This is a genomic window from Micromonospora echinospora, from assembly GCF_900091495.1.
In the GTDB taxonomy this organism is placed as follows: Bacteria; Actinomycetota; Actinomycetes; order Mycobacteriales; family Micromonosporaceae; genus Micromonospora; species Micromonospora echinospora.
The window spans coordinates 4,480,000-4,710,109 of record NZ_LT607413.1 but is presented as its reverse complement, the minus strand read 5'-3'; the positions used below and the strand labels follow the sequence as shown (position 1 = coordinate 4,710,109).

At 72.5% G+C, this 230,110-nt stretch carries 191 protein-coding genes and 1 pseudogene (2 of these 192 running past the window's edge); 79 read left to right on the top strand and 113 right to left on the bottom strand.

Features of this window, described 5'->3' with window-relative positions; genetic code table 11:
• The 3 genes from GA0070618_RS21140 to GA0070618_RS21130 all read right to left on the bottom strand — a co-directional run.
• Nucleotides 1-111, bottom strand: the beginning of a protein-coding gene (locus GA0070618_RS21140) for a CPBP family intramembrane glutamic endopeptidase (protein ID WP_094978035.1). The gene continues 678 nt to the left of window position 1, outside the view; 111 of the gene's 789 nt are visible here — the first part of the coding sequence; it begins with the start codon at nt 109-111; the stop codon falls past the left edge of the window.
• 149 nt (nt 112-260) lie between these two features.
• Nucleotides 261-1,058 (bottom strand): SDR family oxidoreductase, encoded by a 798-nt coding sequence (locus GA0070618_RS21135; protein ID WP_088983193.1) that lies wholly within the window; start codon nt 1,056-1,058, stop codon nt 261-263.
• A 1-nt stretch (nt 1,059) separates the two neighbouring features.
• The gene (locus GA0070618_RS21130; protein WP_231931929.1) at nt 1,060-2,055 is read right to left on the bottom strand and encodes an LLM class F420-dependent oxidoreductase; all 996 of its coding nucleotides are present in this window, start codon (nt 2,053-2,055) and stop codon (nt 1,060-1,062) included.
• Between the two features lie 133 nt (nt 2,056-2,188).
• Here GA0070618_RS21130 and GA0070618_RS21125 point away from each other — a divergent pair, with 133 nt between their 5' ends.
• On the top strand, nt 2,189-3,409 hold the full coding sequence (locus GA0070618_RS21125; RefSeq protein WP_172900314.1) for a low temperature requirement protein A: 1,221 nt from the start codon (nt 2,189-2,191) through the stop codon (nt 3,407-3,409).
• A gap of 29 nt (nt 3,410-3,438) precedes the next feature.
• On the opposite strand, the gene GA0070618_RS21120 is transcribed toward GA0070618_RS21125, so the two are convergent.
• Nucleotides 3,439-4,110, bottom strand: coding sequence for a maleylpyruvate isomerase N-terminal domain-containing protein (locus GA0070618_RS21120; protein WP_088983191.1), 672 nt, complete (start codon nt 4,108-4,110; stop codon nt 3,439-3,441).
• Nucleotides 4,111-4,191: 81 nt separating this feature from the next.
• Between GA0070618_RS21120 and GA0070618_RS21115 the strand changes: the two genes are divergently transcribed.
• On the top strand, nt 4,192-4,644 hold the full coding sequence (locus tag GA0070618_RS21115; protein WP_088983190.1) for a YbhB/YbcL family Raf kinase inhibitor-like protein: 453 nt from the start codon (nt 4,192-4,194) through the stop codon (nt 4,642-4,644).
• Nucleotides 4,645-4,683: 39 nt separating this feature from the next.
• Here GA0070618_RS21115 and GA0070618_RS21110 read toward each other — a convergent pair whose 3' ends face one another.
• Nucleotides 4,684-5,571 (bottom strand): phosphatase PAP2 family protein, encoded by an 888-nt coding sequence (locus GA0070618_RS21110; RefSeq protein WP_170107943.1) that lies wholly within the window; start codon nt 5,569-5,571, stop codon nt 4,684-4,686.
• 87 nt (nt 5,572-5,658) lie between these two features.
• Here GA0070618_RS21110 and GA0070618_RS21105 point away from each other — a divergent pair, with 87 nt between their 5' ends.
• Both GA0070618_RS21105 and GA0070618_RS21100 read left to right on the top strand, forming a co-directional pair.
• Nucleotides 5,659-6,354 carry a DUF3159 domain-containing protein gene (locus GA0070618_RS21105; RefSeq protein WP_088985704.1) on the top strand — a complete coding sequence of 232 codons (696 nt, stop codon included), beginning with the start codon at nt 5,659-5,661 and terminating at the stop codon, nt 6,352-6,354.
• Nucleotides 6,355-6,529: 175 nt separating this feature from the next.
• Nucleotides 6,530-7,675: a LacI family DNA-binding transcriptional regulator gene (locus GA0070618_RS21100; protein ID WP_088983189.1), complete on the top strand. Its 1,146-nt coding sequence runs from the start codon at nt 6,530-6,532 to the stop codon at nt 7,673-7,675.
• Here the strand turns inward: GA0070618_RS21100 and GA0070618_RS21095 are convergent.
• From GA0070618_RS21095 to GA0070618_RS21070, 6 genes are all read right to left on the bottom strand, one after another.
• On the bottom strand, nt 7,611-9,245 hold the full coding sequence (locus tag GA0070618_RS21095; RefSeq protein ID WP_088983188.1) for a fucose isomerase: 1,635 nt from the start codon (nt 9,243-9,245) through the stop codon (nt 7,611-7,613). The two genes, GA0070618_RS21100 and GA0070618_RS21095, sit on opposite strands and share 65 nt — an antisense overlap.
• A 113-nt stretch (nt 9,246-9,358) precedes the next feature.
• On the bottom strand, nt 9,359-10,357 hold the full coding sequence (locus tag GA0070618_RS21090; protein WP_088983187.1) for a substrate-binding domain-containing protein: 999 nt from the start codon (nt 10,355-10,357) through the stop codon (nt 9,359-9,361).
• Between the two features lie 22 nt (nt 10,358-10,379).
• Nucleotides 10,380-11,471, bottom strand: coding sequence for an ABC transporter permease (locus GA0070618_RS21085; RefSeq protein ID WP_088983186.1), 1,092 nt, complete (start codon nt 11,469-11,471; stop codon nt 10,380-10,382).
• Nucleotides 11,468-13,063: a sugar ABC transporter ATP-binding protein gene (locus GA0070618_RS21080; RefSeq protein WP_231931393.1), complete on the bottom strand. Its 1,596-nt coding sequence runs from the start codon at nt 13,061-13,063 to the stop codon at nt 11,468-11,470. Before GA0070618_RS21080 ends, GA0070618_RS21085 begins: the two co-directional genes overlap by 4 nt.
• A gap of 116 nt (nt 13,064-13,179) precedes the next feature.
• Nucleotides 13,180-15,303 carry a family 43 glycosylhydrolase gene (locus tag GA0070618_RS21075; protein WP_088983185.1) on the bottom strand — a complete coding sequence of 708 codons (2,124 nt, stop codon included), beginning with the start codon at nt 15,301-15,303 and terminating at the stop codon, nt 13,180-13,182.
• Nucleotides 15,303-18,590, bottom strand: coding sequence for a DUF2961 domain-containing protein (locus tag GA0070618_RS21070; protein WP_088983184.1), 3,288 nt, complete (start codon nt 18,588-18,590; stop codon nt 15,303-15,305). The genes GA0070618_RS21075 and GA0070618_RS21070 overlap by 1 nt, the downstream gene beginning before the upstream one ends.
• 276 nt (nt 18,591-18,866) lie before the next feature.
• On the opposite strand from GA0070618_RS21070, the gene GA0070618_RS21065 reads away from it, so the two are divergent.
• The 4 genes from GA0070618_RS21065 (at nt 18,867) to GA0070618_RS34065 (ending at nt 25,163) form a co-directional block, all read left to right on the top strand.
• On the top strand, nt 18,867-20,318 hold the full coding sequence (locus GA0070618_RS21065) for an FG-GAP repeat domain-containing protein (RefSeq protein ID WP_157748968.1): 1,452 nt from the start codon (nt 18,867-18,869) through the stop codon (nt 20,316-20,318).
• 20 nt (nt 20,319-20,338) lie between these two features.
• Entirely contained in the window at nt 20,339-22,402 is a 2,064-nt protein-coding gene (locus GA0070618_RS21060; RefSeq protein ID WP_088983183.1) for an N-acetylmuramoyl-L-alanine amidase, read from the top strand.
• A gap of 69 nt (nt 22,403-22,471) precedes the next feature.
• Nucleotides 22,472-23,467 carry an alpha/beta hydrolase gene (locus GA0070618_RS21055; RefSeq protein WP_088983182.1) on the top strand — a complete coding sequence of 332 codons (996 nt, stop codon included), beginning with the start codon at nt 22,472-22,474 and terminating at the stop codon, nt 23,465-23,467.
• Nucleotides 23,468-23,645: 178 nt separating this feature from the next.
• Complete coding sequence (locus GA0070618_RS34065) at nt 23,646-25,163, top strand: FG-GAP-like repeat-containing protein (RefSeq protein WP_088983181.1); 1,518 nt, start codon at nt 23,646-23,648, stop codon at nt 25,161-25,163.
• Between the two features lie 431 nt (nt 25,164-25,594).
• Here the strand turns inward: GA0070618_RS34065 and GA0070618_RS21045 are convergent, their stop codons facing one another.
• Nucleotides 25,595-28,486, bottom strand: a complete 2,892-nt coding sequence (locus GA0070618_RS21045; RefSeq protein WP_172900407.1) for a glycoside hydrolase family 48 protein — start codon at nt 28,484-28,486, stop codon at nt 25,595-25,597.
• A 915-nt stretch (nt 28,487-29,401) separates the two neighbouring features.
• Here GA0070618_RS21045 and GA0070618_RS21040 point away from each other — a divergent pair.
• On the top strand, nt 29,402-30,916 hold the full coding sequence (locus tag GA0070618_RS21040) for a GH1 family beta-glucosidase (RefSeq protein ID WP_231931392.1): 1,515 nt from the start codon (nt 29,402-29,404) through the stop codon (nt 30,914-30,916).
• Nucleotides 30,917-31,030: 114 nt separating this feature from the next.
• Here the strand turns inward: GA0070618_RS21040 and GA0070618_RS21035 are convergent, their stop codons facing one another.
• The 3 genes from GA0070618_RS21035 to GA0070618_RS21025 form a co-directional block, all read right to left on the bottom strand.
• A complete protein-coding gene (locus GA0070618_RS21035; RefSeq protein ID WP_249030874.1) occupies nt 31,031-31,450 on the bottom strand; it encodes a roadblock/LC7 domain-containing protein in 420 nt (139 codons plus the stop codon).
• Nucleotides 31,450-34,047, bottom strand: coding sequence for a sensor histidine kinase (locus GA0070618_RS21030; RefSeq protein WP_231931391.1), 2,598 nt, complete (start codon nt 34,045-34,047; stop codon nt 31,450-31,452). Before GA0070618_RS21030 ends, GA0070618_RS21035 begins: the two co-directional genes overlap by 1 nt.
• 99 nt (nt 34,048-34,146) lie before the next feature.
• Nucleotides 34,147-35,541, bottom strand: a complete 1,395-nt coding sequence (locus GA0070618_RS21025) for an FGGY family carbohydrate kinase (RefSeq protein WP_088983178.1) — start codon at nt 35,539-35,541, stop codon at nt 34,147-34,149.
• Between the two features lie 264 nt (nt 35,542-35,805).
• Here GA0070618_RS21025 and GA0070618_RS21020 point away from each other — a divergent pair, with 264 nt between their 5' ends.
• Nucleotides 35,806-37,701, top strand: coding sequence for an anthranilate synthase family protein (locus tag GA0070618_RS21020; RefSeq protein WP_088983177.1), 1,896 nt, complete (start codon nt 35,806-35,808; stop codon nt 37,699-37,701).
• A gap of 63 nt (nt 37,702-37,764) precedes the next feature.
• Here the strand turns inward: GA0070618_RS21020 and wrbA are convergent, their stop codons facing one another.
• A complete protein-coding gene (gene wrbA, locus GA0070618_RS21015) occupies nt 37,765-38,382 on the bottom strand; it encodes an NAD(P)H:quinone oxidoreductase (RefSeq protein ID WP_088983176.1) in 618 nt (205 codons plus the stop codon).
• A gap of 89 nt (nt 38,383-38,471) precedes the next feature.
• On the opposite strand from wrbA, the gene GA0070618_RS21010 reads away from it, so the two are divergent.
• Nucleotides 38,472-38,972 (top strand): GNAT family N-acetyltransferase, encoded by a 501-nt coding sequence (locus GA0070618_RS21010; RefSeq protein WP_088983175.1) that lies wholly within the window; start codon nt 38,472-38,474, stop codon nt 38,970-38,972.
• A gap of 263 nt (nt 38,973-39,235) precedes the next feature.
• Here the strand turns inward: GA0070618_RS21010 and GA0070618_RS21005 are convergent, their stop codons facing one another.
• Nucleotides 39,236-40,555, bottom strand: coding sequence for an O-antigen ligase family protein (locus tag GA0070618_RS21005; protein ID WP_231931390.1), 1,320 nt, complete (start codon nt 40,553-40,555; stop codon nt 39,236-39,238).
• A gap of 93 nt (nt 40,556-40,648) precedes the next feature.
• Nucleotides 40,649-41,044, bottom strand: coding sequence for a DUF4190 domain-containing protein (locus GA0070618_RS21000; protein WP_088983174.1), 396 nt, complete (start codon nt 41,042-41,044; stop codon nt 40,649-40,651).
• Between the two features lie 279 nt (nt 41,045-41,323).
• On the opposite strand from GA0070618_RS21000, the gene GA0070618_RS20995 reads away from it, so the two are divergent.
• Nucleotides 41,324-42,070: a YsnF/AvaK domain-containing protein gene (locus GA0070618_RS20995; protein WP_088983173.1), complete on the top strand. Its 747-nt coding sequence runs from the start codon at nt 41,324-41,326 to the stop codon at nt 42,068-42,070.
• 92 nt (nt 42,071-42,162) lie between these two features.
• Here the strand turns inward: GA0070618_RS20995 and GA0070618_RS20990 are convergent, their stop codons facing one another.
• The 4 genes from GA0070618_RS20990 to GA0070618_RS20975 form a co-directional block, all read right to left on the bottom strand.
• On the bottom strand, nt 42,163-43,368 hold the full coding sequence (locus GA0070618_RS20990) for an ABC transporter ATP-binding protein (protein ID WP_088983172.1): 1,206 nt from the start codon (nt 43,366-43,368) through the stop codon (nt 42,163-42,165).
• A gap of 11 nt (nt 43,369-43,379) precedes the next feature.
• The gene (locus tag GA0070618_RS20985) at nt 43,380-44,213 is read right to left on the bottom strand and encodes a carbohydrate ABC transporter permease (protein ID WP_088983171.1); all 834 of its coding nucleotides are present in this window, start codon (nt 44,211-44,213) and stop codon (nt 43,380-43,382) included.
• A gap of 1 nt (nt 44,214) precedes the next feature.
• Nucleotides 44,215-45,198 carry a carbohydrate ABC transporter permease gene (locus GA0070618_RS20980; protein WP_088983170.1) on the bottom strand — a complete coding sequence of 328 codons (984 nt, stop codon included), beginning with the start codon at nt 45,196-45,198 and terminating at the stop codon, nt 44,215-44,217.
• A 70-nt stretch (nt 45,199-45,268) separates the two neighbouring features.
• The gene (locus tag GA0070618_RS20975; protein ID WP_088983169.1) at nt 45,269-46,555 is read right to left on the bottom strand and encodes an ABC transporter substrate-binding protein; all 1,287 of its coding nucleotides are present in this window, start codon (nt 46,553-46,555) and stop codon (nt 45,269-45,271) included.
• A gap of 240 nt (nt 46,556-46,795) precedes the next feature.
• On the opposite strand from GA0070618_RS20975, the gene GA0070618_RS20970 reads away from it, so the two are divergent.
• The 5 genes from GA0070618_RS20970 (at nt 46,796) to GA0070618_RS20950 (ending at nt 49,450) form a co-directional block, all read left to right on the top strand.
• Nucleotides 46,796-47,374 carry a DsbA family protein gene (locus tag GA0070618_RS20970; RefSeq protein WP_088983168.1) on the top strand — a complete coding sequence of 193 codons (579 nt, stop codon included), beginning with the start codon at nt 46,796-46,798 and terminating at the stop codon, nt 47,372-47,374.
• Complete coding sequence (locus GA0070618_RS20965; protein ID WP_088983167.1) at nt 47,371-48,120, top strand: VOC family protein; 750 nt, start codon at nt 47,371-47,373, stop codon at nt 48,118-48,120. Before GA0070618_RS20970 ends, GA0070618_RS20965 begins: the two co-directional genes overlap by 4 nt.
• Nucleotides 48,121-48,215: 95 nt before the next feature.
• On the top strand, nt 48,216-48,647 hold the full coding sequence (locus tag GA0070618_RS20960; protein WP_088983166.1) for a RusA family crossover junction endodeoxyribonuclease: 432 nt from the start codon (nt 48,216-48,218) through the stop codon (nt 48,645-48,647).
• A 47-nt stretch (nt 48,648-48,694) separates the two neighbouring features.
• On the top strand, nt 48,695-48,970 hold the full coding sequence (locus tag GA0070618_RS20955) for a hypothetical protein (RefSeq protein ID WP_088983165.1): 276 nt from the start codon (nt 48,695-48,697) through the stop codon (nt 48,968-48,970).
• 90 nt (nt 48,971-49,060) lie between these two features.
• Entirely contained in the window at nt 49,061-49,450 is a 390-nt protein-coding gene (locus tag GA0070618_RS20950) for a cellulose binding domain-containing protein (protein WP_088983164.1), read from the top strand.
• Between the two features lie 745 nt (nt 49,451-50,195).
• Here GA0070618_RS20950 and GA0070618_RS20945 read toward each other — a convergent pair.
• Nucleotides 50,196-50,870 carry an HAD family hydrolase gene (locus tag GA0070618_RS20945; protein WP_088983163.1) on the bottom strand — a complete coding sequence of 225 codons (675 nt, stop codon included), beginning with the start codon at nt 50,868-50,870 and terminating at the stop codon, nt 50,196-50,198.
• Nucleotides 50,871-51,039: 169 nt separating this feature from the next.
• Here GA0070618_RS20945 and GA0070618_RS20940 point away from each other — a divergent pair, with 169 nt between their 5' ends.
• On the top strand, nt 51,040-51,438 hold the full coding sequence (locus GA0070618_RS20940) for a four-helix bundle copper-binding protein (RefSeq protein ID WP_088983162.1): 399 nt from the start codon (nt 51,040-51,042) through the stop codon (nt 51,436-51,438).
• Between the two features lie 164 nt (nt 51,439-51,602).
• Here the strand turns inward: GA0070618_RS20940 and GA0070618_RS20935 are convergent, their stop codons facing one another.
• Nucleotides 51,603-54,245, bottom strand: a complete 2,643-nt coding sequence (locus GA0070618_RS20935) for an MGH1-like glycoside hydrolase domain-containing protein (protein WP_231931389.1) — start codon at nt 54,243-54,245, stop codon at nt 51,603-51,605.
• A 108-nt stretch (nt 54,246-54,353) separates the two neighbouring features.
• Here GA0070618_RS20935 and GA0070618_RS20930 point away from each other — a divergent pair, with 108 nt between their 5' ends.
• Both GA0070618_RS20930 and GA0070618_RS20925 read left to right on the top strand, forming a co-directional pair.
• A complete protein-coding gene (locus GA0070618_RS20930; RefSeq protein WP_088983160.1) occupies nt 54,354-56,297 on the top strand; it encodes an amylo-alpha-1,6-glucosidase in 1,944 nt (647 codons plus the stop codon).
• A 141-nt stretch (nt 56,298-56,438) separates the two neighbouring features.
• Nucleotides 56,439-57,755: a glycosyltransferase family 4 protein gene (locus GA0070618_RS20925; RefSeq protein ID WP_088983159.1), complete on the top strand. Its 1,317-nt coding sequence runs from the start codon at nt 56,439-56,441 to the stop codon at nt 57,753-57,755.
• A 17-nt stretch (nt 57,756-57,772) separates the two neighbouring features.
• On the opposite strand, the gene GA0070618_RS20920 is transcribed toward GA0070618_RS20925, so the two are convergent.
• The 5 genes from GA0070618_RS20920 to GA0070618_RS20900 all read right to left on the bottom strand — a co-directional run bounded on the left by GA0070618_RS20920 (nt 57,773) and on the right by GA0070618_RS20900 (nt 62,737).
• A complete protein-coding gene (locus tag GA0070618_RS20920; protein ID WP_157748967.1) occupies nt 57,773-58,279 on the bottom strand; it encodes a hypothetical protein in 507 nt (168 codons plus the stop codon).
• 43 nt (nt 58,280-58,322) lie between these two features.
• Nucleotides 58,323-58,889: a hypothetical protein gene (locus GA0070618_RS20915; protein WP_143740543.1), complete on the bottom strand. Its 567-nt coding sequence runs from the start codon at nt 58,887-58,889 to the stop codon at nt 58,323-58,325.
• 27 nt (nt 58,890-58,916) lie between these two features.
• A complete protein-coding gene (locus GA0070618_RS20910) occupies nt 58,917-59,921 on the bottom strand; it encodes an RHS repeat-associated core domain-containing protein (protein ID WP_088983156.1) in 1,005 nt (334 codons plus the stop codon).
• Between the two features lie 68 nt (nt 59,922-59,989).
• On the bottom strand, nt 59,990-61,276 hold the full coding sequence (locus tag GA0070618_RS20905) for an IS256 family transposase (protein ID WP_088981555.1): 1,287 nt from the start codon (nt 61,274-61,276) through the stop codon (nt 59,990-59,992).
• 123 nt (nt 61,277-61,399) lie between these two features.
• Nucleotides 61,400-62,737 carry a S8 family peptidase gene (locus GA0070618_RS20900; protein ID WP_088983155.1) on the bottom strand — a complete coding sequence of 446 codons (1,338 nt, stop codon included), beginning with the start codon at nt 62,735-62,737 and terminating at the stop codon, nt 61,400-61,402.
• A 196-nt stretch (nt 62,738-62,933) separates the two neighbouring features.
• Between GA0070618_RS20900 and GA0070618_RS20895 the strand changes: the two genes are divergently transcribed.
• Both GA0070618_RS20895 and GA0070618_RS20890 read left to right on the top strand, forming a co-directional pair.
• A complete protein-coding gene (locus GA0070618_RS20895) occupies nt 62,934-64,016 on the top strand; it encodes a PQQ-dependent sugar dehydrogenase (RefSeq protein WP_088983154.1) in 1,083 nt (360 codons plus the stop codon).
• Between the two features lie 229 nt (nt 64,017-64,245).
• Entirely contained in the window at nt 64,246-65,055 is an 810-nt protein-coding gene (locus tag GA0070618_RS20890; RefSeq protein WP_088985699.1) for a metal-dependent hydrolase, read from the top strand.
• Nucleotides 65,056-65,103: 48 nt separating this feature from the next.
• On the opposite strand, the gene GA0070618_RS20885 is transcribed toward GA0070618_RS20890, so the two are convergent.
• From GA0070618_RS20885 to GA0070618_RS20845, 9 genes are all read right to left on the bottom strand, one after another.
• Nucleotides 65,104-66,141 carry a LacI family DNA-binding transcriptional regulator gene (locus GA0070618_RS20885; protein WP_088983153.1) on the bottom strand — a complete coding sequence of 346 codons (1,038 nt, stop codon included), beginning with the start codon at nt 66,139-66,141 and terminating at the stop codon, nt 65,104-65,106.
• A gap of 155 nt (nt 66,142-66,296) precedes the next feature.
• Entirely contained in the window at nt 66,297-68,147 is a 1,851-nt protein-coding gene (locus GA0070618_RS20880) for a GH39 family glycosyl hydrolase (protein WP_088983152.1), read from the bottom strand.
• Between the two features lie 85 nt (nt 68,148-68,232).
• Entirely contained in the window at nt 68,233-69,780 is a 1,548-nt protein-coding gene (locus GA0070618_RS20875) for a glucoamylase family protein (protein WP_088983151.1), read from the bottom strand.
• A gap of 24 nt (nt 69,781-69,804) precedes the next feature.
• Nucleotides 69,805-70,692 carry a carbohydrate ABC transporter permease gene (locus GA0070618_RS20870; RefSeq protein WP_088983150.1) on the bottom strand — a complete coding sequence of 296 codons (888 nt, stop codon included), beginning with the start codon at nt 70,690-70,692 and terminating at the stop codon, nt 69,805-69,807.
• 10 nt (nt 70,693-70,702) lie between these two features.
• The gene (locus tag GA0070618_RS20865) at nt 70,703-71,611 is read right to left on the bottom strand and encodes a carbohydrate ABC transporter permease (RefSeq protein ID WP_197701561.1); all 909 of its coding nucleotides are present in this window, start codon (nt 71,609-71,611) and stop codon (nt 70,703-70,705) included.
• Between the two features lies 1 nt (nt 71,612).
• A complete protein-coding gene (locus GA0070618_RS20860) occupies nt 71,613-72,872 on the bottom strand; it encodes a sugar ABC transporter substrate-binding protein (RefSeq protein WP_088983149.1) in 1,260 nt (419 codons plus the stop codon).
• Between the two features lie 187 nt (nt 72,873-73,059).
• Nucleotides 73,060-73,701, bottom strand: coding sequence for a M15 family metallopeptidase (locus tag GA0070618_RS20855; protein ID WP_088983148.1), 642 nt, complete (start codon nt 73,699-73,701; stop codon nt 73,060-73,062).
• Between the two features lie 85 nt (nt 73,702-73,786).
• Nucleotides 73,787-74,380 (bottom strand): nucleotidyltransferase family protein, encoded by a 594-nt coding sequence (locus GA0070618_RS20850; protein ID WP_088983147.1) that lies wholly within the window; start codon nt 74,378-74,380, stop codon nt 73,787-73,789.
• A 152-nt stretch (nt 74,381-74,532) separates the two neighbouring features.
• Nucleotides 74,533-76,212, bottom strand: coding sequence for a bifunctional 3'-5' exonuclease/DNA polymerase (locus GA0070618_RS20845; RefSeq protein ID WP_088983146.1), 1,680 nt, complete (start codon nt 76,210-76,212; stop codon nt 74,533-74,535).
• A gap of 53 nt (nt 76,213-76,265) precedes the next feature.
• On the opposite strand from GA0070618_RS20845, the gene GA0070618_RS20840 reads away from it, so the two are divergent.
• On the top strand, nt 76,266-77,027 hold the full coding sequence (locus GA0070618_RS20840) for a helix-turn-helix domain-containing protein (protein WP_143740418.1): 762 nt from the start codon (nt 76,266-76,268) through the stop codon (nt 77,025-77,027).
• Here the strand turns inward: GA0070618_RS20840 and GA0070618_RS20835 are convergent.
• Both GA0070618_RS20835 and GA0070618_RS20830 read right to left on the bottom strand, forming a co-directional pair.
• Nucleotides 76,959-77,533, bottom strand: a pseudogene (locus GA0070618_RS20835) (dihydrofolate reductase family protein). The gene GA0070618_RS20840 and the pseudogene GA0070618_RS20835 sit on opposite strands and share 69 nt — an antisense overlap.
• A 397-nt stretch (nt 77,534-77,930) precedes the next feature.
• Nucleotides 77,931-79,298, bottom strand: a complete 1,368-nt coding sequence (locus GA0070618_RS20830; RefSeq protein WP_231931388.1) for a tetratricopeptide repeat protein — start codon at nt 79,296-79,298, stop codon at nt 77,931-77,933.
• Between the two features lie 389 nt (nt 79,299-79,687).
• On the opposite strand from GA0070618_RS20830, the gene GA0070618_RS35210 reads away from it, so the two are divergent.
• Nucleotides 79,688-80,929 (top strand): helix-turn-helix domain-containing protein, encoded by a 1,242-nt coding sequence (locus GA0070618_RS35210; protein WP_269148431.1) that lies wholly within the window; start codon nt 79,688-79,690, stop codon nt 80,927-80,929.
• Between the two features lie 372 nt (nt 80,930-81,301).
• Here GA0070618_RS35210 and GA0070618_RS20820 read toward each other — a convergent pair whose 3' ends face one another.
• The 4 genes from GA0070618_RS20820 to GA0070618_RS20805 form a co-directional block, all read right to left on the bottom strand.
• Nucleotides 81,302-82,231 (bottom strand): carbohydrate ABC transporter permease, encoded by a 930-nt coding sequence (locus tag GA0070618_RS20820; RefSeq protein ID WP_088983145.1) that lies wholly within the window; start codon nt 82,229-82,231, stop codon nt 81,302-81,304.
• Nucleotides 82,232-82,242: 11 nt separating this feature from the next.
• Nucleotides 82,243-83,154 (bottom strand): carbohydrate ABC transporter permease, encoded by a 912-nt coding sequence (locus GA0070618_RS20815; RefSeq protein WP_088983144.1) that lies wholly within the window; start codon nt 83,152-83,154, stop codon nt 82,243-82,245.
• 36 nt (nt 83,155-83,190) lie between these two features.
• Nucleotides 83,191-84,624: an N-acetylglucosamine/diacetylchitobiose ABC transporter substrate-binding protein gene (gene ngcE, locus GA0070618_RS20810; protein WP_088983143.1), complete on the bottom strand. Its 1,434-nt coding sequence runs from the start codon at nt 84,622-84,624 to the stop codon at nt 83,191-83,193.
• A 136-nt stretch (nt 84,625-84,760) separates the two neighbouring features.
• Nucleotides 84,761-85,720: a MurR/RpiR family transcriptional regulator gene (locus tag GA0070618_RS20805; protein WP_088983142.1), complete on the bottom strand. Its 960-nt coding sequence runs from the start codon at nt 85,718-85,720 to the stop codon at nt 84,761-84,763.
• 202 nt (nt 85,721-85,922) lie between these two features.
• Between GA0070618_RS20805 and GA0070618_RS20800 the strand changes: the two genes are divergently transcribed.
• The 3 genes from GA0070618_RS20800 (at nt 85,923) to GA0070618_RS20790 (ending at nt 89,208) form a co-directional block, all read left to right on the top strand.
• Nucleotides 85,923-86,912, top strand: a complete 990-nt coding sequence (locus tag GA0070618_RS20800) for an N-acetylglucosamine kinase (protein ID WP_088983141.1) — start codon at nt 85,923-85,925, stop codon at nt 86,910-86,912.
• 111 nt (nt 86,913-87,023) lie between these two features.
• Nucleotides 87,024-88,538 (top strand): acyltransferase family protein, encoded by a 1,515-nt coding sequence (locus GA0070618_RS20795; RefSeq protein WP_088983140.1) that lies wholly within the window; start codon nt 87,024-87,026, stop codon nt 88,536-88,538.
• 187 nt (nt 88,539-88,725) lie between these two features.
• Complete coding sequence (locus GA0070618_RS20790; RefSeq protein WP_088985695.1) at nt 88,726-89,208, top strand: GNAT family N-acetyltransferase; 483 nt, start codon at nt 88,726-88,728, stop codon at nt 89,206-89,208.
• Between the two features lie 168 nt (nt 89,209-89,376).
• On the opposite strand, the gene GA0070618_RS20785 is transcribed toward GA0070618_RS20790, so the two are convergent.
• The 3 genes from GA0070618_RS20785 to murD all read right to left on the bottom strand — a co-directional run bounded on the left by GA0070618_RS20785 (nt 89,377) and on the right by murD (nt 92,002).
• Nucleotides 89,377-89,676 (bottom strand): AzlD domain-containing protein, encoded by a 300-nt coding sequence (locus tag GA0070618_RS20785; protein WP_088983139.1) that lies wholly within the window; start codon nt 89,674-89,676, stop codon nt 89,377-89,379.
• Nucleotides 89,676-90,587 (bottom strand): AzlC family ABC transporter permease, encoded by a 912-nt coding sequence (locus tag GA0070618_RS20780; RefSeq protein ID WP_088983138.1) that lies wholly within the window; start codon nt 90,585-90,587, stop codon nt 89,676-89,678. The genes GA0070618_RS20785 and GA0070618_RS20780 overlap by 1 nt, the downstream gene beginning before the upstream one ends.
• Before the next feature lie 71 nt (nt 90,588-90,658).
• Nucleotides 90,659-92,002 (bottom strand): UDP-N-acetylmuramoyl-L-alanine--D-glutamate ligase, encoded by a 1,344-nt coding sequence (murD, locus tag GA0070618_RS20775; RefSeq protein ID WP_088983137.1) that lies wholly within the window; start codon nt 92,000-92,002, stop codon nt 90,659-90,661.
• A 54-nt stretch (nt 92,003-92,056) separates the two neighbouring features.
• Between murD and GA0070618_RS20770 the strand changes: the two genes are divergently transcribed.
• Both GA0070618_RS20770 and GA0070618_RS20765 read left to right on the top strand, forming a co-directional pair.
• Nucleotides 92,057-93,406: a hypothetical protein gene (locus GA0070618_RS20770; protein ID WP_088983136.1), complete on the top strand. Its 1,350-nt coding sequence runs from the start codon at nt 92,057-92,059 to the stop codon at nt 93,404-93,406.
• A gap of 217 nt (nt 93,407-93,623) precedes the next feature.
• Complete coding sequence (locus GA0070618_RS20765) at nt 93,624-94,481, top strand: sulfotransferase domain-containing protein (RefSeq protein ID WP_088983135.1); 858 nt, start codon at nt 93,624-93,626, stop codon at nt 94,479-94,481.
• Between the two features lie 62 nt (nt 94,482-94,543).
• Here GA0070618_RS20765 and GA0070618_RS20760 read toward each other — a convergent pair whose 3' ends face one another.
• Nucleotides 94,544-96,217: a PucR family transcriptional regulator gene (locus tag GA0070618_RS20760; RefSeq protein WP_462358808.1), complete on the bottom strand. Its 1,674-nt coding sequence runs from the start codon at nt 96,215-96,217 to the stop codon at nt 94,544-94,546.
• 51 nt (nt 96,218-96,268) lie between these two features.
• Complete coding sequence (locus GA0070618_RS20755; protein ID WP_088983133.1) at nt 96,269-97,078, bottom strand: TrmH family RNA methyltransferase; 810 nt, start codon at nt 97,076-97,078, stop codon at nt 96,269-96,271.
• Nucleotides 97,079-97,248: 170 nt separating this feature from the next.
• Between GA0070618_RS20755 and GA0070618_RS20750 the strand changes: the two genes are divergently transcribed.
• From GA0070618_RS20750 to GA0070618_RS20730, 5 genes are all read left to right on the top strand, one after another.
• Complete coding sequence (locus GA0070618_RS20750; protein ID WP_170107907.1) at nt 97,249-98,460, top strand: MFS transporter; 1,212 nt, start codon at nt 97,249-97,251, stop codon at nt 98,458-98,460.
• On the top strand, nt 98,457-109,673 hold the full coding sequence (locus GA0070618_RS35205; RefSeq protein WP_170107906.1) for a non-ribosomal peptide synthetase/type I polyketide synthase: 11,217 nt from the start codon (nt 98,457-98,459) through the stop codon (nt 109,671-109,673). Before GA0070618_RS20750 ends, GA0070618_RS35205 begins: the two co-directional genes overlap by 4 nt.
• 13 nt (nt 109,674-109,686) lie before the next feature.
• Nucleotides 109,687-110,016 carry a class I SAM-dependent methyltransferase gene (locus GA0070618_RS20740; protein ID WP_088983130.1) on the top strand — a complete coding sequence of 110 codons (330 nt, stop codon included), beginning with the start codon at nt 109,687-109,689 and terminating at the stop codon, nt 110,014-110,016.
• Nucleotides 110,017-110,129: 113 nt separating this feature from the next.
• The gene (locus GA0070618_RS20735; RefSeq protein WP_088983129.1) at nt 110,130-110,765 is read left to right on the top strand and encodes an ArsR/SmtB family transcription factor; all 636 of its coding nucleotides are present in this window, start codon (nt 110,130-110,132) and stop codon (nt 110,763-110,765) included.
• Entirely contained in the window at nt 110,758-111,567 is an 810-nt protein-coding gene (locus GA0070618_RS20730; RefSeq protein ID WP_088983128.1) for an SRPBCC family protein, read from the top strand. The genes GA0070618_RS20735 and GA0070618_RS20730 overlap by 8 nt, the downstream gene beginning before the upstream one ends.
• A 139-nt stretch (nt 111,568-111,706) precedes the next feature.
• Here GA0070618_RS20730 and GA0070618_RS20725 read toward each other — a convergent pair whose 3' ends face one another.
• The 9 genes from GA0070618_RS20725 to GA0070618_RS20685 form a co-directional block, all read right to left on the bottom strand.
• Nucleotides 111,707-112,918 (bottom strand): esterase/lipase family protein, encoded by a 1,212-nt coding sequence (locus GA0070618_RS20725; RefSeq protein ID WP_088983127.1) that lies wholly within the window; start codon nt 112,916-112,918, stop codon nt 111,707-111,709.
• A 386-nt stretch (nt 112,919-113,304) separates the two neighbouring features.
• The gene (locus GA0070618_RS20720; protein WP_197701560.1) at nt 113,305-114,240 is read right to left on the bottom strand and encodes an NAD(P)-dependent oxidoreductase; all 936 of its coding nucleotides are present in this window, start codon (nt 114,238-114,240) and stop codon (nt 113,305-113,307) included.
• Complete coding sequence (locus GA0070618_RS20715; RefSeq protein ID WP_088983126.1) at nt 114,237-115,091, bottom strand: class II fructose-bisphosphate aldolase; 855 nt, start codon at nt 115,089-115,091, stop codon at nt 114,237-114,239. The genes GA0070618_RS20720 and GA0070618_RS20715 overlap by 4 nt, the downstream gene beginning before the upstream one ends.
• A gap of 5 nt (nt 115,092-115,096) precedes the next feature.
• Nucleotides 115,097-116,623, bottom strand: coding sequence for a xylulokinase (locus GA0070618_RS20710; RefSeq protein WP_088983125.1), 1,527 nt, complete (start codon nt 116,621-116,623; stop codon nt 115,097-115,099).
• On the bottom strand, nt 116,620-117,507 hold the full coding sequence (locus GA0070618_RS20705; RefSeq protein ID WP_088983124.1) for a MurR/RpiR family transcriptional regulator: 888 nt from the start codon (nt 117,505-117,507) through the stop codon (nt 116,620-116,622). The genes GA0070618_RS20710 and GA0070618_RS20705 overlap by 4 nt, the downstream gene beginning before the upstream one ends.
• Complete coding sequence (locus tag GA0070618_RS20700; RefSeq protein WP_088983123.1) at nt 117,504-118,310, bottom strand: MBL fold metallo-hydrolase; 807 nt, start codon at nt 118,308-118,310, stop codon at nt 117,504-117,506. The genes GA0070618_RS20705 and GA0070618_RS20700 overlap by 4 nt, the downstream gene beginning before the upstream one ends.
• Nucleotides 118,307-119,245: a shikimate dehydrogenase gene (locus tag GA0070618_RS20695; RefSeq protein WP_088983122.1), complete on the bottom strand. Its 939-nt coding sequence runs from the start codon at nt 119,243-119,245 to the stop codon at nt 118,307-118,309. Before GA0070618_RS20695 ends, GA0070618_RS20700 begins: the two co-directional genes overlap by 4 nt.
• A complete protein-coding gene (deoC, locus tag GA0070618_RS20690; RefSeq protein WP_088983121.1) occupies nt 119,242-119,925 on the bottom strand; it encodes a deoxyribose-phosphate aldolase in 684 nt (227 codons plus the stop codon). Before deoC ends, GA0070618_RS20695 begins: the two co-directional genes overlap by 4 nt.
• Nucleotides 119,912-120,493, bottom strand: coding sequence for a glucose-6-phosphate isomerase family protein (locus tag GA0070618_RS20685; protein WP_197701559.1), 582 nt, complete (start codon nt 120,491-120,493; stop codon nt 119,912-119,914). Before GA0070618_RS20685 ends, deoC begins: the two co-directional genes overlap by 14 nt.
• Nucleotides 120,494-120,898: 405 nt before the next feature.
• Here GA0070618_RS20685 and GA0070618_RS20680 point away from each other — a divergent pair, with 405 nt between their 5' ends.
• Genes GA0070618_RS20680 through eda form a run of 7 tightly spaced genes read left to right on the top strand, consistent with a single transcriptional unit; the run spans nt 120,899 to nt 128,507 of the window.
• Complete coding sequence (locus tag GA0070618_RS20680; protein ID WP_088983120.1) at nt 120,899-121,963, top strand: sugar ABC transporter substrate-binding protein; 1,065 nt, start codon at nt 120,899-120,901, stop codon at nt 121,961-121,963.
• A 19-nt stretch (nt 121,964-121,982) separates the two neighbouring features.
• On the top strand, nt 121,983-123,536 hold the full coding sequence (locus tag GA0070618_RS20675) for a sugar ABC transporter ATP-binding protein (protein ID WP_088983119.1): 1,554 nt from the start codon (nt 121,983-121,985) through the stop codon (nt 123,534-123,536).
• Nucleotides 123,533-124,564 (top strand): ABC transporter permease, encoded by a 1,032-nt coding sequence (locus GA0070618_RS20670; protein ID WP_088983118.1) that lies wholly within the window; start codon nt 123,533-123,535, stop codon nt 124,562-124,564. Before GA0070618_RS20675 ends, GA0070618_RS20670 begins: the two co-directional genes overlap by 4 nt.
• Nucleotides 124,565-124,593: 29 nt before the next feature.
• Nucleotides 124,594-125,580: a sugar phosphate isomerase/epimerase family protein gene (locus tag GA0070618_RS20665; RefSeq protein WP_088983117.1), complete on the top strand. Its 987-nt coding sequence runs from the start codon at nt 124,594-124,596 to the stop codon at nt 125,578-125,580.
• A 5-nt stretch (nt 125,581-125,585) separates the two neighbouring features.
• A complete protein-coding gene (locus GA0070618_RS20660) occupies nt 125,586-126,557 on the top strand; it encodes a 1-phosphofructokinase family hexose kinase (protein ID WP_143740417.1) in 972 nt (323 codons plus the stop codon).
• On the top strand, nt 126,554-127,873 hold the full coding sequence (locus GA0070618_RS20655) for an FGGY-family carbohydrate kinase (RefSeq protein WP_088983115.1): 1,320 nt from the start codon (nt 126,554-126,556) through the stop codon (nt 127,871-127,873). Before GA0070618_RS20660 ends, GA0070618_RS20655 begins: the two co-directional genes overlap by 4 nt.
• A 10-nt stretch (nt 127,874-127,883) precedes the next feature.
• Nucleotides 127,884-128,507 (top strand): bifunctional 4-hydroxy-2-oxoglutarate aldolase/2-dehydro-3-deoxy-phosphogluconate aldolase, encoded by a 624-nt coding sequence (eda, locus tag GA0070618_RS20650; protein ID WP_088983114.1) that lies wholly within the window; start codon nt 127,884-127,886, stop codon nt 128,505-128,507.
• A 140-nt stretch (nt 128,508-128,647) separates the two neighbouring features.
• Here eda and GA0070618_RS20645 read toward each other — a convergent pair whose 3' ends face one another.
• The 5 genes from GA0070618_RS20645 to GA0070618_RS20625 all read right to left on the bottom strand — a co-directional run bounded on the left by GA0070618_RS20645 (nt 128,648) and on the right by GA0070618_RS20625 (nt 134,225).
• Nucleotides 128,648-129,241: a hypothetical protein gene (locus GA0070618_RS20645; protein WP_143740416.1), complete on the bottom strand. Its 594-nt coding sequence runs from the start codon at nt 129,239-129,241 to the stop codon at nt 128,648-128,650.
• Nucleotides 129,242-129,317: 76 nt separating this feature from the next.
• The gene (locus tag GA0070618_RS20640; protein WP_088983112.1) at nt 129,318-131,519 is read right to left on the bottom strand and encodes a transglycosylase domain-containing protein; all 2,202 of its coding nucleotides are present in this window, start codon (nt 131,517-131,519) and stop codon (nt 129,318-129,320) included.
• Nucleotides 131,520-131,653: 134 nt separating this feature from the next.
• Complete coding sequence (locus GA0070618_RS20635) at nt 131,654-132,433, bottom strand: hypothetical protein (RefSeq protein WP_088983111.1); 780 nt, start codon at nt 132,431-132,433, stop codon at nt 131,654-131,656.
• A 207-nt stretch (nt 132,434-132,640) separates the two neighbouring features.
• A complete protein-coding gene (locus tag GA0070618_RS20630; protein ID WP_088983110.1) occupies nt 132,641-133,750 on the bottom strand; it encodes an SPFH domain-containing protein in 1,110 nt (369 codons plus the stop codon).
• 4 nt (nt 133,751-133,754) lie between these two features.
• Nucleotides 133,755-134,225, bottom strand: a complete 471-nt coding sequence (locus GA0070618_RS20625) for an NfeD family protein (protein WP_088983109.1) — start codon at nt 134,223-134,225, stop codon at nt 133,755-133,757.
• Between the two features lie 92 nt (nt 134,226-134,317).
• On the opposite strand from GA0070618_RS20625, the gene GA0070618_RS20620 reads away from it, so the two are divergent.
• Entirely contained in the window at nt 134,318-135,634 is a 1,317-nt protein-coding gene (locus GA0070618_RS20620) for a serine hydrolase domain-containing protein (RefSeq protein ID WP_088983108.1), read from the top strand.
• Nucleotides 135,635-135,748: 114 nt separating this feature from the next.
• Here the strand turns inward: GA0070618_RS20620 and GA0070618_RS20615 are convergent, their stop codons facing one another.
• On the bottom strand, nt 135,749-136,576 hold the full coding sequence (locus GA0070618_RS20615) for a DUF3097 domain-containing protein (protein WP_088983107.1): 828 nt from the start codon (nt 136,574-136,576) through the stop codon (nt 135,749-135,751).
• Between the two features lie 154 nt (nt 136,577-136,730).
• Here GA0070618_RS20615 and GA0070618_RS20610 point away from each other — a divergent pair, with 154 nt between their 5' ends.
• Entirely contained in the window at nt 136,731-137,522 is a 792-nt protein-coding gene (locus tag GA0070618_RS20610) for a hypothetical protein (RefSeq protein ID WP_088983106.1), read from the top strand.
• A 113-nt stretch (nt 137,523-137,635) separates the two neighbouring features.
• Here GA0070618_RS20610 and GA0070618_RS20605 read toward each other — a convergent pair whose 3' ends face one another.
• From GA0070618_RS20605 to fabG, 4 genes are all read right to left on the bottom strand, one after another.
• Nucleotides 137,636-138,415 carry an HAD-IIA family hydrolase gene (locus GA0070618_RS20605; RefSeq protein WP_088983105.1) on the bottom strand — a complete coding sequence of 260 codons (780 nt, stop codon included), beginning with the start codon at nt 138,413-138,415 and terminating at the stop codon, nt 137,636-137,638.
• Between the two features lie 34 nt (nt 138,416-138,449).
• Complete coding sequence (locus tag GA0070618_RS20600; protein WP_088983104.1) at nt 138,450-139,475, bottom strand: ferrochelatase; 1,026 nt, start codon at nt 139,473-139,475, stop codon at nt 138,450-138,452.
• Nucleotides 139,476-139,584: 109 nt separating this feature from the next.
• Nucleotides 139,585-140,352, bottom strand: a complete 768-nt coding sequence (gene fabI / locus GA0070618_RS20595; RefSeq protein WP_088983103.1) for an enoyl-ACP reductase FabI — start codon at nt 140,350-140,352, stop codon at nt 139,585-139,587.
• Nucleotides 140,353-140,394: 42 nt separating this feature from the next.
• Entirely contained in the window at nt 140,395-141,099 is a 705-nt protein-coding gene (gene fabG / locus GA0070618_RS20590) for a beta-ketoacyl-ACP reductase (RefSeq protein ID WP_088983102.1), read from the bottom strand.
• A 364-nt stretch (nt 141,100-141,463) separates the two neighbouring features.
• On the opposite strand from fabG, the gene GA0070618_RS33580 reads away from it, so the two are divergent.
• On the top strand, nt 141,464-141,619 hold the full coding sequence (locus tag GA0070618_RS33580) for a hypothetical protein (protein WP_157748965.1): 156 nt from the start codon (nt 141,464-141,466) through the stop codon (nt 141,617-141,619).
• A 100-nt stretch (nt 141,620-141,719) separates the two neighbouring features.
• On the opposite strand, the gene GA0070618_RS20585 is transcribed toward GA0070618_RS33580, so the two are convergent.
• Genes GA0070618_RS20585 through GA0070618_RS20575 form a run of 3 tightly spaced genes read right to left on the bottom strand, consistent with a single transcriptional unit; the run spans nt 141,720 to nt 144,762 of the window.
• Nucleotides 141,720-142,670, bottom strand: a complete 951-nt coding sequence (locus GA0070618_RS20585; RefSeq protein WP_088983101.1) for a VWA domain-containing protein — start codon at nt 142,668-142,670, stop codon at nt 141,720-141,722.
• Nucleotides 142,667-143,662 carry a DUF58 domain-containing protein gene (locus tag GA0070618_RS20580; protein ID WP_170107908.1) on the bottom strand — a complete coding sequence of 332 codons (996 nt, stop codon included), beginning with the start codon at nt 143,660-143,662 and terminating at the stop codon, nt 142,667-142,669. The genes GA0070618_RS20585 and GA0070618_RS20580 overlap by 4 nt, the downstream gene beginning before the upstream one ends.
• The gene (locus GA0070618_RS20575) at nt 143,641-144,762 is read right to left on the bottom strand and encodes an AAA family ATPase (RefSeq protein WP_088983099.1); all 1,122 of its coding nucleotides are present in this window, start codon (nt 144,760-144,762) and stop codon (nt 143,641-143,643) included. Before GA0070618_RS20575 ends, GA0070618_RS20580 begins: the two co-directional genes overlap by 22 nt.
• A gap of 523 nt (nt 144,763-145,285) precedes the next feature.
• Here GA0070618_RS20575 and GA0070618_RS20565 point away from each other — a divergent pair.
• Both GA0070618_RS20565 and GA0070618_RS20560 read left to right on the top strand, forming a co-directional pair.
• The gene (locus tag GA0070618_RS20565; protein WP_088983097.1) at nt 145,286-145,813 is read left to right on the top strand and encodes a PH domain-containing protein; all 528 of its coding nucleotides are present in this window, start codon (nt 145,286-145,288) and stop codon (nt 145,811-145,813) included.
• A complete protein-coding gene (locus tag GA0070618_RS20560) occupies nt 145,810-147,186 on the top strand; it encodes a PH domain-containing protein (protein WP_088983096.1) in 1,377 nt (458 codons plus the stop codon). Before GA0070618_RS20565 ends, GA0070618_RS20560 begins: the two co-directional genes overlap by 4 nt.
• Here the strand turns inward: GA0070618_RS20560 and GA0070618_RS20555 are convergent.
• A complete protein-coding gene (locus GA0070618_RS20555) occupies nt 147,176-148,258 on the bottom strand; it encodes a phosphatase PAP2 family protein (protein WP_088985692.1) in 1,083 nt (360 codons plus the stop codon). The two genes, GA0070618_RS20560 and GA0070618_RS20555, sit on opposite strands and share 11 nt — an antisense overlap.
• 76 nt (nt 148,259-148,334) lie before the next feature.
• Between GA0070618_RS20555 and GA0070618_RS20550 the strand changes: the two genes are divergently transcribed.
• Nucleotides 148,335-148,730, top strand: a complete 396-nt coding sequence (locus tag GA0070618_RS20550) for a thioesterase family protein (RefSeq protein ID WP_088983095.1) — start codon at nt 148,335-148,337, stop codon at nt 148,728-148,730.
• Complete coding sequence (locus GA0070618_RS20545; protein WP_088983094.1) at nt 148,727-149,557, top strand: MBL fold metallo-hydrolase; 831 nt, start codon at nt 148,727-148,729, stop codon at nt 149,555-149,557. The genes GA0070618_RS20550 and GA0070618_RS20545 overlap by 4 nt, the downstream gene beginning before the upstream one ends.
• Nucleotides 149,558-150,213: 656 nt before the next feature.
• Here GA0070618_RS20545 and GA0070618_RS20540 read toward each other — a convergent pair.
• Nucleotides 150,214-151,146, bottom strand: coding sequence for a carbohydrate kinase family protein (locus GA0070618_RS20540; RefSeq protein ID WP_088983093.1), 933 nt, complete (start codon nt 151,144-151,146; stop codon nt 150,214-150,216).
• Between the two features lie 50 nt (nt 151,147-151,196).
• A complete protein-coding gene (gene asnB, locus GA0070618_RS20535) occupies nt 151,197-153,158 on the bottom strand; it encodes an asparagine synthase (glutamine-hydrolyzing) (protein WP_088985691.1) in 1,962 nt (653 codons plus the stop codon).
• 112 nt (nt 153,159-153,270) lie between these two features.
• Between asnB and GA0070618_RS20530 the strand changes: the two genes are divergently transcribed.
• Together GA0070618_RS20530 and GA0070618_RS20525 are read left to right on the top strand one after the other, a co-directional pair.
• Nucleotides 153,271-154,752, top strand: coding sequence for an aminopeptidase P family protein (locus tag GA0070618_RS20530; RefSeq protein WP_088983092.1), 1,482 nt, complete (start codon nt 153,271-153,273; stop codon nt 154,750-154,752).
• Between the two features lie 546 nt (nt 154,753-155,298).
• Complete coding sequence (locus GA0070618_RS20525) at nt 155,299-156,918, top strand: autotransporter outer membrane beta-barrel domain-containing protein (protein WP_143740415.1); 1,620 nt, start codon at nt 155,299-155,301, stop codon at nt 156,916-156,918.
• A gap of 156 nt (nt 156,919-157,074) precedes the next feature.
• Here GA0070618_RS20525 and pulA read toward each other — a convergent pair whose 3' ends face one another.
• The 4 genes from pulA to GA0070618_RS20505 form a co-directional block, all read right to left on the bottom strand.
• Nucleotides 157,075-162,567: a pullulanase-type alpha-1,6-glucosidase gene (gene pulA / locus GA0070618_RS20520; protein WP_088983090.1), complete on the bottom strand. Its 5,493-nt coding sequence runs from the start codon at nt 162,565-162,567 to the stop codon at nt 157,075-157,077.
• A 241-nt stretch (nt 162,568-162,808) separates the two neighbouring features.
• Entirely contained in the window at nt 162,809-163,489 is a 681-nt protein-coding gene (locus GA0070618_RS20515; protein WP_094977996.1) for a cellulose binding domain-containing protein, read from the bottom strand.
• A 113-nt stretch (nt 163,490-163,602) separates the two neighbouring features.
• Complete coding sequence (locus GA0070618_RS20510; protein WP_088983088.1) at nt 163,603-163,992, bottom strand: hypothetical protein; 390 nt, start codon at nt 163,990-163,992, stop codon at nt 163,603-163,605.
• Nucleotides 163,993-164,029: 37 nt separating this feature from the next.
• Nucleotides 164,030-164,713, bottom strand: coding sequence for a hypothetical protein (locus GA0070618_RS20505; RefSeq protein WP_088983087.1), 684 nt, complete (start codon nt 164,711-164,713; stop codon nt 164,030-164,032).
• A gap of 19 nt (nt 164,714-164,732) precedes the next feature.
• Between GA0070618_RS20505 and GA0070618_RS20500 the strand changes: the two genes are divergently transcribed.
• The gene (locus GA0070618_RS20500) at nt 164,733-164,921 is read left to right on the top strand and encodes a hypothetical protein (protein WP_088983086.1); all 189 of its coding nucleotides are present in this window, start codon (nt 164,733-164,735) and stop codon (nt 164,919-164,921) included.
• Between the two features lie 4 nt (nt 164,922-164,925).
• Here GA0070618_RS20500 and GA0070618_RS20495 read toward each other — a convergent pair whose 3' ends face one another.
• Nucleotides 164,926-166,593, bottom strand: a complete 1,668-nt coding sequence (locus GA0070618_RS20495; protein ID WP_088985690.1) for a right-handed parallel beta-helix repeat-containing protein — start codon at nt 166,591-166,593, stop codon at nt 164,926-164,928.
• A 385-nt stretch (nt 166,594-166,978) separates the two neighbouring features.
• Between GA0070618_RS20495 and GA0070618_RS20490 the strand changes: the two genes are divergently transcribed.
• Entirely contained in the window at nt 166,979-167,635 is a 657-nt protein-coding gene (locus GA0070618_RS20490; RefSeq protein WP_088983085.1) for a C39 family peptidase, read from the top strand.
• A 68-nt stretch (nt 167,636-167,703) separates the two neighbouring features.
• On the opposite strand, the gene GA0070618_RS20485 is transcribed toward GA0070618_RS20490, so the two are convergent.
• On the bottom strand, nt 167,704-168,087 hold the full coding sequence (locus GA0070618_RS20485) for an ArsC/Spx/MgsR family protein (protein ID WP_231931387.1): 384 nt from the start codon (nt 168,085-168,087) through the stop codon (nt 167,704-167,706).
• A gap of 439 nt (nt 168,088-168,526) precedes the next feature.
• Here GA0070618_RS20485 and GA0070618_RS20480 point away from each other — a divergent pair, with 439 nt between their 5' ends.
• Both GA0070618_RS20480 and GA0070618_RS20475 read left to right on the top strand, forming a co-directional pair.
• The gene (locus GA0070618_RS20480; RefSeq protein WP_088979812.1) at nt 168,527-169,189 is read left to right on the top strand and encodes a C39 family peptidase; all 663 of its coding nucleotides are present in this window, start codon (nt 168,527-168,529) and stop codon (nt 169,187-169,189) included.
• A 361-nt stretch (nt 169,190-169,550) separates the two neighbouring features.
• Nucleotides 169,551-172,406, top strand: coding sequence for an aconitate hydratase (locus GA0070618_RS20475; RefSeq protein ID WP_088983083.1), 2,856 nt, complete (start codon nt 169,551-169,553; stop codon nt 172,404-172,406).
• Nucleotides 172,407-172,523: 117 nt separating this feature from the next.
• On the opposite strand, the gene GA0070618_RS34760 is transcribed toward GA0070618_RS20475, so the two are convergent.
• From GA0070618_RS34760 to GA0070618_RS20430, 9 genes are all read right to left on the bottom strand, one after another.
• Nucleotides 172,524-174,515: a pectate lyase family protein gene (locus GA0070618_RS34760; protein ID WP_231931386.1), complete on the bottom strand. Its 1,992-nt coding sequence runs from the start codon at nt 174,513-174,515 to the stop codon at nt 172,524-172,526.
• 493 nt (nt 174,516-175,008) lie between these two features.
• A complete protein-coding gene (locus GA0070618_RS20465) occupies nt 175,009-175,605 on the bottom strand; it encodes a GTP-binding protein (RefSeq protein ID WP_088983082.1) in 597 nt (198 codons plus the stop codon).
• Complete coding sequence (locus GA0070618_RS20460; protein ID WP_414467528.1) at nt 175,586-175,951, bottom strand: DUF742 domain-containing protein; 366 nt, start codon at nt 175,949-175,951, stop codon at nt 175,586-175,588. Before GA0070618_RS20460 ends, GA0070618_RS20465 begins: the two co-directional genes overlap by 20 nt.
• A 27-nt stretch (nt 175,952-175,978) precedes the next feature.
• The gene (locus GA0070618_RS20455) at nt 175,979-176,404 is read right to left on the bottom strand and encodes a roadblock/LC7 domain-containing protein (RefSeq protein ID WP_088983080.1); all 426 of its coding nucleotides are present in this window, start codon (nt 176,402-176,404) and stop codon (nt 175,979-175,981) included.
• A gap of 91 nt (nt 176,405-176,495) precedes the next feature.
• The gene (locus GA0070618_RS20450) at nt 176,496-179,024 is read right to left on the bottom strand and encodes a sensor histidine kinase (protein ID WP_088983079.1); all 2,529 of its coding nucleotides are present in this window, start codon (nt 179,022-179,024) and stop codon (nt 176,496-176,498) included.
• Between the two features lie 98 nt (nt 179,025-179,122).
• Nucleotides 179,123-180,742: a prenyltransferase/squalene oxidase repeat-containing protein gene (locus tag GA0070618_RS20445; RefSeq protein WP_088983078.1), complete on the bottom strand. Its 1,620-nt coding sequence runs from the start codon at nt 180,740-180,742 to the stop codon at nt 179,123-179,125.
• 55 nt (nt 180,743-180,797) lie between these two features.
• Nucleotides 180,798-181,688: a terpene synthase family protein gene (locus tag GA0070618_RS20440; protein WP_088983077.1), complete on the bottom strand. Its 891-nt coding sequence runs from the start codon at nt 181,686-181,688 to the stop codon at nt 180,798-180,800.
• A 14-nt stretch (nt 181,689-181,702) separates the two neighbouring features.
• The gene (locus tag GA0070618_RS20435; RefSeq protein WP_088983076.1) at nt 181,703-183,025 is read right to left on the bottom strand and encodes a cytochrome P450; all 1,323 of its coding nucleotides are present in this window, start codon (nt 183,023-183,025) and stop codon (nt 181,703-181,705) included.
• Nucleotides 183,026-183,250: 225 nt separating this feature from the next.
• A complete protein-coding gene (locus GA0070618_RS20430; protein WP_088983075.1) occupies nt 183,251-184,171 on the bottom strand; it encodes a GNAT family N-acetyltransferase in 921 nt (306 codons plus the stop codon).
• 77 nt (nt 184,172-184,248) lie between these two features.
• Between GA0070618_RS20430 and GA0070618_RS20425 the strand changes: the two genes are divergently transcribed.
• Nucleotides 184,249-184,497 carry a DUF2630 family protein gene (locus tag GA0070618_RS20425; RefSeq protein ID WP_088983074.1) on the top strand — a complete coding sequence of 83 codons (249 nt, stop codon included), beginning with the start codon at nt 184,249-184,251 and terminating at the stop codon, nt 184,495-184,497.
• 129 nt (nt 184,498-184,626) lie between these two features.
• Here the strand turns inward: GA0070618_RS20425 and GA0070618_RS20420 are convergent, their stop codons facing one another.
• Nucleotides 184,627-185,568: a serine protein kinase RIO gene (locus GA0070618_RS20420; RefSeq protein ID WP_088983073.1), complete on the bottom strand. Its 942-nt coding sequence runs from the start codon at nt 185,566-185,568 to the stop codon at nt 184,627-184,629.
• 271 nt (nt 185,569-185,839) lie between these two features.
• Nucleotides 185,840-186,691, bottom strand: coding sequence for a carbon-nitrogen hydrolase family protein (locus tag GA0070618_RS20415; protein WP_088983072.1), 852 nt, complete (start codon nt 186,689-186,691; stop codon nt 185,840-185,842).
• A gap of 93 nt (nt 186,692-186,784) precedes the next feature.
• On the opposite strand from GA0070618_RS20415, the gene GA0070618_RS20410 reads away from it, so the two are divergent.
• The 6 genes from GA0070618_RS20410 (at nt 186,785) to mug (ending at nt 191,392) form a co-directional block, all read left to right on the top strand.
• Nucleotides 186,785-187,357 (top strand): TetR/AcrR family transcriptional regulator, encoded by a 573-nt coding sequence (locus GA0070618_RS20410; protein ID WP_088983071.1) that lies wholly within the window; start codon nt 186,785-186,787, stop codon nt 187,355-187,357.
• A gap of 218 nt (nt 187,358-187,575) precedes the next feature.
• Nucleotides 187,576-188,499, top strand: coding sequence for a TIGR04222 domain-containing membrane protein (locus tag GA0070618_RS20405; RefSeq protein WP_088983070.1), 924 nt, complete (start codon nt 187,576-187,578; stop codon nt 188,497-188,499).
• Nucleotides 188,496-189,359, top strand: a complete 864-nt coding sequence (locus tag GA0070618_RS20400) for an MbnB/TglH/ChrH family RiPP precursor modification enzyme (RefSeq protein ID WP_088983069.1) — start codon at nt 188,496-188,498, stop codon at nt 189,357-189,359. The genes GA0070618_RS20405 and GA0070618_RS20400 overlap by 4 nt, the downstream gene beginning before the upstream one ends.
• Nucleotides 189,356-189,865 (top strand): hypothetical protein, encoded by a 510-nt coding sequence (locus tag GA0070618_RS20395; protein ID WP_231931385.1) that lies wholly within the window; start codon nt 189,356-189,358, stop codon nt 189,863-189,865. The genes GA0070618_RS20400 and GA0070618_RS20395 overlap by 4 nt, the downstream gene beginning before the upstream one ends.
• 121 nt (nt 189,866-189,986) lie before the next feature.
• Nucleotides 189,987-190,781, top strand: coding sequence for an SDR family oxidoreductase (locus tag GA0070618_RS20390; RefSeq protein WP_088983068.1), 795 nt, complete (start codon nt 189,987-189,989; stop codon nt 190,779-190,781).
• 53 nt (nt 190,782-190,834) lie between these two features.
• The gene (gene mug / locus GA0070618_RS20385; protein ID WP_172900313.1) at nt 190,835-191,392 is read left to right on the top strand and encodes a G/U mismatch-specific DNA glycosylase; all 558 of its coding nucleotides are present in this window, start codon (nt 190,835-190,837) and stop codon (nt 191,390-191,392) included.
• 11 nt (nt 191,393-191,403) lie between these two features.
• Here the strand turns inward: mug and GA0070618_RS20380 are convergent, their stop codons facing one another.
• The 3 genes from GA0070618_RS20380 to GA0070618_RS20370 all read right to left on the bottom strand — a co-directional run bounded on the left by GA0070618_RS20380 (nt 191,404) and on the right by GA0070618_RS20370 (nt 194,542).
• Nucleotides 191,404-193,371, bottom strand: coding sequence for an ABC transporter ATP-binding protein (locus GA0070618_RS20380; protein WP_172900403.1), 1,968 nt, complete (start codon nt 193,369-193,371; stop codon nt 191,404-191,406).
• A gap of 132 nt (nt 193,372-193,503) precedes the next feature.
• Nucleotides 193,504-194,268, bottom strand: coding sequence for an enoyl-CoA hydratase/isomerase family protein (locus GA0070618_RS20375; protein ID WP_088983065.1), 765 nt, complete (start codon nt 194,266-194,268; stop codon nt 193,504-193,506).
• Nucleotides 194,269-194,314: 46 nt separating this feature from the next.
• Nucleotides 194,315-194,542 carry a helix-turn-helix domain-containing protein gene (locus GA0070618_RS20370; RefSeq protein WP_007072022.1) on the bottom strand — a complete coding sequence of 76 codons (228 nt, stop codon included), beginning with the start codon at nt 194,540-194,542 and terminating at the stop codon, nt 194,315-194,317.
• A gap of 240 nt (nt 194,543-194,782) precedes the next feature.
• Here GA0070618_RS20370 and GA0070618_RS20365 point away from each other — a divergent pair, with 240 nt between their 5' ends.
• Both GA0070618_RS20365 and GA0070618_RS20360 read left to right on the top strand, forming a co-directional pair.
• The gene (locus GA0070618_RS20365) at nt 194,783-195,382 is read left to right on the top strand and encodes a cadmium resistance transporter (protein WP_088983064.1); all 600 of its coding nucleotides are present in this window, start codon (nt 194,783-194,785) and stop codon (nt 195,380-195,382) included.
• A gap of 13 nt (nt 195,383-195,395) precedes the next feature.
• Complete coding sequence (locus GA0070618_RS20360) at nt 195,396-195,983, top strand: GNAT family N-acetyltransferase (protein WP_088983063.1); 588 nt, start codon at nt 195,396-195,398, stop codon at nt 195,981-195,983.
• Between the two features lie 69 nt (nt 195,984-196,052).
• Here the strand turns inward: GA0070618_RS20360 and GA0070618_RS20355 are convergent, their stop codons facing one another.
• Nucleotides 196,053-197,657, bottom strand: a complete 1,605-nt coding sequence (locus GA0070618_RS20355) for an ABC-F family ATP-binding cassette domain-containing protein (protein ID WP_088983062.1) — start codon at nt 197,655-197,657, stop codon at nt 196,053-196,055.
• Between the two features lie 226 nt (nt 197,658-197,883).
• Here GA0070618_RS20355 and ypfJ point away from each other — a divergent pair, with 226 nt between their 5' ends.
• Nucleotides 197,884-198,801 carry a KPN_02809 family neutral zinc metallopeptidase gene (gene ypfJ, locus GA0070618_RS20350; RefSeq protein ID WP_088983061.1) on the top strand — a complete coding sequence of 306 codons (918 nt, stop codon included), beginning with the start codon at nt 197,884-197,886 and terminating at the stop codon, nt 198,799-198,801.
• A 231-nt stretch (nt 198,802-199,032) separates the two neighbouring features.
• Here ypfJ and GA0070618_RS20345 read toward each other — a convergent pair whose 3' ends face one another.
• A complete protein-coding gene (locus GA0070618_RS20345) occupies nt 199,033-199,272 on the bottom strand; it encodes a winged helix-turn-helix domain-containing protein (RefSeq protein ID WP_088983060.1) in 240 nt (79 codons plus the stop codon).
• Between the two features lie 320 nt (nt 199,273-199,592).
• Between GA0070618_RS20345 and GA0070618_RS20340 the strand changes: the two genes are divergently transcribed.
• Nucleotides 199,593-199,868, top strand: coding sequence for a DivIVA domain-containing protein (locus GA0070618_RS20340; protein WP_231931384.1), 276 nt, complete (start codon nt 199,593-199,595; stop codon nt 199,866-199,868).
• Between the two features lie 2 nt (nt 199,869-199,870).
• Nucleotides 199,871-200,149: a hypothetical protein gene (locus GA0070618_RS20335; protein ID WP_231931383.1), complete on the top strand. Its 279-nt coding sequence runs from the start codon at nt 199,871-199,873 to the stop codon at nt 200,147-200,149.
• On the opposite strand, the gene GA0070618_RS20330 is transcribed toward GA0070618_RS20335, so the two are convergent.
• Nucleotides 200,133-201,119, bottom strand: coding sequence for an endonuclease domain-containing protein (locus GA0070618_RS20330; RefSeq protein ID WP_088983058.1), 987 nt, complete (start codon nt 201,117-201,119; stop codon nt 200,133-200,135). The genes GA0070618_RS20335 and GA0070618_RS20330 overlap by 17 nt on opposite strands.
• 383 nt (nt 201,120-201,502) lie before the next feature.
• Between GA0070618_RS20330 and GA0070618_RS20325 the strand changes: the two genes are divergently transcribed.
• Together GA0070618_RS20325 and GA0070618_RS20320 are read left to right on the top strand one after the other, a co-directional pair.
• Nucleotides 201,503-201,877, top strand: coding sequence for a group I truncated hemoglobin (locus GA0070618_RS20325; protein WP_088983057.1), 375 nt, complete (start codon nt 201,503-201,505; stop codon nt 201,875-201,877).
• A gap of 135 nt (nt 201,878-202,012) precedes the next feature.
• Complete coding sequence (locus tag GA0070618_RS20320) at nt 202,013-202,708, top strand: hypothetical protein (protein WP_088983056.1); 696 nt, start codon at nt 202,013-202,015, stop codon at nt 202,706-202,708.
• Between the two features lie 104 nt (nt 202,709-202,812).
• On the opposite strand, the gene GA0070618_RS20315 is transcribed toward GA0070618_RS20320, so the two are convergent.
• A complete protein-coding gene (locus GA0070618_RS20315; RefSeq protein ID WP_088985688.1) occupies nt 202,813-203,766 on the bottom strand; it encodes a hypothetical protein in 954 nt (317 codons plus the stop codon).
• A 212-nt stretch (nt 203,767-203,978) separates the two neighbouring features.
• Here GA0070618_RS20315 and GA0070618_RS20310 point away from each other — a divergent pair, with 212 nt between their 5' ends.
• The 4 genes from GA0070618_RS20310 (at nt 203,979) to GA0070618_RS20295 (ending at nt 207,921) form a co-directional block, all read left to right on the top strand.
• Complete coding sequence (locus tag GA0070618_RS20310; RefSeq protein WP_197701558.1) at nt 203,979-205,280, top strand: TolB family protein; 1,302 nt, start codon at nt 203,979-203,981, stop codon at nt 205,278-205,280.
• A 304-nt stretch (nt 205,281-205,584) separates the two neighbouring features.
• A complete protein-coding gene (locus GA0070618_RS20305) occupies nt 205,585-206,115 on the top strand; it encodes a hypothetical protein (RefSeq protein WP_094977959.1) in 531 nt (176 codons plus the stop codon).
• 126 nt (nt 206,116-206,241) lie between these two features.
• Nucleotides 206,242-206,910, top strand: a complete 669-nt coding sequence (locus GA0070618_RS20300) for a HEAT repeat domain-containing protein (protein ID WP_088985687.1) — start codon at nt 206,242-206,244, stop codon at nt 206,908-206,910.
• Between the two features lie 6 nt (nt 206,911-206,916).
• Nucleotides 206,917-207,921, top strand: a complete 1,005-nt coding sequence (locus GA0070618_RS20295; RefSeq protein WP_088983054.1) for a HEAT repeat domain-containing protein — start codon at nt 206,917-206,919, stop codon at nt 207,919-207,921.
• Nucleotides 207,922-208,003: 82 nt separating this feature from the next.
• Here GA0070618_RS20295 and GA0070618_RS20290 read toward each other — a convergent pair whose 3' ends face one another.
• The 10 genes from GA0070618_RS20290 to GA0070618_RS20245 form a co-directional block, all read right to left on the bottom strand.
• The gene (locus tag GA0070618_RS20290; protein WP_088985686.1) at nt 208,004-208,651 is read right to left on the bottom strand and encodes an acVLRF1 family peptidyl-tRNA hydrolase; all 648 of its coding nucleotides are present in this window, start codon (nt 208,649-208,651) and stop codon (nt 208,004-208,006) included.
• A 248-nt stretch (nt 208,652-208,899) separates the two neighbouring features.
• The gene (locus GA0070618_RS20285; protein ID WP_088983053.1) at nt 208,900-209,529 is read right to left on the bottom strand and encodes a LysE family transporter; all 630 of its coding nucleotides are present in this window, start codon (nt 209,527-209,529) and stop codon (nt 208,900-208,902) included.
• 187 nt (nt 209,530-209,716) lie between these two features.
• Nucleotides 209,717-210,193, bottom strand: a complete 477-nt coding sequence (locus GA0070618_RS20280) for a metal-sulfur cluster assembly factor (RefSeq protein WP_088983052.1) — start codon at nt 210,191-210,193, stop codon at nt 209,717-209,719.
• Nucleotides 210,190-210,663 carry a Fe-S cluster assembly sulfur transfer protein SufU gene (sufU, locus tag GA0070618_RS20275; protein WP_088983051.1) on the bottom strand — a complete coding sequence of 158 codons (474 nt, stop codon included), beginning with the start codon at nt 210,661-210,663 and terminating at the stop codon, nt 210,190-210,192. The genes GA0070618_RS20280 and sufU overlap by 4 nt, the downstream gene beginning before the upstream one ends.
• Entirely contained in the window at nt 210,663-211,967 is a 1,305-nt protein-coding gene (locus GA0070618_RS20270; protein WP_088983050.1) for a cysteine desulfurase, read from the bottom strand. The genes sufU and GA0070618_RS20270 overlap by 1 nt, the downstream gene beginning before the upstream one ends.
• A 20-nt stretch (nt 211,968-211,987) precedes the next feature.
• Nucleotides 211,988-212,761 carry a Fe-S cluster assembly ATPase SufC gene (gene sufC, locus GA0070618_RS20265; RefSeq protein ID WP_088983049.1) on the bottom strand — a complete coding sequence of 258 codons (774 nt, stop codon included), beginning with the start codon at nt 212,759-212,761 and terminating at the stop codon, nt 211,988-211,990.
• A complete protein-coding gene (locus tag GA0070618_RS20260) occupies nt 212,761-213,087 on the bottom strand; it encodes a non-heme iron oxygenase ferredoxin subunit (protein ID WP_088983048.1) in 327 nt (108 codons plus the stop codon). The genes sufC and GA0070618_RS20260 overlap by 1 nt, the downstream gene beginning before the upstream one ends.
• The gene (gene sufD, locus GA0070618_RS20255; RefSeq protein WP_088983047.1) at nt 213,087-214,238 is read right to left on the bottom strand and encodes a Fe-S cluster assembly protein SufD; all 1,152 of its coding nucleotides are present in this window, start codon (nt 214,236-214,238) and stop codon (nt 213,087-213,089) included. The genes GA0070618_RS20260 and sufD overlap by 1 nt, the downstream gene beginning before the upstream one ends.
• 122 nt (nt 214,239-214,360) lie before the next feature.
• Nucleotides 214,361-215,791, bottom strand: coding sequence for a Fe-S cluster assembly protein SufB (gene sufB, locus GA0070618_RS20250; RefSeq protein ID WP_088983046.1), 1,431 nt, complete (start codon nt 215,789-215,791; stop codon nt 214,361-214,363).
• Nucleotides 215,788-216,546 (bottom strand): helix-turn-helix transcriptional regulator, encoded by a 759-nt coding sequence (locus GA0070618_RS20245; protein WP_088983045.1) that lies wholly within the window; start codon nt 216,544-216,546, stop codon nt 215,788-215,790. Before GA0070618_RS20245 ends, sufB begins: the two co-directional genes overlap by 4 nt.
• Before the next feature lie 99 nt (nt 216,547-216,645).
• On the opposite strand from GA0070618_RS20245, the gene GA0070618_RS20240 reads away from it, so the two are divergent.
• On the top strand, nt 216,646-217,626 hold the full coding sequence (locus tag GA0070618_RS20240; protein ID WP_172900312.1) for a COX15/CtaA family protein: 981 nt from the start codon (nt 216,646-216,648) through the stop codon (nt 217,624-217,626).
• Nucleotides 217,627-217,916: 290 nt separating this feature from the next.
• On the opposite strand, the gene GA0070618_RS20235 is transcribed toward GA0070618_RS20240, so the two are convergent.
• The 3 genes from GA0070618_RS20235 to GA0070618_RS20225 all read right to left on the bottom strand — a co-directional run bounded on the left by GA0070618_RS20235 (nt 217,917) and on the right by GA0070618_RS20225 (nt 220,323).
• Nucleotides 217,917-218,831: an ATP-grasp domain-containing protein gene (locus tag GA0070618_RS20235; RefSeq protein WP_088983043.1), complete on the bottom strand. Its 915-nt coding sequence runs from the start codon at nt 218,829-218,831 to the stop codon at nt 217,917-217,919.
• 14 nt (nt 218,832-218,845) lie between these two features.
• Complete coding sequence (locus tag GA0070618_RS20230; protein ID WP_088983042.1) at nt 218,846-219,181, bottom strand: hypothetical protein; 336 nt, start codon at nt 219,179-219,181, stop codon at nt 218,846-218,848.
• Between the two features lie 185 nt (nt 219,182-219,366).
• Nucleotides 219,367-220,323, bottom strand: a complete 957-nt coding sequence (locus GA0070618_RS20225) for a heme o synthase (RefSeq protein ID WP_088983041.1) — start codon at nt 220,321-220,323, stop codon at nt 219,367-219,369.
• Nucleotides 220,324-220,611: 288 nt separating this feature from the next.
• Between GA0070618_RS20225 and tkt the strand changes: the two genes are divergently transcribed.
• From tkt to pgl, 6 genes are all read left to right on the top strand, one after another.
• Entirely contained in the window at nt 220,612-222,750 is a 2,139-nt protein-coding gene (gene tkt / locus GA0070618_RS20220; protein WP_088983040.1) for a transketolase, read from the top strand.
• Nucleotides 222,751-222,766: 16 nt separating this feature from the next.
• Complete coding sequence (tal, locus tag GA0070618_RS20215) at nt 222,767-223,888, top strand: transaldolase (RefSeq protein WP_088983039.1); 1,122 nt, start codon at nt 222,767-222,769, stop codon at nt 223,886-223,888.
• Nucleotides 223,885-225,534 (top strand): glucose-6-phosphate isomerase, encoded by a 1,650-nt coding sequence (locus GA0070618_RS20210; protein WP_088983038.1) that lies wholly within the window; start codon nt 223,885-223,887, stop codon nt 225,532-225,534. Before tal ends, GA0070618_RS20210 begins: the two co-directional genes overlap by 4 nt.
• Before the next feature lie 2 nt (nt 225,535-225,536).
• Nucleotides 225,537-227,087 carry a glucose-6-phosphate dehydrogenase gene (gene zwf / locus GA0070618_RS20205; protein WP_088983037.1) on the top strand — a complete coding sequence of 517 codons (1,551 nt, stop codon included), beginning with the start codon at nt 225,537-225,539 and terminating at the stop codon, nt 227,085-227,087.
• Nucleotides 227,084-228,100, top strand: a complete 1,017-nt coding sequence (locus tag GA0070618_RS20200) for a glucose-6-phosphate dehydrogenase assembly protein OpcA (protein WP_088983036.1) — start codon at nt 227,084-227,086, stop codon at nt 228,098-228,100. Before zwf ends, GA0070618_RS20200 begins: the two co-directional genes overlap by 4 nt.
• 139 nt (nt 228,101-228,239) lie before the next feature.
• Nucleotides 228,240-229,010 (top strand): 6-phosphogluconolactonase, encoded by a 771-nt coding sequence (pgl, locus tag GA0070618_RS20195; RefSeq protein WP_088983035.1) that lies wholly within the window; start codon nt 228,240-228,242, stop codon nt 229,008-229,010.
• Nucleotides 229,011-229,231: 221 nt separating this feature from the next.
• Here pgl and secG read toward each other — a convergent pair whose 3' ends face one another.
• Both secG and tpiA read right to left on the bottom strand, forming a co-directional pair.
• The gene (gene secG / locus GA0070618_RS20190; RefSeq protein ID WP_088983034.1) at nt 229,232-229,486 is read right to left on the bottom strand and encodes a preprotein translocase subunit SecG; all 255 of its coding nucleotides are present in this window, start codon (nt 229,484-229,486) and stop codon (nt 229,232-229,234) included.
• A 95-nt stretch (nt 229,487-229,581) separates the two neighbouring features.
• Nucleotides 229,582-230,110 carry the 3' portion of a triose-phosphate isomerase gene (gene tpiA / locus GA0070618_RS20185; protein WP_088983033.1) on the bottom strand. The gene runs 263 nt beyond the window's last position, so the window shows 529 of its 792 coding nt (coding positions 264-792); the start codon falls outside the window, past its right edge; the stop codon is at nt 229,582-229,584.

Genomic DNA, 230,110 nt, shown 5'->3' with positions numbered 1-230,110 from the left:
CACCGGCTGCCCGTTGTAGAGGGGGAAGTCCGCCCGGGCGGTCCGGCGGTTCGGGCCACCACCGTGGCGGGGACCAGCGGGCGTGCCGGGCGGAACGGGTGTGGCACTCATGGCGACTCCACCGGGTGTCCGGAGTGGTGAGCGCGGCTCGGCATGAGCGTACCGTCGCCTCTGTGGAATCCGCAGGTCATGGCCGGGATGCACGGCCGACCGACGGCACGGTCAGCGCTGACCGGACGGGCCGACCGCGACCACCGGGGTCACCCGCCCGGCCCGAGCCGGACGACCATGCGGCGCAGCGCGGCCTGCCAGCCGTCCGGGTCCTCGACGCGACGCCGGGCGTAGTCGGCAACCTCGGGGTGCGGCAGGATCAGGAACCGCTCCTCGGCCAGGCTCGCCACGGTCACGTCGGCGACCTGCTCGGCGGTGAGCACCGCACCGGAGGCGGCGATCACCCGGGCGCCGAGGTGACCGGCGGCGAGGCCGTCGGCGAGCATCGGCGTGTCCACGCCCTGCGGGCAGAGCGCGCTCACCCGGATCCCCCGGTCCCGGTACGTGATCGACAGCCACTCGGCGAAGCCCAGCGCCGCGTGCTTCGTCGCCGTGTACGGGGCGTCCCCCACCGCGGTCAGCACCCCCGCCGCCGAACAGGTGTGCAGCAGATACCCCTCGCCCCGGGCCAGCATGCCCGGCAGCACGGCCCGCGCGGCGTACACGTGCGCCAGCACGTTGACCCGCCACGCCCGCTCCCAGTCGGCGTCCGGGGCGTCCAGGCCCCGGCCGGTGGCCACCCCGGCGTTGGCGCAGAACAGGTCGATCCGGCCGTACTGCCGCTCGACGTCGGCGACCAGAGCGGACACCTGGTCGGCGTCGGCGGCGTCCACGACCACGGCGTGCGCGGTCGGTCCGATCCCGTCGGCCACCGCCCGCACCCGGTCGGCGGCGGTGTCGGCCAGGACCACGGCGGCGGCCCCCTCGGCGACGAGACGCCGGCCCAACGCCGCCCCGATCCCACCGGCCCCGCCGGTGACGACCACGACCCGGTCGGTCAGGTCCATGTCAGCTTCCCGCCCGACTGCCACCGTCCGACGGCGGCGGGCCGAGTCGGCTGACGAGGGCCGCCAGGGCCGGCGCGCCCCCGCCGGTCAGCTCCGGGGTGGGCAGCAGCGCCAGCACCGGCACGTCCACGCCGGCCTCGGCGTACCGGCGGACCCCGGCCCGGCAGGCCTCCGGTGAGCCGTGCAGCACCAGCGCGTCGACCAGCTCGTCGGGCACCGCCGCGCCCGCCCCGCGCCGGTCCCCCGCCGCCCACGCCCGCCACATCCCGCCGAGCACCGGCTCCCGCCCCAGCCAGCGGTGGAACTCCGCGTACGCCGGCACGGTCAGGTAACTGGTGATCAACCGGCGGCCGAGGGCGCGCGCGTGGTCGGCGTCCTCGGTCGGGCACACGAAGATCCGGGCCGCCACCTCGAAGCCGGGTCGCCGCTCGCCGGCCGCGGCGACGACGGTGGGCACGTCCTCGGCCGTCAGCCAGTTGAGGATCACCCCGTCGGCCTCGGCGGCGGCCAGCCGGAGCATCCCCGGCCGCAGGGCGGCGAGCAGGATCGGCGGCGGCACGGCGGGCGGGCGTTCCAGCCGGAACCGGCGGACGGTGAACGTGTCGTACACCTCGTCGACCGTCTCGCCGCGCAGCGCCGCCCGCAGGAAGCGCAGCACGTCCCGGGTGCGCCGGAACGGCTCGGTGAAGGGCACCGCGTTCCAGTCCCGCACCACCGTCGGGGAGGACGCGCCGATGCCGAGGCTGAACCGCCCGGGCGCGGCCTCCGCCAGCGACGCCGCGCTCATCGCCAGCAGGCCCGGCCCCCGGGTGAACACCGGCGTGATCGCCGTCCCGAGGCGTAACCGGGGCTGCCAGGCGGCGGCGAGCGCCAACGGTGTGACCGCGTCGGTGCCGTTGACCTCGGCCGACCACACGTCGGTGAACCCGGCCCGCTCCAGGGCCGCGTACACCGTGGCGTGGTCGGCCAGCGGCACTCCGGAGAGCGGGACCGTCATACCCCATCGATTCGTCACCGGACGATCGTCCCGCCGGCCCCCGGTGGTGGGCAAGAACCTCCCGGCCCATCACCGGCTCCGGCTTCCGCCGATAACGACTCGTCGAACGGCGCGGAGGTGTTACGACTGCCAGGTGACCACGCGCCCCCCGCCCGCCGACCGGCCCGAACCGGCGGCGGACGGAGTGCAGCGGGCCTCCTTCCTCGAACTCTTCTTCGACCTCGTGTTCGTCTTCGCCCTCACCCGGATCTCGGCCCGCGCCTTCGAGGACCTCGCGCTGGAACCCGGCGGCACCAAGGGTTGGCATCCGGTGACCGGCGGCGCCAAGACCCTGCTGCTCCTGCTCGCCCTCTGGGCCGTCTGGCAGGGCACCACGTGGACCATCGGCCGGTACGACCCGTACCACCTCTGGTTGCAGACGATCGTGATCACGTCGCTGGTCTGCGCCATGGTGATGGGGGTGGCGATCCCCCACGCGTTCACCAACCACGGGTCGACGTTCGCGGTCGCGTACGTCGTCGCGCAGGTCTCCCGTCCCCTGATCCTGTTCCTCGCGTCGGGTCGCTACCACCTCCGTCAGCTCAGGGTGCGCATGCTGGTGGTGCACTGCGTGGCCGCGGTGCCCTGGCTGGTCGGATCGGTCATGCCGACCACGACCCGGGTGGTGCTGTGGACGCTGGCCCTGGGTCTCGAGCTGGTCGCCGCCCGGACCGGCTGGCCGGTCCCGGGCCTGGGCCGCTCCCGCATCCACCGCTGGCGGCCCGCCGGTGGGCACCTGGCCGAGCGCTACCAGCAGTTCTTCCTCATCGCGATCGGGGAGACGATCCTGTTCAGCGGTCTGGCCTACAGCGCCCGGTCGTTCACCCCGGCCCGGACGACGGCGTTCGCTCTCGCGCTGACGACCTCGGTGCTGCTGTGGCGGATCTACTTCCACCGGGCCGGTCGGATCCTGGCCGAGGCGGTGGCCGTGGCCACCCGACCCGCCGCCATCGCCCGCTCGGCCGCCGACACCCACCTGGCGATGGTGACCGGGGTGGTGGCCACCGCGATCGGGTACGAGCTGGCCATCGAACACCCCCTGGAGCACCCGGAGGCGGCCTGGATCGCGATGATCCTCGGCGGACCGCTGCTCTTCCTCGCCGGCCGGGCCCGCTTCGAGTACGAGGTGTTCGGGCGGGTGTCCCGCTCCCGGTGGATCGCCATGGCCGCCCTGCTCACCCCGGGCTGGGTCCTCCTGCACAATCCGTTGCTGTTCTCCGCCGGGACCGCGGCGGTCATCCTGCTCGCGGTGGCGGTGGCCGACGCCCGACGCGCCTACCGACGCCCGCCCGAGCCCGCCGCTCCCCCGTTCTGACCGGCCCTCGCCGGCACCGACCGGGCCGGTCAGCCGGCGAAGGAGAGCCGCCGGAAGCCGGCCGCCACCAGGACGGCCTGCTCCGGCCCGGTCAGCGGCGACCGTCCGGTGAGCCGGCCGACCAGGGTGGACCGGTCCCAGCCCAGCTCGGACGGCACCTCCCGGCCACCGGTGAGCAGCCCGGCGACGACCTCCGCCGCCGTCGGCGTCAACCAGGGCGTACGTCCCAGCGCGGCGGCCAGGTCGAGTCCGTGCACACCGACCTCGACCACCCGGGTGACCAGGAAGTCCGCCAGGGTCATCGCATCGCCGTGCCGGGTGCGAACCAGCCGTCCGGGGGGCTGCGCGCGGACGGCGGCGTCGGTGGCCCGCCAGGCCCGCTCGAAGTCGGCGACCAGGGCGTCCCGGTCCGGCAGGACGGCGGCCTCCCGGCGGGCACCGGCGACCCGGTCGGCGTCCACCGACGGGGTGAACTTGGCCGCCCCGAAGTAGCCGGCGGCGTCGACCTCCGCGCGGGGTGGAGCCGGAGCGGCGAGCATGCCGGTGAGCCGGCCGACGCCGGTGCGCACGTGCGCGAGGAGTTCCCGGACGGTCCACGGCGGGCAGCCGGTGGGCCGGTCCAGGTCGGCGTCGCCGAGGGTACGCAGGACCGTCGCGAGTTGTGTGCACTCGTCGCGGAACGCCACCTGCACCGGGGTCACCTGCGTACCCTCTCACGCCGTTTCGGCCCGGACCAGGCGGGTACCCGCGGCCAGGCGAGGGAAAGGGGAGGTGGAGGCGCGATGGCCGGGATCATGCTGCGCAGCACGGCGTTCAACGACCACGACCTGTTGCCGGGACGGTTCTCCCGGGCCGGGGGGAACCTGTCGCCGCCGTTGCAGTGGGCCGAGGTCCCCGACTCGGCGCGGGAGCTGGTGCTGTTGGTGGAGGACCCGGACGCCGGGAAGACGCCGTTCCTGCACTGGCTGGTGACCGGGATCGATCCCGCCACGGGCGGCACGGACGAGGGCGCGGTCCCGGTGGGCGGCCGGGAGTGGCCGAACGACTTCGGTGAGACGGGCTGGTCCGGGCCGCACCCGCCGCAGGGCGAGGAGGCGCACCGCTACTTCTTCCGGCTGTACGCCTTGGACCGACCGTTGGAGCTGCCGACGACCCCGCACGTGCCGGATGTGCACCGGGCGCTCGCCGGTCAGGAGATCGCCAGCGGGACGACGGTCGGCACCTTCTACCGCTGACCCTGGCGACGCGGCACCGCCGGGCACGCCCGGCGGTGGTCAGCCGTTGACCCGGGGCACCAGCCGGTGCACCGAGGCGAGCACCAGGGCCATCACCACACCCATCGTCCCGACGATGCCGGCGGCGCTGCCGGCGTACCCGACGAAGAGGGGCCGCCGGGTCAGTTCGCGGACCGGCTCCGTGGGCTGACCGTCCAGCCAGCCCAGGGCGACCGCCGAGACGATGATCGCGACCAGGCCGGCGACGCCCAGCACCAGGGCCGCCCCGCGGTGCGCGTCGGCCGGTTCGACCTGGGCCTGTTCCCGCTGGGTGAGCAACAGCAGCAGCCCTCCGACGGCGGCCCAGGCACCGACCACCAGGAAGGCGGCGACCGCGTCACTGGGGCGGTGCCAGCCGGCCGAGAGGGTGGCGACACCGTTCACGGCGGCGTACCCGGCGCCGAGGAACGCCCCGAGCACCCGGACCTTGCGGGGCAGCACGAGGACCAGCGCGACCGCCACCGAGGCCGCCACGCAGGCGTGCCCGCTGGGCAGGCTGTTGCCGACTGCGGCCCGTTCCGGGTCGATGCCGTAGTCGGGCCGGGCGAGACCGTACTTGAGCAACTGGGTGGTCACGTTCGCACCGACGATGAGCGCGGTGGCGGTGACCGCCAGGGCGATCCGGCGGCGCAGCAAGGCGATGAACCCGATCATCGCGGTGGCGGCCAGCAGGGACACCACGGACACCGCGTTGAGCACCCGGTCGACCGGTTCGTCGATGCGGTCCTGTCCGATCTGGTTGCCGGTCAGGGCAACCGTGTCCAGCCACTGGCCGGTTTCGGTGTGCAGGGCGAGCCGCCACACCGCGAACAGGGCGACGACGTGCACCACCGCCAGCAGCACCAGCCACACCCCGGTCCAGACCCTCGCTGACGCTTGCACCCGCACACGGTAGCGCCCCGTGCGACCGGCCCGGGCAACGGGCCGACGGCGGTTCGGCGCTAAGTTGGGACGGGTGTCGAGCAGGAGGTGACGGTGACCGGTACGCCGCAGACCGATCGGCCGCCCGTACCCGATCCGCCGGGACCGGAATCCCTGGCCGACCTGCTCGGCGGGCGCCGGGGCGCGGTGGACGCCACCCTGCCCCCGCTCGCGTTCGGTGTGGGATGGCTGCTGGGCGGGGAATCGCTGTGGGGCGGCGTGCTCGCGGCGCTGCTCACCGGGACGGCGGTCGCCGGGTGGCGACTGCGCCGGGGTGACCGGCCCCGCTCGGTGCTGATCGGACTGCTGGCGGTCTGCGTGGCCGCGCTGATCGCCCTGCGGACCGGTCGGGCGACGGACTTCTTCCTGCTCCAGGTGCTCGCCAACGTGTCCAGCGCGCTGGTGTGGGTGGTCAGCATCGTGGTGCGCTGGCCCCTGCTCGGTGTGGTGGTCGGCGTGGCGCTCGGGCAGCGGACCCGCTGGCGGCGGGACCCGGCCCTGCTGCGCGCGTACGGTCGGGGCAGTTGGGCCTGGGCGGCGTCTTACGCGCTGCGGGTGGCGGTCTTCGTGCCGCTGTACCTCGGCGGGCAGGTGGTCGCGCTGGTGGTGGCCCGGGTGGCGCTGTCCTGGCCGCTGGTGGCCACGGTGCTGGCGGTGAGTTGGTTCGTGGTGCGCCGGTCGCTGCCGGCCGGGCATCCGGGGTTGCGGCATCCGGTCCTACCGTCGGATCCGGACACACCTCGCCCCTGAGTCACCTGCGGCGACGGCGGGTCCGGGAGGTCCCGCGCGGAGAGAAATCGATTCCTTGTCGGTATAGGATCTCAGGCCAACCATCATCGCGTGTCAGCCACACGGGCCGTGGCGCCCCATTGGTCACCTTCGAGGTTGACGCTGGATGAGCGCGGGACACCGACAGGGGCGGCGCATGACGACCATCTATGACGTGGCGCGGATGGCCGAGGTGTCGACGTCGACGGTGTCGCGGGTGCTGAACGGGCATTCGTCGGTCGACCCGGACCTGGCGGCACGGGTACGCCAGGCCATGCTGGACCTGGACTACCGCCCCAACGCGGTGGCCCGCAGCCTGCGTCGGCAGCGGACCAGCCTCTGGGCCGTGATCATCTCGGACATCGGCAACCCCTTCTTCACCTCCCTGGTGCGCGGCATCGAGGACGTGGCGCAGGAGGCGGGCTTCTCCGTGGTGCTGTGCAACGGGGACGAGGATCCCGACAAGGAGACCCGCTACGTGACTGCGGCCCTGGCCGAGCGGATGGCGGGCGTGATCATCTCGCCGTCGGGACGGCCGTCCCTGATCAACCGGCTCACCGAGACCGGGATGCCGGTCGTGGCCATCGACCGGCAGCCCCGTGGCGTCGCTGTGGACACCGTGCTCGTGGACAACGTCCACGGGGCGGAGATGGCCACCGCCCACCTGGTCGACAGCGGCTACCGCCGGATCGCCTGCATCACGGGACCACGACGGATCTCCACCGCCGTGCAGCGGCTACGCGGATACCAGCAGGCCCTGCGCGCGGCCGGTCGGACCGTGACGGAGGACCTGGTCCGGTACGCCGACTTCCGGGAGGACGGCGGCTACCGGGCCATGGCCTCCCTGCTCGACGCGGCCGAGCCACCGGACGCGGTGTTCGTGACCAACAACCTGATGACGGTGGGCGCCGTGGAGTGCCTGCTCGACAGCGAGGTCGTCGTGCCCACCCAGTGCGGCGTGGTCGGGTTCGACGACATCCCCTGGGCCCATCTGGTCCGGCCCTCGCTGAGCACCGTCACGCAGCCCACGTACGACCTGGGGCGGGCCGCCGCGTCGCTGCTCACCGAACGGATCACCAACCCGGCGAAGGCGTCCTCGACCGTCACCCTGCGGACGGCCCTTCAGGTCCGCGAGAGTTCGGTCCGGGCCGTCGGCCCGCCGGACGCGCAGCCGGCGGACGGCGGCCCCGGAGCCGCACCGACCCGGTCGCCCGGCGTCGAGGACACCTGCCCCGCGATCACAGCGCGACGTCACCGCACAGGTGCACCCGCACCCCGAGCGCGTCGAGCATCGCGGCCTTGACCCGCAGGGCGCGGTCGGCGGCGTCGGCGTCGGCGGCGTAGACCACGTTGACGTGGTTGGCCCTGTGCCGGGCCATCAACTGGTCCCGGCCCACGCCGTGCAGCACGGCGTGCATGATCGGCCACTGCGGGGTGGTGGCCCGGAGCCGACGCTCGGTCTCGGCGGCCGGCAACTCCACCACGCTGCCCCGGCCCAGGTCGACGTGGAGCGCCCCGCCCATCACGAAGATCCGTGACCAGACGATCTCCCCCGGCCGGGAGACACCGCTCAGGGTGCCGCCGCCCAGCGGGAAGTACATCGGCGGCTGCCGCATGCTGTACGACCGGTGGTAGCCGCCGTTGTGGGACGCGGGAACCGAACCGGAGATCTCGAACACCCAGACGAAGTCCGATCCGTACCGCTCCCCCCACCGGATGTCGTGCAGGGTGGTGGCCGGGTCCATCCCCATCGCCGTCCAGATCCGGTTGGTGACCAGGGAGTCCACCGCGACACCCTCGTCGACCTCGTTGAAGTGCGGCAGCGCCTGTCCCGGATACAGCTTCCGTGCCCCGTCCCGGCTGGTGACCGGTGGCCGGGACACGTCGTTCAGCAGCCCCTCGGCCAGGTCGCTCGCCGGCACCGTGTCCTTGAGTCCCTGCTGGTACTGGATGCCGACCGCGTCCAGGCCGAAGTCGTCGGCGATGCGCAGCACGGCGACGTACATCCTGCACTGGCTGACCAGTTGCGCGTCGGTCAGTTCGGTCGCCTCATCGGTGCCGGTGTGGAAGGTCATGCCGGCAGCGTCCAGCCAGTCCCGGACGGCCTGCGCCTCCTCGTCGGACACCCGCGACATCTCCGCGACCAGCGCGCTCTGCGACAGCCGCTCCTTGTAGACGCCGAGCGGGTTGAGCAGCTCGTCGTCGATGATGGCGTTGTACATGCCCATGCAGCCCTCGTCGAAGACCCCGATGATCGCCTTCTCCCGCTGGAGCTGGACGGCCAGGGCCCGGCCGAGCGTCACCTCGGCGTCGGACGGCAACGGCGGCAGATCCCGCACGTGGCTCTCGTCGTGGACCACCTCGCCGGTCTCCAGCCAGGTCCTCAGCCCGTCGCGCGCCCACTCGTCGGTGAAGTCCTCGCTCCACAACGCCGAGTAGCGCACGCCCGCCTTGGTGAGGCTGCCGGCGAGGTTCAACAGGCCCACCAGGCCGGGGAACTCCCCGCTCCAGTTCGCCACGAGCAGGATCGGGCCACGGTGGGCGCGCAGCCCGGCCAGCACGTGGTGGCTGTACTGCCACACCGCCTCCACCACGACCAGCGGGGCGTCGACCGGGATCCGTCGGAAGATCTCGATGCCGGCGCGCTGACTGTCGACGAAGCCGTGACCGGTGACCGCGTCCACCGGATGGGCCCGCTGGACCGACCAGCCCAGCGCGGTGACCGCGGCGGCGAGGTCCGCCTCCAGGCGCTGCTGGGTCGGCCATCCGGCGACGTTCGCGCTGCGCCGCAGGTCGCCACTGGCGACCGTGTAGACGGTGCGGGGGGCGGCGGCCGGCGGGTCGACCAGCACCGGCATGGTGTAGTTGCTCACGGGTTGACGTCCTCCACTGGCTCGTCGGTACCTGGCTGGGCGGGTTCGGCATTCCGGTCCGCTGGGGCGGGCTCACGAGGCGCGCCTGCCGTCGGGCCGGGCCGGTCGACGCCTCAGCCGGCACCGCCGAGCCGGGCGTACGTCTCGGCGGCGTTCTCCCTGGTGACCTGCATGGTGGCGAGCGTGGTCGTACGCGGGACGTCCCGATCGCAGTCGACCAGGATCCGGCGGGCCAGGTCGACGGCCTCCCGGCCGCCCGTGGCGTACTGGAAGGTCGCCGCGAGCCGGCCCTGCTCGACGGCCTTGATGCCGCCGGACGGGACCGGCAGCGCGTCGATGCCGGTGAACTTGACCTTCGTGTGCAACCCGGCCGCCTTCGCGGCCAGGTACGCGCCCTCGGCCATCGGGTCGTTGTGCGCGTAGACGGCGGCGGCGTCCGGGTGCGTCTTGAGCAGCGCGTCGGCCACCGACTGGCCCTTCTCCCGCAGCCAGTCCCCGGGCTGGGAGGCGACGATCTCGATCTTCGGGTTGCCGGCGATGCCCTCCCGGAAGCCCTGCGCGCGTTCGGCCGCCGGGGTGGAGCCGGGCAGACCGGTGATCTCGATGACCTTGCCGCCGTCGGGCAGCAGCGTCCGGGCGTAGAACTCGCCGGCGGCCCTGCCGATCGCGACGTTGTCCCCGCCGATGAAGGCCGTGTACGCCTCGCCCTCCACCTTGCGGTCCAGCACGATGACCGGGACGCCCCGGTCGTGTGCCTTCCGCACCACGGCGGTCAGCGGCTTGGCCTCGTTCGGCGAAATGATCAGCAGGTCGATCCGCTGGGTGAGGAAGTTCTCCACGTCGGCGACCTGCTTGCTGTTGTCCTGCGCCGCGTCGGCGACCACCACGGTGAACCCGGGGACGGAGTTCGCCGCCGTCTGTATGTCGGTGTTCATCACCTGCCGGTAGGGCTCGGCGTTGTTCGCCTGCGACATGCCGATCAGGAAGTCCTTGCCGCTGCCGCAGTTCTCGGCGGCGGCGTCGCCGGACGGCTTCTCCACGCTGCACGCGCCGGAGGTGACGAGCGCGCCGCTGCACAGCAACGCGAGAAGGACGATACGGGTGCGCATCATGACGCTCCTTGTCGGTAGCGGTTCAGGCGATGCTGTGGCGCAGCTTCTGCAACCCGGCGGCGGCCACGATCACCAGGCCCTTGATCAGTAGCTGCACGTTGGCGTCGATGTTGTTGAGCGCGAGGATGTTGTTGAGGATGCCGAGCAGCAGCGCCCCGGCGAGCGTGCCGCCCATCGAGCCGGTGCCCCCGGCCAGACTGGTGCCGCCGATGACCACCGCGGCGATGGCGTCCAGCTCGTAGCCGGCGCCGTCGTTGGGGCTGCCCTGGTTGAGCTGGCCGGCGTGGATGACGCCGGCCACCGCGGCGAGCAGGCCGGCGATGGCGAAGACCGCGACCTTGACCCGCAGCACGGGCACACCCGAGAGCCGGGCGGCCTTCTCGTTGCCGCCGATGGCGTAGACGTGCCGGGCGAACGCGGTCGTGCGCAACACGACGATCGCGGCCACGCCGATGGCGACGAACAGCACCGCCGGGACGGGCACCACCCCGTTGACACTGCCGTTGAGGATCTCGAACGCCGGGGGCGCCTCCTGCGGGCCGTCGCCGTAGGCGATCGGGATGCCGAGCCCGCCCGACCAGATCCGGGCGAGGCCCCGCGCCACCTGGAGTCCGGCGAGGGTGACGATGAACGACTGGATGCCGAGCCGGGCCGTCGCGTAACCCTGCAACGCGCCGAAGACCGCGCCGATCAGCAGGACCACGGTGACCGCGGGCAGGATGCCCAGTCCGGAGTCGACCATCAGGGTCGCGGTGCCGACGGCGGAGAGACCGAGGATCGCGCCGACGGAGAGGTCGATGCCGCCGAGCAGGACGACGAAGGTCATGCCGATCGCGATGATCCCGATCTCGGACACCGCGCGGACGACGTTGCCCAGGTTCTCCGTGGAGAGGAACAGGATCTCGCCGTCGCGGCGGGGCGAGACGACGACGGCCAGCACGAACACGACCAGCAGCGCGAACAGGCTCTGCACGGCGAAGAGCCGTTCGACGAGGTCGCCCCGGCCACCGGGTCGGCCCCACCACCGGCCGCCGTCGGCGGCGAGGCCCGCGCCGCCGCCGACCGGCGTGACCGGCGCGTCGGATCTCTCCCCCGGTTCACGGAGGTGCGTCATCGCTCGTCCCTTCCGGCGTACGCGCCGCCCATCGCTGCGGTCAGGATGTCCTCGCCGGTGCACCCGCCGGCCGGCAGGTCCGCGACGGCCCGTCCCCGTCGCAGCACCACGATCCGGTCACAGATCCCGGTCAGCTCGGGCAGCTCCGACGACGCGAGCAGGATGCCCATCCCGTCGTCGGCGAGCCGCCGCAGCAGCCGGTAGATCTCCGCCTTCGCGCCGACGTCGACCCCACGGGTCGGCTCGTCGAGCAGCAGCAGCCGGGGTCGGGTGAGGATGTGTCGAGCGAAGACCACCTTCTGCTGGTTGCCGCCGGAGAGCGCGCCGACCGGCGCGCCGGCCGACGGTGTCCGGATGGCCAGCGCGGCGATCTGCTCGCGGACCGCGTCCCGCTCACGTCCGACGCGGACGACCCCGGCGGTGGTGAACCGGCGCAGGGCAGCCAGCACCATGCTCCGGCCGACCGGATGTTCCAGGACGAGGGCGGAGCGGCGACGGTCCTCGGGAACGAACCCGACGCCGGCCCGCAACGCGGACCGGGGGCCGCGCGGGGCGTACGGGCGGCCGGCCAGCCGGAGCACGCCGGTACGCCGTCCGGCCGGGCCCGCGCCGTACAGGGTCTCCAGCAGCTCGGTGCGGCCCGATCCCATCAGGCCGGACAGGCCGACGATCTCCCCGGGGCGGACGGTCAGGCTGATCCCGGACGGTTCGCAGCGACCCGGACGGCTGACCCGGGGCCGGACCGTGAGGTCCTCCACCACCAGGACCGGAGGCCCGGGCGGGTCGGTACCGCCGCGTCCCGCGTCGAGCACCGCTTCCACCGGGCCGGCGCCGCCGCGTCCCACGCTGAACAGCGCTTCCGCCGGGCGGCCGACCATCAGCGCGATGACGCGCTGCCGGTCGGTGCGGTCGGGGCGCAGTGTGCCGGCCACCTCGCCGTTGCGCAGGACGGTGGCCCGGTCGGCGATGTCCTCGATCTCCTCGAGGCGGTGGGAGATGTAGACGACGGCCACGCCGCGCTCGCGCAGCGCGCGAATGGTGGACATCAGCCGGCGCACCTCGGCGTCGGCGAGCGCGGCGGTCGGTTCGTCCATGACGAGGACCCGGGCGTCGAGGGAGAGCGCCTTGGCGATCTCGACGAGTTGCTGCTCGCCGACGCGCAGCGAACCGACCGGCCGACGTGGGTCGATCTCCGCGCCGAGCGGGCCCAGCCAGTCGCGGGCGGTACGGATCATCGCCCGCCGGTCGAGCGTCCGCAGCCGGGTACGCGGTTCCCGGCCGAGCACGAGGTTCTCGGCGACGGAGAGCGCCGGCACCAGGTCGAGTTCCTGGTGGATCGTGGCGATGCCGGCGGCCTGGGCGGAGGCCGGGCCGGCGAAGCGTACGGGCTCGCCGCCGACCGAGATCCTCCCGTCGTACTCGGTCACCACGCCGGACAGGATGTTGATCAGGGTCGACTTGCCGGCCCCGTTCTCGCCCAGCAGGGCGTGGACCTCGCCGGCCCGCAGGGTGAGGTCGACGCCCCGTAGGGCGTGGACGCCACCGAAACGCTTCGCGATGCCGGACATGGCGACGATCACCTGGTGGCTCACCGGGGCCTCCGCAGCAGTCCGGACATCGATTGCTGGCGAGCATGGACGGACAGCGCCCTGCCGTGAGGCTCGTCGGCACGGTTCAGGCCACGATCCGGCCCACCCGGCGCGACCATTCACGGCACCGCGTTGACAGCCGCGTGGACTGTCTCCGCGAACGCGGTGTCCCGCCCCACCCCGCTGGCAGCGAACCGCCACGTCCCACCCGGATACTGGCCGGGCGGCCAGGAGACGCCACCGGTGCGCCAGAGCGGCTGCCAAGCGGCCATCGCGTGGCCCGCGTCGTACCAGGTGTTGTCACCGCGCCAGGCCGAGGCCCAGCGGTGCGCGGCGACGAGGGACAGGTCCGCTCCCGAGGTCATCGACCACGTCGGCATGCCCGTCACGTCACCGGTCGGCCGGGACGCCACGGCGGGGTCACCGACCGCCGGCAGCGCGCCGTCGACGTTGAACGCCACCTCCCACACCGGTGCCGTCGTCGGGCCGGTCACCGACCAGGTGACGTCGCTCTGCAACCCCGGGCCGGTCCACCGGGGCGCCACGGTGAGCAGCCAGTCGGCGGTGACCGGCTCGTCCCCCATCCGCATGCCGACCAGGTGGAGCCGGGAACCGTCGGCGGAGACGTCCACCCGGGCCGGCGGACCCGCCCGGTCGGTGACGTCGAACCGGCCGACCGCCAGGTAGGGACCGGTCCCCCGGTGCGACGAGTCCAACGCCGACCGGTACGCCCCCGCGCCCGCCGGGTCGACCTCCAGGGACGCGATCCGGGTGTGCGGCCAGGTCCGCACGTCGGCACGCAGGAATCCGGTGCTCACCTGGTAGCCCCGGGCGACGACCCCGGTGGACCAGGTCAGCGGGGCGAGCCAGAGCCCGCCCTGACCCCAACCGGCGTGACTGAGATACCAGTTCCCGCCGTCGACCACGACCTCCGCGGCGTGCGCGTCGAGCACGGTCACCTTCTCCGCCCCCTCGAACCGCAGGGGGTCCCGGCTGCGGTAGACCGCGGTGCGCCGGTACGCCGCGCCGTAGTCCGTGCCGTCGCAGCAGACGAAGAGGTACCACCAGTCCCCCCGGCGCACCACGAACGGCGACTCCGTCTGCCCGGCCGCCCGCCCGGTGTGCGGCGACGCGTACGCGACGCCCCGCCCGCTCCAGGTCCGCAGGTCGGTGCTGGTGCGGTAGGCGACCACGTGGTTGCCGCCCTGCGGGTGGGAGGTCGCCGTGTAGTACATGACCCACCGGTCACCGACCCGGGTCACCATCGGGTCGCGTCCCTCCCAGCCGTCGGTGAACAGTGGGTTGGCCGGGCTGCGGGTCCAGGTGAACAGGTCGGTCGAGGTGGCCAGGTGCATCCGGTAGTTCGCGTAGTCGGGACTTCCGGCCGCGTAGAACATGTAGTAGACGCCCCGGTCGTGCACGACGTGCGGCGCCCAGATCCACTGTTCGCCGGCCGTCGGGTCGGCCACCAGCGCCGGTGGTTGTTTCGTCCACGGTCCGGTGGGCGTGGGCGCGGTCGCGTGACCGAAGCTCTTCTCGTCCTGCGGCGCGCCCGGCTCCGCGTGGGTGATGGCGAAGACGTGCCACAGCCCGGTCCGCTCGTCACGCACGAGGGTGTGGTCGTTGTAGTACCAGGCCACCGGCTCCCCCACGCCCGGGTCGTAGACCCGGGTCAGCGGCCCCCGCGCCGGTGTCTCGCCCACCCTCTCGTACGCCGTGGTGGTCACCGACGCCAGCGGGCCGACGCGGCGCAGGGCGATCGTGTCCAGGCCGGCGAAGAAGCCGGTCGACGACGCGGACCGCCCGGTCACCGTCACGGTCAGCCGGTGGGTGCCGGCGGTGAGCGAGGCCGACCCCAGCGGCACCGCCTCGACGCGCCGCACGGTGGGCGCGTAGCCGTCGAAGAGCTGACCGACGGCCACCCCGTCGACGGCGAAGCGCAGGGTGCCGTAGTCGGCGGCCCGGGTGAGCACGGCACCGAGGTCGTACTGTCCGGCCGGCACCGGCGGCAGCGTCACGGTGACCGAGTCCCCCGCCCGAGCCGCCCGCAGCCAGAGCTGACGGCCGGCCGACCAGGCGACCCCGCAGCAGTTGGCCTGCGCCTCGACCGGGGCGGTGGACGAGGTCACGGTCAGCGCCTCCGCCTCCGCCCGTACGACGTCCTCGGCGGCGGCCGGCCCGGCCGGGACGGTCACCAGGACGGCGCCCAGCAGCAGCACCGCGAGCATCCGGGGGATCCGCATCACGACACGCTCGGCCGGGGCAGGTCGGTGCCGGGCGCGAACCGGTCGTGCCAGCGGACTCCGGCGCCGAAGCCGCCGCCGGTGGAGAGCGCCACGAACACGTCCGCCGCGCTCCCCCGGGTGAACGTCACCAGGTCCGCCCGTCCGTCGCCGTCGACGTCGCCGACGCCGGGCAGTTCGTCGCCGACCGCGAACCAGTCGTGCCATCGACCGCTCTGCGGGACGAACCGGGTGCCGTCGGAGATCGCCACGAACACGTCGCCCGTGGTGCCCCGGGTGAACGTCACCACGTCGTCGCGTCCGTCCCCGTCGACGTCCCCGAGCGCCGGCAACTGGTCGCCGAGCACGAGCGAGTCGTGCCACTTCCAGCCGTCCTCGACGAACCGGGTCCCGTCGGAGAGGGAGACGAACACGTCGCCCGTGGTGCCCCGGGTGAACGTCACCACGTCGTCGCGCCCGTCCCCGTCGACGTCGCCCACCGCCGGCATCTCGTCGCCGATCGCGAAGTGGTCGTGCCACTTGACGCCGGGACCGAAGCCGCTGCCGGTCGACAGCGCCACGTACACGTCGCCGGCCCCGCCCCGGGTGAAGGTGATGATGTCCGTGCGCCCGTCGCCGTCGACGTCGCCGACCGCGGGGATCTCCGTGCCGGTGGCGAAGAAGTCGTGCCACTTCACCCCGGCCGCGTAGGTGGTGCCGGTGGAGAGTCCGACGTAGACGTCGGCGGTGTCGCCCCGGGTGAAGGTGATGACGTCGGCCCGGCCGTCGCCGTCGACGTCACCGGTGAGCGGGATCTCCGTGCCGACGGCGAAGTGGTCGTTCCAGACCCGTCCGTCCGGGACGAACCGGGTGCCGTCCGAGAGCGAGGTGGTCACGTCGGCGGTGGTGCCCCGGGTGAACGCCACCACGTCGTCCCGGCGGTCGCCGTTGGCGTCGCTGGTGTTGCGGGTGCGGGTGGTCGCCGACACCTCGCCCGAGGGCGTGGCGGCGTTGCCGGCGCCGTCGACCGCGACGACCCGGTAGTGGCGGGTCTGTCCGGCCGGCAACGGGCCGTGCCGGAAGGTGGTCGTCCGCGTCGTGCCGACCAGGTTGGCCGGGGTGGTCGCGACGTTGGGGTTCCGCGAGGCGTAGACCCGGTAGACGGCGACGCCCACGTTGTCCGACGACGCCGACCAGGACAGGCCGAGGGCGTGCACCCGCCCACCGGCCAGGGTGAGGCCGGTGACCGCGCCCGGCGCGGACGTGTCGACGAACGGCGCGACCATGCTGTCGGCCTCGTAGCGGGCCGCCGTCCATGCCGGGGCGCCGGCCGCCGGGGTCAGGGTGACGGTGACCGTGGACCGGCCGGCGGTCAGCGCGGCCGGGAGGACGAACTCGTCGGCCAGCCAGCGCTGCCGGCCGTTGCCCAGCGGTTGCCGCCACACCCCGGCCGGCGAGCCGTCGACCGACACCGCGACCTCCTGGTACGCGGTGGCCTGGTCGCCGTGCCGGCGCAGCCGTACGCCCTGGTTGGCGGGATCGACGGCGAGCCGGAAGCCGACCGCGCCACCGCCGGAGCGCACCTGGCCGGTGACCGGGACGTTGTCGTCGTCGCCCTCGTACGGCGTGGTCAGCGCGTACTGGCTGCCGGAGTCGGTGTAGGCGTGCGCGGCGCGGCTGGCCGCGTCACCGGTGACCAGCGTGTCGGTGCGGCGCAGGGCGACGGTCGGCTGGGTGTAGAGGAACGCGGTCGAGGCGTAGTCGGCCGGCATGTCGTTGGCCGGGCCGTGCTCGATGCCGAAGCGCAGCGCCGTGGCGTAGGACACCGCATCGCCGATCATCAGCCGGTAGACGGCGTCACACTCGTCGACGCAGCCACCGGACCGGAACAGGTGGGCGGTGTTGCCGGTGAACACGCCGCTGTACTCGCCCCGGTTGAAGTACCACCCGGACTCGTAGAAGTCCTCGGTGCCGGTGCCGTAGATCTGCGGCGTGGGCGAGCCGTCGACGTGGACGCGCTCGTCGCCCTCCAGGTAGTTGCGGGTGTTGCCGCCGACGATGTGGCCCCGGGCGGTCTGGGACACGCCGACGAACCGTCCCCGACCGGCCTGGTCGGCGACGATCCAGTCGCTGCCCCCCATCGTTTCCGCGCGGCGGGACTGGGTGGTGAAGTAGCCGGCCGTGCCGTCGGGGGCGAGCGCGCCGGTCCAGGTGGCGCCCGGCGCGGTGGTGACCTCGGCCTGGACGCCGGTGACCGGGGCGCCGGTGGTGTTGGCGATCGACACCGTGGCGGTGGACCGGAACGGCATCGGCCACCAGGCGGTGTACCAGCCGCCCGGCGCGGTGTCCATGGCGAACATCAGCGAGCGGACGGACCGTTCGCCCAGGCCCGCGCCGAAGAACTCGCCCACCGGGCTGTCCACCGTGGTCCGACCGTCGAAGGAGATCCGCAGCCGCAGGCCCGACAGGGTGGCCGGGGTGGCCGCCGCGTCGGGCACCCGCAGCCGCAGCGCGGTGACCGCGCCGGGGCCGGTGAGCGCGGCGATCGTCGCCTGCCCGCCCGCCGGGACGTCGACCCGGGCGGTGGCGGTGGTCGAGCCCGGCTGGGCGGGCTTCGGGTCACGCTGGCCGGCGGCACGCAGCCTGTCCACCACGTCGGTGGCGGGGTCGCGCGGGTCGAACGTGGACACGCCGACCGCGTCGGTGAACTCCCGGTAGGTGACGTGGTGGAAGAGCGGGTTGAACTGGGTGGTGATCCGCATCGAGTCGCGGTAGGGCATGGGCACCTTGATGGTCACCCCGCCCGAGGTCTGGTCGGCGTTGGTGACCAGCGGCCACACGAAGGGGTGGCCGAGGCCACCGTCGACGACCCGTTGGAGGCCGGTGTCGACCACGGTGACGCCGTCCAGTTCGATCCTGATCCAGCCGGTGGCGCTGACGTCGCCGTCGTCGCGGGTGAACCAGATCGACTGCACCTCGCCGGGTCCACGGTCCTCCGCGATGACGCAGCCGCCGGACTGGCGCAGGCAGGAGTAGGTGCCGACGAAGCCGTCGTCGTTGGAGCCGTCCCGGGCGAAACTGGAGAACTGCCGGGTGCGGCTGCCGGCCGCCAGCTCGGGCAGCCGGTCGAGCCGGCGGTACACGTCCCAGCCGACCGGGCCCTTGTCGTCGGCGACGGCGAGCGGCGCGGGCGGCGACGGGGCGTCGCGCGGGGGCGGGGCGGGCGGGGCGGCGTGTGCCGCCGTCGGGGGGAGCACGGTCGCCAGCGCCGCGACGAGGGTCAGCCAACGGCGGACGTGGGGCTTCATGGATGTCCCTCCAGGATGACCGTCGGCAACCGCGGGAAATCGATTGCCCGGCAGTCAACTGGGAACATCGCAAGTTGTCAATACTTTACCGTTACCGCCCAGTTGCCGAAGGAGAACTTCACGGCACATTGACATCGGTGATGGTCCTGGCGATACTCCTCGGCAATCGATTTCTCACGTACACACGGCCACCCACCGGCAGCACCCCGCGCCGGCACCAGACCCGTTCCGTGGCGCCGCTCGCCGACCCGCTGACGCCCCCTGAAGAGGAGCATCGTGAGACGTACTCCCCTCGCTCTGCTGGTCAGCCTCTGCACCGCGCTGGCGTCGGTCGTGGTGGCCGCTCCGGCGCACGCCGACGCTCCGGTCGGAACGCTGGCCTGTGCCTCCATTCCCGCCAACCACGACCCCGCGATCACCGTGATCGTCTACCGGGTAGCCCGTGCCCACAACGTCAACGACAAGGTCATGCTGTCCGCGTTCGAGGCCGGCTGGGTCGAGTCGCACATGAACAACCTGCCGTGCGGCGACAAGTCCTCGCTCGGGGTCTTCCAACAGCGGTGGGACTACGGCTGGGGCACGCCGGAGCAGATCATGGACCCGGTCTACGCCAGCACGCAGTACGTCACCCGCGCGATCGTCTGCGACCGGAACAACCCCCACTACACCGCCGGCCAGGTCGCCCAGTGCGTGCAACGCTCCGGCTTCCCGGACCGCTACGACCAGGCGGCGACCAAGGCGCGGACCCTGCTGAACGAGGCGGCGCGCACCCACGCCATGGCCGCCGGGTCCGCCACCGACGTCAGCGGTGACGGACGCGACGACATCATCACCTTCACCCAGAACGCCCTCGCCGACGTCTACGTCAGCACCTCCACCGGCACCGGCTTCGCCGGAACCTCGGTGAAGTGGAACGACTTCTTCTCGATCGGCGGCGAGACGGCCTCGACCGGCGACGTCAACGGCGACGGCAAGGACGACATCGTCACCTTCGCCCACAGCAACACCGGCGACGTCTACGTGGCGCTCTCCACCGGCACCGGCTTCACCGGCGGCCAGAAGTGGCACGACTGGTTCGCCCCCGGCGCGGAGATCGGCGCGGTCGGCGACGTCAACGGCGACGGCAAGGACGACATCGTCGCCTTCACCCACGACGCGGCCGGCGACGTGTACGTGGCGCTCTCCACCGGAACATCGTTCGCCGGCACCGCCGTCAAATGGCACGACTACTTCTCCATCACCGGCGAACACCCCGCCCTCGGCGACGTCAACGGCGACGGCAAAGACGACATCATCACCTTCACCCAAGGACCCACCACCGCCGCCGACGTCATCATCGCCCTCTCCACCGGCACCACCTTCAGCACACCCCAAAAATGGCACGACCTCTTCGCCGTCGGCACCGAACAACCCCGCGTCGGCGACATCAACGGCGACGGCAAAGACGACATCGTCACCTTCACCTGCAACACCAACGCCGACGTCTACGCCGCCACCTCCACCGGCACCACCTTCACCGGCACCACCATCAAATGGAACGACCACTTCTGCCTCACCGGCGAATTCCCCTACCTCGCCGACGCCAACGGCGACAACAAAGACGACATCATCGTCTTCACCAAAAACACCACCAACGACGTCTACGTCGGACTCTCCACCGGCACCACCTTCCAACCCGGCCAAAAATGGCACGACTACTTCGGCCTCAACGGCGAAACCACACTCTGACCCGCGAACGGGAGACCACCATGCCACCCACCGGACTCCCCTGGCGCGGGGGCGTCGCCGCCGTCCTCGCGGCAGCGCTGCTGAGCCCCGTCGCGCCCGCCCCCGCGACCGCCGGACCCACCAGCCCGCTCGACGCGGCCTTCGCCCGTGCGGCCAGTGAGTTCGACGTCCCGAAGGACCTGCTGGTCGCCGTCGGCTACGGCGAGACCCGGCTCGACGGGCACGAGGGCAGCCCCAGCCAGGCCAACGGCTACGGCGTCATGCACCTGGTCAGCAACCCCCGCCAGCGCACCCTGGAACGGGCGGCCGAGCTGACCGGGCAACCGGTGTCCACGCTCCGGTCGGTGACCTCGGCCAACGTCAGGGGCGGCGCGGCCCTCCTGCGGGACATCGCCGACGCCGAGCGGCTGACCGCCGCCGACCGGGACCGGATCTCCGCCTGGTACCCGGTGGTCGCGCGGTACGCGCACGCCGTCGACGACGCGACGGCACGCCTGTACGCCGACCACGTCTACGACCTCCTGCACGCCGGCATCACCACGACCGCCGTACGGGTCACGCCGCAGCGGGTCCAGCCGGAACTCGGCCGGTACGCCCGCGTCGCCCCCGCCGGATCGGCCACCTCGGGCGTCGGCGCGGCGGCGGTGCCGGAGTACCCGCCGGCCCGGTGGGTCGCCGCGCACGGCGGCAACTACTCGGCCGGCCGGTCCTCGCGGATCACCACCGTGGTGATCCACGTGACCCAGGGCTCGTACGCCGGCACGATCAGCTGGTTCCAGAACCCGTCGTCGGGGGTGAGCGCGCACTACGTCGTGAAGTCCAGCAACGGCGAGATCACCCAGATGGTGCGCGAGGGCGACACCGCCTACCACGCGCGGTCGGGCAACCCGTACTCGGTGGGCATCGAACACGAGGGCTACGTCGACAACCCGGCCTGGTTCACCGACGCGATGTACCGGTCGTCGGCCGCGCTGACCCGCTATCTCTGCGACAAGTACGGCCTGCCGAAGAACCGCACCGCGATCAAGGCCCACTACGAGATCCCGGGCAACGACCACACCGACCCCGGTCCGCACTGGAACTGGGACTACTACATCTCGCTGGTCAACGCCGGCGGCGGCTCCGGTGGTAAGTACCTGGCGGGGTCACCGACGGACTTCACCGGTGACGGACGCGACGACATCGTCACCTTCACCCAGGGCACCCTCAACGACGTCTACGTCGCCACCTCCACCGGCACCACCTTCACCGGCACATCCGTCAAGTGGAACGACTTCTTCGGCCTCAACGGCGAAACACTCCTCACCGGAGACTTCAACGGCGACAACAAAGACGACATCATCACCTTCACCCACGGCACCCTCGCCGACGTCTACGTCGCCCTCTCCACCGGCACCACCTTCACCAGCAGCCAAAAATGGCACGACTGGTTCGCACCCCACCACGAAGTCGCCGCCGTCGGCGACGTCAACGGCGACGGACGCGACGACATCATCACCTTCACCCACGACACCAACGCCGACGTCTACGTCGCCCTCTCCACCGGAACATCCTTCACCGGAACCGCCGTCAAATGGCACGACTACTTCTCCATCACCGGCGAACACCCCGCCCTCGGCGACGTCAACGGCGACGGCAAAGACGACATCATCACCTTCACCCAAGGACCCACCACCGCCGCCGACGTCATCATCGCCCTCTCCACCGGCACCACCTTCAGCACACCCCAAAAATGGCACGACCTCTTCGCCGTCGGCACCGAACAACCCCGCGTCGGCGACATCAACGGCGACGGCAAAGACGACATCGTCACCTTCACCTGCAACACCAACGCCGACGTCTACGCCGCCACCTCCACCGGCACCACCTTCACCGGCACCACCATCAAATGGAACGACCACTTCTGCCTCACCGGCGAATTCCCCTACCTCGCCGACGCCAACGGCGACAACAAAGACGACATCATCGTCTTCACCAAAAACACCACCAACGACGTCTACGTCGGACTCTCCACCGGCACCACCTTCCAACCCGGCCAAAAATGGCACGACTACTTCGGCCTCAACGGCGAAACCACACTCTGACCCGTCCTGAGTGGACAGACGCCGCGCCGCAGTCGTCCCTGCGGCGCGGCCGTACCCGATGGAGGAACCATGGACCACATTCCCACCACCCGTCGCCCCCTGAGCCGCCGACGCCTGCTGGCCAGCGCGGCGGGCGCCACCGTGGCCGGCGCGCTCGCCGGACCGCTGCTGTCGTCGACGGCGGCGCACGCCGCGCAGGACGGCCACGGCCTGCGCATCGTCGACCGGAACGAGAACGGCGGCCGGTTGCAGTACTACCGGTTCGCCACCGACGCCATCGAGTGGGACCCGGGTGTCAACGTCCTGCTGCCGGACGGGTACCACACCAGCGGCAAGCGGTACCCGGTGCTGTATTTGCTGCACGGCGGGGCCTCCGACTTCCGGCACTTCCACATGCACGAGAACATCATCAACCTGACCGCCGGCCGGGAAATCATCATCGTCATGCCGGACGCCGCGACCGGTTGGTACTGCAACCCGGTGCACAGCAACACCGGTCCCCGCAACTGGGAGACCTTCCACATGGCCCAGCTCCTGCCATGGATCGAGGCGAACTTCCGTACCTTCCCGGAGTACAACGGCCGTGCGGTGGCCGGCTTCTCCATGGGCGGGTTCGGTGCGCTGAAGTACACCGCCAAGTACTACGGGCACTTCTGCTCGGTCAGCTCCCACTCCGGCCCGGCCAGCCTGCGCCGCGACTTCGGCCTCGTCGTGCACTGGGCCAACCTCTCCTCGGCCGCCGTGGAACTCGGCGGGGGCACCGTGTACGGCGCACCCCTGTGGGACGAGGCGCGGGTGACCGCGGACAACCCCGTGCAGCGGATCGAGAGCTACCGCAACAAGCGGATCTTCCTGGTCGCCGGTATCTCGCCCGACCCGGTCAACTGGTTCGACACCGTCAACGAGACGCAGGTGCTGGCCGGTCAGCGGGAGTTCCGGGGTGCCCTCGGCCGCGCCGGAATCCCGCACGAGTGGCACGAACGCCCCGGCGGCCACTTCTTCCGGCACGACATGTTCGTCCAGGACCTCAACGGGATGCTCGGACGCCTGCGGCGCGCCGGCTGACCGCCGCCCGACGACGCGCCGCCACGCACGCCCGGCGGCGCGTCGTCGTCGGCACGGCCACCGCCGCCGGGTCGCAGACCTTCCAGCGGCTGCTCCGCACCCGCGCCCGACGAGCCCCGACCGGGGGCCGACGGCGCGCCACCCCACCCAGCCGAGTCCTCCCCTGACCGGAGTCACCATGTCGAGGCTTTCCAGGAGCAGGGTGCGTCGCGTCCTGGCCTCCCTGCTCACCCTGGCGGCGGGCGTCCTGATCGGGGCGGTGGCGACACCGTCCCCCGCGCTCGCCGCACCGAACTTCAAGGCACCGTTCCCCTGCGGGCAGCGGTGGACCTACGGTCACCACAGCGCCGAGGTCCGCCTGGCCCTGGACTTCGTCCGGGCCGACGGGACCACCGCAGGTACGCCACAGCTCGCCTCCGCCGCCGGCGTCGCCCGGCGCTACTCGCAGCCCAGCGGGGCCGGCAACTACATCGTCATCGACCACGGCGGCGGATGGACCACCTACTACTTCCACCTCAGCGACTACTCCGTGCCCGACGGGGCGTACGTGCAGCAGGGCCAACAGATCGGCACCACGGGCAGCACCGGCAACTCGTCCGGCGCGCACATCCACTACGAGCAGCTCTACAACGGAGTTGGACAGACGATCGTGATCAACGGGATGTCGTTGGCGCCCTACCCCGGCCAGTACCACCAGAAGTACCTGGTCAGCGACAACTGTGGCCCGTCACCGTCGGGTGGTAAGTATCTGGCGGGGTCACCGACGGACTTCACCGGTGACGGACGCGACGACATCGTCACCTTCACCCACGGCACCCTCAACGACGTCTACGTCGCCACCTCCACCGGCACCACCTTCACCGGCACATCCGTCAAGTGGAACGACTTCTTCGGCCTCAACGGCGAAACACTCCTCACCGGAGACTTCAACGGCGACAACAAAGACGACATCATCACCTTCACCCACGGCACCCTCGCCGACGTCTACGTCGCCCTCTCCACCGGCACCACCTTCACCAGCAGCCAAAAATGGCACGACTGGTTCGCACCCCACCACGAAGTCGCCGCCGTCGGCGACGTCAACGGCGACGGACGCGACGACATCATCACCTTCACCCACGACACCAACGCCGACGTCTACGTCGCCCTCTCCACCGGAACATCCTTCACCGGAACCGCCGTCAAATGGCACGACTACTTCTCCATCACCGGCGAACACCCCGCCCTCGGCGACGTCAACGGCGACGGCAAAGACGACATCATCACCTTCACCCAAGGACCCACCACCGCCGCCGACGTCATCATCGCCCTCTCCACCGGCACCACCTTCAGCACACCCCAAAAATGGCACGACCTCTTCGCCGTCGGCACCGAACAACCCCGCGTCGGCGACATCAACGGCGACGGCAAAGACGACATCGTCACCTTCACCTGCAACACCAACGCCGACGTCTACGCCGCCACCTCCACCGGCACCACCTTCACCGGCACCACCATCAAATGGAACGACCACTTCTGCCTCACCGGCGAATTCCCCTACCTCGCCGACGCCAACGGCGACAACAAAGACGACATCATCGTCTTCACCAAAAACACCACCAACGACGTCTACGTCGGACTCTCCACCGGCACCACCTTCCAACCCGGCCAAAAATGGCACGACTACTTCGGCCTCAACGGCGAAACCACACTCTGAGTCGACCCTCGTCGTCCCCGCCGGCCCGGCGGGGACGACGGGCGGGGAGCCGGCGCACGTGCGGCCCGTACCACCGGAGCGCGCCGCCGCCGGGGCTGCGCGGGAGGGACCACGAAAAAAGGGAGAGGCCGCCACGGGGGGAGCGGCCTCTCCGCAATCTACGGTACTCCGTCGCGGGCTTCCTGTCCTCCCGCACCGGGCAGGTTTTCCACCCGGAATCTAGGACGGCGACACCTCGGGGCGGGTGTGGTGGGCCGGCACCGTGCCGACCGGCCGGCCCACCACCGCCCGAGGAGTGGGTGTCGGGCGTCCTGCGTGGACCGAGCCGCTGATCCCCTCGTCGGCCCGGTCCGGATTCCGGGTGGACACCGTCCACCCGGGAGGGCCGGTCACCCGGGCGGACGCCTCGACGCCCGCCCGGGTGCGGTGGATCAGCCGTTCGGGAACAGGTGGCCGTAGTCGGCGTACGCCATGGCCACGTCGGCCTGCGCCCAGAACCGGTGGTAGTTGAACGTGGGCTCCGGGCCACCCTTGAGGTACGCCTCGACCTTGGGCCAGTCGGGGTCGTTCTTGTAGAAGGACCGGATGTCGACGAAGCTCTTGCCCGGGGCGATCACGTCGCCGTTGGCCATCTTGCCGGTCCACCCCTGCGGGATGTAGAGGCCCTGGCCGGTGCTGGCGTCGTAGACGTCGTCGAAGCGCCGGTAGTCGCCGCGCTTCTCCGGCATCGAGACACCCTTGGCGTCGCTGGCTCCATGCAGCGCGTCCAGCAGGCCCTTGGCGGTGTTCTTGGCCGCCACGTTGCCCGACTTGGCCGCGTACGCGATCAGCGTGCGGGCGTACGCGGCGGCGACGCCGACGTCCTGACCCTTCACGGTGACCTCGACGTGCAGGTTGGTGTTCGGCTGCGGGTTGGTCGGGTTCCAGTTGGTCGGCTGCCCGGTCCACTTCATGTCGGACGGGATCGACCAGTTGGCGCCGACGGTGGTGTTGGCGATCGCCCACGGCACCCACTTGTCGAGCAGCGCCTTGGCCTTGGTGTTGCCGGTGACCAGGTACAGCTCGGCGATGCGCTGCATCGACCAGGCCTGCATGCCGAACCACTGGTTCGACGGCGGGTCGTTGTAGACCGGGTCGACGTCGTAGTACATGCCGTAGAAGGTGGCGGTGCCGGCCGGCGGGGTGCCGTAGTGGCCGCCCCAGCTGTTGGTCGCGCCACCAGCGATGCCGCCCTCGGCGGACTGGAGCCAGGTGTAGAACTCCAGCTGCCGCTCGAAGCTCTTCTCCCAGTCCGCGTTCGCGGTCGGGGACTTCGGCTTCAGCTCGTTGACGTTGGTCAGCGCCCAGGCCGCGAACGGGTTCTGGTAGCCGAAGTGGTTGTGGCTGGAGCCGATCCGCCACGACCAGTTCTGGTTGGCCTCGTACGCACCGCCCCAGGCGTAGTACCAGGACATCAGGTAGTGCGCGGAGTCCTTACCGGAACCGGCCGGGCAGGTGGAGGCCCCGACGCAGTTGCCGATCTTCTTGAAGTACTTGTCGAACATGGCGTACCGCAGGTAGTCGCCCATCTTGGCGGCCTTGGCCACGGTCGCCGCCACGTCGGCCGCCTTGCCCTGCTCCTTGGCCCAGGTCAGGGCCCAGTACGCGGCCTGCACGGCGCGGGCGTCGGCGTCCGGCGCGTTGGTGTACTTCCACTGCTTGGCCGGGGCGTTCTGCTCCTTGACGAACAGGTCCAGGTAGCCGTACTGGCCGCCGTGCTTGAAGGTGTCGCAGGACGGCTGCGGGACGGTCTCCCAGACCGACTCCTGGGTGCCGCGCTGGAAGGTGTTGATGTACGCCGGCTTGGTGGTGCCGTCGCCGCACCGGCCGTAGCCGTAGACGTTGTCCACGTCGAGCAGCCAGTGCATGCCGTAGATGTCACCGGTGCCGTAGGTGGACTGGAGCTCGCCGCGCAGCGGGTCCTGGCCGACCGGGATGTTCGGCTCCAGCGCCGACGGGTACTGGCTGGGCAGGTCGTGCTCGGCGGCGTACTGGGCCGTGCCGGGCGAGCCGGCGGTGGGCTGGTCGGCGTGCGACGGGATGATGTACTTCTCCATCACCGTCCAGGCGTTGTTGAACGGGGCCCAGTTCTGGGTGACCCGGCCGTAGTTCGCCTCCAGCCAGAGCCAGAAGCTGAACGCCTCGCTGGTGGTCTCGTGCCCGTGGTCGGGCGCCTCGACGATCAGCGTCTCGATGGAGTGGTACGGCACGCCCTCGGGGCTGAAGTACCCCGAGTTCTTGATCTTGCCGTACTGCTCCAGGAACCGCGCCACCCAGGTGTTGTCGCCGCCCGGGGTGTCGTTGTCGATCTCGGTCGCGGTGATCGCCAGCGGGGCGTAGCCGGTCGCCGAGGCGGTGATGGTGGCGGTGCCCCCGGCGGTGTCGGAGTCCTCGGCCGCGCTGACCGCGACGTTGACGCCGGTGTTCCAGTTGCTCGGGGTCAGCGTCACCGAGGTCGGGGCGACGGTGACGTCGGTGTCCCCGGTGCGGGTGAGGGTCACCGGCACGTTCGCCGACGGCAGGCCGCTGAGCTTGAGGTTGACCGTGGAGCTGCCGCCCTCGTTCACACTCACCGACGACGGGGTGGCCACCAGGATCGGGCCGCTGCCCGGGGAGACCGTGAACGCCTTCTCGGCGGTCGCGGTCAGGTTGGCGTTGTCGTACGCCTTGGCCTGGACGGTGTAGCTGCCCGCCGGGAGGTCCTCCAGCGTGTAGCCGTACGGGGCGGTGGTGTCGGTGTTGACCAGCAGGCCGTTGCGGTAGAACTCGACCTTGCTGACGGTGCCGTCCGGGTCGCTGGCGGTCGCGGTCAACGGCACGTCGGCCGGGGCCTCGAACGGGCCGGACGGCACGGACAGCGCCACCGTCGGCGGCTGCTGCGTGGCGCCGCCACAGGTCACCCCGTTGATCGAGAACGAGGTGGGCTTCGTGTTGGTCCCGGTGTGGCTGCCGTTGAAGCCGATGCTGGTGGATCCGCCGGTCGGGATGCTGCCGTTGTACGACTCGTTGGTGGCGGTCACCTCGTTGCCGGACTGGCTCCACCGGGCCGACCAGCCCTGGAGGAGCCGCTGGCCGGAGGGGAAGGTGAACTTCAGCGTCCAGCCGTTGATCGGGTCACCGAGGTTCTTGAGGGTGACGTTCGCGGTGAAGCCGTTGTTCCAGTCGCTGGTCGCGTAGACCACGTCGCAGGCCGGTGCGGCCTGCGCGACGCCGGCCGGCAGGGCGACCCCGCCGATGGCCAGCGTGGTGGCGGCGAGCATCGCCGTGCGGCGACGTCTGGCCAGTTGTCTCATGTGCGCGATGTCTCCTCGGACCAGGCCGGGGCTGGTGGGGCCCACGGCGGGCGCCTCCACGCGACAGGTGCGCGGGGGGTGGGAGGCGCGGTGATGGGGGTCGGCCCGCCCGGACCGGGCTGCGGGGACGGCGAACTGCTCGCTCGACGTGCCCGTCGGGATGCCGTCCGGTCGAGAAGACCGGCTGCCCTCGGCGACCCGCACTCGCGCGTTCTGGCTCCGCGGTAGTCGCAGTCTGGCATGGGAGCGCTCCCGTAACAAGACCGGGAGTGAACGCCCGATGGCCGGCGCGCATCGCCGCAGGTAGACGACCCAAAATGTTTCGATCTCATTTTGGGTCTTTCACAAACCGGTGACGGGCGTTACAGTCGGCAGCATCATCGATGGGAGCGCTTCCATCGATGATGCTCACGCACTACTCGTCCACTCCGGACCGTTCTCCCGGGAACGGACCGGTGCCAGCCCGGAAGGGCTGACGGCGGGCCAGCCCGGACTCCGCCGCCAGCCGGATCCCATCCACTGCGAAGGGAGGTGGAACCAGAGCCACTCGCGTGGCCCGGCTCCCGCGCGGCGCGTACGACAGGACGCCCATTCCGCTCGTACGCGCACATGCACCAGATGTGGGGACGGGGGTTGCCCTCCCCGTCCCCACACACTAGACCCCCACCCACTGAGGGAAAAGAGGCCGACGGGACTGGCGCTTGCGCCGCCCGGACGGCCTCGTTCGCTGTCGGCGCCCGGATCCGTCCCGCACGGCCCGGCGACGCCGCGATCCCGCCCCGCCCCCGCCTGCCGCGACCAGCGCCGGAGTCCCCGGACCGCAGCGCGGCCGACTCACCCTGCCCTATGCTGGGAGCGCTCCCGGCCGCTCGGTGGCGGGGCCCGCATCCACGAGGAGAACGTCCTATGTCGATAGTCACGCAGCGCCCGTCACAGGGCGCCGCCCCCACCGGCGCCGCCGTCGGAGCCGAGCTGACCGCCACCCCGGTCACCCCGGCGGCCACCGATCCCGCCGGGGACGCCCCTCTCCCGGATGCCGCCCCGGGCACCGCCACGACCGCCGGCGCCCGCCCGGTCCCGCACACCGCCGCCGACGCCCGGCTCGGCCTGGAGTTCCCACCGGACTTCGGCTGGGGCGCGGCGACCTCGGCCTACCAGATCGAGGGCGCGGCCAAGGACGACGGCCGGGGCGAATCGATCTGGGACACCTTCAGCCGTGCCCCCGGCCGCACCCACGGCGGTGACACCGGCGACGTCGCCGCCGACCACTACCACCGCTACCCCGCCGACCTCGACCTGATGCGTGACCTCGGGCTGCGCAGCTACCGCTTCTCGATCGCCTGGCCGCGTGTCCAGCCCGACGGCTCAGGAACGCCCAACCAGCGTGGTCTCGACTTCTACCGCCGCCTCCTGGACGGCCTGCACGAGCACGGCATCACCCCGATGGCCACCCTCTACCACTGGGACCTCCCACAGGCCCTCCAGGACACCGGCGGCTGGGAGAACCGGGACACCGCTCTCCGCTTCGCCGACTACGCGCGCACCGTCTTCGACGCGCTCGGCGACCGGGTGCCCACCTGGCTGACCGTCAACGAGCCCAAGACCGTGGTCCAGAACGGCTACCTCGTCGGTCACCACGCCCCCGGCCGGCAGGACAGCGACGCCGCCTACCTGGTCGCCCACCACCTCCAGCTCGCCCACGGCCTCGCCGTCCGGCAGCTGCGCGACACCGGCAGCGGCAGCCGGATCGGCCCCGCGCTCAACCTGCACCCGTGCTACCCGGCCGACGACTCCGCCGCCACCGCCGCGGCGACCCGCCTCTACGACGGGTACGAGAACCGCCTCTACCTCGACCCGATCTTCACCGGCAGCTACCCGGCCGACGTCCTGGCCGACCTCGGCCCGGAGAGCCGGCTGGTCCGCGGCATCCGCGACGGCGACCTGGAGACCATCGCCAGCCCGGTGGACCTGCTGGCTGTCCAGTACTACACCCCGATCTACGTCACCGCGACCGGTGGCACCGAACGGCGCTGGCCCACCTCGGTGGCCGCCTGGCAGCAGATCTTCCCCGACGGGATGTACGACATCCTCACCCGGGTCACCCGCGACTACGGCCCGGCGCCCATCACCGTCACCGAGAACGGCCTGCCCACCCCCGACGCCCTCACCGCCGACGACACCGTCGACGACGCCGGCCGGGTCTCGTTCCTCCGCGATCATCTCGCCGCCGTCCACCGCGCCATCGCCGCCGGGGTGCCGCTCGAGAGCTACCACGTGTGGTCGCTGATGGACAACTTCGAGTGGGAGCAGGGCTACGCCCAGCGCTGGGGCCTGATCTACGTCGACTACCCCACCCAGCGGCGTGTCCTCAAGCGCAGCGCCCACTGGTACCGCCAGGTGATCGCCGACAACGCGATCTGAACGCGTGCCGTGGGGACGGGCCCGGCGGAACAGGACGACGGGCCCGTCGTGGCGACCCCGCCCACGGCCGCCGGGCCGGCGTACGGCACGACCACCGACGCCGGCCCGCCCCGGTCAGCGCGGCAGCGCCTGCTGCAACTCCGCCCGCAGCGCCGGTGTCAGCATCTCCCCCGTCTGCTTGGCCAGCCGGGCCATCTCGTACCCCACCACGCCGATGTCCGCGTCCCCCGCCGCCAGGGTGGCCAGGATCGAGCCGTCGCGGATCTGCATGACGAGGAAGTAGCCCCGCCCCATCTCCACCACCGTCTGCTTGACGATGTCGCCGTCGAACATCTGGGCCGCCCCGGCCGCGATGCTCATCAGCCCGGAGGTCACCGCGGCCAGCTTGTCGGCGTGGTCCCGGGGCAGGTGATCGGAGATCGCCACCAGCAACCCGTCGGACGAGACCACGATCGCGTGCGCGACACCCGGCACCCGCTCCGTGAACGCGCTGACCAGCCAGTTCAGATCACGTGCCTCTTGACTCAGCGTCATCAATGTTGCTCCCCTTCGCTGCGTACGCCGGCCGGGCGCACCGGGATCTCCCGTGTGTCGTCCGGCATGGTGATCTCCCTGGTGTCGTCCTCGGCCTCGGCCCGGCGCACCCCGCTGTAGAGCCGGGACAGCATGCCGCCGACCGCCTCCGGGTCCGGGTCGTGGCGCGGCGGCGGCGCGGCCGGCTGCGCCGGTCGGGTCACCGCGGCGAGTTGCGCCATCGGCACCCGCACCGGTAGACCGCGCGCGTTGACCCCGCCGGTCACCGGAGTCGCCGGAGGCGCGGGTGTCCCCACCTCCGAGGTGGTGGCCGGCGGCCCCTTCCGCGACCACCAGGTGCTCGGCTGCGACGCCGCCGAGCCGTTCTGCGGGGCGAGGACGTCCTCGGCCCGCGTCGGCACCGGTCGCGGTCCGGCCGGCTGGTCCGGTCGCCGGCCGGCGACCGGCAACCCGACCCGGCCAGCGTCGCCCCGGCCCGGCCCGGCCGTACCCGTGCTCGCACCGGCCCGTCGGGCCACCGGGGCCGCGCCCACCGCGCCGGCCACCGCGGCGGTCAGCATCCGTCGAGACGCCGTGGCGTGCACGTCCCGCTCCGGAGCCGACGCCAACAACACCGCCGGGAGCATCACCCGGGCGACCAGTCCCTCCGGCAGACGTTCGCAGAGCCGAACATCGATGTCGTGCCGGGCCGCCAGGTGCCCGACCACGAACAGCCCCATCCGCTCGGAGGCCGCCACGTCGGCCGGCGGCGGACTGGCCAGCAGCCGGTTCGTCTCCGCCAGCGCCGACGGGCTCATGCCCAGCCCCTCGTCGGCGATCTCGACGACCGCGCCGCCGGCCACCGCGCGGACGGTCACCTGCACCACGGTGTCCGGCCGGGAGAACGCGGTGGCGTTCTCCAGCAGCTCGGCCAGCAGGTGCACCAGCTCCCCCACCACGTGCCCGACGACGTACAGGTCGGCCACGGACTCGTGCCGCACCCGCTGGTACTGCTCGATCTCGGCACCGGCGGCGAGCAGCACCGATCCCAGCCCGACCGGCCAGTTCCACCGGCGACGCGTCTCCGAACCGGAGAGCACCAGCAGGCTCTCGTCGTTACGGCGCATCCGCGCGGCCAGATGGTCCAGCTTGAACAGGTTGTCCAACTGGTCCGGGTCGCTCTCCTCCCGTTCCAGCTCGTCCAGCAGCTCCAACTGCCGCTCGACCAGGACCTGGCTGCGTCGGGCCAGGTTGACGAACATGGCGTTGACGTTGCGACGCATCGTCGCCTGCTCCATCGCGACGCTGACCGCGCTCCGGTGCACCGCGACGAACGCCTCGGCCAGCTCGCCGATCTCGTCCAGCGAGCGGACCACCGCCGGGGCCACCTCGATCTCGGGGACCCCACCGCTGACCGCCCGCAGCCGTTCCAGCGCCTCGGGAAGTTCGAGCTGGGCGATCCGCAGCGCCTGCCCCCGCAGCAGCCGCATGGACCGGGCGATCGACCGGCCGATCAGCATCGAGATCAGCAACGCCACCAGCAGCACCGCAGCGATCCCACCGAGCACCAGCAGGGTGTGCCGCAGCTGCGCGCCGCGCGCCTCGTCGGCCTGGGTCGCCGCGTCCTCCAGCACCCCCGCCTCGACCTGCCGCAACAGCTCGTGGCGCTGTTCGCTGGCCGCCCACCACTGGGTCGCCGGCAGGACGGCCGGGTCGGCGCCGCCCACCGGCAGGCTCTGCTCCTCCAGCCGCGTCGCCGACACGAACGCCGGGTCCAGCGAGGTCTCGTCGTACCGGCGGATCTGGTCGGCGGTCGCCGCCACCCGGAAAGCGCCCAGCGCGGTGAGCTGCTGGGCCCGCAGGTCGGTCAGGAAGACCTGGTCCTCCGCGCCGTAGCGGCCGGCGCGACCGGCGACGTAGAGCTGCGCCCGGATCCGGGAGGAGAGCTCCTTGACCCGGGCCAGCTGCACGTAGCGCAGCACCGCGTCGCTGAGCGCGGGCGCGTCCGGCCCCGGTGACGGCTCGGCCAGCAGGTTGAGCAGCTCGTCGATGAGCCGGTGGTAGTTGCCCAGGATCGTCTCGCTGCTGAGCACGCCCGGGGCGATCGCCGAACGGATGTAGACGACCTGTTCGTAGGCCTCCAGAACCTCCGAGTACGTCACCCGCCACGCCGCGTCGGAGTCCGCCAGCGGTTCGGCGGCCCGCCGGAGCCGCTGCATCGACGCGTCCGTCGCGGCCTGCAACGGCTTCAGCGTCGCCACCGGGTCGCTGCGCACCGACTCCGCCCCGGTCACCCGCATCCCCGCCAGCTCACCGGCGGTACGGTCCCGTTCCTGCTGGAGCTGGTGCGTCATGTCGGTGATCTCCCGACCGATGGTCACCTGCTCGGCGAAGCCGTTGAGCACCCCGGCCTGGCCGACCAGGCCCCGGGTCTGCACCCCGGCCAGCACGAGGAACGCCACCGAGGGGATGAGCAGCACGGCGGCGAGCTTGGTCCGCATCCGCCAGTCCCGCAGGCGGAACGGGGATCGACGCCGGTGCGGCACCACCCGGACGTCGAGTCGGCGGCGGCGGTGGTTCGACACCGTGCTCTCCACCGGGTGCGGACCCGTCCCCACACACGCCTCCTAGGTGCCTCGCGTCCGCCGCGAGCCGGGGAGCGGAATTCATCCAACCAGGCCAGAACATACTGTCAACGGTCCAGCCGTACGACAGACTCAGGGACGTAATCCTCCTGCCGGCCCCGGTGACCGCCGATCATCCGTCCGGCCGATGACCGTCGGGTCGGCCGGATCCGCCAACCGGCCGAGGGCGACCAGGGCAGCGCCCGTCGCACCGATCTCCGGGTTCGGTTGGTGCCCCACCGGACGGGGGGCGAGCGCGGCGGCGAAGGCCCGCCGCCACCAGGCCGACGCGGTCACCGCTCCCCCACCGAGCACCACCTCCACCGGATCGGGCACAGTGGACTCGATCTCGGCGAGGTCCCGGGCGACCTGGGCGCAGACCCCGGTCATCAGTCCGGCCAGGATCTCCACCGCCGTGGTGGAGAAGGTCAGCCCGCGCAGCGTCCCGGTGCCGGCCGGGGCGAGGCCGGGCGGCCGGTCACCGCCGAACCGGGGGTCGGCCGGCACGCCGCCGCCCGGCGGCAGCCGGTCCAGCGCGGCGGCCAGCTCCGCGCCCTCCGGCAGGCGCAGCTCCCGGTTCGCCCAGGCGAACAGGTTGCCACCGGAGGAGTACGCGGCCCCAGTCACCACATGGTCGTGGTCGACCCGGTACCGCCACAGCCGTTCCGGCAGGGGCGGCAGCGGCGCGCCCGCCGGGACCCGCTGGACCAGCCGCACCGCCGCGGACGTCCCGACCGTGACCGCGGCCCGTCGTGGGTCGACACAGCCGGACCCGACGTTGGACGCCGCGCCGTCGCCGATCGGCGCGCTCCACGCCGCCCCGTCCAGCCCCGGCCAACGCCGGGCGAACTCCGGCAACAGCCGCCCCCGCCAACCGGCCGGGGCGAGCGCAGGCAGCTCCCCGGACCGGACGCCGGCCAGCTCGCACGCCTCGGCGTCCCAGACGAGACGACACAGGTCGAGCAGGCCCGTGCCGGACGCCTGCGACACGGACATCGGCACCTCCCCGAGCAGCGCGCCGAGGACGTACTCGGCCAGCCCGACGAACCGGGCCGCCGGCGTCCGGGCCCGCAGCCAGGGCAGGCGGGCCGTCCAGTAGCAGCGGTGCCACCAGGTGCCGGTGCGCTGGTGGAAGGCGTCGGCGTCGGCCGGCCCCGACCGGTCACCGGGCGGCTCCGGGCGGGTGTCCAGCCAGGTGAGCACCGGCCCGAGCGGCTCACCGGCGGCGTCCAGCGGCAGCACCGAGTGCCACTGCGCGGAGATCGCGACCAGGCCGACGTCGCGCAGGTGCCCGGCGGCCTGCAACTCGTCCAGGCACTCGATCAGGCAGGCCAGGTAGCCGGGGGCGTCCAGCGTGCCCTCGCCGTCGTCGCCGACCGCCAGCCGCATCTTGCGTCGGGCCAGCGCGCCGGGCAGCGGGGCGGTCCGCTCGTCGAGCACGAGCCCACGCACCGACGAGGTGCCCAGGTCCAGAGCGAGAATGTTCATCGCCGGTCACCGTACCCAACCCGTCACCCGCCGAAGCCCGGACCGGACACCCCCGTCCCGGCCGGTTGCCGGCGCCTTCCCCACCGCCCGGCCCACCGCGTAGGCTGACGGACGTGACCGCGCACCTGACCTCCTGGTGGCCCGCCGACCCGGCGGTCCCCCAGCGCGGATAACTTCCCCACCTGGCCGCCCCCGAGGCGGCCACCGGTGCTCCCCACCGGCCCTGGACGCCCACGGCGGCCCCGGCCCGAGGAGACACCACCGATGACCGACCTCACCGCGCTGACCGCCGTCGTGGCCGCCGGCGGCGACCCCGGCCCGTTCGCGTTGCTGCGCCGCGCGGACGGCGACCACCTGGAGCTGTTCACCGGCACGGTACGCCCGGTCGGGCGGCTCGCCGACATCCCGCTGCCCGACGGCGGCCCCGGCCCCCGCACGCTCGCCCTGGTGCCGTACCGGCAGATCACCGAGCGGAGCTTCGCCTGCGTCGACGACGGCGCCCCGCTGGAGTGCCTGGAGATCACCGGAGAGGGACGCAGCACCCTGACCGAGGCGCTGCGCGCCCTGCCGGACGTCCCGGTGGTCACCACCGGAGCCGCGTTCGACCTCGACGACGAGGAGTACGCCGCGATCGTCGAGCGGGTGCTGCGCGAGGAGATCGGACGCGGCGAGGGGGCGAACTTCGTCGTCCACCGCACCCTGCGGGCCCGGGTGCAGGGACCGCCCCTGACCGCCGCGCTGGCCGCGCTGCGCCGGCTGCTGGTGGCCGAACGGGGCGCCTACTGGACCTTCCTGGTGCACACCGGCACCCGGATCCTGGTCGGCGCCACCCCGGAACGGCACGTCAGCGTCGACGACGGGCTGGTGATGATGAACCCGATCAGCGGCACCTTCCGGTACACCGGCGGGATCGCCGACCGGGACGCGCTGCTGCGGTTCCTCACCGACGACAAGGAGGTCGAGGAGCTGTACATGGTGCTCGACGAGGAACTGAAGATGATGGCCACCGTCGCCGAGCAGGGCGGCCAGGTCGTCGGGCCGTACCTGAAGGAGATGACCCACCTCGCGCACACCGAGTACCTGCTCGCCGGCCGGGGCACCCGGGACGTCCGCGAGGTGCTGCGGGAGACGATGTTCGCCCCGACCGTCACCGGCAGCCCGATCGAGAACGCCGCCCGGGTCATCGCCCGGCACGAACGCACCGGCCGCCGCTACTACGCCGGGGTGCTGGCGCTGCTCGGCCGGGACGCCGGGGGGCGGCAGACGCTGGACGCGCCGATCCTCATCCGGACCGCCGAGTTCACCCCGGACGGCGAGCTGCGGGTGCCGGTCGGGGCGACGCTGGTGCGCCACTCCACGGCCGCCGGTGAGGTGGCCGAGACGCACGCGAAGGCCGCCGGGGTGCTCGCCGCGCTCGGTCTGCGCCCGGACACCCCCGCCCCGGGCCCGGAGCCGGTGACCCGCCTCGCCGACGACACCGACGTCCGCGCCGCGCTGGCCGCCCGCAACGACCGGCTGGCCCGCTTCTGGCTCGACCAGCGCGCCCCGGCCCCCGTCCCGCCCCGCCTGCGGGCGTTGATCGTCGACGGGGAGGACACCTTCACCGGCATGCTCGCCCACCAGCTCACCGCCCTCGGGCTCGGCGTCGAGCTGCGTCCGTGGCACCGGCCCGGCCCGGTCGACGGCCACGACCTGGTGGTGGTCGGGCCCGGCCCCGGTGACCCGCGGGTCGACAGCGACAAGATGGTGGCGATGCGGACCACGCTGCGCACCCTGCTGGACGCCGGCCGGCCGACCCTGGCGGTCTGCCTGGGCCACCAGCTCCTGTGTGGCCTGCTGGGGTTCCGGCTGCACCGGCGCGCGGCCCCCTACCAGGGCCTCCAACGGGAGGTGGGCTTGTTCGGCGCCGTCGCGCGGGTGGGCTTCTACTCGACGTTCACCGCGCTGGCCGACACCGACCGGCTGGACACCGCGTACGGGCCGGTGGAGGTGGCCCGGGACAGGGCGGACGGGGCCGTCCACGCGGTACGCGGCCGGTGTCTGGCCGGGGTGCAGTTCCACCCGGAGTCGGTGCTCAGCGCCGACGGCATGACGGTGCTGGCCGACCTGCTCGGTCATCTGCTGCCGGCGCCGGCGCATATGTCGCCGCGCCGGGGGTAGGGCAGGACGCGACCGGTGGTGCCGGACGGGCCGAGAGCCCCCGTCCGGGCCACCGGTCACCGCTCAGCCCGCCGTGCCCTGCCGTAGCCGGGTGGCGATCTGCACCGCGCGCTTCGCGGTGAGCGCCGTGGCCGCCAGCGCGACGTGGTCCGGGGCGACCTCGCCGTTGTTGCTGGTGTGGGAGGCGCCGTAGGGGTTCCCGGAGACGAACTGGCTGGGGTCGGTGTAGCCGGGGGTCACCACGATCCCACCCCAGTGGTAGAAGGTGGTGTACAGCGACAGCAGCGTCGCCTCCTGGCCGCCGTGCGCGGTCGCCGTGGTGCAGAAACCGGTGTAGACCTTGTCGGCCAGCGCGCCCTGCGCCCAGAGCGGCCCGCTGGTGTCGATGAACTGCTTGAGCTGCGCGGCGACCATGCCGTACCGAGTGGGCGAGCCGAAGATCACCACGTCGGCCCAGGAGAGGTCGTCGAGCTGCGCCTCGGGCACGTCCTGGGTTTCCAGGTGGTGGGCGTGCCAGCCGGAGTTCGACCGGATCGCCTCCTCGGGCGCCAGCTCGCGCACCTTGCGCAGCCGCACCTCGGCACCGGCCTCACCGGCGGCCTCGCACGCCGCCTGCGCCATCTGGTAGGTGATGCCCGTCGCGCTGTAGTAGATCACCGCGACCTTGACCTGACCGTCCATCGGGGGTCTCCTCCTTCTGCTGATCAGCTCCGGCGACTACCCGCTGGTTGCGGCGTAAAACACCGCGCGGGTCACCGGGTCGGGCTGGCATGCTCGACGCCGTGCTGATCAGGGACGCCACCATCGGCGACTGGCCGCGGATCTGGCCCTTCCTGCGGGAGATCGTCGCGGCCGGGGAGACGTACACCTGGCCCCGCGACGTGACCGAGGAGCAGGCCCGCCCGCTCTGGATGCCGCCACCACCCGCCCGGACGGTCGTCGCGGTCGACCCGGACGGCACGGTGCTCGGCTCGGCCAAGCTCCTGCCGAACCAGGGCGGGCCGGGGGCGCACGTGGCCAACGCCAGTTTCATGGTCGCGCCGTTCGCCGCCGGTCGGGGCGTCGGCCGGGCCCTCGGCACGCACGTGCTCGACCTGGCCCGCGCCGAGGGCTACCGGGGCATGCAGTTCAACGCGGTGGTGTCGACCAACACCCGGGCCGTCGGGCTGTGGCGGTCGCTCGGTTTCGAGGTGGTCGGCCGGATACCGGAGGGCTTCCGGCTTCCCGACGACCGCTACGTCGACCTTCTGGTGATGTACCAGCGGCTCTAGGACCCCGCCGCCATCTTGACGACCCCAGCCGCCACCTTGACCGCCATCGATTGATTTGTGCTCAAGTTTTCCGCAAGTTCCGCCCCGCGCGACGGCCGGCCGACCCGTCCGGCGTGATGCTTTTTCCATCGGCGCCGGTCGACGTCCGTCACCGGCCGGGGCCGGCGAACCTGAACGGGGGATCGCGCTCCGTCAGCCCTGTGCTGGCGTAGCGCGATCAGGGGGCACGCCACCCGTGCGGGACGCGTCCGGTACGTCCACGGTCAGGTGCGGGTCGGCCAGAGCGTGGGGCGGTTGACCGGGCCGTCGACGGCCGCCATCGCCAGGCCGATGGCGAAGAACATCACCGACAGGTTGATGTCGGTGTAGCCGTAGAACGGGGTCACCCCCAGCGCCACCACGGGCACGGCGCTGAGCCAGACACCCCCGGGCGTCACGGCGGTGGCCAGCCGCCGGGCCACGACGAGAAAGAACAGCACCAGCGCGAGGAACGCCGGGACGCCGTGGCTGTACATGATCAGCCAGATCTGGCCCTGCGTCCCCAGCGGTTCCGCCACCTTGATGGTGTCCACGAACTGCGGGGCGCCGTAACCCAGCAGCGGTGACTCCGCGACGGCGGCGAGCGTCCGGCGGTAGATGTCCAACCGGTCGGTGGTCGAGTCGGTGTTCTCCACCCGGTTGCTGATCAGGTCGCCGACCGGCACGAAGAACGTCACCAGGGCGGCCAGGACCGCCACCGCTCCGATCGAGGCGATGATGCGCACGTCGCCCCGGAGCAACGCGCGCACACCGACGTAGCACAGGCCGATGCCGACCCCCACGAACATGCCCCGGTTCAGGGTGAGGAAGGCCGGCACCAGCGCCAACGGCAGCGACACGATCAGCGCCGTCCGCATCAGACCACGCCGGAACGACGTGATGTACGCCAGCACGCAGGGCACCATCACCGCGAACCCGGTGCCCCAGTTGTTGGTGTACGGGTACGGCGCGGCCGTCCGGTAGTACGGGTTACGACTCAGCGGATTGTGCTCGGTCGCCTTGATGTGGGTCAGAGCCTGGACCATCCGCTCCCCGGAGATGCTCCGGGGCAGCAGCATCTCGACCGGGGTGGTCAGGGAGAGCTTCGGGGCGATCACCGCGAGCCACCCCAGGGCCACCACCGTCAGCCAGAACAGGCAGAACGGGTGGAACAACGCCTGCCACGACACCCCGCTGCGCGCGGCGTTGTACACGTAGAGGTAGACGATGAACGCCGCCACGACGAACCCGAACCGCAGGACGTACCCGACCAGACCGTTGCCGCCGAGCCGGAGGAAACTGAGCGCCATGAGCGCCACCAGCAGGATCCAGAGCGCGGACCCGGTGGGCAGACGCACCCGGCCGTGGACCAGCAGGACCGCCGCCAGCACCACCGCCAGCGGCGCCCAGAGCAGGTAGAGCCCCCCGAGCAGCCACCAGACCAGCGCCAACCCGAACATCAGGTACAGCGGCCAGACCGGCAGGCCGGGGCGGCTGGACGGGTCGGCGGCGGGGCCGACCGGGGGCCGAGCCCCGAGTGGCGGCGTCGGGCGGGGAGCGGTCACAGGAGGCAACCTATCCCGTCCCGGACGCCGCCACGACAGTGCCGCCCGCCCGACAGCAGTGCGGTCCGCCCGGTGGTCTGGCGCCGCCCCGGCTCAGCGGGGCAGCTTGTCCCGCAGGTCCGACACCTGCCGTTCCAGCCGGTCGACCGCCCCCTCGTTGTTGATGAAGGTGCTGACCCCGGCGGCCAACGCCAGTCCGAGCACTACCGCCAGGATGCTCAGCACCAGGCCGCCGATGGCGACACCGCGCCCGGTCACCCCGGGTCGGGTGGCCATCCGCAACCCGACCACGCCGAGCACGATGCCGATGATGCCGAGCACCAGGCCGACCGAGGCGAGGATCGCGGTCAACACACTGATCAGGGCGGCGACGCCGAAGACCAGGGCGAACGTCGCTGCGGCGCTGGTCTTGGCCTCCGTCGGGCCGCCACGTACCGGTTGGTCGGGCGGCGCGGTGCCGGCCCGGACGGGACGCTTGGAGGTCGTCATGTCAGTCCTCTCGTCGCACACGTCACGAACACGTCAGCGCGGCGAGTCCCCGCTCAGGCCGCACTCATGCCTCAACCGGGACTCTCGCGGCACCCCGCACCGCCGACGCGACAGCGGAAATGACGCGGCGGCGGGACGGCGGGGCGTCGGCGGTGCGGCCCGCCGGTGGTGAGGCCCGACAGCGGGGCGGCGCGGCTTCCGCGAACCGGGCCGGCGGCGGTGGGTGTGGGCCGAACCCCGTCGGGTACGCGGGCCGTGAACCCGAGAAGGAGGACGACCATGAATCTCACCGAACAGCAGATCCGCTCGCTGTACGGCCAGGACGTCCAGGACCGGTCGGGCGCCCGGATCGGCAGCGTGGGCCAGGTGTGGGCCGACGCCGCCGGGGAGCCCACCTGGGTCAGCGTGAAGACGGGTGTCATGGGGCATCACGAGTCGATGGCCCCGCTCACCACGGCCCGGATGGAGGAGGGCCGCCTCTCCGTGCCGTACGACAAGGCGACCGTCAAGAGCGCGCCGACGGTCGACACCGGCACGGACCAGCCGTTGGGCGCGGACCAGATCGCCCAGCTCTACGCGCACTACAGCATGGGCCAGCCGACTCCCAAGCCGAAGCCTCCGCCCCGGCCGCAGGGGCGCCGCCAGCGGCAGGACCAGCAGGAGCTCGTCCGCTCCGAGGAGCGGCTGCGGGTCGGCACGGAGAGCGAGCCGGCGGGCAGCGCCCGACTGCACAAGTACGTCGTCACCGAGGACGTGCACACCACCGTCCCGGTCGAGCACGACGAGGTGCGGGTGGAACGTATGCCGGTCACCTCGACCGACCGGGACGTGCGCCCGGACATCGGCGAGGCGGAGCGGGAGCTGACGCTGCGGCGTGAGCACCCGGTGACACGCAAGGACCAGGTCCCGGTCGAGCGGGTCCGGCTGGCCCGGGACGAGGTCGTCGAGGACCAGCCGATCGACGAGCAGGTACGCCGGGAGCGAATCGACGCCGACGTCCCGGAACCGGCCCGCCGACGCGCCTGAGCGCCTGAGCACCGCTCCCGAGCGCCGGGAGAGGTGTGAGGAGGGGCCCCCTGTTACCGCTTTTTGCCGAGCAGGGGGCCCCTGCAGGCACCTCAGCCGCCGAGCGCGCCGGCCGAGCGGCCCTCGTGCAGGGTGAGGTTGCGCCCGTTCGTCGGGTCGAAGAGGTGGATCTTCTCCAGGTTGAACCAGACCCGCCGGTCCTCGCCCTCGGTCACCGTCGACTCGGCCGACAGCCGGGTCACCAGGCTGGAGCCGGCGCCCGCGAAGTCCGCGCCGGTGTCGGCGGCCAGCTCCTCCAGCTCGGCCGCGCTGGCCCGTTCCCCCTCGACAGTGAAGTAGACGTACTTGTCCGAGCCCATCGACTCGACGATGTCGACCGGCGCCTCGAACTCCATGCCCCGCTGACGGGTGTCGTCGTCGACGAGTTCGGCGTCCTCGAAGTGCTCCGGCCGGATGCCGAGGATCAGTTCCCGGGGAGCGTCGGCGCCCTCCAGTTCCCGCCGCATCCGGTCGCCGAGCGGCACGTCACCCAGCGCGGTCCGCAGCCTGCCCTCCTCCACCGCCGCGTGCAGGAAGTTCATCGACGGCGAGCCGATGAACCCGGCGACGAAGAGGTTGCGGGGGTGGTCGTAGAGCTCCTGCGGCGGCCCCACCTGCTGGATCGCCCCGCCGCGCATGATCACCACGCGGTCCCCGAGGGTCATCGCCTCGGTCTGGTCGTGGGTAACGTAGACGGTGGTGGTGGCGAGCTGCTTCTGCAACCGGGAGACCACGGTGCGCATCTGCACCCGCAGCTTGGCGTCCAGGTTGGACAGCGGCTCGTCCATCAGGAACGCCTTCGGCTGCCGGACGATGGCCCGGCCCATCGCCACCCGCTGCCGCTGGCCGCCGGAGAGGTTGGCCGGCTTGCGGTCCAGCAGCGCGGTCAGCTCCAGGACCTTCGCCGCCTCCTCGACCTTCTGGTCGATGGTCCGCTTGTCCAGCTTCGCCAGCCGCAGCGGGAAGGCCATGTTCTCCCGGACGGTCATGTTCGGGTACAGCGCGTACGACTGGAACACCATCGCGATGTCCCGGTCCCGGGGGGCCTTGTCGTTCACCCGCTGGCCGGCGATGCGCAGCTCACCGGAGCTGATGTCCTCCAGCCCGGCGATCATGTTGAGCGTGGTGGACTTCCCACAGCCGGAGGGACCGACCAGGATCACGAACTCACCGTCGGCGATCTCCAGGTCGACGTCGGAGACGGCCACGGTGCCGTCCGGGAACTTCTTGCTGACCTTGTCGAGCACGATCTCAGCCACGAGTTGTTCACCTATCCCTTGACGGCGCCGTTGGTCAGGCCGGAGACGATGCGGCGCTGGAAGAAGAGGACGAAGAGGATGATCGGAATGGTGATCATCACGGCGGCGGCGCAGATCGCCCCGGTGGGGTCCTCGAACTGCGACTCGCCGGTGAAGAAGGAGAGCGCGACCGGCACCGTCCGGGACCGCTCGGTGGAGGTCAGCGAGATGGCGAAGAGGAAGTCGTTCCAGCAGAAGATGAAGACCAGGATCGCCGTGGTGAACAGCCCCGGCGCGGCCAGCGGGGCGATGACCCGCCGGAACGCCTGCCCCTGCGTGGCGCCGTCCATCTTCGCCGCCTTCTCCAGGTCCCACGGGATCTGCTTGAAGAACGCCGACAGCGTGTAGATCGCCAGCGGCAACGCGAACGTGATGTACGGCAGGATCAGCCCCGGCCAGGTGTCGAAGATGCCGAGCTGCCGTTCGATCTCGAACAGCGGCGACACCAGGGACACCTGCGGGAACATCGCGATCAGCAGGGACACCCCGACCAGCAGCCGCTTGCCCGGGAAGTCCAGCCGGGAGATCGCGTACGCGGCCATCGCGCCGAGAACCACCGCGATGAACGTGGCGATCAGGGCGATCCCGATCGAGTTGACCAGGGCCCGGACGAACTGGTCGGTCTGGAAGATCGTCCGGTAGTTCTCCAGGGTCCATTCCCGGGGGATGAACTTCCCGTCGGTGAGCGTCGCCGGGGTCTTCAACGACAGCGACACGATCCACAGCACCGGGATCAACGCGAAGACGACGACGATGACGTCCAGCAGGCCCCAGCGCAGCTTCGCACGGGTGGTGGTGTCGGCCATCTCAGCGCCTCTCCCCCTCGTCGCTGCCGGGGGCAGCGGTACCGAACAGCTTCACGAAGACGAAGGCGATGACCGCCACGGTGAGGAAGATCAGCACCGACATCGTCGACCCGATGCCGAGGTTCAGCCCCCGCATCAGGTTGTTGTAGGTCAGCATCGACACCGACGAGGTCTCGTTGCCGCCCGCGGTGAGCACGTAGATGTTGTCGAAGACCCGGAACGCGTCCAGCGTGCGGAACAGCAGGGCGACCAGGATCGCCGGCTTCATCACCGGCAGCATCACCTTGGTGAACCGCTGCCAGGCGGTCGCGCCGTCGGTGGAGGCCGCCTTGAGCAGGTCCTCCGGCACCAGCGCCAGCCCGGCCATCAGCAGCAGCGCCATGAACGGCGTGGTCTTCCAGATCTCGGCGAGCATGATGATCGCCAGCGAGCTGGCCCGCTCGGTCAGCGGCGCGCCCTCACCGAACAGGTTCGCCAGGTAGCCGGTGCCCGGCGTCCAGGCGTACCGCCAGGAGAACGCGGCCACCACCGTGACGATCCCGTACGGGATCAGCGCGGAGGTCCGGACGATGCCCCGGCCGACCAGCGTCCGGTGCATCAGGATCGCCAGACCCATACCGAGCACCAGTTCGATCGCCACGGTGACCACCGTGATCAGCATGGTCACCCCGAACGCCGTCCACCAGAACTCGTTGGTCAGCACGGTGGCGTAGTTCTCCAGCCCCACGAACTCCCGCTCGTCGGGGAACCGCAGGTCGAAGCGCTGCAACGACAGCCAGACCGAGTAGAGGATCGGGTACGCGGTCACCGCGACCATGACCAGCGCGGCCGGCGCGCACAGCAGCCAGCCGAGCTTCCGTTCGGCCTTCTTGTTCTCGCTCAGCGCCGCCCTGCCCCGACGCCCGGGCCGGCCGGGACCGGCCGCGTGTCGACCGGTCTTCTCGGCGGCCACCTCCGCGCCGGCCGGCGTGGTGTTGACGCTCACGCCGCCACCTCCCTACGGTCGGCACCGCCGTGAGACACACCTGCGCCACCGGTTCGCTCGATACGCTCGCTCACGGCAGGACCCCCTTCGACTCCAGGGCGTCGGAGACCGCCCCGCGCAACTCGTCCGCCGTCCGCTCGGGGTCGATGCCCGACGGCGGGGAGAGGATCGCCGACATGACCGTGGAGATGCTCTGGTACGCCGGGGTGAGGGGCCGGGTCGACGGCTCCTTGAGCTCCTCCAGGATCGTCTCCTTCATCGGGTACGCCTCGGCCATCTCCGGGTCGTCGTAGACCGCCTCGATGGTCGGCGGCACCCCGTCGTTGACGGCGGAGAACTTCTGGTTCTGCTCGTTGCGGATGCACTTCGCCGCGTCGAAGGACTCCTCCGGGTACTTCGAGTAGGCGCTGACCGCCATGTTGATCCCGCCGATGGTGGCCCGGCTCGGCGTGGCCGCGTCGACACCCGGGTACCGGGCCCACTTGACCTGCTTGGCCAGCTCCGGGTCGGCCTCCTGCAACGCCGGGTAGACGAAGGGCCAGTTGACCTGGAAGGCGCCGTTGCCGGACTGGAACTCCAACCGGACCGGGTCCTCGGTGGCGTTGCTGAACGACGGGGAGACCACCCCGGAGGTCGCGAGCCGCTTGAGCTGCTCCAGGGCGCGCACCGCGCCGTCGTCCATCACGGCCTTCTTGCCGTCGGAGCTGACGATCTCGCCGCCCGCGCTGGCGACCATGGTGTTGTAGAGGACGACCAGGCCCTCGTACTGCGCGCCCATGGTGAGCACCTGGTACGGCTTGCCCTGGTCCTTCAGCGCCTGGGCCTGCTCGATCATCTCGTCCCAGGTCTTCGGCGGCTGCGGCACCAGGTCGGCGCGGTACCACAGCAGTTGCACGTTGGTGTTCTTCGGCGCGGCGAAGAGCTTGTCCTCGTAGCGGGCCGTGGCCAACGGGCCCTCCAGGGTGCCCTGCTCGACCTCGGTCCGGTCCTCGCCGGTCCACTCCCGGATCCAGTCCGCGCTGGCGAACTCCTGGGTCCAGGTCACGTCGAGACCGAGCACGTCCATGCCGCTGTCCTGCGCGGCGAGCCGCCGGACCATCTGTACCCGCTGCTCGTCGGCCTGCCGGGGCAGCACCTGGTAGGCGATCCGGTACCGCCCCTGCGCCTGCGCGTTGCAGTCGTCGACCACCTTCTGCAGGTTCTGCTCCGGCGGGTAGTACAGGTTGATCGTCGGCGGTCCGCCGTCCCCACCGGAACTGCACGCGGCGGTCGGCGCCAGCAGCGTCAACGCGGTGGCCACCGCCACCGCGCGGGCCCGTGACCGGCGCCGGACGCCGGCACCGTCAGGCTCGCTCATTCGCCCCTCCCCCTCTCCTACTGCACATACCGGGGTGGGAACCGCGCCCCGGCGCGCGGCGAGACGATGCGGGACGGCACCGGTTGCGGATCGGGGTCGTCCCGCGGGCGTTTCGTGGCCCCCTCACTGCCCGTAACGTCCGGCGACGAAACATGAAGGGCCCCGGTGCCCCGATAACCGGACATCCACGGACGAAACCTCGAACCTGCGGGGAGATCAGGTGACGTCTACGCTCGGCCGATGGACGTCACCTTCTTCTTCGACCCGGCCTGCCCACACACCTGGCGGACCTCCCGCTGGCTGGTGACCGTGGGTCAGGCCCGCGACCTGCGTATCGAGTGGCGGGCGTTCAGCCTCGCCATCCTCAACGAGGGTCGGGGCGCCCCGAAGTTCGCCGAGGCGCTCGCCGCCTCCGGCCGGGCCCTGCGGCTGGTCGAGGCGCTGCGCGCCGAGGGACGCGGCGACGACGCCGCCCGCTTCTACGCCGAACTCGGCGCGCGTAGCCACGACGTCGGCAACCCGCTCTCCGACCGGGCGGTCACCGACGCCGTCGACGCGGCCGGCCTCCGGACGGACGCGCCGGCTCTCGACGACGACCGCTGGGACGAGGCGGTACGGGAGTCGCACGCCCTGGCGTACGCCTCGGCGGGCCCGGACATCGGCTCGCCGGTGCTGACCCTGCCCGACGCCGACCGGGGCGTGCACGGACCGATCGTGACCGAGGTGCCCGACGCCGAGGAGGCCCTGCGACTGTGGGACTCGCTGCTGCCGCTGGTACGGATGCCCGCCTTCCACGAGATCAAGCGGGGCCGGCGGTGACCTCCGCCGCCGGTCGGGCTCCCGGGCGGCTCTCCGGGGACGGGCTGCCGCTCGCCCGGTTCAAGGACCTCTGCCTGGACGCCGTCGACCCGCACGCCCTCGGCGGCTTCTGGGCCCGGGTCCTCCACGCCGACCTGGTCGACCTGCGCGACGGGGACACCCGGGTCGACGGCCGGCCCGGCCGACCCGGCCCCGAGTCGATCTGGGTGAACCGGGTCCCGGAACCACGCGCCCGCAGGACCCGGGTTCACCTGGGCCTGCGGCTGCACCGGTCCGACCCGGCCGACCTGCTGGCCGCCGGGGCCCGTCTGGTCCGGGAACCGGACGACGAGGTGGGCTGGTGGGTGCTCGCCGACCCCGACGGCTACGAGTTCCGTGCCTTCGCGCCCCGGCCGGGCACCGTACCGGGTCCGTTCGAACTGGTCGTCGACGCCCGGGACGCCACCGCGCAGGCCACCTGGTGGGCCGGGGTGGCCGGCGGCCGGGTCGAGCGCGACGCCACCGGCGCCGCCTCGGTCGTCGGCGCGGCCGGCTTTCCCTGGGAATACTGGGTCTTCGCGCCGGTGACGGAGCCGAAGACAATCAAGAACCGGATGCACTGGGACGTGGACCTCACCGACGACGACTGCGCGGCGCTGCTGGACGCCGGCGCGACGCTGCTGCGCGAACCGGACGACGACATCGACTGGTGGATCCTGGCCGATCCGGAGGGCAACGAGTTCTGCGCGTTCGCTCCGCAGCGCTGACGGGCGGGCCGGCCGGCCCGATCGGGGGATGATCGCGGATTCCCCCGTCCCGCGCGCCTGCGGTTGGGCAGGATCCCAGCAGAGGAGGTGCCGTCGTGCAGGACACCCACGCTCTCGCCCTCACGTTCGAGGTGGGCGGCCTGCCTCCGGTCCGGACCGAGGCCCTGTCCGCCGTCACCGCCGGCCACCGGCAGGCCACCCGGGTCCGTGCCCTGCTCCGGGCCGCCGGCACCGCCGCGCAACGGACCGGATGGACACCGCCGACCGGACCGGTGGAGATCGACCTGACCCTGCGTTGCCCACCCGGACACCGCACCTCCGACGCCAGCACGCTGCTCGGCGGGGTCTGCGCCGTCCTGGCGGCCAGGAAACGCGTCTCCACCATCGGCCTGGCCCACCTGGGCGTGCTGGTGGCCGTCGCCCTCTACACCGACGACCGACAGATCCGCCGCCTGTCGTACACCGAGGAGCCGGCGGCGGAGTACTCGTACCGGGTACGGGTGGCGGAGACACCGACCGTGGTTTGACCGACGCCCGCGGTGGGGTACCGCGGACGCCGACGAAGGGAGCGCCGATGCCGGAGCCACACGTCACCCTCGACCCGAGAGGGCTCGACCCCGTGCAGCAGAAACTGCGGGGCCCACTGGAGGAGCAGCTCACATCGGCGCTGCGGGCCGCCACCGACCGGGTCCGCGCCGACTACGCCGGTGAGCCGGTCGAGCAGGTCTGCCAGCGGCTGCTGGACGAGACCCGCGCCGGTCTGCACCCCGACATCGCCGCCGGCTTCACCCCGGACATGGACGAGTTCTGCCGGGTCGCCGTGGCGATCGTGCGCGGCGACGCCAGCTGACCCCTCCGGCACCTGCGCGGTGATCCGTCGCCGGCCGGCTCATCCGAACGTAGGGTTACCGCAGTACATAGACAAACATATATTGCCCGCATGGCTCTACGGATGCGCTTCGCCGCCCTTGCCGCACTCGGGGCGATCGCCGTGGCACCCGGCGCCACACCCGCGACCGCCGCCCCGGCGGACGAGCCGCCACTGCGGTGCCTCATCACGACCTCGACCGTCGCGTGGGCCAACGGCTACCAGGCGGACATCACCATCAAGAACATCAGCTCCGACCGGATCGCGTGGCAGGCCAAGCTGACCGTGCCGTCGGGCACCGTCACCGGCTGGGACGCCACGTTCACCAGGTTCGGCACCCAGTACACCATCGACCCACCCACCCACGCCCCCACGCTCGGGCCCACCGCCATCGCCACGTTCGGGTACACGGGGACGGGCAGTCCGGCCCTGCCCGCGGTCACCTGCACGCCGACCGACTGACCGCGCCCCGCGCATCAGCGGGCCCACCTCAGGGTTGGCGCGCCCCGACGAAGAGGGCGTCGCAGCTCCCGTTCCCTGCCGTCCTCCGCAGCGGAAACCAACGAGATTGCGACGGCGGTTCCGACGGCGGTCACCAGCCCGGACAGCGGCGGACCGGAGGCCATTCCGGTCTCCATCTGGCGTCAACCCGAAAAACGCTCATTCTCGGGTACGCAATCGGCTCGCTCCCGAACGCCGAAGCTGTCCAGTGTGGGGTTCCACTGCCGGGCCACCAGAGCGAGTCCGCACCTCGACCAGTCCGAGAAGAAGGGTGGGAGGATCGGTCAGGACCGGGTCCGCAACTCCCCGGTCCTGACCTCCAGTCGCCCGGCGTGGCAGCGGTTTCGCCGCTCAGGGCCCCGGGCGTGGCACGACGCCCGACGTCGGACCCGATGTGGCGAGGCGGCCCGCATGCACTCAGCTCCACGGTGCTCCACCACCGGACTCCTGTCGCGTCCCCGGCTCACCCCGACGAGCCGCAACGCGGCCCCAAGATTAGGCAGAAGGCGATTCCACGGACAAGAAGATCCGGCCGTTCGAAATGGTGAGCAACGTCTACCGCGACAACCGGCATGTCGATGTAACGAAAGCGGGGGCACCGACGCTGTTCGGGGTCGAGAAACAGTATCCGCGATTTTGTCCGAGGAAATGAGGTGAGAGGCTCCACGATCTCACGTCACCGGCCGAGAAACGCCACCACCCCGGGTCAGAAGTGCCGGAGCAGGTCCGGGAACGCGGTGAGGTGCAGCACCCCGGCGTCGTCCGGATCCACCTCGGCGTGCTCCAGCACCCAGGTGTCGTCGTTCGGGATGAACACCGCCCCCATCCCGGCCGCCCGCGCCGGCAGGATGTCCGACTTCGGGGAGTTGCCGATCATCCACGCCACCGCCGGGTCGAAGGGGTGTTCGCGCGCCAGGCGGCGGTAGGTGTCGGTGTCCTTCTCCATGACCACGTGCGCGGCGCGGAAGTGGTGCAGCAGTCCGGAGGCGTCCAGCTTGCGCCGCTGCTCCTCCGGGTCGCCCTTGGTGAGCAGGAGCAGTTCGTGCCGCCCGGCCAGTTCGTCGAGGGTCTCCGCGACGCCCGGCATCAGCTCCACCTCGTGGTGGGCCAGCGCCACCGCGAGGTCGTCGATCTCCCGACGCTCCCGCTCGGTGGCCGGACGCTCCCGCAGCCGCTCCAGGCACTCCCCCAGGCTGTGCAGGAAGACCTTGCTGCCGTACCCGTGGACCACGGTGTTGGCCCGCTCGATGTCGTCGAGGATGGCGCGGATCTCGGTCCGGTCCAGGGTGGGATGGTCCACCCAGGCCAGGAAGTCGTCGATGACTCGCTCGAACAGGACGTTGTTCTCCCAGAGCGTGTCGTCGGCGTCGAAGACGAGCACCCTGCCGTGGTGACGCTGCCCCTGCTCCACGTTCCACCCCTCCCGCGCGGCCCGGGACACCGTACTCGGCCGGACCGGCCGCGCTCATCCCGGTTTCCGGCCCGCGCAACGGGTATCGGGTCGGGGAGGACGAGGACGACCCGGGGAGGGGTGACAGACCGTGACAACGATGACGAACCCGATGCTCAGGACGTACCCGGCGGAGATCAACCTGGACCGCGTACGACTCGCGCGGGTGATCGACGAGCTGAACGCCTGCGCCCAGGCCTGCACCGCATGCGCCGACGCCTGCCTGAGCGAGGAGGCGGTCACCGAGCTGACCAAGTGCATCCGGACGAACCTGGACTGCGCGGACATCTGCGCGGCCACCGCCCGGGTGCTGTCCCGGCACACCGGCTACGACGCCAACATCACCCGGAGCCTGCTGGCGGCCTGTATCACCGCGTGCCGCGCCTGCGGCGACGAGTGCGCCAGCCACGCCGGCATGCACGAGCACTGCGCGATCTGCGCCGAGGCCTGCCGCTCCTGCGAGTCGGCCTGCCGCGAACTGCTGTCGATGGTCAGCTGACCGGACCGGGGCCGGGTCGGTCCGGGTCCGGGTCGCCCCCGCCGGCACGCCGGCGCCGGCGCCGGCGGTGGGCTGAGGTGAGGTGATAGCAGGGGTCCCCTGTTACCGCATTTTGATGAGGAGGGGACCCCTGCAACCACCACCCACGCCACCCCGCAACCGCCTCAGCGGCGGCGCAGGGTGAGGATCAGGTCGGCGACCAGCGCCGTCCAGCCGGTCTGGTGCCACGCGCCGAGCCCCGCGCCGTTGTCCCCGTGGAAGTACTCGGGGAAGGCGATCAGGTCCCGCCAGTCCGGGTGGGTCTGGAAGAGCTGGCAGGCCCCGTAGATCGGCCGTCGCCCCCAGCCGTCCCGGGTGAACAGGGCGATCAGGCGGGCGGAGAGGTCGTCGGCGATCTCGGCGAGGGTGCGCTTCACGCCGGAGCCGGTCGGGTACTCCACCTGGAGGTCGTCACCGAAGAAGGCGGCGTAGTCGCGCAGCGCGCTGACCAGCAGGAAGTTCGTCGGCATCCAGATCGGCCCACGCCAGTTGGAGTTGCCGCCGAACAGCCCGCTGGTCGACTCGGCTGGCTCGTACCCGACGCTGAACTCCTGCCCGCCGAGGGTGACCGAGAACGGCTCGTCCAGGTGGGCCCGGGAGAGGGTGCGCAGCCCGTACTCGGAGAGGAACTCCTCGGGGTCGAGCATCCGGGCCAGCAGCCGGACCACCTGCTCCGGACCGACCATCGACAGCAGCCGCTGCTGCCGGCCGTCCGGGCCGATCCGGCGGGCTCCGACCACGTCGGCGTACTCCGGCCGGTTGGTCAGGAACCAGCGCAGCCGGGCGCCCAGTTCCGGCAGGTGGCGCAGGGTCCGCGCGGTGAGCCGGGTGGTCGCCGCCAGCGGCAGCAGCCCCACCACCGAGCGCACCTTCAGCGGCACCTTCGTCCCGTCGGCCAGCCGCAGCACGTCGTAGAAGAAGGCGTCCTCGTCGTCCCAGAGCCCCTGGTCGTACGCGGCGGCGGCGATGTACGCGAAGTGTTCGAAGAACTTCGTCGCGACGTCGACGTACGCCCGGTCCCGCTCGGCGAGGATGATCGCCATGTCGAGCAGGTTCAGCGCGTACATGGCCATCCAGCCGGTGCCGTCGGACTGCTCCAGCACCCCGGCCACCGGCAGCGCGGCCGACCGGTCGAACGGGCCGACGTTGTCCAGCCCGAGGAAACCGCCCTCGAAGACGTTGCTGCCCAGGGTGTCCTTGCGGTTGACCCACCAGGTGAAGTTGAGCAGCAGTTTGTGCAGCACCCGGGCGAGGAACTCGTGGTCCTGGCTGCCGTCGATCTCGAAGACCTTCAACGCCGCCCAGGCGTGCACCGGGGGGTTCACGTCGCCGAACGCCCACTCGTACGCCGGGATCTGCCCGTTGGGGTGCAGGTACCACTCGCGGAGCAGGAGCAGCAGTTGCTCCTTGGCGAAGCCGGGGTCGACCCGGGCGATGCTGACACAGTGGAACGCCAGGTCCCAGGCGGCGTACCAGGGGTACTCCCACGGGTCCGGCATGGAGATGACGTCGAAGCTGTTCATGTGCCACCAGGCGCTGTTGCGCCCGTGCCGCCGCCCGGCCGGCGGCGGGGTGGAGCCCGGGTCGCCGTCGAGCCACCGTTTCACGTCGAAGTGGTAGAACTGCTTGCCCCACATCAGCCCGGCGATGGCCTGCCGGGCCACCAGGGCCTCGTCCTCGCTGGCGGCGGCCGGGATGACGTCGGCGAAGAACCGGTCCGCCTCGAAGCGCCGGGTCCGCATCGTCGCCTCGAAGCCGGCCCCGAGGTCGAGGGCGGGGGCGGGCGTGCCGGCGGGCGGCGGCGCGGTACGGGTCAGCCGCAGCCGGATCTGCCGCTGCCCACCGGCCGGCACGTCCAGCACGTAGTGCAGCGCGCCCTTGGTGCCGACGCGGTCCGGGTTGACCGTGTCGGCCCCGTCGACCACGTGGTCGTTGATGCCGTCCTTCGGGTAGCGGGACCGGCCGGGCAGCCCCCAGAGCCGCTCGGCGTTGCTCTCGTTGTCGCAGAGCAGCGGCGTCGGCGTGCCGTCCCCGGCCAGCACGAGCTGACCGAGCACCCGGTGCTCGCCGACCAGCCGGCCCTCCTCGCCGGCCAGGGTGGGCACCCGGTCGCTGCCGGGCAGCCCCCACCCCCAGGTGTTGCGGAACCACAGGGTGGGCAGCACGTGCAGCCGGGCGGCCCGGTCACCCCGGTTGGCCACGGTGACCACCATGCACAGGTCGGTCGGGGACTCCTTGGCGTAGTCGACGGTCACCGCCCAGTACCGGTCGTCGTCGAAGATGCCGGTGTCGACCAGCTCGTACTCGGTGTCGTCCCGGCCGCGCAGCGCGTTCACGGCGACCAGTTCGTCGTACGGGAAGGCGGCCTGCGGGTAGTGGTAGCGCCAGCGCATGAAGGAGTGGGTGGGGGTGGAGTCCTCGTACCACCAGTAGTCCTTGGCGTCCTCGCCGTGGTTGCCGCCGTCGCCGCCGAGGCCGAACATCCGCTCCTTGAGGATCGGGTCCCGGCCGTTCCAGAGCGCCAGCGCGAAGCAGAACGTCTGCCGGTCGTCGCAGACGCCCGCCATGCCGTCCTCGCTCCACCGGTACGCTCGGGACCGAGCATGATCGTGGGGAAAGTAGTCCCAGGCCGTACCGTGTTCGCTGTAGTCCTCCCGCACCGTCCCCCAGGCCCGTTCCGAGAGATAGGGGCCCCATGCGCGCCAGTCCTGCTCCCCCGAGTCGGCCTGGGCCAGGCGGATCCGCTCGGCGTCGGGGGGCGGTGCCATGGGAGGAGTCACGTCAGTGATCACCCGCACATCTTCGACGCCGCGCGGTCACTTGACCACCGTACCCACCGTCGTCGTGGCGTGTTGCACGTCGTTGCTGGAGGAAAGTTGATCGAGATCGGTTTCGGTCCGCAGGTCTGTGGCGAGCTCACCGGCGGGGCCACCCGCGAGTGGCTGGTGCCCGACGGTCGGGGCGGATACGCCATGGGCACCGTCAGCGGACTGCGTACGCGCCGCTACCACGGGCTGCTGGTGGTGGCCGGCGACACCCCGGCGACCCGGCGGGTCGGGCTGGCCAGCCTGGACGCGTCGGTGCTGCTCCCCGGCGGCGCACAGGTGCGCCTCGGGGCCCACGAGTGGTCCTCCGGCGACGTCGACCCACGCGGGTACGAGTTGCTGGAGCACTTCGCCCTGGTCGACGGCCTGCCCCGGTGGCGGTGGCGGATCGGTGACACGGTGGTCGAGCGGGAGCTGGCCATGCTGCCCGGCCGCCCCTGCGTGGCGGTGGTACACCGGCTGGTCTCCGGTGGCCCGGTGCGCCTGGAGCTGGCGGCGGTCTGCACCTGGCGGGACGCGCACGGCGAGCGCCGCGCGGACGGCCCCGCGCCCCGGATGGAGCCGGTCGACGGCGGGGCCGTGATCGAGGGCGCGTTCCGCCTCGCCGGTCCGGACTGGACGCCGGAGGGCCAGTGGTGGCTGGGCGTGCACCACCGGGAGGAGGCCGCCCGGGGCCTGCACCCGGACGAGGACCTCTGGTACGCCGGGCGCTTCGCCGGGCAGTTGGCGGGCCCCGGCGACACCGTCTCCGTGCTGGCCTGGGCCGACCAGCTCGATCTCCAGCCGCCACCGGCGACCGAGGTGGTGGCGACCGCCCGGCGACGCAACCGGCGGGTGGTGGCCGCCGCCCGGCCGGCCGACGCGGTGGAGGCGACGCTGACCCTGGCCGCCGACGCGTTCGTGGTGCGCACCGACCAGGCGCCGGTCGACGTGGTGGCCGGCTACCCGTGGTTCGGGGCCTGGTCGCGGGACACGATGATCTCGTACGAGGGGCTGTTCCTCTGCACCAACCGGGCCACCGAGGGACGGGAGCTGCTGCGGTCGTACGCGGCGACCCTGTCGGAGGGGATGCTGGCGAACACCGCCGACACCGGGCGGGTCGAGTACAACACCGTTGACGCGACCCTGTGGTTCCTGCACGCGGTGAACCGGCACGTCACCGTCACCGGAGACATCGACCTCGGTAACGAGCTGCTGCCGGCGCTGCGCGGGGTGGTCGACGCGCATCTGGCCGGCACCCGGTACGGCATCGCGGTCGACCCGGCCGACGGGCTGCTCACCCAGGGCGGCACCCCGGGTGTCGCGCTGACCTGGATGGACGCCCGGGTGTACGGGGTGCCGGTGACGCCCCGGACCGGCAAGCCGGTCGAGGTGAACGCGCTGTGGATCAACGGGTTGGCCGGGCTCGTCGAGTTGACCGAGCTGGCCGGGCAGGACATCGGCGAGCTGGAACGGCTGCACGAGCGGGCGGTGACCGCGTTCCGGGAGCGGTTCCCCGCCCCGACGGGCTGGCTCTACGACGTGGTGGACGGGCCCGCGCCGACGTACCCGCTGGGTGGCGCGCCGCACCACGACGACGACCTGCTCCGCCCGAACCAGCTGCTCGCCTGGTCGCTGCCGCACGCGCCGCTGGAGCCGGACGAGGCGACGCTGCGCCGGGTCGCGGCCGGGCTGCTCACCCCGCTGGGGCCGCGCAGCCTCTCCCCCGACTCCCCCGGCTTCATCGGCCGGCACCGGGGCACGCCGGCCGAGCGGGACGGCGGCTACCACCAGGGGACGGTCTGGCCGTGGCTGCTCGGACCGTACGTGGACGCCTGCCGTCGAGGCAAAATTTCAGTTGATGAACTGTTCGTGGCTATTGAGGCACATTTGACTGAATATGGCCTAGGTTCGGTCAGTGAAACGGCTGACGGCCTGCCGCCGCACGGCGCGACCGGCTGCCCGTTCCAGGCGTGGTCGGTCGCCGAGTTGCTGCGCTGCCGTCGTACCCGATAGGCCCGCTTTACAGAGCCGCAACGGTGACGTCGCCGCCGGTTATCGAGCCGGCGGCAGGATTGGCCCCGACCAGGGCGCGGCGACGGGAATCCGGACAGCGGAGGCCGTCGCCGCGCGCAGGGGACAACTCCAGGGGGCCGCATGTCACCGAACGCCGATGTGATCGACATCCACCCCGCCCGGCAGCAGCGGGTGCTGATGCTGTCGTGGGAGTATCCGCCGGTGCTCGTGGGTGGACTCGGCCGGCACGTGCACGCCCTCTCCGTCGCCCTGGCCGCCGCCGGCCACGAGGTCACCGTGGTCACCCGGCACGCCGAGGGCGCGCCACTTGAGGAGTACGCCGACGGCGTCCGGATCCTGCGCGCCCCCGAGGACCCGGTGACCTTCCCCCTGGCCACCCCGGCCCTGCTCGCCTGGACGATGGCGTTCAACCACACGCTCACCCGCACCGCGCTGCGCGCCGCCGAGTCCGGCGAGTACGACGTGGTGCACGCCCACGACTGGCTGGTCGCGCACACCGCCGTCACCATCAGCGAACACCTCGACCTGCCCCTGGTCACCACCATCCACGCCACCGAGGCCGGCCGGCACCAGGGCTGGCTGCCGGAGGAGATGAACCGCACCATCCACGGCGTCGAGCACTGGCTCAGCAACTCCTCGGCCCGGGTCATCGCCTGCTCGGGCTACATGCGCGACCAGGTCACCACCCTCTTCGACGTGCCCGCCGGCCGGGTCGACGTGGTGCCCAACGGGGTGAACGCCCGCGCCTGGCAGGCCCGGCCGCGCGCGGTCACCGCCGCCCGCGCCCGGTTCGCCGCCGACGGCCCCCTGGTCGGGTACGCCGGCCGCCTCGTCTACGAGAAGGGCGTCCAGCACCTGGTGGAGGCCGTGCCGCACCTGCGCCACCGGCACCCCGGCCTGCGCGTCGTGATCGCCGGGGACGGCCCGTACAAGGACGAACTGCGGGCCCGGGTGGACGGCCTGGGGCTGACCGACACGGTCCGGTTCACCGGCTTCCTCACCGAGTCACAGCTCCCGGCGATGCTCGGGGCCACCGACGCGACCGTGGTGCCCAGCCTCTACGAGCCGTTCGGCATGGTCGCCCTGGAGGCCGCGGCCGCCGGCGCGCCCTTGGCGGTGGCCGCCACCGGCGGACTCGCCGAGATCGTCGAGCCGGGCGTCACCGGCATGACCTTCCCGCACAGCGACCCCGACGCCCTGGCCGGGGCGGTCGACCGGCTCGTCGGCGACGAGGTCTTCGCCCGCCGGGTCGCCCGCCGCGCCCGCACCATGGTCGGCGAGCGGTACGGCTGGTCGACCATCGCCGCCTCCACCGCCGCCAGCTACGCCACCGCCCGCCGGGAACACGTGCCGCTGCGGGTCCGCCGGGCCGCCGCGCCGCTGGCCGGCGTACGGTCGAAGATCGCCATCCCGGAGGGGCGCCTGCTCGCCGTATAGCTACCACGGCCGACGGGCTACGCCGCAGGCGTTGGGGCGAAGCCTCGTCGGTGAACGAGTTCCTCCGCCTCCGCCAGGACGCTGTTCACCGTCGACACGTCCCGGCTCCACTTGTCGGTCAGCCCCATGAGCGTGAAGGTCTTGGCCGTCAGCTCCGGGACAAGCGTGATGTCGTCGATGGGAACTTCCTCACCGAGCGCCGCACGGATCAGCATTTCGGTCTCCAGGACCGGTACGAGTTCTCCGAACACCTGACGCATCTCGTGCACCAACCCACTGATCACCCGTAGGTCGGTGTCCGGGGGGAAGTACCGCCGAACCGCGACCTCGAATGCCGCCCGGGTCAGCTCGTTGCCGTCTTTCGAGCCATGCTTCTTGACCTCGACGTGCAGCTGGGTCTGCTCATCCCAACGCAGCATGACGGCCCGAAGAAACTGCCCCATCAGCGTCTGCGGCTGCGGAGAAGAAGGCGAGGACGGTCGCCGCGCTCCGAAGAAAACCCTCTTCAACTTCTTGCTCACCATGCCTCCCACTCGCGCGCCACGTCAGCAGATCACCACAATCAGCTCACCAACTGTGCGGGAGACGCCACCACGCGGGGTGCATCTCCGGCGATGCCGATCTTAGGGCGTCGAGCGCCCCGAGCTGATCGATCATTCCCGCGTACCACTCCGCCTCTAGGATCAACGAGTCGACGTCGGTCGATGAGAGTTCCAGTTCCATCACGACGCCAAGCAGCACAGCCCACACCGCAGTGCCAGCCGCCTCGGGCTCCACCGAGTCCAGCAGGTACTCCTCTCCCAAAACGACACGCACCATAGCCTCGGTCTCGCGACGTGGTACGCCCGCACCGAGAATGGCGCCGAGGTTCGCGACGAATTCAGTGATCCCTCGAAGATCGTCTATCCTACCGAAACGCCGACGCACGGCAGCCACGAAGGCACCGGAGAGTACTTCGAGGTCCGAATTCTCCGCGCGAAGCAGATCCCTCAAACGATCGGCCTCAGCGAAATTGCCGAGAAGTTCGGCCCGGATCATCCGTCCCTGCTTGGTGCTGATCGTCGTCGGCTTCGAGGGGAGGGAGGGGTCCGGTGAGCCTTGCGGAGCCTTCGAAGCCCTCCCTTGCTCACCCATGCCACGCACCTCCCCCGACGTCGGCATCTATTTTCGCCCTCGGGCAACGATTTTCGCTACCGTCCACACCAACGCGATCACGGCTCCAGCGGCATTCGCGTCGGCAACGAAGCCGCCGTCGGCATGGTGGGCACTCCAGGAAGGACCGGACGCGGGAGGGCCGCGGGGCACCACAGTACCGGGCGACAACTGCGAAGCCTTCCCCACAGTACCGAGCCCGGCGACGACATCACTTCCCATGTCATGGACGCGCTGACCGAGGACGTCCTGGACCCGCTGCGCGTGCTCCTGGGCACTGGCGGCGGGCTCGGGCACGTCCTGCTTGCCGTCCCGAGGTTTGATGGTCTGGACTTCCTTCTTGGGCGGGGTTGGCTTGGGCCGTGACGACGGTCCCTTCCTACCCTTGCCGGAGTTGCTGCTGCGTCCCTTCTTGCTCGTGCCCTTGCCCGTGCTGTTGCTCTTGCGCTTGGCCTTGCTGGTAGGGCTCTTTCCCTTGGTGCCCTTGCTCGTGGTTCCCTTGTTGGGAGTCCTGCCCTTGCTGTTTGTCTTGGCCCCGTTCTGCCCACCGGACCTCTTTCGCATGGCCCGGTCGCGCATGATGCCTCGCTCGCTCCGGGCAGCGGAACCTGGGGCCTTGACTCTGCTACTGCCACGGGCCCCCGTGTAGCCGACCTTCGTCCCGGCGGATGCTCGGATCGTCCTGGACCGGCCGACAGCGAAGGTGACGCCGATGCCGCCCCGCCCGCCTCCGCCACCGCCACCGCCACCGACGCCACCGTGTTCGATGCGGCGCAGGCCGTCGGGGTCGGAGTAGCGGACGGGGTTGTTGCCCGAGTACGAGTAGGCGTTGAGGCTCTGTGGGTCGCCGTAGTCGACGAGGGGGTCGACGGAGAGGAACCGGCCGGTCGCGGGGTCGTACTCGCGGGCCCCGAGGTGGGTGTAGCCGGTTGGGTCGATGGTGCCGCCGACGAAGCCTTTGTCGTCCGGCCAGGTGCCTGGCGGTGCCCCACGGTTCTCGCCGAACGGGGTCATCCGTCGGCGGGTGACGCTCAGTTCACCGGAGGGGGCTGTCTCGCCAACGGTGTTTCCGGCGATCTTGGTTAGTAGGTTTCAGCGGCCGGGAAGCGGTCGCTGAAGGTGATGGCGAAGGCGTTCAACGCGGGTTTCCAACGCATCGTCCATCGGGTCCTGCCGGCTCCGGTGGGATCCAGGGACCGGGTCACCAGGTACAGACACTTCAACGCGGCCTGCTCGTTCGGGAAGTGGCCGCGGGCCTTCACGGCCCGCCGGTAGCGGGCGTTCAACGACTCGATCGCGTTGGTCGAGCAGATGACCTTGCGGATCTCCAGGTCGTAGTCGAGGAACGGGATGAACTCGGCCCAGGCGTTGTCCCACAACCGGATCACCGCCGGATACCGGCCGCCCCACTTCTCCGCCAGGTCGTCGAACGCCGCCCTCGCGGCAGTGGCGTTGACCGCCGTGTAAATCGGTTTGATGTCACGCTTCAGTTCGTCCCAGTACCTGCGGGAGGTCAACCGGAACGTGTTGCGGATCAGATGGATCACGCAGGTCTGCACCACCGTGCGGGGCCACACGTTCGTCACGACCTCGGGCAGGCCCTTGAGGCCGTCGCAGACCAGAAAGAACACGTCCTTCACACCCCGGTTACGCAGGTCGGTCAGCACGCTCATCCAGAACTTCGCGCCCTCACCGCCCGTGCCCGCCCACAGGCCGAGGATGTCCTTCTCGCCGTCAAGGGTGACCCCGATCGCGGCGTAGAACGGCCGGTTCGCGACCTGCCCGTCACGCACCTTGACCACGATCGCGTCGATGAACACCGCCGCGTAGATCTCGTCCAACGGCCGGTGGGACCAGTCGACCATCTCCTCGATGACCTTGTCGGTGATCCGGGAGATCGTCTCCTTCGACACCGACGCCCCATAGATCTCCGCAAAGTGCGCCGAGATCTCCCCGGTCGTCAAACCCTTGGCATACAACGACAACACGACCTCGTCGACCCCTGACAGGCGCCGCTGCCGCTTCCGCACGATCCGGGGCTCGAACGTGCCGGCCCGATCCCGTGGCACGTTGATCTCCACCGGCCCGCTGGCGTCGGTCAGCACCGTCTTCGGCCGGCTGCCGTTGCGGATGTTGCCCGACCCCGCACCGGCCGAGTCATGCTTCTCGTAACCGAGGTGCTCGGTCATCTCCTCGTTGAGCGCGGTCTCCAGAACCGTCTTCGTCAACTGCTTCAACAGGCCGTCCGGGCCGGTCAGCGACAGCCCTTGCTCCTTCGCGGCTCGCACCAGGTCGGCAGCGGCCTTCGCCTCGGCCGACTGATCAGCCTTAGCCTTCCTCGGGCTTACATCGTTCGATGTCGCGGTCATCACGGCACCCTCCTCACCAGGCACAACGCCCGATGGGTCAGGCCGGAAACACCGTTAGATCCACAGACCCGGGCGCGGTGGGTCCTGTTCGGAGGTCCGGGACCGGCGGAACGGCCGCCGGGTTCAGGAGGGCACGTACAGCATCCGGCTGGTCGTGTCGGGTCGGGTGTTGAAGACGACGCCGGAGGTGGAGTCGGCGATCACCTGGGCGTGCACCTGTGCCGGGGTCCAGGTCGGATTCGCGGCGAGGATCAATGCGGCGGCGCCGGCCACGTGCGGCGCGGCCATCGAGGTGCCGGTCTTCGTCGTCCAGGCGGTGTCGGTGGTGTGGCCGGCGGAGACGATGCTCTGGCCGGGCGCGAACAGGTCCACGCAGGGGCCGTGGTTGCTGAGCCAGGCCGCCCCGTCGTCCGGCCAGGTGGAGCCGACGGTGAGCACCGCCGGAATGAACGCGGGGGTCTTGACGCAGGCGTCGCCGCCGTCGTTGCCGGCGGACGCGACCACGGTCACGCCCGAGTTGATCAGCCCGGTGGTGGCGGCCTCGTACGCGCCGGGGTTGAGCGTGGTCGAGTTGCCGAAGCTCATGTTCGCCACGGCGGGCTGCTGCGCGTTCGCGGTGACCCAGTCGATCGCCTGGGTGGTGGTGGCGATGTCGCCGGTGGCGTCGCATGCCCAGACGCGTACGGCGACCAGGGTGACGCTTTTGGCCACCCCGTACGTCGTGCCGCCCAGCGTGCCGGCGACGTGGCTGCCGTGCCCGTAGCAGTCGTCGGCGGTGCCGCCGTCCACCACGTCGATGCCGTTGACGACGCGGGTGCCGAAGTCCTGGTGGGTGAGGCGGATGCCGGAGTCGATGACGTACGCGTGCACGCCCTGGCCGCCCGAGGACGGGTAGCTGAACGAGTTGTCCAGCGGCAGGCTGGTCTGGTCGACCCGGTCCAGCCCCCACGACGGCGGGTTCGGCTGGGTGCCCAGCGTCGTCACCGGCGCGGTGCGGTCGTCGTCCAGCCGGGTGCGGCGGTTCTGCTCCACGAAGGCCACCGACTCCTCGGCGGCGATGCGCCGGGCCACCGTCTCGCTGGCCCGGATGGTGAAGCCGCGCAGCGCGGCACTGTACCGGTGGCCCACGGTCGCACCGTGCCGGTCGGCCAGGGTCTCCGCCGCCCGGTCCACCGCGTCCCGGGCCGCCGCGCGGGCCGACGGGGACATGGTGCCGCGCGGCACCCGGCCGTCGCGGGTCAGGATGCCGGTGTCCCGGAGCGTGACGCTGTCCTTGAGCACCACGATGTAGCTGCCCGGGATCGCGGTCGGCGCGCCGGCTCCGAGGATGGTCGCCGGCTCGGCCGCCGCCGGCGCGCCGGCACCGACCAGCGACGCCGTGCCGACCGCGACGGCCAGCGCGACGGCACCGAGGCGACGTGGGGCGCCGCGCCGGCGCGGGGTGACATGTGGGGTTCGCATCTGCTGCCTTCCCGGTCGATCCCCCGTCGCGGTCCCCGTTGTCCCGCAGGCTCCAGAGACATCGACCATCAGCGATGGTATTCGAGGCCAGGCCACCAACGGATAGCGCTTTCCGTATCGATTTGATCACTCGTTGCGATATATATTGACGGCAATCGCTGATAGAATGGTGGTGTTTGTCGTGAGAGTCCGGTTGATGATCGTGGCAGCGACGACGATGGGTGTCGCGCTGACCGGGGGCGGGGCCGCCGCGCTCGCCGACCCGGCCCAGCAGGCGCCGCGTCCGAGCGCCACGGTCGAGGCCCTCGGTGACTTCGACTTCACGCGACCGCAGGTGGTCGCCAGCAACCTGACCGTGCCGTGGGGGATGGACTTCCTCCCCGACGGCTCCGCCCTGGTCGCGCAGCGGAACTCCGGCCAGGTGGTCCGGGTGCGCCCCGGTCAGGCGCCCACGCCGGTGACCCAGATCGCCGGGGTCGCTCCCGGCGGCGAGGGCGGGCTGCTCGGCCTGGCGGTCTCCCCCACGCACGCCCAGGACGGCTACGTCTACGTCTACTTCACCACCTCGACCGACAACCGGATCGCCCGCTTCCGCCTCAGCACGCCACAGACCCAGCAGCCGATCCTCACCGGACTCGCCAAGGCCAGCATCCACAACGGCGGCCGGATCGCCTTCGGTCCGGACGGGATGCTCTACGCCGGGGTCGGCGACGCGGGGCAGACGTCCACCTCGCAGAACCTCCAGAGCCGCAACGGCAAGATCCTGCGAATGCGTCCGGACGGAACGGTCCCGACGGACAACCCGTTCGCCGGCTCCCTGGTCTACAGCCTCGGTCACCGCAACGTGCAGGGCCTGACCTGGGACGCCCAGGGCCGGTTGCTCGCCACCGAGTTCGGACAGAACTCCTGGGACGAAGTCAACGTCATCGTGCGTGGCGGCAACTACGGCTGGCCGATCGTCGAGGGCCGGGCCAACGACTCCCGGTTCCGTGACCCGCTGGTGGTCTGGTCGACCTCGCAGGCGTCCCCGAGCGGCGCGGCGGTCGTCGGCAACCGGCTCTACGTGGCCGCGCTGCGCGGGACCCGGCTGTGGAACGTACCGCTGACCACGTCCGGCGGCGCGGGCACGCCGGTGGCCGAGTTGGTCGGCACGTACGGCCGGCTGCGCACGGTGGAGTACGGGCCGGACGGGTACCTCTGGGTCACCACCAGCAACCGCGACGGGCGCGGCTCCCCGGCGGCGACCGACGACCGGGTCCTGCGCTTCCCGCCGCGCTGACCGGATAGCCGAGAAAGCCGCCGCGCTGACCGGGCAGCCGGAAGCTTCCCGCCCCGCTGGGCGGGCAGCCGGAACCGTCCGGCGGTGACGGACCTGTTCCGGCCGCGGCCTCCCCCGGGCCACGGCCGGAACGCGCGGTTCCACTGCCGACGGACGAGAACCCGACAGCCAGGATGTCGCCCCGGTGCCGTAACTTGTCGATCACGATCTCCGGGGGAGGATGACCGACATGATGGGACCGTCGCACGCGCTCTCCGGCGCGGCGGTGTGGCTGACCGGGTCGTTGGCGCTGGAACACTTCGCCGACTACGAACAGTCCACCCTGGCGCTCGCCGTCGGCACGGCGGTCTGCGCGGGCGGCGCGCTCTTCCCCGACCTCGACCTCTCCGGCAAGGTGACCCGCAACCAGGGCGGGGCCACCGTCGCCCGCACCTTCGGCGTCTTCTCGCTCTTCGTGGCCGAGGTGATCGAGAAGGTGTCGCTCGGCGTCTACTACGCCACCAAGCTCAGCCGCGACCCGAAACGCAACAACGGGCACCGGACGCTGACCCACACCATCCCGTTCACCGTGCTGGTCGGCTGGGGCACCACCGCGCTCTGCACCGCGTACGGCAAGTGGGCCGTGGTCGGCATCCTGTTCTTCATGATCGGCCTGGCGTTGCGCGGCCTCTTCGACCGCTGGGCGGAACGGGCCGGCTGGGTGATCGTCACGCTGGCCTCGGCCGCCGGCGCCTGGTACACCTTCGCGAACCTGCCCGGCGACCGGGGCTACCCGATGATCGGGTTGGCCATGGGGGTGGGCTGCTTCGTGCACATCATCGGCGACATGGTCACCAAGGCCGGGGTGCCGATCCTCTGGCCCATCCCGATCAAACGCCGGATGTGGACGCCGATCGGCCTGCCGAACAGCATCGCGCTGCGGGCCGGCGGCAAGACCGAGATCGTGGTGGTCCGCTCGGTGCTCACCGTGGTCTCCGTCCTCGCCGCCATCGGCCTGGTCGCCCCCTCGGTGCTGGAGCGCTTCACCACCGACGTCTGAGCCGACCTCCCGTCAACGCGGGTCGGCCCGGCCGTCAGCGGTTCCCGGTCAGCCGTGGCAACCGCAGCTGGCCCGGATCACCACCTCCGTGTCGAGCTGCACCGTGGGCGGTGTGCGGGCACCACCGATCTGGTCGAAGAGCAGCCGCGCGGCGGCGGCCCCGAGCTCCCGCATCGGCTGACGCACCGTGGTCAGGCGCGGCGACAGGTGGGCGGCGAGGGTCACGTCGTCCCAGCCGGTGACCGCGAGGTCCCCGGGCACGGTCCGGCCGACCTCGGCGGCGGCCCGGTACACCCCGGAGGCGAGTTCGTCGTTGGCGCAGAACACCGCGTCCACCTCCGGGTCGCGGAGGATCTCCAGCCCCGCCCGGTAGCCGCTCTCCGCCTCCAGGCGCTCGCATTCGGCAGGGCCGGCGAGCAGCGGCACGCCCGCGTCGGTGTGCGCCCGGACGAACCCGGTCCACCGTTCCCGCACGTCCGGGGTGCCCTCCGGGTCGCCGACGAAGCGCAGCCGACGCCGTCCGTGGTCGAACAGGTGCCGGGTCAGGGTCTCCGCCGCCTGGACGTTCTCGCAGACCACGGTGGTGACGGCGGGCAGCGCCGGGCGGGCCAGCAGGACCACCGGCACCTGCGCGACCATCTCGTGGAGGGTCGGCTCCGGGACGCTCTCGCCCATCACGACCAGCCCGTCGATCCGGGACGCGAGATCGCGCGCCAGCCGCTCGGAGGCGGCCCGCCCGTGGGTGGCCATCACCATGACGACGCTGTCCCGCCCGACCACTTCCGACTCGAAGCCGGCGACGACCTGGGCGTAGTAGGGGCCGGCGAGGTCGGGCATGATGATCGCCACCGCGTCGTGCTTCTCACCGGCCAGGGTCTGCGCGGCCCGGCTCGGCCACCAGTTCAGGGTTCGCGCGGCGGCCAGCACCCGTCGCCGGGTCTCCGGCGCCACCGGCTCGTCGGCGCGCAGGGCCCGGGAGACCGTGGCGATCGACACTCCCGCCAGTTCCGCCACCTGGTAGACGGTGGGACGGCGGCGGTGCGGACCGTCCGCCCGGCCGACCGCCTCGTTGTCCGGTCTCGTCACCCCACCACTCCGCGTCGTCGAGGTCTTCCGGGTCCAGGCTACGGTGCCCGGGCGGGTCCGACCTGGTCACGGTGCTTCCCCGGGCCGACCCGCCCCGGGCCGCCGCCGGGCCGGAGGCGGCGGGCGCCCCGGCCCGGCGGCGGTCGCCGTGCGGCTCAGTCGAGCGGCACGAGTTCCAGCAGGGAGAAGCCCGGCATGGGCAGCGGAAAGGCCCAGCCGAGGACACCGTCCGCCGGACGTGCCTCGGTGTCCGGTTCGTACCGGTCGAGGGTGTCGGCCGCCCGCAGCAGCGACCACTGGGCGTCGTCGGGCCAGTCCCCGCCGCCGTGCCGCGCCCAGACCTCCTCGATGTTGGAGTGCGTGGCGTCGACCCGCCAGTGCGTCACCCGGTACGGCCGGTCGGCGAGTCCAGCGACGTCGACCCGCACGTCCCGCTCCAGCGCCGGCGCCCCGCCGGCCTTGGACTGGTCCAGCGTGCCGTTCCAGACCAGGACGTGCACCCGGCCGTCGGCGTGCCGGGCCGCCCACGTCTCGACCAGGGAACCCGCCCCGTCGCCGTCGACGGTCACCGGCAACTGGTCGTCGCCGAGCCGGGCGAGCGCGGCCAGCGCCCAGAACCGGGGCTTGCGGAGGTTGCCGACGGTCAGCAGGCCGAACCCGCCGTGGAACAGCCGGGGCGGCCGGCCCAGCTCCTCGAAGTGGTCGGAGGCCACCCAGTACGCCAGCGCCTCGATCCGACCGGCGGCGGACCGCATGCCACGCAGCAGGAAGGCGGCGGCGAACACCCCGTCGGTGACCGGGTTGAAGTGGGTGGGGGTGATGCCCCACTCGGTCCAGAGCAGTTCCAGGTCGGGCCGACCGGCGGCCTCGCAGAGCGGGCGCAGGTCCAGTGGCGGGCTGCCGTAGGTGTGGGTGGAGAGGAAGTCGATCGGGGCGCCGGTGCGGGCGACGTGGTCCAGCAGCGCCCCGTTCCACGCGGCGGCGGCCGACCCGGGGCCGCCGACCCGCAACGCCGCGTCGACGTCCCGGACGGCGCGGGCGGACACCTCGTACAGCCGCAGGTACTCCTCCCGGGTGCCGGTCCAGAACACCTCCAGGTTCGCCTCGTTCCACACCTCGAACTCCCAGCGGCGGACCTCGGCCAGCCCGTACCGGTCGACCAGGTGCGCGACGAGGGCCCGGACCAGGTCCGCCCAGCGGTCCCAGTCCCGAGGCGGGGAGATGATCGCGTTGAACGCGAAGACCGTCCGGTCCGGATCCCGGGCCAGGTCGGCCGGCATGAAGGAGAGTTCCACGACCGGACGCAGGCCGAGGCCGAGCAGGGTGTCGTAGATCTCGTCGACGCGGGAGAAGTCGTACACCGGCCGGCCGTCGACCTCCCGGTAGACCCCGACGTCGTCGTGCAGGATGGCGTGCGCGCGGACCGTCTCGACGCCCAGCTCCCGGCGCATGATCGACAGTGCCTCGGTGAACTCCGCGCCGATCGGCCGCCCGCCCGTGGTGTCGGCGCAGAGCAGGTGGCTGAGGCGCTCGGCGCCGATCATGCGTCGCCACGGGCGGTGCACCGGTCCGTCGGTGCCGGCGGCGTCGACGGCGACCCGGACGGCGGCCGGGCCGTCGGGCGTCGACGCCGCGGCGACACCGCCCCCCGGTTCCCCGCACACGTCCACGTCGGCCAGCGTGGCGACCGCGTAGTGGTAGGTGCGGCCCGGCTCGCCGGTGGTGTCCGCGTACGGCGGGTGCGGCACCGCCAGCACGTCGCCGCCCTGGTGGTCCAGGGGAAGGTACGGCCCGTCCGGCCGGTCCGCCCGGTGGACCAGATAGCCGACCGCCCCGGGCACCGGCTCCCAGTCGAGGGTCACCTGTCCCCGTCCGCCGGCCGCGCGCAGCCCGGTCGGCGGCGGAAGCTGATCCCGGCCACTGCCGCCGTGGCGGCGCAGCCCGATCCGGGCCTCCCAGTCGGCGCGGGCGTCCCCGGTCGGCGTGGCCACCTGCTCGTTGCCCATCCTCGTCCTCTCCCTCGTGGCGGTGCGCCGTCGATCCCGGTGGCCGCGCGGCCGGTCGGACCGGCCGCGCGGGCCTCGGTGGCGGTCACCCGACCGGTACGGCGAACTCCTCGATCCCGAGCAGCGGGCGGAGCCGCTCGGTGGCCGGTCCGGCGGCGAACCGGCGGCGCAGCGCGTCACCGCCGAGCAGGTTGCCCAGCGCGCCCAGCACCATGCCCTGGTCCAGGGCGAGGTACCGGTGGGCGACGGCGCCGCTGCGCACCGCCACCGCGTCGTGGAAGCCGCCGGGGCCGTAGCAGTCGAAGTCGGCGCGGAGCCGGGCCAGCTGGTCGACCGCCTCGCCGGGGGCGTACGGCAGGGCGAGGAAGACCGCGTGCGGGGTCACCACGCCGTCGCCGTAGGCGGTGGGGAGCGGGTCGGCGGGTCGGCAGCCGTCGAAGCCGAGGTTGACCCGGGTGCGCTCCTGGTCGCTGGTGTAGCCGTCGGTGTCCAGGCCCATCGGGTCGACGCCGTACTCCCGGTAGCCGCCGGCCGGGTCGGACGACGGCGAGAAGCCCCAGTGCCCGTAGCCGGCCTCGTGCAGGCCGTGGTCGATCTGCCCCTGGACGAACACCGGGTGGTTGCGGCCCCAGCTGTCCGGCGCCCACCGGGCCTCGGGCACCAGCATGTCCGGCATCAGCGCCTCGAACATGGAGCCGCCCCAGCTCGGCACGTACTGTCGTCCCCGGTGCCGGTACGCGCCCTCGAAGACCCGGATGCCGAGGTGTTCGGTGTACTCCCCGACCGGTTTCATCTCCTGCCACGACCAGTCGCAGTTCGGCTCGAAGGTGCGCCACATGGCGAAGTAGTGCTCCCGGGGCACCTGGCCGAGCGCGATCGCGACGTAGCTGCCGATCCGGGTCTCGCTGTTCAGCGTGCCGTAGTGGTGGCCGGTGTACCAGACGTTCGGGCCCCGACCCCGGTAGTTGTCCTCGACGCCGCCGTTCGGCGGGCGTTCCGGCCAGAACCCGCCGCGCAGCAGGCCGGCGCCGAAGTCGGCGCCCCGGGCGTTCGCGTCGTAGTAGAAGCCGAAGTCCATGCCGGCGAGGATCCGGCCGGCCGACGCGCGCAGCGCCGGGTCGTCGTTGCCGACCACCATCAGCGCGGCGGCGAGCCAGCCGTTGTCCACGCTGGAGAGGAAGGGGTGCACCGTCGAGCCGTCGATCGGCCAGGTGCGCAGCAGCTGCCCGGTGGCCGGGTCGTACCAGTTGTAGAACATCCCGGAGTACGGGTGGCGTTCCAGTCGGGCCAGCGTGTCCAGCGCGGCGCGGATCCGGCGGCGGGCCTCGCCCCGGGAGACCAGGCCCAGCTCGCGGGCGGCGACCGCCGACCAGATCAGGCAGCCGATGTTGGTCGGCGAGGTGTACCGGGACCGGCTGGCCGGGCTCAGGTCACCGTCGATGTTGTCCGACGGCAGCCCGGTGCCGGGGTCCACCATCGCGGTCATCGACCGCCAGGTGTCGGCCGCGTAGCGCAGCAGCAGTCGCCGGTCGGAGCCGCCGGACCGGACGGTCGGGGCCGCGGTCGCCCCGGCCGGGACGAGCAGCGCCGCCGACGCGCCGGCGGCCAGCGTCAGCACGGACCTGCGTTTCATCGGGTACCTCCTGCGGGTGTGGGGTCACTTGAGACCGGTGGTGGCGATGCCCCGTACGAAGTGGCGTTGCAGGACCAGGAAGACGAGCAGGATCGGTAGCACCACGACGACCGAACCGGCCAGCAGCAGGCCGTACCGGGCCTCGTTCTGCCCGACGCTGTAGAGCGCGAGCGCCACCGGCAGGGTGTATTTGTCCTCGGTGGTGGCGACCGCGAGCGGCCAAAGGAAGTTGTTCCAGGAGCCGAGGAAGGTGAGGATGCCGACGGTGGCCATGGCCGGTCGGGACAGCGGCAGCACGATCCGCCAGAAGATCCGCCACTCGCCGGCCCCGTCGATCCGCGCCGACTCCAGCAGTTCGTCCGGTACGGAGAGCATGAACTGCCGCATCAGGAAGACGTTGATCGCCTGGGCGATGTTCGGCAGCACCAGGCCCGCGTACGTGTTGACCAGGCCGAGGTTGCTGACCAGCACGAAGACCGGGATGAACCAGACCACCGGCGGCACCATGATCGTCCCGACCACGGCGGCGAAGAGCCCACGCCGGCCCCGGAACGGCAGCTTGGCCAGGGCGTACCCGGTGGCCGCGCAGATCAGTACGTTGCCGACGGTGACCAGGGTGGCGACGACCGCCGAGTTGGTGAAGTACTGCGGGAAGTCCAGCCGGCCGAACAGTTCCCGGTAGTTCTCCAGCGTGGCCGCCTCCGGCCACCAGGTCGGCGGCACCCGGCGGACCTCGCCCTCGGGTTTGAGCGACGAGACCAGCATCCACAGGAACGGGCCGACCATCAGCAGCAGCCCGCCGCCGAGCAGCAGGTGCAGGACGGTCGCGGCGACCCGGTCGCGGGAACGGCGGGTCCGGCCCGCCGCCGGAGCCGGCCGGACGGGGGCGTCGTCGATCACGGGGGTGGCCATGTGCCGCTCCTCAGGAGTCCGACTTGAGCAGGCGGAACCAGCCCACGCCGAGCGCCGCGACGGCCAGGAAGAGCACGTAGCTCATCGCGGAGGCGTAGCCGTAGTTGCCGAACCCGAACTGGCTGTAGACGTACTGCGAGACGGAGACGGTGGAGTGCAGCGGCCCGCCCTGGGTCATCACGAAGGGCTCCTCGAAGACCAGCATCAGGCCGACCGTGCCGATGACGGTGGAGAGCAGCAGGGTGGGCTTGAGCATCGGCAGGGTGATGTGCCGGAACTGCTGCCAGGCGCTGGCCCCGTCGATCCGGGCGGCCTCGTAGAGCTGCTCGGGGATGGCCTGGAGCCCGGCCAGGAAGATCACCATCTGGAAGCCGAGCCCCCGCCAGACGATCATCACGATCAGCGCGGGCAGGGCCAGGTGGGTGCTCTCCAGCCAGTTCGGGCCGGTGACCCCGAACAACCCGAGGAACCCGTTCACCAGCCCGGAGTCCTTCTGGTAGACGAACCGCCAGACCACCGAGACGGCGACGATGCTGGTCACCACCGGCAGGTAGTAGCCGACCCGGAACAGCGCCTTGAACCGGGTCAGCCCAGAGTTCAGCCCGAGGGCCACGGCCAGGCCGAGCCCCAGCGTCAGCGGGATGCCGAGGAGCACCACCAGCGCGGTGTTCCGGATCGACTTCAGGAAGACCTCGTCGTCGGCCAGACGCAGGTAGTTCTCGAATCCGACGAACTCCACGGCCAGCGGGGTGCGCAGGTCGGCCAGGCGGATGTCGGTGAAGCTCATCAGCAGCGAGACGAGCACCGGGCCGACCAGGAAGATCGCAAACGGTACGGCGAACGGCAGCGCGAACGCCCAGCCGGTGAGCCCCCGGTGGGTCGCGCCGCCCCGCCCGGCGTGGCGGCCCGGTGCCGTCACGTCAGGCTCCCGTCCCGATCGAGGTGGCCTTCTGCTGGATCGCGCGGGCCGCGTCCTGCGGGCTGACGCCGGTCTTGGTGAGCTTCTCCACCTCGGCCTCCATGCCGACCGCGACCTGCTCCCAGGTGGCGATCGCCGGGGGCGACTTGGCGTCGTCCAACTGCTTGCCGAACATGGCCAGGTGCGGGTCGCCGGCCAGCACCGGGTCCTCCCACGCCTTCTTCACCGACGGCAGGTCCGACGCCGTCCGGTACCAGGTGATCTGCACGTCCGGGCGGGACAGGTACTCGACGAACTTCCAGGCCGCGTCGCGGTTCTTGGCGTCCTTGAAGACCGCGAGGTTGCCGCCGCCGACGAACGAGGTGGCCGCCTGCCGCTTCGGCATGTGCCAGAGCTGGAAGTTGTCGGCCGCGCCCTGCTCCTTGAGCAGATTGATGTGCCAGGGTCCGGAGACGAACGCCCCGATGGTCCCCTTGACGAACTCCGCCTCCAGGGTGCCCTGCGGCAGGTCCTTCGGGCTCAGGCCCTCGGCGAAGTAGGACTGGTAGTAGCCGAGCGCCTCGACGGTGGCGGGGCTGTCGAGGGCGAACGTGTCACCGGAGAGGACGTCCCCGCCGTTCTGCCAGACGAACGGGAGCACCGCCTGCCAGGAGCCGGGGCCGCCGGCCGGGAAGGAGACGCCCCACTTCGCGCCGCCCTTGGTCTTCAGCGCGGTGATCGCGGTCTTCAGGTCCTCCCAGGTCTGTGGGGCGGTGGTGATCCCGGCCTTCGCCGCGACCGCCTTGTTGACGTAGAGCAGGCGGGTCTCGACGTACCAGGGAACGCCGTAGGAGGTGCCGTCGACCACGGTGGTGTCCCAGGCGCCGGGGAAGAAGTCGTCCTTGGCGACCAGGTCGGCCGGGGCCGGGTCGAGCCCGCCGGTCTTGGCGAACTCCCCCATCCAGGTGGTGCCGACCAGGCTGACGTCGGGGGTCTGCCGGCCGGCGATCGCGGTGGCGATCTTGTCGTGTGCCCCGTCCCACGGGATCGGGGTCACCTTGACCGTGGCGTCCGGGTTCTCCTTCATGAAGGCGTCGGCGAGAACGCCCAGTTTCTCGCCCTCGGTGCCCATCGCCCAGACGGTGACCTCGCCGGTCGCCTTGCCCTCGCCGATGCTCCTACCGGGGCCCTCCGCGCCGCCGTCCTCGTCCCGACCGCAGCCGGCGACCAGCAGGACAGCGGCGAGTCCGAGCGCGGCCAGTGGCCGCGTCCACGTCGCCATGGGACAACCTCCAATGCAACCGGCCCGTGTTCGGCCATTTACGTCGGCAGGCCGGGACGGGCGCAGACTGAAAGCGCTTACAACATTTTCGGATACTGGCGAAGTCATTCATCAATGTCAAGAGCAACGCCGACAACTCTCGATACGCCGCGCCCGTGGCGAAGGGCGGGCAGGCGCGGCTGCGGCTTCAGCGCCCGGTGGTGAAGTGCTGGTAGTCGGGGTTGGACCAGACCCCACCCCAGGACCAGCCGACCGCCGCGAACGCCCGGACGAGGACGCCGTCCGGCACCGCCATTCCGGGCCGGTACGCGCCACGGTCGACGTACGCCGCGCCGGCCGGCGGGAGCACCCGACCGCCGAACAGGTACGGGTTCTCCACCGGGTTGACGTCGATCGCCCGCCCGTACGCGTGGGTCGACCAACTCGCCGCCCCCTCGGTCACCGCACGACGGCAGTTGAACCCGGAGGTGTTGTCGGCGGCCATCGACGCGGCGTCGTCACCGCCGTAGACGTCCACCGGTCGCATCTGCCGGATCGGGAACCGCTGCCGGAACAGGGCGTCGAAGACGGTCACCACGTCGGCGGCGACCGCCTCGTGCACGACCAGGGCACCCGTGCGGGGCTGCCCCGCGAAGTCCCAGTGGGTCAGTCGGACGAGCCGCAGCCGGTCCGGGCCCACCGGGCAGCCCGGCCGCCAACTGCCCGCCACGTCCGCCTCGGTCACCGGCCGGATCTCGCTGGCGAAGGCGGGCGGGGTGGGCGACGGCGGAGCCGGGGGCGGCACCGGCCGGGTGCAGGCCGACAGCGCCAGCACGGACAGCAGGGCCACCGTGCGCCGCCCCGGGGACGTCACCTGCCGGCCGGAAGGACGAATCGGTCGGTGGTCCGCCCTGTACCCCGCCCCCGCCGTCCGCTCAGGCGCCTACCCGCTGCGGCGGGACGCTGAGCCCGTAGAGCGTCATCAGCTCCGGGGAGTCGACCCGGCTGCCGTCGGCCACCGCGTCGCAGGCGATGTCGACTATCAGGTCCTTGTGGGCCAGCAGGTACGGCCGCGCGCCGACGTCGGCGCGCGCCAGGGTGGCGATGCCGGCCCAGTGCCGCCGACCGAAGAGCATCGGGTAGCCGCGCAGCCCGCCGTAGGTGGCGCAGACCAGCACATCCGGGTACGGCAGCGCGACGACCCGGCGGACCGCCTCGACGGTGAGGCCGGGCATGTCCACCGGGACCACCACGACGGCCTCGATCGCGTCGTCGGTGAGCGCGGCGAGACCGGCCCGGATGGAGGACCCGACACCGGTGCCCCAGGCCTGGTTGACCACCACCGTCGCCCCGTCCAGTTCGGCGGTCCGGCGCACCTCGTCGGCGGCCGCGCCGAGGACGACCACGGTCGGGTCACAGCCCGCCTCGATCATCGTGGCGACCATCCGGTCCACCAGGGGGCGCTCCCCGAGGCGCAGTAGCGCCTCGGGCCCGCCGATCCGCCGGCCGCCGCCCGCGGCGATGATCATTCCTGCGATTCGCACACCGGGTGCAACGACCAACGGCCCCGATCGGTGGCGGGGCGAATCGGATATTTAGTACAACACCGGCGCTCCGGCTCGGCTGACCGCTCTGGACGCGCGGACGACCCTCATGGGAGTTCCGCGCCGGACCTGCCGGGTCAGTCGGCGTCGGCGTAGCAGTCGACCACCGACAGGTCCAGCGGGAACCGGACCGGGGTGTCACCGAACATCAGCGCCGCCGCCCGGGTGCCCGCGTCGCCCACCGACCGGGCCACCGCGTCCGCCTGCCCCGCCGGGCAGTGCACCACCACCTCGTCGTGTTGAAAGAAGACCAGCTCCGCGTCGGTGCCGGCCAAGGCGGTCCGCAGCATGGCGAGCAGGGTGGACGCCCACTCGGCGGCGGTCGCCTGGATGACGAAGTTGCGGGTGAACCGCCCCCGGGAACGGGCCGCCCGAGCCCGGGGCCCCTGCGGGTCCCCGCCGCCCTCCTCCCCCGCCGGGTCGTCACCGAGGCCGACCGAGCCGGGCGGGCAGGTCCGGCCCAGCCAGGAGCGGACCAGCCCGCCCGTCTCCCCGGTGCGGGCCGCCGCCTCGACGTACCCGAAGGCGGTGGGATAGTGCCGACGCAGGACGGCCAGTGCCGGCACCGCCGACCCGCCGGTCTGCCCGTACATCGCCCCGAGCAGGGCGAGCTTGGCGCGGGCCCGGTCACCGCCGAAGGCGTCCCGGGCCAGGGCGGCGTAGAGGTCGCCCGCCCCGCCGGCCGCCGCCAACCGGGCGTCGCCGGAGACCGCGGCGAGCACCCGGGGCTCCAACTGGCCGGCGTCGGCCACCACGAACCGCCACCCCGGGTCGGCCACCACCGCCCGGCGGATCACCTTCGGGATCTGCAACGCCCCTCCGCCCCGGGTGGCCCACCGGCCGGAGACCACCCCACCGGGCACGTACTCGGGGCGGAACCGGCCGTCGCGGACCCACGCGTCCCGCCAGGCCCAGCCGTGCGCCGTCCAGATCCGGTAGAGCTCCTTGTACTCCAGGACCAGCGGCACCGCCGGGTGTTCCACCCCACGCAGCACCCAGGCCCGGGTGTTCGGCAGGTCGATGCCGGCCCGGGCGAACGCGCGCAGCAGCTCGGCCGGGGAGTCGGCGTGCAGCTGCCGCAGCCCGAACGCGTCGGCGATCCGGGCGCCCAGCTCGGCCAGGCGGCGCGGCGGCCCGCCCACCGGGGACGGCTCGCCGAGCAGCTCGGTGAGGATCCGGTCGTGCACGTCGACCCGCCAGGGCAGGCCGACCGTCCCCATCTCGACCGCGATCAGCGCGCCGGCCGACTCGGCGGCCACCAGCAGCCGGAACCGGCCGGGGTGGGCGGTGGCGGCGATCCGGGCGAGCTGGTCGGCGTACACCCGGGTCAACGCCGCAATGCCCGGACCGGGCGGCCCGGACGGCGCGTCGAAGAGCGCGACCTGACCGTCGCCGGGCGGCGCGGGCGGACGCGGCGGCGGGTCGGGCGGCACCGGCGCGCCGGTCAGCCGGGCCCAGGCCGCCGCCAGCGAACGCGGCTCGCCCCAGTGGCCGGCGTACCCGAGCAGCAGCGCCTCGGTCAGCTCGACGTCGTGGCAGCGCTCGACCCGGACCCCGGCGCGCAGCAGCCCGGGATAGACCGTCGCGCCGGACGCCCACACCCAGCGGGGCCGGTCGGCGCGCTCCCGGGTCGCGACGGCGGCGGCGAGATCGTCGACCGGCTCGGCGGGACCGGCCGGGCTCCCGTCGGCGCGCAGCGGACACAGCACGCCCCCGCCGCCCTCCCCCGCCACCACCGCGACCAGCACGTCCCCCATCCTGCCCCCGCCCTACGACACGCGCCGGCCGGTGCGCGTCGTAGGGTTCCGACGTGGGACTGCTGATCACCTCGCGTTCCTCGGAGTCTCCGTGGATCTCCTCGGTGTGGGCCAGCCGCAGCGCGGGAGTGTCACAGATGACCTCGGTCGCGAGCGAGACCTGGGGGCTCGTGTTCTGGGAGAGCGACGGGACGTCGTACGCGGCTGTCACGGGTCCGGAGGAGCACACCCGGACGGCGCCCGTTCCGGCGGAGGCCCGTTTCGTCGGCATCCAGTTCGCCGTCGGCACCGCGTTGCGGATGGCTCCCACGTCGTCGTTCGTCAACTCGGGGCTGGAGCTGCCCGACACGACGGCGGGGCGGTTCTGGCTCGACGGCGCACGCTGGCCGACGCCGCGCGTCGACGACGATGCCGAAGCGCTGGTCGCACGGCTCGTCCGCACCGGCGTCCTGGTGCGGGACCCACTGGTGACGGCGGCGCTGGACGGCCGTCACCCCGTAGCAGGATCCCGGACCCTGGAACGGAGGTTCCGTACCGTCACCGGGCTCACCCGTAGCGCCGTCGGGCAGATCGAACGCGCCCGGACCGCCGCGGACCTGCTCTCCTGCGGCGAGGAGGTGAGCGTCGTGGTGGGTCTGCTCGGCTACTACGACGAACCGCACCTCGCGCGGGCGCTACGGCGGTACGTGGGACGCACCGCCGGCCAGCTCCGGGGCGGCCTCGGCGGCGCGATCGGGTTGTCGCACCTATCGGACGACGTCGTACACGGCCTTGAGGATGCCGTTGGGGTAGGCGGCAGAGTCGCGCAGCGCTAGCCGCTGTTCCTCCTGCTCACGCCGGGGGAACACGCTCTTCCCCTCGCCGAGCAGCACCGGGAAGACCAGAAGGTTGTACCGGTCGACGAGACCGGCGTCGGCCAGGTTGCGCGCCAACTCGGCGCTGCCGTGGACGAAGATCGCCCCACCGTCGGTCTTCTTGAGGGCGGCCACGTCCTCCACCGAGCGCAGGATGTGCTGCTCGCCCCACCCGTCGACGAGCGCGCCGTCGTCCAACGTCGTGGACACCACGTACTTCGGGAGGTCCCGGTAGTCCGCATGGTCGTCGGACTGCGGCCACACCGAGGCGAACGCCTCGTAGCTGCGGCGTCCGAACATCAGCGCGGTGGTCTCCTGGAGCTCCTCAGCCTTGAGGGAGAAGGACTCCGGGTCGAACGGCGTCCGGAACACCCATCCCCCGGCCGGGTGTCCCTCGGTCGTCCCCCGGGCGAGTCCACGATCCCGTCGAGCGAGATGAACCCGGTCCACACCAGTTCGCGCGTCACCACAATCTCCGCATCCGTCGTCGAGCACCACACCTCGGCCAGATCGTCCCGGCCGCGTCCCGAGGCTATCGGCCGGGCCCGGCCGGGTCTTGGACGGAAACGACAGGCGGGCGGGGCGGGACGACGCGCGTCGGCGCGGGCCGGGTCGAGGTCCGGACGTCGGCTGACCCGGTGCGGCCGGTGGTGGAGCCGCCGGAAGGGCACATGGGTCTGCGAAGCTGTCGAGCTGCCCCGTCTATGCGCCCTTGGCGCATGTACGGCTAGAAACCCCGAACGCACCACGTCTTCGGCAGGGCGATCATGCGTAGAGCGGAACGGCTCTACCTGGCTCGACCACCCGTGGACCGAAGGCCAGTCCTCGGTATCCGGCCGCCTCCGGTCAGATCGCCCTGCGTCGTCAGGTCGCGACGAGGTCTTTCGCGTCGTGACAGAACCGGCGCACGGCGGGAGTGCGCCGGTACGGTCCCAACGCGCCGACCAGGTTGCGTACGTGTTTGATGCACCTCGCGGAGGTGACCTGGCCGGTGAGTGTCTGGACGGCCTGGTCGCCGAGGGCAAGTGCCTTGTCCAGGTCGGGATGCGCCTGCTGGACGTAGGTGGTGGCGAGCAGAGCGTTCCGCAGGGCACCCTCGCGGGTGTACTCGTTCTCCTGGAGCCGTAGCGCTGCCCGGAGGTGGTCGCGGGCTCGGGGCCAGTCTTTCAGCTTGACGTAGCAGTAGCCGGCCTGGGCGTGGGCCTGTGCCTCGTTGATCCAGTACGACCAGTCCGGGTCGCCGTGTTCCGGCCGGTTGTCGTTCAGCCGGTCGAAAGCGCTGTCGAGAGCGCGCCGGGTGTCGGCCACCGACCGATTGTTCGCGTACGCCTCGGCGGCCCGCAGGTCGAGGATCGTGGAAACTTTCGGGCTGGTGTCCGGGTAGCTGGATCGCGCGGTTTCGGCGAGAGTAACCGCCTGCCGTAGTTGACCGAGGTCCTTGGCCTGGCATGACATGAACCCGAGGATGTTCGCACCGAGTCCTCGGTCACCGGCGGCGTGGGCCTGGTAGAGACCGGCGATCCAGAAGCGCTGGGCCCGGCTGTGATGACCATCGTCGAACGAGAGCCAGCCCGCGAGGCGCAACAGCTCACCCGCGGTGGCGTGCAGTCGTCGGCCCACACTGTCGGTGTAGCGTCGATCGCGAAGTACACCGACCACTGTGCTGAGGTGTTGGCGGACCAGACCGAGGGTCTGGCCGCCGCCAAGGTGGTCGTCCATTCGCCGTAGGCTGGCGGTCACGGCGTCCAGGTGGTCGACGACGCCTGGGGACAGTGGACGGCCTGCGGTCGACGCGACGGCCCGCGATGGCTGCGCGATCAGCCACTCGTGGGCCGGGGACGTCAGTGCGGAACCGAGCAGAGTCAGAAACATCCGTCGGTGCATCATTCCCTCAGACTCGTTCACGACCTCGCCTGCCTGCAAGGCCCCGGCCGGTGACCAGGGAAGTTCCAGACCGGCCGAGGCGGGTACCGCCTCGAAACCGTCGTCCGGCCAACCCAAATCATCGAGGGTGATCGGTCGCTGCAACTGCTCCGCCAACAGCACGGTGGTCAGCAAGGGCCATGGGCTTCGAGGAACATCGCCCTTCTTCCACTTGTACGGCGTTTTGATGTGTAGCCGCTCCGGCCGACCGTGCCGCTCGGCACATTCGTTGAGTCGCCGGGCCAGTTGCTCGGGCTGCCAGCCCGCCTCAGCGAGCAGGTGGGTGATCGCGTCTCCGCTGGGTGTCACACCATCGACCCTTCGTCTGTAGCGGTCGCTCATACGCACCGTAGCGGAGGTCGTGGCGGACTCGGATGCCCGGCACCGGTTCGCACCGGTAGGCACCCCGCGCACCTGCCTCCTCTCCGGCTCGACCGGGGTCAACTGGGCACCGGGGAATCGGGCAGTGGGCCCGGTTCATGTCACGGCAACAGGTCGAGTGCTGGGGTGCGGCATCGTCCCGGTTCTCGGCGCCGCCGGGAGACGAGTGTGCTCGTGGTAGTCGGAATCTCGATGATCGTCGTCGGTGGCCTGACGCTGGGGTTTCTCCTCGGGCTTTTCTCATGCCGGGTCAAGTCCCGGTGGTGTCCGCGCTGCGGGCAGTCCACTGAAGCCCTGCGCCGGGCGAAGGCGCGCCGGTGAGCACGCCGACGAATCGGCCGGACCACCACCGGGACCTGCCCGTCGGCCGGCGCATCGCTCAGCTCCGTACCCGCCGGGGCATGAACCAGCAGGTCTTGGCCGACCGCATCGGCAAGTCGAAAAGCTGGGTCGACAAGGTCGAACGCGGCGTCCGCCGACTCGACCGACTTTCCACGATCGAGGCTGTCGCCGCCGCCCTCGGCGTCTCAACGGCTGTCCTGCTCGGCCGCAACACCCGCCGACCACCCACGACCGGAACCAGCGCCGCCGTCGAACGCATCCGCGAGGCCCTCGCCGACTACGACACCCCGACCGGACGCGATTGGCCATCATCGACAGCGGAACTCGACCGCCAGATCAACTACGCCCACACCGCCTACCGACACGCTCACCACGTCCAGGTCCTGCGCGTGCTGCCCGGCCTCCTTGTCGCCGCCCGCCACGCCCGCCGAACCCACACCACCACCGACACCTGGCCCGCCACCCCGCTACTGGTACGGGTCTACCGGCTCACCGCGCACGTCTTGGTCAAACTCGGCGAACCCCACCTCGCCTGGCTCACCGCCGACCGGGCCATCACCATTGCCGCCGGAGACCCCCACCTCATCGCTCACGCCGCCGTCCCTCTCGCCCAGGCACTCCGCGCACTCGACCGCAGCCGCCTCGCCCTGGCCGCCGCGACCGCCGCCGTACGCCCGATCGACCTCGCCCCGTACCGCCGATCACTGCCCGACCAGATCGCCCTCGCCGGAATGCTCCTCACCGAAGCCGCCATCGCCGCCGCCACCCACGGCGATGCCATCGCCGCCCACGACCTGATCGACCGTGCTGAGCACCTCGCCGTCACCCAGCATCACCACGACGACGGCTTCGGACCAGTCGTGATCGAACTCGCCCGCACCCTCGTCGCCGCCCGCCTCGGCGACCAGCACAACGCCATCGCCCACCACCAGCGCGCCACCCGTCACCCTGACTGGCAGCGACTGCCCGCCGAACACCGCGCCGCCCACCTCATCGACATGGCGCGCATCCATCTCGACGCAGGCGACCACTACGCCGCCGGCCGCACCCTCGTCACCGCCGACCATGTCGCCCCCACCGAGGTACGCCTCCGACCCGTCACCCACACCATCCTCGCCACGGTCCTTCGCTCCGGCTCCACCCCTGCCGACGTCACCCGTCTTGCCGCCTTCATCGGCCTGACCACGCCGTGGTCGGCACCGCTCGACAAAAGATGACATGGCCGTCCTCCAGCACCGCGAAGCCCGCCCGAACCCCGACGAGACATGCCGCTACCACTCCTGGTGCTGGTCCCCGACCGCCCACCAGATGCACGAAGGGCCCGCGTGAGCGGGCCCTAAGGCGGCTGCGGGAACCCCCGAGAGGGCCTCCTGCGCCACCCAGCCTAACGGCAGTTGGTGCGCCACCACGAACTTCGCGTACCAGACGTGGACGGGTGGCGTTGAATCGGCACCGCGCGCATGTGGGCACCCGAACCCGGTCCGAGGGGCGGTGTCGGCGACAGCCGACGACGGGTCGTCACCACGCGCCGGCCGGGGCCGTGCGGCTACCTGACGAGGGTCGGGCAGCCGCGCGGCGACCACGGTGGGCTACTTGACCGCCCCGGCGGTGAGGCCGGACTGGATCTGCCGCTGGAAGAACGCGTACACGATGATCATCGGCAGGATGGAGAGGGTGAGCGCCGCGAAGAGCGCCGCCCAGTCGGCCTGGTAGCCGGCGGAGGTGGAGATGCTGGCGATGCCCTGGGTGAGCACCCACTTGCGGTCTGCCCCCTCGCCCTGCATCAGCGCCACCGGCAGCAGGTACTGATTCCACTGACCGATCACGTTGAAGATCGCGATGCTGACCAGGCCCGGCCGGGCCATCGGCATCATGACCTGGAAGAACAACCGGGTGTGCGAGGCCCCGTCGATCATCGCCGCCTCGGCCACCGAGTTCGGCAACGTCTTGAAGAACGCGGCCAGGAAGAACACCGTGAACGGCAGCGAGTACGCGATGTAGACCAGGACCAGCCCGGTGTACGTGTTCAGCAGCCCGAGGTTGTTGACCACCAGGAAGAGCGGCACCAGAGCGAGGAAGACCGGGAACGCCAGGCCGGAGACGAACAGGTAGTAGATCACCCGGTTGCCCGGGAACGGGTAGCGGGCCAGCACGTACGCGGCCATCGACCCGAGCAGCATGGTGCCGGTGGTGCTCAGCGTCACCACGAAGACGCTGTTGAGGAAGTACCGCCCGACGTTCGCCTCGCTCCACGCCCGGACGTAGCTGTCGAAGTTGAACGTCCCGGGCAGCGCGAACGGGTTGCCGAGGAAGATCTCGGTGTTGCTCTTGAACGAGGCGAGGATCGTCCAGAGCAGCGGGGCGATCACCAGGATCGCCCAGACCAGCAGGGCCAGGTGGCCCAGTCCGGTCAGCAGTCCCACCTCGGAGCGCTGCCGGCGGGCGGCGGTGTGCTTACGGCCTCCCGGGGCGGACCCGACCGGGGCGGCCGGGGCGCTGGGTGCGATCTCCGTCGTCATCGGTGCCGCCTCTACAGCTCGATCGTGTCACGCTTGCTGACGCGCAGGGTGAGCGCGGCGAACGTGATCGTCAGGAAGAACAGCGCCACGCCCATCGCCGAGGCGTAGCCGAACTGGGAGTAGCTGAACGCGTTGCGGTAGATCTCCATGCCGAGCACGGTGGTGGCCCCGTCGGGGCCGCCCTGGTCGACGGAGAGCACCTGCACGATGGCGAAGGCGTCGAAGGCGGCGATGCCCAGGTAGACCCAGGCCACCTGGAGGGTGTCCCAGAGCAGCGGCAGGGTCACCTTGAAGAACATCGCCGTCCGTCCGGCCCCGTCGATGGTGGCCGCCTCGTAGATGTCCTTCGGCACCGAGGACATGCCGGCGCTGAAGAGCACCACGTAGAAGCCGACCGCCTGCCAGACCAGCACCGCGATGATCGACCAGAGCGCGATGTCCGGGTCGGCCATGAAGAGCACCGGGTCGATGCCGACCGCGCCCAGCGCTCCGTTGAGCAGGCCGCTGTCGTCCGGGGCGTACACCCGGCTGAAGATGACCCCGACGATGACCACCGCCAGGACCTGGGGGAAGAAGAACACCACCCGGTAGAACTTCGACCCCCAGACCCCGGTCATCACGCCGCCCCGGCTCCCCCCGCCCACGTTGAGCATGAAGGCGAAGAAGAGCGCGAGGAGGATCGTGAGCAGCGGCAGGGCGAGCAGCAGGAGCCCGTGGTGCCGGATGGCCTTCCAGAAGACGTCGTCGTCCAGGAGCCGGGTGAAGTTCTCCAGACCGACGAACTCCGGGTTCGCGCTGACCCCCCGCCAGTTGGTGAGGGCCAGGTAGAAGGCCTGGGCGTACGGCCCCAGGACGAAGGTCACGTAGATCGCGACCGGCGCCGCCAGGAAGCCGATGATGAACGGGTACCTGCCATGCCGCATGGTTGTCTCGTCTCCGCTCGCCTCGCTACGCCCGGATCAGCGCTTGAACTTCTCGATGGAGGAGTCCTTCTTGACCGCGTCGGCGACCTTCTGCATCCGGTCGCAGAACTTCTGCGCGGTGCCCCCGGAGAACATCAGCTCGTTGGTCGCGGCGCGGGCCTCGTCGTCGAGCTTCTTGTACCAGGCGTCGAAGCGGTAGCTGAAGTAGTCCTTGCCGGCCGCCGCCAGCATGGCGTTGCCGCTGGTCAGACCGGGCGAGATGTCGACGCCGTCGACCGCGCCCTGGACCACCGTGAGCACCTTGGTGAGCTCGGTGAAGCCCTTCGCGCCGGCCTTGGAGAGCATGTGCCGCAGGTACTCCATGCCGCCGCGCGGGTTCTTGCCCTTGGCGGCGACGAAGTACATCTCGCCGGCCGCCGCGTAGATCGCGGTCGGCGGCAGCGCGTCCGAGGCGGTCACGCTCGGCACCGGCATCACCGCGTACTTGAAGCCGGGCGGGGTGTCCTTGGCCTGCTCGTTCTCCAGCCAGGAGCCGCTGGGGTAGAACGCCACCTTGCCCTGGTTCTGCTGGAGCTGGACCTCGGTGTGCTTGAGGCCCAGGTGCGCCTTGTTGCCGTACTTCGCGCCGATCTCGGCCCACGCGGCGGCGGCCTGCTTGACCGGCTCGGCCTGCCAGGCGCCGTCCTCCAGGTTGTCGATGTTCTTCAGCACGTCCGGGCCGCCGATCTTGGCGGCGCTGGTGAGCAGGACCAGGTACTGGTAGTAGGCGGCGTTCGCGCCGGCGTACGAGTACGGCGTGATCCCGGCGGCCTTGATCTTGTCGAGGAGCGCGGTGAAGTCGGCCCAGGTCTTCGGCGCGGTCCAGCCGTTCTTCTCGAACAGCGCGCTGTCGTACCAGAGGCCGAAGACGGTGAACGCGTAGTTCAGCACGTACGGCTTGCCGTTGAAGGTGCCCTGCTCGACGGTGCCCGGGATGAGCAGGTCCCGCACCTTCTTCGACGGGTCATCCAGCGACGGGGCGTCGTAGAGCTCGGTGAGGTCCTGCACCTGGCCGGCCTGCACCAGCGCGCCCTGGTCCATCAGCTTCGAGCCGGCGTTGTTGACCATGTCCGGCGGGGTGTTGCTGGTGAACCGGGGCTGGAGGACGGTGCCGACCTCCTCGGTCGCCGAGTGCTTCACCTCGGCCTTGGGGAACGCCTTCTTGTACGACGGGATGTGCACGTCGGTGGCGTACTTGGTGCCCAGCCCGCCGTTGAAGATGACCACCTCCAGCGGGGCGTCCTCCTTGACGCCCAGCGGGTTGGTGGCCGACTTCTCGCCGGCGGCCTGCTCGACCGGCTCGTCGTCGCCGCCGCCGACACAGCCGCTGAGCAGGCCGACGGCCGGGGTGGCCAGCAGGCCCACGGCGGCGGCACGGCGCAGCACGGTACGGCGGCTCAGGTCGGCCGGGAGCTCGGGGATAACGGACATCGTCGTCTCTCCTTGACGTGGAAGTCGGATCGGGCGTGGCGTGCGGGTCGGATCGGGCCGGGTGACGGCCCTCGGCGGACCGGTGGGTCGGGTCAGCCGGTGCGGCGGGCCGGCCCGGTGGTCCACCGGACGTGGGTCATGGCAGGGCTCCCCGCGCGGCCTTGTGCCCGTCGACCGCCTGTGCGGTACGCCGGAACGCCGCGTGGGCGCGGTCGTGGGTGCGTTGCGCGACCGCCACGTAGAGCAGGTCGAGCACGACGAGCTGGGGGTGGCGGGCGGACAACGCGTCGGGACGGAAGGTGGTGGCCTGGCTGGCGGTCAGCAGGACGACGTCGGCCAGTTCGGCCAGGGGCGAGCGGGGGAAGCCGGTCAGCGCGACGGTGGTCGCGCCCCGGCTGCCTGCCTCGGCGAGCATCTCGATGGTCTCCCGGGTCTGCCCGGTGTGCGAGATGCCCAGCGCCACGTCGCCGGGGCGCAGCAGCGCGGCACTGGCCAGCCCTTCGTGCACGTCGTTCCAGGCCCACGCGGCCACGCCGATGCGGTGCAGGCTGAACTGCATCTCCTCGCCGACCAGCGCGCTGCCGCTGGCCCCGAAGATGTTCACCCGGTCGGCCCCGGCGATGGCGACGGCGGCGCGTTCCACCTCGGCCAGGTCGAGCAGGGCGGCGGTGTCGTGCATGGCCCGGGTGTCGGCGGCCATGATCTGCCCGAGCACCCGTTCGAGCGGGTCGCCCGGCTGGATCTCCCGGCCGATGTCGACGGTCCAGCCGGCGGAGCGGGACCGACCGGTCTCGGCGGCGATACCGAGCCGCAGGTCGGCGTAGCCCTCGAAGCCCATCGCCCGGCAGAACCGGGTGACCGTGGCCGGGGACGTGCCACTGCGTTCGGCGAGTTCCACGATGGTGGCCCGGGCCGCCGCCTCCGGGTCGCTGAGCACGTGCTCGGCGACCCGGCGCAGCGCCCCGGTCAGCTCACCCGCGCCGGCACGGACGCGGGCCAGCACACCGTCGGAGGCGACCCCGAGCGGGACCCGGCGGTCGGGCCCGTCGGTGTGGACCACCGCAGCCGCGGTGGTGTCCACCTCGTGACCGACCATCGGGGTCCGCCTTTCTGAAAAGAGTGTTAACCGTTAGTGGTAAAAGTTCTTACTGAAGGGCCCTCCATGTCAAGGCCGTGGGCGAAGTTTTCAAACTGTTACCTGGACCACACCCTCCGTGGTCCGGCTCGACCTTGCCAGGCGCACCCGGGTCGACCAGCATGAATCGCCGCAGCGACGATCCCCCGGGAGGTTCAACGGCATGTCCGGCAGCATCGTGGTCGGCCTGGACGTCGGCGGCACCTCCACCCGGGCCGCGGTCGTCACCACCACCGGGGAACGACTCGGCACCGGCCGCGCCGGGGGCGGCAACCCCACCAGCCACGGCGCCGAGCGGGCCGCCACCGAGCTCCGCACCGCCCTGCGCGCGGCGCTCACCGACGTCGACCCCGCCCGGGTCGCCGCCGGGGTGATCGGGCTGGCCGGGGCGGGCCGGCTCCTCGCCGACCCCGCCGGCCGGGACGCCTTCGACCGGGCCTGGCACGACGCCGGCCTGCGCTGCCCGTACACGGTGCAGAAGGACGCCCTGGTCGCCTACGCCTCCGGCACCCCCGACCCGGACGGCACCGTACTGATCGCCGGGACCGGGGCCGTCGCCGCCCGGGTTCGCGGACTGGAGCTGGACCGGATCGCCGACGGACACGGCTGGCTGCTGGGCGACGCCGGCTCCGGCTTCTGGCTGGGCCGCGAGGCGGTCCGGCGGGTGCTGGCCGACCTGGACCGTGCCCACCGGCCCGGACCGCTCGGCGCCCGCGTCCTCACCGAACTGCTCGGACACGCCGAGGTCGCCCCCCGCCCCCGGGACACCGTCGACGCGCTGGTCCAGGCGGTCACCCGACGCTCCCCGGTCGAGCTGGCGCGGCTGGCCCCGCTGGTCGTCGACGCCGCCCGCCAGGACGAGCCGACCGCCGTCGCCATCGTCGGCGAGGCCGCCGGACACCTCGCGGAGAGCGCCTCCCGGATCCGCCCACCGGACGCAGGCGATCCGCTCGTCCTCGGCGGCGGACTGCTCACCGGGGACACCCCGCTGGCCACCGCGCTCCAGGCCGAACTGCGCCGCCGATGGCCGCACGCGCCCCTGCGGCGGGCCGGCGACGGCGCGGCGGCAGCCGCCTGGCTAGCCGCCCGCGACCTGCCCGGGGTGGCGGATCCGGCCGCGCTGCACGCGCTGCTGGTACGACCGGCGGCCTGACCGGATCGTCGAGGATCTCGGCCGGGCCTTCCGCCTCGACGGACCATCCGCGCCCCGGCCGGCGACCTCGACCGGGCTGCCGGGCCCGCCCGGGTGGCATAGCCTGACGCCATGCGCCGCCTGCGGCAGCTCGCCGAGCGGACCCCGGCCGACCGGGAACGGTACGTCGACCTGCTCCGCGCGGTGGCGATCACCGCCGTCGTCCTCGGGCACTGGGCCGTCGCCGTCGTCGGACACGACGCGGCCGGACGGCCCACCGGCCGCTCCGCCCTGCCCGACCTGCCCTGGGCGTACCCGCTGACCTGGCTGGTCCAGGTGATGCCGGTCTTCTTCGTCGTGGGCGGTTTCGCCAACGCCGCCTCGCTGGCCGCCCGCCGCGCCCGGGGCGGGGACGCCGCCGACTGGTTGCTCGACCGCAGCGCCCGGCTGGTCCGGCCGACCACCGTCCTCGTCCTGGTGCTCGCCGCCGGTGCGCTGGTCGCCCGCCTGGCCGGGGTCGATCCGTCGCTGACCCGTACCGTGGTCTGGTTCGCCACCGTGCCGCTGTGGTTCCTCGCCGCCTACCTGCTCGTCGTCCCGCTGACCCCGCTCACCTACGCCCTGCACCGGCGGTACGGGCTGGCCGTGCCCCTGGCGTTTGCGGCCCTGGTCGGTCTCGGCGACCTGGCCCGGCTCGCCGACCGGCCCGGACTCGCGGTCGGCAACTACCTGTTCGGCTGGCTCGCCGTGCACCAGCTCGGCTACGCCTGGTACGACGCCCGCCGTGGGGTCGGTCTCCGGTTCCCACCGACCCGACGGCTCGGGTGGACGCTGCTGCTCGGCGGGTTGGCCACGCTGGTGGCCCTGACCACCGTCGGCCCGTACCCGATCAGCATGATCAACATCCCGGGTGAGCGGCTGGACAACGCCGCGCCACCGAGCCTGGCGCTGCTCGTCCTGGCCACCACCCAGGTCGGGCTGGTCATGGTGCTCCGCGGACCGGCCGAACGCTGGCTGCGCCGCCCCGGCCCCTGGCAGGCGGTGATCGCGGTCAACGCGGTGGTGCTGACCGTCTTCCTCTGGCACCTGAGCGCGGCGATCCTGCTGGTCGGCGGCCTCGACGCGGTGGGTCTGCTGCCCACCCCGCCGGTGGGCTCACCGGCCTGGTTCGCCTGGCGCGTGCCGTGGCTGCTGATGCTCTCGGTGGTGCTGGCGGTGCTGGTCGCGGTCTTCGGCCCGGTGGAGGCCCGCACCGGGCGGCGCCCAGTGCGGGCCTCCAAAGGGCGGCGGCCGGCCCGGGGCGAACCGACAGCCCGGCCGCGTCCCCCGCAGCGGCACGACGGCCCAGGTCCCCGGGGCCCAGGCACCGGACCGGATTCCCGGGACCCGGACGCTGGACCGGGTTCCCGGGACCGGCCGGCCCGCCGGCACCCACCACCCCGGATCCGCGCCGCCCTCGCGGTGGTGGGCTTCGTCGCCGTGGTCGCCGCGCTCGCGGTCAACGCGGTGACCCCACGCCACGCCGCCGAACCGCTCGGGCTGCCGGTTCCGGCGCTGCTGACCTACCTGGTCGGGGCGGGAGTGCTGCGGCTGCTGCGGGAGTGGCCCGGCACCCGCGACCCGACGCCGCCCGGCTCGCCCCGCTGATCAACTCGACATGCGGCATGTCGGGGCATCCGCCCGGCCGGACACCCCGACATGCCGCAGCGCGGTGTCGGTCAGGGCCGGACGCGCCCGTCCACGCCGACGGTCGACGTGCGCCGATCCGCGCGGCCCCGTGTGGGGCGTCGGAAACCCGCTCGTGGTCACACCCGGTCCGGCCTACCATCTGCCGGTGATCGACTACGGACTCCGCGACCGGACCGGACGACTCGTCACCCTGCGTGAGGTGAACGACGACAACTGGCGTGCCGTCGCCGACGTCGCGCCCCGCGACGACCAACGCCGGTTCGTCGCCGCCCTGGCCGCCCGCTACCTGCTGCTCTCCACCCGCGAGGACGTGTGGCGGTCGTTGGCCGTCCACGCCGACGACACGGTGGTCGGGCACGTGATGTGGGGCGTGGACGAGGACGGCTCGTACTGGCTCGGCGGCATGGTCGTCGACGCCGCCGAGCAGGGCCGGGGACTCGGGTCGGCTCTCCTGCGGACCGTCACGGCCTGGCTGGCGGAGCAGCCGGGATGCCGGGCGATCCGGCTGTCGTACCACCCGGAGAACACCCCGGCCCGGCGGCTCTACGAGTCGGCCGGCTTCCGGCCGACCGGCGACACCGAGGACGACGAGATCGTCGCCGAGCTGACGCCGACCGCCACGCCCTGACCCGAGTTGATCCCGGCAGCGGTTCCTGGACCGGAGTCGGCCCCGCCGACGGCACCCTGACCGGAGTCGACCCCGCCGACGGTGCCCTGACTCGGGCTGACGCCGGCCACCGCCGTCCGGGCATCCCCGGCCCGCCGTCCGGGTATCCCCGGCCCGCCGCCGCCGGGGTCAGGTGAGCAGACGCAGCAGGGCGGCGGTGCCCGCGCCGAGCGCGACCACCAGCAGGAAGGGCGCGCGCAGCAGCACGGCCACCAGGGCGACGGCGAACCCGGCCGCCCGGGCGTCCAGCGCCAGGTGCGACCCGGTGGCGAAGGTCTGCACCGCGACGAGGGCGGCCAGCAGGGCCACCGGCAGCAGCGCCGAGGCCTCCTCCACCTGGGGTTTCTCCAGCACCGACCGGGGCACGGCCAGGCCGACGAGCTTGAGCAGGTAGACGCCGAGGGTGCCCAGCAGGATCGCGGTCCACATCAGCGGTCACCGTCCCGACCGAGGGCCGGCACCGGCGCGGTCCCGGCACCGTCCGGCCGGTCCGTGCCGGTCGGCCCGGCACCCTCCGGCTGGTCCACGCTGCTCGGGACGGCACCCTCCGGCCGGTCCACGCCGCTCGGGACGGCAGTCTCCGGCCGGTCCGTGCCGGTCGGCCCGGCACCCTCCGGCTGGTCCGCGCCGGTCGGGCCGCCGTCGGGGCGGTCGCGTCGGCCGCGCAGGGCCACCGCCACCGCGACCAGTCCGGCGGCCAGCACCGGGAGACCGGCGGGCAGCACCGGGACGGTGAGCAGCGCCGTCGCGGCGGCGGCGATGGCCACCGCCCAGAGACGCCGGTTGCGCAGCCGGGGCATCAGCAGGGCGAGGAACGCCGCCGGGGCGGCCACGTCGAGTCCGAGCGCCTCCGGGTCGGGCAGCACCTGTGCGCCGAACGCCCCGACCAGGGTGGCCACGTTCCAGAACACGAAGACCGAGGTGCCGGTGGCCCAGAACGCCAGCCGGGCCTGCCGGGGATCGTCCCGGACCAGCGCCATCGCCGAACTCTCGTCGATGACGAGTTGCGCGCCGAACAGCCGACGCAGGCCGCGCACCCGCAGCAGCGACGAGAGGTTGAGCCCGTAGAGGGCGTTGCGTACCCCCAGCAGCGTGGCGGTGGCCGCTCCGGTGAGCGCCCCACCACCGGCCGCCAGCACACCGATCACCGCGAACTGGGACGCCCCGGAGAACATCAACAGCGACAGCGCACACGCCTGCCACACCGAGAACCCGGACACCACCGCCAGGGCCCCGAACGACAACCCCAGCGCACCGACCGCGACCCCCACCCCGGCCGCGTCGGCCAGCACCGCCCGCCGGGCCTTCGGCCACTCCTGGTCGACCACCGCGACGTCCACGCCGTCCCCCCTTCCGCCGGGTCGCCCCGCTCCCGGCGGTGCCCATCATGCCGGCGGGCCGGAAGGGCAGGTCAGGCGGTGTCCCGGACGGCCTCGGCGAACACCTCGGAACGGTGCTCGAAGTTGCGGAACCGGCCGTAGCTCGGCGCGGCCGGGGAGAGCAGCACCACCCCGTCGGCGGGGGTGAGCTTGCGGGACAGTCGGACCGCCGCGACCAGGTCGTCGGCGAGTTCGGTACGCACCCGGGGCAGCCCGGCGAGGGCCTCGACGATCCGGGAACCGCTGTCCGGGATGCCGATCACGGTGAGCTCCCGGTCGGCCAGGTGCTCCCGGAGCGGGGTGTAGTCCAGCCCCCGGTCGGTGCCCCCGACGATCACCGTCAACGGGCGGGCCGCGTACGCGTCGATCGCGTGCATCGCCGCGTACGGGCTGGTGGCGAGCGTGTCGTCGACGAAGGTCAGCCCCGACGGGTCGGCGATCTCGGTGAGCCGGTGGGCGAGCCCCTGGAAGGCGGTGACCGCCGCCGCGACCTCGTCGGACCGGGCCGGCACGTCCACGCCGAGCGCGTCGAGCACCGCCAGGGCCACGCAGAGGTTGCCCGCGTTGTGCGCGCCGACCAGCGGCAGCGTCGTACGGGCGAACAACGGTCGGTCGGCGGCGTGGAACCACGGGGTGCCGTCCGGGCCGGGGGCGACATGGAAGCCGTCGGGACGGCCGGCGCGCACCGCCGGCCGGTCGCCCAGCTCGGCGGCGAGGCGCTCGTCGGTGCCGTTGACCACCACCGTCTCCGGGCCGTGGGCGAGCAGGTTGAGCTTGTCCCGGTAGTACTCCCGCTCGCCGCCGTGCGCGTCCAGGTGTTCCGGGAACAGCGCGGTGACCACCGCCACCCGGGGCGAGTCGGTCAGGTCGCTGCACTGGTAGCTCGACAGCTCCAGCACGTACAGCTCGGCCTCCGGCAGGTCGAGCAGGGGCACCCCGATGTTGCCGCCGAACACGTTCGGCCGGCCGAGCGCGGTGAGCAGGTGGCTGATCAGACTGGACGTGGTGCTCTTACCCTTGCTGCCGGTCACCCCGACGGTGCGGGCGGCGTGGTCGGCCATCCAGAGGGCGCTGCCGCCGGTGACCGTGCTGCCCCGGCGGCGCAGCTCGACCAGCCACGGGTGGGTCTGCGGCACCCCCGGCGAGCGGACCACCACGTCGGCGGCGGCCAGCCGGGCGAAGCCCTCCTCCCCGGTGACCAGCGGCGCGGCCTCGGCCAGCGGCCCGGACCAGTCCAGCGACAGGAAGTTCGCGCTGTCGTCGACGGCGACCAGCGCCGCCGGGCCGTGCGCCGCGACGGCGGTCACCGCGGCCCGGCCCTCCCGGCCGGTGCCCCAGACAGCGACGGACCGTCCGCGCAGGTCAGACAGGCGCACAGGGGATCTCCTCCAGCCGGGTACGGGCTCATTTGTCACGGCCTAGTATGGCGTGTGCCCAACGAACAGCTCCGGCGGATGGATGCCTTCACCTTCCCGGCCCGCTCGATCGACCCGGCCACCGGCGAGGTGCGTCTCGACTACGCGCTGACCGGCCCGGACGGTGAGCGGCGATTCACCGAGGTGATCGCCCTTCCGCCACCGCCCGAGCCACCGTCGGAAGCCACCCTCGCCACCCTCGACCGGGTGCTGGACCTGCTGCACCTGGCCGCCGGGGTGAGCTACTACAAGGCCGCCGCCCCGCCCCGCCTGGTCGCGCCCGCGCCGCTCGGTTCGGCCGCCGCCGGCTGGCTCACCGCCGTCTACACCAAGGGCCTCGCCGAGTACGCCTACCGCAACCAGCTGCCGCACGTGCTGGAGCTGGCCCCGGAGATCCCGACCGGGTCGGTGTCCCCGGCGGCCCCGGTGGACACCACCGACCGGCGTCCCCTCTCGGCGGTGGGCGGTGGGAAGGACTCCATCGTCAGCCTGGAGGCGCTGCGCCGGGCCGGCATGGAGCCGGTGCCCTTCTCGGTCAACCCGAACCATGTGATCGACGCGGTGAACGCGGCGTCCGGGTTGACCCCGCTCGCCGCCCGGCGGCGGCTCGACCCGACGCTGTTCGAGCTGAACAAGGCCGGCGCGCTCAACGGGCACATCCCGGTCACCGCGATCAACTCACTGATCGCCGTGGCCACCGCGGTGCTGCACGGACTCGGACCGGTGGTCATGTCCAACGAGCGCTCCGCCTCCGACCCGAACCTGGTCTGGAACGGTCACGAGATCAACCACCAGTGGTCCAAGGGTGTCGAGGCGGAGGGGCTGCTGCGGGCCGCGCTCGCCGAGCACGCCGGCCTCACCGAGCCGTACTTCTCGCTGCTGCGCTCGCTGTCGGAGCTGCACATCGCCCGTCTCTTCGCCGCCTTCACCCGGTACGACGACGTGGTGACCAGCTGCAACGCGGCGTTCAAACTGCACGACCCGAGCGCCCGCTGGTGCCGGGACTGCCCGAAGTGCCGGTTCGTCTTCCTCGCCCTCGCCCCGTTCATGCCCCGTGAGCGGATCACCCACATCTTCGGCGGCGACCTGCTCGCCGACGACACGCAGATCCCCGGCTACCGGGAACTGCTCGGCGTGGACGGACACAAGCCGTTCGAGTGCGTCGGCGAGGTCGAGGAGTCGGTGGTGGCGTTGAGCCTGCTGGCCGGGCAGGAGCAGTGGCGGGACGCTCCGGTGGTCCGCGCTCTGGTCGAGGCGGTACCGGACACCGCGTGGTCGGCGGCGGCGGATTCCGACGTGTTCACCCCGGGTGGGCCGAACTTCGTCCCCCCGGCGTACGCCAAGGCCCTGGACGCGCTGGCCTGACCCGCGCCGCCGAACGTCGGAGCCGACCCGGTTGCGCTCCGTCGGCACGTGGGGTCACCCGCCGCCGGGGATTGACACGAATAGGACCGTCGGGGATATTCCTACCGTCGTGTCGGCCCTTGAGAGGAGAGGCCAAGCCTGGAGATTTCGAGCGGCACGACCCTCTGCACGACAACTGGAAATCCCCTGCTCCGCGGGTACGAATAAGGCTTAAGCGATGATCAAAAGAACTGTCGAGTTCGCCAAGCACCACACACCCAACCAGATGCGCATTCTGGCGCGACGAGCACAACTCGAAGCCCGGAACAGCAGAATGCGGCTCACCGTTCCGGTGGTCTCGCGGTGCGAGTACGACAACGTCTACCACTGTACGGTGCACAAGACGGGCAGCCAGTGGATCAAGGCCCTGTTCAGTGATCCCACCGTCTACCGTCATTCCGGTCTGCTGCCCTACGATCCGCGCTTCTACAAGCGCCGGTCGCTGCCGGTCGTTCCGCGCGGTCGTGCGGCCCTGGCCCTTTTCCACTCCTACCCACGCTTCGAGCAGATCGTCAAACCCGGCACCTACCGCGCGTTCTTCGTGATCCGCGACCCGCGCGACATCGTCATCTCCAGCTACTTCTCCCTCAGGAACTCACACGCCCCGATGGGTGACATCCTGCAGGCCCGGAAGATCCTGCGCGAGAAGCCGATGAAGGAAGGGTTGCTGTACTGCATCAACCGCCTCTCCGAGAGATACACCTTCAAGCAGCTCCGGTCCTGGGCGGTCGCCCCGAAATCCGAGACCATCCGCCTGTTCCGTTACGAGGACCTGACCGGCGAACGGCAGATGGACGAAATGGACCAGTTGCTGCGGCACTGCGGAATCACCGTGCCGCCGTCCGAACTGGAGGATCTCCTCGCCCGCTACAGCTTCTCCAAGATGAAGAAGGACCGGGAGAGCGCGGGGCAGATCTCCCACTACCGGAAGGGCAAGGCCGGCGACTGGCGCAACCACTTCGACGACGAACTCTACGAGGCTTTCACCGCGGCGACGGGCGACCTCGTGGAGGTTCTCGGCTACCCGGCGCGTTGACCAGACTCCTTGAGAGTGTCGCCCGCCATGCGCCCAACTCGACGACATTCGGCGGCCGGCGGTCAGCGGGCGCGGACGGCGTCCAGGGCGAGCAGGGCGACGTGCAGGGAGAGGCAGGCGTCCACCGAGTCCAGGTCGACGTCGAGGATGCGGGCGATCCGGGCCAGCCGCTCGTAGAACGCCGGCCGGGACAGGTGCGCGGCGACCGCCGCCGCGGACTTGTTCCGGCCCTGCTCCAGGTAGGCCCGCAGGGTCCCGAGCAGTTGGTCCCGGGGGTGCCGGGCGTCGTACGCCAGCAGCGGCCCGAGTTCCCGCTCCACGAAGGTCTGCACCCGGGGGTCCTCCCGCAGCAGGTGCAACAGCCCGGCGAGGCCGACGTGCGGCAGCCGGAACACCGGGAGGTCCCGCCGGTCCCGGCGGGCGGCGTCGGCGACCTGTCGCGCCTCGACCAGCGACCGGTGGGCCTCCCGCAGGCTGCCCACCCCGGAGCCGGCCGCCACGAGCACCGCGCCGGGCGTGCCCGGGGCGGGACGGGCGTCGACGCGTACCCGGCGCAACGCGGCGGCGAACGCGGCCAGCGCTTTCGCCTCGGCGCTGGGGTCGGCGAGCGCGAGCAGCGCCCCCACCGCCTGGTCGTCCAGCGCGCTGGTCAGCGCGGTCAGCTTCGCCTCCCGTAACGCCTGGCCGACGGCCTCGGCGAGATCCCGCAGCCGCGCCGGGCCGGCTTCCTCCGGCCCGTCCTCCCCGTCATCGGCGCGGTGCCGGACCACCACGCCGACCAGGTGCCGCCGGTCCAGGGTGACCCCGATCGCGCGGGCCCGCAGGGCCACCTCGTCCACCGGTCGGGAGTGGTCGAGCAGGGCGGTGAGCAGGGTCCGGTGCAGCTGCCGTTCCAGCCCTTCGGCGTCCCGGCGGATCAGCCGTCCGAGCGCCAGGGTGGAGGCGGCCCGTTCGACCAGGATGGTCAGCCGGGTCGGCGGGGTGGTCCCACCGGGCGGGGCGGTGGCCGCCTCCCGGCCCGGCCAGCGCAGCAGCAGCCGTCCCCAGTCCTGTTCCCGCGCGCCGACCGTGGTGACCAGCCAGCCGCTGTCCGCGTCGTACGCGGTGCGCCCGGCCGGTTGGATCCGCCGGGAGTGCTGTTCCCAGCCGTCGAGCAGCAGTTCGGCGCTCTCCCCCGCCGGGTCGTAGGCGAGCACCTGGCGGGCGAGGTTCTCCAGCACCACCGGGCAGCCGGCCAGCTCGGCGGCCTGCCGGACCACCTCCTGCGGCCCCGCCCCGGAGACCGACAGTTCGGTGAACCGCTGGTGGATCTCCTCGGTGGCGCGCAGCTCGTGCAGCTGGGCGTCGACGATCAGCGCGTGCACCGCCTCGGTGATCCGCACGAACGGCGTGGCCCGGCGCAGCTCCACCAGGGGCAGTCCGCGTCGCGCGGCGGCGGCGGCCATCGCCCGGGGCACCCCGCCGAAGTAGCGGCGGCCCAGCTCGACGACGAGGCCGGAGACCCGGACGTCGGCGAGCGTCTCGATGAACGCGCGCAGCCCGGCGTCGTCGGCGGGCAGTCCGATGCCGGTGGTGAGGACCAGTTCACCCCCGCGCAGCAGGGTGGCGATGTCCGGCACCTCGGCGACGTGCACCCAGCGCACCGGCCGGTCCACCGCCTTCTCCCCGGCGACCAGGCGCGGCGCACCGTGCCGGACCGGGTCCAGCGCCAGCACCTCACGGACGGTAGGGAACACGGGCGACACGCTACCGTGCGTGACCTACCCGGCTGGCCAGGCCCGACGTGCTCACAGTGGGTCGTCGCGGCCCAACTCCCAGCAGGCCACGGCGGTGGCGGCGGCGACGTTGAGCGAGTCGACGTTGCGGCGCATCGGGATCACCACCCGGACGTCGCTGGCGGCCTGCGCGGCCCGGCTCAGTCCGGGGCCCTCCGCGCCGAGGAGCAGCGCGGCCCGGGCGCGCTGGCCCGTGGTGAGCCGCTGGATCGGCACCGCGTCCGGCGCGGGGGTCATGGCCAGCACCGTGAACCCGGCCGCGCGGACCTGCGCCAGGCCGTCCGGCCAGGGCTCCAGCTTGGCGTACGGCACGGCGAACACCTCGCCCATGCTGACCCGGACGCTGCGCCGGTAGAGCGGGTCCGCGCAGGACGGGGAGAGCAGCACCCCGTCCACCCCGAGCGCGGCCACCGCCCGGAAGATCGCCCCCAGGTTGGTGTGGTTGTTGACGTCCTCCAGGATCACCACCCGGCGGGCGGTGGCGAGCAGGTCAGCCGGGCTGGGCAGGGGCAGGCGGCGGAACGAGGCGAGCACTCCCCGGTGCACGTGGAAGCCGGTGGCCCGTTCCAGCACGTCCGGGGTGGCCGCGTAGACCGGGGCGTCGCCGGTGTCCAGGTCGGCGAGCTGGTCGACCCGTTTGGCGTCGACCAGGAACGACCGGGGCGGGTAGCCGGCCCGCAGCGCCCGCCGCAGCACCAACTCCCCCTCGGCGATGAAGAGTCCGTGCGGCGGCTCCCAGCGGGTGCGCAGCTCGACGTCGGTCAACGCCCGGTAGTCGGCGATCCGGTCGTCGTCGGGGTCGGTGATCTGGTGGACGGGCACCGGAGGATTCTGCCCAACTCCCGTGCCGGGCCGGTCACCGGGCGTGCGTCCGGCATCCGGGAATTGAAATGCATTGCCGTCGACGGCATGATTGCCAGTCACGCGACGGGGGGAAGATCAGGTTGGGCGGGCCAGCAGGGGCGGACCAGTCGTGGGGCGATCTTCGGCTGGTGGCCACCGCACACGCCGTGTCGACCTTCGGCAGCTTCCTGAACCTGGTGGCGCTGGGCCTGTTCGTGCTGCACCTGACCGGCTCCCCGGTGCAGACCGGCGTCTTCATGGCCGTCCGCCTGGCCGCCGGGTTCCTCACCGGGCCGGTCGCCGGCCGGCTCGCCGCCCGCCACCGTCGCCCGTACCTGATGATCGGCGCCGACCTGCTCGCGGCCGGCATGCTCGTCCTGCTCGTCACGGTCCCCGCCGGGGCCCGGACCCCCGTGCTGTACGGACTCGCGGTCGCGCTCGGCGCCGGCCAGACGCTCTGGGGCGTGGCGATGCGCGCGCACCTGCCCACCATGGTCGGCGCGGACCGGTTGACCCGGGCCAACGGCCTGGTGGTCACGCTGCGCTCGGTGGGGATGCTGCTCGGGTTCGCCTCGGCGGGCGTGCTGGTGGGGTGGCTCGGCTACCACGTGGCGTTCCTGGTCGACGCCGCCACGTACCTGCTCTCCGCCCTGCTCCTGCTCCCGGTGGCCCGGCGCACCCCCGCCGCCGACCGCCCTGCCCCCACCACCGGGCGAACCACCGTCGCCGGGCGCGCGCCCGGCCGGTTCGGCCTGCTGCGGGCCGTCGCCCCGGTGGTGCCGGCGATGATCGCGGTACGCGCCGCCGACGCGTTCGGCTCCGCCTCGCACAACGTCGGCCTGCCGGTGTACGCGACCCTGGTCCGCCCCGACTCCCCCGCCACGTTCGCCGCCACCTTCACCACCGCCTGGGCGGCGGGCAGCCTGCTCGCCGGCCGCTGGGCCGCCCGGCGGGCGAAACGCTCGGGGCGAGGCCCCACGGAACTGCCCTTCGGCGTCGCCACCTGCCTGATGTCGGTCTGTTTCGTGCTCGCCTTCACCGGCCTGCCGGTCTGGCTGCTGGTCCCGGTGACCCTGGCCGCCGGCGCGGCCGACGGCTACGCCGAGATCAGCTACACCACCCGCCTCCAGGCGGTCGACGCCGACCTGCGGCCCCGCCTGTTCGGCTTCGCCAGCGCGGCGCAGAACGCCGGTTTCGGGCTCGGCATGATCGTCTGTGCCGCGCTGCTGGACCGGTTCCCGCCGCTGCCGGTCGTCGGGGCCGCCCACGGGCTGGCCCTGGCCGTCGCGCTCGTCTTCCTCGTGGCCCACGTCCGCCTCCGGACCGCAGCACGCCGTCAACCTGCCGAGGTAGCCCCGTGACCGTTCCCCGCCCGTCCGGCCGTCGTCCCGCCGTCAGCCACGGTGCCGAGCTGCCCGACGACCCGAAGCACCCCCGGACCCTGGGCGAGGCGCTCACCCGCGCGGCGGAACGGTTCCCCGAGGCCGGCCTCCACCTGGTCGCCACCGACGGCGACACCGACTTCCTGGCCCACCCCGACCTGCTCGACCGGGCCCGCGCGGTCCGCGACGGCCTGCGGGCCCGGAACGTGGACCCCGGCGGGTACGCGATCCTGCGGGTCGCCGCGTCCGTCGAGTACTGGCCGGCGTTCTTCGGTTGCGTGCTGGCCGGGGTGGTGCCGCTGACCACCGCCGCCGGGCCCGGCCACGCCGGGGACTCCCCGGCGCTCGACGCGCTCCGGCACGCCTGGCGAACACTCGGGGAACCGGTCGTCGTCGCCGGGGCGGCCGACGCGGTCGGACTGCGTCATCTCCCGTTCGGCGGGCGGGTGGTCACCGTGGCCGAACTGGCCGACGGTCAGCGGCCCGGGCCGGACACCGACCACCACGCCGGGCCGGAGGAGGTGGCGGTGCTGCAACTCTCCTCCGGCAGCACCGGCACCCCGAAGATCATCCCGCTGACCCACCTCGGTCTGTCCCAGTACGCCGTGGGCGCGCGGGAGATGCTCGACATCCGCCCCGGTGACGTGCTGCTCAACTGGCTCCCGGTGGACCACGTCGCCGGGCTGCTCCTCTACCACCTCGCCGGGGTGTTCCTCGGCGCGACCAGCGTCCACGTCGACACCGACCGGGTGCTGGCCGACCCGCTGCGCTGGCTGGAACTGATGCGCCGGCACCGGGTCACCCACAGCTGGGCGCCGAACTTCGGACTCCGGCTGGTGGCCGACGCGGTGGCCCGCGATCCGGGCCCCCGGTGGGAGCTGCGGCACGTACGGCGGATGGTCAGCGGCGGCGAGCAGTGCCGGCCGGAGACCTTCGACGCCTTCGAGGCGGCGACCGGCGTGCCGGCCGCCGCGATGACCCCGGCCTGGGGGATGTCCGAGACCTGCACCGCGATCACCTTCGCGTCCCTCGGCGAGCCGGGCTGCCGGCAGCGGGTCCGCGCCGCCAGCCTCGACGGCGACCTGGAGTGGGCCACCGCCGACGAGGATCCCGCCGACTGCGTCGAGTTCCTCTCCGTCGGCGCGCCCGCCCCCGGTGCCGCCCTGCGGATCGTCGGCCGGGACGACGAGGTGCTGCCCGAGGGGCGGATCGGACGGCTCCAGGTCCGTTCGCCCCGGATCACCCCCGGCTACCTCGGCGACCCGGAGGCGACCCGCGCCGCCCAGCGCCCCGGCGGCTGGTGGGACACCGGCGACCTGGCGTACATGGTGGACGGCCGGATCACCGTCACCGGCCGGGAGAAGGACCTGATCATCATCAACGGGCACAACCTGCCCTGCCACGAGGTCGAGCAGGTCGCCGGGGAGGTGTCCGGCGTCGCCGCCGGGCTGGTCGCCGCCTGCGGTGTGCCCGATCCCCGTACCGGAACCGAGTCGCTGGTCCTGTTCCACGTGCCCGACCCCGACGCGGGCCGGCCGGCGTCGGAGGTGGCCCGGGACGTCACCGCCGCGGTGGCCCGACGCTGGGGCATCGCGCCGGCCCGGGTCGTCGCGGTGCCCGAAGCGGAGTTCCCCCGCACCACCGGCGGGAAGATCCAGCGGGCCGCGCTGCGCCGCCGCCTCACCTCCGGCGACTTCGACGCCGACCGCCGCCCGGTCCCGGCCGCCGACACGCCGTCCTTCCCCGTCCCGGCCGTTTCCCCGGCCGTTTCCCCGTCGGACGGGCACGCAGGTGCCCCGCCCTCCCGGGCGGCGGTGCGCCGAGCGGTCCTGGACGCACTCGGTGACCTGCTCGGCGGCCCGGTCGACACCGACCGGCCGCTCTGGGAGCTCGGCATCGGCTCGGTGGAGATCGTCCGGCTCCGGGCCCTGCTCGAACAGGCCCTCGGCCGGTCGGTCCCGCCCCCGGCGTTCTTCGCGCACCCGACCGTCGACGCGCTCGTCCGGCACCTCACCGACACCGCCCCGGCCGACGCCACCGGCCCCGCACCGGTGGACCGGGACCACCGGATCGCCGTCATCGGCATGGCGGGCCGCTTCCCCGGTGCCGCCGACGTCGACGAGTTCTGGTCGAACCTCCTCGCCGGGGTGGAGAGCGTCCGCTTCTTCACCCCCGAGGAGCTGGCCGGCGCGCGCGTGCCGGACGCGGACGCCCCCGGATTCGTCGCGGCCAGCGGCGTCCTCGACGACGTCACCGGCTTCGACGCGGGCTTCTTCGGCATCAGTGCCCGGGAGGCCGAACTGCTCGACCCGCAGCACCGGCTCTTCCTGGAGACCTGTCAGCACGCCCTGGAGGACGCCGGGTACGCCGGTGCCGGCGACCGGGCCCGGGTCGGGCTCTTCGCCGGTGGCGGGATGAACCTCTACACCCACCACACCTACCTGCGGAACAACCTCGACGCGGCCACCCGGGTCGACGACCCAGCCACGACGATCGGCGCGGCACTGGGCAACCAGCCGGACTTCCTGGCCACCCGGGTCGCGTACCGGCTGGGGCTGACCGGGCCGGCGGTCACCGTGCAGACCGCCTGCTCCACCTCCCTGGTCGCGGTACACCTGGCCGCCCGCGCGCTGCTCACCGGGGACGCCGACCTGGCGGTGGCCGGCGCCGTCGCCGTGCACGTCCCCCAGGTCACCGGCTACCGGCACACCCCCGGCTCGATCCTCTCCGCGCAGGGCCGGTGCCGCCCCTTCGACGCCGCCGCCGACGGCACGGTCGGCGGCAACGGGGTCGCGGCGGTGGTGCTCAAGCCGTACGCCCGCGCCGTCGCCGACGGCGACCCGGTGTACGCGGTGATCCTCGGCTCGGCGGTGAACAACGACGGCGCGGGCAAGGTCGGCTTCACCGCGCCGAGCGTGACCGGGCAGGTCGAGGTGATCCGGCAGGCGCTGCGGGACGCCGCCGTGCCCGCCGCGTCGATCGGGTACGTCGAGGCACACGGCACCGGCACCGCCCTCGGCGACCCGGTGGAACACCACGCCCTCGCCGAGGCGTACGCGTCGGCCCGGCCGTTCCTCGGCTCGGTCAAGGCGAACATCGGTCACCTGGACAGCTGCGCCGGCATGGCCGGGCTGGTCAAGGCGGTACTGGCGGTCCGGACCGGCCGGATCCCCCCGCAGATCAACTTCACCCGGCCGGCGGTCGACCTGGCCCCGTTCACCGTCACCACCACCGGCGTCGGGTGGTCCGGGTCCGGCACCCCACGCCGGGCGGCGGTGAGCGCCCTCGGCGTCGGCGGCACCAACGCCCACGTCATCGTCGAGCAGCCGCCCGAGCCGGTCGTCGCCCCGTCCACCACTGCGTCGGCCGCCGGTGTCGCAGCCGTCGCTCCGACCGATGCCGTCCCGCTGGGCACCGTCCGCCCGCAGGCCACCGCTCCCGGCCTGCTGCCGCTCTCGGCGAACGACCCGGCCGCCCTCATCGCGCTCGCCACCCGCCACCGGGACCACCTCCACGCCCACCCCGACCTGGCCCTGGCGGACCTGGTGACCACCACGGGACGGGGTCGCCGGCACCTGCGGCACCGACTCGTCGCGCGGGGCGGCTCCCCCGCCGCCCTCGCCTCGGCACTGGACCGGTTCGTCGCCGGCACCGCCGCCTCGGACACCGTGGTCACCGGCACGGCCGCCGCCGGGCCGATCGTGCTGGCCTTCCCCGGACAGGGCGACCTCCGTCCGGTGCTGCTGCCGCTCGCGGAGCACTTCCCGGTGGTAGGGGACGTCCTGGCCGAGGCCGCGTCGGCGTACCGGGACGCGGTCGGCGGTGACCTCCTCGCCCGGCTGCGGGACGCTCCCGACCCCGCCGGGCCCGCCACCGACCTGGCCCAGCCGGTGCTGGTCGTCGTCGGACTGGCCCTCGCCGAGCTGTGGCGCTCCTGGGGGGTCACCCCCGACTACGTGCTCGGCCACAGCGTCGGCGAGTACACCGCCCTGGCCGTGGCCGGCGCGCTCCCGTTCGCCGACGCGGTACGCCTCGCCGCCTGGCGTGGCCGGCTCATGCACGACGAGCTGGAGCCGGGCGCGATGCTGGCGGTGCTCGCCGAACGGACGGTCGTCGACGACCTGGTCACCGGCACTCCGGTGGAGGTCGCCGTGGTGAACGGACCGGAACGACACGTCCTGGCCGGGTCACCCGACGCGGTCGCCACCGTCGCCGCCCGGGCCGCCCGGCTCGGACTGTCGACCCGGCGGTTGCCGGTGACCCGGGCCTTCCACTGCGCGGCGATCGAGCCGCTGCGGGACCGCCTGCGGGAGTTGGCCGCGCGGGTGGACCTGCGGCCGGTCCGGGTCCCGGTGGTCAGCACCGTCGACGGTCGGGTCCGCGAGCCGGGCTGGCGGCCCGACGCCGAGCACCTGTACCGGCAGGCGCGTGGGACCGTCGAGTTCCACGCCGCCGTCCGGACGGCCGTCGACCGGGACTGCCGGACGTTCGTCGAGGCGGGACCGGAGGCCGCGCTCACCCGACTGGCCCGGACGACCCGGTCGACGGCGACCTGGATCCCGTCCCAGCGACGCGGCCTCGACCCGGTCGACGGGGTGTGGCAGGCCGTGGCGGAGCTGTACTGCGCGGGCGCTCCGGTCGACTGGGTGGCGATCACCGAGGGCTGCGCCGGACGCCGGGTGTCGTTGCCCGGGTACCCGTTCCAGCGCCGCCGGTACTGGATCGACGCCGACCCGGTTCCGGTCCCGGCTTCGGCTTCGGCTTCGACCTCGGCTTCGACCTCGGCTCCGGCTTCGGCTTCGGCTTCGGCTTCGGCTGATGGTGCTGCCCCGCCGGTGCGGGCAGCTCCACAGGGCCCCGCACCCGACCCCACCGCACCGGCGAACGCCGTCCCGGCCCCCCTGCCCGTCCCGGCCAGCCAGGCAGCCCCCGCCGACGCCGACGGCGACGCGGCGGTCGACGGCGCGGTGCTGGACCGGGTCCGCGCGTTGACCGCCAGCAAGCTGGGGCTGGAGGTCGCGGCGGTCGGCCCCGACGAGACCTTCTTCTCCCTCGGGGCGGACTCCCTGCTGCTGATCAGCATGTCCCGGGAGATCGACCAGGCCTACGGGGTCCGGGTGCCGATCCGGGAGCTCTTCGAGGACGTCGACACCCCGCGTCGACTCGCCGAGCGGATCATCGCCGGCTCCGGCCGATCCCTGCCCGGAGATGCCCCGTCGCCGGCACCGGCGACGTCGTCGGCTGCGCCGCGAGATGCGGCAGGTCGGGCTGTCGAAGGGCCCGGGACACCCCCGGTCACCGCATCTGGAGTGGATCAACGGGGTGGCGCGCGGCCGGAACGGGCGATGGGCGGCGGAGCGGTCGAGGGAGTGGTGGCGGGAAGCGACCTGAGCGCGATCATCCACCGCCAGCTCGACCTGATGCAGCAGCAACTCGCCCTGCTCGGCGCGGCAGGGGCGACCACCCCGACGGCGGTGACCGCCGAGGGCCCGGCCCGGACGACCCCGGCCCGGGCGGTAGCGGCAGGCCCGGTTGACCCGGGTGCCTCCACGCAGGCGGCCGGGCCCGGGGGGATCGGGACGGACGAGGTCGGGGCCGGGGAGACCGGGGAGACCGGGGAGACCGGGGAGACCGTCGACGTCAGCCTGTACTTCTTCGGGGACTACCCCGACCAGCGCGCCGACGACCGGTACGGCCTGATCCTCGACGCCGCGCAGTACGCCGACACCCACGGGTTCCACGCCGTCTGGTTCCCGGAGCGGCACTTCCACTCCTTCGGCGGCAACTTCCCGAACCCGTCGGTGCTCGCCGCCGCGCTCGCCGTCCGGACCGAACGGATCCGGCTGAACGCCGGCTCGGTGGTGCTGCCCCTGCACCACCCGGTCCGGGTGGCCGAGGAGTGGTCCATGGTGGACAACCTCTCCGGCGGCCGGGTCGGGCTCGGCTGTGCCCCCGGCTGGCACGCCAACGACTTCGTCTTCCAGCCGGAGAACTTCGGCCGGCACAAGCAGGTGATGTACGAGCACCTGGAGACGGTGCGCCGGCTCTGGCGGGGCGACGCGGTCAGCGCCACGTCCGGCAGCGGCGACCCGGTCGACGTCCGGCTCTTCCCCCGGCCGGTGCAGGACGCCCCGCCGTTCTTCACCGCGATCGTCGGCAACCCGGACAGCTACCGGGAGGCCGCCCGGCGCGACGTCGGGGTGGTGACGAACCTGATGACCCAGGACGTCGCCCAGCTCGCCGAGAACATCGCCCTGTACCGGCGGACCCGCGCCGAGCACGGCCTCGACCCGGCCGCCGGTCGGGTGGTGGTGCTGCTGCACACGTACCTCGGCGACGACCTCGACCGGGTGCGCGAGGCGGCGTTCGACCCGTTCTGCGCGTACCTGCGGTCGTCGTTCAGCCTGCTCGGGCAGGTGGTGAACAGCCTCGGGATGAGCATCGACCTGGCCGACACCCCGGACGAGGACGTCCGGTTCGTGCTGTCCCGGGCGTACCGGCGGTACTGCGAGCAGCGGGCGCTGATCGGCACCCCGGAGAGCTGCCGTGGCGTGCTGGACGCGGTGCTCGACGCGGGCGCCGACGAGATCGCCTGTTTCGTGGACTTCGGCCTGCCCGCCCCCGCCGTCCGCGCCGGCCTGCCCTTCATCGACGCGCTGCGGCGGGCCACGTCACGCCGGACCAGGCAGCCGGGCCGGGAGGAGACCGGCCCGCGCCGCCGCACCCGGCAGGCAGGCCGGAAGGAGATCGCGCCGCTGACGCCCGGACAGCGCCGGCTGTGGCTGGTCGAGCAGCTCCACCCCGGCACGCCGGCGTACACCGAGGCGGTGGCGGTGCGACTGCGCGGCCCGCTGGACGTGGCGGCGCTGCGCGGCGCGCTCGGTGACGTGGTGGCCCGGCACGCCCCACTGCGCACCACTTACCGCGAGGTCGACGGCGAGCCGTGCCAGGTCGTCCGGCCGGTGGTGCCGGTGGAGCTGCCGGTACGGGACCTGACCGGACGGGCCGAGGAGCCGGCCGTCGCGGAGACGATGGCCGGGGAGAGCCGACGGGTCTTCGACCTGGCCGAGGGCCCCGTGTTCGCGTTCACGCTGCTGCGGCTCTCCGCCGACCACCACGTGCTGGTGCTGGCGTTCCACCACCTGTCCACCGACGGTGGCTCGTACGCCGTCCTCACCCGGGAGGTCTCGGTCGCCTACCGGGCCCGGCTGGCCGGCACCGCGCCGGAGCTGGCCGCCCTGCCGGTCGACTATCCGGAGCTGGCCCGGACCGCTGCCGGGCGGGCTACCGCCGTCGACGAGGCGGACCTGCGGTACTGGCTGGCCCGGTTCGATCCGCCGCCGCCCACCCTCGTCCTCCCCTCCGACCTGACCCGTCCGGCCCTGCCCTCACCGGCCGGCCGGAGCGTCTTCACCGAGGTCCCGGCCGAGCTGGCCGTCCGGATCCGCCGGTTCAGCGGGGCCGAGCGGGTCACCCCGTTCACCACCCTCCTCAGCGCCTTCGGCGTCATGCTGTTCCGGTTCAGCGGGCAGCCGGACCTGGTGGTCGGCACCGGGTTCAACGGCCGGGACGAGCGCACCGCTGACCTGGTCGGCTTCTTCGTCGACACCCTGCCGTTGCGGCTGGACCTCACCGGCGACCCGACCTTCCGCGAGGTCCTCACCCGCGTCCGGGCCGCCGCCGCCGACGCCTACGAGCACGCCGCCGTGCCGTTCGACGCCCTGGTCCGGGCGCTCGCCCCGCACCGGGAGGCCGGCCGGCACCCGCTGTTCGACGTCGTCGTCGAGTACGAGACCGGCGGTGCGTTCGCCTTCGACCTGCCCGGCGTGACCGCCGAACCGCTGCCGGTGGGACTGGACAAGGCACCGGTCGACCTCATGGTCTACCTGTCGCACACCGACACCGTCCGCTGCCACGTCGAGTACCGCACCGAGGTGTTCGATCCGGTGACCGTCCGCAGGCTGCTCGACCACTGGGTCCGGCTGCTCGACCGGCTGACCAGGGAACCGGACGTCCCGCTGTCCCGGCTGTCCGAGACCGTCGAGGTGCACGCCGGGCGGGACATTGCGCAGACCGCCGACCGACTGCACGACCTGGTCCTCTGGCAGGCCGGTCGGACGCCGGACGCGCCGGCGGTGGTCGGTGGCGCGGCCCGCTGGACGTACCGGGAGCTGCGGGTGTGGGCCGAGGCGCTGGCCCGGGAGGTCACCGCCGCGGGCATCGGGGCGGACGACCTGGTCGCGGTGCTGTTGCCCCGGCGGCCGGAACTGGTCGCGGCGCAGCTCGGGGTGCTGCTCGCCGGAGCGGCCTTCCTGCCGCTCGACCCCGACCTGCCGCCCGCCCGGCTGGCCGCCCTCCTCGCCGACAGCAGTGCCCGGCTGGTGGTCACCTTCACCGCGCTCGACCGTCCGGTGGCCCCGCCCCGACTGCTGGTCGAGGAGGTCGACGTCGCCGCGGTCGGGGCCGGGGACGCGGAAGCGCCCCGCCCGCCGGCCGGTTCCGACCCGCCCGCCGGGTCCGGGCCGGACCACCTCGCCTGGTGCGTCTACACCTCCGGCTCCACCGGTCGCCCGAAGGGGGTGCTGGTACCGCACCGCCCGGCCTTCCACGCCGTCGCCTGGCACGTGGCGGCGCTCGGGCTGACCGGCACGGACGTCGTCGCCCACGGGCTCGGCCTCGGCTTCGACGCGAACCTCGCCGAGATCTGGCCGGCGCTCGCCGCCGGGGCGACCGTCCAGCTCGTACCGGACGAGGTCCGCGCCGACCCGGCGGCGCTGTGCGCCTGGTGGGCCCGGCACGGGGTCACCGTGGCGTTCCTGCCGGCATCCCTCGCGGAGCTGGTCTTCGCGTCCCCCGTGCCGGCCCCCGCCACGCTGCGGACCCTGGTGGTCGGGGGCAGCCAGCTACGCCGCCGGCCGCCGGCCGGGTTCCCGGCCACCGTCGTCAACGCGTACGGCCCGACCGAGGCCGCCATCGTCACCACCGCCGGGCCGGTGGCCCCGGACGGCACCGGCCCGATCGACATCGGTGGCCCCGTCGCCGCCCACCGCCTGTACGTGCTCGACCCGCACGGCCGACCCGTCCCACCCGGAGCGGCCGGCGAGCTGCACGTGGGCGGCGACGGGCTGGCCCGGGGCTACCTCGATCGGCCGGCGGAGACCGCCGGGGCCTTCACGCCCGACCCGTACTCGACCGTGCCCGGTGCCCGGATGTACCGGACCGGGGACCGGGTACGGGTACGCGGCGACGGGACCCTGGAGTTCCTCGGTCGCCTCGACGACCAGGTCAAGATCGCCGGTCACCGGGTCGAGCCGGGCGAGGCCGCCGCAGCGCTCGTCCAGCTGCCCGGCGTCCGGCAGGCCGCCGTCGTCGCCCGGTACGACCGGGGTGACGAGCCGTACCTGGCCGCGTACGTGGTGCCGGCCGACGACGATGAGCCGCCGGCCGTCCGCACGGCCCGGTTGACCGCCGCCCTGGCCGACCGGCTCCCGCCGTACCTGGTGCCCCGGGCGTGGGTGCTGCTGGACGCGCTGCCCCTCGGGGAGAGCGGCAAGGTCGACCTGGCCCGGTTGCCCGCCCCGGAGGTGGCGGCCGGCGACCAGGTGCCGCAGGCGGGTGTGGAACGGCTCGTCCACGACGCCTGGTGCGCCGAGCTGGGCGTGGAACGACTACCCCTGGACGCGCCGTTCTTCACCGCCGGTGGGCACTCGCTGGCCGCCGTCCGCCTCGCCAACCGGCTGTCCGGGCTGCTCGGCACCGAGGTCGGCGTGCACCGGGTCCTCCAGGCCCCCGGCATCCGGGCCATGGCCGCCGCCCTCACCACCCCGGTGGCGGTCGGGGAGGACACGATCGTCGACCCGGCCGCCACCGGCGGAGACGGCGTCGAGGAGAGCGCGCCGGCGACGTACCAGCAGGAGCTGATGTGGCACGGCCAGCGACGGGCTCCGAACCCGGCCGCGGTGCACATGCCGGTCCGGGTCGCCCTCACCGGCGACCTCGACGTGCCGGCGCTGCGGGCGGCGCTGGACGCCCTGGTCGCCCGGCACGGCGCGCTGCGGACCCGCCTGGTCGAACGGGACGGCACGCTCACCCAGGAGGTGCTCCCCCACCGGCCGCTGGTCGTGCCCGTGACGGACGTGTCCGGGTCGGAGGTGGACGCCTGGTGCATCACGACCGGCCGGGAGCCGTTCCCGGACGACGGACCGTGGCTGCGGGCCCGGCTGGCGCGGCTGGCCGGCGACCGGCACGTGCTCATGCTCGTCGTCCACCACCTCAACGGCGACGGTTGGTCCATCCAGCAGTTGCTGCGTGAGCTGGCGGAGGCGTACCCGGCACTGCGGTCCGGCCGGTCCCTCCCCGGCGAGCGGACCGGTGGTCTCCGCTACACCGGGTACGCCCGCCGGCAACGGGACACCGGCACGCCGGAGCCGGTCCGGCGGTACTGGCGGGAGCAGTTGACGGGCGCGCCGAGGAGCGTGTCCCCGCCGGCCGACCGGCTGCGGCCGGCGAAGCTGAGCGGTGACGGCGACGAGTACGCCTTCGACCTCCCCGCCGCCCTCGCCGACCGGGTACGTGGGGCCGCCGGTTCGTCCGGCAGCGTCCTGCCCGTCCTGGCCGGTGGATGGGCGCTGCTGATCGGCCGGCTCACCGGGACGGCCGACGTGGTGCTCGCCGCCCCGTACGCGCACCGGGACGCCGCCGACGTCGAACCGGTCGTCGGCCTGTTCACCAGCGTCGTCCCGCTGCGGGTGCCGCTGGCCGGGGCGGACTCCTTCGCCGACCTGGTGGCCCGCACCGACCGGGTGTTCCTGGACGCGCTGCGTCACCAGCCGGCCCCGGTGGGCACGATCTACGCCGCCGTCGACCCGACGTGGCGGCCCGGGGAGCCGCCGCCGGTCGGCACCGCCCTGTTCGGCTGGAACCCGGGGATCCCGTCGCTGTCCCTGCCCGACCTGGACACGGAGGTGGTGGACCAGGGCCTGGCCTGCGCCCGCCGTGACCTGGGGGTGGTGTTCTCGCCCGCCGGGCCGGTGCTGCGCGGGGTGGTGGAGTACTCCACCGACCTGTACGACCGCGCCACCGTGGCCCGGTGGTGCGCCGAGTACGTCGACCTGCTCACCGCCGCGCTCGCCGACCCGTCCGGCTACCGGCTGCCGGCAGCGGGGAGGTGGCCGGGCGGCACCCGGCCGTGAGCACCGTCAGCCGGTGACCGACGCGCGGCTCGGCGGGATCGTCGCCTGGTGGTCGATCGTCCACACCCCGCCGCAGGTCCTGCCGACGATCGTCGCGGAGTTCCACCGCACCCTCGCTCCCGGCGGGCACCTGCTGCTCGGTTTCCATGCCGGCGACGAACTCGTCCGTCGGGACCGCGCCTACGGCCACCCGGTCACCGTCGAGTCCTACCGGCATCCGCCGGAGCGGGTCGCCGGGCTGCTGGAGCGGGTTGGGTTCACCGTCACCGCGCGGCTGGTCACCCAGGAACCGGACGCTCCGCAGGGGGCGTGCCTGCTGGCCCGTCGGCCCGCCGCCGGCTGACCGGGCCGCGCCTCCCGCCCGCTCCGGTCGGCGGCCCGTACCGGCTTCGACGACCGAGGTCCCCACCTGCGAGGTTCCTTGACAGGATTTCTTGTCAAGGGCAGGCTGTGGCCATGTCCATCGACGCGGTAGACGTGATCGCGGCTCCGGCCGCGGCGATCGTGGCACTCGATCCGGTCCGGTCCCGCATGCTCGCCGAGCTTCGCCAGCCCCGCTCGGCGACCGAGCTGGCCCGGGTGCTCGGCCTGCCCCGCCAACGGGTGCACTACCACGCCCGGCAGCTCGAATCGCAGGGCCTGGTGACCGGTGCGGGCGAGCGGCGCTGGGGCGGGCTCACCGAACGGCTGCTCGTCGCCACGGCCGAGGCGTACCTCGTCTCGCCCGAGGTGCTCGGTGCCGCCGCCGCGCGCCCGGTGTCGGGCGAACGCCCGGACCGGCTCTCCGCCGCGTATCTGGTCGCGGTCGCCGGCCGGGTCGTACAGGAGGTCGGCGCCCTGCTGCGCCGGTCCCGGGACACCGGGCGACAGGCCGAGACGTTCGCCCTCGACGCCGAGATCACGTTCAGCAGCCCTACGGCGCGAGCGGACTTCGCCCGGGACCTAGCCGAAGCCGTCACCGCCGTGATCGCCCGACACCACGTCGAGGGCGGGACGACGGGACGACGTCACCGCCTGGTCGTCGGCGCCTACCCGATTCCGCAGCACACGCCAGCAGCGGCTGGCCCGAGCAGGGAGCAGACCCATGACTGACATCCGCGCGTCCGTCGACGACGAGGACGGGCGCTACCGCGCGGTCGTCGAGACGGACGTACCCGGCACTCCCGAGCAGGTGTGGGAGCTGATCGCCACCGGCCCCGGGCTGGAGACCTGGTTCGTCCCGGGCGAGGTCGACCCCGGACCCGGCGGCCGGATCGTCACGTACCACGGGTCCTACGGCTCCTCGGAGGGGACGATCACCGCCTGGGATCCGCCGCGTCGCCTCGTCTTCGACGAGCCCGAGGAGATAGGACCGGACCGGGGCACCCGGACGTGGAACACCGAGATCCTGGTGGAGGCGCGCTCCGGCGACACCTGCGTCGTCCGACTGACCAGCGGCTTCCTCGTCGGCGGCGACGAGTGGCGGGACGACGTCGACCAGACCCTCGGCGGCTGGACCGCGGCCCTGCGCACCATGCGGCTCTACCTGACCCACTTCGCCGGGCTACCGGTGACCACGCTGCTCGTGCAGCAGGAGGTGCCGGGGTCGGTCGAGGTCCCGGATGTGGTGGAGGTGGCCGGACTGCGCACCGGAAAGGTCGGCGACGAGGTCGCCACCGCCGCGCCGGCCCCGGCGCTGTCCGGTGTGGTCGAGCAGGTCGACGACAGGTCGGTCACCGTCCGCACGCACGAGCCGCCGGGAATCGCCGAGGTCGCCAGCATGCGGTACGGCGGAACGACGTCGATCATGTTCCGGTGGTACCTGTACGGGGACCGGGGCCCGGCCGTCCGGGAGCAGGCGGGAGCGGCGTGGTCGGCCTGGGCGTCAGCCCACGCGAACGGCACCCGGGCCTGAGAACTGCGGGCTGACGGTGACGTCTCCGTCGACGGACCGCCGTCACCCGGCCGCCGGTGCGGGGCTCTCGACGGTCGGGGCCGGTGCCGGCGCGTCCGTGGAGGAGGTCGCGCCGGCACCGGTGGTACGGCGGAGGGGCTCAGTCGGGCAGGCGGTCGAGGATCCAGGTGCAGAGTTCCTCGGTGACCGCGGTGTGCGGGGTGGTGGTGGAGGAGCAGAGGAACTCGTCGAGTTCGCTCTCGCTCGGGTCGAGCGCGTTGACCTTGGCGTACAGGTCGTCCTGGTCGTCGAGGTCCCGGATCGCGACCGCGCTGACGGTGGGCACGAAGCACACCGTGGGTTTACGCAGGTCGACCAGGCCGCCGTTCTCCCGCAGCGCCTCGGCGATGATCCGGTAGGAGTCCAGGGTGCCGCCCGGCGCCCCGTCGATCTCCGGGAAACCGCTCGTCGTGACGACCTGGCGGGCGGGCGGAAGGGTGCGCACCAGTTCGGCGACCGTGACGTCGTCGCCGGTCGCCTGGATGCGGAAGGTCGTGCCGGGGAAGAGAAGTCCGTTGACGGTCAACGCGACCTCACCCGGTTCCACCGGGATCGGCATGCCCTCGCCGGAGCCGTTGGCGACACCGATCTTCCGTGGGCCCACCGGCCACTCGCCGACGGCCCGCAACTGTTCGAGGAATTCATCCCGGTCGGGATGCCGGCGGATCGTGCCGTCCTCGCTGTCGTAGTGCCGCCACATCATCTCCTTGGCGGCCGGGCTGTTCATCTGGACGGCGAAGTCGTTCTCGGGCCCGGGAATGAAATGGGCGAACGCCTGGATGCCGACGGGAATGTGGCCGCCGCGGTGCGGGGTGTCGTAGGAGAAATAGAGGGCGGTCCGGTGCGGGATGTTCTCGTGTTCCATCCGGGCGAGCGCGTAGCGGGTGATGAGGCCACCCATGCTGAATCCGCCGACGGACAGTGGACCGGCATCGACCTGGGTTTCGGTGGTCCGCCGGATCACCGCGATCGCCGCCTCCGCGTTGGTGGTGATCGGGGCGGTGCGTTCGTCGAAGCCGAGCAGGATCACGGTCCGGCCCTGTCGCCGGAGCGTGGTGATCAGCGGGAAGGTGCCGTCCAGGCCCTGGTAGAGCCAGTCCAGGTCGCTGCGGCCGAGGTTGAAACCGTCGGCCATGACCACCGGCCGCCGGATCCCTGGCGGGCCGTCTGCGTAGTAGACCCTTGCGAAACCGTGCGGAATCCCCTCGTCCCACTCCTCGTCCGCCGCCGGCACCTCGACCGGCACGGCCGGCGCACCGGCCACCCGGGCCGCCAGGGACGTCCTGCCCACCGCCTGCTCCTGTTCGGACACGCGCTCTCCCCCCTCACACCCGCGCCGGGCCGGACGAAGACGTCCATGCGGCGGCTGCGGGACCGGTGACCTCCACCATTACCGGGGACGATAGACCACAATTGGCGACGCAGAATTCCCCCGAAAGCGTGAAACCCGCGCTGTGGAATTTCCGCGGCACTGCCGCGTCAAAACTCCACGATATTCACTCACATCAGAACGGAAAACAGACTCGAATTCGGTATTCCGCCGCCCCGCCGTCAGGACCGACCGGGGTTGCCACGGCGGTGCGGCGAGCTTCGAGGGCTCCGCGCCCGCCGGGTGAGCCGTACGCCGTCGGTCAGCAGACCGACGCCGAGCAGGGTGAGCAGCACGCCGGTGGTCCGTCAGGAGGAGCGGGCCAGCGCCTACGTGCCCCGGACGCCGAGGGTGGCGAGGGCGGTGAGCAGGTTGTCCACAGCCGCGTCCGAGGCCCGGCCGACGCTCTCGACCGTCGCGGCGCCCAGGTGCGGCGTCGGCACCACCCGGGGGTGGGCGAGCAGGGCCGACGGCTCCGGCGGCTCCCGGTCGAAGGCGTCGACCGAGTACAGCGCGATGCGGCCGGACTCCAACTGGGTCAGCAGGGCAACCTCGTCGACGAGGGTCGACCGGGCGGTGTTGAGCAGGACCACGTCGTCGCGGAGCAGGGCCAGTTCGGCGGCGGTGAGCAGCGGTCCGTCCGGGGACGGTGGGACGTGCAGCGACACGACCTCGCTGCTGCGGAGCAGCTCCGCCAGCGGCAGCAGCGGCACGTCACCGCCGTCGGTGACGTACGGGTCGTGCGCCACGACCCGCATGCCGAGCCCCTGGGCCAGTTGGGCGAGTCGCCGTCCGATCGCCCCGAACCCGACCACGCCGAGGGTCCGGCCGGCGGCCTCGCGTCCGGTGCTGCGCCGCCACTGTCCGGCGCGGAGCGCGGCGCTGGCCTCGGGCAGTCCGCGCAGGCCCATGAGGGCGAGCGCGAGGGCGAGTTCGGCGACGCCCTGCGCGTTGGCGCCCCGGGCGGTGAGCACCCGCACACCGGCCGCGTCCGCCGCGCCGGCGTCGATGGCGTCGCGGCCGGCGCCGTTGCGACTGATCACCTTCAGCGCGTCGGCGTGGGCCAGGACGTCCGCGCCGATCGGCTCGACCCCGGCGATCCAGCCGACGACGCCCGGGACGGTGGCGGCGAGGTCCGCGCCGGTCGGCTGCCGGCCCGGGGTGGGGGTGACGACGGTGAAGCCGGCCGCCCGCAGCCGCCGCACGGCGGGCGAGTCCGGGTTCGACATCGACCGGGGAGTGACCAGGATCCGGGGCGCGGTCACGACCGCACCTCCGGTGTGCCCGGTCCGAGCAGCGTGATCAGGCGCTCGACCTCCTTTGCCATGGCGTCCCGGGCCGGGGCGACGTACTTGCGCGCGTCGAGCAGCTTCGGGTCGGCGGCGAGCCGGTCACGCACCACGCCGGTGAACACCTTGTTGAGGTGGGTGGCGATGTTGACCTTCGTCATCCCCCGGGCCACCACGGCCCGCAGGGTCTCGTCGTCCACGCCGGAGGAACCGTGCAGCACCAGGGGCACCGGCACCAGTTCGGCGATCGCGGCGACCAGGTCCAGGTCGACCACCGCGTCGCGGGAGGCCATCGCGTGCGAGGTGCCGACCGCGACGGCGAGCGCGTCGACGCCGGTCTCCTCGCAGAACCGGCGGGCCTCGGCGGGGTCGGTCCGCACGCCCGGGGCGTGGACGCCGTCCTTGCCGCCGACCTCGCCGAGTTCCGCCTCGACCGCGACGTCGTGGGCGTGGCAGTGCGCGACGACCTGCCGGGTCACCGCCCGGTTCTCGTCGTCGGGCAGTCGGGAGCCGTCGTACATGACCGAGGTGAACCCGAGGTCCACCGCCTCGCGGACCAGGGCGACGTCCTCCGCGTGGTCGAGGTGCAGCGCGACGGGGACCGTCGCCGCCTCGGCGAGCGCGCGGGCGGCGAGCGCGAGGGGACGCAGGCCGCCGTGGTAGCGGACCGCGTTCTCGCTGATCTGCAACACCAGTGGCGCACGGGCGGCCTCAGCCCCGCTGACCAGGGCCTCGGCATGTTCCAGCAGGGTCGCGTTGAAGGCCCCGACGCCGTGTCGCGCGCTGCGGGCGGCGGCGAGGATGGGACGTGGGTCGGCGAGGGGCATGGTGACTACTCCTGGTTCGGTGTTTGGTCGTCGTGGTCGGCCGCGGTGACGGCGGCGTGCGCCCGGGTCGCCGCGCGGGCGGCGTCGAACCGGGCACGGGGTGCGGCGTAGGCGGCGGCGAGGTCCGGGCGCGGGTCGACCCGCAGCGCCGCGCGCCGGGTCGACCGCAGGGGCGCGGTGTCCGTCCAGGTGCCGGTGCCGAGCAGCGCGAGGGCGGCGGCACCGAGCGCGGCCCCGTGCTGCGCGTCGTCCGGGCGGCTGACCGGGCGGCCGAGCAGGTCGGCGAGCACCTGGAGCAGCAGGCCGCCCCGGGCGCCACCGCCGGTGGCGCTGATCTCCCGGTCGGCCGGCGCCCCGGCGAGCATCGTGCGCGCGGCGTCGGCCAGGCTGAAGCCGATGCCCTCGACCAGGGCGCGGGCCAGGTGGCCGTGCGTGTGTCCGAGGTCCAGCCCCAGGTAGGCGCCGCGCACGGCCGGGCCGCCTTCGGCGACGGTCCCCCCGGCGAGGGTTGGCACGCAGGTCAGCCCGTCCGCGCCGACCGGCACGGCGGCGGCCTCGTCGAGCAGGGCGTCCAGGTCGGCCTCCCGGCCGAGCAGGGCGGCCAGCCAGGTCAGGCTGCTGCCGCCGCCGAAGGTCGACAGCGCCGAGACGTACAGGCCGGGCAGGACGTGGTCGAAGACGTACGGTCGGCCCACCGGGTCGAGCACCGGCTCGGCCCCGGCCACGGTGACCCAGTTCGACGAGCCCAGCGAGAGGTACGCCTCGCCGGGGCGGTCCAGACCCGCGCCGAGCGCCATGCACGAGTTGTCGACCCCGCCGGCCACGACGGGCACCCCGGCGGGCAGGCCGGTGGCGGAGGCGGCGTCCGGGGTGAGCCGGCCGACCACCCCGGTCGACGGCACGACCGGCGGCCACCAGTCGGCGGGCAGCCCGAGGGCGGCCAGCACGTCGGGCAGCATCCGACGGGTGGCGAGGTCGTACGCGCCGCTGCCCGAGGCGTAGCTGGGATCGGTGCGCTGGACTCCGGTGAGCCGGGCGTTGACCCAGTCCTTGCTGCCGAGGATGCGCGTCGTCCGGGCCGCGACGTCCGGGTGCGCGGCGCGCAGCCAGGCGGCCTTGAAGACGGTGTACATGCCGCGCGGGAAGCCGTTGCCGGTGCGGGCGTACCAGTCGGTCTCGTCGGCGTCGGCGAAGTACGCCGCCGCCGCGTCCTCCCCCCGGGTGTCGGACCAGATCGGCACCGTGTCCAGCAGCGGCGTGCCGTCCGCGTCGACCGGCACCATGGCCAGGCTGTGACCGGAGAGCCCGACCGCGACGACGCGGTGCCGACCGGCGTCGGCGGCCAGCAGCTCCCGGGACGAGCGGACGACCGCGGCCCACCAGTCCGCCGGGCGCTGCTCGTGCCGTCCCGGTGCCGGGTAGGTGGTGGGGTAGGCGGCGAAGGTGGTGGCGACCACCCGGGCGGCCGGGTCGACGAGCGCGGCCTTGCAGCCTCCGGTGCCGAGGTCGACGGCGAGCACGACGTCGCTCATGCCAGCTCCCTCCGTTCCGGGACGCCCTGGTACGGCAGTCCGGACCGCATCTGCGCCAGCAGGGTCTTCATGTCGCGCACGTCCCCGAGCGCCGACTCGCCCCGGCGGAGCAGGGTCATCGTGGCGATGGTGTCGACGACCACGAGCTGGGCGAGCCGGGAGATCGTCGGGGTGTAGACGTCGGTGTTGTCGAGGGACTCCACGATCAGGGCGATGTCGCTCAGCTCCGCCAGCGGGGACAGCCCGCCGGTGATCCCGACGACCGTCGCCCCCCGGTCCCGGGCGACGCGTACGGTGTCCAGGATCGAGGCGGTGCGACCGGTGTTCGAGATGGCCACCAGGACGGTCGACGGGGTGCTGGTGGAGGCGGCGAGGAACTGCTGGTGCGTGTCGATCGGCGCCGAGCAGGGCACCCCCAGCAGGGGGAACTTCTGTTCCGCGTCCATCGCCACGATGCCCGAGGCGCCGAGCCCGATGAAGACGACCCGACTGGCGGCGACGATGGCCGCCACCGCCCGGTCGAGGGCGGTCAGGTCGAGGTGGCGTCGTACGTGGTCGAGCGAGGTGATCGAGAAGTCGAAGACCTTGCTGACCGTGGTGGCCGTGTCGTCCTGGGCCTCGATCACCGACTGGGTGGCCGGGATGCCGAGCGCGACGCTCTGCGCCAACTGGATGCGGAAGTCGTGGAATCCGTCGCAGCCGATCGCGTTGGCGAACCGGACGATGGTCGGCTGGCTGACCCCGACCGTCTCGGCGAGTTCGGCCAGCGTCATCCGGACCGTCCCGTGCGGGTCGGCGAGCACCGCGTCGGCGACCTTGCGCTCGGAGCGGCGCAGCGTCTCCAGACCCTTGTTGATGCGCTCCAGCACGGTGCCGGCGTTCATCGGGCGACCGCCAGGGCGAGGGTGCCGTCGTGGCGGGGGACGCGGACCGTGACGCCGCGCCGGGCGGCGGCGTCGAGGTCGAAGGAGGCCGGATCGACGGTGTTGAAGTCAAACATGCCCCAATGATGTGGCACCAGGGTGTCGATTCCGGCGCGCGCGCAGAGGTCGACGGCCTCGGCGAAGTCGAAGTTGCCGGGCACCCCGTGGGCGAGCCGGTGCGCGTCACGCCCGTTGACCGGCAGCAGCGCCACGTCGACGGCCAGCGCGGTGAGCCGTTCCGCCTGGCCGTCCCACGGGGCGCAGTCGCCGGAGTGGTAGACGCGGACACCGCTGGCCTCGACGACGTAGCCGAGGAAGTGGTCGTCGCCGTTGCCGTCCCGGACGCGTTCCTCGTGGGCGGCCGGCACCGCGGTGACGGTGAAGGGGCCGTAGTCGATCCGGTCGCCCTCGGCGAGGGCGTCGATCCGCGACCGGGGCGCGCGGGAGCGGCGCAGCGCCTCGTCGCGCACCGCGCGGGGGCAGGCCAGCCGGAGGTCCGGCTGGGCGGCCATCAGCGGAATGAGGGTGTCCGGGTCCATGTGGTCGGTGTGCGCGTGCGAGCAGAGCACCGCGCGCAGTGGCGGCAGGTCCGCCGGGGCGACCGGGGCGGGGAGCATCCGGACGTGCGGGAACGTCGTGCCGGCGTACTTGCGGGCCAGCGAGTCCGACAGGTACGGGTCGACGAGCAGGTGCGCGTCGCCGTCGGAGCCGGTGGTGGTGAGCCAGAACCCGGCCTGCCCGAGCCAACGCGCCCGCAACGTCATCGGAGCTCCTGCGCCGCGTCGTAGAGCCGCTCGAAGTCCGGTCCCTCGGTGGGGATGTCGAGGTCGAAGACGGCGTCGATGGCCCGGGTCCAGCCGTGCACGAAGTAGCGCCAGCCGTCGGAGACGGTGAGCGCGTCGGCCTCGGCCCGGTTCCGGGCCTGGCGCAGGAAGCCGAGTTCCCCCCGGTAGTTGAACTCCCAGGCGTACCCGCCGTGCGGGAAGACGGCCGCGTCGCTGAGCGGGGAGCCGGGCCGGTCCTTGCCCATGCCGGTGGCGTTGACCACCAGCGCGCCCGGGGCGAGGTCGACGAGCAGGTCGTCGTGCACGTCGCCGGGAGCGAGGCGGTGGGTCCGCCAGGTGATCGCCGGGTCGCCGGTGGCGACGTCGGCGGTGATGGCGGCGAGCCGCTGGTCGGCGATGTCGGTGACGGTCACCCGGGCCGGGGCGTCGTCGCCGGCCCGGTGGGCGAAGTAGTCGCAGAGCGCGAGGGCGGCTCCGCCGGCCCCCATGACCAGCACGTCCCGGCCGGCCATCGCCGGCACGATGGACCGCAGGGCCATCTGGCTGGTGACGGTGTCCAGGGCGAGGCCGTCGATCCAGCCGTCCCGGGCCACCAGCGCGCTGGTCTCGGCCAGCCGGGCGGCGTCGTCGTTGACCTGCCGCAGCAGGTCACGGCTGGCCGCGTAGAGGTCGAGCTTGTGGGTGGTCACCAGCGCGCCGCGGGAGTGTTCGTCGTCGCGCAGGTGCGCGACGACCTTCCGGTAGACCTCGGGCTCCGCGCCGACCGGCACGTCGATGCCGACGAGGTCGACCCCGTCCAGGCCGAGGAGGGGACGCCAGGCCGCGAAGACCCGGTGGATCGCCGACGACGTGGTGCTGACGCCGATGAAGTACATCGTCGGCCGGGTGGCCGGCCGCAGATCGTCGGGGGTCACGGGGTCGCCTCCGCGACCAGTTGGACGGCGTACGCGGTGTTGATGCCGAACCGGGTCGCCCCGGCGTCGAGCAGGGCGTGGAGCTGGGCCAGCGACCGGATGCCGCCGGACGCCTTGATCTCGCGGTCACCGCCGGCGATCTCCCGGATCACGCGGACGTGCGCGGGCGTGGTGGGCACGCCCTGCCAGCCGGTGCCGGTCTTGAGGGAGGCGGCACCGGCGTCGACCGCCACCCGGGCCGCGTCACGCAACTGGGCCTCGTCGAGCAGGCCCACCTCGAGGATGACCTTGACGGGCACCCGGCCGTCGACGGCTGCCAGCACGGCGGCGACGTCCCGGGTGGCCGCGGCGAGTTCGCCGGAGCGGACCAGCCCGACGTTCATCACCACGTCCATCTCCTGGACGCCCGCGTCGAGCAGCCAGCGGGCCTCGGTCACCTTAACCGGGGTGGCCGAGCCGCCGGAGGGGAAGCCGACCGGGGATCCGGCGTTGGTGTGCGAGCCGTCGAGCAGCGGGCGCAGCACCGGCACCCAGGACGGCAGGACGTGCGCGGCGACGAAGTCACCGGCGAGGGCGTGGCGGGCCAGCGCCTCCACGTCCGCCCGGCCGTGCTGGGCCTGTACGGCACTGATGTCGATCATGCGGGCCAGCGCGTGGCCGGTGGGCTCAACGGGGGACATAGGAGCCGTTCTCCTCCAGACGCCAGCCGTCGCCGTCGGCGACGACCCGGTGCCGCATGCCGCCGGAGCGGGCGATGATGTCGTAGTCCTGGCCGGCGTCGGCCGGGTAGCAGAAGAGGGTGACCAGGTCGGTGTCGCCCAGGTTGACGCTGCGGTGGATGTGCGCCGGCGGCACGTACGCGACGACGCCCGGCCGCATCTCGGTCACCACGGTCGCGCCGTCGAGGGTCTCCATCAGCATTAGTCCGTGGCCGGACAGGCAGTGGTAGATCTCGGTGCGGTCCTGCTGGGCGTGGATGTGGCCCCGGGTCATGTGGAACTCCGTACCGACCCGGCCGGGCGACAGGGTGGAGATTCCGGTGATCAGGTCACCCGCGTCACCCGAGGGACGGAACTCGTCGACGTGGTAGATCACCCGGTCGGACTCGGTCGCGAGGCGCGCGTCGAACGCCTCGGTGTCGGTGAACAGCCCGGTGAGGTCGGCCAGCTTCTTCTCGTAGCGACCGGTGCGTCCGGTCATCCCCTCCGGCGTGACGACCAGGGCCGGTCCCTGCTGCGGTGTGGTCACCGTGTTCCTCCTGCTCCGTCGGCACGGACCCCGGTACGGTCCCCACCTGCCGGCTCACTTTGTAGCAAAGTTACAAGGCGATGTCACCCCGCCGCATCGCCCCGTCGAGCCGTTTGTAGTGGAACAGCCCCGTATTTCCCCGGTTACCAGACCAGTCCGCCCAGCAATAACGGAATATCCCACTAAAAGGGACTCGATGATGTAGTCGAGCTACCAAACTCCAGCTCACGAACCTAACGATCAGGAAACCTACCGTTGACATGCGAGAGGCCGAATGTAGTGTTGCTCCCAACCGAGCGGGCCTCCGCCTCGATCACCAGGACGTACGTCACGGTGTCCGTCGACGGCCCTCCGGTTCCTCGCACAGACGGGGGACGCCCCCGCCCACCACCCCTGGAGGAACAGATGTCCCACCGGACACGCGGCAAGGCGCTCGCCCGTAGCGTCGCCGCACTGCTGACCGTCACCCTGGCCGTAGCGGCGTGCGGTGGCGGGGACGAGGCGGGCAACGGCGAGCCGGCCGACCCGATCGCCGGGCGTCCCACGCCCACCGACCAGGCCCCGGACTCCGAGGTCAAGATCGCGATGATCGGCTTCGCCAACAACCCCTACTGGGTCTCGGTGAAGTCCGGCGCCGACTACGCCAACCGGGTGCTGGGCGACAAGAAGGGCAAGGTCGACTGGATCGTCGCGGGCGACAACATCGACGTCCAGACGGTCTCCAGCGCGATCCGCGCCGCCGACGCCCAGGGCTACAAGGGCGTCGGGTTCTTCATCGCCGGCGAGGGCAACTGCGCCGACATCAAGACCCTCTCCGCCAAGGGCATCAAGATGGGCGCCTACAACACGCTCTTCGACTGCGTGGGGACCTCGGGCGGCACCATCAACTACGCCCAGGAGCAGTACAAGGCCGGCCAGACCGCGGCCCAGGAGATGATCAAGGCCGCCGGTGACAAGGCCGGCAAGGTCGGCATCATCGTCAGCCAGTTCACCGCGCCCGGCTCCGAGCAGCGCCGGCAGGGCTTCGTCGACGGACTCAAGGGCTCGAAGCTGACCCCGGTCAACCAGGGCGTCGAGGCCAAGGACTCCGCGTCGAACACCTTCTCGGCCGCGCAGAACTTCCTCCAGTCCAGCCCCGACCTCGTCGGCATCTACGCCACCGCCGGTGGCCCGTTCGGCGCGGCCCAGGCCGTGGCCGCGGCCAACAAGCAGGACACCGTGAAGGTGATCGGCTTCGACATCACCACCGAGAACATCGAGGCCATCAAGAACGGCTCGATGTACGGCGTGATCGGCCAGGACGCCTTCGGCCAGGGCTACAACACCGCGATCGAGCTGTTCAACGCGGCGGTCACCGGTGACCAGCCGGCCGAGGTGAAGCAGGAGGCGGTCGCCCCCTTCGTCACCAAGGACAACCTCGCCGAGCACGACCCCTCGACCCTGCCGCTCGGCACCCCGGGCGCGTCCTGATCGGGAGAGCCATCCCCTCATGGAACCGACACCCCATGCGGACGGTGTCAGGTCGGCGGCCCTCGCGGCCGTCGGCCTGACCAAGTCCTTCGGCGCCGTCCGGGCGCTCCGCGACGTGTCGCTGGAGTTCCCGGCCGGCCAGGTCACCGGCCTGCTCGGCGAGAACGGCGCCGGCAAGTCCACCCTCATCCGCCTCTGCTCCGGCCAGATGCAGCCGGACACCGGCCGGCTCGTCCTCGACGGCCGGGAGGTCGCCTTCGGCAACCCGCTGGAGGCGATCGCCGCCGGGGTCGTCGTGGTCAACCAGGAACCGCTGCTGATCAGCGAGCTGACCATCGCCGACAACCTGTTCCTCTACGACCTCGGGGAGCGCCCCGGGTACGCGGTCGCCCGCCGTGGCGCGAACGTCCAGCGGGCCCGCGAGCTGCTCGACCGGCTCGGGATGACCAACTACCTGCCCGACCCGTCGACGCTCTGCCGCGACCTGTCGGCGGCGTCCCGGCAGATGGTCGACATCGTCCGGGCGCTCTCCCGCCAGCCCAGGGTGCTCTTCCTCGACGAGCCCAACTCCAGCCTCACCCACGAGGAGTCCGAGCGGCTCTTCGCGGTGATGTCCCGGCTGCGCGACGAAGGTGTCGCGGTGGTCCTGGTCAGCCACCGGCTGGCCGAGGTCTACTCGATCGTCGACAACGTGATCGTGCTGCGCGACGGCACCTTCGTCGCCGCCGGGCCGCCCGACGAGATCCACCAGCAGCGCGCCGTCGCCCTGATGGCCGGCGAACGCAAGCGGGCGGTCGTGGCGGAGGTCGTCGCCGACCGGGCCGACACGATCGCCGGGGCCGAGGTGGCGCTGGAACTGGAGGGCCTGACCGGTGACGGTTTCACCGACGTCAGCTTCACCGTGCGCCGGGGCGAGATCGTCGGCATGTCCGGGCTGGTCGGGGCGGGCCGTACCGAGATCGCCGAGGCGGTCATCGGGCTGCGCGCGCCGACCCGGGGCGGCATCCGCGTCGCCGGCCGACCGGTACGGATCTCCGACCCCGGCCGCGCCCAGCGACTCGGCCTCGCCTACGTCGCCGAGGAGCGCCGCACCGAGGTCTTCCACGCCCAGAGCGTCGGCTACAACCTGACCGTCCGCGTGCTGTCCAGCCTCGGCCGGCTCGGCTGGGTCTCCCCCCGCCGGACCAACGCGAAGGCGCGGGAGCTGACCGAACGCTTCGGCGTGAAGGCCGCCAGCAGCGAGGCGCCCATCACCTCGCTCTCCGGCGGCAACCAGCAGAAGGTGCTGCTCGCGCGGGCCCTCGCGGCCCGGCCGAAGGTGCTGATCCTGGACGAGCCGACGCGGGGCGTCGACGTCGGCACCAAGGCGGAGATCTACGCGACGCTGCGCGCCCTCGCCCACGAGGAGGGCCTGGCGGTCTGGTTCATCTCGTCCGAACTCGAAGAGGTCGTCGAGCTGGCCGACCGCGTGGTGGTCGTTCGCAACGGACGCGTCACCCTCGATGCCCCGAACAACGCCGGACCCCAGCCCATCGTCGCCGCGGCCATGGGCGCGACCGAAGGAACGACATGAGTGCCACTCTCGCCAAGCGGCAGGAGCGCTCCTGGAAGGACAGCGCCCTGTCGCTCGTCAAGCGCCAGGAAACCGGACTGTTCGGCGTCATCGTCGTGCTGGCCCTGGCGGTCAGCCTCGCCAACGAGAACTTCCTGCGCAAGGACAACCTCTACAACGTCCTCCAGACGGTGGTCGTGGTCGGCATCATCGCCGTCGGGCAGACGTTCGTCCTGATCGCCAAGGAGATCGACCTGTCGGTCGGTTCGGTCCTGGCGCTGTCGGCGGTCACCGCCGGCTCGGTGTACGGCAGCGGGGCCAACCCCTGGGTGGCCGCGGCCGTCGGCATCGGTGTCGGCGCGCTCTGCGGCTTCGCCGTCGGGTCCGTGGTCGTGCTCGGCCGGGTCAGCTCGTTCATCGTCACCCTGGGCATGCTCTCCATCGCGCGGGGCCTGACCCAGCTCATCACCGGCGGCCTGCCGCAGACCATGCCGAGCGAGCTGTCCTTCATCGGTCAGGGCCGGGTCTTCGGCGGCATCCCGGTCAGCGTCATCATCTTCCTGGTGCTGGTGCTGCTCGGTCAGCTCCTGCTCACCCGGACCGTCTTCGGCCTGCGGGTGACCGCCATCGGTGACAACGACGCCGCCGCCCGCACCGGTGGTATCCCGGTCGCCTGGACCCGGGTGCTCACCTTCGTCCTGATCGGCACCCTCGCCGGCGTCGCCGGGATCGTCTTCTCCACCCAGGTCGGCGTGGCCGAGGCCCAGGCGGGCCTGGGCTACGAACTGGACGTCATCGCGGCGGCCGTCATCGGCGGCGCCAGCCTCTCCGGCGGCCGGGGCTCGATCATCGGCGCCTTCCTCGGCGCCTGCCTGCTGGGCCTGCTCCGCAACGCGTTCATCCTGCTGGCGCTCTCGCCGTTCCTCCAGCAGCTCAGCATCGGTCTGGTCATCGTCCTGGCGGCGATCTTCGACCAGTGGCGTCAGGGCAACCTGCACCACCTGCACCCGCGCCGACTCCGTCAGCAGCTCATCCGCCGGAAGGCGTGACCTCCGTTTCCGGGAAAGGACCCGCGACCATGAAACCGCAACCGTTCCGCCAGCACGACCAGCGCGTCGTCCGCGCCTTCGTCGAGGCCCGCCGGGGCCACACCGCCGCCGAGCCGCGACTGAAGTTCGGCTGGAGCAACTGGGGCTTCGGCACCGAGGACCTGGCGACCACGGCGGCCCGGCTGGAGCGCAACGACGTGCGGTACGTCGAACTCCACGGCAACCTCTACTCCCCCGACCTCGGCTACCGGCCCGACGAGACCCTCCGGGTGCTCGGCGACCACGGCATCACCGTCTCCGGGGTCTGCGGCATGGTCACCCCAGACCAGGAGTTCGCGCACAACCTGCCGCACGTACGGGCCCGCGCCATCGAGTACTTCCGCCGCCAGGCCGAGTTCACCGCCGCGGTGGGCGGCTCGTACCTGCTCTTCGGCGCGGGTTCGGTCGGCCGGCCCACCGCGTTCGACTCCTACGAGCTGGAGCGTTCCGCCCAGACCATGCGCCTGGTGGCCGACGACTTCGCCGCCGCCGGCATCCGGGGCGCGGTGGAGCCGATCCGGCCCGAGGAGACCAGTGTGGTGCACACCTTCGCCGAGGCGCTGCGCCTGCTCGACCTGGTGGACCACCACGCCATCGCACACATCAACGGGGATCTCTACCACATGCTCAGCGGGGAGCTGCACATCGGTGCCACGCTCCTCGACCACGGCGACCGTATGATCAACCTGCACCTGGCGGACACCAACCGGCGTGCCCTCGGACACGGCCTGCTCGACCTGGACGTGGTGATCATGGCGCTGTACGCGGTCGGCTACCAGCGGGGCGACAACTACTGCTCGGCCGAACCCCTCGGGGCCGGCGGCAACCCGTACGCCGCGATGAACCTGCCGCCGCAGCCGGAGCGCCTCGACGAGCTGGTCCGGGACACCGTGCGCACGTTCCGCGAGCGCGAGGACGAGGTGCTCGGCGCGAGCGACGAGGAGCTGTACGCCCTCTACCAGATCGACTCCGAGTAGTGACGATGCCGGCGTTCACGCTGCACGTGGTCTGCCCCAACCCGGCCGTCGACCGGCTCCAGGTGGTGGAACGGTTCCGGCCGTTCGAGGTCAACCGGGTGGCGGAGGTGCGCAGCCTCCCCGGCGGCAAGGGCCTGATCGTCTGCCGGGGCGCCCGTCGCCTCGGGGCCACGGTCACCGCTCACGGCTTCGTCGGCGGCGCCACCGGCCAGGTGATCCGCGACGGGTGCGGCGACCTCGGCGTGCACGACCGGCACGTCGGGATCGCCGGGGAGACCCGGGTGACCCCGGTCGTCATCGACCGGGCCACCGGCCGGTCCACGGTGCTCAACGAACGCGGCCCCGAGGTCACCGCCGCCGACCAGGACCGGCTGCTCGCCGGCCTGGCGGAGACGGTGACCCCTGGCGACGTCGTGGTCGCCACCGGCAGCCTGCCGCCGGGCAGCGCCGCCGACCTGCACGCCCGGGTCGCCCGGCTGGCGCTCGACCGGGGCGCGACGGCCATCGTCGACGCCCACGGCGAGCCCCTCGCCCGGGTCGTCGAGGACGCCCGCGCCACCCGGCCCGCCGGTCGGCTGGTGGTCAAACCCAACGCCGAGGAACTCTCCGGCGTGCTGGGCCGCCCGCTGCCGGACCGGGCCGCGACCACGGCCGCCGTACGCGACCTGCACGCGGCCACCGGGGTCACCTTCGTGGTGACCCTCGGCGTCGACGGGGCGGTCTGGGTCGACAGCGGCGACGACCTGGCGGTGGACACCCCCCGCGTCGAGACGGTCAACGCGACCGGCTCCGGCGACTCCTTCCTCGCCGGCCTCGCGGTCGCCCTCGGCCGGGGCGACGACCCGGCGTCGGCCCTGGTCCTGGCCGCCGCGATGGGGGCCGCCAACGCCGCCTCCCTGGAACCCGACGTCGACCCGGCGCTGGTCGAACGGCTCCGGCACGAGGTGACGGTGACCCAGGGGGCGGCCGAGGGATGAGCCAGTTCATCGGCGTCGACATCGGCACCACCCGGACGAAGGTCGGCTGCTACGACGCCGACGCCGGCCGGCTCGTCGTGCTCCGGCACGCGCCCACCGTGGTCGACCCCGACCCGTGGGGCGGCCGGCGGGACGCCACCCGGCTCGCGGCGTCCGTCGGTGACCTGCTGGCGGACCTGCTGGCCGACCCGGCGGTACGCCCCGACGACCTGGCCGGGGTTGGGGTCGGGTCGGTCGGCGAGGAGGTCGTGCTGCTCGCCGCCGACGGCAGCGTCACCGCCCCGGTGCTGGCCTGGTTCGCCGGCCACGGCCAGCAGGCCAGAGCGGCCCTCGGCGAGGGCAGCGGCTGGGCCGACACGGACGACACCTTCTCGGTGTTCAAGCTGCGCTGGCTGGCCGAGCACCGGCCCGACGACCTGGCGGCGGCGCGCACCTTCACCTCGCTCGCCGACTTCGTGGCGCGGGACCTGCTCGCCGACCGTACGGCCCCGGTGTTCCTCAACGTCTCGCACGCCTCCCGCACCGGGCTGCTCGACGTCCGGGCCGGCGTGCTGCGGACCGACGCCCTGCCCGACCTCGGCCTGACCACGCTGGCCCTGCCCGACCTGGTCGACAGCGCCACCGTCGTGGGCCGTACCTCGGGCGCGGGCGTGCTGCCGGCCGGGGTGCCGGTGGTGGCCGGCGGCCACGACCACATGTGCGGGGCCTTCGGCACCGGCGTCCGCGCCGCCGGCGACGTCTACGTGTCGGCGGGCACCTCCGAGGCGCAGGTGCTGCTGGTCGACGCCCTGCCCGACGTGGTCGACCCGGGCCTGGACACCGGCATCTTCGTGGCCGGCGGCCTGCGGTTCGTGCACCGCGCCACCCCGTCCGGCCGGTACTACCAGGCCTGGCACGACATGCTCTACTCCGGCGTCCCCGACGCGACGATGTGGGCGGAACTGGACCGCGTCGTCGACCAGGTCGACCCGGCCACCATCGACGCCGGACTGCGCAACCTCCGGCTCGCCGCGCTGCCGATGGACGTCACCCGGGCCCACGTGCTGGCCAGCCTGCTCAAGGGGCTCGCGGTCGAGGCCGAGGCGACCACCGTCCGGCTGGGCCGGCTCGGCGGCGTCGACATCGCCGACGTCACCGTCGCGGGCGTGGCCGCCGGCTGGCCCACCTGGCGTCGACTGCGCCAGGACGCCACCGAGCGCCGGCTCCGGTTCGTGGACGAGCCCGAGGCGACCGTCCTCGGCGTCGCCGTCCTCGCCCAATACGGTGTCACCGGCCGGGCCGACGTCCCGGTGCACCTGACCAGCACCCGACCCTGAGGAGACGACGATGGAACCGACTGAGCTGCTGCGCACGAACCGTCTCGTCCCGGTTGTCGTCCTCGACGACGCCGCGCACGCCGAGCCGCTCGCCGACGCGCTGGCCACCGGCGGCCTGCCGGTCGCCGAGGTCACCTTCCGCACCCCGGCGGCGGCCGAGGCGATCGCCCGGATGGCCGCCCACGGCGGCGTCACCGTCGGGGCGGGCACCGTCACCACCGTCGACCAGGTCGACCAGGCGGTCCGGGCCGGCGCGCGGTTCGTCGTCTCCCCCGGGTTCAGCGCGGCCGTCGTCCGCCGCTGCCAGGAGCACGGCATCTTCGTGCTGCCCGGCGCGAGCACCGCGACCGAGGTGATGACCGCCCTCGACGCCGGCGTCGACGTGCTCAAGTTCTTCCCGGCCGGCACCTCCGGCGGGGCCCCGGCGGTCGCCGCGCTCTCCGCGCCGTTCCCGCAGGTCCGCTTCGTCCCCACCGGCGGCATCGACGCCGACTCGGCCGCCGACTACCTGCGGCTGCCGTCGGTGCTCGCCGTGGGCGGCAGCTGGATGGTGCCCCGCAAGGCCATCGCGGCCGGCGAGTTCGCCCACGTCGCGGAGCTGGTCCGCGCCAGCGTCGCCGCCGTATCCCGCTGACCTGCGCCGGTCGGCCGGTCTGCGTCCCGGCCGGCTCAGGCCCACCCCGACCGCCGTCGCCAGCCGCGCCACGTCCGCTCTCGGCCGACACCCGGGCGCGCCCCGGCCTGCACTACGCCAGCAGACCGGGGCACCCCGAGTCAGCGCACCGTCGTCAACAGCTTCTCGACCTGGGTCAGCGTGAACGGCTCCCGAATCCCGTCCACGGACGGCAACTCGATTCGCACCGTCAGCGAGTCGAGCTGATCCACTGGCACGAGCCGCGACTCGACGAACGTCGCCGTACCCGCCGCCGGGATCTCCGTACCTCCATCGAGGTCGAGCCCCTTCTGCTTCTGCTCCGCCGGGCTGTCGTGCCTGGACGACGTCACCGCCTTGCCCTCCGCACGGCTCGGCCCGTACAGCAGGGTCATCTCCTTCGACGACGGGTCCACCGGCAGTGGCGTCTCCGACGCGTTCGACACCTCCAAGGTGAGACGGATGATCGCATCGGAGTCGGCCACGTCGACACCCCACTCCGACGGCACCCGCTCCACCGCCCGCAACGTCGCCGACACACCATCCGGCCACAACGCCGGCCTCGACGCCGGCCCCTCGAAGACGTCGACCGACGGAGTCGGCGCGACAGCAGCGGACTCGGACGGGCCGACCGAGCCCTCCTTATCGGACGAGCAGCCGGTGGCGGCGACCAGCAGGACAGCGGTGACAGCGGCAGAGGCGAGACGTGAGCGCATCCACACAGGATGGCCCATCCTGCGAGCTACCCGCCGGGCGACCGGCCGGCCGCCGGAGCGGCGGGCCGACGCGGGGTCAGCGGGGCGTGCGGAGCCGGTCGAGCCAGTCCGGCAGGTCCAGGTCCAGGTCGAGGTCGAGGTCCCGTCCGGAGCGGCTGGACGACGGAGGTGCCTGGCCGTCGTCGCCGAGGGCGATCCGCCGGCTGGGCGGGGTGAAGTCGACCTCCGGTTCGCCCTCGGTGGCGGTGTCGATCACCCGGGCCACCGCCGCCACCACACCGGACTGCGCCGAGATGCCCACCCGGTCGGTCGGGTCGTCGGGGTTGGCCGCGATGCCGGCGACGGCGACCTGCGGGGTGTACGCGACGAACGACTTGGTGGCGTCCTGGTCGGAGGTGCCGGACTTGCCGGCCAGCGGGCGACCGCCGACGATCCGGTCGGCGGTGGTGGCGGTGCCGCCGGTGCACCGGCCGTACGCGGGATCCTGGCCGACCGGGCAGCGGGCCGCGTCGGTGGCCGCCCGCGCCACGTCGGCGTCGAGCACCCGCCGGCAGGACGGGTCACCGGCCGGGAGCTTCGCGCCGTCCGGACCGGCGATCGAGAGCACCGGCAGCGGCTCGCAGTACGTGCCCTCCGCGGCCACCGTGGCGTACGCGTTGGCCAGGTCCAGCGGGGTGGTGGCCGACACACCGAGGGTGAAGGCCCCCCAGTCGGCGGCCTCGGTGCGGGCCAGGTTCTCGTCGAGGTCGGAGCGGAACCGGATGCCGAGGCGCTCCGCCATCTCGACCACCTTGGCCGGTCCGACCTCCTCGGAGAGGCGGACGAAGTAGGTGTTCACCGAGCGGCCGAAGCCGTCCCACATGGTCCGGTAGCCGTTCATGCTGGCCGGGTCTGCGTTGGACGGGCACCACCGGTCGCCGCAGACCGCCGTCGTGTTCTCGGCGGGGTGGCGGGTGACCAGCCGGGTCGGCGCGTAGTACTCGGTGTCCAGGGGCAGCCCCGACTCCAGGGCGGCGAGCATGGTGAACAGCTTGAACGTCGACCCGGCCTGGTAGCCGTCGATGGCCCCGCCGCCGGCCACGAGCTGGTTGACCGTGTTCGGGCGGTTGTCCTGCCCGTCCGGGTTGGCGGCGAGACTGTAGTTCCGGTTGACGGCCATCGCCAGCACCCGGCCGGTCCCCGGCTCGACGGCGGCGATCGGCAGCGCCCGGGACTCGTCGGAGTCGAAGACCGCCAGCGACTGCCGCAACGCGCTCGCCTGCACCGCCGGGTCCAGCGAGGTCACGATCGTGTACCCGCCCCGGTTCAGGGCCTGCTCGCGTTCGGCGACCGTGCTGCCGAAGGCCGGCTGCTCCAGCCACCAGCTGCGCAGGTAGTCGCAGAAGAAGCCCCAGTCGGCGTGGTCGCCGGAGAGCGCGGTGCAGCCGTTGGGCTGCTCGGTCGGGTCGAGCGTCAGCTCCTCGGCGCGGGCCTGCTCCGCCTGCTCGGCGGTGATCGCGCCGGTGACCACCATCGAGTCGAGCACGTACGAGCGGCGGACCAGGGCCGCGTCCTGGTCACCGTCGATCGGGCTGTACTCGTTCGGCGACTGCACCAGCCCGGCCAGCAGGGCAGCCTGGGCGAGGGTGAGCTCCGCCGGGGTGACGCTGAAGTACCGTTCGCTGGCCGCCGCGATGCCGTACGCGCCGGACCCGAAGTACGCGATGTTCAGGTAGCGGGCGAGGATCTCGTCCTTGTCGAGGGTCTGCTCCAACGCGGCGGCGTACCGGATCTCCTGGAGCTTGCGCCCGACGCTCACCTCGGTCGCGCTCTCCCGCTCCTCGGCGGTGCGCTCCGGGTCGCTCTTGAGCACGTTGCGGACGTACTGCATGGTCAGCGTGGAGGCGCCCTGTGTCGTCCCCTCCCTGGCGTTGCTGACCAGGGCGCGGGCCAGTCCGCGCAGGTCCACGCCGCCGTGGGAGTAGAAACGCCGGTCCTCGGCGGCCACCACCGCCTGGCGCATCACCGGGGCGATCTCGGCCAGCGGCACGTCCCGCCGGTTGACGTCGTAGAAGCTGGTGATCGGCGTCCGGCCGTCGGCCGCGTAGACGACGGTGCGCTGGGCGGGGGTCGGGGTCCGCAGCTCCTGCGGCAGGCCGCCCCAGGTTTCGCTGGCCGACTTCATCGCCAGGCCGAACAGCAGGTTGCCGGGGAACACGGCGGCGGCCAGGACGAGACCGGCGAGCACACCGCAGAGCAGCACGGTGGCCAGCCGGCCCACCAGCGATCGGGAACGCATTTTCCCAGGTTGACGCGGTTTTTCGCGCATCGCCCACCCTCCGGCGCGGGTTGCCAGGAAACTCACGGCGGGCCCCCGGTGCCCGTCCCACCGTCTGGGGGGTGATGGCGGACGGTGTCCGGTTCGTTCCCCGCTCATCGGGAGCCGGCCGGTGGCGTCGGGGTGGCGAGGCTCGCGGCGGCGGCGTCCCGGACGATCTGCTTCGGCACCAGTCGACCCGCGCGGTAGGCGATGCCGATCCCGGCGATCAGGGCGAACACCGCGCCGAAGGTCTGCAACGAGCCGAACAGGGCACCGCCGAGGCCGAGCAGGGGCGCGGCGATGACCAGCATGACGCCGTCACCGATGCTGAACACTCCGGAACGGGAGACCGCCCAGCCGGTGAGGGCCCAGCCGACGCTGTAGCAGGTCGCCCCGATCAGCACCAGGCTCCGGGCGGTGGTGCCGAAGACCGGGGTCTGCTCGGTGAGCCCGGCGAACGGCAGCATCAGCACCGTACCGGCGAGGCTGACCAGCAGGCCGGTCGCGGCGCTGCGGCGACTGCGGGTGGTGACCAGCAGACCGGCCAGCGCCAGCAGGGCGAGCAGGCCCACCCAGACCGCGCCGACCCAGCCGACCAGGTAGAGCGGCCGGCCGTCGGCGGGGTACGGGTCGTTGCCGACTCCGCCGTCACTGGCCAGGGCCACCGTGCCGTAGAGGATCGCGTACGCCGGCAGCAGCCACACCGACGCGCGGGCCAGCCGGCGCATCGACCAGGCCCAGGTGGCGTCCGTGGCGGGGCCGGTCGGCGTCGGTTCGACGACGAAGGGCAACACCCCGAACCCGCCCCCGGTGCGGCGGGAGCCGAGGGGCCCCGTCGGGTCGTGCGCCCCGGGCACCACCGCGCGACGAACCGGTCTCGTCGGGTCGTTCATGCGTCACCTCGCTCTGCTCCGGGGCCGGCCGGGCCCACCGACCGCAGGGTCGGCGAGGCGGACCGGCCCGGTGGCCGCAGACGCGTACGGCGCCCCGGCACCTGGTCACCATCGGTCCTCAATACCGATCGTGGCAGGCACCGGAGCGCCGTATGAGTGCTATTCGCTTTTTGCCCCCGAACTCGGGGTCGGTGCCCTTCGCCCTGGTCAGCCCCGTTCGCGCTGGTCGGCCGGATCCTGGAGCAGACTCTGCGGGGAGACCGGCTCCGGTGCGGGCAGCCCCTGCGGACCGTTGCCGCCGGTGGCCTGCGCCTCGGCGACGCGTACCTCGTCGTGGATCTGCTGGGCGGCGGCCGCGGCGGCCTGCGCGGCCTCGGCCGCCTCCCGCTCCACGTCGCTCGCCCCGGACGAGGCCTGCGGCGTCGGGGCGTCACCGACCATCTGGCTCAGCCCGCCGAGCGCGCCACCCATGCCCTCCAGGGCCTTGGTCAGCTCGGCCGGGACGATCCAGACCTTGTTGGCGGTGCCGTTGGCGATCTGCGGGAGGGCCTGGAGGTACTGGTAGGCGAGCACCTTCTGGCTCGGGTTGGCCTGGTGGATCGCGTCGAAGACGGTCCGGATCGCCTTCGCCTGGCCCTCGGCCTGGAGGATCCGTGCCTGCCGGTCACCGTCGGCCCGCAGCACCGCCGCCTGCTTCTCACCCTCGGCGGTGAGGATCTGCGACTGCTTGTGCCCCTCGGCGTTCAGGATCGCCGCCCGGCGGTCCCGCTCGGCGCGCATCTGCTTCTCCATCGAGTCGCGGATGCTCGGCGGCGGCTCGATCGCCTTGATCTCCACCCGGGTCACCTTGATGCCCCAGCGGCCGGTGGTCTCGTCCAGCACCCCGGAGAGGTGCCGGTTGATCTCCTCGCGGCTGGTCAGCGCCCGCTCCAGGTCCAGCGAGCCGATCACGTTCCGCAGCGTGGTGACGGTGAGCTGCTCGATCGCCTGGAGGAAGTTGGAGATCTCGTACGTGGCCCGGACCGAGTCGACCACCTTGAAGTAGAGCACCGTGTCGATCGAGACGACCAGGTTGTCCGACGTGATCACCGGCTGCGGCGGGAAGCTGACCACCTGCTCGCGCAGGTCGACCTTGGTCCGCACCGCGTCGACGAACGGCACGAGCAGGTTCAGCCCCGGATTCAGGGTGCGCCGGTAACGACCGAACCGCTCCACCACATCCTGGCGCTGCTGCGGCACGATCCGTACCGCCTTCGCCAACGCCACCACCCCGATCAGGGCCATGGCGATGAGCAGCGCCGCGATCACCAGTTCCATACGTTCACCCTTCCGACCCGGGCAGCGCGCCCGGGGAGACGTCGTCCTGCCAGACCAGGGCGGTCGCGCCCCGCACCTGGATGACCTGCACACGCTGGCCCGGCACGAACACCTGGGTGGCGTCGTACGGCCGGGCGGTCCACAACTCGCCGTCGATCTTGACCAGTCCGCTGTCGGTGTCGACCCGCTCCAGCACCAGCGCGGTCGCCCCCTCCAGGGCCTCGACCCCGAACGGCTGCCCACCGTCCTCGGTCGCCGAGCGGCGGTGCTTCCGGATGGTCGGCCGGGCCGCGACGACGGTCAGCGCCGAGACGGCCGCGAAGACGACGGCCTGGATCGCCACCGGCGCGCCGAGTGCCGCCGCGCCGGCCGCGGCGAACGCGCCGACCGCGAACATGAGCAGGAACAGCGTCGCCGTGAAAATCTCGGCGACAGCCAGCACCACACCCAGCACAATCCACAACACCGCGTCCACGTCTCCGATACTGGCACGTCGGCGCACCCCTATCCCACTTTGAAGATCAGTAAGCTCGGGGCCACGTCCCGTACCCGCCTCGAAGGAGCGACATGTCCCTGTTACCGGAGACCGTCCGTCGGGTGGACGGCCTCGTGGCCGAGGCGCAGGTCACCGGCCGGGTCCCCGCCCTGGTGATGGGCGTGGTCCGCGACGGTGCCCTGGTCCACCTCAGCGTCGCCGGCGACCACCCCCGCCCGGACGTCGACCTCCAGTTCCGGCTCGGCTCGATCAGCAAGACCATGACCGCGGTGCTGGTCATGCAGGAGCGCGACGCCGGACGGCTCGCCCTCGACGACCCCCTCGACCGGCACCTGCCCGGCACCCCGTTCGGCACGCGCACCCTGCGCCAACTCCTCGGGCACGCCAGCGGCCTGCAACGGGAGCCGGACGGGCAGTGGTGGGAGCGCGCCGAGGGCGTCGACCTGGCCGCCCTGCTCGCCGGACTGACCGCCGGCAAGGCCCCGTACCCGCCGCACCGGGGCTACCACTACTCCAACCTGGCGTACGGGCTGCTCGGCGGCGTGCTCGAACGGCTCACCGGCACCGGCTGGTACGACCTGCTGCGGGAACGAATCCTCGAACCGCTCGGCATGCGTCGCACCACGTACCAGGCCACCGAGCCGTTCGCCCGGGGCTACGTGGTGCACCCCTGGCACGACACGCTCCGGGAGGAACCCCGGACCGACACCGGCGCGATGGCCCCCGCCGGCCAGCTCTGGTCCACCGCCGCCGACCTGGCCACCTGGGCGGCCTTCCTCGCCGACCCGGCACCGGAGGTGCTCGCCGCGGCGAGCCTGACCGAGATGTGCGCGCCCGTCGTGATCAGCGACCTCGACTCCTGGCGTAGTGGCCACGGCCTCGGGCTGGAACTCCACCGCCAGGGCGACCGGGTGTACGTCGGCCACGGCGGCTCGATGCCCGGGTACGTCGCCGCCCTCGCGGTGCACCGCCCGTCGCGCACCGGCGTCGTCGGCTTCGCCAACTCGTACGGCTTCCGCACCGGCGGGATCGGTCAGCTCGGGCTGGAGGTGCTCACCACCGTGCTGGACGCCGAGCCGACCCGGGCGACGCCGTGGCGTCCCGCCGCCGCCCCGCCCCCGGCCGAGGTGGCCGAGCTGGCCGGGCGCTGGTGGTGGATGGGGCACCCGACCGACGTCACCTGGGACGGCGGCGCGGGGCACCTGGTGACGTACGGCCGGGGCGGGCGGACGCTCCGCTTCGCCCCGGAGGGGGCGGACCGTTGGCGGGGCTGCTCCGGCTCGGAGGACGGCGAGGTGCTCACCGTGCTGCGCGACGGCAGCGGCCGGGCGGTGGCCCTGGACGTGGCGACCTTCGTCCTGACCCGCACCCCCGACGAGGAGCCCTGACGATCGTCGGCTTGCGGGTTTGGGTTTGGTGGTAGCAGGGGTCCCCTGCACGACAAAAAGCGGTAACAAGGGTCCCCTGCTACCACCTCAGCCAGCGCCCCCGCGCCGCCCCGGTCACCGGTCGGGGTCGGTGGGCGGGTCGGTGACGAAGTCGATGAGGCGTTCCATCGCGTTGATCAACGGGGTCTCCACGTCGGCGAAACTGTCGACCCGGGAGAGGATGTGCCGCCACATGTCGGCCGGGTCGGCCACCCCGAGCGCGGCGCAGACCCCCTCCTTCCACGGGCGGCCCGGCGGCACCACCGGCCAGGCCCGGATGCCGAGCGCGGCGGGCTTCACGGCCTGCCACACGTCGACGTAGGGGTGTCCGGTCACCAGCACGTACGGCGAGTCGACCCGGGCCACGATGCGGCTCTCCTTCGAGCCGGGCACCAGGTGGTCGACGAGCACCCCGAGCCGTCGGGTCGGACCGGGGGTGAAGGCGCGCACCTCGGCGTCGAGGGCGTCGATGCCGTCCAGCGGCTCCACGACGACGCCCTCGATCCGCAGGTCGTCGCCCCAGATCCGTTCCACCAGGGCGGCGTCGTGCACCCCCTCCACCCAGATCCGGCTGGCCTTCGCCACCTGGGCGCGCACCCCCTCGACGGCGATCGAGCCGGAGGCGGTGCGGCGACGGGCGGCCGGCACCGGCGCACGGGTCGGCCGGCGCAGCGTGACCGGTTCCCCGTCGAGCAGGAACGCCGCCGGCAGCAGCGGGAAGTTGCGTCGCCGGCCGTGCCGGTCCTCCAGCACCACCGCACCGGCCTCGAAGCCGACCACCGCGCCGCAGAAGCCCGAGTCGGCGTCCTCGACCACCAGGTCGGGTTCGGCGTCCACCTCGGGCACCGTCCTGCGCCGCCGCCAGTCCCCCGCCAGCACGTCCTCGCCGTATCGCCTCCCCATGGTCGTGACGGTAACCGCCCGGTCGGGTCGGGCGACGCAGGCACGCCGCCCGTCGCCCGGGTCACCACAGGTCGAAACGGGGCAAGCCGGGGCAGGGCGTACGGCCCCCGCGACGGTCGAGACAGAGCCGCCGTCAGGACGTACCCTTCTCTGCATGTCTCCCGCAACGGGCGCGGTCACTCTCGCTCCGCGCCGGTCGAGCCGGTTCGTGGCCTGGGTGCGCGCGTGGCGCGCCGGGCTGGTCCCGTTCGACGAGGTGCCGGACGCGGTGGCCGGCGACGAGGAACACCTCGTCGCCGACGCCCCGGGCACCTGGACGGACGTGCCGCTGCGCGACGCTCTGCCCACCCTGGCCCGGCTCTCCCCGGACGAGATCCGACTCGTGCTGCCCGCGCCGGGCGACCCGCGTGGCCTGCCCGGTCCGGGCGACTTCACCGGTGCGGCGCTGCTCGCCGGTGAGGCGGTCGTCGCCGGTGGGCTGGGCCTGATCCCGGAGGTCCGCACGCACACCTCCGGGTCCGGGATGACCTGGGAGACGGTGCTGTGGCGGTTCTACCCGCTGCCGGCCGACGCCCCCGCCGCCTCGCTGGCGATGCCCTGTGCCGCCGAGGCGGAGGCGGAGCTGGCCGTCGCGCTGGCCGAGACCACGGCCGCGCTGACCCGGCTGGACGTCGCCCAGTGGCGGCCCGAACTGGCCGGGGCGTTGGCCGCGCTGCGTCGCCCGGACGGCGCGACCGACCTGCCCCCCGGTTTCGACCCACGGTCGCGGCGGCTGTTCGCCCGCGCCGCCGTGCTCGACCGGGTGCTCGCGTTGGCCGAGCACGCCGCGCCGGGCGGGGCGGTCAACGGGTACGAAGCCCAGCAGCGCGACGCCGCCCTGCGCCCGCTGACCACCGCGTGCCGGCGGGCCCTGGCCGCCGCCTGCAACGCCCCGCTGCGTCCCTGACCGGACACCCTGACAACCTGCGTCCCTGACCGGACACCCTGACGACCCGCAGCCTGGGGTGCCCCGCACGACCTGCGGCCCAGTGCGCGGGACGCACGGCCGCAGGGGCGGGGTCAGATCTCGTCGATCAGGTCGAGCACCGAGTTGACGATCCGCGACGGCCGGTACGGATACCGCTCCGCCTCGGCCCGGGTGCTGATGCCGGTGAGCACGAGGATGGTCTCCAGCCCCGCCTCGAGGCCGCAGAGGATGTCGGTGTCCATCCGGTCGCCGATCATCGCGGTGCTCTCCGAGTGCGCCTCGATGGTGTTCAGCGCCGAGCGCATCATCATCGGGTTCGGCTTGCCGACGAAGTACGGCTCCACCCCGGTCGCCTTGGAGATCATCGCGGCGACCGAGCCGGCCGCCGGCAACGCCCCCTCCACGGACGGACCGGTGACGTCCGGGTTGGTGCAGATGAACCGGGCGCCGCCGTTGATCAGCCGGACCGCCTTGGTGATCGCCTCGAAGCTGTAGGTGCGGGTCTCCCCCAGCACCACGTAGTCCGGCTCGAAGTCGGTGAGGACGTACCCGACCGCGTGCAGCGCGGTGGTCAGTCCCGCCTCGCCGATCACGTAGGCGGTGCCGCCGGGGCGCTGGTCGGCCAGGAACTGCGCGGTGGCCAGCGCGGCCGTCCAGATCGCGTGCTCCGGCACCTCGAAGCCCATCCGGTTGAGGCGGGCGACCAGGTCGCGGGGCGTGTAGATGGAGTTGTTGGTCAGCACCAGGAACGGCTTGCCGGAGGCGCGCAGCCGGTTGACGAACTCCGGGGCGCCCGGCACCGGCTGGCCCTCGTGCACCAGCACGCCGTCCATGTCGGTGAGCCAACTGGCCACCGGCTTCCGCTCGATCATCGTGTTCCTCAGGGGTAAGTCGGGTCGGACGGGCTCAGGGACGGCGGGCGGGGACGCAGCACGCCGTGGGGCAGGTGTCCCAGCAGGGCACCTCCCCGAGCCGACGCCGCGCGGTGGCGTCCGGGTCGAGCCGCTCGGTGACCAGTTCCCGGACCATCGTCACGAACCGGGGGTCGGTGCCGGGGGTGCCGGCGCGGACGAAGTCCAGGCCGAGCTGCCGGGCCGTGGCCAGGGCCTCGGTGTCCAGGTCCCAGACCACCTCCAGGTGGTCGGAGACGAAGCCGATCGGGCTGACCACCACGCTGGTCACGCCCTCGCCGGCGAGCTTGCCGAGGTGGTCGTTGACGTCCGGCTCCAGCCACGGCACCTGCGGCGGCCCGGAGCGGCTCTGCCACACCAGGTCGTACGGCAGGTCGGGGGCGGCCGTGGCGGCGACCAGCCGGGCCGTCTCGTGCAGCTGGGCCTCGTACCGGCCGCCGTGCGGACCGGCGGTGGCCGCCATCGAGGTGGGCACCGAGTGCGCGGTGAAGACCACCCGAGTGGTGGCCCGCTTCGCCGGGTCGAGCCGGTGAAGCGCCGCCCGGACCGCGTCGACGTGCGGCTCGACGAAACCGGGGTGGTCCCAGAACTGGCGGAGCTTGTCGACCACGGGCGCGTCCGGGCCGACCGCCGCCCGGGCCGCGGCGATGTCCTCCTGGTACTGCCGGCAGGAGGAGTAACCGCCGTACGCGCTGGTCACGAAGGCCAGCGCGCGGCGTACCCCGTCGTCGCGCATCTGGGCGACGGTGTCGGCGAGCATCGGGTGCCAGTTGCGGTTGCCCCAGTACACCGGCAGGTCGAGCCCGTTGGCGGCGAAGTCGGCCCGGATCGCGGCGAGCAGGTCACGGCACTGCTGGTTGATCGGGGAGACCCCGCCGAAGTGCTGGTAGTGCTCGGCGACCTCGGCGAGTCGCTCCGGGGGGATCCCCCGGCCCCGGGTCACGTTCTGGAGGAACGGCACCACGTCCTCGGGCCGCTCCGGGCCGCCGAAGGAGACCAGCACCACCGCGTCGTACGCCATGCCCCCATTGTTCCCCCCGCACGGGGGCGGTACCGCGACGGCCCCTCGTGCCCCGCGTGACGGGCGGCCCCGCTGTGGCGCAGTCGACAGCGGGGCCGTGGTGACGCGGTCAGGCGCCGAGGGCGTGGTACCCGCCGTCGACGTGGACGATCTCGCCGGTGGTGGCCGGGAACCAGTCGGAGAGCAGCGCCAGGCAGGCCCGGGCGGCCGGCTCCTGGTCGGTCAGGTTCCAGCCCAGCGGGGCCCGCTCGGTCCAGGCCGTCTCGAACTGCTCGAACCCGGGGATGGACTTCGCCGCGATGGTGCGCAGCGGGCCGGCGGCGACCAGGTTGCTCCGGATGCCCTTCGGGCCGAGGTGCGCCGCCAGGTAGCGGGAGGCGGACTCCAGGCCGGCCTTGGCCACGCCCATCCAGTCGTAGACCGGCCACGCCTTGGTCGCGTCGAAGGTGAGGCCGACCACCGCGCCGCCCGGGGACATCAGCGGCAGCGCCGCCATGGCCAGCGACTTGTAGGAGTACGTCGAGACGTGCAGGGCGGTCGCCACGTCCTCCCAGGGAGCGTCGAGGAAGCCTCCGCCGAGGCAGCTCTGCGGGGCGAAGCCGATCGAGTGCACCACGCCGTCCAGGCCGTCGACGTGCTCGCGGACCTTGTCCGGGAGCCCGGCGAGCTGCTCGGCGTTGGTGACGTCGAGTTCGATCACCGGAGCCGGCTGGGGCAGCCGCTTGGCGATCCGCTCGACCAGCGAGAGCCGCCCGTACCCGGTGAGCACGACCTGGGCGCCGTTCTCCTGGGCCAGCTTCGCCACCGAGAAGGCGATCGAGGCGTCGGTGATGACGCCGGTGACCAGCAGCCGCTTACCGGCCAGCAGTCCGGACATGTGGGATCTCCCTCGTCGTTGTGTCGGTGCGGGTGGCCGGCGTCAGTGGCCCATGCCGAGGCCGCCGTCGACCGGGATGACCGCGCCGGAGATGTAGGCCGCGGTGTCGCCGGCCAGCCAGGTGACGACCCCGGCCACCTCCTCGGCGGTGGCGAAGCGGCCGGCCGGGATGGCGCCCAGGTACTGGTCGCGGCGCTCCTGCGGCAGCGCCGCGGTCATGTCGGTGTCGACGAAGCCGGGGGCGACGACGTTGGCGGTGATGTTGCGGGAACCCAGCTCACGGGTGATCGACCGGGCCACCCCGACCATGCCGGCCTTGCTGGCGGCGTAGTTGACCTGGCCCATGCCGCCGTAGAGGCCGACCACCGAGGAGACGAAGATCATCCGGCCCCAGCGGGCGCGGAGCATCTTGCGGGAGGCGCGCTGGGCGCACCGGAAGGCCCCGGTCAGGTTGGTGTCCAGCACCCGGGTGAACTGCTCCTCGGACATCCGCATGAGCAGCGTGTCGTCGGTGATGCCGGCGTTGGCCACCAGCACCTCGACGCCGCCCAGTTCCGCCTCCACGGCGGTGAAGGCCTCGTCGACCGAGGCCGAGTCGGTGACGTCGCAGCGGACCCCGAACAGCCCCTCGGGGGCGTCGCCGGAGCGGTGGGTGACCGCGACCCGGTCGCCCTGCTTGGCGAAGGCCTGCGCGATGGCCAGGCCGATCCCCCGGTTGCCCCCGGTCACCAGCACGGTACGGGCCACGAGTCCCCCTTGCGCGAAAACGACTGCACAGACGGGTTGGAGACTAGGGGTTACCGGCAGGTAAGCGTGAACCCGGGAGGGGTCACGCGCGTGGCGCGACCCGGCGGGAACCACACCGGACACGGGTGTACGATGATCCGCGTTCCCGGCCCCGTCAACCGCTGGAGGTGATCGCTGTGCGAGATAGCGATCCTCCCAGTCGTGGCCGGGCCGTCCGTCAGTTCCGCTGAGCCACGACTCAGTACGGGCTGACCCGTTCCCGCTCCCCGCGTTCCGCACCGCCGCCCCGGCCTTCCGCCGTAGGTGACGGTCGCCCGCCCGTTCGCCGGGTGGTCGCGGGTGGAGCCCCCCGGTCACGACTGGTGTGCGTCCTGTCCCCCTCCCCCGGTCCCGGCATCCCGCCGGACCGTCGAGTCGCCACCGGAGTGCGTCCATGAGCCGCTACGTCGCCCCGCTGGGGTTCACCCTCGCCGCCGTCTGGGTGGCCGTCCTCTTCGTCCTCGCCAGCGGCAGCCACTGACCCCACCAGCGGGGAACGCCGCTCCCGGCGCGGTCGCCCCGGTGGCGGGACCGCCGTCGACACGTGGTCAGCGCGTCGACGACAGCCCGCACCGGCGGGATCAGAGGATGCGGGAGGTCCAGAGCAGACTCGCTCCGGCTGCCGCCAGGGCGAAGAGTAACGCCACCCCCGCGTACCACTGGGTGATCTCCCGGGGTTCGGTCCGGAACCCGATCGAGCTGCCCATGTCCTGGTACACCTGCTTCAACTCGGTCACCGAGGCCGCCTCGTAGAAGTGCCCCTCGGTGGTCTCCGCCAGGTCCGCCAGGGCCAGGCGGTCCACCGGCACCCGCTGGGCCTGACCGCCGATGTCCACCTGCCCCGAGTCGGTGCCGAAGGCGATAGTGGACACCGGCACGTTCGCCGCCTGCGCCGCGGCCGCGGCCTCCTCCACCGACCGGCCCGCCGTGCGGAACCCGTCGGAGAGCAACACGATCCGGGCCGGCGGGATGCCCGCCGCGCCGTCGGCCGGCACCGACCGGATCGCCTCCAGACAGGTGAAGACCGCCTCCCCGGTCGCGGTCGCCTCGGCCAGCACCAGACCGTCGATGGCCGCGTTCACCGCCGACCGGTCCTTGGTCGGCGGCACCAGCACGTTCGCCGACTTGGCGAACGAGACCAACCCCAGGTTGTACGTCTCCGGCAGCTCGCCGACGAACTGCTTGGCCGCCTCCTGGGCCGCCTGCAACCGGTTCGGGGCGACGTCGTCGGCCTGCATGGACAGCGACACGTCGACGGCGAGCATGATGGTCGCCCGTTCCAACGGCTCCCGGGTATCGATCGCCGGTCGGGCGGTGGCGGTGGCCAGCGTCAGCAGGCAGAGCAGCAGCGCGACCGCCGCGACGTGCCGCCGCCAGCCCAGCCCCTTCGGGGCGAGGGTGCGCAGCAGGTCCACGTTGGTGAACCGCATCGCGTACGCCCGGCGGTGGCGTTGCCGCCAGACGTAGAGCGCGGCGACGGCGAGCACGGGCAGCAGGGTCAACAGCCACCACGGTTGCAACATACGGATCATCGAGTCGTCCCCCGGGTGCGGGCGTGCCGCTGCGCGGCCACGAAACGCACCATGTCCAGCAGCCAGTCGGTGTCGGTACGCAGACGCAGGTGGGCGGCGCCGGCCGCCCGCAGTTCGCGGGCGATCGCCGCGCGCTGGGCGGCGGCCGCCTCGGCGTACCGGCGGCGCAGCCGGGGATCGGCGGTCTGCACCTCGTGCAGCTCCCCGGTCTCCGGGTCCACCACCGGCAGCACCCCCACGTCCGGCAGGTCCAGCTCGCGCGGGTCGACCACCTCGATCGCCAGCACGTCGTGCCGGACCCGCAGCTTACGGACCGGTCGTCCCCACTGCTCCGGCGGCGCGAGGAAGTCGGAGATCACCACCGCCACGCCACGCCGCCGGGGCGGCCGGTTGAGCAGGTCGACCAGGGTGCCGAGGTCGGCGCGGCCCGGCCCGATCTCGGTGCCGGCGACGGCGCGGACCAGCCCCTGCGCCTCCTTGCGCCCGCTGCGTGCCGGCAACCGCCGTACCACCGGGGCGGCGGGTGGCGTCGGGCCCCACCGCCGGGGCGCGGGTGACGCGCCGCCGGTGCCGACCACCGCGCCGATGCGGTTGCCGCCCCGGACGGTCAGGTGCGCCAGGGCCGCCACCGCCGCGACCACCACCTCGCGCTTGAGCCACTGCCCGGTGCCGAAGTCGAGGCTCGCCGAGAGGTCCACCGCGAGCCACGTCTCCAACTCCCGGTCGGCCACCGTACGCCGCACGTGCGGTGTCGTCGTCCGCGCGGTGACCGGCCAGTCCATCCGGCGTACGTCGTCGCCGGGGCGGTACTCCCGGGACTCCCCCGCCTCGCTGCCCGGCCCGGGCAGGAGCCCGGCATAGTCGCCCTGGAGCAGGCCGTCGAGTTTCCGGGTGACCAGGAGTTGCAGGCGGGACAGGACCGCCTCGCTCCGTCCGGGGGTGACGCCGGCGGGCCGGCGGACGGGTGCGGTCACGGCCGCTGCCCGGGCCAGCCGGCGCCCGGGGCCGGGCCACCGTTCGGCTGCCCGCCCGGAGGCGGCCCGGCCTGCGGCGTCGCCTGCTGCCGGGGCGCCACCGACGGCAGCGGGATGGTCGACATCACCCGGTGCACGACGTGGTCGGCCGGGACGTCGTCGGCGAGCGCGTCGTAGCTGAGCACCAACCGGTGCCGCAGGATGTCCGGCGCGATGTCCTGGACGTCCTGCGGCAGCGCGTAGTCCCGCCCACGCAGCAGGGCCAGCGCGCGGGTGGCCCGGACCAGGCCGAGCGACGCCCGGGGGCTCGCACCGTACTGGATGAGCTGGGCGACGTCGGGCATCCCGTGCTCGGCCGGGGTACGGGTGGCCAGCACCAGCCGGACGGCGTAGTCGACCAGGGCGTTGTGCACGAAGACCTGGTCGGCCTTGCGTTGCAGGGCGAGCAGGTCGGTGGTGGTGAACACCGGCGTCGGCACCGGCGCGGCCACTCCCATCCGGTAGACGATCTCCCGCTCCTCGGCGTCCGTCGGGTACCCGACGACGATCTTCATCAGGAAGCGGTCCCGTTGCGCCTCGGGCAGCGGGTAGACCCCCTCCTGCTCGATCGGGTTCTGGGTGGCCATCACCAGGAACGGGTCCGGCACCCGGTGGGTCTCGCCTCCGATCGACACCTGACGCTCGCTCATCACCTCCAGCAGGGCCGACTGCACCTTCGCCGGAGCCCGGTTGATCTCGTCGGCGAGCAGGAAGTTGACGAACACCGGTCCCAGCTCCACGTCGAACTTCTCGCTCGACTGCCGGTAGATGCGGGTGCCCATGATGTCGGCGGGCACCAGGTCGGGGGTGAACTGGATCCGGGCGAACGAGCCGCCGACGACCTTGGCGAGGGTCTCCACGGCCAGGGTCTTGGCCACCCCCGGCACCCCCTCGAGCAGGCAGTGGCCCCGGGCGAGCAGGGCGACGAACATCCGCTCGACCATCCGGTCCTGCCCGACGATGACCCGCTTGATCTCGAACAACGCCCGCTCCACCAGCGTGGCGTCCTCGGCGGGTGTGCTCGGCGGTGCCGGGGCGGCGTCGGTCGCGGTCGGGTCGGGCGTGGTCGGCTGGGCCACCGGTCCTCCACAGCGTGTTCGTGATCTCGGGCGACGAGGTGCGTGTCAAGCCTCGCATGTCCGGCTGAGTGCCAACCGGGCGGAAAGCCGATTCTCACCGCGCCGCGTCCGGACGCCGAATCGCCGGTCGGGGGTGTCCGAACGTCGCCGCCGCGTGTACGATTCAGCCGTCGCCGGGCGGCTCCCCCCGTGGCCGCCCGGCGCTCATCCTTCCGGTGCTGCCGGGGGTGCGGCGGAGGTGACCCTGCTGCCACCTAGACTGGCCCCGGTGACCGAATCCTCCCCCGCTCCCGGCGACCCTCCCGTCTGCTCGGCGCGCGGCTGCCGCACCCCGGCGGTCTGGGCCCTGCGGTGGAACAATCCCCGGTTGCACGATCCCGAGCGACGCAAGACCTGGCTCGCGTGCGCCGAGCACCGGGGCACACTCGGTGACTTTCTCACCGCACGGAGCTTTCTCCGGGAGGTCGAACCGTTGCCCGGATCGTTACGCTCAACGGGTGAGTGATCGCAGCGGGGCACGCCGATGAGCACGGAACGCGGCGACGGGCCCGTCCCCACCCCGGTCGACCCGCTCGAACCATGGCCGGAGACGGTCGCCTGGCAGCGGGTCTCCACCGATCTGATCTGGGTGGAACTCGTCCGGCTGGGCATCGGCGTCCTCGTCGTGGTGGTCGGCGTCGCGGTGGCCTGGGCGCTGAGCGGACACTGGCTGTTCGGCGCCGCCCTCGGGCTGGTCACGCTGCTGAGCCTCTGGCGGGCGGTGGCGATCGTCCGGGCGGTACACGCCTGGGGGTACGCCGAACGCGACGACGACCTCCTGGTCCGGCACGGGTTGCTGGTCCGCCGGCTGTCGATCGTGCCGTACGCCCGGATGCAGTTCGTCGACGTCACCGCCGGGCCGCTGGAACGGGCCTTCGGACTGGCCACCGTGCAGTTGCACACCGCTGCCGCCGCGAGTGACGCCCGGGTGCCCGGCCTGCGCCCGGCCGAGGCGTCCCGCCTGCGCGACCGGCTCACCGCGCTCGGCGAAGACCGCGCGGAGGGCCTGTGACCGGCGGCCCGGCGGAGGAGACCGGGCCGGACGTCCCGCCCCCCTGGCCCGTCCCGGCCGCCCCGGCGCCGGAACACGTCGAGCCACGGCACCGCCTGCACCCGCTGAGTCCCGCCCTGCACGGGGCGAAATCCCTGGTGGTGGTGATCGCCGGGCTCTCCTGGTCGACGCTGTCCCGGGTCGGCTTCGGCACCTTCGCGGCGATGGTCGCGGTGCTCGCCCTCGGCGCGACGGTCCTCTCGGTGGTCAGCTGGTACAACACCGGCTACCACGTGGTCGGTCGGGAACTGCGCGTCTACGAGGGCCTGGTGTGGCGACGCACCCGGGCGATCCCGTTGGAGCGGTTGCAGGCCGTGGAGGTGGTCCGTCCCCTGCTCGCCCAGCTCACCGGCCTGGCCGAACTACGCCTGGAGGTGGTCGGCGGCGGCAAGACCGAAGCGCCGCTGGCGTTCCTGAGCGTGGCCGACGCGTCCGCACTGCGGACCCGCCTGCTCGACCTGGCCGGCCACGTCCCGCACGCCGTCGCCCCGGAGACCACCGCGGAAGGGCCACCGGCGCCGGTCGGCCGACCGCTGCACACCGTCACCAACCGCGACCTGTTGGTCAGCCAACTGCTCACCCCGCAGGCGTTCATGCTGCCGGTGGGCGTGGCGTTCGTGGTGGCGCAGTTCCTCTCCGAGGGTTCCTGGTCGTTCATCGCGGTGGCCAGCACGGTCACCGCGATGGCCGGGGTGCTGCTGCAACCGGTCCGGCGGGTCCTCGACGACTGGAACTTCCGGCTCGACCGGGACGGCGACCGGCTGCGGATCCGCAACGGCCTGCTGGAGACCCGCGCCCAGACCGTGCCGCTCAACCGGGTGCAGGCGGTCGGGGTGACCTGGCCGCTGCTCTGGCGAACCAAGGGCTGGCTGCGGCTGCGGTTGGAGGTCGCCGGCTACTCGGCGGCCGAGCCGGACGACCGCAACCGCCCGGACCGGCTCCTGCCCGTGGGCGACCTGGCGACCGGCGAGATGATCACCGCCGAGGTGCTGCCCGGCGTGGTCGTCTCGGCGCTGCCGCTGACCGCACCGCCGCCGCAGGCCCGCTGGTTGCGGCCACTGAGCCGGCGCGTCCTCGGCGCCGGCCTGGCCGAGCGGGTCTTCGTGGTCCGCTCGGGCCTGGTCACCCGGCAGCTCACCATCGTGCCGTACGCCCGGATCCAGAGCGTCCGGGTGGTCCAGGGGCCGTGGCAACGGCGGCTGGGCCTGGCCACCGTGCACGCCGACACCGCAGGCGGGGCCGGCGCGGCGGCGCTGCACCGGGACCTGGCCGAGGCGTGGGCCCTCGCCGCCGAGCTGACCGCGCGGGCCCGCGCCGCCCGGCTCAGCGGCTGACCGGCACCGTCGGCTCCTCGGCCGGGGACGGCCCGTCCCCGACGGCGTCCCCCGCCGTCCCGTCGTCCGCCCGGGGCTCCGGCCCGACGGGAGCGGCTCCGACCGGTTCCGTGGGGGCGCGGCGGGCGCGCCGGGCCGCCCACCACCGCTCGGCCAGACCAACCACCAGGAAGGTCAGTCCCACGTACGCCCAGCCGACCAGCACGTCGATGATGTAGTGCTCGCCGGAGTAGACCAGGGTGAAGGTCATCGCCAGCGGGTACGCCAGCAGCAGCGGCCACCAGCGGCGACGGGTCGAGGTGAGGAAGAACAGCACCACGAACAGCGCCCAGGCGGTGTGCAGGGACGGCATCGCGGCCACCGGGTTCGAGGCGATCTGCCCGGCGTTGAGCATGTTGCCCGCGCCGTGCATGCCGAACTCCTTCCACCCCCGGGTGGAGATCCGGGCCACCTCGCCGAGGAGCCCGTTCTGCGCCGCCCACCAGGGCGGGGCGGCGGGGTAGAGGAAGTAGGTCGCCAGCCCGGCGGCGCAGAGGAAACCCCACCGCCGCATGTACGCGCCCCAGCGGGCGCGGTCGCGCATCCAGAGCACCACCGCCGCCGCCAGGGTCGCGACGAAGTGCGAGAAGTAGACCCAGGCCGCCAGCACGTCCCACCACTGCACCTGCGGCTTGTAGAGCCGCTCCTGCAACCAGATGGTGGGGACCTCACCGCCGGTCGCCCAGCCGACCAGGAACCGGTCGGCGACGATCAGGTCGTAGGAGTACGGGATCGCGCCGTTGTCGGCGAAGCCCCGGGAGAGGTTGTAGGCGGCGAGGAGCAGCACCACCGGCAGCCAGTCCCGGGCGAAGCCCAGGTGGCTGCGCCACGGGCGACCCCAGTTCCAGGCGATGACGGCGGACCAGATCCAGACGAAGGCGTACGCCGGGTCTGTGGGTAGTCCGATCGTCAGCCAACCGGCGACGAAGAGTGCGCTCCAGATCGACATGGCGACCACGCGGCGACGTCCACCCTCGGACGACACCGGCGGACCGGACGGGGCAGGGGGCTGGGGGTCAGTGACAACGGCCATCACCATTCAGGTTAACGGCGGCCAGCGCATCGACGAACGCCGACCGGCGGTACGGCGGTCGGCGTAGGCTGTCGCCATGCCGGAGCAGACTGTCACGCCCGGGCTCAAGGCCCGGGTCGAACTCACCGTGACCGACGCCGACACCGCCCAGGCGGTCGGCTCCGGTGACGTGCCGGTGCTGGGCACGCCCCGGGTCCTCGCGCTGGCCGAGGCGGCCACGGTCGCGGCCACCGCCCGGCACCTGCCGCCGGGGACGACCACCGTCGGCGTCCGGGTGGAGCTGGAACACCGGGCCCCCACCCCGGTCGGTCGTACCGTGGCCGCCGAGGCGCGGCTGGACGAGGTGGACGGCCGACGCCTGGTCTTCACCGTCACCGTCGACGACGGTGGCGAGACGGTGGCACAGGGTCGGGTGGAACGGGTGCTGCTGGACCGGCAGCGCTTCGTGGAACGCGCCTCCGGGGCGTCATGACCGGCCGGTTCGTCGAGATCCGCGACGGCGTGCACGTGCTGCGCGAGCCGCTGCTCGACGTCAACGTCACCCTCGTCGTCGGTGACGGCGCGGCGCTGCTGGTGGACACCCTCTCCACGGCGGAACAGGCCACCGCGCTGGCCGCCGCCGCCCGCGCGGTCACCCCGCACCCGTTGACGCTGGTGAACACCCACCACCACTTCGACCACTGCTTCGGCAACGCCACACTCGCCACCGACCCGCCCCGCCCGGTGTACGCGCACGAGGCGACCGCCGGGTGGCTCCGCGACCGTCCCGACGAGCTGCGTCACCTGGCGTACGAGGAGATGCGCGCGGAGCAGCCGGCCCTCGCCGCCGAGCTGGCCCGGACGGCGCTGCTGCCGCCGACGCACCCGGTGCACACCGAGACGGCGCTGGACGTGGGCGGTCGCCGCGTGGTGCTGCACCATCCCGGGCGCGGCCACACCGCCGGTGACCTGGTGGTGCACGTGCCGGACGCGGACGTCGTGGTCGCCGGGGACCTGGTGGAGCAGAGCGGGCCGCCGTCCTTCGAGGAGTCGTACCCGTTGCAGTGGCCGGAGGCGGTGGCCGCGCTGCTGCGACTCACCACGCCGGAGACGACGGTCGTACCCGGCCACGGCGACCCGGTGGACGCCGCGTTCGTCCGGGCCCAGCACGGGCAGCTCGCCGACCTGGCCTGGCTGATCCGGGCCGGGCACACCGGCGGCGCGCCTCCGGAGCGGGTCGCCGCCGAGGCGCCGTTCGGTGCCCGTGCCGCGCTGGTGGCCGCCCGACGCGGGTACGCCGAACTCGACGGCACCGCCTGACCGCGAAGCCTGCACCGTCCGGCGCCGCCTGACCGCCAACCGGCGCCCCACAGCCAACCGCCGGGCCACCAGGCCTGCGTCGCCACGATTGGCCCGGCACCACCACGATCGGCCCGGCACCACCACGATCGGCCCGGCACCACCGCGACCGGCCCCGGGGCCGCCGCGACCGGCCGGGCACCACTGCGACCGACCCGGGGCCGCCGTGCGCGTCACCGGACGGCCCGCGCAAACAGGTGGCCGTCCCGGTCGCCGGGCGGTCGGGTCGCCCTGCACACGCTGTAGAGCTGCCCGCACGAACGGGGCACCGGACACCGGACGGTCTACCACGCGCCGCCACTCACCGCCGCACACACACCGGACGCCCCCGCTCCGCCAGCCGGCCACATCGCCAGACCCTCACGCACACCATGCACGCCGGGCTCCGGCAGCACAGACGGGGCAGCCCCAAAGCGTCCGGCCAGCGATCCCCCACCGCCCACCATCCGGCCCCGCCCGTGCGGCCCAGCCCGTTCGGCCGGGTGGCCGGGCCTGGGCGGCTGGGCGGTCGGGCCTGGGCGGCTGGGCGGTTGGGCCTGGGCGGCTGGGCGGTTTGGCGGCGGTGCCACGAGCGACGGACAGCCGGCCCGGCGGGGAACGGCCAGGCGGGAACGGGGTCAGCCGGGGAAGCGGCGGGCCACGTCGTCCCGGGTCGGCATGGCGACCGCGCCGCCGGACGACTCGCAGACCAGGCCGGCCACCCGGAGCGCGAACTCCACCCGGGCGGTCCAGCCGGCCGGGTCGCGGGGCTGGCCGTCGGCCAGCAGCTCGGCGACCAGCGCGGCCATCACCGAGTCACCGGCACCGGTGGCGTCGACCGCGCGGACGGTGGGCGCGGACACGCGTACCGGGTCGGGGCCGGCCGCGACCAGCGCGCCGCGCGCGCCGAGGGTGACCACCACGGTGCCGGCGCCCAGGTCACGCAGGTGGGCGGCGACCCGCTCGACCGGTTCCCCGGGGTAGAGCGCCTCGGCGTCGGCGGCGCTGAGCTTGACCAGGTGCGCGGTGGCGGCGAACTCGGCGGTCGTCTGGCGGACCGCCGCGAGCGCGTCCGGGCCGGACAGCAGCCGGGGGCGGATGTTCGGGTCGAACACCCGCACGCCGGTGGCCAGGCTCCAGGCCCGGCGGGCGGCGGCGAGGGTCGCCGGGCAGAGCAACACGATCGACCCGCAGTAGAGCACGTCCGCGCCCGCGACCAGCGCGACGTCGAGGTCGTCGGCGGTCAGCTGCCCGTAGGAGGGTGGCTCGCCGTAGAAGCGGAAGTCGGGTTCCGCCCCGGCGAAGGTGGCCACGGCGAGCGCGGTCGGCGCGGGCACGGTGACCGTCGCGCCGACGTCGACCCCGGCCGTGGTGAGGAACTCCCGGATCCGCTCGGCGAGCACGTCGTCGCCGAGGGAGCCGACGAAGCGGGCGTCCCCGCCGAGGCGGGCCACCCCGACCGCGACGTTGAGCGGCCCGCCGCCGATCGCCTGCCGGTAGACCGGCTCACCGGCACACTCGGCGTCGAGCAGGTCGACCAACGCCTCACCGAGCACCACCGCGTACCCCATCGCCTCCCCATCCCTCTCGTCGACGCCGGGCGGTGCCGCGACCGTGGGGGTCAGCGGACCATGGAACCGACCACCGGCTTGGTCAGCAGCGCTGACTGGTTGCGCTGGATGCCCGGGTCGAGGGTCTTGGCGACGAAGATGGCGTGCCAGATGCAGAAGATGAGCACCGTCCACACCTTGCGGGAGTGGTCCGCCTCCTCCCGCTTGTGCTCCTCCAGCAGCCGCATCGCGTACGACAGGTCGAGCAGCTCGCCGGCCCCGGAGGTGGAGAGCACCCAGCGGGCCCACTCGTACATCTCGCCGCGCAGCCAGACCCGGGTCGGGGTCGGGAAGCCCAGCTTCTTCCGGTTGACGATCGCCGGGGGCACCACACCCTGCAACGCCTGGCGCATGGCGTACTTGGTGGCGTCCGAGCGGGGCGGCAGCTTCAGGTCGACCGGGATGCCGGCGGCCACCTCGAAGACCTCCCGGTCGAGGAAGGGCACCCGGACCTCCAGCGAGTGCGCCATCGAGATCCGGTCCGCCTTGACCAGGATGTCGCCGCGCAGCCAGGTGTAGAGGTCGACGTACTGCATCTTGGTGACGTCGTCCAGCTCGGTGCACTCGGCGTAGATCGGGGCGGTCACGTCGGTGTAGCGCACCGAGGGGTCGTAGCGGCGCAGCAGGTGCTGCTTCTCCTCCTCGGTGAACATCCGGGCGTTGCCGTAGTAGCGCTGCTCGATCGGGGTGGTGCCGCGCTCCAGGAAGCTCTTGCCCTTGACGCCCTGCGGAATGGCCTTCGACACCGCGCGCAGGCCCTTCTGGACCCCGTCCGGCAGACCGTTGACACTGCTCAGCGAGAGCGGCTCGCGGTAGATCGTGTAGCCGCCGAAGAACTCGTCGGCCCCCTCGCCGGAGAGCACCACGGTGACGTGCTCGGCGGCCTTCTTGGCGACGAAGTAGAGCGGCACCAGCGCCGGGTCGGCGACCGGGTCGTCCAGGTGCCAGACGATCTTCGGGAGCGCCTCGATCATGTCCTGCGGACCGATCTTGGTCGGGATGGTGGTCACCCCGAGGTGCCGGGCCGAGTCCTGGGCGACGTCGATCTCGGAGTAACCCGGGACGTCGTACCCGACGGTGAAGGTCAGGATGTTCGGGTTGAACTCCCGGGCCAACGCCACCACGGCGGTGGAGTCGATGCCGCTGGAGAGGAAGGAGCCGACCGGCACGTCCGAGCGCATGTGCATCCGGACGCTCTCCCGCAGCGTCTCCCGGATCTGGTGGTAGAGGCGCTGCTCGTCGGAGACCGGAGCGGGCCGGAAGACCGGGCGGTACCACCGCCGCACGTCGATCCGGCCACCCGGCGTCCAGGTGAGGTACTCGCCCGAGCCGATCCGGCTGATGCCCTGGTGCAGCGTGCCGGGCTCCGGGACGTACTGCAAGGTCAGGTAGTGCGAGAGGTTGGCGGCGTCCACTCCGGCGTCCCCGGCGTACGCGGACTGCGCGAAGGGCAGCAGCGCCTTCTTCTCCGAGGCCAGGTAGAGACCGTCCATGGTCTCCAGGTAGTGCAGCGGCTTGATGCCGAAGTGGTCCCGGGCGCCGAAGGCCCGCCGCTCCTGCCGGTCCCAGATGACGAAGGCGAACATGCCGCGCAGCCGGGTGAGCACCTGCTCGCCCCAGTAGTGGTAGCCGGCGACGATCACCTCGCCGTCGCCCGCCGTGGCGAACTGGGCCCCGAAGTTGCGGATCAGTTCCTCGCGCAGCTCGATGTAGTTGTAGATCTCGCCGTTGAAGGTGAGAAGGTACCGGCCGCCCGCGTAGGGCAGCGGCTCGTGGCTGGACGCCACGTCGATGATGGCGAGCCGCTTGTGGGCGAACACCCCGTCCGCGTACCGGCCGGTGGCGTCACCGACCAGCTCGACACCCGTCTCGTCCGGCCCGCGGTGGTGCAGGCATTCCAACGCTCCGGCGATGGCGTCGCGGTGCGCGCCGGCGTCGCCGCGCGCGCTGAAAAAGGCCAGGAGTCCGCACATGTTGGCCATCTTTCCACGCGCCTGAACGCTCCGTCGCGGCACCACGGGCTCTCCCCGTGCCGGGTCCGCGCGGTACCGTCTGCGTCAGCGACGCCACCGGAGGGAGCGGATCATGGCTGAGGAGCGGACCGAGACGACGTCGACGGACGGCACCGAATCGCACGACCCCGATTTCCCGGAGGCCTTCCTGGCCTTCATGCGCCAGGGCTGGCGGGACACCACCCTGCCGGTGGGCCCGCGCCCCGAGGTGCCCAACTACGCCAAGCGGCGGGCCGCGCTCTCCGCCTCCTTCCCCGGCGAGACGCTGGTCATCCCGACCGGCGGTGAGAAGGTACGCGCCAACGACACCGAGTACCGCTTCCGCCCCGGCAGCGACTTCGCCTACCTGACCGGCGACCACGACCCGGACAGCGTGCTGGTGCTGCGGCCGAACGGGTCCGGCCACGACGCCGTCCTCTACATGCGGCCCCGCTCGTCCCGCGAGAACGACGAGTTCTTCCGCAGTCGACACGGCGAGCTGTGGGTGGGGCGGCGGCACACCCTGGCCGAGAAGTCGAGCGAGCTCGGCCTGCCCACCGCCGACCTGACCGAGCTGGACACGGTGCTGGCCGATGCCGCTCCCGGCCGTACCCGGGTGCTGCGCGGCCTCGACGCCCGGGTGGACGCGGCGGTGCGTCCGTGGAACGGCGCGCGCGCCGAGGGGCAGCCGGGCCGGGACCGCGAGCTGGCCATCGCGATCTCGGAGCTGAAGCTGGTCAAGGACGAGTGGGAGATCGCGCAGCTCCAGGACGCGATCGACGCGACCGTCCGGGGCTTCGAGGACGTCGCCCGGGTGCTCCCGGCCGACCGGGGGGTGTCCGAGCGGCTGCTGGAGGGGATCTTCGCGCTGCGGGCCCGCCACGACGGCAACGACGTCGGGTACGGCTCGATCGTCGGGGCCGGCGAGCACGCCACGATCCTGCACTGGGTGCACAACCACGGCACCACCCGCCCGGGTGAGCTGCTGCTGATGGACATGGGGGTGGAGAACCGCCACCTCTACACCGCCGACGTCACCCGGGTCCTGCCGGTGGGCGGTCGGTTCACCGACCTCCAGCGTCAGGTGTACGACGTCGTGTACGCCTCCCAGCAGGCCGGCATCGAGGCCATCCGGCCCGGGGCGAAGTTCAAGGACGTCCACCGGACCTGCATGCGGGTGCTCGCCGAGGGCCTGGCCGACCTGGGTCTGCTGCCGGTGAGCGTGGACGAGGCGATGGACGAGAAGTCGACCATCTACCGGCGCTGGACGCTGCACGGGTTCGGCCACATGCTCGGCATCGACGTGCACGACTGCGCGAACGCCCGCAAGGAGGTGTACCGCGACGGCGCTCTCGGGGAGGGATTCGTCCTCACCGTCGAGCCGGGCCTGTACTTCCAGCCGGAGGACGACCTCGTCCCGGAGGAACTGCGCGGTATCGGCATCCGGATCGAGGACGACGTCCTGGTGACCGCCACCGGGGCGGTGAACCTCTCGGCGGGCCTGCCCCGGCGGTCGGACGAGGTGGAGACCTGGCTGGCCGAGCAGCGGGAGGCGGGTCCGCGCCTGCCCGGCTGACCGCACGACCTGCCCACGGCGGACGCCGCCGTCGGTGCCCGGAGGTCCGGGTACCGGCGGCGGGGTCCGCCGTTTCGTCCGCCGGAACTCCTGTCCTGTGGCGTTTCCTCGGAAAACCAGCACTATGGGGCGATCCTTTTTTTACGGTGTGTTCGGAAAGTTCTTCCCGTTGGTGGCGTTCCGGGCGGGTCACCCACGATCCGTCTGGACCGCCCGGTTCCTCCCCGTGCCGCACACCTCAGGGTGGGCGTGCGGGTCTGCCGCCGGACGCCCTGTGGTGTACCGGCTGATCCACATATAGCGAGGGCGGCCCCTCTCCGGAACACGACGGAGGCTGGGGCCGCCCGCCGTGGTGTTCCACACTCCCGCGCCGAACGTCCCCTCATGCCTGGAACCCGCCGAATGTGGGCTTATTTCAGGTTCGCCCGCATAGCGAGGAAACTTCTCATACGGTGTGGTTCAGCAGCTACAACCGATTTGTAGCGAAGGACGCCTCGCCATGGCGGAGCGACCTTGTCTGGTACGAGGAGAGGGCAGAGAGCTCCGATGTCCAACTACCTTCGAAAGAATGAGGAGGCCGCCCCGCAGGCGGTGCCACCGAGGAACCGCCGTCGGCTGTGGTTGGCCACTGGCGCTGCGGGCTTGGCCGGCGTGGTGGGTCTGGGTGCGATCGGCGGCGCCGCCGTCGCCGGGACGCCCAGCCTCGCCGCCCTGAACTGGGCGAACGCCCAGTCGATTCTTACGGGTGACGGCACGTCGCCGGAGGGTGGCCACAAGGACGACAAGGGCCACAAGGGGAAGGACCACGAGGGCAAGAGCCACGACGGCAACAGCGGCTGGCGCGGCCAGGGGCAGAACGGCCAGAGCCGGAACGGTCAGGGCCAGAACGGTCAGGGCCAGAACGGTCAAGGCCAGAACGGTCAAGGCCAGAACGGTCAAGGCCAGAACGGTCAAGGCCAGAACGGCCAGGGGCAGCAGGCCACGGCGGTGCCGTGCAACCGCGACGCGCTGTTCGCGGCGATCAACCAGGCCAACGCCCGCCAGGGCGGCACGCTGCGGCTGGCCGCCGAGTGCACGTACGAACTGCGCTCGGCCACCGGCCCCAACGCCCTCCCGCCGATCACCAGCCGGATCACCATCCTCGGTGAACGGTCGACCATCGAGCGGGCCTACAGCCTGCCCAACGCCGGCACGTCCCTGTTCCGCTTCTTCGAGGTCGCCAACGGCGGACACCTGACCCTGCGGGACGTGACCCTGCGCAACGGCATGGTGTCCGGAACGGAGCGCGGCGGAGCGATCTCGGTGCGGGCCGGCGGCGAGGCCGTCATCGAGAACAGCACGCTGACCGGCAACAGCGCCCTGGGAGCCGCCGGCACCGGTGGTGCCGTCGAGAACGCCGGGATCACCACGCTCCGCAACACCAAGCTGGCCCTGAACAACGCGGCCAGTGGCGGTGGCGCCCTCCGCAGCACCGGCGTCCTGGTGGTGGAGAAGAGCCTGTTCGAGGCCAACAAGTCGGTCGCGGCAGTCACCGCCAGCGCCAACCGCGGCGGGGGCGCCGTCGAGAGCACCGGCACGGCGACCATCCGGGAAACCCGGTTCCTCGGCAACGAGAGCGGTGGCAACGGCGGCGCCCTGCACACCAGGGGCGGCGCGGCGGACATCGCCGACTCCCAGTTCACCGGGAACACCGCCGCGGCCTCGGGCGGCGCGATCGCCAACGAGGGCGGCACCCAGCTCCGGCTGCGGGAGGTCACGCTGCTGGAGAACACCGCGGCGGCGGTGGCCGGCGCCAACCAGGGCGGCGGCGGGATCTTCAACGGCACCGCCAGCACGGTGACCGCCCTGAGCGGCGTCCGGCTGACCGGCAACAGCGCCAGCCTGGGCGTCGGCGGCGGGGTGTCCAACCTCGGCGACCTGGCGATGAGCGGAGGCGTGTTCACCGGCAACCAGGCCGGCACCACCGGCGGGGGCATCCACAACGGCGCCACCGGCGAGGTCACCCTGCTGGGCACCAACGTCACCCTGAACCAGGCCCGGATCGCCGGTGGCGGCATCCACCACCTGGCGGCGGCCGGAGCGGCCACCATCGACCTCCAGTCGCGGGTGACCGGCAACAACTCGACCAACTGCGCCGGCCGGGCGATCCCCAACTGCCAGGGCTGACCGGCAGGTGACGCTCGGTACCGGCACCAGCCGGGGCGAGACGATCCGGCCCCGTCCGCGTGGTCCCTGAGGACCATGCGGACGGGGCCGGACACCATACGGATCACCGGAATCCCGGGCCTGTCCCGCCGCTGCCGGCGGGACAGGCCCGTTCGGTCATCGTTGGACGAAGACCGCCACGCTCCGCGCCGGCACGGTGAACGTGCCACCGGCCCGGTCGAACGAGGCGGTACGCAGCACCGGATCCGCCGAGTTCCGCAGCACCGGGTGCAGCGACACGTCCGCGCCCCGGAGGCCGTCGACCTGTTGCGTCGCCGCCTGCGGAGTGGTGTTGAAGATCACGGTCACCGACGTCCACTGCCGGTCCAGCCCCCGACCGTCGAGCGTCATGGTGAGCACACCCGGGGTCTCCTGCGGACCGGAGAGCGGGAACGCCACCCGCTTCTGCACCTCGCGGGCGTCGGCCAGCCCGAACACCGGCGACGAGGCCCGCACGCGCAGCATCTCGGCGTACCGGGCGTCGGTCAGGTTCACCGCCGCGCAGTCCGGCACCAGCGTCGGGTCGGCCAGCAGCGGCTTCGCGTACGGCCACTTGTCCTGGTTGTCCGCCGCCGGGGGCAGGCCGGCTCCGAACCCGTTGCCCTGGGCGCAGTCCCACCGGATCTGGTTGAACCAGTCACCGGAGTTGTACGAGTTGCGGTCCAGCGACTTCGACCGCAGCCGCTCGGTGCCGGTGGTCACGAAGCCGCTCCCCTGCCCCAGCACCACGGTGGAGAGGGCGAGCACCTGCATCCGGGCCCGGTCCGTCATCGGGGTGTCCTGCGGCAGCTTGTACGCCAACGCGTCGTACAGGATCTCGTTGTCGTGCGCGTCGACGTAGGTCACCGCTTCCCCCGGCGCGGCGGTGTAGCCGGCCGGTGAGCCGTTGTAGTCGACCTGCGCGCCGGTCACCGTCCGGCCCTGGGTGTCGGTGAACCGGTAGCCGGCGAGGTTGCCGACCAGCCCGACCTTGATCTGGTCGTGGGAGTGCAGCAGCCGGGCGCGCTGCTGCTCGGCGGTGCCGTTGACCGGGTCGCCGTTCGGGTCGGTGAACAGTCCGGAGGCGAAGCCCTGCACCCGCGGGTTGGCGTCGAACGGCCCGCCGCCGCGCACCGCGTCGCGGAGCCGGTCGTTGAAGGTGCCGATGCCGGTGCCGGCCATGTTGGCCTGGGTGGCCTGGACGAACCGGGCGTCGTTCGCCACCTCGCCGAAGTTCCAGCCCTCGCCGTAGAGCAGGATCGACTTTCCGTCCACCCCGTCCCGGGCGACGGTCAGCTTGTCCAGCGCCCGGCGCACGTCGAGCATGTTGGCCTTCGGGTGGTGACCCATCAGGTCGAACCGGAAGCCGTCCACCTTGTACGCCTTCGCCCAGGTGACAATCGAGTCGACGACGAGCTTGCCCATCATCGCGTGCTCGGGGGCGGTGTTGGCGCAGCAGGTGGAGTTGGCGACCGTGCCGTCCTCCAGCAGCCGGTGGTAGTAGCCGGGCACCACCTGGTCGAGCACCGACTTCGGGTCGGCGCCGGCGGCCGAGGTGTGGTTGTAGACCACGTCCATCACCACGCGCAGGCCGGCCGCGTTGACCCCGGCGACCATCTGCCGGAATTCGGTGGTGCGCGCCGCTCCGGTCGGGTCGACGGCGTACCCGCCCTCGGGGACGGTGTAGTGCAGCGGGTCGTACCCCCAGTTGTAGCCGTCGGTGTCGGCGACCCCGGCGACGCACTTCTGCTGCTGGTCGGAGTCCGGCGGCAGCTTCGTCAGGTCGCAGGCGGGCTGCTTCTGCTCGCTGCGCCGCTCGGGGATGGTGGCGAAGTCGAACGCGGGCAGCAGGTGCAGGTGGGTGACCCCGGCGTTCCCGAGTTTGCGCAGGTGGGTCATGCCCGCGGTGGCCGGGTCGGTGAAGGCGAGGAAGGTGCCCCGCCGCCGCTCCGGCACGGTGCTGTCGGCGATGGAGAAGTCCCGCACCGACAGCTCGGTGATCTGCACCTTCGACGACGGCACCGCCGCCGGCTTGCGCAGCTTCGCCCAACCGGCCGGGGCGAGCGCCGGGTCGGTCAGGTCGACGATCTGGCTGTGCGTGGAGTTCGGCGCGAGCGCCACCGAGTACGGGTCGGTCACCGAGGCGGTGGCCATCTTCTGCGTGGCGGGCTGCCAGGCCTGCACCCGGTAGCGGTAGTACTTTCCGGTCCAGGACCGCTCGCCGCGCACCGACCAGACACCGGTGCGGTCGTCCCGGCGCATCGGCACGACGCGCGGCTCCCCGGTCGGCTGGTCGAACAGTTCCAGCGCGACGGTCCGGGCGGTGGGCGCCCAGACCGCCAGGTTCGGGCGGTTGCCCTCGATGGTCGGGCCGAGCTTCGCCGACGTGGCCCGGGAGTAGACGTCGTCGAGGACGCCGGGGATCTGCACGCCGGTCGCGGAGAGCAGGGCCCCCTCGTGGTCCCGCTCGGTCACCAGGAGCTGCCCGCGCAACGCGGCCGGCACCTTGGCCAGGTCACGGTCGGCGAGGGTGAACGCCTGGTGGGCCCAGAGGTGCGGGAACCGCGCGCGCTGGGCCTCGGTGAGCCCGTTGCGCACCGCGGTCAGCGGCAGCGAGGCGTACGTCCCGGACAGCTCGCCGTCGACCACGGTCACCCCGCCGGCTGCGGCGGTGACCAGGGCGTACGTCCTGCCGTCGGTCGGGCCGGTGGCCCAGGCCACGGTGGACCGGTCGATCCAGTGCGCCTTCTGTTTGGTGATGTCGACGTCCTTCGCGGTGCCGCTGGTGGTCGTCGGAAGCAGCCGGCCCGGGGTCGCGGCGAGCAGCCACACCTCCCGTCCGGCGCTGGCGAAGTCGAGCCGCTGGTCCTGCGGGAGGTCCTTCTCGTCCCCGGAGTGGATGATGTAGCTCAGCCCGGTGGCGCCGGCCGCGAGCGGCACCCGGAACACCGCGCCGAACGCGTCGACCTTCGTCGGGGCGAGCGGCGACGCCCAGTCGGTGGGGTTGGCCGCGCCGTCCCAGAGATGCAGGCCCCAGCCGTCGTAGTTGCCGTCGGCCCGCCGGTAGTGGATGACCGCGACCCCCTCCTCGACCGGCGGCGCGGGTTCGCCGACGGCGTCGGAGTAGCTGGGGTGGACGGTGGGGTCACCCTGCTTGATCCAGATCTCCCCGGTGCGGGTGACGTCGATGGTCCGGTCCTGGGCCACGTCCTTGTTCCCGTTCTTGTCGACCACGAGGAAACCGACGGACTGCGCGCCCGGCTTGAGCTTCACCCAGGCGAACCGGCCGTAGGCGTCCTGCCCGGCGAACGGCTGCCCCTTGGGCCACTCGGTCACGTACGCCGGGTCGATGTCGCCCCAGGCGTAGAGGCTCCAGTCGGCGTAGTCGCCGTCGGGACGCTGGTAGTGCACGATCGCCCAGTCCCGGGAGGCACCCTGGTCGGGCGTGCCCACGGTGGCGGTGGAGCGGGTGCTCGCGGTGCGACCCTTGCCGTCCCGGACGACCGCCTTGTACTCGATCCGGGTGCCGCCGGGCAGCCCGGTCAGGTCGTGGTGCAGCGTGTACGGGGCCTGCTCGGCGGTGCCGAGCAGCGTCCACATGCCGCCGCCGACCCGGGCGGCCACCGCGACGGTGGCGAGCGGGTCCCCGGTGACCTGCGCGGTGACCGCCGCGCGGGTGGCCACGGCGGCGTCGACGGCCGGCGCGGTGATGGTGACCGCCGGGCCGGCGGCGGGCTGCGGGATCGCCGTGCCGGCCCGGTGCACCACCGCCGACAGCGGCGGCACGGTGACGGTCAGCTTGCCGTCCCCGGCGGCGGTCGCGGTGCCGCTGGCTCCGTACACGCCGGTGAAGGTGGCATTGGCCGACCAGGTGTCCACGGTGACGGTCTGCGGGGTGGCCGCGTTGTTGACCGCGACGACGTACTCGACGCGCTGCGTCGGGTGGATCCGGGAGAACGCGAAGACGCCGGGGCCGTCGGCCGCGTGCCGGGTGACCTGGACGCCGTCGTTCAGCGCCGGGTGCGCCTTCCGCAGCGCGCCCAGCTCGGCGATGGTGCGGTAGAGCGGGTGGTCGCGGTCGTACTGGTCGACGGCGTGCGTACGGTCGGTGCCGATCAGGTCGTCGTCGAGGTAGTCGGGGGTCTTCGAGGCGAACATGTCCTGCCGGGCGTCCTTGTCGCCGCCGGGCCCGGTGAAGCCCTGCTCGTCACCGGAGTAGACCACCGGCTGGCCCCGGGTGAGGAACATCAGCTGGTGGGCGAGCTGGTCGCGGCGCAGGTGGGTGCCCGGGTCGGTGCCGCCACCGGCGATGAACGAGCCGATCCGGCCCATGTCGTGGTTGCCGAGGAAGGTGGTCAGCCGGTCGGCGTCGGTGTCCCGGGAGGAGTAGAGGTCGTCCCGGGCGTACACGTCGGCGAGGGCCTTGGCCGAGCCGTTGCCGGCGGTGTAGCCCCGGGCGGCCTCCTGGAAGCCGAAGTCGAGGGTGGCCGGCAGGCCGCCCTGCCGGACGTAGGTGGAGGCGATCTCCGGGTCGGCGCTGTAGACCTCACCGAACATGAAGAAGTCCTTCTTGCCGGCCTTCTCGGCGGCGCGTTCCACGCCCCGGGCAAACTGCGGCCAGAAGTCGAGGTTGACGTGCTTGACGGTGTCCAGGCGGAACCCGTCGACGCCGGTGCCGGCGATCCAGTCGCCGTAGACCTTGGTCAGCCCGCGCACCACCTCGGGACGCTCGGTCCAGAGGTCGTCGAGGCCGTAGAAGTCGCCGTACTCGCTGTTCTCGCCGGCGAAGGTCGAGTCGCCCCGGTTGTGGTACATGGTGGCGTCGTTCAGCCACGCCGGGACCTTGACCGTCCGGTCCGCCTCGCTGGCGAAGGTCGGCGTGTACGGGCCCGCGTCCGCGGTCACCTTCGGGAAGTCCCGGCTGCCGTCGGCGTAGTTGCGGTCCTCGAAGGCCCGCCCCTGCGCGTCCGTGTACGGGCTGGTCTTCTTGTCGACGTACGCGTACTTGTCCTCGGCGTACTTGATGACGTCGGCGGTGTGGTTGACGATGACGTCCAGGTAGACCTTGATTCCCCGCCGGTGGGCGAGCTGGACCAGCCGCTTGAGTTCCTCGTTGGTGCCGAAGTGTGGGTCGACCTGGGTGAAGTCCGTGATCCAGTAGCCGTGGTAGCCGGCGGAGACGTCGTCGCCGGCGCCCTGCACGGGCCGGTTCTTGAAGATCGGGGCCAGCCAGATCGCGGTGGTGCCCAGCCCCTGGACGTAGTCGAGCTTGTCGATCAGACCCTTGAGGTCACCACCGTGGTAGAAGCCCTTGTCGGTCGGGTCGAGACCGGTGGACAGCCGGTCGCCGGTCAGGCCGCCCCGGTCGTTGCGCGGGTCGCCGTTGGCGAACCGGTCCGGCAGGACGAAGTAGAACTGCTCGGCGCGCGCGTCGTTCGCGCCGGCGCGCAGCATCGCCTCGACGCCGGGCTCGCTGCGCCACTGTGGCGCACCGGCCGCGGCAACGGGATCGGTGCCCCCGGTGGCGGTGGCACGGGACGGGCTCGCGGCGACGGGGGCACCGGCGAGGGCCAGGGAGAGCAGGGAAACCAGGCCCAACAGGGCCTTGGAAGATCTTGGCGGGGGTTTCATCGACGGCCTTTCCGTGGTCGTAGATTGGCCCGCACGCTAGTCCTTACCGAAACGTTCTGCAATAGTTTGCAAACCAAGTCGAAATATTGCGACCGGCTTGCAGGGTGCTGCCTCGGCGGGGGCGATGGCCGCCGCAGCGAACCACGCCCGCGCCATTCGCCGTTGCTGCCGTGGTTGCAGGGGACCCCTGCTCGGCAGAAAGCGGTAACAGGGGTCCCCTGCTACCACCTGACGGGGGAGGTCAGCGACCGCAGGGAGCGCCGTCCACCGTGCAGCTTGACGGAGCGGTGGCGGCGCCGGTGTCGGCGAGGTGGAACCGCAGCGACGCCGAGGCCCCGGGCGCGAGGGCGGCCCCGCTGGTGAACGTGAAGCGGGACCGGGAACCGCTCGCCTCGGCCTGCGCCGATCCCTCCACCCAGGCCGACACCAGGCGCGCGCCCGGCACCTCCACCCGCACCGTCCAGGATCGGGGCGTGTCGGACCGGTTGGTCACCCGCACCTCGCCGATGAACGCCCCGGCGTAGGTCTCCACCGCCCGGTAGACCCCGGTGACCTGCGTCGCCGGGGACGGCGGCTGGCTGAGCAACGGAATCGGGGCCGACTCGACGGTCGGGCTCGGGCTACGCGACGGGGTAGGCGACGCCACGCGGGTCGGACTCGCCGACGGGGTCGGGGAAGGACGGGCCGTCCGGCTCGCCGTCGGGGCCGCGCTGCGCGACGCGGCGAAGGACGACGCGGAGATCGCCGGCAACGGACCGGTCGGCAGCGCCGGCCCGGGTTCGGCCGACGGCCGGTCGCCGACGGCCGTGCCGAGGGCGACGCCCAGCAGGACGACCATCACCAGCACACCGACCGACACCACCGCCCAGGGCGAGAGCAGGGCCACAGTGGACCCGTTCCGCGCACGACGCTTCCCGGCCATGGTCCTCCCTCGTCGGTTTCCCGAACGGGAAGCCTAGCCAGCACGGTCGACTGCCGCACCCACCCGGCGCGGGCGGATCGGTCGCTCCGGTCGGTCGGTGCCCGCCGGGCAGGTCAGCCGGCCCGGATCACGGTGCAGATGACCGGGCCGTCGTCGGTGGCGCGCAGCAGGTAACGGTAACGCTCCCCGGGCACCGCCTGTCCCCCGCTGTCCAGGAACTCCCACTGCACGGCCACCAGGGTCAGCAGCGCGGAGACCGGTTCCACCTGGAGGATCACCGCGTTGGCGGCCACCAGTTCCCGGTCCTGGTAGTCGGGTGCGGCACCCACGAACGAGAGCGCCACCGCAGCCGGCGAGCTGAAGGAGAAGCTGTAGGTGTCGGCCACCACCAGGCCGGGCAGGGCGTAGCAGCTGGCGATGGCGGAGACATCGCCGGTCGTCAGCGCCACGCCGTACCGGTCGAAGAAGTCGGTGAGCGTACCGAGGTCGGTGGAGGCTGTCACGGCGTCAGGAGTTGCCGGTCGGGCGTCCGGGCAAACCTCACCGGGGCGGGATCCGCACCTCGATCTCCGCGCCGAGCGTCGCGCCCGCTTCGAGATCGAGGTCGTCGCCGCTCCAGAAGCGGCCCGGGTCGTACCAGTTCGGCCGCCGTCCCGGCGGGAGCAGCCCCATCGCCTCGTAGGTCACGGCGACCACCTCCGCGCAGTACGCGGTCTCCAGCAGACGGTCCGGGACGTGGCCCGCCGGGGCGGGGGGCGCCGGCACGGGGCCGCGCCGGCCGGGCAGCGCCGGCCGGGGGAACGCCGGAACCCGGCCGCGCAGCCAGCGCCAGGCGAGCTGGGCGGTGGACGGGAAGGGCGTGCCGTCGAGCCGGGCGACGGTGCGCAGCACGGCTTCCTCCATCGCCGGACCGGCGGGCGGTTCGAGCTGCCGCAGCCAGGCCCGTTGGCCGTACCGCTCGGCCCAGACGCAGACCGCGTCCCGCAGGTCGTGCAGTTGCACGCCGCGCTGGTGGGTGCCGGTCCACAGGTCCGGCAGGGAGCGGCCCAGCTCGGCGTGCCACATCAGCGGCGGCATGTCGTCCAACACCACGGCCATGCCGACGTGGTTGACCGGACTGTTGGTGGTGAGCTGGATGGCCCGGTCCGGCACGCTGCGTCCCCGGAACACCCAGACGTCGCCGGTGCGGGTCAGCTCGACCGCCTCGTCCAGGCTGATGCTCATGGGGCACTACCCTAGGCCCATGCGGCAACGGATGCAGTGGTGGAAGCTCCTCGGGCTGGCCGGTGTGGTCGGCGTCGCGGCGACCGGTGTGGTGGTCGCCCGCGCGGAGCGGCGACGCCGGGCGTACACCCCGGAGGAGATCCGGGCCCGGCTGCGGGACCGGCACGCGGAGGCCACCGCGAGCGCGCCGGCCGACGGGGAGAGCTGAGCGGTCAGCCCCGTTCGGTGACGTTACGGTGCCAGTACCCGCCCGTCGGCGGGTTGTCCAGGCGTAGGGCGGCCACCGCGTTGCCGGCGAAGTCGTTGTCCTCGACTCGGCAGGAGACGCAGGACCCACGCTCGGTGATCCACAACCCGTGGGTCTGGGTGGGCTCGGCGCGGTTGTCCCAGATCCGGTTGCCCCGCACCGTGGCCGAGTCGACGGTGGCGTTCACGGCGATCCCGGCCCGCGTCACCGGCGCGGCGGGCAGGTCGTAGGCCGCGCCGGGCGGCGGGACGTCCTCGTTCCATCCGGTGGTGGTGTCCGGGCGCAGTTCGGCCAGCGTCAGCTCGGTCTCGGTGTTGCCGGTCACCACCGCCCGCCGGGTGCCGACCCACACCACCTTGCCCCGGTGCCCGTTCACCGGCCAGCGCGCGGCCGGGTCGGTCACGGACCGGTGGCCGTAGCGCACCGAACCGCCGCCACCGGTCGCGGCGGCGCACCGGCGACCGTTGTTGCGGATCCGGTTGCCGGTGACCGTCACGTCGGCCATCGGGCGGTCGATCCGGATCGCGTCCAGCCCGTTGTCCCAGAGTTCGTTGCCGTCGATCGTGACGTCGGATGCCGGCCCGGTGTACCCGTGGCCGAGGTCGTGCTCGTGGTAGCCGTACGCCCCGTTCCCGCTGATCCGGTTGCCGCGCACCGTGTACGGACCCGGCGTGTTGCCCATGCTGATCCCGTCCAGGACGTTGCCGTCGATGACGCAGTCGCTGACGATCCCGCCCCGGCCGGCGACACCGGCGGTGCCGTTGGCGGAGACGTCGAAGCCGGCCTCCAGGTTGCCGATGAGGGTGCAGGCCGACACGATCAGCCCGTCCACGCCCCAGTCGGAGATCCCGAACCGGTTGCCCTCGCTGTGGCAGCCGACGATGCGGTAGCCGCGCGGCCGGGTCCAGTAGTCCTTCTGGAGTTCCAGGAAGATGCCGTTGGTGCCGTTGCCGACCGTGGTGCAGTTGGCGATGGTGCACCGTTCGACCCCGCCCCAGCCACCGACCCCGATGCCGATGCCGGCCCCGCCCATCTGCTGTCCGTTGTCCAGACGACCGCAGCCGACCACCACCACCCCGTCGATGAGGCTGTCCTGGAGGAAGTCACAGCCGAGCCCGGTGGCCCCGGTGTGGTGGATGTAGAGGTTGCGGAACACGCCCCGGACCACGTATTGCAGGCCGAGGCCCTTGGCGAGGTAGTTGTAGTCGGCCAACGCCACCCCGGAGCCGTCGATCTCGAAGTCGGCGAAGGTGCAGTCGGCGATGTTCCGGTCCCGGTCCGCGCCGTGCTGCACGGTCGTCCAGAAGGCCAGCGGGGTGGGATCGGCCCGGTTGCCCTCGTTGCTGAGCAGGAACCGGGTGGCCGCCGGACCGGAGCCGACCAGGGACACCCCACTGCGCCAGATGGTGCCGGCGTCCCGGATCGAGTAGCTCCCCGGTGGGCAGTGGATGACGCGGGGCTGGCCGTCGGCGGCATACGCCTCGCCGAGGCGGTCCACCAGGGCAGCCAGCGCCGGCTGGTCGTTGGTGACCCCGTCGCCGCGGAGCCCGAACTCCCGCGCGTCGCACCACAGCGGGGCCGCGGAGACCCGCGTCCGCCGCTGCGGGGCCGCGGTGGGCACCTGGTACGGCACCGGACCCTCCCCTCGTCGGCCGGTCGTCCCGGTCGTCGCCTCGTCCCGTTCGTCGCCGCCCGCTTTCCCGTCCCCGTTGTCCGGAAACACCGGAACCCGGGCGGCGTACGTGACCGGCTGCGCCGTTCGCGCCGTGTGCGGTGACGCCGGTCACCGGCCGACCGGGCATGGACGCGGGCCGCCGGCCGTTGTGACCACCGTGCGACCGCCCCACCCCGGCCCCCGGGGAGCGGAGGCCGGAATGACCGGCCCGCCGGGCTGGTTGCATCTCCCTGGCCGCCGGACGTCTGCCGGCGTTGCCCACGCACCGCGAAACCCTTACTCGCGTGGCGCCCACCCCCGGATCGTCCCGGGTGCCGCGTTCCCCCGAGCGAGAGGTGACGACATGCGTACCGATCTGTTCCGCAAGACCGTTCTGACCGCTGCCGGCGCCGTGTTCGCCGGTGGGATGATCGCCGGCCCGGTCGCCGCGAGCGCCGCCGTCGACAGCAACCCCCAGCCGATGGCGATGGCCGCCGAGCGCGGGCACGACAAGGGTCAGCGGGAGCTGAACGTGCGTTACGAGGCGCAGCCGAACTTCTTCTACTGCGGCCCCGCCGCCGCCCGTAACGCCCTGACCACCCTCGACAAGAACGTCTCCCAGGACGACCTCGCCCGGGAGATGGGCACCACCGAGAACGGCACCGACAGCGCCCACCAGATCACCAAGGCCCTCAACACCAAGGCCGGCAAGAACGACTGGCGCACCATCGAAATCCCCACCCCGTCCGCCGACGACAAGCAGACCGACACCCTCCGCCACGACGTCCGCACCGCCGTCGACAACGGCCGCGCCGTCGTCGCCAACATCGCCGGCACCGCCACCGACACCAACGGCACCACCCACTCCTTCGAAGGCGGCCACTACATCAGCGTCGTCGGCTACCGCGACAACGCCGACACCGTCAAGATCGCCGACTCCGCCAACCCCGACCAGGCCTCCTACTGGATCACCACCGAAACCCTCGCCGACTGGATCGCCACCCGCGGCTACTCCGCCTGAGACAGGTGACACCACACGACGGGCCGCCCCCTGACCGGGGGCGGCCCGTCGTCGCGTAGCCGGGTCCGTCAGCCGGCCGCGCCGGCCCGGTCCACCGCCTCGGCCACCGCCTCGGGGGTACGACCGACCACCGCCCCGCCGTCGTCGAGCAGCAGGATCGGCCGTTGGATCAGCTCCGGCGCGGCCACCATCGCCTCGACCCAGCGGGGCACGGACGCCTCGTCACGCGGCCAGTCGGCCATGCCCCGTTCGACGGCGGCCCGCTCACCGAGCCGGCAGACGTCCCACGGTCGGGCGTCGAGGCGACGCAGCACCTCGGTGAGTTCCGCCGCGCTCGGCGGCTGCTCCAGGTAGGGCCGCAGCCGGTACGGCACGCGCGCGGCGTCCAGGGTCTCCCGCGCGCCGGCGCACTTCGAACAGGACGGGTTGTGCCACATCTCCATACCGGGCATCGTGGCAGACGATGCGGGACCGGTGGCGTCGGTGCGGCCCGACCACCACCGCGTCACCGGTACGGCGCCGGGTGCCGGATGCGCCGGTTGTCCGGTCACACCGGGCCACCGGCGCCGGAGGCGCCGTCGACCGGGGAGCCCCCGATGTCCGGTTCGCGCCGGGTGCCGGTCGGGAATCGGTCCGGGGGTGGGGGCGTTGTACATGGTTCGCCTCCGGACCCGCCGCACCGAGCCCCCGACCGGGTGCCCCGCCACCCGGAATGCCGACCGGCCCGACGGCGTTGTACCAACCTGGCGCACCGAGTAGGCCAAGCCCCGGAACCGCGCCCCCCAGAACCATCCCCGTAGCGCCCCCGCGCCACGACCCCCTTTCTTCTCGCGTGTGGCGCCCCCGCGCCCGCGTACATCCCCCGTACGAACGGAAAGGCAGGACACCCCCATGACCACGCTGATCCGTAAGGCCGCCCTGACCGCCGCCGGCGCCGCCCTCACCGCAGGCGCCCTCGCCGGCCCCGCGACCGCCTTCGCCGCCCCCACCACCCACACCCCCACCACCACGGTCACCACCGACCGCGGCCACGACAAGCCCAGCAAGAACCAGCGCGAACTCAACGTCCGCTACGAAGCCCAGCCGAACTTCTTCTACTGCGGCCCCGCCGCCGCCCGTAACGCCCTGACCACCCTCGACAAGAACATCTCCCAGGACGACCTCGCCCGGGAGATGGGCACCACCGAGAACGGCACCGACAGCGCCCACCAGATCACCAAGGCCCTCAACACCAAGGCCGGCAAGAACGACTGGCGCACCATCGAAATCCCCACCCCCCAGGCCGACGACAAGCAGACCGACACCCTCCGCCACGACGTCCGCACCGCCGTCGACAACGGCCGCGCCGTCGTCGCCAACATCGCCGGCACCGCCACCGACACCAACGGCACCACCCACTCCTTCGAAGGCGGTCACTACATCAGCGTCGTCGGCTACCGCGACAACGCCAACACCGTCAAGATCGCCGACTCCGCCAACCCCGACCAGGCCTCCTACTGGATCACCACCGAAACCCTCGCCGACTGGATCGCCACCCGCGGCTACTCCGCCTGACACACACCACACACCACGGAACGGGCCGGCCCCCACCAGGGGGCCGGCCCGTTCGGCGTACACCGGGGCGGTCGCCCGGACCGGGTCGAGGTGCCGGCCTCCCCCGCTCGGCCGCGCGCGGCGCGGCGGCGGCCCGCCGCAAGCGCCCGGAGGGCGTCCTCCGACCCGCGCGGGCGGGCGAGCCGTACGTGGTGGATCATGGGTGCCATCTCCCCGTCCCAGAGCCTGACACCCGGTTGCACGAATAGCAAGACGGACGTACGGTTTTGTAGGACTGCGGAATCGCTGGTTAGTGTCGCCTAACCGGGGCGGCACCCCGACCGGTGCGACAGACTGCTCAGGACTACTCACGGTCGCTGGTGTGAAGGAGTACGACGTGGCGAGCCTCGACACCTTCGGTGCGAAGACCCAGCTACGCGTCGGAGACGCGAGCTACGAGATTTTCAAGATCAGCAAGGTGGAGGGCCACGAACGACTGCCCTACAGCCTGAAGATCCTGCTGGAGAACCTGCTGCGGACCGAGGACGGCGCGAACATCACCGCCGACCACATCCGCCAGCTCGGCGCGTGGGACGCCGCCGCCGACCCGAGCGTGGAGATCCAGTTCACCCCGGCCCGGGTGCTGATGCAGGACTTCACCGGCGTACCCTGCGTGGTCGACCTGGCCACCATGCGCGAGGCCGTCCGCGACCTGGGCGGCGACCCGACCAAGGTGAACCCGCTCGCCCCGGCCGAGCTGGTCATCGACCACTCGGTCATCGCCGACCTGTTCGGCCGCGAGGACGCCTTCACCCGCAACGTCGAGCTGGAGTACGAGCGCAACAAGGAGCGCTACCAGTTCCTGCGCTGGGGCCAGACCGCCTTCAACGAGTTCAAGGTCGTCCCGCCGGGCACCGGCATCGTGCACCAGGTCAACATCGAGTACCTGGCCCGTACGGTGATGGAGCGGGGCGGTCAGGCGTACCCGGACACGGTCGTCGGCACCGACTCGCACACCACGATGGTCAACGGCCTGGGCGTGCTGGGCTGGGGCGTCGGCGGCATCGAGGCCGAGGCCGCCATGCTCGGCCAGCCGGTCAGCATGCTCATCCCCCGCGTGGTCGGTTTCAAGCTCTCCGGTGAGATGCCGGCCGGCACCACCGCCACCGACCTGGTGCTGACCATCACCGAGATGCTGCGCAAGCACGGCGTGGTCGGCAAGTTCGTCGAGTTCTACGGTCCCGGTGTGAGCGCGGTGCCGCTGGCCAACCGGGCCACCATCGGCAACATGTCCCCGGAGTACGGCTCCACCGTGGCGATCTTCCCGATCGACGCGGAGACCGTCCGCTACCTGGAGCTGACCGGCCGTGACCCGCAGCAGGTCGCGCTGGTCGAGGCGTACGCCAAGGAGCAGGGCCTCTGGCACGACCCGGCGGCCGAGCCGGAGTACTCCGAGCGCCTGGAACTGGACCTGGGCACCATCGAGCCGTCCCTGGCCGGGCCGAAGCGCCCGCAGGACCGGGTGCCACTGGGCAACGCCAAGACGCTGTTCCGCTCGGCGCTGACCGACTACGTGGCCGCCGACGAGACCGGCGGCGACGACCGGAAGCCCGGCGTCCCGCAGCAGGAGAAGCCGTACGGCGTGCAGGGCCGCGCCGACGAGGCGAGCGCCGAGTCCTTCCCGGCCAGCGACTCGCCGGCTGTCGACGGGGCGAACGACCCGGCCGACGCCCCGCGTGAGCTGGTCAACGGCGCGGTCGGCTCGGGCGGCCGGGCCAGCAACCCCGTCCGGGTGACCGGGGCCGACGGCACCGAGTTCGAGCTGGACCACGGCGCGGTGGTGATCGCCGCGATCACCTCCTGCACCAACACCTCCAACCCGCAGGTCATGATCGGTGCCGCGCTGCTGGCCCGCAACGCGGTGGAGAAGGGGCTCGCCCGCAAGCCGTGGGTGAAGACCACCCTGGCCCCCGGCTCCAAGGTCGTCATGGACTACTACGAGCGGGCCGGCCTCACGCCCTACCTGGAGAAGCTCGGCTTCCACCTGGTCGGCTACGGCTGCACCACCTGCATCGGCAACTCCGGCCCGCTGCCGGAGGAGATCTCCGCCGCCGTCAACGAGGCCGACCTCGCGGTCGTCTCGGTGCTCTCCGGCAACCGGAACTTCGAGGGCCGGATCAACCCGGACGTCAAGATGAACTACCTGGCGTCCCCGCCGCTGGTGGTGGCCTACGCCCTCGCCGGCACCATGGACATCGACCTGGCCAACGAGCCGATCGGCGAGGACAGCCAGGGCAACCCGGTCTACCTGCGGGAGATCTGGCCGAACACCGCCGAGATCCAGGACGTCATCGCCTCGGCGATCGGCGCGACCGGGTTCAGCGCGGCGTACGAGGACGTCTTCGCCGGTGACGAGCGCTGGCAGTCGCTGCCCACCCCGACCGGTGACACCTTCGCCTGGGCGGGCGAGTCGACCTACGTCCGTAAGCCCCCGTACTTCGAGGGCATGGAGAAGGACCCGAAGCCGGTCGTCGACATCGACGGGGCGCGGGTGCTGGCCAAGCTGGGCGACTCGGTCACCACCGACCACATCTCCCCGGCCGGCTCGATCAAGGCCGACTCCCCCGCCGGCACGTACCTCGCCGAGCACGGCGTGCCGCGCCACGAGTTCAACTCGTACGGCTCGCGCCGGGGCAACCACGAGGTGATGATCCGGGGCACCTTCGCCAACATCCGGCTGCGCAACCAGCTCGTTCCGGGTGTCGAGGGCGGCGTCACGGTCAACCACCTGACCGGCGAGCAGACCTCGATCTACGACGCCTCGGTGGCGTACCAGGAGGCGGGCGTCCCGCTGGTCGTGCTGGCCGGCAAGGAGTACGGTTCCGGGTCGTCGCGGGACTGGGCGGCCAAGGGCACCATGCTGCTCGGCGTCCGGGCGGTCATCGCCGAGTCGTACGAGCGGATCCACCGCTCGAACCTGATCGGCATGGGCGTGCTGCCGTTGCAGTTCCCGGCCGGCGAGACCGCCGACAGCCTGGGCCTCACCGGCACCGAGACCTTCTCGATCGCCGGGGTCACCGCGCTGAACGACGGCGAGACCCCGCGCACCGTGAAGGTCACCACCGACACCGGCGTGGAGTTCGACGCGGTGGTCCGGATCGACACCCCGGGTGAGGCGGACTACTACCGCCACGGCGGCATCCTCCAGTACGTGCTCCGGCGGATGATCGCCAACTAGCCCGTACCCCCGTCTGGTGGTAGCAGGGGTCCCCTGTTCATCGTTTCTGATGAACAGGGGACCCCTGCAGTGTCCGGGGCGGGGCAGTGTGCGGGGCGGGGCGGTGGTGCCGGTGGCTCAGATCCGGCCGACGCCGGCCCCGGCGGTCACCAGGGCGGGCACGTTCGCCGCCGGGTCGAGGGTGTACGGGTAGTAGGTCCGCGGCTCGGTCACCGTGCCGGCGGTCTCCGGGGTGCCGGAGTTGACGAAGACGTTGTTGCGCTGCACCGCCCGCCCCGGGCCGCTGTCGGCGTACCCGCTGGCCGAGTACATCGGGTGGGGCACGTCGCGGAAGTAGTTGCCCTCCACGACCACCCCGGCGTTCTCGGTGGAGGCGACCCCGTAGAGCGCGTTGCCGAGGAAGTAGTTGTTGTAGACGTGCACCGGCTCGGCGAACCGGATCCGCGGGTGCCGCTGCCGGCTGTTGTCGAAGAAGTTGTGGTGGATGCTCACCTTCAGGTGCCCGATGTCGGTCGACCCGGACCCGTCGGAGTGGCCGATCAGCATGCTCTTGTCGGAGTGGTCGAAGTGGTTCCAGGAGACGGTCACGTAGTCCGCGCCCCGGACCACGTCGACCGAGCCGTCCACCGCTCCGGCGAACCGGTTGTGGTCGATCCAGATGTGGTGCGAGTTCTGCCCGACGTTGATGGCGTCGTCCTCGGCGTCGGTGAAGTTGATGTTCCGGACGATCACGTTGTACGACCGGTAGAAGTCCAGGCCGCCCCCGGTGATCTCGGCGTTCCCGACGCCGATGATGGTCTTGTTGGGGCGTACGCCCTGCTTGCTGCTGATCTGGATCCGACCGGTGACCTGGATGATCATCGGCCCGACGGTGTCGATGTAGTCGAGGAAGTCGTTCGCGTTGGTCGCGGTGACCACCGGGCCGCCGAGCCCACCGGTGGTGCCGTTCTGGCCGAGCGCGTTGACGCTGGCGAACCCGTCCGGCTGGGCGGTGATCCCCGGCCCGGCGGTGAGGGTCGACGTGGCGGTCGGTGAGATCCGGCCGACCCCGGCGCCGGCCGGGACGATCGTCGGCACGTCGGCGGCCGGGTCCAGGGTGTACGGGTAGTACGTGCGCGGGTCGGGCACGGTGCCCCGGGTCTCGATGGCGTGGTTGCAGTCGACCAGGATGTTGCCGCGTTGGACGATCCGGCCGAGGGGCCCGCTGAAGTCGACCCGGCCCGGGTTGTTCACGCTGTAGAAGTAGTTGTTCTCCAGCAGCACGGCCGAGTCGTTGGTGGACGCGACACCGTAGCTGTTGTCGTAGTAGTAGTTGTTGTAGACGTGGGCCAGCGCGGAGAAGCGCACCCGGGGGTTCCGCTGGTCCGAGGCGTTGAAGTAGTTGTGGTGGTAGGTGACCCGCAGCCGTCCGACGTCCTGCGCCGCGTTGTCGTCGTCGTGCCCGAGCAGCAGCGTCTTGTCGTGGTCGTGGAAGTGGTTCCAGGACACGGTGACGAAGTCGGAGCCGCGTTTGATGTCGACCGCGCCGTCGTCGCCGTTGGAGAACTCGTTGTGGTCGATCCAGATGTGGTGCGAGAACATCTGGACGTTGATCAGGTCGTCGGTCGCCCCGGTGATGTGCAGGTTCCGGATGATGATGTTGTGTACGGCGTTCGCCGGGGGCGAGGTGACGTCGTCGTCCACCGGCAGGCCGATGTTCAGCCCGCCGCCGGAGAGGGTGGCGTTCGCGCCGAGCCCGACGATCGTCTTGTCGGAGGCGACGTTGTGCATCCCGTCGTTAGCGCCGGTGGGCAGGTTGATGGTCCCGGAGACCTGGACGACGTACGGCCCGGGGCGGGAGATGTAGTCCAGGAACTGGGCGGCGGTGGTGACGGTGACGACCGGCCCGCCGGCACCGCCGGTGGTGCCGTTCTGGCCAAGGGCGTTGACGGTGGCGAACCCGTCAGGCGTGGCGGCGGCCAGCGCGGTCGGGGCGTCGGCGGCCGGGCCGGGAGCCGCCGTGGCCGGCTGCGGCAGGGCGGTGGCGGCCAGGGTCAGGGCGGTGAGCAGACCGGCGGCGGCGTGCCGCCGCCATCGGGGCTGACGGGGCGGTGGGCTGGTGGTGGTCACGGGGTTCCGCCTTTCGCAGGGCGGACGGCCAGGCGGGGTGGGCGCGCGGGGCGGCGGGACGTGCCGCCGGGCGGTCCGGGGACGGGACGGTCCGGTTGCGGGGCCTGGCGATCCGGCAGGTGGTGGCCTACGATCTGGAAAGCGCTTTCCTCGTCCATGCTAGGAACGCACATCGCCCCATGTCAATAAATAGTTGTCGATGTCCCGATCTTCTCCCGCAGCCACCTGAACCCTGGAGGGCCGGGGCGCTCCGGTGGGCGCAGCGCGTCCCGCACCAACGCGAGATGCGTCGACAGCATTCGCGCCCCAGGCCACAGCAATTCATCTGAATGCATGACAAAACGGGCGCGGAAACATGGCACGTCCGCCTGCCAACGGCAAAGGATCTCTCGAATCCCGAGTCGCACGACGGACTACGTGCGCAGGACCATCGAGTGCTACCGGTTGACGACGACGCCCGTCCCGTGAACCGTCGTGGCGCCGCCGTTCCCCGTCACCCCGCGGCGCTGCGCGCGGCCCGCGTCTTCATGGCGTGCTCCAGCAGGGTGATGAGCACCTCCTTGCTGGACTGGCGCTGCCGGGCGTCGCAGAGCAGCACCGGCACGTCCGGATCCAGGTTGAGCGCCGCCTGCACCTCGTCGAGCCGGTACCGCCGGGCACCCTCGAAGCAGTTCACCGCCACCACGAACGGGGTGCCCCGCCCCTCGAAGTAGTCGATCGAGGGGAAACAGTCCGCCAGGCGGCGGGTGTCGGCGAGGACCACCGCGCCGATCGCCCCGAGCGCCAACTCGTCCCAGACGAACCAGAACCGGTCCTGGCCCGGCGTACCGAAGAGGTAGAGCACCAGGTCGTCGCTGATGGTGATCCGGCCGAAGTCCATCGCCACGGTCGTGGTCGACTTGCTCTCCACTCCGGACAGGTCGTCGATGCCGACCCCCGACTCGGTGAGGACCTCCTCGGTGCGCAGCGGGCGGGTCTCGCTGACCGCACCGACCATGGTCGTCTTGCCCACGCCGAAACCACCCGCGATAAGGATCTTGATCGCGGTGGGCACCGTCTCCGCCGGCTGCTCAGAGTGCCCGTAGTCCATTGATAACCGCCTCGAAAATACTGTCGTCGGGAAGGCCGCCGGTGGCCCGCGGCTCACGGACCTGCACCAGCTCGCGGGCCACCAGGTCACCCAGGAGCACCCGGATGGTGCCCACCGGCAGGTCGAGATGCGCCGCAATCTCCGCCACGGACTGCATCCGTTGACAGAGCCCGACGATGGCGAGGTGCTCCGGCCCGAGACCCGCCTCCGGCGTGACATCCGACTGGATCGCCGTCACGAGGGAGATCAGGTCGAACGTCCCGGTGACCGGCCGGGCCCGTCCACGGGTCACCGCGTACGGTCGCACCACCGGTCCCGCGTGGTCGTCCACCCACTGCTCTTCCATCGGCCCCCCGGTAACGGTCATCACGGGCTACTTCTCGGCGACGGCCGACTGCTCCGACGACCGGGACGGCGACGCGACGTACTTGCCGACCCGGGTCACCAGCATCGCCATCTCGTACGCGATCAGCCCCACGTCGGCGTCCTCGGAGGCGAGCACGGCGAGACAGGCGTTCCGCCCGGCCGCCGTGACGAACAGGAACGACGACTGCATCTCGATGATGGTCTGCTGCACCTGCCCGCCGCCGAACCGCTTGCCCGCCCCCCGGGCCAGGCTCTGGATGCCGGCCGCCATCGCCGCCAGGTGCTCGCCGTCGTCCCGGCTCAGCCCTCGGGACGAAGCCATCATGAGGCCGTCCGTGGAGAGAGCGATAGCGTGTTCGGCCTGCTTCACCCGGCCGACCAGATCATCCAACAACCACGTCAGGTCGGCACTCGAAGCCGTCTTCTGCGCCACTCGTCGTCCTCTTCTCAACCCGGCTGGTCGCCGTGCTCGTCTGGGCTCACTCCGGGACCGGTGGACGGGAACACCCGCCACCGCGCCCCGCTCACGTCGTTTGCCGATCCTCGTCGTCCGGCGCCTCCGTCTGCTCCGGACCGCCGGCCGGGCCGCCCAGCAGCCGGGCCGCGTCGGTGCGGCCCCGCCGGGTGCCGGTCTGGTACGAACTCATCATCCGTCGGACCTGCTCGGGCGGGCGGACTCCCTCGTCGTCGTCCGGGGTGTCCACGGCGGGCACCTCGTCCCGCAGCTCGGGCGCGAGGTTCGCCTGGCGGACCCGCATCGGCAGGCCGGACTCCGTCCGGGGCGGTTCCTCCACCGGACACGGGGTCGGGCCACCGTGCTCCACCTTCTGCTCGGGCTCGGTGCGCGGGGTGGCCACCGGCAGGCCGGTGGGGAAGGTGGGCCCGTCCAGCGCCGAATGCTCCGACCAGCGCCGGGCCCGGGTCGGCAGGCCGGACCCGTCCTCGGCCGGCGTGTCCTGCGGTGCCCGGGGCCGCTCCAACGTCGTCCGCACCCGGGTGGGGAGCTGGTGCGGCTCGTCGCCGTCGGCGCCCTCGGGCGCCCGGCGCGACGCCTCCGGCTTGGCCAGCGTCACGGCCGGACGCGGACCGGGCTGCTCGACCTCGCGCGCGGCCGGCCCGGTCGGCGGCTCCGCCCCACCGGCGCGGGGGGCGCCCGGCCCGGCCGGCTCCTCCTCGCCGGCGGTGACCAGGTCCAGCGGGATCAGCACGACCGCCGTGGTGCCGCCGTACGGGGACTCCTTCAGGTGCACCTTGATCCCGTGCCGCTCGGTCAGCCGGCTGACCACGTAGAGGCCGAGCCGGGTGGCGTTGGCGAGGTTCAGCTCCGACCGGTCCACGATGCGCTCGTTGGCGGCGGCGAGGTCCTCCTCGCTCATGCCCAGGCCACGGTCCTCGATCTCCAGGGCGAAACCGTTGGCGACCAGCTGCCCCCGCACCTCCACGGTGGTGTGCGGCGGCGAGAACGACAGCCCGTTCTCGATCAGCTCGGCGAGCAGGTGGATGATGTCGCCGACCGCGCGACCGGCCAACGAGACCGGACCGAGCGGCAGCACGTTGACCCGGGTGTAGTCCTCCACCTCGGCCACCGCGCCCCGGACCACGTCCACCATGGGCACGTTGCGCCGCCACGCCCGGCCCGGCGTGGAGCCGGAGAGGACGATCAGGTTCTCCGCGTTGCGCCGCATCCGGGTGGCCAGGTGGTCGACCCGGAACAGGTCCTCCAGTTCCTCGGCGTCGTTCTCCCGCCGCTCCATCGCGTCGAGCAGGGTGAGCTGCCGGTGGACCAGTGCCTGGGTCCGCCGGGCCAGGCTGAGGAAGACGTCACGGACGTTGCGCCGCAGGTCGGCCTGCTCGACGGCGGTCCGGATCGCGGTCTCCTGCACGACGTTGAAGGCCTGGCCCACCTGCCCGATCTCGTCGTCGCCGAACTCCAACGGGGGCGCCTCGGCGGCGACGTCGACCTCCTCGCCCCGGCCGAGCCGCTCGACCACGTTCGGCAGCTGCTCCCGGGCGAGCTGGAACGCCGCCTCCCGAAGGCGCTCCAACTGCCGCAGCAGGGCCCGGGCGGTGGTGATCGAGACGATGATCGAGGCGATGACGGCGAGCAGGCCCAGACCGGTGGCCAGCACCAGTCGAGTGATGACCCCGATGGCGACCGGCGTGGCCCGATCCACCACGTCGTCACCGCCGGCACCCACGACATCGTTGAGCTGCTGCAACGTCGGATCGACCGCGCTGCGCCAGGCGTCCAGCTCGACCGGCGGGCGCGACTCGGCGTTGCGGGCCTGGATGACCTGGTCCTCCAGGGTGTGCAGGCGCTGGTACGCCTCGCCCTGGGACATCTGCTGGTAGCGGTTGCGGTCCGCCACGGGCAGGGCGCTGATGGTGCTGGCCGCGATGTAGCGCTGGGCACCGACGAGCTGCGCGAACTGCGCCTGCTCCGTCGCGGTGATCCGGCCGGCGGCGAGGGCGCCGTGCAGCAGCGCGTCCTCCTGGGACAGCAGCTCCCGGGCCCGGTTGAGCTCGATCAGGGCGGCCGTGTCGTGGGCGACCTGCCGGTCGTCGAGACCACCCAGCTCGTCGTAGAGGCGGAACATCGCGTTGACCACCTCCACGTAGGAGGTCAGCGCCGTCGTCCGGTCGATGCTCTTGTCGTCGATCTCCGTGCGGGTCCGGGACAGACCTTCCAGACCGGTGAGCACGTCGTCGACCGCCCGCTCGACCTCGGCGCTCGCCGGAATCTCGGTACGCCAGTTGACCGCGGACTCCTCGAACGCGCGGGCCAGCTCGTCGGTGCGCTCCCGCTCCCCCCGCAGCGCCTCCAGCTGCCCGGCCTCCGGCCGTCCCAGGTAGGCCAGGGAGAGACGACGCTCCTTCTGCAACTGCAGCAGCAGCGGTTCGCTGGGCGCGAAGACCCGGGCGTTGAGGGTCTGGACCCCGAGCAGGTTGAAGCCGTCCCCGACGGTCACCCACGCCGCGAAGGCCCAGAGCGCGACGAGCGACGCGAGCAGTGCGACGACTTTCGTACGGAGATTCGTACTGCGGGAACCCATTACACCGTCCTGGCCGGGGATTCGATTGACGTGCCCGAGCGTGGGCGGTCGACGTACCGATCGACCCCGGCGCACGCTAGCAGCGTCGGGAGGTTCACTCAAGCGATCCTGATCATGGCGCTACGGGAAGACGGGCCTGCCTCGACCGGTTCCGGACCGGCGCACCTGCGTCCCCACCAGGTCACCCCGAGCACCGCCGCGCGGACGATCAGTGACGGACGATACAGGTCCTTGTCGTGCCAGAGCGCCGGTTCACCATCGGAACCGGCCATTGTGGCCAACCATCGCCAACCCCGCCCGATCGCCTCGGCGCACCGGTCGGACGCGGGCTGCCCGGCGGCCAGCAGCACCTGGAGCGCGTACGCGGTCTCCTCGGCGGTGCCGCCCCAGCGCCCCCAGGATCCGTCCGGGTGCTGACCGGCCAACACCCACTGCACCGCCCGCCGCACCGCCGGATCCACCGCCGCGCCGACGCCGTACCCGTGCAGGGCGAGCACCGCGCAACTGGTGGCGTAGAACGGCGAGGCGTGCCACCGGTCGGAACTCCACGAGCCCTCCGGCGCCTGCCGGTCGGTCAGCCAGGTGGTCAGCCGCCGCACCACGGAGGCGAGTTGCCGGGACCGCTCGCCGGTGTGCCGCCAGTGCCAGCCGAACGCGTCCAGCACGTGCGCGTTAGTGGTGATGGAGGCGCCGTCCTCCTTGGGCCAGGTGCAGAAGTGCTCCCCGGTGTCGAAGGACCAGAGACTCGACGGGTCGACCGGATGTCCGGCCCGGGCGAGCGCGTAAAGGGTCACCGAGGTGGTGTCGGCGTCCACGGGCAGCCCCGGGGCGGTAGCGGTACCGGCCGGACCGAGGGTGTCCAGCAGGCTGGCCAGCACCGACGGCGGTACGGTCACCGGCACTCCGGCCCTCGACAGCGTGCTGAGCACCCAGGACCGTTCGAACACGCTGATCGGGCTGGTGCACGGCACCGGGCCGCCGTGCTGCCGGACCACCCGCTCCAGGTAGGCCCGTGCGGTCGAGGTGGTGGCGTCGGGGACGCCGAGCCAGGCGGCCGTCGCCGCGGGTGAGGCGCCCACCGTGCCCGGTCCGACCGGGACGACCCCGGCCGCCCGGCGCGCCGCCGGCCCGGTGACCTCCAGCGCGTGCATCAGCTTGTCGGGCAGGGGGTGCCCCGACGCCAGGGCCGCACGGACCCGGGCCAGCCGGGTGGGCGTCATCCCCGGTGGCAACGACAGCCGGGGCGCGACCTGCCGCCAGCGCTCCAGTCCGGGTGGTGGGTCGTCCCGCACCGCGTCCAGGTGGACGGTGAGCGCCTCCACCAGGGCCGGAACGATCAGGTCGATGGCCGGCATGTCCGGCAGAGCCGACGCGGGAACGGCGGCGAGCCGCTCACCGAGGACGGACAGGCCCCGGTCGACGGCGGCGACCGCGCCCCGGAACTGCGCCGGAGACCCGGCCAGGTCACCCCGCCGCAGCGCGGCGAGCAGGCCCTCGGTGGCACTGAGCGTCGGTACCAGCCCGTAACCGCCGGGGCCGCCCCAACCGCCCCTCGGGTGTTCCGCGTCGAGCAGGTAGCGGATCCGCTCGGCGTGCAGCGTCAACCACGGCGACAGGCTCACCAGGCGGCCCGTCTCGTACACCGACACCGACGACTGCCCCGTCGGTGTCGCCGTCATCTCCCCGACCAGGTCACGGGCGGCGGTGAGGAGGCTCACCGAACCGGCCTTCCCATCGCGACCGCGGGGCTCCGCTCCGCTGCACTCCTCGCGCTCACCGGGCCCCCCAGAAGTCTGTGGAACGGTAGAAGCCGCTGCTGAAGCCGACCTGCCGGGCGAGGTACGTCGCCGGGCGGGGGCAGTCCGCCGCCAGGTCGGCCAGCAGCTCGTGACAACGTCCGGTGAGGACGTGGACCCGCTGCTCGACCTCGGCCCGGTCGGGCACCAGCATGATCGCGTTCAGGTCGCCCCACTCCAGATCCCGTTGGTACGTGCCCAGGTCGTTGACCAGTCGCAGCACCCGCTGCACCTCGTCGCTGGCCTCGACCAGGCGGGGCAGCGAGCGATGGGTCTCCTCGTCTCCGGTGTGGATCCAGTGCGCGACGTTGACCACCGTGCAGGCCAGGTTGTCGGCGTTGGCGAGATACTCCTCGAAGGTCGGCAACGTGCCGGTGAGGTCCCGCCGGGCCGCCCGCCACTCCCACTCGACCGCCATCGCGGTCAGCGTCCGGTGGACCGCCGCCCGCCACACGTCGCGCAGGCGCGGATAGGCCGGCACGGCGGCCAGGTCGGCGCAGAGTTCGGCGAAGAACCGCGCGAACGGGTCGTCCGACGCCGGGGCGGCACCGTCGACCACCGCGAGGCTGGTCTCGATCAGGCGGTCGATCTCCGTACGCGACTTCGCCAGGTAGTCCACCTGCCAGTCGAGGGCGAACCCCCACAGCACGGCACGGTTGGTGACCCGCAGTTCCGCCACACCGGACCACGGCGCGCTGAACGCCATGGCCATGGCGATGTTGCCGAACAGGGCGCCGTCGAAGGGCGCACCGGCGAACAGTTCCGGGTAACCGGCGGCGAACTTCTGCAGGTCGCGCTGCCCCCGGGCGGCCAGGGCGCAGATCCGGCCCTGCTCGACGGCGTCCGAGGCGTGGGCGTTGAGGTCCATTACGTCCGCTCCGCTCAGGCGGCGGCCGAGGCCGCCGTACCGGTGAGGGTCAGTTCCACCCGGCGGCGGGGCCGCAACGCCGCCGCCAGCCGCAGACCGGGCACCCCGGGCTGCCGCAGCCGGAACCGGTACCGGCTCAGCATCGTGGCGACGATGAGCTGCGCCTCCAGGTAGAAGAGGTACATGCCGAGACACTGGTGCGGGCCCCCGCCGAACGGGAAGTGGGCGTAGCGGTGCCGGGCCCGGACCTGCTCGGGGCGGAACCGCTCCGGGTCGAACTCGTCGGGCCGGTCCCAGAACGCCGACATCCGTTGGGTGATCAGCGGACTGGCCACCACGGTCGCGCCGGCCTCGATCTCCACCCCGCCGACCACGTCGGCGGCGACCGCGCGGCGGGGGATCAGCCACCCGATCGGGTACAGGCGCAGCAGCTCGTCGAGGACCATCCGGGTGTAGCGCAGCTCGCCGAGGTGCTCACGGCGGACCGGCTCGTCGCCCACCACCCGGTTGATCTCCTCGTAGAGCCGGTCGGCGACCTCCGGGTGCTCGTCGAGGTGCGGCCAGAGCCAGGTCAGCACGTTGATGGTGGTCTCCGTGGTGGCCGCGAACATCGCCACCGTGTCGTTGCGGACCTGCTGCTCGTCGAGCTGCCGGCCGTCGTCGGTGCGCGCCCGCCAGAGCGTGGAGATGACGTCGTCGCCCTCCTCCGCCGTGGCCCGGGATTCCCGCACGATGGGCACGAGCACCTCGTCGACGATCCGGACCGCCCGACGGAAGGTCCGGTCGCCGGGCATGGGCAGCGACAGCGGCGCGAAGGGCACCACGATCCGGGGGATCACCGCGCTGGCGATGGCGTCCTGGGCGTCGACGACCCGCATCGCGTCCGGCACCGAGATCTTGTCGGCGAAGAGCACCTTCATGATCGCCCGGCAGACGATCCGGGCCTGCTCGCTGCCGATGTCGACCGGTCGTCCCACCCGCGACGGGGCGTCCAGTTCGTCGACGGCGTCGGAGATCGCCTCGGCCATCCCGTCGATCATCGACTCGACCCGCTTGGCGGTGAACATCGGCTGGAGCATCCGGCGGCTGGCCGACCAGATCTGCCCCTCGCCGAGGATCCCCTCGCCGAAGAGCCGCTTGACCGGCCGCCAGAACAGCCCGTCACCGGCCCGCTCGTAGTTCTCCGCCCGCTCGCGGAGCACGTGCTGGACGTGGTCGGGATGGGTCACCAGGTAGGGCCGGAACGAGCCGAGGTTGATGCGGGCGAGCCGACCCCCGGTCCGGTTGCCCGCGTCGATGAGCGCGCGGGCCGGATCACGGACCAGGGCGGGCAACATCCGGCGCAGAGGAACCCTCGCGGGACGACTGGCTTGCGCCGGGAAGGGGTGCGACGTTCCCACCTTTTGGGCTCCTCCCGGTATCACCGCTGAGTCGCGGGACCGTCATTGCGAGTCACACAACCCGCTGAGCATGCCATCACGATGTCCGGTTCACCAGACGGGGGGCGAGAAATTTTCGTTGACAATAATTGCAGCGTCCAGAAAGGACGATCGCGCGCGTCGTCAGCGGAACAGGGTCCGCCGGTACCGCCACTCGACGGCGACGGGGGCGTAGCCGAGCCGACGGTTGATCGCCAGCATCGCCTCGTTTCCCGCGTCGTTGCTGGTCAGAGCGGTGGTGAACCCCGCCTCGGCGGCCCGGTGCAGCGCGCTGCGCTTGACCGCGCCGGCCAGCCCCCGCCCCCGGTACGCCCGCCGCACGCCGGTCATCCCCGACTGGTAACGATCTGAGCCATCAGTCAGCGCAAAGGTGAACGCCGCCACCACCCCGTCACAGATCGCGACGGTCGTCAGTGTCCAGTCCAGGTTCGGACGGTCCCAGTAGGTGGTCCGCCAGTCCGCGAAGTCGATCGCGTCCATGCCCACGTCGCCCGGCTCGTCCCGGGAGGCGTCCAGGTCCGCCTCGTACAGCGGACGCGGATCCCCGGCGAGCGTGGCCGCCGTGGTGATCCGCACCCCGGGCGGGACCGACACCGGGGGCAGCGCCCCGGAGGTCAGGTCCAGCCGCAGGTGGGTGGTGCTCCGTCCACGCTGGTAACCGTGCCGCTCGGCGAAGCCCACCGCCGCCGGCTCGTCCACCACCTTCGCGTACGCCACCCGGGCGCCGATCGCCCGCAGCCGCTGCTCGGCGGCGGCCAGCAGGGCGGAGCCCACTCCCCCACCCCGCCGCTCCGGCAGCACGTTGAGGTTGGCGTAGCCGAGCCCCGGCTCGGCGCTCTCGTGCAGCAGTCCGGTCCGGGCGACCCCGACCACCTCGCCGTCGACCTCGGCGAGCAGCATCCGCTGTCGCGCGGCCGGTGCCCCGCGGGTCGACTGCCAACGCAGCGCCGCCGCGCTGAACACCCAGTACGGCGCGGCGACCCGGAGCACCGCGGCCACCACGGTCGCGTCCTCGGGCCGGAACGGGCGGATGGTGAGTGTCATCGGTCGGCAACCTACCGAACGCCCGTCGGCGTTCGGGAAGCCGGGCGCGGCGGGGCGGCCTGTGCCACGCTCGACACATGGACGACAAGACCATCCTGAACCGCATCGCCGAGCTGGTCGACGAGGAGCACCGGCTCCGGGCGGACGCACAGTCCGCGCAGGCCGGCACCGACGACGACGCCCGGGCCCGGCTGCGTGAACTGGAGGAGGGGCTGGACCAGTGCTGGGACCTGCTCCGTCGCCGACGGGCGGCCCGGCAGAACCACAACGACCCGGAGAGCCAGGGCGTCCGACCGGTCCCGGAGGTCGAACGCTACCTCCAGTGACCCGGCTGCTCCCGGCCTGCCACCTGCGGCGAGGAACTGGCTGGGCCCGCCACGACGCGCGGACGGTCCGGCAGCCGGCCGGTGTGGGCCGGACCCGCCCGGTCGGGGCGAATCCGGCCCGGTCAGCGGTCAGCGCAGTCCGGCCTCGCGCAGCAGTTGCCCGGTCAGCGCGGCCGGGTCAACCAGGTCGGCCGGCAGCCCCCGGGCGGCGAACCAGGTGGCCACCACGCGGACGTCCCGGGCGAGGAACTCCGCGCCCTGCGGGTTCGCCACCACGTCGACGGCCTGCGGCAGGTCGATGAGGACCAGCCGACCGTCGTGCACCAGGAGGTTGTACGGCGACAGGTCGCCGTGGGCGTAACCGGTGCGGGCCAGCACCACCAGCACGTCCACCAACTGCGCCCAGAGTCCGCGCAGCTCGTCCGGCTCGGGCCGAAGCTGGGCGAGGCGGGGCGCGGCCTGCCCCTCGTCGGCGTCGCCGATGAACTCCAGCATCAGCTCGGTGCCGATCAGCTGCACCGGGTACGGCACCGCGACCGCACCGAGGGCGACCCCGATCTCCCAGAGCCGGGAGAGGACCGCGAACTCCGCCGCCGCCCACTGACCGGCGATCATCTGCCGGCCGAAGGTGGTCCGTCCGGCCATCGCCCGGGTCTCCCGGGAGCGCCGTACCCGGCGGCCCTCCAGGTAGCCGGCGTCCCGGTGGAACAGCCGGTGCTCCGGGGCCCGGTAGCGCTTGACCGCCAGCAGGCAGGACCGGTCGGTGTCGGGCACCGCGCGCCGGACGAGGTGGACGTCCGCCTCCTTGCCGGTCTTCAGCACCCCCAGCTCGGTGTCCTGGGCGGCGAGTTCGGTGACCACCCAGTCCGGGTACGGCTCGGGGCCGGTGGTCGCCTGGTCCCAGGTCGACCAGCGGTCACCGAGCAGCGGCTGGTCGGGGTCCCCGTCGTCCTCGACGGGGGTCGGCCGGGGCTGCCGGCCGTGCTTCAGGAACTGTGGTTCGTCGTCGTCGAAGCGGCGCTTGCCGCGCGGCCGGCGCTCACGCGCCGACGGGAAGTCGTTCTCACGCACTGGATTGGTGATCCCTTGGTCGAGGCTGGTGGAGGCAGGTGGAAGGACCCTGCGAAGACGGCCATGACCGACCCCCTCTCCTCGACCGGGCGACGCCCGGGATGCGCTCTGCGTGGACCATGCTCACCACGGGCCGTTCGGCCCGCAACCGATTTACCGACGCCGAACGGGCCCGGTGTGCCCGGGCTGCCCGGGCTGCCCGGGCTGCCCGGGCTGCCCGTCCGGCCGGGCTGGTGACGCCCGGTGCGCGCCGGGCGACCGCCCGGTGGCCTCAGCCGGTGACCCGGACCCGCTCGGGTCCCTGGTCGGGCAGCCGGTCGGCGAGCATCGGGTGGTCGGCGCGGGTCCGGGCCAGTTGCTCCGGGTCGAGGGTCGCGACCAGCACGTCCTCCCCGGTGTCCGCGCCGCGCACCAGGCAGCGCCCCTCCGGGTCGTACACCGCCGCCCCGCCGTTGAACCGCCAGGGGGCGACGCCGTCGACGGAGTTGGCGAAAACGACGTACATGGTGTTGTCCAGCGCCCGGGCCGCGTAGTAGAGGTCCCGCCGGTGCGCGGAGCCGATTACGTAGCCGCTCGGGCAGAGGTAGCCGTGCGCTCCGTCGTCCGCTGCGGCGCGACCGTGTTCCGGGAAGCAGCCGTCGTAGCAGATGCCGAGGCCGAACCGCCAGTCGTCGACCTCCAGCGTCGCCCCGCGCCGGCCCGGGGTGAACAGCTTCCGCTCCTCGCTCCAGAGCTGCTGCTTGTCGTAGCCGACGCGGACCGTCCCGGTCCGGTCGACGACCAGGGCGGAGATGGTCCGCCGCCGGTCCGGGTGCCGGACCGCCGCGCCGACGACCACCACCGCGCCCGTGTCCCGGGCCACCGCGCGCACCGGGTCGAGGCGGGGGTCGGCGACCAGGGCGTCCGGATCGGCCGCGACGTCGGTGCCGGCCGGGTCGGCGCCGAGGACCGGCGGGTGGTACGCCGAGAGGAACAGCTCGGGCAGGACCACCAGCCGGGCGGCGGAGTCGGTCGCACGGCGCACCAGCCGGGCGGCGCTCGACGCGTTGCCGGCCACGTCACCCGGTACCGGGTCGGCCTGGACGGCGGCCACGGTCAACGTGGCGGAGGGCAGGGTCGTCATCCCGCGATCGTAGGGCGCGCCTCCCTGGCCGGACACGAACGCAAGCCGTACGTACGGTTTGCGTCGGGCGGAGGCACCTGGAACGATCGGAACGTGCCCAGAGTAAGCCAGGACCAGCTCGACGCGCGCCGCCAGGAGATCCTCGCCGCCGCGCGGGCCTGCTTCGCGCGGCACGGCTACGAGGGAGCCACCGTGCGTCGGCTGGAGGAGGCGACCGGTCTCTCCCGGGGCGCGATCTTCCACCACTTCCGGGACAAGGACTCCCTCTTCCTCGCCGTGGCCGAGGACGACGCGGCGGCGATGGTGGAGACGGTGGCCCGCAACGGCCTGGTCCAGGTCATGCGGGACCTGCTCGCCCGCGCGATGTCACCGGACACCACCGGCTGGCTCGGCAGCCAGCTGGAGGTCTCCCGCAGGCTGCGCACCGACCCGTCCTTCGCCCGCCGCTGGGCCGAGCGGTCCGCCGCGATCGCCGAGGCCACCCGGGAACGGCTGGCCCGCCAGCGCGAGGCCGGCGTGCTCCGCGAGGACGTACCGATCGACGTGCTCGCCCGCTTCCTCGAACTCGCCTACGACGGCCTGGTCCTGCACCTGGCCATGGGACGCCCCGCCGGTGACCTCGGCCCGGTGCTCGACCTGGTCGAGGAGGCGGTCCGCCGCCGCTGACCGGCCCCGGCGCTCCCGCACTCCGCACGCCACCGGCCGACCCCCGCGTCGACGTCGACCGGCCGGACGCCCCCCACGACCACCCCGGCGCACCCGTCGCGCCCGGAGGCGGCAGGATCCCCCTGGGAGCAGCACGGCGACCCAGCTCACCGGCCGTTCCCTCGCTGGCGGACCTGCTCCACAATGGGGCCGCCACCCCTCGCGGACAGGAGCAGACGATGACCCTACTGGCGGCACCGGGCGACACCTGGGGCATTTCCGGCCCCGCCTTCGCCACCGGCTATTTCATCCTGGCCGCGCTGCTGGCCCTCGGCTCGACCCTCCACCGCGCCTGGCTCTTCAACGGTCACCGAGCACCTGGTTTCGACCACCTCGGACCGCAGCAGGCGGCGTACCTCAACGGCGGCGCGCGGCTGGCCGTCTACAGCACCATCGGCGCCCTGCGCAGCGTCGGCGCGGTCGGGGCGGACCGGCGCAAACTGCTACGGGCCACCGGTCCGCTGCCCGCCGGCGCCACCCCGCTGGACCAGGCGGTGCACCACGCGGCCAGCCGGGGCGTCCGCACCCGCGACCTGCCGCAGGACCACTGGGTGGCCACCGCGCTCGGTCAGCTGCGTCAGGACCTGGAGAACCGGGGACTGGCCCTCGACGCCGACCGGCGGCGCGCCGCCCGGTTCGGCCCGGCGCTGCTGTTCCTGCTGCTCTTCGTGGGCGTCGTGCGTCTGTTCGCCGGGATCGGGAACGACCAGCCGGTGGGCTTCCTGGTCGCCATCATGGTCGTGCTCGCGGTGATCTTCGTGGTTCAGGTCGCCCGGGTGCCGTACCGGACCCGCGCCGGCAAGACCGCCCTGAACAACCTACGGGCCCACTACCGTTACCTGACGCCCTCCGCCTCGCCCGCCTACGGCACCTACGGCGCGGCCGGAGCGGCGATGGGCGTCGCGCTGTTCGGCACGGCCACGCTCTGGGCGGTCGACCCCGCCTTCGCCGACGCCGCCGAGATCCAGCGGACCTCGGCCACCAACTCGGGATCCAGCGGCGGCTGCGGCGGAGGCAGCGGCGGTGGGGACAGTGGCAGTGGTGGGGACGGCGGTGGTGGCGGCTGCGGTGGCGGTGGCTGCGGTGGCGGGTGCGGAGGATGACCAGCCCGCCCCATCCGACCGGGCCCGGTGGCGCGAACCGGGCGGCGCCACCGGCGGGTGTCGGCATCGGGTGGCGGCCGGAGATCGCCGGGTTCGTCGCCGACCTGCCCGGCCTGCGCTTCGTCGAGGTGATCGCGGAGAGCGTCGCCCCGGCCGGGCCGGCGCCGGACGGGCTCGCCGAGTTGCGGGCAGCCGGCGTGACCGTCGTACCGCACGGGGTGCGGCTCTCGCTCGGGGGCGCGGAACCGGTCGAGCCGGCCCGGGTGGCCCACCTGGCCCGGGTCGCCGACCTGCTGGACGCGCCGCTGGTCAGTGAGCACATCGCCTTCGTCCGGGCCGGCGGGGTCGAGGCCGGCCACCTGCTGCCGCTGCCCCGCACCCGAGAGGCGGTCGCGGCGGTCACGGCCAACGTCCGGCGGGCCCAGGCGGAGCTGCCGGTGCCGATCGCGCTGGAACCCATCGCCGCCCTGTTCGACTGGCCGGACGACGAACTGGACGAGGCGGCGTTCGTCACCGAGATCCTCGAACGCACCGACGCCCTGCTGCTGCTCGACATCGCCAACGTGTACGCCAACGCCCGCAACCGGGACACCGACCCGCTCACGCTGCTCGACCGGCTGCCGCTGAAGCGGGTCGCGTACGTGCACGTCGCCGGGGGCGCCGAGCACGACGGGCTCTACCACGACACGCACACCGACCCGGTGCCACCGGAGGTCCTCGACCTGGTCGGCGCGCTGTGTGCCCGGCACCGGCCGCCCGCGCTGCTGCTCGAACGGGACGGTCGGTATCCCCCGGCGGCGACGCTCCGCGCCGAGCTGGACGCGCTGGCCACGACGGCCGGCTGGCCGGTGGTCACATGAACGACGACCTGACCGCCCCGACCGCTGCCCACCATCCCCCAGCCCCAGCTGACGGGGCCGGCGGGCCCGGGGACCTCGCCGCCCGGCAGGCCGCGCTGGTCGCGGCGCTGGTCGCCGGAGCCGACCCGCCGCCCGGCTTCGACACCCGCCGGCTCGCCGCGGCCCGCGAGGCGCTGCTGCGCAAGCGCGCCGGGGACGTCGCCCGGCACTGGCCGCTGCTCGCCGCCGGAGTCGGCGACGCCTGGCCGGCGACCTTCGCCGAATGGGCGGCGACGCGCCCCACGCGGGGTGGGCTGCGCGACGGCTGGGACCTCGCCCGCGCGCTGCGGGCCGGGAACGGGCTGCCCCGGCTGGCCGCCGGGGAACTCGCCGTCCGCGAGGCCACCAGCCGGTACGACGGTGAACGGCCGCCCCGCCCGCGCCGGCTACCGGCTGTCGTCCGGATCGACGACGCCGTCGCGGTGCAGATCGCCGGCCGGGTACGGCTCCGCGACGCCCGGCGGTAGCGGTCGGGATACGCCCGACGGCGACCCGACGGTAGCGGTCGGGGCATCCCGTACGGCATCCGGCAGGAAGTCGTGGCACCCGGCGGTAGCGGACCCCACCGGCTGCGGCAGGATCGACGGCATGGATCTCGGACTCACCGACCGGGTGTACGTGCTGACCGGCGCCTCCCGTGGGCTCGGGTACGCCACCGCCGAGTGTCTCGTCGCCGACGGGGCGAAGGTGGTGCTCTCCGCCCGGGACGCCGACGCGGTCTCCGCCGCCGCCACGCGCCTCGGTGGCCCGGCGCACGCCGTCGGGATCGCCGGTGACCTGGCTGACCCGGCGCTGCCGCAACGGCTGGTCGACACCGCCCGGGAGCGCTTCGGCCGGCTGGACGGCGCACTGGTCTCGGTCGGCGGACCACCCCCGGGCAGCGCCGCCGGGGTCAGCGACGAGCAGTGGCGACAGTCCTTCGAGACGGTCTTCCTCGGCACGGTCCGCGCGCTCCGGACGGTCGCCGCCGCGCTCGCCGGAGACGGGGAGCCGACAGACCGGGCGCGGCCGGCCGGCGGTGCGATCGGTCTGGTCCTGTCCACCTCGGCGCGGTACCCGATCACCGGTCTCGGAATCTCGAACGGGCTCCGTCCCGGCCTGGCCGGCGTGGCCAAGGACGTGGCCGACGAGTACGGTCCCCGGGGTGTCCGGGTGGTCGGGCTGCTGCCGGGGCGGATCATGACGGACCGGAACCGGCAGCTGCTCGCCGCGAGCGGCGACGCCGAGCGGGCCCGGGCCGAGGCGGAGGCGGGCATCCCGCTGCGTCGCATCGGTGATCCGGCGGAGTTCGGTCGGGTCGCCGCGTTCGTCCTCTCCCCCGCCGCCGGCTACCTGACCGGGGTGACCATCCCGGTCGACGGCGGCGCGACCCGCGACCTGTGACCGGCGACCGCAGCGGTTCCCGGCCCCGAGGCAGCACGGCGGCCGGTCGGCCGGTGCCGGCTCCCCGGCCGACCCGCGAGCAGCTCGCCGCGGCGGCCGACCGGACGATCCCCGACCTGCTCGCCGACGGGCTGGACGTGCTCTTCGTCGGGATCAACCCCGGGCTGTGGTCGGCGGCGACCGGCTGGCACTTCGCCCGCCCCGGCAACCGGTTCTGGCCGGCCCTGCACCGTGGCGGCTTCACTCCGCGTCAGCTGCACCCCAGCGAGCAGGGCGAGCTGCCGGGTCTCGGCCTCGGCATCACCAACATGGTGGCCCGGGCCAGCGCCCGCGCCGACGAGCTGACCGCCGCCGAACTGGTGGCGGGGGCGGAGGTGCTCACCGACAAGGTCGTCCGGCACCGGCCACGGTGGGTGGCGGTGGTCGGGGTGACCGCGTACCGGACCGGGTTCGCCCGGCCGAAGGCCACCTTCGGGCCGCAGCCGGAACGGCTCGGCGACGCCCGGCTGTGGGTGCTGCCGAACCCGAGCGGGCTGAACGCCCACTTCACCGCCGAGACGCTCGGCGCCGCCTTCGGCGAACTGCGGGCGGCGGTACGCGAACCGGGCTGACCCGGGGCCGGTCAGTTCGCGGCGGACGGCGGCAGGGCCTGCTCGGCGACGTACGCGGCCATCGGCACCGTGGTCACCACCGGCTCGGGGCCGGTCGCGTCGGCGTACGGGCTGGGCGAGTCGACCACCGCGAACTGGGTGCGGTACAGCTCGGCGTAGAGGCCGCCGACCGCGACCAGCTCGTCGTGGCGACCACGCTCGACGATCCGTCCCTCGTCGAGGACGAGGATCTGGTCGGCGTCCCGCACGGTGGAGAGCCGGTGCGCGATCACCAGCGCGGTACGCCCGGCCAGCGCCACCGACAGCGCCCGCTGCACCGCGGCCTCGCTCTCCGAGTCGAGGTGCGCGGTGGCCTCGTCGAGGATCACGATCGACGGCGCCTTCAGCAGCAGCCGGGCGATGGCGATGCGCTGCTTCTCGCCGCCGGAGAAGCGGTAGCCCCGCTCCCCCACGATCGTCTCCAGCCCGTCGGGCAGGGCGCGCACCAGATCGGCCACCTGCGCGCCGGCCAGCGCGGCCCAGAGTTCGTCGTCGGTGGCGTCGGGCTTGGCGTAACGGAGGTTCTCGGCGATCGTCTCGTGGAACAGGTGGGAGTCCTGGGTGACCACACCGATCTCGTCGCGCAGCGAGGCGAGCGTGGCGTCCCGGACGTCCAACCCGCCGACGAGCACCTGCCCCTCGGTGACGTCGTAGATCCGGGACATCAGCATCGACAGGGTCGACTTGCCGGCGCCGGACGGCCCGACCAGGGCCACCATCTGGCCCGGCTCGACGGCGAAGGAGACCCCGCGCAGCACCGGTTCGTTGGTCCTGCGGTCCAGCGCGGTGACCTCCTCCAGGGAGGCCAGCGACACGTCGGCCGCGCTCGGGTAGCGGAACCGCACGTCGCGGAACTCGACCCGGCCGTTGCCGCGCGGCACGGGCACCGCGTCCGGCTTCTCCTCGATGCCCGGCTTCAGGTCGAGCACCTCGAAGACCCGGTCGAACGAGACCAGCGCGCTCATCACGTCGACGCGGACGTTGGAGAGCGCGGTCAACGGCCCGTAGAGGCGGGTGAGCAGCAGGGCCAGGGTGACCACGGTGCCGGCGCTGACCGCGCCGGTGACCGCCAGCCAGCCGCCGAGCCCGTAGGTGAGCGCCTGGGCGAGCGAGGCGACCAGCAGCATCGCCACGAAGAACGTCCGCGAGTACATCGCCGACTGGATGCCGATGTCGCGGACCCGCTCGGCGCGGGCGGCGAAGCGGCGCGCCTCGACCTCGGGCGCGCCGAAGAGCTTGACCAGCAGCGCCCCGGCCACCCCGAACCGCTCGGTCATGGTGGCGTTCATCTTGGCGTCGAGGTCGTACGACTCGCGGGTGATCTCGGCCAGCCGCTTGCCGACCCGACGTGCCGGGATGATGAAGATCGGCAGCAGCACCAGTGACAGGACGGTGATCTGCCAGGAGAGGGTGAACATCACCGCGGCGGTGAGCACGAGCTGGATGACGTTGCTGACCACGCCGGAGAGGGTCGAGGTGAATGCCCGCTGGGCGCCCAGCACGTCGTTGTTGAGCCGACTGACCAGCGCGCCGGTCTGGGTGCGGCTGAAGAACTGCAACGGCATCCGCTGGACGTGGTCGTAGACCCGGGTGCGCAGGTCGAGGATGATGCCCTCGCCGATCCGGGCGGAGTACCAGCGTTGGGCCAGCGAGAGCAGCGCGTCGGCGACGGCCAGGCCGGCGATGAACAGGGCGAGGCGCACCACGGTCGCGCCGGCCTCGGTGCCGCCCCGGGTGATCGCGTTGATGACGTCGCCGGCGAGCACCGGCGTGGCGACCCCGATGACGGCGGCGAGGACGACGGTGACCAGGAAGACCACGATGTCCCGGCGGTACGGCCGCGCGAAGGCGACGATCCGTCGTCCGGTGCCCCGGTTGAGCCGGTGGGTCGAGACGTCGTCGGAGTTGCGCATCGACCGGAGCATGCTCCAGCCGCCCATGCCCCCCATGCCGCCGTTGGGATTCACGCGTCACCTCCGGGTCGTGCGGGACCGCCCGCGCTGTCAGGTCGATTGTCCCGACTCCTACGACAACCTCGGCGGTAATCCGATCCTTCCCGTCCGGTCCTTACATCACTCTCCGCGTCCGGCCAGGTCCCGTAACCGCCGGACCTGCGCCTCGCGCTCGGCAAGCTGCTGCTCCGCCGGGGTCCGCCGCGCCGCGCCCGCGATCAAGGCCTTGATCTCGACCACCGCGTCCCGGTTGCCGGCCAGCAGGGCGGCGGTGAGATCCGTGGTCGCCCCGGCCAGCTCGGCGGTCGGCACCACCAGGGTGGCCAGACCGATCCGGTCGGCCTCGGCGGCGTCGATCCGGCGGCCGGTGGCGCAGATCTCCAGGGCCCGGGAGTAGCCGACCAGGTCGACCAGGCGACCGGTGCCGGCCAGGTCGGGCACCAGCCCGAGGGTGACCTCGGCCATCGACAGCCGGGCGTCCTCGGCGAGCACCCGCAGGTCGCAGGCGAGCGCAAGCTGGAAGCCCGCGCCGATGGCGTGCCCCTGGACCGCCGCGATCGAGACCACGTCCGGCCGGTGCAGCCAGGTGAACGCCGACTGGAACTCGGCGATCCGGTCGGCGCACTCCTGCTCGGGCAGGGTGGCCAGCTCCGCGAACGATCCCGGCCCGGACGCGTTGGCGACCGACAGGTCCAGTCCGGCGGAGAACGCCCGGCCCTCGCCGCGCACAACGACCACCCGGACGTCGCCGGGGAGAGTGCGGGAGAAGTCGCTCATGGCACGCCATATGGCCGGGGTCTGGGCGTTGAGCACGTCGGGACGGCACAACGTCACGGTGGCCACCGGGCCGGCGCACTCCAGCCGTACCCCGGGCCCGGTCGTCACCGGGCGGTCCGGGGCGCGGCGGGAAGGAACGACGTTGGCGGGAAGATCACGCCTTCTTGCGGCGACGGGCGCCGCCGCGCTGCCGGAGCTGCACCCCGGACTCGGTGAGCACCCGGTGGATGAACCCGTAGGATCGGCCGGTCGAGGCCGCGAGGGCACGGATGCTCTCGCCCCCGGTGTACCGCTTTACCAGGTCCTTGGCGAGTGTCTGACGCTCGGCTCCGACGATCCGGCGACCCTTCTCAGTGCTGGTGGCTGTGCCAGTGGCTGCCATGCTGATTCCTCACGTCGCAGACTGTGCGGTTCGGATAACGGTCCAACCTATTAGACCGCCTCGAACGATCATGCGCCAGATATCAACTCTTCGCCAATCGACACGCTATGCAGTGTCAGCTTCCCGATAGAGTGATGACACGATCGGGTGAGGTCACGTCGGCCGGTCCCGTCGACCCGCACTGACCAGGGCAGACGCCGGTGCGCAGCGGGACCGGGACATAGCGCGTACCCTGCCCGCGTGACCGACCCCCTCAGCACCGCGGCCGGCGCGGCCGTGGTGTTCGCCGCGACCAATGTCGACGACATCGTGGTACTCACCGTGTTGTTCGTCGCGGCCCGCACCACCGGCCGACCCCGCCGTTGGCAGATCGTCGCCGGCCAGTACGCCGGAATCGCCGCGCTGGTCGGCGTCGCCGCGATCGCCGCCGTCGGCCTGCTGGTGGTGCCCGAGCCGTGGACCGGGCTGCTCGGCCTGCTTCCCGTCGCGCTCGGCGTGCGGGCCCTGCTGCGCCGGGACGACGACGAGGCTCCCGCGGTGGTCGGCGGCATGGCGGGCGTGGCCGGCGTGACCATCGCCAACGGCGCCGACAACATCGCCGTCTACGTGCCGGTGTTCCGTACCCTCGCGCCCGCCGAGGCCCTGGTGTTCCTGCTGGTCTTCGTGGCCGGGATCGGCCTGTGGTGCGCGGTGGGGGCCCGGCTCGGTGGACACCCCCGGGTGGTCCGGCTGGTGGAGCGGACCGGACACTGGCTGGTGCCGGTGATCTTCATGGCCATCGGCGTGGTGATCCTGGTCGGTTCCGGGGTGGTCGGCCACCTGGTCGACCTGCTCGGGTGAGAGGAGAGAAAACGTGTTCGCCGTCCCACTCACCGAGGACGCCCAGCTCCGCCCGCTCGAACCGTGGCAGGCGGCCGAGTTCCTCGCGCACATGGACCGGGCCCGGGAGTACGTCGACCCGTGGGTCCCGTTCGCCAGCCTGAGCACCGACCTGGAGTCGGCCCGCGCGGTGCTCCAGCGACACGCCGACCGGCGGGCCGCCGACACCGGTGGGATCTACGGCATCTGGCGCGGCGGCGTCCTGGTCGGCGGCACGCTCTTCGTCAGTCTCGACGCCCGGGCCGGCACCGGCGAGGTGGGCTGCTGGCTGGAACGTTCCGCCGAGGGGCACGGGCTGGTGACCCGGGCGATCCGCCACATGATCGACTGGGCGTTCCACGAGCGTGGCCTGCACCGGGTGCAGTGGGTCAACGCCGCGCACAACGTACGCAGCGCCGCCGTCGCCCAGCGGCTCGGCATGCGCCTCGACGGCGTGCTGCGCTCGGCGTTCCACTACCGGGGCCAGCGGCACGACCACCAGGTCTGGTCGGTGCTCGCCGACGAGTGGCCTCCGGCGACGACGCCCGCCGAGCGCGGCTCGACGGAGCCCACGCCGACCTGACCGCGTTCCGGCGGACCGGGCTGGCCGGACGGACGGCGGCGGCGACCGGGGCCCGACCCCGGCCGCCGCTCAGGCCAGCTCGACCAGTTCGAGCAGGTCGTCGCTCCAGGCGTCCTCGTCGCCGTCGGGCAGCAGGATCGCCCGGTCCGGCTTGAGCGCGGTGACCGCCCCCGGGTCGTGGGTGACCAGCACGATCGCCCCCGGGTAGCGGGCGATGGCGTCGAGCACCTGCTCCCGGCTGACCGGGTCGAGGTTGTTGGTCGGCTCGTCGAGCAGCAGCACGTTCGCCCCGGAGCAGACCAGGGTGGCCAGCGCCAACCGGGTCTTCTCCCCGCCGGAGAGCACCCCGGCCGGCTTGTCCACGTCCTCCCCGGAGAAGAGGAACGCGCCGAGGATCTTGCGCAGGTCGGTGTCGGACTGCTCGAACGCGGCGCTGCGCATGTGGTCCAGCACCGTGCGGTCCACGTCGAGGGTCTCGTGCTCCTGGGCGTAGTAGCCGAGCCGAAGCCCGTGGCCCGCGTCGACGCTGCCGGTGTCCGGTTTCAGCAGGCCGCCGAGCATCCGCAGCAGGGTGGTCTTGCCGGCGCCGTTGAGCCCGAGGATGGCCACCCGGGAGCCCCGGTCCACCGCCACGTTCACGTCCGTGAAGATCTCCAACGAGCCGTACGACTTCGACAGGCCGGTGGCGGTCAGCGGGGTCTTCCCGCACGGGGCCGGGGTGGGGAACCGTACCTTCGCCACCTTGTCGGAGACCCGGACCTCCTCCAGCCCGGAGAGCAGCCGCTCGGCGCGGCGGGCCATGTTCTGCGCGGCGACGGTCTTGGTGGCCTTGGCGCGCATCTTGTCGGCCTGCGCCATCAGCGCGCCGGCCTTCTTCTCGGCGTTGGCCCGTTCCCGGCGACGGCGGCGCTCGTCGGTCTCCCGCGCCTCCAGGTACGCCTTCCAGCCCAGGTTGTAGACGTCGACCACGCTTCGGGTGGCGTCCAGGAACCAGACCTTGTTGACCACCGCCTCGAGCAGCGACGCGTCGTGGCTGATCACGATCAGGCCGCCCTTGTGGTTGGCGAGGAAGCTGCGCAGCCAGGTGATCGAGTCGGCGTCGAGGTGGTTGGTGGGCTCGTCGAGCAGCAGGATGCCGCCACCGTTCTCGCCCGCGTCCCGGAACAGGATCCGGGCCAGCTCGATCCGACGACGCTGGCCGCCGGAGAGGGTGCCGATGGTCTGGGCGAGCGCCCGGTCGGGCAGGCCCAGGTTGGCGCAGATCCGGGCGGCCTCGGCCTCGGCGGCGTACCCGCCCAGGGAGGCGAACTGGTCCTCCAGCGCGCCGTACCGACGGACCAGGCGCTCGTCGGCGCCGTCGGCGAGCTTCGCCTCGATCTCCTGCATCTGGGTCATCAGCACGTCCAGGCCGCGCGCGGAGAGCACCCGGTCCCGGCCGGTGACCTCCAGGTCGCCGGTCCGCGGGTCCTGCGGGAGGTAGCCGATGTTGCTGCGTCGGTCGATCTGCCCGGCGTAGGGCTGCCCCTCCCCGGCGAGCACCTTGAGCGTGGTGGTCTTGCCGGCGCCGTTGCGGCCGACCAGGCCGATCCGGTCGCCCGGCTGCACGCGCAGGGTGGTGTCGGACAGCAGGATCCGGGCGCCGGCACGAAGTTCCAGGCCGGTGGCAGTGATCATGGTGGCGAACTCGCTCTCAGGGGCCGAAAGGGCTGACTCAGGGCACGCGAAAGCGCCGGCGGGATCGATTACCCGTCGGCGCGGGGCGGTTCAGCCTTCGCAGAGCAGCACGGTCCGAGTGTACCGGGCCGCCGGAGCGCCCCGGTCCGGATTACCTCACAAGATCATCGGGTACCGGATCGTCGGGCATCACCTCACCCGGAGCTGGCGAACGATCGGGGTAACCATGGAGCTGAACGAGAACGCGCGCATCGACACCAGTCAGGTCGAGGACCGGCGGGGCTCCGGCGGTGGAGGCGGCCTCGGCATTCCCATCCCGGTCGGCGGTGGTGGGCGGGGCGGCCTGATCGGCCTGGTCATCGCGGTGGTGGTGGCGCTGGCCGGCGGTGGCTTCGGCCTCAACGCGGCGCTCGACGGCGGCGGGTCGGAACAGGGCGACAACACCGCGCTGGAGCAGAAATGCAACGCCGACAACGCCCTCGACCAGCTCGACTGCCGCAACACGCTCTACGTCAACTCGATCCAGGCGTACTGGCAGACAGCGCTGCCGGAGCGGTTCGGTGAGCCGTACCAGGCCACCGACACCGTCTTCTTCAGCCAGGCCGTCTCCACCGGCTGCGGCAACGCCGACTCCGGCGTCGGCCCGTTCTACTGCCCCGCGGAGCGGAAGGTGTACATCGACCTGACCTTCTACCGGGTGCTCGCCGACCAGCTCGGCGCGGCCGGCGAGTTCGCCCAGCCGTACGTGCTGGCCCACGAGTACGGCCACCACGCGCAGACCCTGCTCGGCACCGAGCAGCAGGTGCGCCGCCAGCAGCAGCGCGACCCGGACAACGCCAACGCGCTGTCGGTCAAGATGGAACTCCAGGCCGACTGCTACGCGGGCGCCTGGGCGAAGAACGCCACCGGCACCGCCGACGCCAGCGGGCAGAAGATCTTCACCAGCATCACCGAGCAGGACATCAACCAGGCCATCGACGCGGCCGAGAAGATCGGCGACGACGCCATCTCGGAGCGGGCGAACCGGCCGGTCAACCCGGACGAGTTCACCCACGGCACGTCCGAGCAGCGCCGCCAGTGGTTCACCCGGGGGTACGAGAGCGGCGACCCGAAGCAGTGCGACACCTTCAGCGGCAGCGTGTAGCAGACAAGCAGACGAACGCCTGGGCCGGTGGCGGATACCACCGGGCCCAGGCTCTTCCGTGTCAATCCTGAGCGACTGGTTCGGCTGGGCTGTCCCGGCTTTTGCTTACTGACGCTCGCCTTCGTGTCGATCCGGCCACCCCTCGACAAGCGTGGGAACACGTACGGCGTCGGGGCCAGCAAAGGGGGAACGAAGCACCCTTACGCACCGTTCCCGCAACCGAATCGCTACCTACGGCTCGCGCATCCAGAGAGCCGGATCGTTGACGAAGACACCCTTGCCCTGGTGTCGCCAGATCACCCGCAGGGCTTCGAGCCGGACGTAGACCTGCTTGACCGTCGACGGGCTGACCTCGTAGGTCGCCGCAAGCTGCGTGATCGAGGGCAGCTTGTCTCCCGACTTGAGCTTCTTGGCTCTGATGTCGGCAACGATCTCGTCGGCGATACGGATGTAGTCGGCGGTAATCGGCATGACTCCCCCTGCGCGGCAGGCCAATTCGATCACGCAAGGACACGCGCCGACAACTCTGGGTTTGACTCGGATGACTGGGACAGCTAAGTTGACTCCTGCCTCTCCCCTTGCGTGGCAACGAGGATAGAGAGGTTCCCCCTGGTCGGGGCGGGTTACGCGTGCCCGCCCCGACCCGTTCGACCTGCTCTGTCGCCGTACCGCTGATGGAAGCTGCGGCGGCATGGCCGGGCGGGCCGCCGCATGCCGGCGTGCGGCGGCCCGCCCTTCCCCCGGCACCACCGCACGTACCCTCCGCTCTCCCCTGCCCGGAAAGGACCGACGTGGCCCAGGTGTATCGAGGTGGCCGGCTCTACGGCAGCGACCTCCCGGACCGGTTGACCCCGCACGGGGTGCGCACCCGCGAGTTCAGCCCGCGTCGGCGCGGGGTCGACGCCGACCAGGTGCGCGAGTTCCAGGCCGAGCTTGCCGACGAGCTGGCCGACCTGCACCGGCAGGTGCGCCTGCTCACCGAGGAGAACGAGCGGCTCAAGCGGGCGCTGCGGGACTGGCAGAGCATGCACGCCCGGCACTGCCGGCCGAACCGGGGGCACTGGTAGCGGTGCGGATCAAGCCCGGAGACCTGCTGCGGGTCGACGGTTGCGCGTCGGTGCAGTTCGGTGGCGATCGTGCGTTGACCCTGCGGGTGGTGTCGGTCCTGGATGACCGGCCGACGTTCGACGGCTGGATCTGGCTGGCCGGCTACGTACTCGACGCCAAGGGCCTGGCCACCGACAAGCGGGAGCTTTTCGTCCAGCGCGCCGGCCTGCACCCGGTGACCGCCGCAGTCTTTCCCGTCCGGTGTCGGCAAGCTGGTACGGCGGTCAGCGCAGCGTACTGAGCACGGATGGCGGGAGCGGTGGGGTCGTCGGGTCGGTCCGGCTGGCGAGGATGGCCAGGGTTTCCCTGCGTACCTCGTCGACCTCGTGCACGAGGCGGCGGTGGGCGAAGCGGACCACCAGGATGCCCGTGGAGGCCAGCAGGGCGTCCCGCCGTAGGTCGACTTCGCGCTGCTGGGGGTCGCCGTGCGTGGTGGCGCCGTCGAGTTCGATGTTGACGCGTTCCCGCTCGGCGAACACGTCGAGGTACATGGTGCGCTGGCCGATCCGGATACGGACCTGCCGCTGGAACGGTGGCATCCCCGGTCCGGTGAAGACGTGCTCGTGCCCCCAGATTTCCAGCGGGCTGCGGCAGCCCCCGGCGAGCCGGGTCAGCAGGGTCCGGAGGGTAGCCCGGTCGGTCAGTTTCGGTGTGCTGTCCAGGGTGCGCCGCAGCCGCTCGGGGGTCGTGTGGCGGTCGTTGACCGCTCGGATCACCGGGGTCCGTCGCATGTCCGGTGGCAGCAGGGGCCACGAGTCGACCAGGGTCTGATCGAGGCGGGTCACCGGCAGGCCGTTCCTCTGCGCCACCTGCGGCAGCCCGACCACAAAGCCCCGACGTCGGTGCACGCGTACGCCGGGGCGGGACCGGATGGTGGGGTTCAGCGCTGCGCTCAGGTGCAGGACCTCGCCGGTTGTCTGCTGGAGCAGGCCCCACACGTGGAGCGCGCTGAGGTGACTGAGCGCGGCCCGCCCGTCGGCCCAGGCACAGACCGCACGGTGTCCGAGCGCGGGGTGGACGCGGCTGAGGGCGGGGAGGTTGGGGTGAGGGCTCAGCAGGTGCGCTGCGGCGAACACCTCGGGCAGCACCCGTACCAGTTGGCCGGTGGCGCAGGCGTACTGGAGCGTCCACGGCGGTACCACCTGCGTCGCCAGCGCGCGGGTGACCAGTCCACCACCCCGCTCCACCAGATCCCGTAGCACCTCGTTCACGCCGTCGACCGTGCCGACGCGTGCGGCACGGCGCAACCGGCCACCGCCGTGATCTGTGGACAGCCCTCGGACTGTGGACGACGCCCGTCCGGGTCGGTCTTCTGCTACAGGTCGGACGGTCGTGGCCGGCTGCGGTGGAATTCCGTCGGCGTGTCGTGTGGCTGATCTGTCAGAAGGTTGGGGACAGGGGCGACGGGAGGGGCAGGGAGGAGGGGATCCGGGGGGCGGGCGGGGGTGCTGACCTGGGGAGACAGCGCATAGGATCGCGCATACCACTCCTGAGCGGATCGCACCATCGTGGGTGGCCGCAGGTGGGTTGACCGTGTCGTCGGTGTCGCACTGGGCCGAACGACGGAAAGGGCCTGGTCGCTACCTTGATCCGCATGAGCATCTACGATTCCATCGGCGGAGCACCGGCCGTGCAGGCGGCGCTCGAGGACTTCTACGCCCGGGTACTGGCGGACCCGACGCTGGTCTCGTACTTCGACGGCGTGGACATGCGGCGCCTGAAGGCGCACCAGCGGTCGTTCCTCACGGCGGCCCTGGGTGGGGCCGAGATCTACGCGGGGCGGGACATGGCGGCGGCGCACGGCCGGCTCGCCGTCACCGACGAGGCGTTCGACGCGGTGGTCGGCCACCTGGTCGACACGCTCACCGGGCTGGGCGTACCGGCCGAGACCATCACCGAGATCGGCGCCGAGCTGACCCCGCTGCGCCAGGAAATCGTGACGAGCCCGGCCGTCTCACCATCCGCCTAGGACGACGTGGGTGTCGCGCGGCCCGTCCCCCGTCGGGCCGCGGTGGTAGGTTGACAGGTATACGTTCCTGGTGATCCGAGCCTGTCTGGACGTGCTCGCGCGGTTCTCGCGCAGCGGTCCCGCCGGATACAGCACATGACCGCTACCGACATCCGCTCGATGGCCGTCCTCCGCGTCGACGACCGGACCGAGGCGGCGCCCTGCGAGTTGGTCGAAGCGATGGTCAGGTTCGAGGAACGCTACGGGGGCCTTCGGTACCCGGTCATCGGCTCCAACGAGATGGAATACGGCCTCGGCGGTGATGCGGTGGTTCATCGCAGTCCGCTTGGGCTGGCCTTCAGCGGCATCCTGGACGGCGACTGGACCTGGGGCGTCGACGTTGTTGCTGACGGCCGTACCGCCATGGGGCCCGGCAATTGGTCCTACCGCCTGATCGACCGCTCCGTCGATCAGCGTCTGGAGCGCCACGCCCTGCTCGTGAGGGTCAGGGGCTGGTTCCACCGGACCTTCACCTGCTACACACCGCGCCACGTCGTTCCGGTAGTGGACGAGCGGCGGTTACCACCACGCGTGCCCGAGGCGACCGGCCCGACCGAGCTTTGGTGGCTGGACGAGGACGCCGGCGTCGCCGTCCAGGCCCAGCTGCGCGCCTGGCCACATGACCGGGACGAGTGGACCATGCGGTACTTCACTCGGACACCGGCGCAAGCCGCCGACGCGAATCCGGTCGTCTTCGGGGCGACGATCCACGAGACGGTGCCGGCGCTGTGGTGCACGCTCTGTTCCCACGTGGTCGAACCGGGACGTACCTGCTTCCGTGCACACCCGTAATCGATGAGGCGGTGGGAGTAGCAGGCTCGTGCCGAGGTGGAAGGTGCTGGTGCGACAACGTGCGGAGCGGTACCCGACAGCGCGCGGCGCAGCGCTTCCGGCGGTCAGCTCTGCTGGTAGTTCACCGCAACGAACCCGCACGGCGCATGCAGGTGCAGGTAGTAAGCGCCCTCGCCGAAGTCGTCCAGATCTGCGCCACCGATCAGACCCACATAGTCCATCAGTTGTCCGCAACCGGGGCAGTCGGCGTGCTCGGCGTCCTGGATCCAGTCGGGCCGACCGCCCAACGTCGAGCCGCCCCGATCCCAGGCGCTGGCCTGGTACGGGCTCGGTAAAGCCGCTCCTAAGGCCGGTAGCAGCGTCGGGGGATCCTCCGGTTCCGCAGCACTCGGTAGGTAGCTCGGGCGGGTGTTGCCGGTCCACCAGGTGGCGGCGCCGGCCGGCGTGACCCGGCTGTACAGCGTCCCGTAGCAGGCGCAGAAGTGGCAGGTCTCGATCACCAACCGGCCAGACCAGCCGGTATGTGCTATCGCGGCACCGGTGGCGGGCTCTGTGGTGTCGAGGTCCGCGGCAGTCCACATCGGCGACGCACACCACGGACAGGTGGACCCGTTCGCGCGTCGCGGTGTTTCACGCATGACCCACCGGTACGCGGTGCCCCCGCACAGGTCCCGTCGATTGCCGTCTGGGCCGATCGTCCAACCGCCCTCGCGCGCGTAGCTCAGCGCACCGACGTACAGCTTGTCCGCGCCGGCCGGCGGTTCTGTCGACCAGCGACGTATGGCGCTCTCGGCAAGCGGGTGAGTGCTGTGCGCCAGGATGACGAGCAGATGATTGAGACGGTCCGGCGTCCGACCGCCGTCGATCTGCTCGATGATCCGGCGGGTCACGTCGGTGTCCGCCGCTCGGTACAACTTCGCCGGCCACAGCACGTCGAGGTCCAGCAGGAGACCCAAGTGCGGGGTCAGCCTCTGCGGGTCGGAGTCCGCGATCACGCACAACTCCTCGATCGCGTCGTCGCCCTCGGCAGCCGCCCTCCTGACCAGATCCTCGATCATGAGGGGATGGTAGTCATCCGGGCAGCCGGCCACGCGATGGTCCGACGCCCCCTGCCGCAGCACGAGACGCCGATGCCCTATCTGCCGCGATTGTCCGATCGAGGACAGACGGGCGTCTCCTCCGTGCCATGTCTTGCTCCCGCTCATTCCACCGGACGACGCTTGAAGGCACACTTTGTCCGAGTTGAAGAGATGGCACCGACATGGCATGTATGCGAATTTGGCTCACCATGACCGTCACCGCCGTAGTGGTCGTCGCAGCCGCCCCACCGGCCACCGCGAACGGGGCCACCACCACCCGGGTCAGCGTCTCCACCACCGGCGACCAGAGCAACGACCGCAGCGACGACCCGGCGATCAGCGCCGACGGCCGCTACGTCACCTTCGACTCCGACGCCACCAACCTCGTACCCGACGACACCAACGGCGTCAGCGACATCTTCGTCCGCGACCGGATCACCGGCACCACCACCCGCGTCAGCGTCTCCACCACCGGTGACCAGGCCAATGGATTCAGCCGGGCTTCAGCGATCAGCGCCGACGGGCGGTACGTCGCCTACCACTCCCTGGCGACCAACCTCGTACCCGACGACACCAACGACGAGATCGACGTCTTCGTCCGGGACCGCGCCACCGGCACCACCACCCGCGTCAGCGTCTCCACCAACGGCTACCAGGCCAACCACTACAGCGAACTCCCGGCGATCAGCGCCGACGGCCGCTACATCACCTACCACTCCCTGGCGACCAACCTCGTACCCAGGGACACGAACAGCGCCTACGACGTCTTCGTTCGGGACCAGATCGCCGGCACCACCCGCCGCGTCAGCGTCTCGACGGCCGGCGACCAGGGCGACCGGGACAGCTTCGAGCCGGCGATCAGTGCCGACGGCCGCTACGTCAGTTACACCTCACGCGCCTCGAACCTGGTACCCGACGACGCCAATGGCGACCTCACCGACGTCCTCGTCTGGGACCGCACCACCGGCTCCACCCGCCGGATCAGCGTCTCCACCGGCGGCGACCAGGGCAACGACGACAGCTTCACCTCGGCGCTCAGCGCCGACGGCCGCTATGTCAGCTACGCCTCGGACGCCTCGAATCTCGCGCCCGGGGACACCAACAACGCCACCGACGTATTCGTCTGGAACCGGATCACCGGCACCACCCGCCGCGTCAGCGTCTCCACCACCGGCAACCAGGGCGACGGCTTCAGCCGGAGCCCGGCGATCAGCGCCGACGGGCGGTACGTCACCTACCAATCCCTGGCGACCAACCTCGTACCCGACGACACCAACGACGTCACCGACATCTTCGTCCGGGACCGGATCACCGGCACCACCCGTCGCGTCAGCGTCTCCACCACCGGCGACCAGGCCAACCACCACAGCGAACTCCCGGCGATCAGCGCCGACGGCCGCTACATCACCTACCACTCCCTGGCGACCAACCTCGTACCCGACGACACCAACGACGTCACCGACATCTTCGTCCGGCACCGGGGCGGCCACTGAGCCCTCGGCCGTAGCTGAGAGCTGCGGTGGCAGGCCGGCGGGTCGCCGCCTGGCGCCGCGTCTTCGCTCTTCATCTCGCTACAGTCGGCGAGGCGGTGATCCGCCACAGCCGCCCTTATGCTCTGCTGGATGACGAGGGTGACGCCGCAACAGCTCGCCGCCGCCCGAGGTTTGCGTTCTCGGGCTGATGCTGGGTGACGCGATTGGCGTCACCGGCGGTGACGTCCCGCCGAGATCGCGGCTCAGGGGTCCCTCCGGTGCACCAGCGCGCAGACCCCTGAGCACGTTCGGAAGGAGCTGGGCCGTGCCGACGGTTGTCGATGCTGTCATCCCCACCGACAACGGGTTGTTCCTGGTCCGGGACGTCAGCGCGGTCAGCCGGGAGGCCCAAGTGGCGGTCTTCCAGGCAGTCCGGATCCCCAACAGCCGCCGCGGACGTCTCAGCGCCGCCGCCGCTGGCATCCTCCTGGTCCGCGGCGCCCACCAGATGACCCGGCCCCGGCTCAGGATCGAGGTTGTCGACACCGCGCCCGCCGAGGAGCCGCCGTGGCACTGGGAACCGCAGACCACGGTGGAACTCGCCACCGGCCGGCTCGTGGTGGAGGCGGACCCCAGCTTCCCGCTCGACGTGCCGGTGGTCGAGCTGCCCGGCGGGCCGGGCCGTTACGCGGTCGCGCTCGGGCACACCGGCCGCGCCGAGATGCAACGGGAAGCCGCACGGGTCGGCGCGGAGACCCTCTCCGTCCCCGCCGACGACTCCGCCGCCGCCTGGCAGCGCCTCGCCGGCCTTGAGCAGTATCTGATCCGGTTCTGGCCCGAGCACCGGACCGGATAGGCGGAACATCCAGCGGGTCACCCCAGAGAGCACGCCACGACTTCTCCCGCGCGAGGTCGTCCTTCGACGGGACGCGTTCCCGGTTGACCTTCACACGGTGGCAAGGTTTTGACTGTGGTCATGGAGATGACCACGCCGACCGAGGACCCGAACGTGCTGCCCGCCCTCCGGGGGCTGGCCAGCGGCGACCCGTCGGTGCGGCTGCGGGCGGCATTGGCCGTCGGTACGGCCCCGGACCCACGGTTCGTCGACCCGCTCGTCGAGCGGTGCGCGGTCGAGCCGGAGTTCTTCGTCCGTGACATGCTCACCTGGGCACTCACCCGTCACCCGTCGTCGGTGACGGTGCCGAAGCTCCTCGACGAACTCCGGTCGGAGCGTACGCAGGCCCGGAGCCAGGCGTTGCACACGTTGTCCAAGATCGCGGACCGGCGGGCGTGGCCGGCGATCACCCGGGACCTGCTGACCGACGCCGACGACGGGGTGGCCCGGGCCGCGTGGCGCACGGCGGTCGTCCTCGTACCGGACGGCGACGAACCCGGGCTGGCCGAGGTGTTGGTGACGCAACTCGGGCGCGGCGGGCGGGAGACGCAGTTGAGTCTCAGCCGGGCACTGGTCGCCCTCGGTGAGACGATCGAGCCGGCCCTGCGCGCCGCGACGACGCATCCCGACCCTCGGGTACGCCAGCACGCGATCGCCACGGAACGGCTGTTGGAGGACCCGGATGCCGGATTCGGCTTCGCGATCGAGGAGGCGAAGCGCATCGTGGCCCTCGGCCCGACCAGCCAGGAGGGATGACCGGCAGTGTTGATCGGTGAGGTGGCCCGACGGTCCGGGGTCAGCGCCCGCATGCTCCGGCACTACGACACGCTCGGCCTGGTCCGGCCGACGGGTCGTACGGTGGGCGGCTACCGGGAGTACTCCCACGAGGACATCCGCCGGATCTTCCACATCGAGAGCCTGCGGTCTCTGGGGCTGTCGCTGCGGGAGGTCGGGCGCGCGCTCGACGATCCCGGCTTCCGCCCCTCGGACCTCGTCGACGACCTCATCCGCCAGACCCGCGACCGCATCGCGGGTGAGGTGGAGCTGCTGACCCGGCTGCGCCGGATCGGTGCCGCGGAACCCGACGACTGGGCGGACGTGCTCCAGGTCGTCGCGCTCCTCCAGGATCTGGGTTCGGAGAGCGCGGACCGGCGCCAACGCGCCGCGCTCTCCTCGGTCGGGGAGTTCCCGGTGCCGGTGGAGGCCCTGGTCGAGGCGGCGTTGAGCGAGGCGGATCCGAACGTCGCCGGTGCCCTCCGCTGGGCCCTGGCCCAGTCCGGCGACGACGGACTGGCCCTGCTCGCCGAGGGCCTCGACGCACCGACGGCCGAGGTGCGCCGACGTGCCGTCCGGGCCGTCGCCGAGATCCCGCACGACGCGGCGACCGACCTGCTGCGGGACGCCCTCACGCACGCCGACCTCACGGTCCGCCGGCACGCCGCCCTGGTGCTCGGGGCACGTGGCGTGGTCGAGGCGGTCCCGACGCTGGTCGAGATGATCGTCGAGGGGACGAACGACGTCGACGCGGCCGACGCGCTGAGCGCGCTGGCCGGTGATCCCGCGTTGGCGGACCGGATCGCCACCGGGCTCGTCGACCGCCTCGCTCCCGGTACCTCCGAACCGGCCGCACGCCTACGGCTGGTCCAGGCGCTCGCCGACGTGCCGGGGAGCACGGCGTCGGATGCCCTTGCGGCGCTGTCCCACGACGAGGACCGTGCGGTCGCGCTCACCGCGACCTACGTCCGCACGCTGCGCGACGAACGGTGACGGACCCGTCCCGAGCGGCGGGCGGGTGGAGGGGCGGCGTGGTCGACGTACGCGCTCGGTGCGGGTAGCCGGACGCTTCCGCTCACTCGGGGTCGTGGACGAGGACGTGGACGGCGTGGGCGGCCGGGATGGCGGCGAGCAGCACGGGGTGGCGGGGTTCGGGGACGTCGAGGTGACGGTCGGCGCGTAGCGCCGCCAGCGGGGCGAGGCGCCGGTCGGCGAGGACGGTGTCGATCGCGCGGCGGTCACCGCCGGTGACCAGGGCGGTGAGCGTCGACGCCTCGGGCAGCAGGAGACGGACGGCCAGGTCGGCGGCGTCGCCGAGGACCGCCTTGGCCTGGTTGTCACGGCGGCGGGCGAACCGCTGCTGGGACCAGCCTCCGGCGGCGGTGCGCCCCTGCACGTACCGGGTGTCGACCTTGGAGACGGTCAGCTTGTCGCCGTCGGCGACGCCCACCGCCACGCCGCCCTTGCGGGCCAGCAGCAGGCCGATGCGGCGGTTCGCGGTGGCCGCCGCCGCGAAGCCGGTCACGTCCGGGGTGGCCGGCGCGCCGGGCGGGGTGTGCAGTGCGGCGGTCGCGCCGTCCGGCGCGGTCAGCAGCAGCCCGTACGGCTGACCGGTGGTGGCCGGGGCGCCGTGCCGGGTGGCGAAACCCTCGACCCAGCGGGCGACCCGGGCCGGCTCGACCTCGATCCAGCGTCCCCCACCCGGTGCCGGCCAACTGCGCATGCCCATCACCCCTCCGCTCGTACCCATCCTGCCGACCGAGCTTCCCAGAGCACGCCCGTCGGCCGCACCCCATGCACGACTGGCACCGACAGGATGACCCCATGGCACAACGTGGCCAACGGCGGGATGTTCGGTGCTCGACCGGCGATGCGGGCGGCCCACGGCCGCGACCCGCCGATCCGCCGCAGCCCGTCGCGAGCCGGTCGCGGGCCCCAGGCGTTGCCGGCCAACGACGGCCGGCTAGGCGGTCAACCGAGCAGCATGGTGACGGCGAGGGCGGCGATGATGGCGCTGGAGGTCAGGGCGGTGACCAACCGGCCCCGGGGTCCGGTGAGCACCCGGCCGACGAGGCTGCCGCCGGCCGCGACGAACAGCTGCCAGCTCGCCGAGGCGAGGAACGCCCCGAGCACGAACAGTCCGGCGGCCAGCGGTGCGACGGCGTCGGAGCGGCCGAGGACGAGCGCGGCGAAGTAGACCACGGTCGCCGGGTTCAGCATGGTCAACGCCAGGACGCCGAGGAAGGCGCGGGCCGGCGTGTCCAGGCCCCGCCGCGTCGGTGTCGACGCAGGTGTCCGGGGACGCAGGGCCCGCCACGCGCCGTGGGCGGCGAGGGCGAGGAGAACCCCGGCGGCGACCAGCCGCAGCGGGTCGGCGACCGGGGCGACCAGCCCCGCCACCACGGTCCCGCCCAGCGCGGCGACGGCGGCGTAGAGCCCGTCGGCGGTGGCGACACCGAGCGCGGCGGCGGCCCCGACGCGGAACGAGGTGCGCGCGGTCAGACCGAGGACCAGCACCGCGATCGCGCCGACCGGGACGGCGACGCCGTAGCCGGCGACCAGGCCGGCGAGGAAGGCGCTCACGACGACGGGCGACGACACGGGCCGGAGCGCGGCGACGTGCGCTGTCGGCCGGCGGCGGTGGCCGGAGCGACAGGGACGCTGCTGCGGTACGACTCGTGCATCCGCTCATCGTCGGCCCGGGGCGGTCGTTCCCGCGACCGATTTACCTGGCAAGCGTCGAGGTGCCGCCCCGGGCGGGGCGGCACCTCGACGGACGAGCGGTCGATCAGACGTTGAAGCCGAGGGCGCGGAGCTGCTCCCGACCGTCGTCGGTGATCTTGTCGGGGCCCCATGGCGGGATCCACACCCAGTTGATCCGGAAGTCGGCGACCAGTCCCCCACCCGGGCCGGTGCACAACGCCTGCCGGCACTGCGCCTCGATCTCGTCGGTCAACGGGCAGGCCGCCGAGGTCAGGGTCATGTCGATGGTGGCGACGTTGTCGTCGTCGACGTGGACGCCGTACACCAGGCCGAGGTCGACCACGTTGATGCCCAACTCCGGGTCGACGACGTCCTTCATCGCCTCCTCGATGTCGGCGAGCGCGGCCTTGCCGCCGGCCGACGTGGCGGTCGGGGTCTGGGTGCCCTCCCCGCCGGTGGCCGTCGCGGCCTGCTCGGACGGCGCCGTCGTGGTGCCGTCGGGCGGCGTCACGGCCGCCTCGGGCGACGGCGTGGGGGCCGTCGCGGTGTCCTCAGAACTCATGCCTTCACCTCCGGGCTCGCGCCCACCCCCGCGCGTGCCGCGGCGTCCTTGAACGCCATCCACGACAGCAGCGCGCACTTGACCCGGGCGGGGTAGCGGGCGACACCCGCGAACGCTACCCCGTCACCGAGCACGTCCTCGTCCGGCGTGACCTGGCCACGCCCGGACAACAGCTCGACGAACGCCTCGTGCACGGCGAACGCCTCGTCGGCCGGGCGACCCGTCAGCAGCTCGTGCAGCACGCTCGCCGACGCCTGGCTGATCGAGCAGCCCATGCCGTCGTACGAGATGTCGTGCAGCACCGTGCCGTCGGTGGCGACCCGGACGGTCACCTCGTCCCCGCAGGTCGGGTTGACGTGGTGCGCCTCGGCGACCCGGTCGCCCGGCTCCTGCGGGTCGCGCAGGCCGCGGCCCTGCGGGCGCTTGTAGTGGTCCAGGATGATCTCCTGGTAGAGCTGGTCGAGCTGCATCAGGCGAACACCTTCCGTGCCTGCTCCAGTCCCGCCACGAGGGCGTCGATCTCCGCCGTGGTGGTGTAGAGGTAGAACGACGCCCGGGTCATCGCCGGCACCCCGAACCGGGTGCACACCGGCCGGGCGCAGTGGTGACCCACCCGCACCTGCACGCCGAGCGAGTCGAGCACCTGCCCGACGTCGTGCGGGTGCACGTCGCCGAGGGCGAACGAGATGGTGCCGCCCCGGCCCACCGGCACGGCCGGGCCGAAGATCCGCAGCCCCGGCACGGTCGCCAGGGCGTCCAGCGCGTACGCGGTGAGTTCCTTCTCGTGCCACTGGATCGCCCGCATGCCGACGCCGGTGAGGTAGTCCACGGCCGCGCCGAGCGCCACCGCCTCGGCGATCGGCGGGGTGCCCGCCTCGAACCGGGCCGGCGGCGCGGCGAACGTGGAGCCCGCCATCGTCACCGTCTCGATCATCGAGCCGCCACCGAGCACCGGCGGCATCGCCGACAGCAGCTCGGAGCGGCCCCAGAGCACGCCGATGCCGGTCGGCCCGCACATCTTGTGCCCGGTGAAGACGACGAAGTCGGCGTCGAGGTCGACCACGTCGAGCGGCATGTGCGGCGCGGACTGCGAGCAGTCCCAGAGCAGCAGGGCGCCCACCTCACGGACCCGTTGGGTGATCCGGGAGGTCGGGTTGACCGTGCCGAGGATGTTCGACACGTGCACCAGCGAGACGATCTTCGTCCGTTCGGTGACCAGGTCCTCCAGGCCGGAGTCGTCGAGCCGGCCGTGCTCGGTGACCGGGAACCAGCGCAGGGTCGCGCCGGTCCGCTCGCAGAGCAGCTGCCACGGGACGATGTTCGAGTGGTGCTCCATCTCGGAGATCACCACCTCGTCACCGGGGCCGAGCCGGAACCTGGGGTCGGCGTCGGCGCGCAGCGAGGCGTTGGAGAACGCGTACGCCACCAGGTTGATCGCCTCGGTGGAGTTCTTGGTGAAGACCACCTCGTCCACGCTGGGCGCGTTGACGAACGCGGCGATCTTCGCCCGGGCCCCCTCGTACGCCTCGGTGGCCTCGGTGCCCAGGGTGTGCACCGAACGCGACACGTTGGCGTTGTGCATCGCGTAGTGCTCGACGAGGACGTCGAGCACCTGACGCGGCTTGTGCGAGGTGTTGGCGCTGTCGAGGTAGACCAGCGGGTGCCCGTTGACCTCCCGGTCGAGGATCGGGAAGTCGGCGCGCACCGCCGTCACGTCGAAGCGGGGCACGTCGTCGTACTGCGGCATCCCGGCGGGGATCGTGATGGTGGTCATCGCCCGTGACCGGCCCTTCCTCAGGCCCGCGCCGCGCCGGCTCCGGCGACGTACCGCTCGTAGCCCTCGGCCTCGAGCTTGTCGGCCAGCTCCGGGCCGCCCTGCTCGACGATGCGCCCGGCCACGAAGACGTGCACGAAGTCCGGCTTGATGTAGCGCAGGATGCGGGTGTAGTGGGTGATCAGCAGCAGGCCGGTGTCGCCGGTGTCGCGGACCCGGTTGACGCCCTCGCTGACCACGCGGAGCGCGTCCACGTCGAGGCCGGAGTCGGTCTCGTCGAGGACTGCGATCTTCGGCTTGAGCAGTTCGAGCTGCACGATCTCGTGCCGCTTCTTCTCACCGCCGGAGAAGCCCTCGTTGACGTTGCGCTGGGCGAAGGCCGGGTCCATCTGGAGCCGCTCCATCGCGCCGCGCAGCTCGCCGCCCCAGGTGCGCAGCTTCGGGGCCGCGCCGTCGATGGCGGTCTTGGCGGTACGCAGGAAGTTCGCCACCGAGACGCCGGGGATCTCGACCGGGTACTGCATGGCCAGGAAGAGGCCGGCGCGGGCCCGCTCGTCGACGGACATCTCCAGGACGTCGACGCCGTCGAGGGTCACCGTGCCGCCGGTGATCTCGTACTTCGGGTGACCGGCGATCGAGTACGCCAGGGTCGACTTGCCGGAGCCGTTCGGGCCCATGATGGCGTGCGTCTCGCCCGACTTCACGGTCAGGTCGACGCCGGCCAGGATCGGCTTGAGCTCACCCTCGGGCAGCTTGACCGACACCTTCAGGTCGCGGATCTCCAGGGTGCTCATTATCGGGTCACTCCATTGCTCGGCGTGAGACTGACGTAGATGTCGCCGTCGCGGACTTCGACGGGGTAGACGGGTACGGGTTCGGTGGCGGGCAGCCCGCTCGGCTCACCGGTCCGCAAATCGAAACGGGAACCATGCAGCCAGCATTCCAGCGTGCAGCCGGACACCTCGCCCTCGGAGAGGGCCACGGCGGCGTGCGAGCACTCGTCGTGGACGGCGTAGAAGCCGCCGTCGTCGGCGTGCACCACGGCGATCGCGGTGCCGTCGACGTCGGCGCTGATCACGGTGCCCTTCGGCACGTCCCCGGTCGAGCAGATCCTGATCATCAGGCGCCGGCCTTGGCCAGTCGGGCCTCGATCGCCTCGCCGAGCCGCTCCCGCAGCGACTCCACCGGGATCTTGTTGAGGATCTCGGCGAAGAAGCCCCGGACCACCAGGCGGCGGGCCTCGGCCTCCGGGATGCCCCGGGCCATCAGGTAGAAGAGCTGCTCGTCGTCGAAGCGACCGGTGGCGCTGGCGTGGCCGGCACCGGCGATCTCGCCGGTCTCGATCTCCAGGTTGGGCACCGAGTCGGCCCGCGCGCCGTCGGTCAGCAGCAGGTTCCGGTTGATCTCGTACGTGTCGGTGCCGGTCGCCTCGGCGCGGATGAGCACGTCGCCCACCCAGACGGTGCGGGCGCTCTCGCCCTGCAACGCGCCCCGGTAGCCGACGTTACTGCGGCAGTCCGGGATGCTGTGGTCGACCAGCTGCCGGTGCTCCAGGTGCTGACCGGAGTCGGCGAAGTAGACGCCGTACAGCTCGGCCTCGCCGCCCCGGCCGGCGTACTCCACGCTGGTGTACTGCCGGACCAGGTCGCCGCCGAGGGTGACCTGCACGTGCGTCACCCGGGCGTCCCGACCCAGCTTGATCTTGAGGTGCTGGGCCTGGACCGCGTCGTCGGCCCAGTCGGCGACGGTGACCAGGGTGAGCTTCGCGCCGTCACCGACCGACACCTCGACGTTCTCGCCGAGCGTGCCGCTGCCCACCTGCTCCACCACGAGCACCGACTCGGACAACGCGCCGATCTCGACGAAGGTGTGCGCGAAGGTGAGCACGTCGCGGGGGCCACCCTGCACGGTGACGGTCACCGGCTCGTGGACCACGGCCTGCGGGGCGACCTGGACCAGCCGGCCGAGACCGGCCTCGCCGTAGGCGCGGGCGCTGACCCGGTCGAACGGCGTGAGGACGCTGCCCCGGCGCGGGTCGTCCTTGGCCAGCGTGCCGACGGTCACCCCGTCCGGCAGCGGGCCGACCTCGTAGGCGGGCCAGTGCGCGGACTCGTCGGTGACGGTCCCGTCCAGCAGACCCCGCAACCGCTTCAGCGGGGTGAAGCGCCACTCCTCCTCGAGGCCGGTGAGGGCCGGGAAGTCGGCAACGTCGTACGAACGCAGCGCCTGCGACTTGGTGCTCGGCGGCGGCGCGGAAGCCTGGATAGTCATCTCTTCCTTGATCAGTTCTCGCGACAACGGTGTCCGGTGCCAGATGGCGGGCGGGCCGGTCGGACCGGCCCGCCCGGGGGTCGGCGGAAGATGCTCCCGCCCGCCCGGAGGTGGGGCCGGCGTCAGCCGACCGCGCCCTCCATCTGCAGCTCGATCAGGCGGTTGAGCTCCAGGGCGTACTCCATCGGGAGCTCCTTGGCGATCGGCTCGATGAAGCCGCGCACGATCATCGCCATCGCCTCGTCCTCGCTCAGGCCCCGGCTCATCAGGTAGAAGAGCTGGTCCTCGCTGACCTTGGAGACGGTCGCCTCGTGCCCCATCGACACGTCGTCCTCGCGGATGTCGACGTACGGGTAGGTGTCCGAGCGGGAGATGGTGTCGACCAGCAACGCGTCGCACTTGACCGTGCTCGCGCTGTGGTGCGCGCCCTCCATCACCTGCACCAGGCCCCGGTACGAGGTACGGCCGCCGCCCCGGGCGATCGACTTCGACACGATGGTGCTGCTGGTGTGCGGCGCGGCGTGCACCATCTTGGCGCCGGCGTCCTGGTGCTGGCCCTCGCCGGCCATCGCCACCGAGAGCACCTCGCCCTTGGCGTGCTCGCCGGTCATGTAGACCGCCGGGTACTTCATGGTGACCTTGGAGCCGATGTTGCCGTCGATCCACTCCATGGTCGCGCCCTCGTGGCAGACCGCGCGCTTGGTGACCAGGTTGTAGACGTTGTTCGACCAGTTCTGGATGGTCGTGTACCGGCAGCGGGCGTTCTTCTTGACGACGATCTCCACGACCGCGCTGTGCAGCGAGTCGGAGGAGTAGATCGGGGCGGTGCAGCCCTCGACGTAGTGCACGTACGCGCCCTCGTCGACGATGATCAGCGTCCGCTCGAACTGGCCCATGTTCTCGGTGTTGATCCGGAAGTACGCCTGGAGCGGGATCTCCACCTGCACGCCCTTCGGCACGTAGATGAACGAGCCGCCGGACCAGACGGAGGTGTTCAGGGCGGCGAACTTGTTGTCGCCGACCGGGATCACCGTGCCGAAGTACTCCTTGAAGACGTCCTCGTGCTCCTTGAGGGCGGTGTCGGTGTCGAGGAAGAGGACACCCTGCTCCTCCAGGTCCTCGCGGATCTTGTGGTAGACCACCTCGGACTCGTACTGCGCCGCGACACCGGCGATCAGCCGCTGCTTCTCGGCCTCCGGGATGCCCAGCCGGTCGTAGGTGTTCTTGATCTCCTCGGGCAGGTCCTCCCAGCTGGCGGCCTGCTTCTCGGTGGAGCGGACGAAGTACTTGATGTTGTCGAAGTCGATCCCGGTGAGGTCGGCTCCCCAGGCCGGCATCGGCTTGCGGCCGAACAGCCGCAGGCCCTTCAGCCGCAGGTCGAGCATCCAGGCCGGCTCGTTCTTCTTGGCCGAGATGTCCCGCACCACCGCCTCGTTGAGGCCACGCTGGGCGGTCGCCCCGGCGACGTCGGAGTCGGCCCAGCCGTACTCGTAACGACCGAGGGCGGCGAGCTGCTCCTCCTGGGTCAGGGGCTGAACGATCTGCTCGGTCATCTATCTGTCCTCACAGTGGAGACGGTCTTACCGGACGGAACACGCCCCGGTTGGCCGGGAATGTGCGTGGTGCACACCCCGTCGCCGTGGGCGATGGTGGCCAGACGCTGCACGTGCGTGCCGACCAGACGGGAGATCACCGAGGTCTCGGCCTCGCACAGCTGGGGGAACTCGGCGGCCACGTGCGCCACCGGGCAGTGGTGCTGACAGAGCTGGCCACCGGAGGCGATCGTGGACGCGTTGGCGGCGTACCCCTCGGCGGTCAGCGCCCCGGCGAGCGCCTCCGCTCGGGCGAGCGGGTCCTCCCCGGCGTCTTCCAGCGCCGCCCGGCAGCGGCGCTCCAGCGCGGCGACCTGCTCGGCGGCGAACGCCTCCACCGCTTCCGCCCCGCCCGTACGGGCGATCCAGCGCAGCGCGGCGGTGGCCATGTTGTCGTAGTGGTGGGTGCCGCAACGCACCCGGGCGGCGTCGGTGAGCAGGAAGACCTTGGCCGGGCGACCACGGCCCCGGTGGGCCCGGACCGCCTGCTCCCGGGCGACCACGTCACCGTCGACCAGCATCGCGTCGAGGTGACGGCGGATCGCCGCCGGGCTGAGGCCCAGCGCGTCGCCGAGCTGCACGGCGGTGGTCGCGCCCCGCGCCAGCAGGAGCTGCGTGACCCGCTCACGGGTGGACACGTCGGCGGCGGACGCGGACGCCCCGGCGACCGCAGCGGCCGCCGGCCGCTGCCCGGAGAGCGCCGCCGCGTTTTTCACAACGCCCACGTTACGTAATTCGCCGGGCACCCGCAAACCCCGGTTCCGGTGATCCGAACCACCGGCTCGGCGGAGTCCCCCGGGGACCCGAGCACTACAGTGCGTAGGATTCGCGCTGTGAAGCCCGCCGCCCGGTTCCCGGTCCCCGCAGCCCTGCTGCGCCGACTCGCGCTCGCCTCGATCATCGCCAACGTCGGGATCGTGGTCACCGGCGGGGCCGTCCGGTTGACCGCCTCCGGTCTCGGCTGCCCCACCTGGCCCCGGTGCACCGACGAGTCGTACACCACGACCGCCGAGATGGGCATCCACGGAGTCATCGAGTTCGGCAACCGGCTGCTCACCTTCGCGGTCGGCCTGATCGCGCTGGCCGTCCTGGTCGCGGTCCTGCTGCACCGGCCCCGGCGGCGCGGACTGCTGCCGCTGGCGGTCGCGGTCTTCCTGGGCATCCCGGCTCAGGCGGTGATCGGCGGGATCACCGTGCTGACCAACCTCAACCCGTGGGTGGTCGGGCTGCACTTCCTCGCCTCGATGGCGGTGATCGCGGCGGCGTACGCGCTCTGGCGGCGGATCAAGGACCCGGACGGCCCCGCGGTGGCCGTGGTGCCGACCCCGCTGCGCACCCTGGCCACGATCACCACCGTGGTCAGCGCGGCGGTGCTGGTCATCGGGACGTGGGTCACCGGCAGCGGCCCGCACGCCGGCGACCACGGCGCGGCCCGCAACGGGCTGGACCCCGAGACGATCTCCCAGGTGCACGCCGACAGCGTCTTCCTGCTGATCGGCCTCTCGGTGGCGCTCGTCTTCGCCTTCCGGGCGGTCGGCGCGACCGGCGCGGCCCGGGCGGCACTGGTGCTCGTCGCGGTGGAGCTGAGCCAGGGTCTGATCGGTTTCGTGCAGTACTTCACGCACCTGCCGGCGCTGCTGGTGGGCGCGCACATGCTCGGCTCGTGTCTGGTGCTCCTGGCCACCCTGTCGGTGCAGTGGTCGACCCGCGAGCGGCGTCCCACCCCCGCCCCGGAGACGGCCGTCGAGACGGAGACGGACGCCCGGGCACACCCGGTCAGCGCCGCCCACAGCTGACCCGCCCACCCGCCCGCTTCACACCCGCCCGCGCCTCACGTGCCCTCGGTGCCCTCGCCGCCCTCCCGCGTCTTCCGCGTCTTCCGCACCTTCCGCGCCCTCCCGCGCCTTCCGGCCCGTATCGGGGAGCGCAGCGCAGCCGGCCGCCGGTTCCGCTTGCCCGCGCGGGGTGGGGTGAGGTGGTAGCAGGGGACCCTTGCTCATCAAAAAGCGGTAACAGGGGTCCCCTGCTACCACCCAGCCCCGAGCCCAAGCCGCGCCCACCTCGACCATTGCGAGGGCGGGGCGGGTCAGGTGGTGGGCAGGTGGGCCACGATCGCGTCGGCGAACCGGTCGGCGGCCCCCTCGGCGTGGCCGAGGAAGAGCGAGGGCTCGGTGAGTTCCAGCTCGACCAGGACCGGCCTGCCGTCCGCGCCGGGGATCAGGTCGACCCGGGCGTAGAGCAGGCGTTCCGCACCACCGGGCACCGCCGCGAGGGTGCGTTCGGCCACCGCGAGTTGCTCGGGGGTGACGGTACGCGGGTCGATCTGCTCGGCGTGGAACAGTTCCGCGGTGGGCTGGTCAGGGCCGGCGAGCATGGCGCCCTTACGGATCGCGTGGCTGAACACCGGACCGGTGGGCCCGCCGGCGAACAGCAGCGCGGTCTCCCCCGCCGTGTCGACCGCGTGCAGGTAGGGCTGCACCATCGCGACCCGCCCGGCGGCGCCGAGCCGCCCCAGGTGGTCGGTGGCGAGCCGGCGGTGCTCGGGGTCGGCCAGGTCGTACCGGCCGCTGTCCAGGCTGCCCGCGCTGACCGCCGGCTTGACGACGTACTCGCCCCGCTCCGGCGGCTGCCAGGGCTCGCCGGGCGCAACCCAGGTGGTGGGGACGGTCGGCACCCCGGCGGCGGAGAGCACGTCGAGGTAGCGCTTGTCGGTGTTCCAGACGACCACGTCGGCCGGGTTGGCCAGCCGGGGCACGGTGCGCGCCCAGGCGACGAACTCGTCGCGACGTGCGACGTAGTCCCAGGTCGAGCGGAGCACCACCAGGTCGTAGCCGGCCCAGTCGACGTCCGGGGCGTCCCAGGTGACGGTGTCGACGCGTACGCCGCGGGCGGCCAGCGGGGCCCGCAGGAGCCGGTCGTCCGGTTCGAGGTCGGGCAGTTCGGCGCAGGTGACGAGAGCGACCCGGGGTTCCCCCCGGGTCGGCTGGTGGTCGTGGGTCAAGGTGGTGGGTCCGCCTATCGCGCCATGGTGCGCCGGGCCATCGAGCGCCACAGGTCGTTGCTCGGCCGCATCTGGTCCATCAGCTCCCGCTCCCAGGCGTTCTCCACGGCGACCCCGGCCAGCGCGCAGGCCTGCCGTGCCACGTCGGTGCCGTCGGCGAACTGGTCGCCCCACTCGCCGTCGGAGCCCACCAGCACGATGCGCGCGCCCCGCTTGCCGACGTACTCGATGACCGCCGTCGCGCCGCCGTGTCCGGCGGCGAACGACCGGATGCCGGCGACGAGGCCCTCGGGGGCCTTGCCGGAGGCGATCTGATCAGTCGTCAGCGTTGTATCGGAACCATCTGCCATGTCGGGCAGCGTAAGCAGATGCCGCCACGGATAGGCGAGAACGATGAACCTTTTGTGATGCCAATTACCCGGAGGTTTAAGGAAGACCACAGGCAATTCGACCGAATATGTCCGGATTTTCCGGGGCGAATCAGGCGGCAAATGTTACAGAATTATGACAACGTCCCGAGCGGCGCGGAACGACCCTACAGCAGCGCGTCGAGGGCGACCGCCGCCGCCAGGATCGTGAGGTACGTCGTGGACCAGTGGAAAAGCCGCATCGGCTTCACCGCCTCGCCCCGGGTCGCGCGCCGGCACAACTTGTGCGCCTCGACGATGAACACCGCCCCGACCGCCAGGGCGACCGCGCCGTAGATCGGGCTCATCCCCAGCGGCCAGAGCGCCAGTGAGGAGAGGACGGTGAGCCAGGTGAAGATGATGATCTCGGCGTTGACCCGGCGGGTGGAGGCGACCACCGGCAGCATCGGGATGCCGGCACGGGCGTAGTCCGCCTTGTACTTGATGGCCAGCGCGTAGAAGTGCGGCATCTGCCAGAAGAAGACCACCGCGAAGAGGGCCCACGCGGCCGGGGCGAGCGAACCCGTCACCGCCGCCCAGCCGATCAGCACCGGGGCCGCGCCGCAGGCCCCGCCCCAGAAGGTGTTCTGCGGGGTGGTCCGCTTCAGCCAGAGCGTGTAGACCAGGTCGTAGTAGACGATCGCGGCCAGGGTCAGCCCGGTGGCCAGCCAGTTGGTGAAGGCCGCCATCAGCACCACCGAGACGGCCGCCAGGACGAGCCCGAAGACCAGCGCGTTGCGCGGGGTGACCGTGTGGGTCGGCAGCGGACGGCGCTTCGTGCGCCGCATGACCTGGTCGATGTCCCGGTCGATGTAGCAGTTGATCACGCTCGCCGCGCCGGCCGCGAGGGCACCGCCGACCACCACGACCGCGACCAGCCAGAGCGACGGCAGGCCGTCGGCGGCGAGCATCATCGCCGGGACGGTGGTGACCAGGAGCAGCTCGACGATCCGGGGCTTGGTGAGCGTGACGTACGCCGAGACCACCGCCCGGACGTCCCGCCGCGCACCGGTGCCCTCCGACGTCACCTCCGCCGCCGACCCTGCGGCGGGACTGTTGACGGGGCGCTCGGTGATCATGCTCACGGACGGCCACCTTCCGGCATCGGCAGGAGATCGGCTCGGCGGCGGCCGGTTCGCGGACGCACACACCGAACGACAGCCTACGCGGCGTGATCCGCGCAGCCCGTTCGCCCCGTCAGCCGTGCCCGCCATCACATCTGCGCAGCGTGCCGCAACGCCGGACGGGGCACGGGCGGGTGACCGGGCGACCGGCGACGAAACCGCATGCAGAGATCCCTGGGCGGGGGTTTACCACCGCTCGATAGGGTCATCTCTGAGGGTTCCGCCCATCTGCCGAGGAGCACAACCATCGTGGCTGCCAACCGACCCGAGCACCCAAACCTGACCTGGTCCGACCTCGACCGCCGGGCCGTCGACACGGTCCGCGTGCTGGCCATGGACGCCGTGGAGAAATCCGGCAACGGTCACCCCGGTACGGCGATGAGCCTCGCGCCCGCGGCGTACCTCCTCTTCAACCGGGTGATGCGGCACAACCCGGCCGACCCGAACTGGCCCGGACGGGACCGCTTCGTCCTCTCCGCCGGCCACTCCAGCCTCACCCTCTACATCCAGCTCTTCCTCAGCGGTTACCCGCTCGGCCTGGACGACCTGAAGGCGCTTCGGCAGTGGGGTTCGCTGACGCCCGGCCACCCCGAGCACGGCCACACCCCCGGCGTGGAGACCACCACCGGCCCGCTCGGGCAGGGGCTCGGCAATGCGGTCGGCATGGCGATGGCGGCCCGTCGGGAACGCGGCCTCTTCGACCCGGACGCCGCGCCGGGCACGTCGATCTTCGACCACCACATCTGGTGCATCGCCTCGGACGGCGACATCGAGGAGGGCATCAGCCACGAGGCCAGCGCCCTCGCCGGCCACCAGCAGCTCGGCAACCTCACCCTGATCTACGACGACAACGAGATCTCGATCGAGGACGACACCCGGATCGCCAAGAGCGAGGACGTCGCCGCCCGCTACGAGGCGTACGGCTGGCACGTGCAGACCGTCGACTGGCGGCGCGGCGACGCCGACCAGGGCGACTACCACGAGGACGTCGAGGCGCTGTACGCCGCGCTGCTCGCCGCGAAGGCGGAAGCCGACCGCCCCTCGTTCATCGCGTTGCGCACCATCATCGGCTGGCCCGCGCCGAACAAGCAGAACACCGGCAAGATCCACGGCTCGGCGCTCGGCGCCGACGAGGTCGCCGCCACCAAGAAGCTGCTCGGCTTCGACCCGGAGCGCACCTTCGAGGTGACCGAGAAGGTGCTCGCGCACACCCGGGAGACGCTGACCCGGGGCACGCAGGCGCAGCAGGAGTGGCAGACGGCGTTCGACGGGTGGGCGAAGGCGAATCCGGAGCGCAGGGCGCTCTACGACCGCCTGGCCACCCGTACGCTGCCGCAGGGCTGGGCCGACGCGCTGCCCACCTTCCCGGCGGACGCCAAGGGCGTCGCCACCCGGGCCGCCTCGGGCAAGGTCCTGGAGGCCCTCGCCCCGGTGCTGCCGGAGCTGTGGGGCGGCTCGGCCGACCTGGCGGAGAGCAACAACACCACCATGAAGGGCGAGCCGTCCTTCGTCCCGGCCAGCCACGCCACCAAGGAGTTCCCCGGCCACGAGTACGGCCGCACCCTGCACTTCGGTATCCGTGAGCACGCGATGGGCGCGATCCTCAACGGCATCGCGCTGCACGGCGGCACCCGCCCGTACGGCGGCACTTTCCTGGTGTTCAGCGACTACATGCGTCCCTCGGTGCGGCTCGCCGCGCTGATGAAGCTGCCGGTGGTCTACGTCTGGACGCACGACTCGATCGGCCTCGGCGAGGACGGCCCCACCCACCAGCCGGTGGAGCACCTGACCGCCCTGCGGGCCATCCCCGGCCTGGACGTGGTCCGCCCGGCCGACGCCAACGAGACCGCCTGGGCCTGGCGCGCGGCGCTGGAGCACACCGACCGGCCGACCGCGCTGGCCCTGAGCCGCCAGCCGCTGCCGACCCTGGACCGCTCGACCCTGGCCGGCGCGGAGGGCGTGGCCAAGGGCGGCTACGTGCTGGCCGAGGCGTCCAACGGCAAGCCGCAGGTGATCCTGATCGGCACCGGCTCGGAGGTGCAGCTCTGCCTCACCGCCCGGGAGCGGCTGGAGGAGCAGGGCACCCCCACCCGGGTCGTCTCGATGCCCTGCCAGGAGTGGTTCTACGCGCAGGACGAGGCGTACCGCGAGTCGGTGCTGCCGCGCAGCGTCAAGGCCCGGGTCAGCGTCGAGGCCGGCATCGCCATGTCGTGGCGGGGCGTCGTCGGCGACAGCGGCGAGACGGTCAGCCTGGAGCACTACGGGGCCAGCGCCCCACACTCGGTGCTCTTCGAGCAGTTCGGCTTCACCCCCGACCGGATCGTGGCCGCCGCGCACGCGGCGCAGACCCGGATCGGCGACATCACCGGTTTCACCACCGGCAACTGAGGGGAGCGTGGACGGTATGACTGACAGGTTGAAGGAACTGACCTCCGCCGGCGTGGCGGTCTGGTTGGACGACCTCTCCCGGACCCGGCTCAGCTCCGGCGGGCTGGACCAGCTCCGGCGGGAGAAGCACGTGGCGGGGGTGACCACCAACCCCACCATCTTCGCCAAGGCGCTGAAGGACGCCGACGAGTACGACTGGCAGGTCCGCGACCTGGCCGCCCGGGGTGTGCAGGTCGAGGAGGCCGTGCGCATGCTCACCACGTACGACGTGCGCTGGGCGTGCGACGTGATGCGCCCGTCGTACGACGGCAGCGCGGGCGTGGACGGCCGGGTCTCCATCGAGGTGGACCCCCGGCTGGCCCACGACGCGGAGAAGACCGTCGCCGAGGCCAAGGCCCTCTGGTGGCTGGTCGACCGGCCGAACCTCTTCATCAAGATCCCGGCGACCGAGGCCGGGCTGCCCGCGATCACCGCCACCCTCGCCGAGGGGATCAGCGTCAACGTCACGCTGATCTTCGGGCTGGACCGCTACTCGCAGGTGATGGAGGCCTTCCTCGCCGGCCTGGAGCAGGCGAAGGCGAACGGCCACGACCTGTCGACGATCGGCTCGGTCGCCTCGTTCTTCGTCTCCCGGGTGGACAGCGAGATCGACAAGCGGCTGGAGAAGACCGGTTCCGCCGAGGCCAAGGGGCTGCGCGGCAAGGCCGCCGTGGCGAACGCCCGACTGGCGTACGAGCGCTACTCGGAGGTCTTCTCCTCCGACCGCTGGCGGGCCCTCGCCGACGCCGGGGCGCACCCGCAGCGCCCGCTCTGGGCGTCCACCTCGACGAAGAACCCGGACTACCGGGACGTGATCTACGTCGAGGAGCTGATCGCCCCCGGCACGGTCAACACCATGCCGGAGCCGGTGGTCCACGCGTACGCCGACCACGGCGAGACCCGGGGCGACACGGTCACCGGGGCGTACGACGAGTCGCGGCAGGTCTTCGCCGACCTGGAGTCGGTCGGCGTGGACATGGCCGACGTTATCGCCACCCTGGAACGTGAGGGTGTGGAGAAGTTCGAGGCGAGCTGGCAGGAACTGCTCGACGGGGTCCGGACGTCGCTGGAAGCGGCGCAGCGAGGAGGCAAGGCGTGAGTGACCTGCTGGACGGCCCGGTGGAGGCCGCTGCCGGACTGGCGGTGTACGGCGCGGCGGCGGTGGACGCCGCCGGCGCCACCTCCACCCGGGACGCGCTGGTGCGCTCCGGCGTGCCCGGACGACTGGCGCAGAAGGACGCCACCGTCTGGGGTCCGGACGCCGAGCAGGAGGCCAAGATCCGGCTCGGCTGGGTGGACACCCACCGCCGCAGCCGCGACCTGCTCCCCCAGCTCGCCGAACTGAAGACCGAACTGGGCGACCTGGACCACGTGGTCCTCGCCGGCATGGGCGGCTCCTCGCTGGCCCCCGAGGTGATCGCCCGGACCCTCGGGAAGTCGCTGACCGTGCTGGACACCACCGACCCGGGTCAGGTCCGGGCGGCGCTGGCCGACCGGCTGGAACGGACGGTGGTCGTGGTGGCCAGCAAGTCCGGCTCCACCGTCGAGACCGACAGCCACCGGCGCGCGTACTGGCAGGCGTTCCTCGACGCGGGGATGACCGAGGCCGAGGCCGGGCGGCACTTCGTGGTCGTCACCGACCCGGGCTCCCCGCTGGAGGCCACCGCCGCCGAGATGGGCGCCCACGTGGTGCTCGCCGACCCGGAGGTGGGCGGCCGGTTCTCCGCGCTGACCGCCTTCGGGCTGGTGCCGTCCGCGCTGGCCGGGGTCGACGTCGCCGCGCTGATCGACGAGGCCGAGGCGCTCGCGGAGAGCTTCGGCGGCGAGCGCGACAACCCGGGCCTGGCGCTCGGGGCCGCGCTCGGCGCCGCCGCCACCCAGGGCCGGGACAAGGTCGCCCTGGTCAGTGACGGCACCGGCATCGAGGGGCTCGGCGACTGGGCCGAGCAGCTCGTCGCCGAGTCGACCGGCAAGTCCGGCGTCGGCATCCTGCCGGTGGTGGTGGAGTCGCCGGACAGCCCCGGCGCGACCGGCGACGACGTGCTCACCGTCACCTACGGCGGGGCGCTGCCCGCCGGCGCGGTGCCCGGTGGCGGCGCGCAGCCGCACGTCGCGGTCAACGGCCCGCTCGGGGCGCACTTCCTGACCTGGGAGTACGCCACGGCGGTAGCCGGGGCGGTGCTCGGCATCGACCCGTTCAACCAGCCGAACGTGACCGAGAGCAAGGAGAACACCAACAAGATCCTGGCCGCCGGGCCGGTCGCCGAGTCGCCGTCCTTCACCGACGGTCCGATCGAGGTGTACGCCCCGGCGGGCGCTCCGGGCGACCTGACCGGTGTGCTGCGGTGGCTGACCGACGGGCTGGCCGACGGCGGGTACCTCGCGGTCATGGCGTACCTCGACCGGTTCGCCGACGCCGACGCGGGCGAGCTGCGCCCGCTGCTGGCCCGGGCGGCCGGACGGCCGGTCACCTTCGGCTGGGGGCCGCGCTTCCTGCACTCCACCGGCCAGTACCACAAGGGCGGCCCGCAGGTCGGCAGTTTCCTCCAGATCACCGGGGCGGTCGCCGAGGACCTGCCGGTGCCCGGGAAGCCGTACACGTTCGGCGAGCTCCAGGCCGCCCAGGCCGCCGGGGACCGGCAGGCCCTGGCCGGCCGGAACCGTCCGCTGGTACGGCTGCACCTGACCGACCGGACCGCGGGCGTGGCCCACCTGCTGGACGCGGCCCGACGGCTCCGGACGTGACGATGACCGGAACGGATCCGGCGGACCGAGGAGGCGGCGTGAACCCGCTACGCGACCCGCAGGACCGGCGGCTGCCGAGGATCCCGGAGCCCTGCGCTCTGGTGATCTTCGGCGTCACCGGGGACCTGGCCCGCAAGAAACTGCTGCCGGCGGTCTACGACCTGGCCAACCGGGGGCTGCTGCCCCCGGGCTTCGTGGTCCTCGGCTTCGCCCGCCGGGACTGGGGCGACGGCGACTTCGAGTCGCTGGCCCACGAGGCGGCCAAGAAGCACGCCCGCACCCCGTGGCGGGAGGAGGTGTGGGCGCGACTGGCCGGCAACATCAAGTTCGTCGGCGGGTCGTTCGACGACGACGCGGCGTTCGACCACCTCGCGACCACCCTCGACGAGCTGCGCGCCACCCACGGCATCGCCGGCAACGCCGCCTTCTACTTCTCCATCCCCCCGGCGGCCTTCCCGGTGGTGCTCAAGCAGCTCGCCCGCACCGGCATGGCCGACAACGCCCGCTCCGGTGGTTGGCGGCGGGTCGTGGTCGAGAAGCCGTTCGGGCACGACCTGCCCTCGGCGAAGGAACTCAACGACCTGGTCGACGACGTCTTCACCAGCCAGGACGTCTTCCGGATCGACCACTACCTGGGCAAGGAGACCGTTCAGAACATCCTCGCCCTGCGCTTCGCGAACAACCTGTTCGAGCCGCTGTGGAACTCCCACTACGTCGACTCGGTGCAGATCACCATGGCCGAGGACGTCGGCATCGGCAGCCGGGCGGGATTCTACGACTCCGCCGGCGCGGCCCGGGACGTGCTCCAGAACCACCTGCTGCAACTGCTGGCCCTGGTCGCGATGGAGGAGCCGACCAGCTTCGGCGCCGACGAGATCCGGGCCGAGAAGCTCAAGGTGCTCCGGGCGATCACCCTGCCGGAGGACATCACCGAGGGCACCGTCCGCGGCCAGTACCTGCCCGGCTGGGTCGGTGGGCAGCGGGCGGTCGGCTACCTGGACGAGGAGGGCGTCCCGGCGGACTCCACCACCGAGACGTACGTCGCGGTCCGGCTCGGCATTCAGAACCGCCGCTGGGCGGAGGTGCCGTTCTACATCCGCGCCGGCAAGCGGCTGCCCCGGCGGGTCACCGAGGTGGCCATCATGTTCAAGCGCGCCCCGCACCTGCCGTTCAACGACGCCGACATCGAGATGCTCGGCAACAACCAGCTCGTCATCCGGGTGCAACCGGACGAGGGCGTGGTGTTGAAGTTCGGCTCCAAGGTGCCGGGCACCACCATGGAGGTCCGGGACATCGCCATGGACTTCCAGTACGGCGAGGCGTTCACCGAGGCCAGCCCGGAGGCGTACGAACGGCTGGTGCTGGACGTGCTGATCGGCGACCGCACCCTCTTCCCGGACGCCGCCGAGGTGGAACAGAGCTGGCAGGTGGTGGACCCGCTGGAACGTGCCTGGGCGGGCACCAAGCCGGAGCCGTACCGGGCCGGCGAGTGGGGTCCACGGTCCGCCGACGAGATGCTGGCCCGCGAGGGCCGGGCCTGGAGACGCGCATGATCGGGCTGTGGGACACCACCGGCAACGAGGTGGTCAAGGCGCTCGCCGCCGAGCGGCGCAGCGCGGGCGGGGTGGCCAGCGGCATGGCCCTCACGCTGATCGTGGTGGTCGACGAGAAGCGGGTCCGCGAGGCGGAGGCGGCGGCCACCATCGCCGCTGCCGCGCACCCGTGCCGGCTGCTGGTCGTGGTCCGCTCCGACGTGGAACGGGACCACAACCGGCTGGACGCGGAGATCGTCGTGGGCGGTCGACTCGGCCCGTGCGAGGCGGTGGTCACCCGGATGTACGGCCGGCTCGCGCTGCACGCCGAGTCGGTGGTGATGCCCCTGCTGGTGCCGGACGTGCCGGTGGTGACCTGGTGGCACGACGAACCGCCGGAGGAGATCGCCACCGACTTCCTCGGGGTGGTCGCCGACCGGCGGATCACCGACGCCGCCCAGGCCGCCGATCCGATCGAGGCGCTGCGCCAGCGGGCCCGGGACTACGCCCCGGGCGACACCGACCTGGCCTGGACCCGGATCACCCCGTGGCGCACCCTGGTCGCGGGGGCCTTCGACACCACGCAGGCGGAGGTCACCGAGGCGACCGTGCTGGCCCCCCGGACCGACCCGACGGCGGCGCTGATGTGCGGCTGGCTGGGCAGCCGGCTCGGCATCGAACCGCGCTGGGAGCACGTCGACGGGCAGCCCCGGATGCGTGAGGTGCGGTTGCGCTGCGCCAACGGCGACGAGCTGACCCTGACCCGGGAGGACAGCATGGCGACGTTCCGGCGTACCGGCCAGGCCGACCGGAGCCTGCCGCTGGTGCGCCGGCCCCTCGGCGACGAACTGGCCGAGGAGCTGCGCCGGCTGGACGCCGACCAGATCTACGCCGAGGCCCTCGGGGCGGCGGCGGGGATCTCCGGCCTGGACGACCGTCCCGCCCAGCGGGTGCACGTCTGGAAGGATCCGAGCACCGCGCGCCGCGCCGAGGCGGGCGTCACCGCGCACGCCTCGACGAACGACGCGTCCTGACCGCCCGGTCCGGTTCGCCCGTCACCCTTCCCGGTGACGGGCGAACCGGCGGGGAACCACACGTACACGGGCGGGGCCGCCCGGGCGACGACCAGGTACCGCCGGGCGGGACGCCCGACGGTCGACGAGAAGGCACGAGATGAGTGAGGCGAGTGTCGCCGTACACGCCGACGCCGACCTGCTGGCGCAGGCGGTCGCGGCCCGGCTCCTGGTGCGGCTGCTCGACGCGCAGGCCGACCGGGGCCAGGCGTCGGTGGTGCTGACCGGGGGGCGGATCGCCGCCGCCGTCTACCGGGCGGTGGTGGCCCTGCCGGCCCGCGACGCGGTCGACTGGTCGCGGGTGGACGTCTGGTGGGGCGACGAACGGTTTCTCCCCGCCGGTGACCCGGAGCGCAACGAGACCCAGGCCCGGGCCGCCCTGCTGGACCAGCTTCCCCTCGACCCGGCCCGGATCCATCCGATGCCGGCCTCGGACGGCCCGGTCGGGGCGGACCCGGAGGCGGCGGCGGCCCGGTACGCCGAGGAGCTCGCCGCCTCGGCCCGCCCCGGGCACGCCACCCTGCCCCACTTCGACGTGCTTCTCCTCGGCGTCGGCGAGGACGGCCACGTCGCGTCGGTCTTTCCCGAACATCCGGTGCACTACGAGAGCCGCCCGGTCAGCGCGGTCCGGGGCAGCCCGAAGCCGCCGCCGGTACGCACCACGCTGACCCTGCCCGCGATCAACACCGCCGAGGAGGTGTGGCTGATCGCCAGCGGCTCGGACAAGGCGGCGGCGGTGCACATGGCGCTCGACGGCGCGGGGCCGGTGCAGTTGCCGGCCGCCGGGGTGGCGGGTGTCGGCCGTACCCTCTGGCTGCTCGACCGGGCCGCCGCAGCGGACGTACGCCCCCGCTTCCGTAGCCTGCGCTGAACTCCCGCCCCGGGTGGTTGCAGGGGCCCCTTGCTACCGCTTTTCGCACCGCAAGGTGCCCCTGCAACCACGCGGACGCACGCACGGGTGGCGCGACCGGCGGCCGGGACGGACGAGGCGGCGGGAACAGCGGACGGGAGCAGCGTCGGGGGCGGAAACGGAACCGCGCGCGGCCCGTGGGTACGGGCCGCGCGCGGGTGGTGACGACGGAAGCGTCCGCCTCAGGCGGGAACCGCCAGCTTGAGCCAGAGTCCGAGGCCGATGATGCAGGCGAACCAGACGATGCTCACCAGGACGGTGTAGCGGTCGAGGTTCTTCTCGGCCACGGACGAGCCGGCGAGGCTGGAGCTGACCCCACCGCCGAACATGCTCGACAACCCGCCGCCCTTGCCCCGGTGCAGCAGGATCAGCATGGTGAGCAGGATGCTCGTGATCGTCAGCAACCCGATCAACGTGTATGCGAACCAAGTCGGCATGGCTGGGGTCAGTCCTCTCATTGCGATCCTCGCCCCGCGCGTGTCGGGCGTGCGGCACCGACCGACGGACGGGCGGAGTCAAGGATAGCGAGCGATCAGCGGGTGATGTGCTCCGGGAAGCGGCAGATCTGCGCGAATTCCTCGGCGTCGAGGCTGGCGCCGCCGACGAGCGCGCCGTCCACGTCCGGCTTGGCCATGATCGCGGCGACGTTCGACGCCTTGACCGACCCGCCGTAGAGGACCCGGACCTGGTCCGCGGTCGCCTGGTCGTACAGCTCGGCGAGGCGCTCCCGCACCGCGCCGCACACCTCCTGGGCGTCCTCCGGCGTCGCGGTCTTGCCGGTGCCGATCGCCCAGACCGGCTCGTACGCGATGACGACCTTGGTGACCTGCTCGGCGCTGAGCCCCTTCAGGCCGGCGGTGAGCTGGTCCTGGCAGTGCGCGACGTGCCGCTGCTCGTCCCGCACGTCCAACCCCTCGCCCACGCAGAGGATCGGGGTGATCCCGCTGCCGAGCGCCGCGGTTACCTTGGCGTTGACCAGCGCGTCGTCCTCGTGGTGGTACGCGCGCCGCTCCGAGTGCCCGACCACCACGTACGAGCAGCCGAGCTTCGCCAGCATCGCC

What these genes read in the sequence shown, in the direction of transcription:
- GA0070618_RS21135 (WP_088983193.1), bottom strand. Translation starts at nt 1,058, where the DNA reads ATGGACCTGACCGACCGGGTCGTGGTCGTCACCGGCGGGGCCGGTGGG.
- GA0070618_RS21130 (WP_231931929.1), bottom strand. Translation starts at nt 2,055, where the DNA reads ATGACGGTCCCGCTCTCCGGAGTGCCGCTGGCCGACCACGCCACGGTG.
- GA0070618_RS21115 (WP_088983190.1), top strand. Translation starts at nt 4,192, where the DNA reads ATGGCCGGGATCATGCTGCGCAGCACGGCGTTCAACGACCACGACCTG.
- GA0070618_RS21100 (WP_088983189.1), top strand. Translation starts at nt 6,530, where the DNA reads ATGACGACCATCTATGACGTGGCGCGGATGGCCGAGGTGTCGACGTCG.
- GA0070618_RS21090 (WP_088983187.1), bottom strand. Translation starts at nt 10,357, where the DNA reads ATGATGCGCACCCGTATCGTCCTTCTCGCGTTGCTGTGCAGCGGCGCG.
- GA0070618_RS21085 (WP_088983186.1), bottom strand. Translation starts at nt 11,471, where the DNA reads ATGACGCACCTCCGTGAACCGGGGGAGAGATCCGACGCGCCGGTCACG.
- GA0070618_RS21075 (WP_088983185.1), bottom strand. Translation starts at nt 15,303, where the DNA reads ATGCGGATCCCCCGGATGCTCGCGGTGCTGCTGCTGGGCGCCGTCCTG.
- GA0070618_RS21070 (WP_088983184.1), bottom strand. Translation starts at nt 18,590, where the DNA reads ATGAAGCCCCACGTCCGCCGTTGGCTGACCCTCGTCGCGGCGCTGGCG.
- GA0070618_RS21060 (WP_088983183.1), top strand. Translation starts at nt 20,339, where the DNA reads ATGCCACCCACCGGACTCCCCTGGCGCGGGGGCGTCGCCGCCGTCCTC.
- GA0070618_RS21055 (WP_088983182.1), top strand. Translation starts at nt 22,472, where the DNA reads ATGGACCACATTCCCACCACCCGTCGCCCCCTGAGCCGCCGACGCCTG.
- GA0070618_RS34065 (WP_088983181.1), top strand. Translation starts at nt 23,646, where the DNA reads ATGTCGAGGCTTTCCAGGAGCAGGGTGCGTCGCGTCCTGGCCTCCCTG.
- GA0070618_RS21040 (WP_231931392.1), top strand. Translation starts at nt 29,402, where the DNA reads ATGTCGATAGTCACGCAGCGCCCGTCACAGGGCGCCGCCCCCACCGGC.
- GA0070618_RS21035 (WP_249030874.1), bottom strand. Translation starts at nt 31,450, where the DNA reads ATGACGCTGAGTCAAGAGGCACGTGATCTGAACTGGCTGGTCAGCGCG.
- GA0070618_RS21025 (WP_088983178.1), bottom strand. Translation starts at nt 35,541, where the DNA reads ATGAACATTCTCGCTCTGGACCTGGGCACCTCGTCGGTGCGTGGGCTC.
- GA0070618_RS21020 (WP_088983177.1), top strand. Translation starts at nt 35,806, where the DNA reads ATGACCGACCTCACCGCGCTGACCGCCGTCGTGGCCGCCGGCGGCGAC.
- wrbA (WP_088983176.1), bottom strand. Translation starts at nt 38,382, where the DNA reads ATGGACGGTCAGGTCAAGGTCGCGGTGATCTACTACAGCGCGACGGGC.
- GA0070618_RS21010 (WP_088983175.1), top strand. Translation starts at nt 38,472, where the DNA reads ATGCTCGACGCCGTGCTGATCAGGGACGCCACCATCGGCGACTGGCCG.
- GA0070618_RS21000 (WP_088983174.1), bottom strand. Translation starts at nt 41,044, where the DNA reads ATGACGACCTCCAAGCGTCCCGTCCGGGCCGGCACCGCGCCGCCCGAC.
- GA0070618_RS20995 (WP_088983173.1), top strand. Translation starts at nt 41,324, where the DNA reads ATGAATCTCACCGAACAGCAGATCCGCTCGCTGTACGGCCAGGACGTC.
- GA0070618_RS20985 (WP_088983171.1), bottom strand. Translation starts at nt 44,213, where the DNA reads ATGGCCGACACCACCACCCGTGCGAAGCTGCGCTGGGGCCTGCTGGAC.
- GA0070618_RS20975 (WP_088983169.1), bottom strand. Translation starts at nt 46,555, where the DNA reads ATGAGCGAGCCTGACGGTGCCGGCGTCCGGCGCCGGTCACGGGCCCGC.
- GA0070618_RS20970 (WP_088983168.1), top strand. Translation starts at nt 46,796, where the DNA reads ATGGACGTCACCTTCTTCTTCGACCCGGCCTGCCCACACACCTGGCGG.
- GA0070618_RS20955 (WP_088983165.1), top strand. Translation starts at nt 48,695, where the DNA reads ATGCCGGAGCCACACGTCACCCTCGACCCGAGAGGGCTCGACCCCGTG.
- GA0070618_RS20950 (WP_088983164.1), top strand. Translation starts at nt 49,061, where the DNA reads ATGGCTCTACGGATGCGCTTCGCCGCCCTTGCCGCACTCGGGGCGATC.
- GA0070618_RS20940 (WP_088983162.1), top strand. Translation starts at nt 51,040, where the DNA reads ATGACGAACCCGATGCTCAGGACGTACCCGGCGGAGATCAACCTGGAC.
- GA0070618_RS20935 (WP_231931389.1), bottom strand. Translation starts at nt 54,245, where the DNA reads ATGGCACCGCCCCCCGACGCCGAGCGGATCCGCCTGGCCCAGGCCGAC.
- GA0070618_RS20925 (WP_088983159.1), top strand. Translation starts at nt 56,439, where the DNA reads ATGTCACCGAACGCCGATGTGATCGACATCCACCCCGCCCGGCAGCAG.
- GA0070618_RS20920 (WP_157748967.1), bottom strand. Translation starts at nt 58,279, where the DNA reads ATGGTGAGCAAGAAGTTGAAGAGGGTTTTCTTCGGAGCGCGGCGACCG.
- GA0070618_RS20915 (WP_143740543.1), bottom strand. Translation starts at nt 58,889, where the DNA reads ATGGGTGAGCAAGGGAGGGCTTCGAAGGCTCCGCAAGGCTCACCGGAC.
- GA0070618_RS20910 (WP_088983156.1), bottom strand. Translation starts at nt 59,921, where the DNA reads ATGACCCCGTTCGGCGAGAACCGTGGGGCACCGCCAGGCACCTGGCCG.
- GA0070618_RS20905 (WP_088981555.1), bottom strand. Translation starts at nt 61,276, where the DNA reads ATGACCGCGACATCGAACGATGTAAGCCCGAGGAAGGCTAAGGCTGAT.
- GA0070618_RS20900 (WP_088983155.1), bottom strand. Translation starts at nt 62,737, where the DNA reads ATGCGAACCCCACATGTCACCCCGCGCCGGCGCGGCGCCCCACGTCGC.
- GA0070618_RS20895 (WP_088983154.1), top strand. Translation starts at nt 62,934, where the DNA reads ATGATCGTGGCAGCGACGACGATGGGTGTCGCGCTGACCGGGGGCGGG.
- GA0070618_RS20890 (WP_088985699.1), top strand. Translation starts at nt 64,246, where the DNA reads ATGATGGGACCGTCGCACGCGCTCTCCGGCGCGGCGGTGTGGCTGACC.
- GA0070618_RS20880 (WP_088983152.1), bottom strand. Translation starts at nt 68,147, where the DNA reads ATGGGCAACGAGCAGGTGGCCACGCCGACCGGGGACGCCCGCGCCGAC.
- GA0070618_RS20875 (WP_088983151.1), bottom strand. Translation starts at nt 69,780, where the DNA reads ATGAAACGCAGGTCCGTGCTGACGCTGGCCGCCGGCGCGTCGGCGGCG.
- GA0070618_RS20870 (WP_088983150.1), bottom strand. Translation starts at nt 70,692, where the DNA reads ATGGCCACCCCCGTGATCGACGACGCCCCCGTCCGGCCGGCTCCGGCG.
- GA0070618_RS20860 (WP_088983149.1), bottom strand. Translation starts at nt 72,872, where the DNA reads ATGGCGACGTGGACGCGGCCACTGGCCGCGCTCGGACTCGCCGCTGTC.
- GA0070618_RS20850 (WP_088983147.1), bottom strand. Translation starts at nt 74,380, where the DNA reads ATGATCATCGCCGCGGGCGGCGGCCGGCGGATCGGCGGGCCCGAGGCG.
- GA0070618_RS20845 (WP_088983146.1), bottom strand. Translation starts at nt 76,212, where the DNA reads ATGGGGGACGTGCTGGTCGCGGTGGTGGCGGGGGAGGGCGGCGGGGGC.
- GA0070618_RS20820 (WP_088983145.1), bottom strand. Translation starts at nt 82,231, where the DNA reads ATGACGACGGAGATCGCACCCAGCGCCCCGGCCGCCCCGGTCGGGTCC.
- GA0070618_RS20815 (WP_088983144.1), bottom strand. Translation starts at nt 83,154, where the DNA reads ATGCGGCATGGCAGGTACCCGTTCATCATCGGCTTCCTGGCGGCGCCG.
- ngcE (WP_088983143.1), bottom strand. Translation starts at nt 84,624, where the DNA reads ATGTCCGTTATCCCCGAGCTCCCGGCCGACCTGAGCCGCCGTACCGTG.
- GA0070618_RS20805 (WP_088983142.1), bottom strand. Translation starts at nt 85,720, where the DNA reads ATGGTCGGTCACGAGGTGGACACCACCGCGGCTGCGGTGGTCCACACC.
- GA0070618_RS20800 (WP_088983141.1), top strand. Translation starts at nt 85,923, where the DNA reads ATGTCCGGCAGCATCGTGGTCGGCCTGGACGTCGGCGGCACCTCCACC.
- GA0070618_RS20795 (WP_088983140.1), top strand. Translation starts at nt 87,024, where the DNA reads ATGCGCCGCCTGCGGCAGCTCGCCGAGCGGACCCCGGCCGACCGGGAA.
- GA0070618_RS20785 (WP_088983139.1), bottom strand. Translation starts at nt 89,676, where the DNA reads ATGTGGACCGCGATCCTGCTGGGCACCCTCGGCGTCTACCTGCTCAAG.
- GA0070618_RS20765 (WP_088983135.1), top strand. Translation starts at nt 93,624, where the DNA reads ATGATCAAAAGAACTGTCGAGTTCGCCAAGCACCACACACCCAACCAG.
- GA0070618_RS20735 (WP_088983129.1), top strand. Translation starts at nt 110,130, where the DNA reads ATGTCCATCGACGCGGTAGACGTGATCGCGGCTCCGGCCGCGGCGATC.
- GA0070618_RS20730 (WP_088983128.1), top strand. Translation starts at nt 110,758, where the DNA reads ATGACTGACATCCGCGCGTCCGTCGACGACGAGGACGGGCGCTACCGC.
- GA0070618_RS20715 (WP_088983126.1), bottom strand. Translation starts at nt 115,091, where the DNA reads ATGCCCCTCGCCGACCCACGTCCCATCCTCGCCGCCGCCCGCAGCGCG.
- GA0070618_RS20710 (WP_088983125.1), bottom strand. Translation starts at nt 116,623, where the DNA reads ATGAGCGACGTCGTGCTCGCCGTCGACCTCGGCACCGGAGGCTGCAAG.
- GA0070618_RS20705 (WP_088983124.1), bottom strand. Translation starts at nt 117,507, where the DNA reads ATGAACGCCGGCACCGTGCTGGAGCGCATCAACAAGGGTCTGGAGACG.
- GA0070618_RS20700 (WP_088983123.1), bottom strand. Translation starts at nt 118,310, where the DNA reads ATGACGTTGCGGGCGCGTTGGCTCGGGCAGGCCGGGTTCTGGCTCACC.
- deoC (WP_088983121.1), bottom strand. Translation starts at nt 119,925, where the DNA reads ATGTCCCCCGTTGAGCCCACCGGCCACGCGCTGGCCCGCATGATCGAC.
- GA0070618_RS20680 (WP_088983120.1), top strand. Translation starts at nt 120,899, where the DNA reads ATGTCCCACCGGACACGCGGCAAGGCGCTCGCCCGTAGCGTCGCCGCA.
- GA0070618_RS20675 (WP_088983119.1), top strand. Translation starts at nt 121,983, where the DNA reads ATGGAACCGACACCCCATGCGGACGGTGTCAGGTCGGCGGCCCTCGCG.
- GA0070618_RS20670 (WP_088983118.1), top strand. Translation starts at nt 123,533, where the DNA reads ATGAGTGCCACTCTCGCCAAGCGGCAGGAGCGCTCCTGGAAGGACAGC.
- GA0070618_RS20665 (WP_088983117.1), top strand. Translation starts at nt 124,594, where the DNA reads ATGAAACCGCAACCGTTCCGCCAGCACGACCAGCGCGTCGTCCGCGCC.
- GA0070618_RS20660 (WP_143740417.1), top strand. Translation starts at nt 125,586, where the DNA reads ATGCCGGCGTTCACGCTGCACGTGGTCTGCCCCAACCCGGCCGTCGAC.
- GA0070618_RS20655 (WP_088983115.1), top strand. Translation starts at nt 126,554, where the DNA reads ATGAGCCAGTTCATCGGCGTCGACATCGGCACCACCCGGACGAAGGTC.
- eda (WP_088983114.1), top strand. Translation starts at nt 127,884, where the DNA reads ATGGAACCGACTGAGCTGCTGCGCACGAACCGTCTCGTCCCGGTTGTC.
- GA0070618_RS20645 (WP_143740416.1), bottom strand. Translation starts at nt 129,241, where the DNA reads ATGCGCTCACGTCTCGCCTCTGCCGCTGTCACCGCTGTCCTGCTGGTC.
- GA0070618_RS20640 (WP_088983112.1), bottom strand. Translation starts at nt 131,519, where the DNA reads ATGCGTTCCCGATCGCTGGTGGGCCGGCTGGCCACCGTGCTGCTCTGC.
- GA0070618_RS20635 (WP_088983111.1), bottom strand. Translation starts at nt 132,433, where the DNA reads ATGAACGACCCGACGAGACCGGTTCGTCGCGCGGTGGTGCCCGGGGCG.
- GA0070618_RS20630 (WP_088983110.1), bottom strand. Translation starts at nt 133,750, where the DNA reads ATGGAACTGGTGATCGCGGCGCTGCTCATCGCCATGGCCCTGATCGGG.
- GA0070618_RS20620 (WP_088983108.1), top strand. Translation starts at nt 134,318, where the DNA reads ATGTCCCTGTTACCGGAGACCGTCCGTCGGGTGGACGGCCTCGTGGCC.
- GA0070618_RS20615 (WP_088983107.1), bottom strand. Translation starts at nt 136,576, where the DNA reads ATGGGGAGGCGATACGGCGAGGACGTGCTGGCGGGGGACTGGCGGCGG.
- GA0070618_RS20610 (WP_088983106.1), top strand. Translation starts at nt 136,731, where the DNA reads ATGTCTCCCGCAACGGGCGCGGTCACTCTCGCTCCGCGCCGGTCGAGC.
- GA0070618_RS20605 (WP_088983105.1), bottom strand. Translation starts at nt 138,415, where the DNA reads ATGATCGAGCGGAAGCCGGTGGCCAGTTGGCTCACCGACATGGACGGC.
- GA0070618_RS20600 (WP_088983104.1), bottom strand. Translation starts at nt 139,475, where the DNA reads ATGGCGTACGACGCGGTGGTGCTGGTCTCCTTCGGCGGCCCGGAGCGG.
- fabI (WP_088983103.1), bottom strand. Translation starts at nt 140,352, where the DNA reads ATGTCCGGACTGCTGGCCGGTAAGCGGCTGCTGGTCACCGGCGTCATC.
- GA0070618_RS20585 (WP_088983101.1), bottom strand. Translation starts at nt 142,670, where the DNA reads ATGATCCGTATGTTGCAACCGTGGTGGCTGTTGACCCTGCTGCCCGTG.
- GA0070618_RS20565 (WP_088983097.1), top strand. Translation starts at nt 145,286, where the DNA reads ATGAGCACGGAACGCGGCGACGGGCCCGTCCCCACCCCGGTCGACCCG.
- GA0070618_RS20555 (WP_088985692.1), bottom strand. Translation starts at nt 148,258, where the DNA reads ATGGCCGTTGTCACTGACCCCCAGCCCCCTGCCCCGTCCGGTCCGCCG.
- GA0070618_RS20550 (WP_088983095.1), top strand. Translation starts at nt 148,335, where the DNA reads ATGCCGGAGCAGACTGTCACGCCCGGGCTCAAGGCCCGGGTCGAACTC.
- GA0070618_RS20545 (WP_088983094.1), top strand. Translation starts at nt 148,727, where the DNA reads ATGACCGGCCGGTTCGTCGAGATCCGCGACGGCGTGCACGTGCTGCGC.
- GA0070618_RS20540 (WP_088983093.1), bottom strand. Translation starts at nt 151,146, where the DNA reads ATGGGGTACGCGGTGGTGCTCGGTGAGGCGTTGGTCGACCTGCTCGAC.
- asnB (WP_088985691.1), bottom strand. Translation starts at nt 153,158, where the DNA reads ATGTGCGGACTCCTGGCCTTTTTCAGCGCGCGCGGCGACGCCGGCGCG.
- GA0070618_RS20530 (WP_088983092.1), top strand. Translation starts at nt 153,271, where the DNA reads ATGGCTGAGGAGCGGACCGAGACGACGTCGACGGACGGCACCGAATCG.
- GA0070618_RS20525 (WP_143740415.1), top strand. Translation starts at nt 155,299, where the DNA reads ATGTCCAACTACCTTCGAAAGAATGAGGAGGCCGCCCCGCAGGCGGTG.
- pulA (WP_088983090.1), bottom strand. Translation starts at nt 162,567, where the DNA reads ATGAAACCCCCGCCAAGATCTTCCAAGGCCCTGTTGGGCCTGGTTTCC.
- GA0070618_RS20515 (WP_094977996.1), bottom strand. Translation starts at nt 163,489, where the DNA reads ATGGCCGGGAAGCGTCGTGCGCGGAACGGGTCCACTGTGGCCCTGCTC.
- GA0070618_RS20505 (WP_088983087.1), bottom strand. Translation starts at nt 164,713, where the DNA reads ATGAGCATCAGCCTGGACGAGGCGGTCGAGCTGACCCGCACCGGCGAC.
- GA0070618_RS20500 (WP_088983086.1), top strand. Translation starts at nt 164,733, where the DNA reads ATGCGGCAACGGATGCAGTGGTGGAAGCTCCTCGGGCTGGCCGGTGTG.
- GA0070618_RS20490 (WP_088983085.1), top strand. Translation starts at nt 166,979, where the DNA reads ATGCGTACCGATCTGTTCCGCAAGACCGTTCTGACCGCTGCCGGCGCC.
- GA0070618_RS20485 (WP_231931387.1), bottom strand. Translation starts at nt 168,087, where the DNA reads ATGCCCGGTATGGAGATGTGGCACAACCCGTCCTGTTCGAAGTGCGCC.
- GA0070618_RS20480 (WP_088979812.1), top strand. Translation starts at nt 168,527, where the DNA reads ATGACCACGCTGATCCGTAAGGCCGCCCTGACCGCCGCCGGCGCCGCC.
- GA0070618_RS20465 (WP_088983082.1), bottom strand. Translation starts at nt 175,605, where the DNA reads ATGGACTACGGGCACTCTGAGCAGCCGGCGGAGACGGTGCCCACCGCG.
- GA0070618_RS20460 (WP_414467528.1), bottom strand. Translation starts at nt 175,951, where the DNA reads ATGGAAGAGCAGTGGGTGGACGACCACGCGGGACCGGTGGTGCGACCG.
- GA0070618_RS20450 (WP_088983079.1), bottom strand. Translation starts at nt 179,024, where the DNA reads ATGGGTTCCCGCAGTACGAATCTCCGTACGAAAGTCGTCGCACTGCTC.
- GA0070618_RS20440 (WP_088983077.1), bottom strand. Translation starts at nt 181,688, where the DNA reads ATGGACCTCAACGCCCACGCCTCGGACGCCGTCGAGCAGGGCCGGATC.
- GA0070618_RS20435 (WP_088983076.1), bottom strand. Translation starts at nt 183,025, where the DNA reads ATGTTGCCCGCCCTGGTCCGTGATCCGGCCCGCGCGCTCATCGACGCG.
- GA0070618_RS20430 (WP_088983075.1), bottom strand. Translation starts at nt 184,171, where the DNA reads ATGACACTCACCATCCGCCCGTTCCGGCCCGAGGACGCGACCGTGGTG.
- GA0070618_RS20425 (WP_088983074.1), top strand. Translation starts at nt 184,249, where the DNA reads ATGGACGACAAGACCATCCTGAACCGCATCGCCGAGCTGGTCGACGAG.
- GA0070618_RS20415 (WP_088983072.1), bottom strand. Translation starts at nt 186,691, where the DNA reads ATGACGACCCTGCCCTCCGCCACGTTGACCGTGGCCGCCGTCCAGGCC.
- GA0070618_RS20405 (WP_088983070.1), top strand. Translation starts at nt 187,576, where the DNA reads ATGACCCTACTGGCGGCACCGGGCGACACCTGGGGCATTTCCGGCCCC.
- GA0070618_RS20400 (WP_088983069.1), top strand. Translation starts at nt 188,496, where the DNA reads ATGACCAGCCCGCCCCATCCGACCGGGCCCGGTGGCGCGAACCGGGCG.
- GA0070618_RS20395 (WP_231931385.1), top strand. Translation starts at nt 189,356, where the DNA reads ATGAACGACGACCTGACCGCCCCGACCGCTGCCCACCATCCCCCAGCC.
- GA0070618_RS20390 (WP_088983068.1), top strand. Translation starts at nt 189,987, where the DNA reads ATGGATCTCGGACTCACCGACCGGGTGTACGTGCTGACCGGCGCCTCC.
- GA0070618_RS20380 (WP_172900403.1), bottom strand. Translation starts at nt 193,371, where the DNA reads ATGGGCGGCTGGAGCATGCTCCGGTCGATGCGCAACTCCGACGACGTC.
- GA0070618_RS20370 (WP_007072022.1), bottom strand. Translation starts at nt 194,542, where the DNA reads ATGGCAGCCACTGGCACAGCCACCAGCACTGAGAAGGGTCGCCGGATC.
- GA0070618_RS20355 (WP_088983062.1), bottom strand. Translation starts at nt 197,657, where the DNA reads ATGATCACTGCCACCGGCCTGGAACTTCGTGCCGGCGCCCGGATCCTG.
- ypfJ (WP_088983061.1), top strand. Translation starts at nt 197,884, where the DNA reads ATGGAGCTGAACGAGAACGCGCGCATCGACACCAGTCAGGTCGAGGAC.
- GA0070618_RS20345 (WP_088983060.1), bottom strand. Translation starts at nt 199,272, where the DNA reads ATGCCGATTACCGCCGACTACATCCGTATCGCCGACGAGATCGTTGCC.
- GA0070618_RS20325 (WP_088983057.1), top strand. Translation starts at nt 201,503, where the DNA reads ATGAGCATCTACGATTCCATCGGCGGAGCACCGGCCGTGCAGGCGGCG.
- GA0070618_RS20320 (WP_088983056.1), top strand. Translation starts at nt 202,013, where the DNA reads ATGACCGCTACCGACATCCGCTCGATGGCCGTCCTCCGCGTCGACGAC.
- GA0070618_RS20315 (WP_088985688.1), bottom strand. Translation starts at nt 203,766, where the DNA reads ATGATCGAGGATCTGGTCAGGAGGGCGGCTGCCGAGGGCGACGACGCG.
- GA0070618_RS20310 (WP_197701558.1), top strand. Translation starts at nt 203,979, where the DNA reads ATGCGAATTTGGCTCACCATGACCGTCACCGCCGTAGTGGTCGTCGCA.
- GA0070618_RS20300 (WP_088985687.1), top strand. Translation starts at nt 206,242, where the DNA reads ATGACCACGCCGACCGAGGACCCGAACGTGCTGCCCGCCCTCCGGGGG.
- GA0070618_RS20290 (WP_088985686.1), bottom strand. Translation starts at nt 208,651, where the DNA reads ATGCGCAGTTGGCCGGCACCGGGTGGGGGACGCTGGATCGAGGTCGAG.
- GA0070618_RS20280 (WP_088983052.1), bottom strand. Translation starts at nt 210,193, where the DNA reads ATGAGTTCTGAGGACACCGCGACGGCCCCCACGCCGTCGCCCGAGGCG.
- sufU (WP_088983051.1), bottom strand. Translation starts at nt 210,663, where the DNA reads ATGCAGCTCGACCAGCTCTACCAGGAGATCATCCTGGACCACTACAAG.
- GA0070618_RS20270 (WP_088983050.1), bottom strand. Translation starts at nt 211,967, where the DNA reads ATGACCACCATCACGATCCCCGCCGGGATGCCGCAGTACGACGACGTG.
- sufC (WP_088983049.1), bottom strand. Translation starts at nt 212,761, where the DNA reads ATGAGCACCCTGGAGATCCGCGACCTGAAGGTGTCGGTCAAGCTGCCC.
- GA0070618_RS20260 (WP_088983048.1), bottom strand. Translation starts at nt 213,087, where the DNA reads ATGATCAGGATCTGCTCGACCGGGGACGTGCCGAAGGGCACCGTGATC.
- sufD (WP_088983047.1), bottom strand. Translation starts at nt 214,238, where the DNA reads ATGACTATCCAGGCTTCCGCGCCGCCGCCGAGCACCAAGTCGCAGGCG.
- sufB (WP_088983046.1), bottom strand. Translation starts at nt 215,791, where the DNA reads ATGACCGAGCAGATCGTTCAGCCCCTGACCCAGGAGGAGCAGCTCGCC.
- GA0070618_RS20230 (WP_088983042.1), bottom strand. Translation starts at nt 219,181, where the DNA reads ATGGCAGATGGTTCCGATACAACGCTGACGACTGATCAGATCGCCTCC.
- tal (WP_088983039.1), top strand. Translation starts at nt 222,767, where the DNA reads ATGACTGACAGGTTGAAGGAACTGACCTCCGCCGGCGTGGCGGTCTGG.
- zwf (WP_088983037.1), top strand. Translation starts at nt 225,537, where the DNA reads ATGACCGGAACGGATCCGGCGGACCGAGGAGGCGGCGTGAACCCGCTA.
- GA0070618_RS20200 (WP_088983036.1), top strand. Translation starts at nt 227,084, where the DNA reads ATGATCGGGCTGTGGGACACCACCGGCAACGAGGTGGTCAAGGCGCTC.
- pgl (WP_088983035.1), top strand. Translation starts at nt 228,240, where the DNA reads ATGAGTGAGGCGAGTGTCGCCGTACACGCCGACGCCGACCTGCTGGCG.
- secG (WP_088983034.1), bottom strand. Translation starts at nt 229,486, where the DNA reads ATGCCGACTTGGTTCGCATACACGTTGATCGGGTTGCTGACGATCACG.